Source organism: Acetobacter sp., assembly GCF_047723915.1.
In the GTDB taxonomy this organism is placed as follows: domain Bacteria; phylum Pseudomonadota; class Alphaproteobacteria; order Acetobacterales; family Acetobacteraceae; genus Acetobacter.
Map to the genome: position 1 here is coordinate 234,641 of NZ_JBDOBQ010000001.1, position 230,686 is coordinate 465,326.

Genomic DNA, 230,686 nt, shown 5'->3' on the forward strand with positions numbered 1-230,686 from the left:
GGTGGAGCCGGTATTGCGTAACCTGCCCCACGACCTGGAGGAAGCGGCTCTGCTGCTGGGTGCCAGACCCTGGCAGGTGGTGACACGGGTTATCGTCCCGCCCCTGCTGCCGGCCATGGTCACGGGGTTTGGTCTGGCGTTCGCGCGGGGGGTGGGGGAATACGGGTCGGTGATCTTTATTGCCGGGAACCAGCCTTTCCGCAGCGAAATTGCCCCTCTGCTGATTGTCGTACGCCTGCAGGAATTCGATTACGCGGGGGCGACTTCCGTAGCCCTGATCCTGCTGGTTATCTCCCTTCTGGTACTGCTTCTGGTCGGGAGCATGCGCAGGAAGCTCGCTTTGTGGAGCGAGCCGGCATGACCCGCTACGGATTATGGGTGGCAAGCTGGCTGTTTATTGCGGTCGTTCTCGTGACACCGCCGGTCATGGTGCTGAGCGAGGCCCTGCGCGACGGTATAGGTGCGTCGGTCGCCACACTGGCCGACCCGGATGCACAGGCCGCCATCTGGCTGACCCTGAAAGTCACGGTGATAACCGTCGCGGTCAACACCGTGTTCGGTATTCTTGCGGCCTGGCTTCTGGCGCGCTTTCGGTTTTTCGGCCGTCAGGCGCTGCTGGCTCTTCTTGAACTGCCGCTGAGCATGTCACCGGTGGTGTCCGGCCTGGTCTGGCTCCTGCTTTTTGGCGCGCAGGGGTGGTTTGGCCCGGCACTGGAGCGCATGAATATTCATATCGCCTTTGCGGTGCCGGGTATTGTCCTGGCCACCCTGTTCGTAACCCTGCCCTATGTGGTGCGTACGCTGCTGCCGGTCATGGAACTGCAGGGACGCGACGCGGAAGAAGCCGCTTTTCTGGCTGGAGCCAGCTTCCGGCAGGTGTTGTGGCATGTCTCGCTGCCGGGTGTGTGGGGGGCGCTGCTGTCGGGTGTGCTGCTGACAACGGCGCGTGCCCTGGGGGAATTCGGGGCGGTTTCCGTGGTGTCGGGGCATATCCCCGGCGAGACGGAGACCATGCCCCTGCATATCGAAAATCTGTATAACGGCTACCAGTCCGTGGCGGCGTTCACCATGGCGGCTCTTCTGGGCATTATGGCCCTTGGGGCGGTGGTGCTGCGTTCGGCCCCCGCATGGTTCGCGCGGCGGCGGGAGAAAACTTTATGAGTGTCGAGGTCAACGCCCTGCTCCGCACCGTTCCCGGCGCGGCGGCCCCCCTGCTCGATCATGTTTCGCTGAATGTGCCTGACGGTATGTTCGTGGCGCTGGTCGGACCTTCTGGCGCGGGCAAGACAACATTGCTGCGCGCCATAGCCGGGCTTGATCCCTACACTGCGGGAACGGTCAGTCTGGACGGGCATGTCATGACCGGCGTGCAGGCCCGGGCAGGCAGGATTGGCTTTGTATTCCAGAACTATGCGCTGTTTCCGCATATGACTGTCGCGCGTAACATTGCTTTCGGGCTCGATGTGTTGCCTGCCGCAACCCGGCCGCCGCGTGCCCAGGTTACGGCGCGGGTGACGGAACTGCTGGACCTGATGCAGATCCCCAGCCTGGGCAATGCCTATCCGTCCCGGCTTTCCGGCGGGCAGAGGCAGCGTGTGGCGCTGGCCCGCGCCTTGGCCACGGGGCCGGGTGTTCTGCTGCTTGACGAACCGTTTGGCGCGTTGGACCCCATTGTCAGGCGGTCTATCCGCACGTGGTTGCGCGACCTGCACGACAGGCTTGGGCTGACCACCATTCTGGTCACCCACGACCAGGAGGAAGCGCTGGACGTTGCGGACAGGATCGTGGTCATGCAGAGCGGGCGGATCGTCCAGGATGCCAGCCCCCAGGAACTGGATTGCAACCCCGCAACGGATTTCGTGATGGAATTTCTGGGGGAGGCCGTATCTTTTCCCGGTCATGTGCAGGGGGGCGTGATGGTGGCCGATGACAGGACCGTTCAGTCTTTTGCTGTGCCGACTCATGTGGCGGACGGTCCCGTCACAGCGATGATCCGCCCCTACGAAATCGCCTTGGTGCCCCAGGCGGTCCCGGGCAGCCCCGCTCCCATCCGGGCTGTGCCCCGTGGTGCGCGCGGGGGGTACCGGCATTATATTGTGCAGGCCGGCGCACGCAGCGTGCCATTTTTTGTGGCGCAGGGTCATGACACCTGTGCACTGGAAGGTGGTGCGCTGGATATCAGCCGGGCTCGGCTGTTCCGCCAGGGGCAGGCCTGTCTATGATACGTTCCTTATTCGTGGTATGTTGCTAAAATCGCGTATTTTTTGTATTTCCCCGGATGGGAAACGTGCCGGAAAGGTATGAGTGTGGATCGCAGGAACAATCGCCGGGATGCTGACGGGCTCAGTGTCGTGACCGCAAACCGCCTGCTCGACGGGCGGATTGTATGGCTTGAACCGAACGGGACCTGGGGCCTGACCATCAAACAGGCGCAGACCTTCTCCAATAACGATATGGTCGATGTGCTGGCGCGGCAGACTGCATGTGCCGCGCGTGACGCGGTGGTTGGCATTTACGGCGTGCAGGTCGAGCCCGGGTCGTCCGGTCCCGAGCCCGTGACAACCCGCGAGCAGATCCGTGCGTTCGGTCCCAGTGTACACTCCGAATTCACGCCCCTGTGGCAACCACCGACGCCGAACGCCGCTACCAGAACCGCAGACGCCTGAAACCGTCAGGCAGGACAGACAGAACAATGCCGCATTCCCCCCAGCCTGCTCTTTCGGTCGGGCGTTACACCTATGACAAGGTCGATCACACCTTCCTGAAGCAGCGGGTCGACCAGTTTCGTGACCAGGTGCGCCGCCGCCTGTCCGGCGAACTGAGCGAGGATGAATTCAAGCCGCTGCGGCTCATGAACGGGCTGTACCTGCAACTGCACGCCTATATGCTGCGTGTTGCCGTGCCTTATGGTGTCATCAGTGCCCCGCAAATGCGTACGCTGGCGCACATTGCGCGTACCTTTGACCGCGATTACGGGCACTTCACGACACGGCAGAACATTCAGTTCAACTGGATCAGGCTTGAAGATACGCCTGCCATTCTGGATATTCTGGCCGATGCGGAAATGCATGCCATCCAGACCAGCGGCAACTGCATTCGCAACGTGACATCGGACCAGTTTGCCGGTGCCGCGCGCGATGAGGTGCTCGACCCGCGTGTGCATGCCGAAATCCTGCGGCAGTGGTCGACCCTGCACCCCGAATTCACGTTCCTGCCGCGCAAGTTCAAGATCGCCATTTCCGGCAGCGAGCAGGACCGTGTGGCCGCGCGCTTCCACGATGTCGGGCTTCTGGCGCGCATGGGTGAGAACGGTCGGCCGGTGTTCGAGGTGTTTGTCGGCGGTGGGCTGGGGCGCACGCCGGTGATCGGCGTCAGCCTGCGTAACGACCTGCCCGAGGAAGACCTGATCGCCTATCTCGAAGCCATTCTGCGTGTTTATAACGAATACGGTCGGCGGGATAACATCTACAAGGCGCGCATCAAGATTCTGGTGCAGGCTCTTGGGCGGGATGCGTTCCTTGACAAGGTGAATGCGGAGTTCGCCGCCATGGACCGCAGCCGCTACCACCTGCCCGCGGAACTGGTCGAAGCCATACGGGCCCGTTTTGGGGCGCCGGCCTTCGAAGCCGTGTCCCCCGATGCGGCGGCAGACGTGGCCAGAGAACTTGCCGCCCATCAGAGGACGGACGCGGATTTCGCGGCCTGGCTTGCCTCGAACATACATCCGCACAAAGTGCCGGGCTACTGCAGTGTTACCGTGTCGTGCAAACCTTCGGGCGGCATTCCCGGTGATGTCACGTCCGCGCAGATGGACCTTCTGGCCGATCTGGCGGAACGCTACAGTTTTGGCGAACTGCGCGTGACCCATATCCAGAACGTCGTACTGGCCCATGTGCGCGAGGCCGACCTGTTCACCCTGTGGCAAGCCTTGTCCGATGCGGGGCTGGGCACGGCCAATGTTGGCATGGTGACGGATATCATCGCCTGCCCCGGGTTGGATTACTGCGCTCTGGCCAATGCCCGTTCCATTCCCATTGCCCAGAAGCTCAGCGCCCGGTTTGCCAGTATTTCCCTGCAGCGCGAAATCGGCTCCCTGCGGCTGAATATTTCAGGCTGCATCAATGCCTGCGGTCATCATCATGCCGGGCATATCGGTATTCTCGGCGTAGACAAGCGCGGGGAAGAAGCTTTCCAGATCACGCTGGGCGGCAATGCGGGGGAAGATGCCTCCATCGGGCAGATACTGGGTGCCGCCATGTCCGAGGATGAAACGGTCGATGCGATCGCGCGTATCATCGAGACCTATCTGGCCCGGCGCACGCCGGGGGAACGCTTTATAGAGACCTGCCGCCGTCTTGGTACGGCGCCATTTAAGGACGCCGCTTATGCCGCTGTTTGAGAACGGCCAGATTATCGAGGATACATGGCAGATCACGCAGGACGAACAGGTTCTGCCCACGGGCGATGTGCTGGTACCCCTGTCCCGGCTGGCGGAAGGGCTGGGCCGTAACGGTGGCGGGCGCCTTGGTGTTATCCTGTCCACAGCCGACAGGGTCGAGGACCTTGCCGCTGCCCTGCCCCGGCTTGATCTGGTCTGCCTGACCTTTCCCATCTTTCGTGACGGCAGGCCGTTCACGCAGGCGCGGGCGTTGCGTGAACACCTGCATTACAAGGGGATTGTGCGGGTCAGTGGGCATTTCCTGCCCGACCAGTATGAGTTCCTGCTGCGTTGCGGTGTCGATCAGGTTGTCATCCCCGAAGGGAGCGATGGCCAGGTCTGGCAGGACGCGCATACACGTTTTACCATCGCGTATCAGCCCTCGCTTCTGAACGAACGGGCGGAGGGGCTTGGGTTCAGGAGATGGCTGTCCGCCTGATGGGGGGGCATCGTGCGTGATGCGTCCGCTCCTGTCCGTTCGGGGCTGCGGTCCTGCGGGCTGGCGGTCCTGCGTGGCTACCTGAGCTTCGCACTCAGGACAACGCGCTGGACCTTCGTGATCGACCGCGAGGCCATGCCCTACCTGACGAGAGAGGACGGGCGCACCGCCATCATCGCATTATGGCACGAGGTGTTGCCCCTGACCTCGGTTTTGTGGTGGTGGGCGGAACCACAAAACCCGGCACTCAGGCTGCGGGTGCTGATAAGCCGGAACGCGGATGGGCGCATGATCGCCGATCTGATCGCACCATGGCGAATCTCGTCCATTGCCGGGTCTTCCGACACAAAGGGCAAGAACAAGGGTGGGGCCGCGGCTTTGCGCCAGATGCGTGCCAGCCTGCAACGGGGGGACCATATGGTCATTACCCCCGATGGTCCGCGTGGGCCCCGCCGCCGGGCGCAGCAGGGCGTGCTGGCGCTGGCGCGACTGTCGGACAAGCCTGTCATTCCCATCGGGGCGGCCTGTTTCAGCCTGCGTGTCCGGTCCTGGGACAGAATGGTGGTGCCACTTCCTTTCGGGCGTGGGGTGCTGGCATGTGGTGCTCCCCTCGTTTTCGGGCCTGCCGGGCAGGAGGGCCGTTCCACGGCCGGGCAGCTCCATGAGCTTGAAACCGCGCTTGAACGCGTCACAGCCCTGTGCTCGCGGCCCGACATGCCCCTCCTCCAGGGGTTCGAGCGGGAGACATGTTTTGTCAAACCCGCTCGCGTGGGTCCGTCGGGTCTATGGCATGGTGTAGCGACGTTGCTGACACCTGTTTTGCCTTTTTTTCTGCGCTGGCGGCAGACCCGCGGCAAGGAGCTGCCCCATCGGGTGCGTGAGAAAATGGGTTTCGCCTCCCGTTTGAGGCCGGGGGGGGATATTGCCTGGTTCCATGCCGCCAGCGTGGGGGAACTGGTGACCGTTCTGCCACTGGTTCAGGCCTGTCTGGATCGTTCTCCCGCACTGGGTGTTCTGGTCACGACCGGCACGGTCACCGCCGCCGCCATGCTGGAGCAGCGGATCAGCCACCCGCGTGTGATCCACCAGTTCATGCCGCTTGATGTGCCCCGTTGGGGACGGCGTTTTCTCGACCACTGGAAGCCCCAGGTGGCCGTGTTCGCGGAAAGTGAATTATGGCCCAACATGCTTGGGTTGTGTCATGCCCGCCTGCTTCCGGTCGTACTGGTCAATGGCCGCGTGTCTGACAGCACCTTCAGGCAGTGGCGACGTATGCCGCGCGTGGCCCGCAGAATGCTCGAACGCTTTGCCTGGGTCTGCGCCCGCTCCATGGAAGATGCCGAACGTCTGCGTGTGTTGGGGGCACGGACGCAACTGCCCAGCGGGGACCTGAAAGCCTGCGCACAGCCTTTGCCGGTGGATGAAGAGGAATTGCGGCAGGTGCGCGCCCGGATTGGTGCGCGGCCTGTTTTTCTGGCGGCCTCCACCCATGCGGGGGAAGAAGAGCAGATTATCCGCGCGGCCGAACTGGCCCGGCGCGACAGCCCCGATCTGCTGACGATTATCGTGCCACGCCATCCGGAACGGGGCCAGACGGTGTCTGCTATGGCGGCACACGCTCCGCGCAGGGCTCTGGGGCAAATGCCGGGAGATAAGGATGCTGTCTGGGTCTGCGATACGCTGGGTGAACTTGGACTGTTTTTCCGTCTGGCGTCGTGTGTTTTTATTGGCAACAGCCTGCCCGGTTGCAAAGGTGGCGGCCATAACCCGTATGAGCCTGCCCGCCTGCATTGCGCGCTTGCTACCGGCCCCCTGACCGGGAACTTCGATCAGGCCTTTGCACGGCTGGCTTCCTGCGTGACGGTGGTGGCCGACGCGCCAACCCTTGCGGACTGGTTGCGGAGCATGATGCAGCATCCCGGCGAGTGTGCACGTCAGGCCGATATGGCCTATGCCGTCGCAACGGCGGATCAGGCTTTGCCGGACCGTCTGGCCGCGCAGATTCTGGCGTTATGGTGACTGTCAGGCCACCTGCCTTCTGGGCCGATCCCCGCTCACGGCTATGGCCGTGGCTGCTGTCCCCGTTGGAAGCGGTGGTGGCGCAACTGGCCCAGCGGCGTCAGAAACGCTCAGGGTGGCGCGCACCTGTGCCTGTTCTGTGCTGCGGCAATATAACCACGGGTGGAACGGGGAAAACGACGGTGGTCATGGACCTTGCAAGCCGTCTGATCCGCGAGGGACGCCACCCCCATGTGCTGACCCGGGGGTACGGCGGCAGTACGGCGCAGGGCACGCGGGTCGATCTGGTGCAGCATACCGCCCGTGACGTGGGGGATGAGCCCCTTCTGCTGGCCCGTCTCTGCCCGGTGTGGGTCGGTGCCGATCGTGTGCGGACCGCACGTGCGGCCGTGGCCGCCGGCGCGGACTGCCTGCTGATGGATGACGGCTTCCAGAACCCTGGCTTGCACAAGACCCTGTCCCTGCTGGTGGTGGATGGATCGGCGGGGGTCGGGAACGGCCATGTCCTGCCTGCCGGCCCCTTGCGGGAACGCCCGGCACAGGCATTTGTGCGGGCCAGTGCGGTGCTGATGATTGGTCCGGATCGAACAGGTTTTCTCCCTGCGCTTGCGGAATACGATCTGCCGGTTTTCAGGGCCGGGCTTGCGCAGTCGGCCGAAGTCGTGGCTCTGGGGGCCAGAGCCTGTGTTGCATTCGCGGGGCTTGGCCGGCCGGAGAAATTTTTCGAAGGCCTGCGTGCCGCTGGTGTCAATCTTGTTCAGGCACTCGCATATCCCGATCATTATTTTTATAAGAGCCGGGATATGCGTCATCTGTCAGATATTGCACAGGCCGGGAATGCCTGCCTTCTTACAACCCCCAAGGATGCGGTGCGTCTGCCACCGGCTTTCAGGCGTGGGGTTACGGAAGTTGGCGTCGATCTGGTCTGGCGGGATCCGAGCGATCCGGAATGGATCATCACCACTCTGTTCGAACGTTTTGCCGCGGATGAGGCGCTGATCGGAGAGGGAAAGCCCCGATGAGCAACAGTTTGCGCCAGGTTGGGCAACGCATCGAGGCGGCGCTTGCCCGAACGCTGCTGTGGCTTCTGGGGTGCCTGCGCCCGGACCATGCGTCGTCGGTGGCGGGGGGGGTGTGCCGCGTCATTGGCCCGCTTCTGCCCGTATCGCGGGTTGCCATCAGCAACCTGAGCCAGGCCATGCCCGAACTGGATGCAGCCACACGCCAACGGATCATGCGCGGGGTATGGGAAAACCTTGGCCGTACGATAGGTGAACTGCCCCATATTGCCAGCCTGCGGGAAAATACGTCGACAGGTCCCGGGTTCGAGGTCGTGGGGGCGGAATATCTGCATGCCCAGGCCGAGCGTGGCGGCTCTGTTCTGTTCATGTCCGGTCATATCGGAAACTGGGAAATGCTGCCCCCTGCCGTTGCGCGACATGGCGTGCCTTTTGCATCCTTCTACCGGGCCGCGGCCAATCCGCTGATCGATACGATGATCCGTACCCTGCGTGACCGCGCGATGGGGGACAACCCCATGCCGCTGTTCGCCAAGGGGGCGCGTGGCGCGCGTGAAGCCCTTGCCTATGTCGCGCGGGGTGGGCGGCTGGGCATGCTGGTGGACCAGAAGATGAATGACGGGATCGAGGCGTCGTTCTTCGGCAGGCCCGCCATGACGGCCCCTGCCCTTGCCACCATGGCGCTGCGCTATCGCTGTCCTGTTATTCCCGGCTATGTGGTGCGGCTGGGGCCGGCCCGGCTGCGTGTTGTGGTGGAACCCCCTCTAGACCTGCCCGATACAGGCGACCGGCAGCACGATACGCAGGCCCTTGTACAGACGATCAACGACCGGCTGGAAAGCTGGATCAGGCAGTACCCGCAAAGCTGGTTATGGCTGCACCGGCGCTGGCCGAAAGAGTCCGGCCGCTAAGCGGATGTGCATCCAGCCTGTGACGGTCGGGGCTGTTCGTGACGGAATGGCGGAGCGGGCATCGCCTGAACGGGTGTTTTGCGTTTAAGATAGCCCAGCCCAGCCCAGCCCAGCCCAGAACCGGAGCCATGAACCCTATGCCTTATGCCAGCCCCGCCCTTGAATGTCGCCTGGAAGCGGCCAAAGCTGTCGTGCACGATGCCGCACGTCTGGCCATGTCCATGCGACCACCGCCGGGTGGACCGGAGGCGCAGCTGAAATCCGCCCAGGACTGGCTGACCGAAACGGATGGCGCGGTGGAAGCGTTCATTGCCAGACGAATGCAGGCCATGTTCCCCGATGACGGGTTTCAGGGCGAGGAAGGCGGTATGACACGCACAGGCAGCCTGCGCTGGGTGGTAGACCCGATTGACGGTACCTCCAATTATGCACGGGGGCGCAGCCGGTGGTGTGTCTCGCTTGGTCTGCTCGATGGTGACGACCCCGTGGCTGGCGTGATCGAAGCCCCGGCTTTGGGCGAGGTCTATACAGCCCAGCGCGGGGTTGGGGCGTTCCTGAACGGCAAGCCCATTCAGGCATCTCCGATCGCGGACCCTACCCGCGCCATGATCGAAATGGGATGGAGCGGGCGTGTTCCCAAACCCGTGTTCATGGAAAAAATGGATGCCATCATGGCGCTTGGCGCCATGCCGCGCTCGGGTGGTTGCGGGGCTCTGGCGCTGGCGGATGTCGCAAGCGGGCGGCTGGACGGGTATGTTGAAATCGTCATCAATCTGTGGGATGTCGCCGCCGCTCTTCCCCTACTGGCCGAAGCCGGGGCATGTGTGTCACCTTTCTTGCGTGACGGCGGGCTTACGGGCGGGGCAACCATTCTGGCCGCTAACCCGCATATTGCTTCCACCCTTTCGCACGCAGTGGGTATTGCCCTGACGTGACGGGCATGCCCCAATGGCCTTTGTGCCGCCATAAAACAGTGCTTTCCTGCCCAGGCTAAACAGTCCTGCCAGACTTACCGTGGAGAAAAACCGGTCATGTATTCCATCTTTCGTCTGTCTGCTGTTTCTGCCCTTGTGGTAACGGTTGCCTTGGGGACCGGCCCCGTTCGAGCCTATGCGGCAGAAAACGCACAGTCCATTGTCGACAAGGCAACGCTGAGTGTTCAGGATATTTTCAGCTCCAGCAGCCAGCAGACGACCCTGACAGGAAACCTGTCCAGCGCTCGCGCCGTGATGGTCTGCCCGTCGATGTTCCGGGTGTCGATCGGCTTTGGCGGCGCGCACGGAGACTGCGTGCTTCTTGCCCGTGACGCCAGGGGGTCCTGGTCAGATCCTGCTTTTTACAAGCTGAGTTCCGCGTCCATGGGCATACAGTTCGGTGTGCAGAGTTCGCAGATCATCTTTTTCGTCATGACGGATCGTGGGTTGCAGGCTCTGCTGGACAGTCAGTTCCAGTTCGATTCCAATGCCGGTGCATCTTTCGCCAATATGAGTTCGGCCACCGCCAGTGGTACGGCAGGTGCCCGGAATACGGATATTCTGATCGCCCAGAAATCCCAGGGGGTCTTTGCCGGTGTTTCACTGGGTGGAAGCAAGCTGACTGTCAACAGCGACGTCAACCGCGACTATTACAAGCAGTCTGTCGGCCCGGAAGATATTCTTGTGAGCATGCGCGTGAACAACCCTGATGCCGATCCGCTGCGCCGGGTGTTGATGCGTTATGCCCAAACGACCCCGGCTGCCGCGCAGAATACTTCGCGCTACACTCCTCAGGCTGCTCCCCGTACAACGTATTCGGGCGACGCGACAGGCGATAGTGTGGGGGCCAGCGCACCGAGTGGCGGCATCAGGCAGGAAAATCTCGGGCCTGTCAGCCGCTGACATTGCCCGCAGGGCAGGATGCCAACAAAATGGACGGCGGGCAGGATCAGCACTTTTGTGTTCGACTTGCCCCGGCGCCGCGCGCGGCCCTGCCCTCAAGCCCTCAAGCCCTCAAGCCCTCAAGCCCTCAGCGATCGGTCGGTCTTTGCTGCGGCTGTAATGTGCCTCATAGGGCAGCATGACCGGGTGGAGGCCCGGGCTACCGGCCTGACTGCTGCGCCCTGAACAGTGATACGTTCTTGTTGTGCTCGCTGAGTGTGGCCGCAAAATTATGCCCCCCGGTCCCGTTGGCGACAAAATACAGAGCATTGCTTTGTGCCGGGTGGGCCGCGGCTTCGAGCGCGGCCAGTCCGGGTGAGCAGATCGGACCGGGCGGCAGGCCAGTGTTCAGATAGGTATTATACGCGCTGGGGGTTTGCAGGTCCGTGTGTGTCAGGGCGCGGCCCAGCGGTGGTCTGCCCTGTGTCAGAGCATAAATGACCGTCGGGTCGGTCTGAAGTTTCATGCCTTTTTGCAGCCTGTTCACCAGAACGCGGGCCACCAGTGGGCGCTCGGCCGGAACGGCTGTTTCCTTTTCCACCAGAGACGCCAGAACAAGCAGATCCTGCGGACTTTGGAGGGGGAGACCGGGCTGACGGTCCTGCCAGATGCTGGCGAGTGTACTGGCCATTTTAGCCTGCATGCGTGCCAGTACATCAGCCCGTGGTTCGTCACGCAGGTAAGTGTATGTCTGCGGCAGCGCGCTTCCTTCTGCCGCGGGAGAGATATCGGCGGTCAGAAAAGGCGCATTTAGGAGAAGATTGGTAATATCGTAAGCTGTCAGTCCTTCCGGCACGGTCAACCGGTGCAGCACCGGCTTGCCATGACGCAGAATCCATAAGGTTTCGCTCATGGAGACCTGGGCAGGAAAATGCAGTTCCGCAGCATGGATCTGCCCGTCCTTCCTGGTCAGGGCAATGGAAAGCTGAAAAAGCCTGCCTGTCCATGATCCCGGACGTAGAACGCCCGTTTCCTGCAAGGTTGCAAGTGTTGCGCTATAGCCGCCCCTATGGATGACAATATCCTGGCCGGTAGCCAGCGGTCCGGGGCGGGTATAATCGTGCCAGGCTATTGCGCCGATGGCAGCAAAGCCAAGCAGGCATAGACCTGAAAAGGCCGCCAGCCACCGGAGAAGAAAAAATCTTCCCTTCCTGGCTGGCGGCAGTGGTGTCCGGCTTTTACGCTTAGACGCCACGCACGATCAGGCTGGCATTGGTGCCGCCAAAACCGAAGCTGTTGGACAACGCAACGTCAATCCGGCGCTGCTGGGCCGTATGCGCCACGCGGTCGATCACGCTTTCACGCGACGGATTGTCCAGGTTCAGTGTGGGCGGGGCCACATTGTCCCGAATGGCAAGAATGGAGAAAATAGCCTCCACAGCGCCTGCGGCACCAAGCAGATGCCCCGTGGCCGATTTTGTGGACGACATGGCCAGTTTACTGGCGTCATCGCCAAAAAGACGTTCCACGGCTTCAAGTTCGAGGTCATCGGCCATGGTGGACGTGCCATGGGCGTTGACGTAGTTGATATCCGCAGGAGTCAGGCCAGCGCTTTGCAGGGCTGCCCGCATGGCGCGATAAGCCCCGTAATGGCCTTCCGCCGGTGCGGTGATGTGGTAGGCATCGCCCGACATGCCGTAGCCGATGATTTCGCCATAGATCTTGGCGCCACGGGCCTTGGCGTGCTCGTATTCTTCCAGCACGACAATACCCGCACCTTCGCCCATGACAAAACCGTCGCGGTCCTTGTCCCACGGGCGGGACGCGGCCTGAGGCGTGTCATTGAAGCCGGTGGAAAGCGCTCTGGCGGAACAGAATCCGGCAATGCCCAGCGGGCATACGGTTGCTTCCGCGCCACCTGCCACCATCACGTCGGCATCGCCGAACATGATAAGGCGCGCGGCATCGCCAATGGCGTGTACGCCGGTAGCGCAGGCTGTCACCACAGAGTGGTTGGGACCCTGAAAGCCGTATTTGATGGAAACATGCCCCGAGACCAGATTGATCAGGGCAGAGGGAATGAAGAATGGCGAAAGCCGGCGCGCACGCCCTTCATGCACCGTGATCGACGCATCGTAGATGGTCTGCAGGCCGCCAATGCCAGACCCGATCATGACACCGGTGCGGCATTTTTCTTCCTCGGTCTGAGGTTTCCAGCCGGAATCCTCGACCGCCTCGGTCGCGGCGACCAACCCCATATGAATGAAGCGGTCCATCTTGCGCTGGTCTTTGACAGGCACCCACTCCGAAAGAGTCAGTTTCCCGTCAGCGGTGGGGCCTTCCGGCACTTCACCTGCTACCTGTGCGGGCAGGTCGCTTGGGTCGAACTGCGTGATTTTGCCAATCCCGCTTTCTCCCGCAATCAGACGTGACCACACGTTCTCAACACCGAGACCCAGAGGTCCTACGATGCCCATGCCGGTGACGACAACGCGTCTCCGTCCCGAATTCGCTCCGGCCGACAGTAACAAACCAGCCCGCTCCCTGTTCGACACGCCATTGGTCCCTCAGTCTTCCGAGGGACCTTCCATTACTATCCGCAGAAACCTGTGTTCAGGCGGCTTTCTGCTTTTCGATATAATCGATGGCGTCTTTCACCGTGGTGATTTTTTCCGCCGCGTCTTCAGGGATTTCGACATTGAAGGCTTCTTCAAACGCCATCACCAGCTCGACGGTGTCAAGGCTGTCAGCGCCCAGGTCGTCAATGAACGACGCTTCGGGTGTGACCTTGCTTTCCTCGACGCCGAGATGCTCGACCACGATCTTCTTAACCTTATCAGCGATTTCGCTCATCTGTCCTTGTATCCCATATGCCTGACCGCGCCGCGGCAGGGTGTTCAGGTGCTTGATCCGCTACAGTCCCGCATGATGCAGAAACAGGGAAACCCTGTTTCCCGTTTTCTGCAACGCAGCAGGAGTTGCGGGCGCTTAGCACGTTTTCCTTCGTTACGCCAAGGCAAACCCGACAGATATGTCCTTTGTCAGCCCGGCGTGATGGAGCTTGCGTTGTCTGTCTGCCACATCTCGAAATGTTTTGCACCTTCCCTTATGGCGGTGCAAGCCGCTTCTGATGTGGCAGGGGGTCAGATCATGGCCATCCCGCCATTGACGTGCAGTGTAGCGCCAGTCACCCAGGCTGCTTCGTCGGAGGCGAGGTAGAGCACGGCTGAGGCAACGTCCTCGGGCTTGCCAAGCCTGCCCAGAGGAATGCTGCCCAGCAGTTTTTCCTTCTGCGCGTCGGGGAGCACGTCGGTCATGGGCGTGACGATAAAGCCCGGAGCGACCACGTTGACCGTGACCCCGCGTGACCCCGCTTCCTGCGCCAGGGACTTGCTCATGCCGATCATACCGGCCTTGGCGGCGGCATAATTGGCCTGGCCCGCATTGCCGGTTGCCGCGATGATGGAGGCAATGTTGACAATACGGCCGGCACGGCGGCGCAGCATGCCCTTGAGCGCCGTCCGGCACAGGCGGAAAGGTGCTGCGAGGTCGACGTCCAGAACCTGGTTCCAGTCTTCGTCCTTCATGCGCAGGGCAAGCGTATCGCGCGTCAGTCCGGCATTGTTGACCAGGATGTCTACCGGACTGCCAGCCTGTTCCTCGGCTTTTGCCAGCAGGGACTCCGCGGCGGCAGGCTCGCTCAGGTTGGCTGTGGCGTAAAACGCCCTGCCCTGCCCCAGGTCCTGCGCCTGCTGGGCAATGACCGATTCCCGCGTGCCGGACAGGACAACTTTCGCCCCCTGCGCATGCAGCACCTGCGCGATAGCGCTGCCAATGCCGCCAGATGCCCCCGTGACCAGGGCGGTTTTACCTTCGATTCTGAACATGCTGTGATGAACCTGCTGTTTTTAAAGTGATTTCAAAAAAGTTTCGATGTCGGCCGGCGTGCCGATGGACAGAGCCGAAACCTCCGGGTCGATCCGCCGGACCAGTCCGGACAGAACCTTGCCCGCACCGATTTCCACAAAGGTATCGACCCCCATGCCCACCATGGCGCTGACACTTTCATGCCAGCGCACGCGGCCGGTCACCTGTTGCACAAGGTTGCGCCGAATCGTATCGGCATCGGTTTCGCGCTCTGCCGTGACGTTGGCGATAACCGGCACGATGGGAGCTGCGATGTCGGCCTGCGCCAGCGCTTCGGCCATGACATCTTCGGCCGGTTTCATCAGCGAGGAATGAAAGGGTGCGGAGACCGGCAGCTTGACCGCGCGCTTGATTTTCATCTCCTTGGCAAGGGCGATGGCCGCGTCGATTCCGGCCAGGGCCCCTGACAGCACGATCTGGCCACCACCGTTGTCATTGGCAATTTCCACAATGCCGGTCTTGCCTGCCTGCTGGCAGATCTCCTCCGCCTGGGCCAGGGTGACACCGATCAGGGCGGCCATGCCGCCTTCCCCCGCCGGGACTGCTTTCTGCATTGCCTGACCGCGCATGCGCAGCAGGCGGGCTGTCTGGGCGACACCCAGCGCGCGGCCTGCGGCAAGGGCCGTGTATTCCCCCAGGGAATGCCCCGCGAGCAGCGTGGCGGTGGCGGACAGATCCAGCCCGCCATCCTGCTCCAGCACCCGCATGACGGCCATGGACATGGCCATAAGAGCGGGCTGGGCGTTTTCCGTGCTGGTCAACGTATCCATGGGGCCTTCAAAAATGATTTTTGAAAGATGTTCCCCAAGGGCTTCGTCGACTTCTTCAAAGACGGCGCGCGCGGCGGGAAAAGCCAGGGCCAGGTCCTGTCCCATGCCTACGGACTGGCTGCCCTGTCCGGGGAAAACAAAAGCATAAACGGTCATAATATCTCACTATGTCCAATGTGACCCGCGCGACAGGGTTGGGCTGCATGTGGCCAAATGCACGGGGCTGAAAAGCGGGTCCCGTGGCCATATGCGGTTGACGGGACACTCAGCCAGAGGTGCCTGTGCGCGGGCTATAAAAGTGGTGCGGAGAATAAGGCGCGTCTCAGCGCCGCACAATACGCCATGCCAGGATAAGCAGTGCATCCCACGGTGTTGCGACCAGTTCATGCAGCAGGCGCCACAGGCGTTTTGCGGCGCTGGCGGAGCTTGAGCCGGAGGATAAAAAGGGCACGGCTTTTACCCGCCAGCCTGCAAGGCGCATCAGCAGCATGCAGCGCAGACGGTGGAACGGACTGGTTGCCACAAGCACAGACGCGTCCGGGGCAAGTGCGAGTGCCTCCAGCAGTGTGCTGCATGCCTTGACGGAGGCCAGCGTGTCGTCGGCTGTGGGTTCGGGCAGGATGGCGCTGCCAGGGACACCCGCATCGCGCAGCAGGTGCTCCATGACAGCGGCTTCGGTCACGCCGCCGCGTGGTACACCGCCGGTGGGCATGTATAGCGCATTGGCTATTTTCCGCCCTGTCGCCACGGCGCTGTCAACCCTGTTGCGCAGGGACTGTGTGGGCGTGCCATCAGGGCGGAGAGCCGCGCCAAAAATGATGATCGCCACCACCCCGCCCGGTGGGGCGCTGGTGCGGGTGGTGCCGCATGGTGGCTGGGGCTCTGTAACTGGCCCCGGTTCTGGCGTGGAGTCGGGGCCTCCCTTGGGTATCATGGCGGCGGGCGCAGCAGAACGCGGTTCAGGCGTTCGAGCATGTCAAAGCTTTCGCGCCAGACCTGGCGGAATTTGGTTTCCCCCACTCCGCGAGAGGCCAGAATTTCGGCCAGCTGGCCTACGTTACGTTCACCGTCGATCAGGGGCAGAATGCCGCGGGCCTGCGGTGGCAATGCAACGGGCACGACAAGGGTGCCGAAAGAAAAGGCAAGTGTGTTGTCCGGGCGCATCTGCCGTGCCAGTTCATCGCCCGGGATTTCGCGCATGATCGGGACAGTCGCGACATCCATCGGGTCTGGCCTTGTCGGTCTGCATCCCTTGCGGACGGCGTAGGCGACATGGGTGGCCATGTTGCCTGTCAGATCCTCGGCTATGGCTGCCTGTTCATGGGGGGGAAATTCCGCCACACGAGCGCGCAGGCGCGGGTCGGGCAGGAAAAGTGACGGGTCATACCGCGCGGGTTCCATAAGGCAGGTGGCTTCAAGGCCCGCCTTGTCCATCAGGTCCAGGAACGTCGTGACCGTATAACTGCGATCGCGCGGGTTGAGCAGAAGATCGTACAACCCCGCATCCCCGCCTGAGAGATGGTCCCCGAAATTACCGTTCTGTCTCAGCCATGCCGTGGCGGGCAGTGCGCGCATGACGCGTCTGGCAATATCCAGTCGCGCTTCGGGTGACTGCGCGATGGGCGCGAGCTTTGCCAGCGCGTCCTGCACCATATAGACGCCGGTGCGTCCGTAAGGAGCATAAACCATCAGCCCCATGCCCCCACCGGGTGCCAGAAGCTGGGTCAGGCCTGCCAGTACGGCCTCCGGCTCGGGCAGGTGGTGCAGCACGCCACAGCAGTCGATATAATCAAAAAGTCCTAGATCGAGCGTATCCAGCGCATTCAGCGACGCCTGGACAAAGCGGATGTTCGACAGTTGCCGGGCCTGTGCGCGAGCCTGAGCAATATCCAGTGCTGCTCTGGAGCGATCAAGGCAGATCACCTCACCCTGGCGCTGGGCACGGGCGAGGTGCGTTGCCAGCATGATGGCGCCGTCCCCCGTGCCACACCCTGCCACAAGCACGCGCAGTGGCAGGCTTGTTGGCCGTTGCGCGCCGAAAACCCAGTAATCGATTTCACGCAGGTGGCTGGGGCTGCCGATCAGCAGGCGTCGTAGCTCATCCTGCGGGTTGCGCTCGGGGTAAGGATAGGCCTCGTACTGGGCAGCAAGGCTTGTATCGCGGCGATCCGCGCGGTCGTGGTCTTCCATCAGCGGCTCCCCCCCCTTAGCGGGGAATAAGCCTGCCGCGCTGCCATGCCTCTGCGGCTTCATCCGCGGTCATGCCGTCGACTCTCATGGCGTAGTCCATGGCGCTGATGATCTTTACGCTCAGCATCAGTTCATCCAGTTCGTCGAGCAGGTCCTGCTCAAGCTCCGTGTCCAGTCCGGCGCGCAGCAGCATACGGGCATGCTGTTCGGGTCCGAACGCGCCTTGCGGGTCCGACAGGATCGTGAACCCGCCCTGGTGGAACAGGAAGCAAGGCTGCACCAGCGGCATCAGAACCAGATCCTTGCGCGTGAGGGCGGCGTTCAGTTCGGCCAGTGCTTCCTCATCAGGCAGGACCTTGAGCGTAAAGCCAGCCGCCGCAAGGCCATAGGTTTCAAGAACCTTCCGCATGGGCTGTTCGAGTGATTGCGGCGTGACGATACTGCGGGAGAGTTCCGGCCCGGCCCGGGCAATATCGGCCAGAGAAGTCATGGCCGTCTCTTCGGCGGAAATGCAGCAGCACGCACCGGGCTGGAACAGGTCCCCCAAGGGGGTAATGCCGGGGCCGATCAGTTCGGCTTCATCCTCGGGCAGCCATGCCGCCACATACAGGTCGATTTCGTTCTTGCGCAGCAGGGCGGCAAGAGCCTCCTTGGGGCCGGTGACAATTTCCGGCTCGACGTCATTGGCTTCCAGAACACGGATGATGGCCGCCGCTGTCGCCTCATGCACGGTGGAGGCTGGATATGCGAGGGTGAGGGTGTTCATCATGCGGTCCTTTGCGCTGGTCTGGTCAGGCGGAGAAGTGTGCCCTGTCCTTGCAGCAGGAGAAATGCCCTAGGCAATCCCTTAATTGAAGATACCGGCATCCTTTGCAGGTGTTGCAAGGCACGAAAAATAAAAAACCGCCTTCCCAGAAGCTGGTAAAGGCGGTTTGGAGAAAGAGAGAAACTGCAAGCCGAGGTAAATTCGGGGTTTTATGCCGCCACGATATTCTGTTCGCGGGGCAGAACGGGGCGGATCATGTTCAGGGCGTCGGCGAATGACGTGAAATTACCCAGTGCCGTGTCACGGATGGCATCCATGACCACCCAGCGATTGCCACGGGAATAGACTTTGTAGGCCGGGTCGGGGGTTTCGCGCACCCAGACCAGAACGTAGCCTGACGATATGCCAGCCTGTTTCTGTTCGGCGGGGAAAATATCCGCGTCGCTTACGCCCATGGGCATACCCGCCTCGACCCAGCGATTAAGGTAATCGCGATGGCGGGAGAGAATTTCCATCTGGAATGGAATGATGTTGCAGGCACGTGCTGTTTCAGAATCGTACAACATAAGTTCTGCGTTCCCCTCGAAACCACAATCGATCTCTCTGTTTCAAAGCTTAGAGGGGGGTATGAGGTTGCGCTACATCAAACAGGAGGCTTGCGCCTCAAAATAAAGCACCTCTTAAGGGTAGTGACGCAAAAACCACAAAACAGGGCGTAAATATGCTACTTTTTGCCCTATTTTTATTCTTTCGCCCACAATTTAGGCAATTTTGTCTCAGAATTTCGCTGAAACCGTCACCGAACCATAGTTGAACAGGCCGGATTTCGCGCCGTTGAACTGCTGTGTCTGCCAGACCTGGCTGTAGGACACCCGAAGACCGCAGAACATGAATGCAAGACCTGCATGAATTTCACCCACATCCCACTTCTTGATCACATGCAGGGAATTCGAGCGCATGGTGTTGCCCTGGAGCGAGGCATCGTAGGCGACAGCCTCTCCCTCGACGCCGCCGAATACATACCAGGCAAAGGGGCGCTGTGACTTGTAGGCGTCCGTGCCGTCCGTGCCGGCGGCCTGAATGGTGGGAATGCCGAAATCGGCATTGAGCCCCTGCCCTATGCGGATCATGTCACCGATTCGGCCATAAATCTGGTAATCGCCAATGGCGGCGGAGCCTGACGGCAGCGTGTCGAATTCGATCCCCGCCACTTGACCCAGCGGCATACGCCAGATTCGGCCGCCCTGAACCTGAAAAATGGGCTGGTTCTGCAACTGGTGCGCCCAGCCCTGGTTGGGGGTGTCCCCGATCAGGTTGTGAAAGCCGTTCTGCACTTTCTGGCCCAGCCCCGCCGGACCCATGACGCCGAATTCAATCCCGAACACGCTGCGCGTGGTGTCCGTGTCGGTAATCAGGTTGACCGAGCCAAGCAGCAGGCCCGCATAGGGCCGGTCACGCAGGCGGCTGGTCTGTTGCGGTCCCGGTCCCCAGGGGCTGGACACCTGCGTATCGCGCGGCGTGAAGATCAGTTGCTGCAGGCCGATGCTGATCCGCTGGACCCCCGCGCCCCAGATTGCCTTGCTGATGGCGGCAATCGGTGTGGGCAGCGTATTGGTGCCCGATGTCCAGTTGATACGCTCGCCACTGGTATAATACTGATCTGACGTGCCCTTGAGGGTGGACGCCGCGTCGTTTTCACCCTGAATGGTCCATGTGCCCTGGTTGTCCGCCGCCGGGGTGGCGCTGGCCTGTAGGGGTATGAACAGGGCCGTTCCACCCAGAATCAAAAGGGAAGCCAGGGTGGCGCGTCTGACGCAGGGCAATGGTTTGGTGTCGGCAGACACGGGCTTCTCCTATGGCCTTCAGGGCGGGCAGTTTCTCATGGCGCATGTTTAAAGGATTGCGGGGCTGCGCGGAACCCTGTTTCCCCGGATGGGACTGAATGGGTGCGATGTCACGCGGGATGGTATGCATGCCGCATCACAAAAATGTGAGAAATGGAAAAGATAGGTGAACCCGTGGGGGATTACGTGCTTTTCTGTAGCCGTCCGCTACGTGCTGTGCTACGGAAACAGCGGGTATATTGCAGAATTCTCAGGACCGGGGAACGGTGGGTTTTTGTTCAAACTAGGTGAACCTGTCAACCTGTTCCGGCGATCTGCCCATTTTTCAATATTCCGAGAAGCGTCTGCCTTCTCCGCACTCCAGGATCAAGACCGTTGAAAAGTAACAGGACCGACCGCAGCCCCAGATCACCTCGCCGCGGCGGATTTGATGACGATTACATGCCGATGCCTTCTTTTGGCGAACGTCCCTCCTTCGGGGATCGTGGGGGCTTTGCTCCGCGCCGGACGCCGGGCGGCGGTCCGCAGGTCGTGGCTTCCGGTCCGGAAGTTGGCGCGGCCGTCAAGTGGTTCAACGGTGAAAAAGGCTTCGGCTTCGTTGAGCTGGCTGATGGTTCGGGCGACGTCTTCCTGCACGCCAATGCACTGTCTCAGGCTGGTGTACAGGGCGTAAACCCTGGTGCTACCCTGGTTGTGCGTATCGGTCAGGGCCCCAAGGGGCGCCAGGTTGCCGAAGTCATCTCCGTCGATGAAAGCACCGCCCAGCCCGAACGCCCGCGTAGCGCGGCTCCTGGTGGTCGTCCCGGTTTTGGTGCGCGTCCCGCACGCCCTGCTCCTGATCTGAGCAGCGCTGAAGACACGCGTGGTACCGTCAAGTGGTACAATGCAGTCAAGGGCTTTGGCTTCATTACGCCTGAAGGTGGCGGCAAGGACATCTTCATTCACGCATCTGCTCTTGAGCGGTCCGGGCTGAGCAGCCTGAACGAAGGTCAGGGTGTGAATGTCAAGGTTGTGCAGGGCCAGAAAGGTCCGGAAGCGGCTGAAGTGACATCGGCCTGATCGGTCGGCCTGTCTAAAAAGGAAAAGCCCCGGATCTGGTCCGGGGCTTTTTTTTGTTCAGGTCGCGCCCTTAAAAGACAGAGTTTAAAGACTGCCTGAGTTTTAAAGAGTGTCTGACGTTTTTGCGACCTGTAACCGGGGTATGGCGAGCCTGACCGAGCTGTCACGCCTGGGGTCTGGGCGTGATTGTAAAAATCCAGCCAGCACCTCCGGTTGGTAATGCCGCGTTCCGAGCAAGTTTCCGGGTTGAGTTCTGTTGCCGATGAAAAAGGGACCTGTTCAGTAGTCCCCTTTGCCCTTGTTGCGGATCAGGCGTGCCTTGTCGCGTTGCCAGTCGCGGTCCGCGACGGTCTGCCGTTTGTCGACGCTTTTTTTGCCGACACCCAGCCCTAGTGTGACTTTGGCCAAACCACGATCATTGAAGTGGATGTCCAGCGGCACAAGGGTGGCGCCCTGCTTGGCAATGGCCCCCATATATTTGCTGACCTGCTTGCGGTGCATCAGCAGTTTGCGCGGCGCACGGGAGTCGAAGCGTGAAAGGACGCCGCCCTGGTATTCGGGTATGTAGCTGTTGAAAAGCCACAACTCGCCATCGCGTTCCCCAGCGAATGCTTCGCTGATCGTGGCACGTCCCAGCCGCAGGCTTTTGACCTCGGGCCCTTTGAGTACCAAGCCGGCCTCGATCGTTTCCTGAATGGCGTAGTTGAAGCGTGCCTTGCGGTTCTGCGCTACCATGCCGTGCGAAATCATCGGGCTTTTGCCGGATTTCCCTGGTTTTTGCGCCATAGTCAGTCAAGCAGCCCGACAGCGACCAGGGCCGCGCGTACTTTCTCGCGCGACGGTTCGCTTATGGGGGCCAGTGGCAGGCGGCATGTTTCACCGGCAAGACCCAGCAGGCTTGCTGCGTATTTGACCGGGCCGGGGCTGCTTTCGCAGAACAGTGCGTCATGCAGGGGCAAAAGCCGGTCCTGCAGGGCTATGGCATCCGCCACCCGGCCGTCTTGCCATGCCTTTTGCACGTTCGCGCACAATGCCGGGGCCACGTTGGAGGTCACGCTGATACAGCCATCTCCGCCTGAAGCCAGGAATGCGACGGCCGTACCGTCTTCCCCCGATAACTGGTTGAAAGGCTTTTCCACGGCCTGACGGACCTGCAGGGGGCGCAGCAGATTGGCCGTGGCATCCTTGACCCCGGTAATATTGCCGTGTCGCGCCAGACGGGCCATGGTTTCAACGCTGATATCCACCACCGAACGACCGGGTATGTTGTAAAGAATGACCGGGATGGAGACCGCATCCGCAACGGCCATGAAGTGCCGGTAAAGCCCTTCCTGGGTGGGTTTGTTGTAATAGGGAGCGACCACCAGCACGGCCGCTGCCCCGGCTTTTTGTGCATGCAGGGCAAGGTCGGTGGCTTCTGACGTGCTGTTGGAACCGGCCCCGGCAATGACCGGCACGCGCCCGCCCGCGACCTTGATCGTGCGTTCGACAACGGCATGGTGTTCGGCATGGCTTAGAGTCGGGCTTTCGCCCGTGGTGCCGACAGCGCACAGGGCGGACGTGCCCTCTGATATCTGCCAGTCGACGAATTTTTCGAATGCGGCGTAATCCAGGCTGCCATCGCGGTTCATGGGCGTGATGAGGGCGGTAATGGAACCGGAAAAAGAAGTGTCAGACATGGGCAGTGGCTTATCCTGATATTGCGTTCGCTGGCGTGGAACGCTGCGTGTCCTGCCCTTTGTGAGGCATGTGGTGGCGAAAGGGCGACTGTTTGTAGACACCCAGAATTTTGGCACTTTCGGCGAAAAATTCAAGCTCGGCCAGTGCCTTGCCAAGCTGCGGGTTGTCGGGGTGGCCTTCCACGTCCATCAGGAAGCGGGTGGCGGCAAAGGTCTCGCCCGACATATAGCTTTCAAGCCGCGTCATGTTCACGCCACTGGTGGCGAAGCCGCCCAGCACCTTGTAGAGCGAACCCGGAACATTGCCCACGCTGAAGATAAGCGTTGTCATGACATGGGGGCTTTCGGCCGGCGGGCGTTCTGCCGTGCGTGAGGCAATGTAAAAGCGCGTCGTGTTATGGCTTGCATCTTCGACATTGCGCTTGAGAATTTCCAGACCGTACAGTTCCGCCGCCAGGGCCGATGCCACTGCGGCTTCCTCGGGCCGGTTCCACAGGGCGACCAGTTCGGCAGCGCCTGCGGTGTCGAATTCCGTCACGGGGGTCAGGTGATACGTGGCGATAAGCTTGCGGATCTGGTCCATGGCCACGGGATGGGTATGCACGCGCCTGACCTGTTCCATACGGGTGCCCGGTACAACCAGCAGGCAGTGTTCGACGCGCTGGAAATGTTCGCCCACGATATGCAGCCCCGCCGCGGGCAGCAGGGTATGGATATCGGGCACGCGGCCGGCAAGGCTGTTCTCGCAGGCCAGCATGGCCAGATCGGCCTTGCCGTCATGCACAGCTTCGATCGCGTCGGCAAAGCTCCGGCATGGCAGGGTTTTCCACCCAGGTCGTGCGTTGCGGCAGGCCAGATCAGAATAGGCGCCCGGTGTGCCCTGAAAGGCTATAACCTGTTGTGTCATTTCTTCGCGGCTCCGAGTAGGCGGCGCGCCCGTTCCAGATCATCGGGCGTATCGACGCCGAACGGGGCCGCCTGTATGCGTGTGCATCCGATACGCATACCAGATTCCAGCGCCCTTAACTGTTCGAGGTTCTCTCGTTTTTCAAGTCCGGATGGCGGCAGGTCGACAAATTGCGCGAGGGCAGCCCTGCGCCACCCGTACACGCCGACATGGTGCCACAGGGGGCCAGCCCCCCATGGAATGCTCTGGCGTGAAAAATACAGGGCGGGTGCGTATGCCTGCCCGGACGAAAAATCGCACGCGACCTTGACCACGGACGCCGCGTCCCGCTCGGCTTCGGACGTGACGGGGGCGACCAGTGTGCCAATATCGAACCGTTCGTCACGCATGAGGTCGACAACGGCACGCAGATCCCCCGGCGGGAAGGTTGGCAGATCGCCCTGCAGATTGATGATGAGATCGTGCCTGCTGTCCGGATCGATCCGGCATGCGGCCTGCCAGGCGCGGTCAGACCCGGATGGCAGGTCGGGATCGGTCAGAACCGCCGTGCCGCCAGCCCGGGTTACGACATCGCATATCGCCTGATCGGCAGCGGCCACGATCACCGGCCCGACGGCCGCTGCCAGGGCTGCGTTGAGCACATGCACGATCATGGGCATGCCTGCGATATCGGCCAGAGGCTTGTCGGGCAGGCGTGTGGATGCAAGCCGGGCAGGTATGACAACGAGAGGCGACACCATCAACTTGCTCCGGGATACGGCGCGGCTTATAGCCGGTGAGGAAAAGTGCGCGGCAGTCTAGGAAAGCTGCCTTGCAAACGCAACGGGGCGAAAACGAGGTGCGCCGGATATGAATGGCACGGACCTGAACAGGCTGGGTATTGCGACGGTGCTCAGCATACTGGTTTTGGCTGGGTGCTACGGAGTTGCCTGGGCGTTGCTGCCCGACGCGGCCCCCCCTCGCCCGGTTTTTCCCGTATCGGGAGCGCGGGCCGTGCCAATGCCGCAGCTTATGGCCCAGGCCGATGCCAGCAGGGGCCGAAATGTGGTTGAGCAGGTCTGCGGCGGGTGTCACGCACTTCAGCCCGGCATGGGCGACAGCGTGGGGCCTGTTCTGTTCGGTGTTTTCGGTCGCGCCGTGGCGTCCGTGCCCGGATATGCGTATTCCCCCGCGCTGAAACGTCATGCCGGGCAGGTGTGGAACGCGCAGGCCCTGTCCGACTGGCTGAGCGGTCCCGATCGTTTTGCACCGGGCACGCGCATGTCTTTTCCCGGTATTGCGGACAGTGCGCAAAGAGCGGATATCATCGCTTTTCTGCAGACCCTGCGTGCGGCACCTTCTCCCTGATCCCGTCACGCAGCCCCTGCCCTGTTCCAGCCCCGCCCCTGTTCGTGGAAGCACCGTCGGATGACCCAGAGCGAATACGACCTTTTTGCAGAAATCGCCACCATGCTGGCCGATGCCGCGTCCTGCGTGGTGCGGCCGTGGTTTCGGCGTGCGGTGGCGGTAGAAAGTAAAAAGGATGCAAGTCCCGTCACGGTGGCGGATCGCAGCGCCGAACGGGTCATGCGGGCCATACTGGCCGAGCGCCTGCCCGATCATGGTATTTTCGGAGAGGAATTCGGGCAGGAAAACGCAGATGCACGTTATCAGTGGCTGCTGGACCCGATCGATGGCACCCGTGCGTTCGTGACCGGGCGCCCGCTGTTCGGTACGCTGATCGCCCTGCTCAGGGATGGCAAGCCGGTTCTGGGCCTGCTTGACCAGCCCGTACTAGGTGAGCGCTGGCTGGGGGTGGCAGGGCGGCCCACGCTGTTTTCCTCTCCTCTGGGTGGGGTGGCTGGGGCCAGGCAGTCTGTCGCTCTGGCCGATGCAGAATTGTCCTGCACGTCGCCCGAAATGCTGGAATGCGCCCCGCATGACGGCTGGAAGGCGCTCAAGACCGCCGCCCGGCGCATGACCTGGGGCGGAGACTGCTACGCCTATGGCCTGCTGGCCATAGGGCAGATCGACCTTGTGGCCGAATGTGACATGAACCCGTGGGACTGGGCTGCACTGGTTCCGATTATCGAGGGCGCTGGCGGGGTCATAACCGCATGGGATGGCGCATCCTTGAAAGTGGACGGGGACCGCACCGTTCTGGCCGCGGGCTCTCCCGCCCTGCACCGGGAGGCGGTCGCGATCCTGAACGCCCGTGCGCACTGAAAGTGGCGTGTTCTTGCGCGCAGGGCACGTGTGCTCTGTTCATTCGGGCTGTTTTGCGATAGGGCAGCACTTCGGCACAACAACGACGGTCATTCCATATGAGCATGAGCACGCACCTGTCTCTTTCCAAGGACAAGATCCGTATTCTTCTGCTGGAGGGCATTCACGACAGTGCTGTCGCTCTTTTGAAAGCCTGCGGATACGAAAATGTCGTGCGACAGAAAGGCGCACTGGAAGGGGCCGCCCTGCGCGAAGCCCTTGAAGGCGTGCATATTGTCGGCATTCGGTCCAGAACGCAGTTGACCAAGGAAGTGATCGACGCGGCGGATCGGCTGATGGCGATCGGCTGCTTCTGCATCGGCACCAACCAGGTCGATCTGGATACCGCCCGTATGGAAGGTATCCCGGTTTTCAATGCGCCTTACAGCAATACACGCTCTGTCGCCGAACTGGTGATGGGCGAGATTGTCATGCTCATGCGCCGGATTTTCCCCCGCTCGGTGGAGTGCAACCAGGGCACATGGAACAAGTCGGCTGCCAATAGCTGGGAAGTGCGTGGAAAAACGCTCGGGATCGTGGGGTATGGCTCCATCGGTTCGCAGCTTTCCGTGCTGGCGGAAGCCTTTGGCATGCGCGTGATCTACTACGATGTGGTGGATAAGCTCGGCCATGGCAATGCAGCACCGGTCGACACGCTGGAAGAACTGCTGGGCCAGAGCGATGTGGTCAGCCTGCATGTTCCGCAGTTGCCCACGACAGCCAACCTCATGGGTGCGGCCCAGATCAAGGCCATGAAGCAGGGCTCGTTCCTGATCAACAATGCCCGTGGCAATGTTGTCGATCTGGACGCACTGGCCGAAGCTGTCAAAAGCGGGCAGTTGCTGGGTGCGGCGATTGACGTGTTCCCCAAGGAACCCAAAGGCCCGGGTGACAAGCTTTCCACGCCCATCATGGGGCTGGAGAATGTCATCCTGACCCCGCATATCGGTGGTTCCACGGCAGAAGCGCAGGAACGGATCGGGGTTGAGGTCGCGCGCAAGCTGATCGAGTATTCCGATGTGGGCTCTACCCTGGGGGCGGTCAACTTCCCCGGTGTGCAGTTGCCGCAAAGCCCGCGTGGCACACGTTTCATGCATGTCCACCACAATGTGCCGGGCATGATGATGAAGCTGAACGAAGTGTTCCTGCGCGAGTCCTGCAACGTGACGGCGCAGTTTCTCCAGACCGATGGAGAAATCGGCTATGTGGTGATCGAAGCCGACACAGGTGGCGATACGGAACTGGATGACCGCCTCCTTCACGCCCTGCGTGAGCTTGACGGCACGGTGCGTGCGCGCCTGATCTACAAAGGCAAGTAAGCCATGAACGCGAACGCGGGGATGATGAATTTCCGCGTTCGCAGCTTTGCTTTTTCCGGTATCGAGGCGCGGCCCGTCTGGGTCGAGGTGCAGGTTGCCAGCGGTTTGCCTGCCTTTCTGGTTGTCGGCCTGCCCGACAAGGCGGTGGGTGAAGCGCGTGAGCGTGTGCGTGCGGCGCTGACCTCCATAGGGCTGGCGTTGCCCGTCCGCCGTATTCTGGTCAATCTCGTTCCGGCCGACCTGCCCAAGGAAGGTTCGCATTTCGACCTGCCCATCGCCCTTGCCCTGCTGGCGGCCATGGGGGTTATTCCCGGCGAGGAACTCAGCCGTTTTGCGGCGCTTGGCGAACTCTCGCTTGACGGGCGCATCAACTCGGTTTCCGGCGTGCTCTCGGCCGCGCTCGAAGCAGCGGCAATGGATCTGGGGCTGATCTGCCCCGCACCCCAGGGGGAGGAAGCGCTGTGCGGGGGCGATATTTCCATTCTCGCCGCCCCAAACCTTTTATCCCTCATCAATCATTTCAGTGGATTGCAGGTGCTGACCCCGCCGGTTTTTTCGGCGCGGCCTGCCTTGCCGGATCGGCCGGAACCGGACCTTGCAGATGTCAAAGGCATGGAAACCGGCCGTCGCGCGCTGGAAATCGCGGCGGCGGGTGGGCATTCCCTTCTGCTGTCCGGCCCGCCGGGGGCTGGCAAATCCATGCTGTCCGCCCGGCTTGTCGGCCTGTTACCGGACCTGAGCGCTCTGGAAAGCCTGGAAGTGTCGCGCATATACAGCGCTGCGGGCTTGCTCAAGGACGGTCGCCCTTTGCGGCGACCACCTTACCGTGATCCGCATCATTCTGCCAGCCTGCCGGCCCTTGTCGGTGGCGGAGCACGCGCCCGACCGGGGGAAATCAGCCTTGCGCATTGTGGCGTCCTGTTTCTGGACGAATTGCCAGAGTTTTCACGCGCGGCGCTGGAATCCCTGCGTCAACCGCTTGAGACCGGTCGCATCAGCATTGCCCGTGCAGCCGCCCATGTCGCCTACCCTGCCCGTTTCCAGTTTATTGCCGCCATGAATCCGTGCCGCTGTGGCTATCTGGGCGATGCCACGCGTGAGTGTCGCAAGGCTCCACGTTGCGGGGATGAGTATATGGCACGACTGTCGGGCCCACTGCTCGACCGGATCGACCTGCATGTCTCGATGCAGCCATACGAACCTCTGTCGTATATGGCGGCCCCTGCGGGAGAGAACACGGCAACCGTTGCTTCGCGCGTCAAAGCCGCGCGGGACGCGCAGTCCGGACGGCAGGGTGCGCACAGGAATGCCGAGGCCGTGCTGGATGTCCTGCGCCTGTCCGGCCCCGCGCAGGACATGGCACAGGCGGTTGCCACGCGATTTCGTTTTTCCGCCCGTGGTTATACCCGTCTGATACGGGTTGCACGCACCATTGCCGATCTGGCCGGGTGCGCTGAAATCCAGCCCGAGCATATCGCCGAAGCAACGACCTTTCGCGTACGCGCGCCCAGCCAGTAAAGACGCGCGGGGCGTTGCCTGAGGCCTACCCGGAAAGACCGGGAATGCATCAGGCAAGGTACACTGGACGTAGCGCCTATGGCCAGACGCTGCCCCTACCCATGCTGTCCGAACAAGGTGGGGCGTGGTCTTCCGGATGCTTCAAGCATGCCGGGATACCCGGTCGGTTCAGGCGTTCTGCGGTAGACCTGCAAGGGCTTGTTTCAGGTCACCTATCAGGTCATCCGCATTTTCCAGCCCGATCTGCAGGCGAAATCCCGGTCCCTGCCCTGCCGGTTCGGCAAAGCTGCGCGAGATCGAGCCAGTGCTTGGCAGGACAAGGCTTTCATACCCCCCCCATGATGCGCCAATGCCGAAATGATGCAGGCGTTCGACCAGCTTTTCCATTTCCTCCTGACTGTAGCAGGGGTTCAGGACCACGCCGAACAGGCAACCCGCACCGCTGAAGTCACGCTGCCATATGGCGTGGCCGGGGCAGTCCGGCAGAGCCGGGTGGAGCACATGCATGACCTCGGGCTGCTCTTTCAGCCATTGTGCGACATGCAGGGCCGAGCGGGCCTGCTGTGACAGCCGCACGCCCATGGTGCGCAGGCCGCGCAAGGTCAGCCAGCATTCGTCAGGACCGCAAAGCTGACCGGTCTGGATGGCGGCGTCGCGCAGCAGGCGCCAGCTTTGCGGGTCCGCGACCGTAATGGCCCCGGCAATGACGTCGGAATGGCCGGCGGGATATTTTGTCAGCGCCTGGATGGAAACATCTACCCCGTGGCTGAAGGGGGAGAAAATGCCAAATCCCCAGGTGTTGTCCAGGAACAGTCTCGCGCCGTGGTCATGGGCGACGGCGGCCAGCATCGGAACATCCTGCACCTCGAACGTGTGGCTGCCGGGGCTTTCCGCAAAAACAACCTTGGTGTTGGGGCGCATGAGTGCCGCCACGGCCGCGCTGTCGGCCATGGGGGGGAAGTAGGAAATCTCGACCCCGAAGCGCCTGAGCATGGTTTCGGCAAAGCGGCGGGTGGGGCCGTATATATTGTCCGAGAACAGGCAGTGATCTCCAGCGCCCAGAAACGCGAGCAGCGGCAGGGTGCAGGCGGCAAGCCCCGAGCCCACAAGCTGGCAGTCCGTCCCGCCTTCCACTGTGGCGATCACCTTTTCCAGTTCGTGCTGGATGGGAGAACCCATCGCCCCGTAACCGCTGGTGTGGTCGTATCGCTGGTGGCCCTTGCGGTTCATGGCGTCGAGCGAGGGAAACAGAACCGTCGAACCGCGTGTGACCGGCATGTTGACAAAAACACCGTCGTCCGAGGGTGTGGGGCGTGCGGCGCCGGACAGGACCGTGCCCAGACGCTGCCAGCCGCCCGTTACTTTGCAAGGGTCGGTCATGGCGCGCGCTCCGTAGTGACGGGAACCCCCGGCGTGCTGCCCCATTCGGCCCATGATCCGTCATAAAGCGCGCCTGCCCCCAGGCCCGCCGTGCACAGTGCGACAGTCAGGACGGATGCGGTCATACCCGAGCCACAGGTCGTGACCGCGCTGTCGGGTGTGGTCACTCCCAGGTCATTGAAAAGGGCTTTCAGTCTTTCGGCCGGCAGAAAAAGCCCATTGTCATCCAGAACGGTCTTGTAAGGCAGGTTGCGCGCGCCCGGCATATGGCCCGACACGACACCGGGACGGGGTTCTGGCACCTGACCGAAAAAACGCCCCTCTCCTCGCGCGTCCAGTATGGGGCGGCTGGCACTGGCGACAATGTCCTGCATGTCGCCCAGTCCCACGATACGGGCATAGGTCGTGTGCGAACGATAGGCAGCTGGTGGAAATGCCGGTGTCGTGGCATTTGTCACGGGCAGGTTGCGGCGGCGCCATTCGGGCAGGCCACCATGCAGGATATGGGCGTTGGCATGGCCGAACAGCGTTGCAAGCCACCACGCCCTGCACGCGGACGCCACATTGCCCTGATCGTAGAACACGATGCAGTCTTTGTCCGAAATGCCCATCTGGCCCATCAGGCTGGCAAAGCGCCCGGCCGAGGGTACCGTGTGGGGCAACTGGCTTTGCGGGTCCGAGAACAGCTCGATGTCGAAATACTGGCTGCCTATGATGTGGCCCTGGGCGAATATTTCGGCCGGGGTTGATGTCTCGCCGGGGAGCAGGGCGCTGGCATCAAGCAGGAACGGTTTTGAATGCCCGCAGAGCGCCAGAAAATCGTCTATCGAAATAAGGGGTGACATCGTTCAGCCTGGTTCGGGTTTTGCCTGTTTGTAAAAGCCATCATACCGTCCCGGCAATTATGTGAACACCATTTCCTGTCGCCAGACTGCCCTGCCGTGATCGCGGGTGGCGAATGCGCGCTTTCCCCGTATGGGCGGGGGCGCATTTAGGGAACAGACAAACATTGCGTTCCGTGGTTTACTGTCGCAATGGCGAATGATCAGACCGTGACAGCGGAACGGGCCCTGCGGTTGCTGCTCCTTGGTGGGGTAGCGTATGGCTGTGTTGTCGTTCTTGCCCCGTTTACCTCGGCTTTTTTGTGGGCTGGTGTTCTGGCTTACGCCACATGGCCGCTTTTCCTGCATTTGCGTCGCCGCATGGGGGCGAACGCTGCGAGCCTGACCATGACGACACTGTGCGCGGTGTGCGTGGTGCTGCCGCTTGCTTTTCTGGCGTCGGCCTGCCTGTCATCCGGGCCACGCTGGGCGGCACGGCTGATGACCCTGTTCGAACAGGTCGACCGGCTGCCACCTTTGCCGCAATGGCTGACCAGCCTTCCTGTCTTCGGGCCCAAAATCGACCACAGGTGGATGTTGTGGAGTCGGGATATCGGTTCGGCCGCGGCGGAGCTTGGGCCTTATGCGGGAAGTATCGTGCATTCCCTGCTTGGCGTGCTGATGCAGGTGGCCAATGGCGCGCTGCATCTTGTCATGGCGCTGTTCATAGCCTTCTTTTTCTGGATCAGTGGGCCAACCCTGTGGGATACGCTTCAGGCCGTTGTCTTGCGTATTGCCGGGCCGCAGGCCGGGCGGCATCTCTATATTATCGGCAGTACGGTGCGGGGTACGGTTTATGGTATTCTTGGCACTGCGATCATCCAGGGTATTCTGACCGGCGTGGGGCTGTGCCTGACCGGCGTGGGTGAACCGGTCATGCTGGGGGTGCTTGCCGCTTTTCTGGCGGTATTTCCGGTCGGTGCCCCTCTGGTCTGGGTTCCCGCCGCGATCTGGCTTTTTGTGGACCAGCATCCCGTAAAAGGCACGCTTCTGCTGCTTTACGGTCTGGTATTCGTGTCCGGGGCGGATCATCTCATTCGCCCGCTGTTTATCGTCCGGGGGTCAAAACTGCCTTATCTGCTGACGGTGCTGGGGGTTGTCGGCGGTCTGCTGGCATTTGGCGGGGTCGGAATTTTTCTGGGCCCTATCCTGCTGGCCGTCGGATTTTCGATGACCATGGAATTCGCCGCCCATCCTTCGGGCGGTGTTCTCTCTACCGATGAAAAAAGGAATATCACGCCATGAGGCGTCCGCTGGCTGGCCTTGTTCATTTTGCACGTCGCAGGCGGATACGCGAAGGCGCGCCAGCCGAATGTGCCGGGCTCAAGATCATCAGCTGGAACCTGCTGCGCAAGGTTGGTGCGACTGTGCAGGATGTCGCCGCACTGGTCGATACCGAACAGCCCGATATCCTGCTGATGCAGGAAGCTACGGCCGAAATCGACATGTTGCCGCACATGATCGGGGGGCACTATGCACGCTGCCCCCTGCCCGGCCGTATTCACGGTCTTGCCTGCTGGAGCACGCTGCCTTTTGCGCGCACGCCCCGGGCCTGCACCATTCCTTCGGGGGTGATCGTCAAGCGTCATGCACAGATCATCGATTACAATGAGTTTTCGCTAGCCAATGTGCATCTGTCGCACGGGCAGATGCTCAACCGGCGGCAACTCAGGCGGATTGCGGCATTGATGTCGTCCCCCTGCGCCATTCTGGGCGACTTCAACCTTGTCGGGCCAGCCATGGTGCCGGGGTTCAGGGATGTCGGGCCCCGTGCTCCCACGCACCGCATGGCCGATCTGGTGCCGATCAGGATCGATCGCTGCCTTGTCGAAGGCATGACCTGCCATGAAGCGCGGGTATTGCCCGTTTTTGCCTCGGACCATCAGCCCATAGCGGTAACCTTGGGCTCCATGGCAACATAAGCGTCGTGGTTACAGATAAGGCATGAAAAGACGGGCGAAGGAATCCCGTATCTGAACAAGTTTGGTGCGCTTATCCAGATCATAATGGGTCAGGCGATGGTTTTTATGGCTGGAGATGAAATCATCCAGACTTTGGGCGATCGCGGGGTCGTACGTTTCCATATTGATTTCGAAATTCAGGCGCAGGCTGCGGATGTCGAGATTGGAACTGCCGACAAAAGACCAGATCTTGTCCACGACCATCAGTTTCGAATGGTTGAAAGGCGGGTCAGCCAGCCAGACCCGTGTGCCTGCGTCCAGTAAAGGTGCTATGTTGGCGGAACATGCCCAGTCCAGTACGCGATGGTTGCTGCGCAGCGGAATGACAAGATCGACCTGCACGCCGCGTAATGCGGCCAGTCCCAGTTCGGTTAGAAAACGCGCACCGGGCAGAAAATAGGGGGTCATGACCCTGATGCTTCTGCGCGCCAGGGTAATGGCCTGAAGCGTGGTGTATTCGATTTTTTCCAGGTCCGTGTCGGGACCGGCGGTTACGATCCGGGCCAGAGAATCGCTTGTGCCTTTGTATTCATGGCAGAACAGATCATCACTCAGCGTTTCATGTGTGGTGAAGTGCCAGTCCCATGTCGCGGCTTCGGCCAGTTGCCGCACCACGGGGCCTTCCACCTTGAAATGAGTGTCCGAAACCGGATGCGGCGGGCGGCGCGACACCATGTTTTCGTCGCCGATGTTCAATCCGCCCAGAAAGCCCGTACGGCCGTCCACCACCAGAATTTTACGGTGGTTGCGCAGATTGATGAATGGCATGCGCCACGGCCACACCGAATGCATGAAGCGTCCGCAAGGCACACCTTCGCGCAGGAGCCTGCGATAGAGCGGTGACAGAAAATATCCGCTGCCAATACCGTCCACCAGAACACGAACGGCCACACCACGTTTATGGGCCTGGGCAAGTTTCTGGACAAAGACCTCCCCAATCGTGTCATTGCGGAAGATATAGGAGCAGAGCAGCACGCTTTTCTGGGCGTTTTCTATGGCTTCCAGCATATGTGGATATGCGCCGTCACCATCGTGCAGGATGGTAATGCTGTTGCCCGACACCAGGGGCCTGGCCGTCAGCCTGCCGACCATGCGGGCCAGAGGGGCGAACTGTCCGTCCAGATCGTGGTGCCACGAAGACAGTTTTGAAATTTCCTGACGGCCTGTCGCACGGGTGCTGACCAGCTTTTTCGCCAGCCGTGTCACACGATTGATTCCGAACATGAGGTAGAGAATGGTGCCCAGGATCGGCATCATCACGCAGATCCCCATCCACCCGATGGCCGAGGCAGTATTCCGTTTTGTCAGCAGAATGTGGAGAACAACACTTGAGACCAGAATAAAACGCAGTATCGTGAGGAACAGATCGGCGAGTGTCAGATGGAGGTCAGGCGGCATGGTGGATAAAAGACCCCCAAAAACTGGTGAAGCTGTAACACTAATGCACAATTCTGGCGCAGAACAGGTAAATGCATCATTGACGCGCCCGGCCGTGGCAACTGCACGCGGTCGTGACGCCTATCGTCAGGGTATCGCAGCAGAGGACAGCGCCTGCTCGCAACTGGTCAAGGCCGGCTGGACAATTCTGCTGCGCCGTGCGCGTACAAGGCGTGGGGAAATCGATATTGTGGCCCGCAGGGCCATGGTGATCTGTTTTGTCGAAGTCAAAAAACGACGCTCGCTGCGCGACGCGGCGTTCAGCCTTTCTGCCACACAATCGCGGCGGCTGTTTTTTGCGGCGGAGTGCATTTTACAGCAGAACCCGCACTGGCAGTATCAGGACTTACGCTTCGACCTGATGATGCAGGACGATGACGGGCATACAGAATGGCTGGAAGATATTATCAGGCAGTTTTAACGCATCAGGCAGCAGATATACGCTGGGTCAGGTGCGGTGATGGTGCTGCTTTTTAGCGTGGAGCGGGTGGCTCGCAGCATGGTAGCTGACAAAATGTACCATATTGGCCGAATGGGCATTATGTGCGCTGACCAGCACAATATGCTGTTTGCCACTGCGGCGGCTTGCCACAACATGATGCACGACCGGGCGTGGGCGTGGTGCCGCGGTCAGGGCGGCGAAGGTGAGTTTGGTGGCCTCAAGGTCGGAAATGACCCGTTCGGCATGAGCTTGAGGCTGCGATACGGCAAGACTTGCGCATAACGTGCCCAGTAGGAGAGCACCACGAACAAAAAAGACTTGCCGCATTACCTGTAACCCTGCCCTGATATGACTGCCTGTATCAAACTATACAGGCAGTCGGGGCGCTGACAACCCTAAAATCAGGCCGGAGCGTTACAGGCGATATCATTGTCCTGAAAAAGCTTCTGCAATTCACCGGTCTGGAACATTTCCATCACGATATCGCAGCCACCGACAAACTCGCCCTTCACGTAAAGCTGGGGAATGGTCGGCCAGTTGGAGAACTCCTTGATCCCCTGGCGCAGCGTGGGGTCGGCAAGGACGTTCTCGGTCCTGAAGGGTACACCCAAGTGCTGGAGAATCTGCACTACACGGGCGGAAAAGCCACATTGCGGGAAATCCGCGTCACCTTTCATGAACAGCATGACGGGGTTGGCGTCGATATCCTGCTGGATCTTCTGTTTGGCTGCGTCTGTCATCGGTTCCGGTCCTTGTTCGACAAAGGCTCTGTTGGGTAAAGGGGCCGCTATCAGGGCGAGGCAGTACGCAGGGCCAGCGCATGCAGCTTGCCGCCCATATGCCCCTGCAGGGCATCATAGACAAGCTGGTGCTGCCTGACCCGGGAAAGACCGCGAAAGGCCTCGCTGACAACCGAGCAGGAGTAATGGTCGCCATCTCCCGCCAGATCGTCGATCTTGACCTGCGCATCGGGAAACGCCTGCCGGATATAGGTTTCAAGTTCTGTGGCAGACATGGCCATGAATGCGGTCCCTTTTTTTCCGAGTTGCCTTTAAGCGTCCATCAATGCGGGGAAAAACGCGGCATGGGCTACGTTCATCCGTGCGGCAGATATGGTGACGCCGCTGGGTAGTATCAAATCATTTCCGCCTGAACGGGCAATTATTCGTGCGGGCACGCCCGCCTGGGCCGCGCGTTCGCACAGTGCCGCACCATCGTCCACGCAGGCGAGATAGCGCGCCTGATCTTCACCGAACCAGAAGGCTTCGGGGCGGATACCCGAGTCCGGGCTTTCCAGTTCGCAGCCTGTGCCGCTTGCCATCACCATTTCGGCGGCGGCGACCAGAATACCGCCATCGGCAATATCGTGGCATGCGGTGATCGTGCCGGCCAGAATTTCCGAGCGCACAAAATCGCCATTACGCTTTTCAGCCACGAGATCGACAGGCGGTGGTGCGCCTTCTTCACGGTCCAGGATTTCGCGCAGCCAGATGGACTGTCCAAGTTCACCCTTTGTGGCACCCAGCAGAACGACATCCTTGTCTGCCTGCATGCCAAGACCCACGGCTTTGGTCACATCCTCGAATACGCCCAGCCCCCCGATCGCGGGCGTGGGCAGAATGGCGCGCACTGTGCCATCGGGGCTGCGTGTTTCGTTGTAGAGCGAAACATTGCCGCTCACGACAGGGAAGTCGAGCCTGGTGCAGGCCTCCGCCATACCTTCGATCGCGCCGATGAACTGGCCCATGATTTCGGGTTTTTCGGGGTTGCCGAAGTTCAGGTTGTCCGTCACCGCAAGAGGGCGGGCACCAGTTGCGGTAATGTTGCGCCACGCTTCGGCCACAGCCTGCGCGCCCCCTGTTCTGGGGTCTGCCTGGCAATAGCGTGGCGTGCAGTCGGTGGTCAGCGCAAGCCCGAGTTCGCTGTCCTCGATCTTGACAATGGCGGCGTCGGCAGCACCGGGGCGGCGGACCGTCTGCCCGCCAACCGTGCTGTCGTACTGGTTCCAGACCCACGCGCGCGAACACAGATCGGGCGAGGCGATCAGCTTGAGCAGCATCGCGTCCAGCGAAAGCGGGGCGTGTACTGCGCCCAGTGGCGCCGGAGCCGGGGTTTTCTGTGCCGGGCGGTCATAAACGGGAGCCTGGTCAGCCAGCGGCTCAAGCGGGATATCGGCCTCGACTTGTCCCTTGTGGCGCACCACAATATGGCCTGTCTCGGTCAGATGCCCGATAATGGCGAAATCGAGTTCCCATTTTTCAAAAATCTTGCGTGCGAGATCCGTCCGGTCCGGACGCAGCACCATCAGCATGCGTTCCTGGCTTTCGGACAGCATCATCTCATACGCCGTCATGTTGGGTTCGCGCTGGGGCACCGCGTCCAGATCGAGGTCGATACCCACACCGCCCTTGCCCGCCATTTCGACGGAAGACGAGGTCAGTCCGGCTGCCCCCATGTCCTGAATGGCGACGATCGCGTCGGTCTCCATCAGTTCCAGGCACGCTTCGATCAGCAGTTTTTCAATGAACGGGTCACCGACCTGAACGGTCGGCCGCTTTGACAGCGCGTCCTCGTCGAATTCGGCGGAGGACATGGTGGCGCCGTGAATACCGTCGCGGCCGGTGCGTGAGCCCACATAAACCACCGGGTTGCCGACACCAGCCGCTGCTGACAGGAAAATGCGGTCCTTGCGGGCCAGCCCCACGGTCATGGCATTGACCAGCGGGTTGCCGTCATACGCCGGGTGGAAATTGATTTCCCCGCCCACGGTGGGCACGCCCACGCAGTTGCCATACCCACCGATACCGCGCACCACACCGTCGATAATACGGCGGGTATTGGGGTTTTCCGGGCTGCCGAAACGCAGCGCGTTCAGGTTGGCAATGGGCCGCGCACCCATGGTGAACACGTCACGCAGAATGCCGCCAACACCGGTGGCAGCACCCTGATAGGGTTCGATGAACGACGGATGGTTGTGGCTTTCCATCTTGAAGATGGCGGCATAGCCCTGGCCGATGTCGACAACACCCGCGTTTTCACCCGGACCATGAATGACCCAGGGGGCCGTGGTGGGCAGGCCGCGCAGCCATTTGCGTGAGGATTTGTAAGAACAGTGTTCCGACCACATGACGGAGAACACGCCCAGTTCCGTCAGGCTGGGCGTGCGGCCCATGATGGCTAGAACGCGGTCGTATTCTTCAGCCGTAAGGCCAAATTCCCGGGCGAGCGATAAATCGACGGTTACAGGCTTATTCACCGGACCAGAGCCTCCACCAGACCTTCAAACAGCGGCAGTCCGTCCACACCGCCCATCAGCGGATCGACCAGATCCTCGGGGTGGGGCATCATGCCACAAATACGGTTGTTCTCGCTGAGAATGCCAGCAATGCTGTTCACGCTGCCATTGGGGTTGCAGGCCGCGTCATCGGCCTGGACATGCCCTTTTGCATCGGCGTATCGGAACGCGACGCGGCCTTCGCCTTCCAGATAGGCGAGAGTGGCCGGGTCAGCCGTGTAATTGCCGTCTCCGTGTGCGAGGGGGGCGCGGAAAACATCGCCCTTCTTCCACTTGTGCGTGAACGGCGTTGCCTCTGCCTCGACCCGCAGATGGCAGTCCTGGGACAGAAACCGCAGGTTGCCGTTGCGCAGCAGCGCACCCGGCAGCAGCCCGGCTTCGGTCAGGATCTGGAAGCCATTGCAGACCCCCAGAATGTGCCCGCCTTTCTGGGCATGGTCGCGCACGGCCGGCATAATGGGGGAATGTGCCGCCATGGCGCCACAGCGCAGGTAGTCACCGTAGCTGAAACCACCAGGCAGCACGACCAGATCCACGCCGGTCAGATCTGTCTCATGGTGCCAGACCATGCGCGGCGCATGTCCGGTCACCCGCTTGAGGGCGATGGCCATGTCACGCTCCCGGTTGGTGCCGGGGAATACGACAATTGCTGCTTTCATTTTTTCGCGCCACACGGATAGGCGTCATGCAGGGCCTTGAACACGCCTTCTCCCACCGGTTTTGGCAGGGCGTCGGAATGCTGTTTCAGCCAGCTTACGACTTTCGCACGAATGGCGGGTGTCGTCTCCGAGGTCGGGACGCAGAACCCGGCGGGGGCGTCGGCATCGCCCTGGTTGGTGTCGTTGATCTTGGACAGCGTTCCCGCGTCGATCATGCCGCTCAGATACGCGTCGCACAGCCCGAGACTCTTTGAATGCGTGCAGATCTGGCCGAACGTGCCGGCTTTCATGGGGGAGACGCGCTGGGCGTGGGCCAGCGTGGGTGCGGCCAGCAGGCTGGCAAGCCCGAACAGGACAAACCGTTTCATGCGAGCACCTCAACCGAAAAGTCTTCGATAACCAGATTGGCCAGCAGGCTCTTCGCCATGGTTTCTGCCTTTTTATGGGCTTCTTCCGCGGAGACCCCGTGCAGGTCGAGTTCTATGACCTTGCCGACCCTTACGTCATGAACGCCTTCAAAACCCAGTGTCTGCAGCGCATGACCGATGGCCTTGCCCTGCGGGTCCAGAACGCCATCCTTCAGCATGACGGTTACACGTACCTTCATTCTCAAGCTCCCGTTGCCGCACGCGGCATTTACTGCACCGTTTCCGGGCCTTTCATGTCACCGCCAGCGCCGTTCTCGGGCAGAATACCCATGCGGCGCGCCACTTCCTGATACGCTTCCTTGACGTTGCCCAGGTCGCGGCGGAAGCGGTCCTTGTCCAGTTTCTCGTTGGTCTGGGTGTCCCACAGGCGGCAGTTGTCTGGCGAAATCTCGTCCGCCAGGACAATGCGCATTTCCTCTCCTTCCCAGCAGCGGCCGAATTCAAGCTTGAAATCCACAAGCTGAATGCCGATCCCGCTGAAAAGACCGCACAGGAAATCGTTCACGCGCATGGCAAGACCGGTAATGTCTTCCATATCGTGGGGGCATGCCCACCCGAAGGCGATGATATGGTCTTCCGATACCAGCGGGTCGCCCAGTTCGTCGTTCTTGTAATAGAACTCGACAATCGGGCGCGGCAGGCGCTGGCCTTCGGGAATGCCGAACCGCTTGGAAATGCTGCCTGCGGCGATATTGCGCACCACGACTTCAAGCGGAATGATTTCCACCTCTTTCACCAGTTGTTCGCGCATGTTGATGCGCCGGATGAAATGGGTGGGAATGCCGATTTCCTGCAGGCGGAGCATCAGGTGTTCGCTGATCCGGTTGTTCAGCACGCCCTTGCCCGTGATAATGCCGCTTTTGGCACCGTTGCCCGCTGTGGCGTCGTCCTTGAAGTATTGCACGAGCGTGCCGGGTTCGGGGCCTTCAAAGAGGATTTTTGCCTTACCTTCGTAAAGCTGGCGGCGACGGGCCATGATGATCCTTACCTGTCGAAATAGAATGAGCCAGTCTGGCTGGCCGGTCTGAAGAAAGGACCCGCCGCAACACCCCGGCGGGCCACGCTGTCTGTCACGTCATAGCAGGCTTCCGCCAGTGGCGATACAGCCCGCGACGAGAGCCCCGGCGTTTGGTCAGTCGCGCGGGCCGGCTTCGCCGAATATCTTTTCGTACTGGATATCAAGCGCCTTGAGGTGCTGGCGACTGTCCATGGCGGCATCCAGCACATCGGCCGGAACCCGGCCCGAAATTTCAGGGTCCGCTGCCAGGTTTTCGCGGAAAGTCCGGCAGTCGGGCGTGCCCAGCCTGGTCCAGGTGGCCATGGCGTTACGCTGGACGATACGGTACGCGTCCTCGCGGGAAAGACCCGCCTTGGCCAGAGCCAGCAGCACTTCGCCGGAATGGACGACACCGCCCAGGCTTTCGATATTGGCGGCCATACGGTCGGGGTAGACAACCAGCTTGGAGATCATGCCCGACAGGCGTGCAAGGGCGAAATCCAGCCCGACGGTGGCGTCGGGGCAGATATTGCGTTCGACCGAGGAATGGCTGATGTCGCGTTCATGCCACAGCGCCACGTTCTCGAGTGCCGGGATGACCGCGGCACGGATCAGACGGGCAAGGCCGGTCAGGTTCTCGGTCAGCACCGGGTTGCGCTTGTGGGGCATGGCGGAAGACCCCTTCTGCCCGGGGTGGAAAAATTCCTCCGCTTCGCGCACTTCCGAGCGCTGAAGGTGGCGAACTTCGGTCGCCAGACGTTCGATCCCGCTGGCTATTACGCCCAGCGCGCAGAAATACGCCGCGTGACGGTCGCGTGGGATAACCTGGGTCGAGACGGTCTCAGGCTTAAGTCCGAGGCGTTCGGCCACATAGGATTCAATACGCGGGTCCAGGTGGGCGTAGGTGCCAACCGCACCGGACATGGCGCAGGTGGCAATTTCCGCCCGGGCGGTTTCAAGCCGGGTCCGGTTGCGGGCGAATTCGGCATAATGTCCGGCAAGCTTGAGCCCGAAGGAGGTGGGTTCGGCATGAATGCCGTGGCTGCGCCCGATGGTGAGTGTATGCTTGTGCTCGAACGCACGCGCCTTGAGCGCTGCCAGCACCTCGTCCAGATCCCTCAGCAGCAGGTCCGTCGCCTGCACGAGCTGGACTGCAAGGCAGGTGTCCAGCACGTCCGACGAGGTCATGCCCAGATGCACGAAACGGCTGTCAGGGCCGACTTTTTCTGCCAGCCAGGTCAGGAAGGCAATAACGTCGTGGCGGGTTTCCGCCTCGATTTCGTCAATCCGGGCCACATCGGCATCCGAGAAGGCGGCCATGGCGGCATCGCCTTTTTCGCGCACGGTCCGGGCGGCTTCCTTGGGTACGGTGCCGTATTCCGCCATGGCTTCGCAGGCCAGCGCCTCGATTTCGAACCAGATGCGATACCGGTTTTCAGCAGACCAGATCGCAGCCATTACGGGGCGTGTATAGCGCGGCACCATGGAGTGAATTCCCTCGATCAAAACAGATGTTGGCCAGAATTTGGTGCCTCTCTAGCCGATTTCATACCGCTCGTCTGCCCGCAAAGCGGAAAACTTTCGACTTTTCCCACCCTCGGATCGCACATGTTCCATAGGGTGTATCGCGCATTGGCTTTGACCTGCCTGTGTCCTTGCGTCAATTAGGCGTGAGCCAGTCTGCATGCGAATCGGAGATACCCGTGTCCGGCCTTTTTGACACATTCACCCTGCCCGCCCTGCTTGCTTTCCTGCAGGTCGTGCTGATCGACGTGACGCTGGCGGGTGACAATGCCGTTGTTATTGGCATGGCGGTGCGCGGGCTTTCGGGGCAGGCGCGCAGGCAGGCTATCCTTGCCGGTGTCGGGGCGGCGGCTCTTATTCGTATCCTGCTCGCCCTTGTGGCATCGAGGCTGCTCGATATCGTAGGGCTGACACTTGCTGGCGGTTTTCTGCTGCTATGGGTCTGCTGGCGGATGTACCGCGAACTGCGCGAGGAACATGCCCCCTCCATGCAGGGTGACGCACCCAAGGCAGGGCTTGGCGCCGTCATTGTCCGCATTATCATTGCCGATCTTTCCATGAGTCTGGACAACGTGCTGGCGGTTGCAGGGGCCGCGCGTGAGCATCCCGTTATTTTGATAGCAGGGCTTGCGCTCTCGGTGCTGCTGATGGGAGCCGCAGCGTCGTTGATTGCACGCCTGCTTGAGCGGTATAAATGGATTTCGTGGCTTGGTCTGCTCATCGTTCTGGCCGTGGCTGTTGAACTGATTGCCAAGGGCGGTGGGGAAGTCGCCCGTGCCCTGACCCTCACGCCTCCCTGGTAGTCATGCGCCCGCGACGCTGGAAATATCTTGCCAAGCAGAGCCAAACAGGCTGAGCATTCTGGCATGTCTCTTCTTTCGTCATCCTGCGGGCGGCGGCTTGCCGTTGCCGCTTCAGCCGCTGCGCTGACACTGGGCGGGTGTTCTGCGCCGTCCGTCAGTCAGGACCTTGGGGCCGCCACGCCAGAGCCCGGTCCTGTCGCACCACAGTCTGCGACTGTTCTGCCGGGAACAGCCTCCTTACCGGCTGTTTCTACCCCTCCGGTGGCGGAGCGGCTGGCCCAGTGGCTCAGTCTGGTCAACGCGTCCAAAGCAGGCGCACAGGATTATGCGGATTTTCTGGCCCAGCGTCCCGCATGGCCAAGGCGGCAGCAGTTCACGACGCTGATGGAACAGGCCCTGGCGACAGAGACCGACCAGAGCATTCTTGCGCGTTTGTGTACGACGCAGCAACTGCGCACCGCAGCGGCGCTGGTGCAGTGTCAGACCCAACTGCCCGACCTGCCGGGATTGTCCGGTCGCCTCATGGCCCAGGCTGCACAGGCATGGACAAATGGCAATGATTCCGCGTCCGCCACGGCTTTGCTGGTCGGGCATTTTGCTTCCGTGCTGACACCGGGCAGGTCATGGACACGGTTCGACCGGCAGGAAAGCAACGGACTGGTGGAGGCCGCACGGCGCACCCTGCCCTATCTCGCGGCGGACAGGCAGGCTCTCGCACAGGCCAGGCTGGCGCTGCGCGCGGGTGATTCCAGCGCCGAAAGTCTGGTTACGGCTTTGCCCGGCCCGTCCCGCGCCGATCCGTTCCTGGTGCTCGATTACGTGCGCTGGCTCCGCAAGCAGCAACGATATGACGACGCGATTACCGCATGGAAGACCGAGGCGACGGTTGCGGAACGCAAGACCCGCTCCGCGGCATTCTGGCATGAACGCGATACATTGGCGCGTGAGCTTTTGCTGGCGTCCCGCCCGGCGGACGCTTTGATTATCGCCAATGACACGCAGGCCAGTAGCGCGAACCGGCTTGATGCGCAGTTTCTCAGCGGCTGGATCGCACTGCGCTACCTCCACGACGCCAGTGCGGCGGAGGAATTCTTTCGCCCTCTGGCCAGTTCCGCATCCCTGCTGACGCGCAGCCGGGGGTTCTACTGGCTGGGCCGGGCCAGGTTCCAGGCGGGGGATGAGACATCAGCAAGGGCTGATCTGCAGCAGGCGGCCCAGTTCCCCACGACTTTCTACGGTCAGTTGGCAGCCGCCGCGCTGGAGGGGCAGAGCAAGGCCCTGTTCGACCCCACTTACGTCGCCCGTGACACGGTGCGGCGACTGAAGGGCATAGAAAACACCGAACCTCGCGCATTGCAGGACGAACGTATCAGCGGAAGCGATCTGGCGCAGGCGGCTCAGGCGCTGGTGGCGTCAGGCGATCGCCGGCATGCGCGTGAGTTTTTGACCATGCTGGAACAGCAGACAGGCGATATGCCGGGGCGCCGGGCGCTGTCCGCATTGGCTGACAGGCTGGGGGTGCAGGATATCGCCGTTGCTGTCGCCCGGCATGCCGGGCGGGATGGTGAACTGCTGCTGCGCACAGGCTGGCCTCGCCCGTATGATCCACCGGGCAAGGGGTTGCCCGCAGGGTTTGTTCTGGGCCTTACACGGCAGGAAAGCAGTTTCGACCCCGATGCCGTAAGTCCGTCCAACGCGATCGGGCTCATGCAGCTCAAACCCTCCACCGCAGCGGATATGATCCGGCTGTCGGGCCTGCCCCCCACGGCCGCAACGGCGTCGGGACTGCATGACCCGACTTATAACATGCAACTGGGAACGGCGTACCTGCTGCATATGCAGGACAGGTTCGGGCCGGTTCTGCCGTATCTGGCCGCTGCCTATAACTGCGGCCCCACACGTCTTGGCAGGTGGATGGCCACTGCGGGAGATCCCGTGCGGGCCGATGGGGACGATACGCAGATGATCGACTGGATCGAGAGCATTCCCTTTGCTGAAACCCGCAATTATGTCCAGCGGGTCTGGGAGAACATGATCATATACGTAGCCTTGGGAGAGAAGGCATGACACCGGCGCGTCTGGTCGCAACATTTGGTGGATGCGGGCTGTCGCCTCGCGCGCCGGGAACTGTCGGATCATTTGCGGCGCTGTTACTGGGGCTGCCCATGCTCAGGCGGCCACGAATGCTGACATGCGCTGCCCTTGCGGCCTGCATCGTCGGATGGTGGGCCACAGAGCGGGCCGGTGATGGGGAAGACCATAGCTGGATCGTGATTGATGAGGTGGCGGGTATGTGGATCGCCCTGCTGGGCTGCCTGCCGCGCGACGAAACGGCGGGTGCGGCAAAGACATCCGCCGGTCTGCTGGCGCCGCTTCTGGCATTCGGGTTGTTCCGCCTGTTCGATATTACCAAGCCGGGTCTGGTGGGACGCCTTGACCGCCGCCACGATGCGCTGGGTGTGATGGGGGACGATATCGTGGCTGGCCTGTTTGCCGCGGCCTGCACGCGCGCTCTCAGGCTGTGCGGCAGCAGCAAGGGTACCGGCCGCGCGATATAACCCCCGTAAAAGGGAAAGGAGAAACTGCCATGTCCCTGACACTGACCTTTCTGCGCGAGGACATTCTGCATAAGGCAGAAGCCCTTTTCCTCCTGCTTCGCGCAAATGGCGGCCGTGTGGTGACGGCCGAAAGTTGCACCGGCGGGTTGGTAGCCAGTGCCCTTACCCATTTTGCGGGTTCGTCCGACGTGACGGAGGGTGGGCTGGTCACCTATTCCAATACCATGAAGCAGGCAGTGCTGGGCGTGAGCACTGATACGCTGGAGCGGCATGGCGCAGTGAGCGCTGAAACGGTCGTGGAAATGGCCGATGGGGCGTTAAAAGCCGCAACACGCGCGAATGTATCCGTCGCTGTTTCCGGCATTGCGGGTCCGGGTGGGGGCAGCCCGGACAAGCCTGTGGGGCTGGTCTGGTTTGCCACAGCACTACGGGAGGAACCAACCAGGGCGGAAAACAAGCTTTTTGACGGGACACGCGAACAGGTGCGCGATCAGGCTGTCATTCATGCCCTGGAACTGCTTGCACGACGTTTGAGCGATTGATGTGCGGTCTGGCCGCTGCGCCTTTTATTGATGATGACAGGGTAGAGTGCGCGCGGCAGATATTATCGCCCGGTTGAGGGCACTGTGGCGGCATCGGGCGCCAGAACCCCAGTTCCAGCCGCAATAGTCGGTTCATTGCTGTCGGGCTGCCTGACCGGTGGCGGAGCGGCTGCGTGTTGTCTTGCGTGGATAAGGCTCTCTGTATTCAGTTTTTCGGTCTCGGTGGGCCAAGGCCGCGCAGTATCTCTTGGGCAGGATTGAGCGCAGGAGCGTATCTGCTGCGCGGGTAAGCCGGGGTGCCCCGCGGCCAGGGCCGAGAATGGAAACACCCCGATGATGAGTGCCGCCAGCGCGCCAATACGGACTGTCATGTGCCGTCTCCCGTTTTTCTGCCTGTGTGCCGCCCTGCCCTTTGCCTGTATTGATGGGGGTGCAGGCATTGCCATTCTGGCAGCGAGTGCGGTCATGGCTGTATAAAAGAGGCCGAGCGGTCAGGTTGCAGTCTTGCGGTCCACAAGAGTGGAAGCGGAAGATGTCGGTTGCGTCGTCAGCGCCACGGGCGGGCCGTAAACCTCGCGCGCGCGTTTGAGGAACGCGGAGACCATAAGTCTTGTCGCCTCTGTAAAAACCACACCGATCGCAGCTTGCAGAATGCGTGAGTTGAACTCGAAGTCGACAAAGAATTCGACCTGGCAGCCACTCTCATGCGGAACGAATGTCCACAGATTACGCAGGTAACGAAACGGCCCGCGTTCATATCGTACGGTAATGGTAGATGGCCGGTCCAGAGTCACGCGGGACGTAAAACTCTCCCGGAATGGACCGAAGCCGATTGTCAGGTCCGCGACCAGTTCGGTCGTGGTGCGTGAGCGCACGCGCGCGGCCACACACCACGGCAGAAAAGCAGGATAATGGCCGACATCGGCCACAAGGTCGAAAATCTGGTCAGGCCGGTAAGGCAGAACACGCTTTTCTGCGTGTTTTGGCATCAGTTCATCTCCTTCAAGCGCGCGTTACGGGCCTGTCGGAGTTGAGCGAAGTCACTGTCGGCATGATAGGACGAACGCGTAAGCGGGCTGGAGCTGACCTGCAAAAAGCCCTTTACGCGTGCCATCGTGCCGTAATCCTCGAATTCGTCAGGGGTCACAAACCGCGCCACGGCTGCATGTTTGACCGTGGGCTGCAAATACTGCCCCATGGTTATAAAATCCACATCGGCTATGCGCAGATCATCCATGACCTGGGCGAGTTCCATTTTTTCTTCCCCCAGACCGAGCATCAGCCCTGACTTGGTAAAAATGGTCGGGTCAAGCTGCTTGACCCGGTCCAGCAGACGCAGCGACTGATAGTAGCGTGCGCCCGGCCTGATTGTCGGATAAAGGCGTGGAACGGTTTCCAGATTGTGGTTGAAAACATCTGGCCGCGCTTCAACAACGACTTCTAGAGCATTGTTTTTACGTAAAAAATCTGGCGTCAGGATTTCGATCGTGGTGTCGGGTGCGGCGGCGCGGATAGCACGGATAACATGCGCGAAGTGTAACGCGCCGCCATCGGCCAGGTCGTCGCGGTCGACCGATGTAATCACGACATGACGCAGGCCCAGCCTGGCCACGGCCTCGGCCACGCGGGCAGGTTCGTTCTCATCCAGCGCAAGAGGCAGCCCGGTGCTGACATTGCAGAACGCACAGGCACGGGTGCAGATTTCACCCATGATCATCATGGTCGCATGTCGTTGCGACCAGCATTCCCCGATATTCGGGCACGCAGCTTCCTCGCACACGGTCACGAGCTTGTTGCTGCGCATCAGGGCGCGGGTTTCATGGTAGACGGGGTGATTGGGCGCCTTGACGCGGATCCAGTCCGGCTTGCGGGCGATCGGGTTGTCGGGCCGGTGCGCTTTTTCAGGGTGGCGGGGTTTTTCTGCCCCTCCCTTACGATGATCGATCACGACACGAGTAGACATGACTTGGCCCGCTTTTATCAAAGACACACACACACAGAACTGGAGCGCTCCCGCCTTCGCGTCAAGGCGCGAAAGCCCGGTACGGGTGTGGGTATCATCACACAAGTGAGATGATACCCCGTTCCACCGGACTAGAAGTGTAACGCACCGCCATAGGCCGCCAGAACAGCCTCGTGCATGGATTCAGAAATAGTGGGATGGGGGAAAATGGTTTCGGCCAGTTCGGCCTCTGTCAGTTCCCCGGTACGGGCTATGACGTAACCCTGCACCATCTCCGTTACTTCCGCCCCGATCATGTGGGCTCCCAGCAATTCACCGGTCTTGGCGTCGAACACGGTCTTGATCAGCCCGACTGGTTCCCCCATGGCCAGAGCCTTACCGTTCGCCATGAGCGGGAACTTGCCCACCCTCACGGCATACCCTGATTCCCTGGCGCGTGCCTCCGTGTACCCGACGGACGCAATCTGCGGGCGACAATACGTGCAGCCGGGAATTTTTGTACTATCGATGGGATGCACGTCTTTGCCGGCAATGGCCTCAACACACATGACCGCTTCATGGCTGGCCTTGTGGGCGAGCCATGGCGCCCCCGCCAGATCGCCGATGGCATAAACACCGGGCTCTCCCGTGCGGCACAGCGCGTCGGTCACGACATGGGTGCGGTCGACCTTGATCTTTGTGCCTTCCAGCCCGATGTTTTCGACATTGCCCACGATCCCGACGGCGGAGATAACCTTGTCGACCGTGATGTCTTCGGTCTTGCCATTGATCTCGACCGGAACGGTAACTGTGTCGGAATTTTTGCGCAGGGCCCCGACCTTGGCGCCGGTTATGACCCTAATGCCCTGTTTTTCAAATTCTTTTTGGGCAATAGCGCTGATTTCCTCATCCTCTACGGGCAGGATGCGGGGGGCGACTTCCACCAGGGTCACGGCGGAGCCCATATTCCGATAGAAAGAGGCGAACTCCGTCCCGATAGCCCCGGAGCCAATCACCAGCAACCGTTTGGGCAGGTCGTCAGGCACCAGGGCTTCGCGGTAGGACCACACCAGTTTGCCGTCCGCTTCCAGCCCCGGCAGGGCGCGTGCCCGCGCCCCCGTGGCAAGAATGACATGTTTGGCGGTAAGGCCGATTGAGGCCGCACCTTCCTTACTGACAAGAACCTTGCGTCGCCCGGTCTTGTCTACCCCATCCAGTTTGCCAAACCCTTCAAAAACAGGGACTTTGGCTTTTTTAAGCAGATGGGACACGCCTGATGACAATTGCTTGGAAACTGCCCTCGACCGGGCAATTATTTTTTTAAAATCAAAGCTTACCTGCTCGGCTTTGAAGCCGTAGCTATCGAGATCGTGCAGCAGGTGGTTGATTTCGGAGGCGCGGAGCAGTGCCTTGGTGGGGATACATCCCCAGTTCAGGCAGATCCCCCCCAGATGTGTGGCTTCCACCACCGCAACGGACAGCTTGAGCTGTGCTGCGCGCAGGGCCGCAACATAGCCGCCGGGTCCCCCGCCGATGACAAGAATGTCAAAATCGGTTTGGCTCATGGTATCGGTTTCTCCACAGCAGGCCGTATCACAGCACAAGAGAGAGCGGTGACTGGACCGCTGCCTGAAATGCGGAAAGCCATTTGGCGGCCGTCGCGCCATCCACGGCCCGGTGGTCCACGGACAGGGTTACTGTCATGACGGTTGCGATCTTCAGTTCGTCATTCACCACCACAGCCTGCTTTTTCCCTGCCGCGATAGCAAGAATGGCCGCCTGGGGAGGATTGATGATGGCGTTGAAGTCCTTGACGTCATACATGCCCATATTGGACAGCGAGAACGTGCCGCCCTGAAATTCCTCGGGCTTGAGCTTGCCTGCCCGCGCGCGGGAGATCAGCCCTTTGGCTTCGAGGCTGATGTCTTTCAGGCTCTTGCGGTCAGCCTGACGGACGATGGGCGTAATCAGGCCATCGTCCAGGGACACGGCAATGGAGATGTCTGCATCTTCATGCAGGATCATCGCCTCATCCGTGTAGGTGGCGTTCACCTCGGGAACACGTTTGAGTGCGACCGCCGCAGCCTTGATCAGCATGTCATTGACCGACAGCTTGAAGGCATTCGGCCCCTCGGCGGGAGACAGGGCGTTCATCTGGCTTCTCAGCGCCAGAAGGGCATCCAGCTGCACATCCGCAGAGACGTAGAAATGCGGAACGGTCGCCTTGGATTCAGCCAGCCTGCGTGCAATCACCTTGCGCATGGTCGTGTGCGGTATGGTGCGGCTGCCCCCCGGTACGGGCGCCGGGCTTGCCTGACCTGCCTGGGCCGGTGCGGGCACTGCTGTTTCCACATCGTGTTTGACAATCCGGCCGTTTGGGCCGCTGCCTTTGATGGTGGACAGATCCAGGCCCTTCTGGCGGGCAATACGACGGGCGAGCGGCGAAACCGCAAGACGCTTGCCGCCTGTCGCCTCTGCTACGGCTTTTGGCTGTGCAGCGGCGGGCGTGGCTGTTGCGGCGGGTGTGGGGGCCGCAGGTGCCGGGGCAGAAACGCTTTCAGTCGACGATTGCGCTGCCTTGGGCGTGGAGGACGGCTTTTCGGGCACAGCCTCACCTTGCGCGACCAGAATGGCAATGGGGGCGTTTACGGCAACACCCTCGGCCCCTTCGGGCACCAGGATGCGGCCAAGAATACCTTCGTCCACGGCTTCGACTTCCATCGTCGCCTTGTCGGTCTCGATTTCGGCCACAACGTCACCGCTGGCGATGGCATCGCCTTCTTTTTTCAGCCAGCGCGCCAGCTTGCCCTCCGTCATGGTCGGAGAGAGAGCGGGCATCAGAATTTCAGTCGCCATTATTCAGCACCTCAGATCAGACCCTGCACGGCTTTGACGACGTGCTGGGCATGCGGCAGGGCCAGTTTTTCAAGATTGGCGGCGAATGGCATAGGCACATCCACACCAGCGACCCGGGCGGGAGGCGCGTCCAGCCAGTCAAAGGCGTGTTCGATGACCTGCATGGCGACTTCGGCCCCGATCCCCGCGAAGGGCCAGCCTTCTTCCACCGTGACGAGGCGGGATGTCTTTTTCACGCTTTCGACAATGGTGGCTGTATCCAGCGGGCGCAGGCTGCGCAGGTTGATGACCTCGGCCTCGATCCCCTGCTTTGCCAGTTCTTCCGCGGCTTCCAGTGCTGTGCCCACGGCAATGGAGAAGGCAACGATGGTTACGTCCTTGCCAGCGCGTTCGATCTTGGCCTTGCCGATTGGCAGGATAAAGTCTTCATCGACCGGGCACGGGAATTTGTGTCCGTACAGGATTTCGTTTTCAAGCACGATAACCGGGTTAGGATCACGGATAGCCGCGCGCAGCAGGCCCTTGGCATCGGCCGAGGACCAGGGGGCCACGACCTTCAGGCCGGGAACATGCGCATACCAGCTTGCGTAGCATTGCGAATGCTGCGCCCCCACGCGTGATGCCGGTCCGTTGGGGCCACGGAACACGATGGGGCAGCCCATCTGTCCACCGGACATGTACAATGTCTTGGCGGCGGAGTTGATGATATGGTCAATGGCCTGCATGGCGAAGTTCATGGTCATGAACTCGACAATGGGCTTCAGCCCCGTCAGGGCGGCGCCCACGGCCATGCCGGTAAAACCGTGTTCGGTAATGGGCATGTCGATCACGCGTTGCGCGCCGAATTCCTGCAACAACCCCTGGGAGACCTTGTAGGCGCCCTGGTACTGCGCGACTTCCTCGCCCAGCAGGAACACGTCCGCATCGTGGCGCAGTTCAGCCGCCATTGCATCACGCAGGGCCTCGCGCACGGTAATGTCCTGGGTCTCGCCCCAGTCTTTTTCGGGCTCGGCCGTCACGGATGCTGCGGGTGCTGCAGGAGCGCTGGCCGTAGCCGGAGCTGCAGCGGGCGTGGGGCTGGCTGCCGGTGTCGGCTGCGCGGGTGTGATGGTTTCGGGCACGCTTTCGCCTTCGGCCACAAGAACCGCGATCGGTGCATTGACGGCAACACCTTCGGTCCCTTCGGCGACCAGGATGCGGCCCAGAATGCCTTCGTCAACGGCTTCGACTTCCATCGTCGCCTTGTCGGTCTCGATTTCCGCCAGAACATCGCCGCCGGATATTGCGTCGCCCTCTTTTTTCAGCCAGCGCGCCAGCTTGCCCTCTGTCATGGTGGGAGAGAGGGCGGGCATCAGAATTTCAGTAGCCATGATCGGTCAAGCCTCCAGAACGACATCTGTATAAAGTTCAGAAGGATCCGGTTCGGGGCTTGTCTGGGCGAACTCCGCCGCGTCGTTGACGATTTCCTTTACCTTGACGTCCGTGGCCTTCAGGGTCTCTTCCTCCACGCCAGCGTCGAGCAGCACCTGTTTGACGTGCTCGATCGGGTCGTGATTTTTGCGCACTTCGTCGACTTCTTCACGGCTGCGGTATTTGGCGGGATCGGACATGGAATGGCCACGATACCGGTAGGTCATCATTTCCAGCAGGTAAGGTCCCTTCCCTGCCCGGCAATGAGCCACGGCTTCCGCGGCGGCTTCATGCACGGCCGCGACATCCATGCCGTCGATCCGGCGACCGGGAATGCCCCAGGGCTCGCCATTGCGGAACAGTTCGTGGGCGGCGGACGCGCGCTCGATGGACGTGCCCATGCCGTAGCGGTTGTTTTCGATCACGAAAATACAGGGCAGCTTGTGCAGGGCGGCCAGGTTGAAGCTTTCGTAGACCTGACCCTGGTTGGCCGCGCCGTCGCCAAAATACGCAACCGAGACTTCGTCCGTGCCGCGATATTTGTTGGCGAATGCCAAGCCGATACCCAGTGCCACCTGAGCGCCCACAATGCCATGACCGCCATAGAAATTCTTCTCGCGCGAAAACATGTGCATGGACCCGCCCTTGCCGCGGGAATAGCCGGTTGCACGGCCGGTCAGTTCGGCCATGACGCCACGCGGGGTCATGCCTGCCACCAGCATCTGCCCATGGTCGCGGTAGGAGGTGATCAGCTTGTCACCGTCACGCAGCGCCATCTGGATACCGACGACGACCGCTTCCTGCCCGATGTAAAGATGGCAGAAGCCGCCGATCAGGCTCATTCCGTAAAGCTGGCCCGCTTTTTCTTCAAAACGGCGGATCAGCAGCATATCGTAATAGGCGCTCAGAAACTGTTCACGGGTGAGGGAAGGCCCGTTACTGCCGGTTTTTTCAACCTGTTTAGCGGTTGTGTCCATGTATGGATCCCTTACTATACATAGTCATGTAATGTGACAGCTCACTTTGCAATGGACAAGGCAGGTTTTTCGTCCTGCTTTTATTGTGAAATGGAAGAAGTCGGTTCTTGGTGCCGCGCCTTTATCTGGCGTTATATTCTCCAGACTGTCCCCCGCTTTTGTGTAGCAGTCTGATGTTGTCAATGTGCATGCCGCGATCCACCGCCTTGCACATATCGTACAAGGTCAGCGCCGCGACAGACACGGCCGTCAACGCCTCCATTTCCACACCGGTTGCGCCAGTTGTTGTAACAATTGCCGTTATCGCGATTTTGTCATCCGCTGGCGCAAGGTCGATGCTGACGCTGCTCAGGCTGAGCGGATGGCACAGGGGAATAAGATCGGCGGTTTTCTTTGCCGCCATGATCCCCGCGATCCGTGCCGTGGCGATCACGTCCCCCTTGGGCAGGGTGCCCGACAGAATCAGCCCCAGTGTCTGGGGCGATAGTGTCACGTCACATGTTGCCACCGCTTTGCGGCGGGTGGCTGTCTTGGCGGAAATGTCGACCATCCGCGCGTGGCCTGCCGCGTCAATATGGCTCAGCCGGGAGCCTGACACGTCAGCCCTGCCCCAGAAGCTGCCGGGCGGCCTCACCCGGGTCGGGCTGGCGCAGCAGCGATTCCCCGACCAGAAATCCGGTCACGCCAATGGCGGAAAGCTGTTCGACCTGCGCGTGCGACTGGATACCGCTTTCGGAAATGATAATCCGGTCCGGCGGCACCAGCGGTGACAGACGGATCGTGGTCTCGATATCCGTCGTCAGGGTCTTGAGATTACGGTTGTTGATACCGATCAGCAATGTATCCAGCGCCAGGGCGCGGTTCAGTTCATCCTCGTCATGCACTTCCACCAGCACGTCCATGTCCAGTCCTTTGGCATGGTCGACCAGTTCAAGGGCCGTTTCGTCGGACAGGATGCTCATGATCAGCAGGATGCAGTCTGCCCCGATCATGCGGCTTTCGTACACCTGCCACGGATCGAGAATAAAATCCTTGCGCAGGACCGGCAGCGAACAGGCCGCCCGTGCCGTCACCAGATCGTCGTTTGAGCCATGGAAGCAGGAGCTTTCCGTCAGCACGGAAAGGCACGCGGCCCCGGCCTGTTCATAAGCATAGGCGATCTTGGCGGGGTCGTAATGTTCCTGCAGGATTCCAGCGGATGGAGACGCCTTCTTGATTTCGGCAATCAGGCCCACGGCCCGGTCGGCGGCTTTTTCCTTCAGCGCGCGTCCGAAGCCGCGCGGGGCTTCCTTATGCTCCTGCGCCTTGGCAATGATTTCCTTGAGCGGAAGCAATGTGGAGCGATGTTCGACTTCAAGCTTCGTGCGTGCGCAAATTCGCGAAAGAACATCTGGCAGTTCGTCAGCCTTGCCACCCGCTGTTGCGGCGCAGGACGCGACTGTAGAGGGTATGTCGTTCATGATGATCCTGTCATGTCTCAGGCGTGTGCGTCCGACACGGGCGAACGTAAACCGTTGAGCACCGCCAGGGCGGCACCATTGTCCAAGGAACGTGCGGCTTGGGCCACACAGTCTTTCAAAGCCGACGGATCAATACGCCCGTCATGCAAAATTGTGGCCCGTCCGGCAACGTGCAAGGCGCAGGCGGCGTTGAGCACAACCGTATCACGATAAGCGCCGGGGGCACCGCGCAGCAACGCTTCGAGCGCTTGCGCATTGTGCTGCGCATTGCCCCCTTGTATGTCACAGATCGGCGCGTATGCAAGACCCGCCATTTCCGGTTCGATACAAAAACGAACAAGGTCGCCTTTTTCAAGGGCCACGACATCTGTGGGGCCTGCCAGCGTGATCTCGTCGATGCCGCCGTACCCGTCTTTCGGCTGCCCGCACACGGCCCATACGCACTCCGAACCGAGCTGGCGCAGAACGTCGGCAATGGGGTAGAGCCACTGGGCTGAAAAAACCCCCAGAAGCTGACGCTTGACCCCGGCTGGATTGACCAGGGGCCCGACAAGGTTGAACAGCGTCGGCAGGCCGAGTGCCCTGCGTACGCCTGCCGCATGGCGCATTGCGGGATGGTGGTTGGGGGCCGCCAGGAAAATGGCATGGCACTCACGCATCTGCCGGGCCAGTTCCTCCGGCTTGTCAGAAAGGGGTACGCCCAGCGCCGTCAGCACGTCTGACGCGCCCGAGAGGGACGACACGGCACGGTTGCCATGTTTGGCCACCGGCACCCCCAGCGACGCCAGGACGAACGCCACAGCAGTGGACACGTTGAGCGTGCCGTAATTGTCGCCCCCCGTCCCGCAGATGTCGATCGCGTCCGCCGGCATGTCCGGCACGGCGTGCATCCGGTGGCGGAGGGCTGTCACGGCACCCAGAAGTTCGTCCTGAGTTTCGCCCTTGACGCGCAGGGCCATCAGGAACGCGGCAATACGTTCGGGTGCTATGGCGCCATCCATAATGACCCCGAAAGCGGTCTCGGCCTGGGTCGCACTCAGTGACTGACGTTGGGTCAACTGTTCAAGGATGGTGGAAAAAAATCCGTTCCCCGTGTCCTGGCCGTCAAGCTGTCCGGCAACTGGCATGGTGCTAGCCATGAGCCGGCGCGGCCTTGGCGGTTTGGGCGATGGTCAGGAAATTGCGCAGCAGATCGTGCCCGTATTCGGAGGCAATGCTTTCCGGGTGGAACTGCACGCCCGAAATGGGGTGGTGGCGATGGCGCACCCCCATGACAACCCCGTCCTGTGTCCAGGCTGTTACTTCAAGCTCGGGCGGGATGCTGGCCGGCTCCAGCGTCAGGCTATGATAGCGCGTGGCCTTGAAAGGGCTTGGAAGGCCGGCAAACACATCCGTCCCGTCGTGGTAGACAGGGCTGGTCTTGCCGTGGGTAGGCACAGGTGCGCGTACGACATGTGTGCCGAAAACCTGCCCGATGGCCTGGTGGCCAAGGCATACGCCCAGCAGGGGGACTTTTCCCGCCGCGGCAGTAATCAGGTCGCAGCAGATCCCGGCTTCGTTGGGTGAACATGGGCCGGGAGACAGCACAATGGCGTCGGGCGCAAGGGCAAGAGCCTCATCCACGCTGAGCGCATCGTTCCGCACGACATGGCATTGTGCCCCCAGTTCACCCAGGTAGTGAACGAGGTTGAAGGTAAAGCTGTCGTAGTTGTCTATCAGGAGGATCATAGCAAAAGAATGGTCCCATACAGCGCGCTGGTCAAATAACGTGGAAAAAGCGGACCGTGCTAGCCCCGGCCGGCCGCCGCCTGTTGCAGCGCCGCCTCCGCCGCCCGGAAAACCGCGCGCGCCTTGTGCTGCGTTTCTTCATATTCCTTCAGCGGCACGCTGTCGGCAACCACGCCGCAACCGGCCTGCACATGCATTGTGCCGTCTTTGACAACGGCCATGCGCAGGCCGATGCAGGTATCCATGTTGCCGTCCGCACCGAAATAACCGATGCACCCGGCGTAAGTTGCCCGTCGGGTCCGTTCGACCTCGTCAATGATTTCCATGGCGCGGATTTTCGGCGCTCCGGTCAGGGTCCCGGCGGGAAAAGCGGCGATAAGGGCATCAAGCGCTTCCAGTCCCGGGCGGAGTGTTCCCTCCACGTTCGAGGAAATATGCATGACGTGGCTGAACCGTTCGATAACGAATTTTTCCGTTACCTTGACCGATCCGGGTATGCTGACCCGGCCTACGTCGTTCCGGCCAAGGTCGATAAGCATCAGATGCTCGGCAATTTCCTTGTCATCGGCCAGCAGGTCGCGCTCAAGCTGCCTGTCTTCTTCGGGGGTCTTGCCTCTTGGGCGAGTGCCAGCCAGCGGGCGCACGGTCATCTTGCCATCGCGCAGCCGCACCAGGATTTCGGGAGATGAGCCGACAAGGGAAAAATCGCCAAAATCCAGGTGGAACAGGAACGGTGCCGGGTTGATCCGGCGCAGAGACCGGTAAAGCGCCATGGACGACAGGGGGAATGGTGTCGAAAAACGCTGGCTCGGCACAACCTGAAACGCATCGCCGGCGGCGATGTAGTCCTGTATCCGTTCGACAACCGCGCAGAATTCAGACTGGCTGAATGTGGAAGTCGGTACGACGGGGCCGACGGTGTCAGGCACTGGCTGTTCGCATACCGGCAGGGCACCGGCAAGGCATGTGCGTGCATGCGCCAGAAGAGCGTTGGCTCGTTCCCACGCATGGTCTGCGGACTCATGCGCGGACGGACGGATGGGGGCTGCCAGTATCAGGTCGTCCGTCACGCTGTCGAAAATCGCGAACAGGCTAGGCCGTATCAGCACGGCTTCGGGCAGGTTCAGGTCATCGGGCGGGGCATCGGGCAGGTGCTCCATCTGTCGCACCATGTCATAGCCCAGATAGCCGAACAGGCCCCCGATCATGGAGGGCAGGCCGTCAGGCAGATCGATCCGGGTGTCGCGCACGAGCTGGCGCAGGTGTTCCAGCGGGCTGCCTTGGGGGGCGGGCACAGGGACGGCTTTGCCATCCGGCCCGGTCTGGAGGGTGAGTTGCCCGTTATGGCATGTCCAAATCAGGTCTGGCTTGAGCGCGATAACGGAGTAGCGCCCGCGTGAAATGCCGCCTTCCACGCTCTCGAGCAGAAGCGTATGTCGGCCAGAATCCCCGTTGTGATGCGCGAGCCTGAGATAGGCCGAAACAGGTGTCAGCAGATCGGCTGCCTCGACGGAAAATATCACGCTGGCGCGCCCGTCCTGCCAGGCCCGCTCACATTCCTCACGCGTGGGGGATGCAAAAGCCTGGGCTGCCAGGGTACGGTTCATGGCGTGGTTTCTCCGAAACCGGCTGCTGAAAGGGCTGCCGAAAGCCCTGCTTCATTGACGTGAGGGGGAACGCGGGTGCTAAGCGCCTGCAGATAGCTTGCAACGATATCTTCACTATCAGCCTGCGCAAGATCCTGCCGCAGTTTTTGCATGACCTGAGGCGGCGCCGGCGGGTCAGGCGTGAAAACGCGCGTGACCACAGCAACAAGAAAGCCCGTGTCATCTTCCGCCATGACCGCCTGCCCCGCTTTCATGCGCGGCAGGAAGGCCATGAGTTCCGCGGGAATGCCTTTGTTGGGCACGGCGAGCGAAAAGGTCGCGTCGTGCGTGACCTGTGCTTCGGGTAACGCCGTGGCGTTCAGGCTGCCGCCTGCCTTGGTCGTGACGTACAGGCCGGTCGCGCGCTGGTTTGCAACGCGGCGACGGTTTTCAGCCTGCCATGCGGCCAGAACGCTGGCCCGCGCCTGCTCGAAGGCGATCGGCCGGGACGGTGTGATGCTGTCTACATCGACCGCGAACCAGCCATTGTCAGGCCCCTCGATCAGGGTCGGGTTCGCGCCCTGCTTTTGCGCAAAAATCTGCTTGATCACGGCGTCGCGAAGCGGCCCCGCGGCAGGCAGCGGAGCAGCCTCGCCCGTGGCGGTCATGCCGTGGGCATCGAGCGTGCCGGCGGCTGCGACAGCCCCCAGCGTGTCGGGAATGGCGTTCAGCCCCTTGGCGGCAATGGCGTCCTGCAACGGCCGCTGCCGTTCAGTCACGACGGACGGTGCCACCGCCTTGCGGTATTCCTCCAGAATGTCCTTGCGTGCATCCGAGAACGGGGTGACGCGCGCGGGAGTAACCTTGGTGACCCTGAACACGGCCCAGCCAGCCTCGGTTTTGAGCGGGGCACTGACCTGATCGGTCGGGGCCTGGAAAACGGCTGTGCGCAGCGCGTCGGACGGAATGGTGGACGGGCGCGTTCCCGGCATGTCGACTGCTGCCGCCCCTTTGGCTGCGGCCTGCGCCGCCTGCCAGTTTCCGTCATGCTGCCAGGATGCACTGACAGTCTGGGCCTGTGCCTGGTCAGGGAACGTGATCAACTGGATATCGCGCGTTTCCGGCACGTTGTAGCGTGCGTTCTGTTCGTCATACACACGTTTGAGACGCTGATCGTCCAGTGTGATCGTATCCGCGACGGTTGTGGGGGACAGCACGACAATGCGCGCATGCCGTAGTTCGGGCGAACGGAACAGCCACGGATGGTTGGCATAATAGCGGCGCAGCACCGCGTCGTCCGGGGCGTCGGGCGTGGGTTGGGCTGCAAAGGGTATGCGCACGAAATCAATGGCATGGGTGCGCGCACCGTAGGCCACCAGACGCTGGAGCATGGTGCTGGACATGCTGCCCGACAGGGCCAGTGGCTGAAGCAGGGCACGGCTTGTCAGGTCATCGCGCACGATCTGGATCACGCGCTGTTCCGTAAGCCCCTGCTCGCGCAGCCGTTGGTTGAAAAGGGCGCGGTCGAACTGCCCGTTCGCGCCCTTGAAGTAAGGCAGGGTGAAAATTTCGTTCCGCACGGCGTCATCGGGTACCATCACGTTCATGGCGTGCGCGGCTTCGAGCAGTTCGCTCTGCCCGGTCAGGCGGTGGAGAATTTGCAGCGCCACCTGCCTGCGCATGATGGGGGAAAGCTGCGACGGATCGGCAACACCCATCTGCTTGACAATGCCGGGCATTTCCGCCCGCAGGGCCGAGGCCAGTTCGCCCGATGCAATCCGGTGCTGGCCTACGCGGGCTACGGTATCCGTTTCATCGCTCATGTAGCCGATGACGTCACCGACACCCCACCCCACGAAGGCCACGAAAACGACAATGGCGGTTACGCGGCCCAGCCACGATTCAACAAAAACTCGACGCAGGTAGGAAATCATCGATCCAGGGATCCGCAGCTTGTCAGAAACTATGCGATTATCATAATCAGGTGGCGCACCATAAGCGCAGGCGTGGGACTTGACCAGCCATAACAGTGCCGGACAGTCCAGCCCCCGCGGGCACTGCTTTTGTATGGGTTCGTGCGTTTATGGTTGGGACCGAATAGAACCGTCGGCCGATGCACGCCCCTGCTGGCGCGTGCTCCAGGCCCCGCGTCAAGGTGAGGATATGGGTATGAGCAGGCAGATGATTGTCGGCAACTGGAAAATGAACGGCCTGCGCGAATCCTCGCGCGAGCTGGTGACGGCGCTGGTGGCCGGCGTAACCGGGACCGGCCCCGATGTCGTGATCTGCCCGCCTTTCACGCAGTTGGCGTTGCTGGCTGACGGCCTGGCCAACACGCCCGTTGGCCTGGGGGCGCAGGATTGCCACCAGGCCGCTTCAGGCGCGCATACGGGCGATATTTCAGCTCCCATGCTGACGGAACTGGGCGTGACCCATGTCATTCTGGGTCATTCCGAACGCCGGCAGGGCCATGGCGAACTGGATGAAACCGTGCGTGAAAAGGCCGTTGCCGCGGCAAAAGCCGGGCTGACGCCCATTGTCTGCGTGGGTGAGACCCATGACCAGCGCGAAAATGGTGACTATGCCGATACGCTGGGCTGGCAGATCAAAGGCTCTCTTCCCGACGGGTTCTGCGGAATCGTCGCCTATGAGCCCATATGGGCGATCGGCACCGGACTTGCCGCGACCGAGGCCCAGATCGCTGAAACCATGACATTCCTGCGCCAGGAACTCGTGCGCCAGTTCGGAGAGGCTGGAAAAGCTATCAAAATCCTGTATGGAGGGTCCGTGAACGCCGATAACGCGGTTGCCATTCTTTCCATTCCCGAGGTGGCTGGGGCTCTGGTCGGTGGCGCCAGCCTGAAGGCGGATGCGTTTCTTTCCATAGTCGGCGCGGCTTCGGCTGGCTGATCTGCTGTACTGATCTGGAACCTGACATGACCACAGCCCTGCTGATCCTGCATTTTTGCGTCACCATTGCCCTGATCGGCGTCGTGCTGATCCAGCGGAGCGAAGGTGGCGGCCTGGGTATCGGCAGCAGCCAGGGGATGGGGGCGTTCATGTCAGGGCGGGGGACTGCCAACCTGCTGACCCGCACGACCGCGGTGCTGGCAGGGCTGTTCATGTTCCTCTCCCTTACTCTTGCCGTGCTGTACAAGGGGGCGGTCACGGGGGCCGGTCATGATATTCTGGCTGCACCGCCGCAGCAGGCTTCTGCGCCGCCTGTGGCACCCGCGCCTGTTCCCGCTCAGCAGCCTGCGTCACCCGCCGGTCAGGGCATTGCGGCCCCTGCCCCGTCTGCCGCACCGGCCCAGGCGCCTTCCAAGCCCTGATATGCCGATGCGCCACTCTTCCCGTCATGCGGTGCGAAGAGTGGCTTTCCTCCCGTCAACCTCCGCATGCCGAACCGCATGCGGAGGTTTTCGTTTGTTCGTCTTTACCCGCCCGGCCCTGTCCGTGTAGGAAGTGTGTTCATGACCCGATTTGTTTTTATCACCGGTGGTGTGGTGTCCTCTCTGGGAAAGGGCATCGCCTCTGCCGCTCTGGCCGCCTTGCTCCAGGCACGTGGCTACAAGGTTCGCCTGCGTAAGCTCGACCCTTATCTGAATGTCGACCCCGGAACCATGAGCCCATACCAGCATGGTGAGGTGTTCGTGACCGATGACGGCGCGGAAACCGATCTGGACCTTGGGCATTATGAGCGCTTCACGGGGGTGAATGCCTCGAGGGAAGACAACACCACCACCGGCAAGATCTATTCCGACGTTATCGTGCGTGAACGCCGGGGCGATTATCTGGGGGCGACTGTTCAGGTCATTCCCCACATTACCGACGCCATCAAGGATATTGTCGTCGCCAATACCGACGACCTGGATTTTGTGCTGGTGGAAATTGGCGGCACTGTCGGCGATATCGAGAGCCTGCCGTTTCTCGAAGCCATTCGCCAGTTGCGCAACGACCTGGGTGCGGACCAGACCATGGTGGTGCATCTGACGCTGCTGCCATGGATTGCCTCGGCTGGGGAACTGAAAACCAAGCCCACGCAGCATTCCGTCAAGGAATTGCAGAATGTAGGCATTCAGCCGCAGATTCTGCTGTGCCGTTGCGACAGGCCCATTCCCCCGACCGAACGGCGCAAGATCGCCAATTTCTGCAACGTCCGCCCCGAAGCGGTCATTGCCGCGCGCGACGTGGACACCATTTACGCCTGCCCCCTCTCCTACCATGCCGAAGGAATGGATACCGAGGTCCTGCGGTATTTCGGCCTGCCCCACACGGATGAGCCGGATCTGGCGAACTGGCAGAAAGTTGTGAACGCCATACGTCACCCCGATGGCGAGGTGCGCATTGCTGTCGTGGGCAAATATACCGCCCTGCTCGACAGCTATAAGTCGCTCAACGAAGCGTTGCTGCATGGGGGTATTGCCCACCGCGTCAAGGTCACGCTGGACTGGATCGATTCCGAGGGATTTGAGAAAAATCCCGCCAGCCTGGAAGGCAAGCTCGCCAGTGCCCATGGCATTCTGGTGCCGGGCGGTTTTGGCGAACGTGGTTCCCAGGGCAAGATCGAGGCCATTCGTTTTGCGCGTGAAAAGGGCATTCCGTTCCTTGGTATCTGCTTTGGCATGCAGATGGCCGTTATCGAATGCGCGCGCAATCTGGCTGGCCTGCCGGACGCGTCGTCAACCGAATTCGGCCGGACGGATGAACCTCTCGTAGGGCTTATGACCGAATGGGCCCGTGGCAACGAACGCCTGCGCCGGAGCGAAGGTGGCGAACTGGGCGGGACCATGCGGCTTGGCGCCTATCCTGCCAGTCTTGTGCCTGAGTCCCGTGTGGCTGAAACCTATGGCGCCACGTCCATCCGCGAACGTCATCGCCATCGGTACGAAGTCAACATTCATTACCGCGAGCAGCTTGAAAAGGCAGGGCTCAAATTCTCCGGCCTCTCGCCTGACGGAATTCTGCCCGAGGTTGTGGAATATCCCGACCATCCCTGGTTCATTGCCGTGCAGTATCATCCGGAACTGAAATCCCGCCCGTTTGCGCCGCATCCCCTGTTCGCCGGTTTTGTGGGAGCAGCGCTGGACAAGGCCCGGCTGGTATGAACCACGTCGTGGGCGCGTCTTTCGATATTGGCGGGCTGTCCGTTGGCAATGACAGGCCCTTTGTTCTGATTGCTGGCCCCTGCCAGATTGAATCCGCAGCCCATGCCATGGAAACAGCCGTGGCGTTGAAAGAGCTGTGCGCAGCCGCAGGCGTGGGGCTGATTTATAAAAGCTCTTTCGACAAGGCCAATCGTACCAGCCTGTCGAGTGCAAGGGGTGTAGGCATGCATGACGGGCTGGATATTCTGGCCCGTGTGCGTGAAAGTCTGGCCATACCGGTGCTGACGGACGTGCATGCACCAGAACAATGTGCTGTGGTCGCGCAGGCTGTCGATGTGCTGCAGATACCGGCTTTCCTGTGTCGCCAGACTGATCTTCTGCTGGCTGCGGGCAAGACCGGGGCTGCTGTCAATGTCAAGAAAGGCCAGTTTCTGGCCCCGTGGGACATGCAGCACGTCGCCGCCAAAATTGCCTCGACCGGTAATGCAAAAATCATGCTGTGCGAACGTGGAACCAGCTTCGGTTACAATACGCTGGTCAATGACATGCGTGGCCTGCCGATCATGGCGCAGACCGGCTGCCCGGTCGTGTTCGACGCAACGCATTCGGTCCAGCAGCCCGGTGGCCAGGGTGGCACGTCAGGTGGGCAGCGTGAATTTGCACCTGTGCTGGCGCGGGCCGCCCTTGCTGTAGGGGTTGCGGCCCTGTTTATCGAAACGCATCAGGACCCGGATTCAGCCCCTAGCGACGGGCCGAACATGTTGCCGATCAGCAGTCTGCCAGCCCTGCTGCGGCAGTTCCGTCAGATCGATCATCTGATCAAGGCAGGCGATTGAGGCGTATGGACTGATACAGATCGGGGCCGGATTTTGAACGGCTGCCGTATAGCCTGAAAGGCCGCCGGTTTTGCCGGCGGCCTTTTTTCGTGACCGGACGTTTTAAACGTCCAGGTTCGCGACTTTCAGGGCATTGCCGACAATAAAGTCGCGGCGCGGTTCAACCACATCACCCATCAGGGTTGTAAAAACGTCCCCTGCTTCTTCAAGGTCGCCCACGCGCACCTGCAGCAGCGTTCGCATGGCAGGGTCGAGTGTCGTTTCCCACAACTGGGCGTCATTCATTTCGCCCAGTCCTTTAAAGCGGTTGATCGCCAGACCGCGGCGGCCCTGTGCCAGCAGGCGGGTGAACAGATCCGCAGGGCCGCTCAGCCTGTGTTCTGTCGTGTCGGTCTTGAGCGCTACGCCCTGCCCGAAATCGGCCAGCAGGCGGGCATTCTGTGAACTGAGCCACCGGGCATCCGCGCCGGCCAGAACGCTGGGTTCAAACCGGTAGACTTCACCCACGCCGCGCACATTGCGGGCCACTTCCACCCCGTCGGCGCTGGCAACTGCTTTCCAGCCCCGTTCCGCCGGGGCGGAGGCGGCATCCAGGCGCTGCTGCAGTTCGGGCATGCGAAGCTGAAGGGCTTCAAGCTCGGAACCCAGCGCGCCGGCAAGAGCCGCCTGCTCCACCACCCAGGCGGGTACGCGTCCGGCAAGGCGGCCGATAACCTGGGCCGACTGCTGGATAAACGGCATGTCCTGCTCGAGCGTGTCGCCCTTTACGGTGCGGCCGTCGGAATACACGAAGCTCGCATTGGCGAGTGCCTTGTCCAGCAGGTAACGCTCCAGAGCAGCGTCGTCCTTGAGGTAGGTTTCCTCGTTGCCGCGCTTGGCGCGGTATAGCGGGGGCTGGGCAATGTACAGATAGCCGCGTTCGATCAGTTCGGGCATCTGGCGGAAGAAGAAAGTCAACAGCAGCGTGCGGATATGGGACCCGTCCACGTCGGCGTCCGTCATGATGACGATGCGATGGTAGCGCAGCTTGTCGATGGAAAAACCACCCTGCTCGGGCTCGCCCCGGCCGATTCCCGTACCCAGGGCCGTAATCAGCGTGCCGATTTCGGCCGAGCCCAGCATGCGGTCGAACCGGGCACGTTCAACGTTCAGGATTTTGCCCTTGAGTGGCAGAATGGCCTGAAAGCGCCTGTCACGTCCCTGTTTGGCGGTGCCACCTGCCGAATCACCCTCGACTATGAACAGTTCGGCCTGTGCCGGGTCGCGGGCCTGGCAGTCCGCCAGTTTGCCCGGCAGGGACGAGACGTCCAGAACACCCTTGCGGCGGGTCAGTTCACGCGCCTTGCGGGCGGCCTCCCGTGCGGAAGCCGCGTCAAGCACCTTGGCAATAACGGTCTTGGCTTCCTTGGGGTGGGTTTCGAACCAGTGGCCGATCATGTCGGCGGCAGCGGCATGAACCACGGGCTGCACTTCGGAGGAAACCAGCTTGTCCTTGGTCTGGGAAGAAAATTTGGGGTCCGGAACCTTGACGGACAGGACAGCCGTCAGCCCTTCGCGCATGTCCTCTCCCTGCAGGGACAGGGCGTCCTTTTTATTGGAAAGGCTTTCGGCGTATTTGCCGACGATCCGGGTCAGCGCCTGCCGGAAACCGGCCAGATGCGAGCCACCGTCACGCTGGGGAATGTTGTTGGTGAAGCACAGCATGGTTTCATGGAAACTGTCGTTCCAGCTCAGGGCAAATTCCACCCTGATCCCGTTATCGGTATTTTCCATGGAGCCGGTGATCGGGGGGGTAATCAGCGATGTGCGGGAGCGGTCGAGCCAGTTTACGAACGCTTCCAGCCCGCCTTCGTAAAAAAAGACTTCTTCACGGACGGGCTGCGTCCGGGCATCGCGCAGGATGATTTCAAGCCCCGAGTTCAGGAACGCGAGTTCGCGCAGGCGCCGCTCCAGAATCGTGAAATCGAATTCGGTCTTGGGGAACGTAGCCCCGCTTGGCTTGAAGGACACCTCCGTGCCGCTTTCCTGGTCCGAAGGGCCGACAACCTCAAGCGGTGCGACCCGGTCACCATGGGTGAAGCGGATAAAGTGCTCCTGGCCGTTACGCCAGATCCGTACATCCATCCATTCCGACAGCGCGTTCACCACGGCTGCACCCACGCCGTGCAGGCCGCCGGAGACCTTGTAGGAATTCTGGTTGAACTTGCCACCGGCATGCAGGCGCGTGAGCACCACTTCCGCGGCGCTGACGCCTTCTTCGGCGTGCATGTCGGTGGGAATGCCACGCCCGTTGTCACGCACGGTCACACTGCCATCGGCGTTCAGGGTCAGGATACAGCGGGAGGCAAAGCCTGCCTGTGCCTCATCGACCGCGTTGTCGATGATTTCGAAAGCCATGTGGTGCAGGCCGGACCCGTCATCCGTATCGCCGATATACATTCCGGGCCGTTTACGGACAGCGTCTAGTCCCTTCAGCACAGAGATCGAGGCGGCATCGTAATCGTCGGGGGCCGCCGATGGTAAGGGCTGAGAGACGTCTGTCATAAGAATGGTGTACTCCGCAAAAGGAAGAGCAAAAACCCTGCCCGTTCTTATACTCCGCCCTGCCCGGACCTGCCAGCACGCAACCCGCTTTTTAGCCGGGTTTTATGCCTGCTCGGGTAAAAACGCCCCGTGACCGAGCGTACGGAAGAGCGCTTTGTGGCGTAATGGCGCAAAAGGGGCTGTGTCGGTTCCGGTCAGGATGACGGTTGTGGCAAACCCCTGAAGCATTTCCAGCAGGGAGGTCCGGCGGGCCGCGTCGAGATGCACCAGCGGTTCATCCAGCAGCATCAGGGGCGGTGCCCCCCTGTGGTCCTCCACAAGACGGGCATGGGCAAGGATTGTGCCCATCAGGAGCGATTTCTGCTGTCCTGTGCTGGCCATCTCGGCGGATTGGCCCGAGCGCGGGTCGGTCAGTGTCATGTCGCTGCGATGGCTGCCAAGGCTTGCCCGCCCTTTTTCGCGGTCGGCAAACCGGCGCTGCTGGAACTGTTCGCGCAGCCAGTCCTCGGTCGCCAGCGCCGGGGCGCGAGCCAGATGCTCCGCTATCGCACAGTGCAGTTCAAGCCGCACGGCGGGAAAAGCCCCGAGCCCGTGCTGGGCGTAATGGTTGAGCTGGCGTACCGTATCGTGGCGGGCCGCGGTAACTGCTACGGCGTGGCGGGCCATGGATGCCTCCAGCCCGCCCAGCCATACATGTTCCGACGCGCGGGTTTGCAAAAGCCGGTTGCGCTGTGTCATGGCGCGGTCATAGGCCGCGAGTTCACGCGCATGCTGTGGCGTGACCGCCATGACCAGCCTGTCAAGAAAACGCCGCCGCCCCGATGCGCTCTCGCTGAACAGGCGGTCCATCTGCGGTGTGATCCAGACCGCGCTGATCGTCTCTTCTCCGCTGCCGGAGCCGCGACTGATCTTGCCATTGATCAGGAAAACCCGACGCGGGCCATTTGGCGCGGACTGCATGCCGGTGCCGATTTCAAGCCGGTCGTAACCGGTGTCTTGCCCGGTGCCGCGCCCTGTCTGGACATGGGCTGAAATGCCCCAGTCCTGGCTGCCATTCTGGCCCATTTGCGCCAGCGGCGCGGAACGCAGCCCACGCCCCGGCGCAAGGAGCGAAAGCGCTTCGAGCAGATTGGTCTTGCCGCTGCCGTTTTCGCCGGTCAGGACGAGCAGGGAGGATTCAGGCTGCCACGTCAGGCGCCCGTAATTGCGGAAATGCGAAAGTGTAAGTTTGAGCAGGCGTGGCATGGTCAGTCCAGACCGCCCCTTGCACCGGACATGGCAGGCCGGTGCAAGGGGGTGCTGGTGGCAGGCTCAGTCCCGTTCACACGCGCATGGGCATGAGGACATACAGCGCCGAAGGACTGTCCACATCCCGTACGATGGTGGGGGATGCGCTGTCCGCGAAGCAGAATTCCACTTCTTTTTCCACCTGGTCGGTAATGTCGTTCAGGTAGCGGGCCTGGAAGCCGATTTCCAGCGCTTCGGCATCGTAGGATACGCGGTTGTCGTCCAGTTCTTCCTTGGCAACACCCTGTTCGGGGCTGCTGGCTGAAAGCGTGAGCAGGCCGGGCTCAAGCGCGATCTTGACCGGGCGGGAACGTTCCTGGCTGATCGCTGCCACACGGGCTACGGCGTCGGAAAAGTCTTTCTTGCCTACCCGCAGAATGCGCGTGTTGCCGCGTGGAATGACCCGCTCATATTCGGGGAACGTACCGTCGATCAGCTTGGATGTCAGGACAACGGGCCCGGCCGTGAACTGGATACGGGTTTCGGACAGGGCAATGGCAACCTCCTCAGGCGCCTCGTCTATCAGCTTGCGCAGTTCGTTGATGGTCTTGCGCGGGATAATGACGCCCGGTATGCCGGAGGCCCCGGCCGGGAGAGCCGTTTCCATACGGGCAAGGCGGTGGCCGTCCGTCGCGACGGCGCGCAGGCGGGCCTCGCCATCCACATCGGCGGCGTGCAGGTAAATGCCGTTCAGGTAATAGCGGGTTTCTTCGGTCGAGATCGCAAAGCGGGTTTTATCGATCAGGGAGCGCAGGATACCCGATCCGAGCGTGAAACTATGGGGAAAGTCCCCTGCCCCCATAGACGGAAAATCATCCACGTTCAGCACGTTCAGGCGGGTGGCGTAACGCCCGGCGCGCAGGTGCAGGGGGCCGTCGCTGGACTGGTCCAGTTCGACGCTGACACCGTCTGGCAGCTTGCGTACGATTTCATACAGGACTGATGCGGGTGCGGTGGTGGCACCTTCCTGGATGACGGTCGCGGGAACATGTTCCACGACCTCGATTTCCATGTCCGTGGCTTTCAGGCTGAGCTGCCCGTCCGCTGCCTGGATAAGCACGTTGGCAAGGATGGGGATGGTGTTGCGTTTTTCCGCGACACTCTGGATATGGGCCAACGCCTTGAGCAGCGTCGCGCGCTCCGCCGAAAATTTCATGTAGTCCTCGTTCCCTGCACGGTCTGGCCGCTTTTTTCAGGCGGCCAGACCCGTATCATTTCCCTGAAAAGTAACAGGCGCCAATGATCAGTCAATCCTTTTGGAGAGACAGGTTTTCTCAGCTTTCCAGCATGCGGCGCAGCAGTTCGACATCTTCCGCGAAAGCGGCGTCGCGTTCCATCAGTTCTGTCACGCGATTGACCGCGTGCATGACCGTCGTATGGTCACGATTACCGAATTTGCGCCCGATTTCGGGGAGAGAGCGGCTGGTCAACTGCTTGGCCAGGTACATGGCCACCTGGCGCGGCCGCGCCACGTTACGCGCCCGGCGGGCGGATGACATGTCGGTCAGCCGGATATTCCAGTGTTCGGCCACTTTTTTCTGGATTTCCTCGATCGTCACACGCCGGTCATGCGCCTTGAGGATGTCGTGCAGAACCTCCTGCGTGGCTTCCAGCGTGACGGGGCGGCCGAACAGGTTGGCATGGGCGATCAGCCGGTTGAGCGCGCCTTCAAGCTCACGCACATTGGTTGTGATCTTGTGGGCGAGAAATTCCAGAACCTTGGTCGGAACCAGAACGCCGGACGCTGCGGCCTTGGATTCAAGAATGGAAATACGCAACTCGAAGGTCGTGGCGTGAATATCCGCCACCATGCCGCAGCCAAGCCGGGTGCGCAGCCGATCTTCCAGCCCAGACAGGTCCGAGGGGGATTTGTCGGCTGACACCACGATCTGCCGCCCGGCATCCACCAGCGCGTTGAATGTATGGAAAAATTCTTCCTGCGTGTTGTCCTTGCCGATCAGGAACTGCAGGTCGTCGATCATCAGCACGTCAACGGAACGGAGCTGTTCCTTGAACTCGATGGTGGACTGGGAGCGGATCGCGGCGATGAAGCGGTACATGAACTTCTCGGCCGACATATAGGCCACGGATACACGACCGGTCTTGAGCAGTTCTGCCCCGATGGCATGCATGAGATGGGTTTTGCCCAGACCCACCCCACCATACAGGAACAGGGGGTTGAACCCGGCGCTGGAGGGCTTTTCAGCCACGCGGCGGGCGCAGGCATATGCGAATTCGTTGGGCTTGCCGACCACGAAAGTATCGAACGTAAAGCGGCTGTCCAGCGCGGTTACAAGATCGTTCCGTGCGTCGGGTGCCTGGGCGCGTGGGCTCGGGGGGGCATCTTCAGTGGTGCTCGCGGACTGGACGGCCTGTTCCAGCGGGATGGGAGCCGGATCGCCCGGGCGGGAGACCTGAAGTTCCACACGGCGCAGGGTGGGAATTTCATGGTGCCACAGGTCGCTCAGCCGGTCGCCGTACTGGCTGCGCACCCAGTCGCGCAGAAAGCGGGTGGGCAGCAGCAGAGTGATTTCATCACCGTCGATCGGTCCCAGGGCGATCTTGGTCAGCCAGGTGCGGTATTCGACCTCACCCACCTCATCCTTCAGGCGCGCGCAGATCCGCAGCCACGATTCCTCAAGCCCCTTATCGTTTTCCAGCCTGGAAACGGCGCTTTCGTCATCGTCCACTCCGATTGTCATTTTCGCTCCCGAGCGGTCAAACTGCGTAATGGCCTACGCAAAATTCATGAGTGCAGCACACCAGTCGCGGCGCGGCTGTCTGGCAGCAACCGTGAATGTCGTTCACTGCAAAACATGCAAAGACGCCAGCCGGCCTGACACGGGTGTGCGCAAGGTCATCCGGCCAGAGTAATGCAGCGCCCAAGTCGGGAGCAACGAAAAACTCGGCCGGTACAAGCTGCTTTCATTCACCCCTGTGGAAAGCTGCCCTGCAAAAAACAAAGCCGAATCATCGTTCAGATGATTCGGCTTTGTTCGTAATCTGGTCACCAAACCTGCTGTAATGGCAGGAAAAAGGTGTCCTCAGGCGGTCGCCAGCGCCTTGACGCGGGCGGACAGGCGGGAAATCTTGCGGGCCACGGTGTTGTGATGCACAACGCCCTTGGTGGCAGCGCGCTGAATTTCCGGCTGGGCGACGCGCAGTGCTTCGCGGGCGGCTTCCTGGTCGCCAGCGGCGATAGCCGTCTCGACCTTCTTGATGAAGGTACGCATGCGGGATTTGCGAGCCGTGTTACGGGCAGTCCGCTTCGCGGTCTGCCGGATGCGCTTACGCGCCGAAGCGATGTTCGCCATGGGTTTCTATTCTGTCCAGCACTTAAAGAAAAAAGGGGCCGATTGGTCGGCCACAAAGAGTAAGCGGTCGTGTAATGCAGGCGGGTGCACCCCGTCAAGCGTGTTCGACGCCCAGGAGCCAGTTTTCACCGGTTTTTCTGCTGCCGCGGGCAGAAAAAGCTTGAACGGCCCGCCTGCGTGATCTGCTCCACGCCGTGGCATTGCGGCGGTCCGGGGCATTGTGGGCAGGGCTGGCCCTTTCTGTTGTAAACCTGCCAGGCATGCTGAAAATAGCCGAGTTCGCCGCCCGGTCGCACGTAGTCTTTCAAGCTCGATCCACCAGCCGCGATGGCGTCCTCCAGCACGGCGCGAATGGCATTTGCAAGCAGGCGTGCCTTTGGCGGTGTCAGTTGGGCGGCGTGCATCTGCGGATGCACGCGTGCGCGGTACAGCGCTTCGGAGACATAGATGTTTCCCAGCCCGGCCACCACTTTCTGGTCCAGCAACGCGGTCTTGATGGGGGAACGCCTGTCCTTGAAGGCATTCAGCAGGGTCTGGGGCGTGAAGTCGGTACCCAGCGGTTCCGGGCCCATGCCCGCCAGAAGTGCGAAGCGGTCTTCCTCCTCCGTGGGAATGACCGTGAGCATGCCAAAACGGCGCGGGTCGATATAGGCGCAGCGGCTGCCGTCATCCATGGTCAGGACCACATGTTCGTGTGGTGGGGTGATATGCGGAGAATCGAGCGCGATCCGTCCCGACATGCCCAGATGCAGGATAATGGTGCGCTGCCCGGACAGGCGGACAAGAATATATTTGCCCCGCCTGCGAAAGCTTTCGATACGCCGCCCTGTCACCTGCTGCGAAAAATCGGCGGGAATCCGCCACCGCAGGTCGTGACGGCGGACGAGGGCTTCACGAATGGTGCGATTTTGCAGGGCAGCGAGCATGCCGCGCATAACCGTTTCGACTTCGGGGAGTTCCGGCATGGCTGCAAAGCAGGGTATAGAGGAAACCCATGACCGACAACAGCTTTGCGCCCTCCCCCGTTTCTTCCGACGTGACTGCGGATCAGACGGATTTCGGCTTCCGTTCCGTCAGGAAGGAAGAGAAGAAAAACCTCGTCCGGGCTGTCTTCGACAGCGTGGCCGGCAAGTACGACGTGATGAACGATATCATGTCGCTTGGCGTGCATCGGGTCTGGAAACGCATATTCGTGACCGAACTCGGGCCGCAGCCGGGCCTGTCCCTGCTCGACCTGGCCGGCGGCACGGGCGATATCACCTTCGGCTGGCTCAAGGCTGGCGGCGGTCCTGCCATCATGACCGATATCAACGCCAGCATGCTTTCCGTCGGGCGGGACCGCGCCATCAACCAGGGGCTTGTCTCTGACCTGTCCTTCTGCGTCGTGGACGCCGAGACCATTCCCGTGCGTGACATGTCCATGGACCGGGTTTCCATTGCATTCGGGCTGCGTAACTGCACCGACAAGCTGGCCGTCATCCGGGAGGCGCGGCGTGTGCTCAAGCCGGGTGGCCGTTTTCTGTGCCTTGAATTCTCGCGCGTTCAGGTGGCCGCACTCGCCCCCATCTACGATGCGTGGTCGTTCAAGGTGCTGCCGGCCATGGGGGGGCTCGTAGCCAAGGACAAGGAAAGCTATCAGTATCTGGCGGAAAGCATTCGCATGTTCCCCGATCAGGAAACCCTGGCCGACATGTTCCGCGAGGCCGGTCTGTCCCATGTGCGTTATCAGTCCCTTTCTGGCGGGATAGCGGCCATCCATTCCGGCTGGCGTCTCTGAGCGGGCATGTCGCGGACCGGTTCTGCCCGTTCGGTTCTCCTGGTCGTAAGCGGGAGCATTGCCGCTTATAAGGCCCCTGAACTGATCCGCCTGCTGCTTGCCCGGGATATGCGCGTTCGCTGTGTGCTGACCCGTGGCGGCAGCCAGTTCGTAACGCCGCTGACCTTGCAGGCCCTGACCGGGGCGCCCGTGGCCACAGACCTTTTTTCCCTGACGGAAGAGCAGGAGATGGGCCATATCGCGCTCTCACGCTGGGCGGATCTGGTGCTGGTATGTCCTGCTTCGGCCAATCTGCTGGCCCGCATGGCGGCAGGCCTGGCCGATGACCTGGCCAGCACGCTGCTTCTGGCGACCGATGCACCCGTCATGGCCGTACCTGCCATGAACGTCAGAATGTGGGAGCATGCCGCGACACGGCAGAATGTGGCGACGCTGCGCGCCCGTGGTGTGGAGGTGCTTCCCCCTGTCACGGGTGACATGGCATGCGGGGAATACGGACCCGGCCGCCTGCCCGAGCCAGCCGACATCGCGGATGCCGTGCAGGCGTTTTTTCAGCGCGCCCGGCAGGTAGACGGACCTCTGGCCGGGGTCAGGGTGCTGGTGACCGCAGGCCCGACGCACGAGCCAATAGACCCTGTGCGTTATCTGGCCAACCGGTCGTCGGGCAAGCAGGGCTATGCGATTGCTGAAGCCTGCGCCGAACTCGGGGCACAGGTCACGCTCGTCAGCGGGCCTGTGGACCTGCGTCCGCCTGCGGGGGTGAACGTTATCGGCTGCGAGACGGCCCATGACATGCGCGCTTCAGCCATGGCCGCGCTGCCGGTGGATGTGGCGATCTGTGCCGCAGCGGTAGCGGATTGGCGGCCCGAACATATTGCCGGGCAGAAGATCAAGAAAAAAGACAGGACATCCCTGCCGCCCCCGCTCGCGCTGGTGCCCAACCCGGATATTCTGGCCGAACTTTCCGAACCGTCGCCCCTGCGGCCACGTCTGGTTATCGGGTTTGCTGCCGAGACACAGGATGTGCGGGAGCACGCACAGGCCAAATGGCGGCGCAAGGGATGTGACTGGATGATCGCCAACGATGTCAGCCCAGGCACTGGGCATATGGGTGGGGACACCAACCAGGTGCTGCTGATAACGCAGGATGGTGTCGAGACCTGGCCCGAAATGAACAAGACCGCCCTGGCCGCAGAACTGGCCCGGCGTGTCGCGGCCCTGCTGGCACAGGGGGCGGGCACAGATGATGCGGGAAAACCTGTCCCGTCGAATGGAGGAACGCATGACTGAACACACCCTGCCCGCGACTGCGCTGGTGCTGAAAGTCCAGCGCCTGCCCCATGCGCTGGACCTGCCGTTGCCCTCCTATGCGACGCAGGGTGCGGCCGGAATGGACCTGCTGGCGGCCATAGACGCGCCTCTGGTGCTTGAACCCGGCGCGCGGGCGCTGGTTCCTACCGGGTTACGAATCGCCCTGCCCGCAGGCTACGAACTACAGGTCAGGCCACGCTCGGGGCTGGCTCTCAAGCACGGGATCGTGCTGCCTAACGCGCCCGGCACGATCGATGAGGATTACCGGGGGGAACTCGGTATTATCATCATGAACGCAGGAGCCGAACCGTTCGTGATCGAACGGGGCATGCGGGTCGCTCAGGGCGTTCTGGCGCCCGTGTTTCGCGCCACGTGGGAGGAATGCGACACGCTGGACGACACCGCCCGGGGTGCCGGCGGGTTCGGCAGCACGGGAACCCGCGTGTCATGACCTATCGGCAGCTAGGTTTTTCATCACAGCCGAACCTGCTTTCATCCGCCACCCAGCGCTATCTCAACCGGGTGGATGGTCTTCTTCTTGTCTGTCTGGCCGCCCTGGCCATAGGTGTGGGTACTGCTGTGCGGCATATGCTGGGGCCACTGGTCCCGGTTGCGGCAACCCCCGTGCATCTTCAGTTTCGCTATCTGCCGGGATATGCGTTACGTACGACCCTGCGCATGTTCGCAGCCCTTGCCCTGTCGCTTGTTTTTACCTTTTGCTATGCGACGCTTGCCGCACGCAGCCGCCGGGCCAGACAACTGCTGTTGCCGCTGCTCGATGTCCTGCAATCTGTTCCCATACTGGGGTTCCTGACTTTTACAGTCACGTTTTTCCTGGGTTTGTTCCCCGGCCGGGCGCTTGGGGGCGAACTGGCTGCCATTTTCACCATTTTTACCAGCCAGGCCTGGAACATGACGCTGGGCATGTACCAGAGCCTGCGCTCTGTCCCTGCTGATCTCGAGGAAACGGCTCGGTGCTTCGGGCTGACATCGTGGCAGAAATTCTGGCGTCTGGACGTGCCATGTGCCGTTCCATCGCTGGTGTGGAATGCCATGATCTCAATGGCCGGCGGGTGGTTCATGGTTGTCTATTCCGAGAGTATTACGGTGGGGAACACCGATGTGGTGCTGCCCGGTGTAGGCTCCTATGTCGGGGTGGCGATCGAGCAGAAGAACATAGCGGCTGTGGCAGCGGCAATTGTCGCCATGATGGCGGTTATCCTCATCTATGATCAGGTCCTGTTCCGCCCCCTTGCTGCCTGGGCCGCGCGCTTTCGGCTCGGTACGGGTGCAGGGGGTGTGCAGGTTGCCGAGCCCTGGTTCCTGCGACTGCTGCGCCGCACCCGTCTGCTCAGTGCCCTTGGCGGTATACTGCTGCTTGGTTTGCGTAAAATAAGCTATCTGCCTCTGGGCTCAAGGAACGGGTCGGTAGCAAGGCAGGCTGCATCGCAAGGTGGGCGGGGTGAATGGATATGGCGGGTTACGATGGGCGCGGTCTTTCTGCTCGCCCTTTATCAGGTCTGGGTTTACGGGCGTGAAACATATACGCTGGAGCAGATAGGGCATGTGTTTACGCTCGGCGGTTTTACCCTGCTGCGGGTTATCAGCATGCTGGTGCTGGCGTCGCTGATCTGGGTGCCGCTGGGTGTTTGGTTCGGGTTGAATCCGGCCCGTGCGCGGGCGGCCCAACTGGCAGCGCAGTATTGCGCGGCTTTTCCCGCCAACCTGTTTTTTCCGGTATTTGTGGTGGGCATTGTCCACTTCCATCTCGCGCCAGATATCTGGCTGACCCCGCTGATGATCCTTGGCGCGCAGTGGTATATTCTGTTCAACGTCATTGCCGGAACCTCGTCTTTTCCTGTCGAACTGCTTGAGGTCTGCCGGGATCTCAATGTCACGGGGTGGTTCTGGTGGCGTCGTGTACTGCTGCCGGGGATCATGCCGTATTATCTGGTGGGGGCCATTGCGGCCAGCGGTGGCGCCTGGAACGCAGCAATTGCCTCGGAAATGGCGGAATGGGGCAGCACGACCCTGACGGCCCACGGCCTTGGAGCTTATATTGCCCAGGCCACGCAAAAAGGCGATATGAGCGAGGTTGGCCTGGGAACAGCGACCATGTGCGTGTTTGTCATGCTCCTGAACATGCTGTTCTGGCGACCTTTTTCTGACTACGCGGCTCGCCGCCTCAAACTGAGCTGACCTGTCATGGCGCTTTCATCCTATTCCGGTTCCATCCTGCCACAAGGCACCGTGCTGGCGGAAGCACGGCATATCCGGCAGTTTTACCATAAGGACAGTGCGGCCGACGTGCAGGTGCTCGATGATGTCAATCTTTCGCTTCATGCGGGGGAAATTGTCGGGCTTCTGGGGCGGTCGGGGTCGGGCAAGTCCACCTTGCTGCGGATCATGGCGGGGCTGCTACCGCCGACCTCGGGCGATGTCCTGTGGAAAGGCCAGCCTTTGCACGGCCCCGCGCAGGATATTGCCGTTGTGTTCCAGTCCTTCGCACTTTTCCCGTGGATGACGGTTGAAGAAAACGTGGCACTGGGACTGGACGCGCGGGGCGTTCCCGCAGCCGAACGTGATGTGCTGGTGGAAGACGCCATCGATCTGATCGGGCTTGGCGGGTATGAGAACGCCTGGCCCAAGGAGCTTTCCGGCGGCATGCAGCAGCGTGTGGGGCTGGCGCGGGCTCTTGTGGTCAAACCTGCGCTGCTGCTGATGGATGAGCCGTTTTCCGCACTGGATGTCCTGACGGCGGAAAACCTGCGCACAGACCTGATCGAGCTATGGTCCGAGAAAAAACTGCCGGTCCAGAGCATGCTGATCGTGACCCACAATATCGAGGAAGCGGTGCTGATGTGCGACCGCATCGTCATTGCCTCTTCCAACCCGGGGCGGATCGCGCATGTGCTGTCGGTGCCATTCCCCCACCCCCGCAATCGGGAGGATCAGGCGTTCCGCCAACTGGTGGACCACATCTATGCGCTTATGACACAGCGCGCGCCCATCGTGTCTGAGGCGACTTTGGTTAACAATGTCCTGAACGGTGCAGCCGTAGCGCCTGCTTTTCGGGCGCTTGTTCCGGTTTCCATCACCATGCTGATTGGCATGATGGAATCCCTGGCCGCGCCCCCGCTGAACGGGCGGGCCGATCTGCCTGTACTGGCGGAAAAATTGCAGCTTGCGCTGGACGATTTATTTCCGCTTGGGGAATCGCTCGAACTGCTGGGCCTGGCCGAACTCGAGGATGGTGACATCCTTCTGACGGATGACGGGGTTCATTTCGTTCTCAGCGATCTGGACGAACGCAAGGCCATGATGCGGCATGCGCTGCTCCATCATGTCTCGCTGGTGAAAATGATCTGTGCGGCGCTGGATGAACGTGCGAACCGCAATGTGCGCGCCGAGCGCTTTCGCGAAGAACTTGAAGCTTCCATGTCGCCCGATTATGCGCAGCAGACCTTGCAGACCATTATTGGCTGGGCGCGTTTTGCCGAACTGTTCGATTATGATGAAGATGGCGACCGTTTCTTTCTGGAAGACGCCACCCCCGAGTAAAGCCGTGGTTCCAGCGCCTTGACCCATTTTTCAAAGATGCCTCCCTGAAACTACACCGAAATTTTTGCTCTTTCGGGGTACGTGGGGCCGTCTGCACACCCGCGCCGGGGGCACGTTTATTGCAATATCCTGACTATTCGGCTGAACTTGTGTTCAGTCGAAATACCGGGAGAATTCGGCGCGAACTTTTGCAACCTTGGGGCTGATGACAACCTGACAGTAGCCTGCACCGGGATGGCGGGCGTAATAATCATGGTGGGATTCGTCAGCAGGCCAGAATACCGGCAGGGCCGTTATTTCGGTTACGGGGGGACGTGGCCACAGTTTTGCATGCGTGATGTCGGCTTTTACCGCTAGCGCAGTCTGGTGTTGCTGCTCTGTCGTGTAAAAAATGACCGAACGGTATTGCGTGCCGATATCGGCCCCCTGCCGGTTGAGCGTTGTGGGATCGTGCATCACGAAAAAGACACGCAGAATATCCTCGTAGCTGAGAACGGCCGGGTCCCATGTCAGGGCGATGACTTCCGCATGGCCGGTCTCGCCCGTGCAGACCTGCTTGTAGCTCGGGTGGTCGACATGCCCGCCCGCGTAACCGGGCATGATGGTGTGAATACCGCGCATGCCCCGATATACAGCCTCAAGGCACCAGAAGCATCCACCGCCAATAACGGCCGTTTCCATACTATCCTCCCCTGCCCTTTTTGCAGTTGTGGCTGGTTCCCGCCAGGTGGCGGTACCCGTCCCCTAGCGTGGGAGAGTACCTTAGCATGTCAGCCAATCCGCGCGAGGGCTGCTTTAAGTCGCAGGCATTCCCCGCTCTGGCTTTCCAGCCGGTCGCGCATTTCCTGAACCACTTCCGGTTTGGCGCGGCTGACGAAGTTCTCGTTCCCAAGTTTTTTTTCGGTTTTGGAAACTTCGTCCTGTGCCTTGGCCAGTTCCTTTTCCAGACGCTCACGCTCGGCTTTCAGGTCGATCAGCCCCGCCAGAGGCAGAATGGCGGTTGTTTCATCCACCACGGCCTGCGCTGCACCTTGTGGCACGTCCCCTGTCAGCGGGCCGATTGTCTCGATACGGGCCATGCGGCAAAGCGAATCCTGCCAGCGCTGTACACGTTCGAGCGTCTGGCTGCTGGAGTCCTTGAGCAGGACCGGCACCAGTCGTGACGGTGGGATGTTCATTTCCGAACGGACCGTGCGGATTTCGCTGATAAGGCGGATCATCTGGTCGCATTCGGCACTGGCTTCAGCCGCGTCGGTTACGGTGACCGGCTGTGGCCAGGGCGCGTCGATCAGGCTGCCTTCCGCCCCGAAGTCGAAGGCATGCCACAGCGTGTCGGTGACGAAGGGCACGACCGGTTGCAGCAGTTTCAGGATGATGCCCAGTACATGGGCCGCCACGGCGCGGATTTCGGCTGCGTCGGCCGCATTGTCCGAGGTAAAGACAGGCTTTGCGAATTCAAGGAACCAGTCACAGAACCGGTTCCAGACAAAGCGGTAACAGCTTTGCGCGTATTCGTCGAAACGGTATGTTTCCAGCGCTTTTGTCGCATCCGTAATGGCGGTGTTGGCTTCGGCCAGGATCCAGCGGCCCAGGGCCGAGCGCACGGTCTGCGGGTCAAAATCGGGTTGCGGCTTTACGCCGTTCATTTCGCAGAAACGCGCGGCGTTCCACAACTTGGTCATGAACCCGCGATAGTCTTCGACCCGCTTGCGACCCAGTTTGACGTCACGGCCGATGCCTGTCAGCGCACAGATCGTAAAGCGCATGGCGTCCGCCCCGTATTCCTCGATCAGTTCGAGGGGGTCGATGCCATTGCCCTTGCTCTTGGACATTTTCTGCCCGTGCTCGTCACGCACCAGGCCGTGGATGAAGATGTGGCGGAAAGGCACATCCCCCATGAAATGCTGGCCCATCATCATCATCCGGGCGACCCAGAAGAAGATGATGTCAAAACCCGTTACCAGCACGTCGGTCGGGTAATAGCGCTCCAGCTCGGGTGTCCTGTCCGGCCAGCCCAGGGTTGAAAAGGGCCACAGACCGGACGAGAACCATGTGTCCAGCACGTCCTCATCCCGGCGGAGGGGTTCTGTGGTACCGTAATGGGCTGCCGCCTGAGCCTGTGCGTCGGCTTCGTCATGGGCGACGAAGACATGATCGTCCGGCCCGTACCAAGCGGGAATGCGGTGCCCCCACCAGAGCTGGCGGGAAATACACCAGGGCTGGATGTCGCGCATCCAGGCGAAAAACGTATTTTCCCACTGTTTGGGCACAAAGCTCGTGCGGCCGGACGTCACCGCCTCCATTGCCGGGCCGGCAAGCTTGCCGGCGTCGCAATACCACTGCGTGGTCAGGCGCGGTTCGATAACCGCCCCGCCCCGCTCGGCATGGGGAACCTGGTGGCGATGCGGCTCGATTTTTTCCAGCCAGCCTGTCTCTTCCAACTGGCTGACAATGGCCTTGCGGGCGTCTTCGCGGGAAAGACCTGCCAGCGTGCGCACGAATGCCGGGTCGGCCAGGCCGTCCACGGCGGTCAGGTCGCCCTCGATGTCTTCCAGGGTGATCCGGGCATTTTCGTCCAGTACACCAAGCATGGGCAGGTTATGGCGGCGGCCGACTTCAAAGTCGTTGAAGTCGTGCGCTGGCGTGATCTTGACCGCGCCGGTGCCTTTTTCGGGGTCGGAATAGGTATCGGCCACGATGGGGATCAATCGGCCGGTCAGCGGCAGGCGTACGGACTGGCCGATCAGTGCTGTGTAGCGTTCGTCCTCGGGGTGAACGGCAACCGCCGTGTCGCCCAGCATGGTTTCAGGCCGGGTGGTGGCAACGGTCAGGGTGGTGCCGGGCTGGCCTTCGACCGGGTAGCGGATATACCAAAGCGACCCCGCGACGTCCTTGCTTTCCACCTCCAGGTCGGAAATGGCGGAACGGAAGACGGGGTCCCAGTTCACAAGGCGGCGGTCGCGATAGATCAACCCCTCGCGGAACAGGCTGACAAAAACCTCCCGCACGGCGCGGGACAGGCCTTCATCCATGGTAAAGCGTTCGCGCGGCCAGTCGAGCGAGGCGCCAAGCCTGCGTAGCTGCCGCGTAATGCCACCGCCCGATTCTTCTTTCCACTGCCAGACCCGTTCCACAAAGGCGTCACGTCCCATGGCCTGACGGCTCTTGCTGCCTTCGGGCAATGTGCGTTCCACCACCATCTGGGTGGCGATCCCGGCATGGTCGGTTCCCGGCTGCCACAGGGTGTCGTACCCCTGCATGCGTTTCCAGCGGATCAGCGTATCCTGCAGGGTCATGGTCAGAGCATGGCCCATATGGAGCGTGCCGGTGACATTGGGGGGCGGGATCATGATGGTGAACGGCTTTTTGCCGCTTTGCGGATTGGCGGAAAACGCCTTGCGGCTTTCCCACAGTTCGTACAGCCGCTGTTCTGTCTGTGCGGGGTCAAAAGTCTTGTTCAGCATCTCGATCCAACCATACCACGTCAAAAAAGGCGGCAGGCATAGACTGCCTCCGCCTTGCAGAGCTTTCACCGCAGAACGGGCGCGTCAGCCTGCCCTGTCAGGAAAATGACAGGCTGATGTCCCGTGGTGCTTACATACTGCGCTGTGTCAGACGCTCGACTTCCTTGCGGACAGCGGCCTGCACAATACCGGCAAGATGCGCGTCGAGCCATTTCTTGAGAAAAACGCGCACTTCCTGGCGCACGATGTCTTCGACAGTCAGAGACCCTTCATGCGTGATAGCCACTTTTCTCTCCTCATGTTCTCTGAGATATTTGTCCTGCAATGTTTTCTGAAGGACTACAAATGAATTCGCGGTATCGGATACCGTTTCGTCATTCAGCGGAATGGGCAGCGGACCAGACATCGTTTTTTCAGCTTTCTTGCTAAGTTCGATCTGCCTCAGATCGCTCACGGACAATACTGCGTCATCATGAGCTACTGAGGCGGGCTGCACAAGAGAGGACTGAGCGCTATCCGTGCCTTCGTGCTCCATCATGGATGGAGACAAAAGCAGAATGTCGTCGTCATCCTCATCGTTGTCTGGCACCAGTTCGGTGTTGCCCTGCTGGTCGGGCACTGCCGAATGGGCGGGCGGGGTCACGCCGCCTGTTGTCTTGTCAGCCTCTTCCGACGGGTCCTGAGACGACGCCATAAAAACATCCCTGCCAGTTCTGGTTGATCGCTACCGACCAGGCTGGTTGAGCGCTTGGTCGCTCAACCCCCACAAGCGATCCTTTACCGCATTATAGTACGCCTTGTCATCATAAAGGGGTACATTCAGCTTGAGGTCGGCTGCTGTCAGCCGCCCGATGGCAGCCGCCACGCTATATGACGACAGAACCATGTTGCTCAGATTCTGCACCAGCGCGACCTGGGCCATCAGCAGCGTTGCCTGCTGCTGCAGCACTTCCAGTGTCGTGCTTGTGCCGACAATGGCCTGTCTTTCAACCCCGTCCAGTGCGACGACGCCAGCTTTGATGGCAACACGGTTGCTGTCGATGGCGGCTTGGTATGACCGCAGTTTCTGCCAGTTCGACACCGCCCCTTGCGCCGCGGTCCGGCGCTGGACGTCAACGTCCCTGTGGGATGCTTCCATCTGCTGCTTGGCCTGGCGGACGGCCGCGTATTCCGACCCGCCCTGATAGAGCGGGATATTGAAATTGATGGTCGCGTATTTGTTTTCGTCGACCTGGTGGCCCAAGCTCTGGTTGACCATGTGCTGATAGCCCAGTGACGCATTGACCTTGGGCATGATCGCGGCCATCGCGACGCCTACCGCATCTTTTTGCGACGCCTCGGTAAACAGCGCGTTGATCACGTCGGGATTGTTCCGGACCGCCATGGCCGCGGCCGATTGCGGGTCCCTGACCGGCAGCACGAGCGGTTGCGGTGGCACCAGGTTTGGGGGGGGCGCCATGCCGACAGTCTGCATGTAGGTGGCCTGTGCCGTCTGCAGCGTGCCTTCCTGCTCCTGGCGGGTGGCCGTGGCCGTGGCATAGGCCGATTCAGCCTGGGCTACGTCGGTGCGGGTAATTTCCCCCACATGGAAGCGCTCGTTCGTGGCGCGGAGCTGCTGTTCGAGCACGCGCTCGTTGTTGATGTCGAGTTGCAGGAGCTGCTCGTTCTCGATCACGCCCACATAGGCGTTGACCACCTGCATGAATATCTGCTGCTCCACCGAGATCAGGTGCGCCCGCGCCGCCATGACACGGTTGACAGCCTGATGTGTGCTCGCGGTGGTTTTACCGCCGGTATAAAGCGGTTCGGTGATCGTGACACCCGCGTTGTAGCCCGTGGTGTCGTAGCGCCGCATATAGGCCGAAGCGGGGTTGTCGGGTGTGCCCTCGTAGTTGTTGAAGCCCTTGTAATAGGTAAGGCCGACGTTGCTGGTCAGGGTGGGCCGCCAGCCCGCGAGGGCGGTCGGAACCTGTTCGTCCGTCGCGCGCAGGGTTGCGCGGGCTTCCTGCAGGGTGGGGTTGGTCAGATACGCCGCAGCCAGGGCCTGCTGCAGCGTATGGGGAATGAACGAGGGCGAGCCGCTGCCATCGTATTTCTGCGGCCATGCCGCAGTGCCGTACAGGAGCATTGCAAGACCTGCTCCCGTTCCGCAAATACGCCGCATCTCGCTCTCCCGCTTCCGTGACCGTAATGCTGCCCTGGCAACGCTCATGCCATTAAAACATGGCAATGACTACCAATTAGTAACCCGCAGGCAAAGATGCCCCCAGGTCATGGCAGGCAACGCGGCACGGCAACAGGCCCCCTGGCCTTAAAGCGAAAACTGCCGATGTGGGGAAAGACCGGGCAGAAGCGGGCTATGCGCTTTGGACAGGTAGGTAAAGGCGAATTGCGGGTGCTGCCCGCCAGCCAGTGTCGCGCGGAAAATCTCGGGAATATCGGCATTGTTCTGGATAAGGCCAGCCAGACGGCCATCGGGCTTGAGCTGTTTCATGCAAAAATCCGGAACGGCGCTGACACATCCGTCAAAATAGATCAGGTCGTAGGGGCCGTTCGCGGGTACGCCAGCACCCAGCGGACCCACGACCCACTGCACCGGCAGAGCATTGGCCTTGCAGAAGGCCTGCCCCTGGGCGGCGAGCTTTTCGTCGGATTCCAGCGCCGAAACAACAAGCCCCAACTGTGCGAGCAGGCCGGCGGCGTACCCGGTCGAGGCGCCCACCACCAGCGCGTGTTCGCCAGGCTGGGGGTCGGCTGCCTGTATGACGCGGGCCGTCAGGAGCGGTTGCGCCAGAACGCGGCCGGGGGCCAGCGGCAGGCTGAGGTCGGCATAGGCTGCGGCGCGCTGGGCTGGCTGCACGCAGTCTTCACGGGGGAGAGCCCGCATGGCCTTGAGCAGCCCCGGATTGCTGATTTCTGATGGGCGGAGCTGGTCGTCCACCATCAGGTTACGGGCTTCTGCCCATATATCCTGCCCGGTTTGGGACATGTCTGTCGGTACCTCGGCTGCTGCATGGACTGTCACGTAGCGTCACCCTCTCCTGGCTTCTGGGCTCGGCATGCCATGTGGGCATGCTATCCGTTCGGGCGCGCCTCTTCCTGCCGGAGATACGGGCCGCACCACTTATGTGTGACATATTGATTTGAGAATCGCACGACACAACGTCTTGACCAAAGGCATGGAACGGGAGATAAGGCACCCAACTGCACCACGGTCCGGTGGCAGAATGGTGATGTAGCGGACTGCAAATCCGCGTATGTGGGTTCGATTCCCGCCCGGACCTCCATTTTCTCCTGGAAAATGGACAGGCAGTTTCCCCCTTCCCGACTAATCCCCGGTAGCCCACGCCACGCATCCAGCGTGTATTTGGCCCTCAAGCTGTCTGTGCCGCCCGTTTCGGGCCGCTATTCTGCGGCTGCGTTTTTACACTGCCTGCTGGCTGTCTCTTTCCTCCTGGTCCTGGCTTGCGCGTCTCGAATGTGTGTCCTGTGCTGGAGGGCGGCCGAACATGCGCCGGTATTCGCGGCTGAACTGGGATGGACTTTCGTACCCTACGGCAAAGCCCGCTTCGGCGGCGTCTATCTTTTCGCTGACCATACGGCGGCGCGCTTCCTGCAGGCGTAACTGCGTGCGATATTGCAGCGGGCTCATGTTGGTGGCCGAGCGGAAATGCCGGTGGAATGTCGACAGGCTCATACCTGCGATTCCCGCTACCGTGGCAATGTCGAATGGTTCCGCAAAATGCAGAGTGATCCAGTGAATGGCCCGGTTGATCTGCGACAGGGCGCTGCCCGCCGTGGCAATCTGGCGCAATGCGCAGCCCTGATCGCCCTGGAGCAGTCTGTAAAGCAGTTCGCGCATGATCATGGGTTTGAGGATGGGAATATCATCCGGCGTGTCCAGAAGCCGCATCAGCCGTAGCAGCGGGTCGGTGATATTGGCGTTCAGCGGGCTCAGCCCCATGCCCATGATACAGGCCTGATTGGGGTCGACCTGCCGGTCGTTGACCACCAGAAGCAGTTCGGCAATCTGTGCCGGGTCCACGCTCAGGCACAAGGCCAGATAGGGCTTTTCGGTTGTGGCCTGTGTAATGCAGCCTGCAACCGGCAGGTCGACCGCCGTGACCAGGTAATGGCTGGCGTCGTAATCGAATACCTTGTCGCGCAGCATGACCTGTTGGCGACCCTGGACGATAACGTAAATCCTGGGTTCGAAAACGAAAACGAGCGGTTCACTGACAGCATCGGCCCGGTAAAGTGTCAGCTCGTCAATGGCGGTGGCCTGCGCGGGTGCCGTGCAGTGCCGTGACACCAGGGTCTGCAGTTCGGTCAGGTGGTCTGTCATGTCTTTCCTGAACGGGCGGTTTGTGGCCCCTGTGCTGGTAAAGCATTGCATGAACTGGCATGGGGCTTTTGGGGCAGCCTTTCAGAAAAGGCAGGATAAGGCAAGGCGGTGCGCCCCTGCTTGCTGATATGCCCGCGTGCTCTTGTGCTCCGTGCGAGAGGATCAGGCAAGAACTGGGCAGAATTGCTCTATCGGCTTTTTGCTGGCTGCCGCATTGTAAGGAGGATATTGAAGAGGGAGTTCTACTTTTATGGCTTACGCCACAACCAATCCATATACCGGCGAAACACTGAAGGTTTTTGAAAACGCGACCGATCAGGAGGTGCAGGCGGCGCTCGACGGCGCTTACACCGCGTTTCTGGACTGGCGGGAAACCCCGTTCGCGGAACGTGCAAAGGTCATGACTGCTGCAGCGACCATCCTGCGCGACAATCTTGACCAGTACGCGGCTATTCTGACGCTGGAAATGGGCAAGCTTCTTTCGGAAGCGAAAGCCGAAGTCATTCTTTCTGCCGAAATTTTCGAATATTACGCCGAACACGCTGAACGCCTGCTGGCCCCCGAGGCGCTGCCGGTCAAAAACCAGGCCGAGGGCGACGCCATGCTTGTGCATGAGCCGCAGGGCATTGTGCTCGCGATCGAGCCGTGGAATTTCCCGTATTACCAGATTGCACGTATCATTGCGCCGCAGCTTTCCGCCGGGAACACCGTGCTGCTCAAGCATGCCTCGAATGTTCCGCAGAGCGCTGCCGCCTTTGATGACCTGATGCAGAAAGCAGGCCTGCCCGCAGGTGTGTTCCGCAACCTCTATCTGGCACGTCACCATACCGAAACCGTGCTGAACGACCCCCGCGTGTGCGGCGTGGCCCTGACCGGCTCCGAAGGGGCTGGTGCGATTGTTGCGTCCGTCGCAGGCAAGGCGCTGAAGAAGGCGACAATGGAGCTGGGTGGTTCGGACGCGTTTATCGTTCTGGACGATGCCGATCTGGAAAAAGCCGTGAAATGGGCCGTGTTCGGCCGTCACTGGAACTCCGGCCAGGTCTGCGTGTCGGCCAAGCGCCTGATTGTGGCCGATGCGATCTACGATCAGTTCGTGGAACTGTACAAAAAAGGCGTTGCGGAACTGCGCGCGGGTGACCCGATGGCGCCCGAGACCACGCTGGCACCGCTTTCTTCGCAGAAGGCGGCTGACGACCTGCTGGCGCAGGTGGAACAGGCCCGCGAACTCGGCGCGGTGGTCGAGGTGATCGGGGCTCCCGTTCCCGAGAAAGGCGCGTTTTTCCGCCCGCTGCTGATGACCAATCTGGAGAAAAACCCGGCCCGCCATTGGGAATTCTTCGGCCCGGTGACACAGCTTTACCGCGCCAGCGACGAAAACGACGCGGTGCGGATCGCCAACGATTCACCCTACGGTCTGGGTGGTTCCGTCTTTACGCGCAATACTGAACGCGGTGTGGCCGTGGCGCGGCGGATCTATACGGGCATGGTGTTCGTCAACCACCCGACCATGGTCAAGGCGGATCTGCCCTTCGGTGGCGTGGCGCGTTCGGGCTACGGTCGTGAACTGATCGGTCTGGGGATCAAGGAATTCGTGAACCACAAACTGATCGACGTTGTGGATATCGACGCACCGTTCTGAACAGCCGGCTCTCGAACCGTTCAGCTATGGGTGGCCCGCCCCGCGCGGTGGGCCATACGCCATGCAGGAAAAAGCCCGGTGCTTTGCAGCGCCGGGCTTTTTTTTGGTCTTGCGGAATGGCGTATGCCCAGTCGGCTATTGCTGCGCGGAGCCTGCCGCCAGCGCTACGGCAATGCGTTGCGCCCCTGCTTTGAGCACCTGTTCGTATCCTGCACGCTTTTCACCCAGCAAAGACGCGACACCACCCGTAAGGGCCAGGCTGAAAATAACCCCGACCTCCGGCAGGTGGACCGGATAGGCCAGCCCCCCGAAACCCTGATAATCCTCTCCGTCGCATATGGCTGCGGCTCCCTCCCTGATGGCGGTGAATTCCGCGAACAGGTCTTCAACATCCGTTATGGTTTTGTCAGTCAGGCGTGGCAGGGGGTAAGGCAGAATACGGCGTACAAGGGCCGGGTCCTGAAAGGCCAGGATTGCCTTGGCGGAAGATGCACAATGGATTGTAAGGTGCCGACCGGGCACGACATATCCGCTTGATGGATTGTCTGGCGTGACCATGGCGACAGAGCGGATTTTGAGATCCTCGAATTTGGCGATGTAGCAGGTCTGGCCTGTTTGCCCGGCAATGTCGCCCAGCACGCTGCGTGTGACGGTCTCAATCCAGTCCGCTCCGGCGCTGGTATAGAGCAGGCGCAGTATTCTTGCCCCTGTTACGTAAAGCTGCGGGGCTGTGGGGTGGCTGGCAAGCAGACGGCTTTCACCAAGTCCTTTGAGCAGGCGGTGAACCGTGGGTTTGGGCAGGTCCACAATGTCGGCAATCTGCCCAAGCCCGATCCCCGACGGGAACGCCGACACCACCTCAAGGATGCGGAAATAGCGCTCAAGCGGCTTTTCATCGGCCTTGGCGGGCTGGATCGAGGGCTCTGGCATTGTCTTTCTGGTGTCGTTCCTGAACGTTTGGGGCCACATATCTGGATAAACGCCACGGCCCGGCATGAACAGGCCACCATAGGTGTATTATGCCGATATACCCGGGTGTGTCGTCAGTCTTCCATGACCGTGCGTGACTGTTCACGCATGAACTGCGGCAGGTAGTGCGGGCCAAGACCGCCTTTAAGGGTAACGCCCGACCCTTTCCAGCCGCAGAAGCTCTGGACCCCCGGCCATGCGCCCGTTGTTGCCCCGCTGGCGCGGTTGGCATAGAGCGCGCCAGCTTCGGTCCTGTTCAGAAAACACTCAAGTTCGGTCGCATCTTCGGTATAAATGCCGGCGGCAAGTCCGTACAGCACGTCGTTCCCTTCAGCGATGGCGCTTTCAAGGCGGGTGAATGTGCGCAGGGCCAGCAATGGCAGGAACTGTTCGTCCCGCGTCAGGGCGTGACCTTTCTCGACCGCAACCAGTGTCGGCTCGAAATAGTGGCCTCCTTGCAGGTCGGCAGGCACATCGGCTCGCTTGCCGCCAAACAGAATGCTCCCCTGCCCGCGAGCCGCGTCCAGCGCCTGCGTCATGCGGTGCGCGGCTGCCCCATTGTAGACCGGGCCCAGAAATGTCTCACGCCGTTCAGGATTGCCTATGACGAGTGTGGCGGTATAGGCGCGCAGGTGCTCGGTAAACGCGTCCCTGACCGTTTCGTCCACGTATACGACGGAACAGGCGCTGCATTTCTGCCCCTGTAGACCGAACGCCGAACGCGCGACACCTTGCGCGGCTTTGGCCAGATCCGCGTTTGCGGTTACGTAGGCGGGGTTTTTCCCGCCCATTTCGGCAATGACCGGGCGTGCATAAGGTCCGGCGTTGACCAGCCGCAAAATATGCATGCCCGTACGATACGACCCCGTGAACGCTACCCCCGCAATGCCGGGATGTTCGACTAAAGCAGCTCCTGTCCGGGCTCCTCCTGCTACCAGGTTGACGACCCCCGCTGGTATGCCGGCTGCGGTCAGGGTGTCCATGACAATCCGTGCGCTCAGCGTGCAGCCTTCCGAGGGTTTCATGACGACGGTATTGCCTGTCACCAGAGCGCCCGCGCTCATGCCGATCAGCAGGGCGGCGGGATAATTGAAGGGCGAAATCACGCCGAACACACCGAGCGGGCGAAGGATGCTGAGCGTGCTCTCGTGCGGAAATACGCGGTTCAGCGGGGTTACGTAGCCTTTGTGCCGTTCCATTTCGTCGCAGTAATAGCTCACCATGTCGAAGACTTCATCGGCTTCGCCCAATGCTTCGACGCGGGATTTGCCGACTTCGAACAGGGCTGCCAAAGCGAGGTCGTATTTCCGGGCATACAGGATTTTTGCCCAGGCACGCAGGAGCGCCACGCGGGCTTCCCACCCCATGGCGTTCCATGCGAGGAACGCGTCCTGTGCCGCCCCGACCGCCCTGCCCACGGCCTGTTCGGACGCGGCGATAAAAGAGCCCAGTTCGGTCACGCCGTCGATCGGGCTATGGACCGTAAACGATGTGCCGTCCGTATCGCTCTGGCCGTTGATGCAGTTGGTATACGTGCCGCCCAGTATCCGGGCTTTGAACTCGGGCAGCCTTGTGTCCAGAAAGTCATGTAACGGGGTCAGGTCCACCCCGGTATTGGCATATGTGACGCGGGGCAGGTCGGCGGCGGGTACGGTTGTTCCAGTCATGGGGCATCTCCTGGTGTGGTTTCAGGCCGCAATCGCGCCCGAGGGTGTGCGGGCGTCCTGGCGTTGCCAGTAGCGTGTGAGCAGGGGCACAAACCATGGCCGCCCGTTGTAGAATGGCAATGTGCGAAAAGCCTTGTCCGCGAACACGCTTGCGGCGTCCTTATGGCCAAGTACGGCCCGCCCCAGTTTGGTGCCCAGATACGTTCCCATGGGCACACCCACAAAGCAGTACCCTGCCGCAAACCAGAGTCCGTCCCGGCAGCCCATATGCGGGAACAGGTCGAATGTCGCGGCACATTGCCCGGTCCAGACCGTATCGAGCCCGGTCTCGGCCAGGGATGGAATAAGAGTGCCGAGCATGGTTTGCAGGTGGCGTCCCCTGTCCATGAGGTTTGCAGGGGGCGAGCCTGTCAAACCCCCGAACAGGACGCGCGAGCCGTCGGGGGATGGGCGGACAAACAGCGCGTTGTGGTTGGAATCGATCGCAACCTTGCCACCGGGTATGGCGCGGGCCATGACTTCGGGCGCAACGGGTTCGGTGGCGATCATGAACGCATCGAACGGGATCAGTCGCCTGTCCAGCCAGGGCAGGAGCCCACGCGTATAGCCATTCGTGCCAATGACAATATCGCGGCAGGCAATCTCACCCCTCTGGGTTCGCACGCAAAAGGCGTTGCGTTGCCCGCTTAGGGACAGCACGGGTGTGTTATCCACCAGTGTCACGCCAGCGCGCCGGGCGGCGTCGAGCAGTCCTGCATGATAAAGCCCCGGGTGCAGCCCGCCCAGCCCATGAACAATGGCCCCGCCAACGTATTTTTCCGTTCCGAGTTCGGTTGCGACCTCGGCGCGCGATACGGGTGTGTAGGCAAACCCCAGATATGTACGTTGCATTTCAAGATCGCGGAGCAAAGCCTCCAGATGCGCGGTGGAGGCGCATGGCATGAAGCGACCGTTGGCGTTCATCAGGCAGGCAATATTTTCCTCTGCGATCCGGCGTTCGACAGCCCGCACGGAAGCGTCGAGTTCGCCGAACAGTTGCAGGGCATAAGGTAGGCCGTATGTCTCTTTTACTGTCCCGAAACTGTGTTTGAACGCCCGGCTGACAAAGCCGGCGTTGCGCGTGCTGGCGCCATAACCCAGTGAGCGGGCTTCCATCACCACGACCGACCGGCCGCCGCGCGCGATTTCAATGGCGGCGTTCAGTCCCGTTATGCCCGAACCGATCACCACGACATCCACCTTGGTGGGGGGCGTGCCTTGGGTGGGTGCGGGACGTGGCGCGGCCTGCCACCAGTAAGGCGCATCGGGGTGTGGGCACGGGGCTGGTTGGGGTGTCATGATGTCTTTTTATTTCGAAAACCGGAACTTTATTCTATTTTCTATGTGGTCAGGCTAATTCCATAAAAACAGTCATGTCAAAGAAAATCTGTTTCGTTATCGTTAGAAAATCTGGATAATGGATTTGAGAAATTTTTATAATATTTCGATAATCGGAACGAGAGCATGCGCTATCCTTCAGCCAGTTCGGCATCGCGGGCGTTGTATGAACGGGCCACGCATTTCCTGCCCGGTGGGAACACCCGTACTACCGTCTACATGAAGCCCTACCCGCTCTACGTCGCGCGCGGGGCGGGTAGTCGCATATGGGACGTGGATGGCGATGAACGCATAGACTGCATCAACAATTTTACCGCCCAGATTCACGGCCACGCCCACCCTGCCATCAACGAGGCGGTGCGCAGGCAACTGGAACTGGGAACCTGCTTCGGCCTGCCGACCGAGTCAGAAATCGACCTGGCGGAACTGCTTTGCACGCGCGTGCGCTCCGTGCAGGCCGTGCGTTTTACCAATTCAGGGACGGAGGCCGTCATGATGGCCATAAAGGCGGCCCGCGCCTTTACGGGTCGCCCGGCGGTCGCGAAGGTGGAAGGTGCGTATCACGGATCGTACGATTATGCCGAAGTCAGCCTGGACCCAGGCCCCGCGCAGTGGGGTACGGTGGACCCGGCTTCCATCCCGTATGCGCAAGGCACGCCCGAGGCTGTCCTGCATGATGTGCTGGTGTTGCCCTTCAACAACCCCGAGGCCGCGCGCCGCCTGATTCTTGCCCAGGGAGACAGGCTTGCGGCCATTCTGGTCGACCCGATGCCCAATCGTGCGGGGCTGGTGCCGGCCACAGCCGAGTATATTCAGGCCCTGCGCCTGGCGGCGGACGAGATCGGTGCGGTGCTGGTTTTTGATGAGGTCATAACATTCCGCCTGGGCTATGGCGGCGCTCAGTCTTTGTGGGGCGTGAATGCGGACCTGACGACCTTTGGCAAGATTATCGGTGGGGGTTTTCCTGTCGGGGCTGTGGGTGGGCGGGCCGATATCATGGCGGTGTTCGACCCGTCAGGCGGCAAGCCGGTGCTGCCCCACGGGGGCACGTTCTCGGCCAATCCTGTTTCCATGCGGGCGGGTCTTGCCGCGCTTCAGCTTCTCGATCACGCGGCTTTTTCGCGTCTTGCCGCCATGGGGGACCGGCTGCGGGCGGGCATTAACGCGGCGTTTGCACAGCATGGTGTTGCGGGGCAGGCCGTGGGGGCCGGTTCGTTGCTGAAAGTCCATTTTACCGCCCGTGCGGTCGTGGACTATCGCAGCGCCCTGCCCGCCCCGGCCGAGGCCCGCGCGCTGGCCACCTTCATGCTCGGGCTGCTCAACCGGGGCGTGTTTGCTGCCAGCTACGGCCTTATGGCGCTGTCCACCCCCATGAGCGACGTGGATATCGACCATGTTATCGGCGCAGCCAGTGACGCCATTGGCGATGTGGCCCGATCGTGCTGAGCCGGGATTGCATAAGGCTGTGTCACGCCTGCGCGGCCGTCAGGCTTTGTCTTTCTGGTCTACGGCCAGCCCGAGCAGAATGCGTTCGCGCAGCTTGCCGGGCACCAGACGGACCACGACCTCCAGCACCCTGAAAGGCCACGGAAAGACATAATTGCGCTGCTTTCTGGCAATGGCCCGGGCAATGCGGCGGGCTGCGGACCGGGCCGAAACAAGGAAAGGTCTCGGGCCTTCCAGTCGCTGGCTCATGGGCGTGTCGACAAAGCCGGGGGCGATCAGTGTCACGAACACGCCGTGTTGCCGCCAGGCCAGCCCCGCCGCCTTGGCAAAAAAAGCCAGGCCGGACTTCGAACTGCTGTAGGCTGCGGCAAAAGGCAGTTCGTAGGACCCGGCTACCGAACCGATCAGGGCAATCTGCCCCCCGTTCCGCCCGATCATACCCCGGGCGGCCGCAGTGGCCAGCGCCACGGGGGTGGCATAGTTGACCTGGGCGAGTACAAGCACCTTGCCCGGGTCCTCGGTCAGATCATCGGGGGTTTGAATATCGGACAGGCCGGCACCCAGAATCACGAGGTCAGGGGCGTAGGTGGCGTCGTCCTTATCGAACGCGGCCAGCGCTGCATCCCCGTCCTTGAGGTCGATCTGCCGTGTAAAAACCCTTGCGCCACGGGTGGTGCAGCGTGCGGCGATATCGGCCAGACGCTGGTGGTTCCGGCCCCACAGGACCAGTGTTCTGCCGGGCGCTGCGTAATGATAGGCCAGTTCCGCGCCAATGCCACCTGTAGCGCCTGTCAACAGGATGGTACGTGCGGTCCCGGGTGTGCCCGCTGGGGTAGCTGCGTCAGACGTCACAATTTTTCCCTTTCCCAATTTGGCGGAATAAGGCATCACCCCTGAAGTTTCGCAGGTTCCAGATCATGGAGTGGCAATGGCTTCCCCGACCCAGATTACCGTGGCTCCTGTTTCGGGTTTCCGCCAGCTTTCGCTCTTTATAAAGCTTCCGCGCATTCTTTACGATGACCTGCCCGGCTATGTGCCACCTTTGGACATGGAAGAGCGAGACCTGCTGTCCCCCAAACGGGCACATTTTTTCGATCATGGTTTTGCCTGCTATTTTCTGGCATGGCGCAATGGTGTGCCCATCGGCCGGATATCGGCCCAGATCGATGCGCTAGTTCTCAAGCAGGACGGCCCGCGCACCGGCTTTTTTGGCGCGCTGGATACGGCGGAGCCCGCCTGTGTCCGCCCGTTGATGGATGCGGCCGAGGCATGGCTGAAAGCACGCCAGGTCGAACGTATCCGTGGTCCGTGGACATTGAACAGCAATGGCCAGTCCGGGCTCATGGTCGAAGGGCAGCATGAGATGCCCATGATCGGAACCTCCTGGCACCCGTCCACTCTGGGGCCCGCGGTCGAGGCCGCGGGGTATGGCCGGGCTGTCGATTTGCTGTCTTACAGCATGGAGGTCGGGCCTGCGGCCGAGCAGGCCAACCAGTTGCCAGGCAACCTGCGTGAGCGGCTGGGCAATATTACCATGCGCGGCCTGCGCATGGACCATATCGCGGAGGATGCGGAAATCCTGCGTGATATCTATAATGATGCTTGGTCCGACACCTGGGGCAATGTGCCCTTGACCCGGCGAGATGTCGAAGGGCTGCTCAAGGCGCTCAGGCCTATTCTGCGGTCGGAGCAGTACGTGCTGGCCGAAGTCAATGGTGAACCCGCTGCCATCGCCCTTGTTGTTCCCAACATGTTTGACGTAGGTGGCGATCTGGGCGGAGCCCCCTCGCCCCTTGGCTGGCTGAAGCTGGGCAAGCGTATTCTCCAGCATGACTTCCGGTCCGCGCGGGTTGTCCTGCTTGGCGTGAGAAAAAAATATCTCGGCACGGCTTTGCGCGCCATGCTGCCTGTACTGATTATCGACGAACTGATGCGCCGTGGCCATGTTCTGCCCTACAGGACGATAGAACTGGGCTGGGTGCTGGAAACGCATGAAGGGCTGCGCAAGCTGATCGAGCGTATCGCGCCCACGCCATATAAGCGTCACCGCATGTACGAGAAAGCTGTTTCCCCGGTTTAGTAAGGTCTTCAGGGCCTGTGCGGCCTGTTCTGCCAGTCCTTGCGGCAGCAATCACCCCTTAAAGATGGCTCCACCCGCCTGTTTCGACAGGCAGGGGGTGACCATTGTCGCCCAGCACCTGCACACTAGGCGCGCCGTCCTGAAAATAGCCGATGCGCGTGACGGGGACATGGCCGTAGGGACTTTGCAGGTAGCCCTGGCGGGCAAGGCGTTCTTCCTGCGCGGGGGGGATGGCCATCAGCAGTTCGTAGTCGTCGCCCCCTGTCAGGCAGGTTTGCAGCCAGTCGGGGCCCGCGTGCCTTGCGGCGGGGGAAAGTGGGAGCTGTGTTGCGTCGATCACGGCGGCAAGGCCGTTTTCGCGGGCAAGGTGCCCCGTATCCTGCACCAGCCCGTCGGATATATCCATGGCGCAGCGTGCCACATCGTGCAGGGGCAGGCCCAGCCGGGGTTCGGGCAGGCGGTAACGCTGGGCGAGATGGCCTGAAGGGTCTTCAATCTTGCCTTGCAGAACGCGCAGGCCCAGCGCGCCGTCGCCTATCGTGCCTGTTACCCACAGGCCGTCTCCCGCCTGTGCCCCACGGCGTTGCACCGCCTGGCCCGGTGTAACGGAGCCCAGAATGGTCAGCGACAGGACAAGAGGCCCGGAGGTCGAGGTGGTGTCCCCTCCCATGAGGCTGAGCCCGAACAGGTTCTGGTCGGCCTTGAGCCCTGTGCAGAACTGGGCCACCCAGTCTTCGGTAATGTGGGGTGGGCGTGCGAATGTCAGAAGCCAGCCCTCGGGCCTGGCACCCATGGCAGCCAGGTCTGACAGGTTGCAGCGCAGCAGTTTGCGACCGACTGTGAGGGGCGGATCATCAGGCAGAAAATGAACATTTTCTACCATGGCATCTGTCGCGATTACGAGTTGCAGCCCCGGCGGTGGGGTAAAAACGGCAGCATCATCCCGCAGTTCAAGGGCGGCGGGGCCAGCAAGGGCTGCAAAATGCCGCCGGATGAAAGCGAATTCCTGCGGCAGGTCAGTCTGGTTGGCCGGCCGGGGAACCGTCATGATCCTGTGCTGCCTTCATCTGCTTGAAAACCGTATCCAGCACGCCGTTGACCAGACGCGGTTCGTCGCCCGAGAAAAACCCGTGTGCGACGTCCATGTATTCGTTGATCAGCACGGCTGCCGGTGTATCCCCCGATTGCGCTTCCGCAATGGCGGCCAGGAAAAGCGCGCGCAGCACGGGGTCCAGCCGTTCGATCGGCCAGGTTGCGGGTAGTGTATCGCTGATCGTCTGCATGATGGCGGTGTGGCTGGCGGCACTGTCGCGAACGATCGCGGAAAACAGTTGGGTGTCGGCCTCGGGAATACGGCCGTCGTCGTAGGTTTGGCCGTCCAGCGTGGTCCCGAAGCGGTGAACAAGAAACTGCTCGATGACGGAGTCTGGACGATCACCATTCTGGTCGATCTGAAACAGCGCCTGCACGGCAGCCACACGGGCGGCGGTACGCGGCCTTTGCGCCGATTTCAGCTTGGGTTGGTCCTGTGTTCCTGACATCCGTCCTCTCCTGCCCGCTTTGTACGGAGTGGCGTTTCATGGCGGTTTTAAGCCGCAAGGTCTAGTCTTTTTCTGGGGTGCGAATGCCACTTGTTTCCATGAGCGTCAGAATTTCGGAAAAATCCCGTGCTTCGCGAAAATCCCTGTAAACGCTGGCGAAGCGCACATAGCCTACGCTGTCCACTTCCTTGAGCGCGTCCATGGCCAGTTCGCCAATCCGTGTCGTGGCTGCCTCCGCCTCGCCCGATGCTTCGAGGTGGCGGACAATACCGGTCACGATCTGTTCGATCTGCTCTTCCGATACGGGGCGCTTGCGCAATGCGATACGGATCGAGCGGGTCAGCTTTTCACGCTCGAACGGTGCGCGTCGCCCATCCTGCTTGACCACGACCAGTTCGCGCAGTTGCACCCGCTCCACGGTGCTGAAGCGTTGCCCGCATGACAGGCAGGCGCGCCGCCTGCGAGTGGCCGAGCCCTCCTCGTTCGGGCGGCTGTCCTTGACCTGGCTGTCCGGGTTCCCGCAAAAAGGGCAACGCATGCTGCTGCTAACCTTCTTCTCAAAGCAGTTCGATAATACCTGCTTCATTTTAAAAGAGCACTATGCCTACGACCAGATATGTCTTTCGCGCCAGCGCGTCCATACCTGTCGTGGGTCTGTAGACAATAAGGAGAACGCATGAAACGTATCGCGGTGGCGGTTCGGTCCATGGCCATGCTGTGCGGCACGCTGGGCGTGTTTACGACAGCGCTGGCTCAGGTTTCCGAACAGCCGGCAGGTCTCACTGTGCCCGGCCAGGAGAACGCCCAGAAAGATATCGTGATCTCCCGCACAGGCGTGGCGCTGGGCGGCAGCCATGGCGTGCCCGAGCTTTATTTTACGATAAGGAACACGGGGGCCGCAGCACACCTGCTCTCGGGCGTTGCCTCACCGGCGTGCCGGCGTCTGGTTGGCCACCATGCCGATCAGGAAGGAACGGAGGCCACGCGTGACCTTTTTACCCATCTGGCCCTGCCGGCGGGCATGACGCTTGCTTTCTCGGCCGGCGGGTACAACCTGCTGTGTTTCGGCGCGGCACCCGACCTCAAGGTGGGGCAGAGTGTTTCGGTCGTGTTCACTTTCCTGGGTGGTTCGTCCCAGACCGTGCAGGTTCCTGTTGTGGCTCCACCCCACGGAGACTGAGACAGCGGGCTTTCTGCGCCTGCGGTTTCCCGGCAGCCCGGTTTACGGGCTGCCGGTGGGGTGAACTGCCGGGTATGCCGGCCCAGTTAGCCCGCAGGATAGGTGCTGAGCGTGCGTTTGACCGCTTCGTGCCATCCGGATATCATTGTGCGGCGCTGCGCCTGCTCCATTTTGGGTTCGAACAGTGACCCTCTGGCCCATTCCGTGGCAACGGTGCTTTCGCTGTCCCATATGCCGGTCGCCATGCCAGCAAGGAACCCCGCCCCCATGGCCGTGGTTTCCACATTGCGCGGGCGTTCGACCTTGGCCTGGAGCATGTCGGCAAGGAACTGGCAGTACCAGTCATTGGCGGACATGCCCCCGTCCACGCGAATGCTCTCGGTCGCGCCCCCGCCGTCCTGCTGCATGGCGGTAACCAGGTCCAGGGTCTGAAACGCGACGGATTCCAGCGCCGCGCGGGCAATATGGGCCGCTGTGGCGTCCAGCGTCAGACCGCAGATCAGGCCGCGCGCGTCGGGGTCCCAGTGCGGGGCACCCAGCCCCACAAAGCCCGGCACCATGTAAACACCATGGCTGTGGGGCACACGTGTGGCCATGTCATCGGTCTGGGACGCATGGGTAATAAGGTGCAGGCCGTCGCGCAGCCATTTGATTGCGGCCCCGGCCACAAAAATAGAGCCTTCCAGCGCGTAGGTCGGCTTGCCGTTCAGGCGGTACGCAATGGTGGTCAGCATCCGGTTGCGTGAGACAACCGGCTTGTCCCCGGTATTGAGCAGCACAAAACAGCCGGTGCCGTAGGTTGCCTTGGCCATGCCGGGGGTAAAGCATGCCTGCCCCACCACGGCGGCCTGCTGGTCCCCCGCGATCCCGGCAATGGGGATTGCCCGGCCGAACAGAGCGGGATCTGTTTCGCCATACAGGGTGCTGCTGTCCTTGACTTCGGGCAGGAGAGCGGCGGGAACATGGAACAGGGCCAGAAGATCTTCGTCCCAGATCTGGCGGTGGATATCGAACAGCGACGTGCGCGAGGCATTGGTCGCGTCCGTTGCATGCACCTTCCCGCCTGTCAGGCGCCAGAGAATAAAGGAGTCGATGGTGCCGAACGCCAGCTCGCCTTTTTCAGCCCGTGTCCGGGCCTCCGGCACGTTGTCGAGAATCCATGCCAGCTTCGTGGCCGAAAAATACGGGTCCAGCAGCAGGCCGGTGCGTTCGCGCACCAGATCTTCGGCGCCTTCCTCACGCAGCTTCTGGCAGATAGCCGCCGTGCGGCGGTCCTGCCAGACGATGGCGCGGTGAATGGGTTTGCCCGTGGCGCGTTCCCATACCACAATGGTTTCGCGCTGGTTGGTAATGCCGATACCGGCCACCCGGTCGGCGGCTCCACTTTTTTCCAGAGCCGCGCGCGCCGTGTTCAGCACATCGCGCCAGATGTCTTCGGGGCAGTGTTCCACCCACCCGGCATTCGGGTAATGCTGGGGAAATTCCTGCCGTGCCGCCGCCAGTTCCTGAGCGTGCCGGTCGAAGACGATACTGCGGGTTGATGTCGTTCCCTGATCGATCGCCAGGACACAGTCTTGCTTGCTCATGTGGAATAATCCTTCTGCATGGAACGCTCAGTCAGCCTGGGGCGTGGATTTGGCCAATCTGGCGGGCATGAACGGGCGGACCAGAACCTGATACAGCGTGGCCCCGACAAGTCCACCCAGCAACGGGCCTGCAATCGGCACCCACCAGTAGTTCTGGGGGGCTGGCAGCGCGGAAGGCCCCCACCCCGCGACAAAACAGAACAGGCGTGGCCCGAAGTCACGGGCCGGATTCAGCGCCCATCCTTCCAGATTGCCGGACGATGCACCGATAATCGCCACCAGCAGGCCGATTATCAGCGCGCCGGAATTGGCCTGCGGGGCCACGGTATTGTATTCGCAAGTTATGGCGAAAATGCCGAGTACGAGAAATGCGGTCAGGATAATCTCGTCAGTCAGGGCATGCAGGGGGGTAATGGCCGCTCCCGGCATGGTGAAAAACACGCCACCAGCCGCGCCGTCATGAACGAAATCGAGGTGGTGAGCCTGCGCGAAACTGGCAATGACCGGGCTGTAGAGCGCGTAGACCAATGCGGCCCCAAGAAAGCCCCCCGTAATCTGGGCAGCCCAGTAGGGCACGACTTTTTTCCATGAAAAACCACGGTAACAGGCCAGGGCGAGTGTGACGGCGGGGTTTGCGTGCGTGCCCGATACGGCACCGGTCACATAGATCGCGATCGTGACACCCAACCCCCACGTAATGGCCAGCCCCCAGTAGGACAACTGGTAGGGGCTGGGGTCATAGAGCGCATACATGGCCACGACCGAATCCCCGATCATGACAATGATAAGCGTTGCCAGGCATTCCGATATCAGTTCGCCCAGCAGGGCAAAGGTCGCTTTGTTCATATCTTTCCTCGTCTTTTGTTTTTGTTTTTCAGGAAAGGACTACGGGAGGAGCGTGTGATCTTACCCCAGTTTCTGGCGCATATAAGTCTCTACCCCGGCTTTGGCCGTGTCATCCATATGCAGGCCCAGCTTGCTGCGCCGCCACAGGATATCCTCCGCCGTGCGGGCCCATTCATGCGTGATCAGATAATCGATCTCACGCGTGCCCAGGTCGCAGCCTGGCAGAAGTCCCAGTTCGGCCAGCGACGTGGCGTCCCCGATGATTTCGTAGGCACGGCTGCCGTAATTGCGCATGAGGCGCCAGGCCAGGGCTTCGGGCAGCCAGGAGGCCGCGCGGCGCAGCCTGTCCAGGGCGGCGGTAAACCCGCCTTCCCCTATATCGCCACCGGGCAGTACTTCATTGGCGGTCCAGCTTTGGCCGGCTACGGCGGGCAGGACGGGGGCGAGTTTTTCAATCGCGTGTTCGGCCAGCTTGCGGTAGGTCGTGATCTTGCCACCAAAAATGGACAGCAGCGGCGCGCCGTCCTGCGTGTCCAGGTCAAGCACGTAATCGCGCGTGACGGCGGAAGCATTGGCGGAGGCGTCGTCATAAAGCGGGCGCAGGCCCGCGTAGCTCCACACGACATCGGTTTCGCGCACAGTGCTGCGGAAGTAACGGTTCACGCTTTCGCACAGATAGCTGATTTCATCCGGGGCAATGGCGACCTTGCCGGGTTCCTGCTCCCACGGGATGTCGGTGGTGCCGATCAGCGTGAAATCCTGCTCGTAGGGGATGGCGAAAACAATACGCTTGTCGGGGTTCTGGAAAATATAGGCCTGCGGCCCCTCGAACACGCGGGGGACGATAATATGGCTGCCCTTGACCAGACGCACCGACTTGGAATTTGGCACTTTGAGCGTATCGGCCAGAAGACGCGCGACCCAGGGGCCCGCCGCGTTAACCAGCGCGCGGGCCTGCACGGTGGTGGTTGCGCCGGTGGTACGGTCTTCCAGCGTGGCTTCCCACAGACCGTTCACGCGGCGTGCCGCGACCAGCCGTGTGCGGGTGCGGATGTCCGCGCCACGCTGCGCCGCGTCAATGGCGTTGAGCACAACAAGGCGGCTGTCCTGTACCCAGCCATCGGAATAGACGAAACCTTTGGTGTATTCGGACTTGAGCGCCTGGCCGGATGAATGGGTGCGGAAGTCGATGCCGCGTGACTTGGGCAGCGTCATGTTGGAGGCCAGATGGTCATACAGGAACAGACCTGCCCGCAGCATCCAGGCAGGCCGGACCAGTTTGGAATGCGGCAGCACGAATCGCATTGGCCAGATGATGTGCGGCGCCATTTTAAGCAGCCGTTCGCGCTCCATCAGGGCTTCGCGCACCAGCCGGAATTCGTAATATTCCAGGTATCGCAAACCGCCATGGATAAGCTTGGTGCTGGCGGAAGACGTGTAGCTGGCCAGGTCGTCCTGTTCCACCAGCAATACGGACGCGCCACGCCCTGTGGCGTCGCGCGCGATACCCGCGCCGTTTACGCCACCGCCGACGATAAGCAGGTCATAGGGTACGTTGGGCGATGCAGTCTGTGACATGATCTGGGCCGGTTCCATCAAAACGAAATTCGGTGCAGTTTATTCGAAATCGAAAATGAAAGGCAAGGAAATTGGCCGTGACTGCGTGGGACACGGCGCGCATATGTTCGTTTACGAAAATGCGCACCGCGTAGATTTGCGCTACGCTCTATGTGGGCACGACATGCAGATGCACACCGCTATCGCGCAGGATGGCGCGAATACCGGCGGGGGGCTGCTGATCGGTGTAAAATGCGCTGATCTGCGAAATGTGGCCGACCCGGGCCATGGGCCGGCGGCGGAATTTGGTGTGGTCGGCCAATAAAAAGACCACCCGGGCATTGCGCAGGATGGCCTGCGCCGCGCTGATCTCATCGGCGTCGAAATCGAGCAGCGTGCCGTCCTCATCAATACCGCTGATGCCGATCACACCGAAATCGGCCCGGTACTGTTCGATCATGGCGGCGGCGGCGGGGCCAACTATGCCCCCGTCGCGCAGGCGCACGCTGCCCCCGGTAATGATCAGGCTGCAATCGGGGGCGGGAGCCAGCAGGCTTGCGACGTGGATATTGTTGGTAATGACCCGCAATGCCTTGTGGGACCGCAGGCAACGGGCAAATTCCTCGGTCGTGGTGCCGATATTGATGAACAGGGACGCGCCATCCGGTATGGCGCGGGCTGCTTCCCGGCCAATGGCTTCCTTTTCTCGCAGATGCAGAATCTGCCGATCGGAATAGGCAATGTTTTCCGCCTGTGACAGGGAGCTTGCGCCCCCGTGATGTCGGGCAAGGAGTCCCTGCGCATCCATGCAGTTCACGTCGCGCCGCACGGTCTGCACGGTCACGTCAAGCGTGCGGGCCAGTTCCTCGCTGCTCAGATAACCGCGCTGGTTGACCAGTTCAAGAATACGCCCACGGCGTATATCGACAGCATTTGTCATGCATCTTTTGCCTCAATCACGGCCAGGACCGCCTCGCCATATCGTTCCAGCTTGGAACGTCCCACCCCTTTTATGTCGCCAAGTGACTCCAGATCGTCGGGCTTTTCCTGCGCGATATCCCTTAAAACCGAGTCATGGAAAATAACGTAAGGCGGGATTTCCTGTTCCTGCGCTTCCTCACGTCGCCATTTGCGCAGGGCATTGAACAGGGCACGGCTGTCTTCGGACAGATCAGGCTCGGTGTCGTCCCCACGGCGGGCTGAACCACGGGCCGCATGTACAACCGGATCGGCCCGCAGGTGAACCTCCTCCGTGCCACGCAGGATGGGGCGGGCCACGGCCTGGTTCAGCACAAGGCCGCCATACTGGGCCTGGGTCCGCAGCGCCCCGCGCGCAATGAGCTGGCGGCTTACGCTGCGCCAGAATGATTCGCTCTGGTCCTTGCCTATACCCCAGACCGAAAGCTTGTCATGTCCGTTACGGCCTATGGCTTCGGTCATCTTGCCGCGCAGTACCGATATGACATGCACGGCGCCAAAGCTTTCGCCCGTGCGGTAAACGGCGGAAAGCAGCTTGCGTGCCGCCTCCGTGCCGTCGAACGTCAGGGCCGGGTGCAGGCAGTTGTCGCAATGGCCGCAGGGCTGGGGCAGATCTTCGCCAAAGCAGTGCAGCAGGGCGCGCGTGCGGCAGCTTGTGGTTTCGGTCAGCGCGATCATGGCTTCCAGCCGGCTGCTCATGACACGTTTTTCATGGTCGGGGGCGGCTGACTGGTCCAGCCAGTAGCGTGCCCGGGCCATGTCCTCGCCGCCGTACAGCAATACGGTGTCGGACGGCAGGCCATCGCGCCCGGCCCGACCGATCTGCTGGTAGTAGGCCTCGGGCGAGGCTGGCATGTCCAGATGTACCACGGCCCGTACGTCAGGCCGGTCGATTCCCATGCCGAAGGCGATGGTCGCGACAATGACCAGCGGCTCCCCTGACCGGAACCGCAGCAGGGCGGCTCTTTTCTCCAGCGGTGAAAGCCCGGCGTGATAGGCCAGTGCGGCCCAGCCCTTTTCGCGCAGGGACGCAGCAATCCGTTCCGTTCGCGCGCGGCTGCCGCAATAGACGATACTGGCGGCAGCCTTGTGCCGTGCCAGCGCGTCCTGCAACTGCTTGAGTTCGGAGCCCTTGGGCTGGACGGCGATATTCAGGTTGGGCCGATGGAAGCTGGAAACCAGAACATCCGCATGCGGCATGTCGAGTGCGGCGAGAATATCTTCGCGCGTGCGTTCATCGGCCGTGGCGGTCAGGGCAATGCGGGGTACATTGGGGAAATGCCGGGGCAGCGCTGTCAGGGCGCGGTATTCCGGCCGGAATTCATGCCCCCAGGCCGAGATGCAATGCGCTTCGTCAATGGCGATGACCGAAAGCGGAATTGTCGAAAGCCGGTCCAGCGTGCCCGATGACAGCAGCCGTTCGGGCGAAATATACAGCAGATCGACCCGCCCCTGTGCCAGATCGGCCCTGACCTGTGCAGACTCGCTGGCTTCCAGTTCAGAATGCATGGCGGCGGCGTTAATGCCGACCTGACGGAGTGCCGCAACCTGGTCGTCCATCAGCGCGATCAGGGGCGAAATAACCAGCCCCATGCCCGGACGGCAGAGGGCGGGCACCTGATAGCAGATGCTTTTGCCGCCACCTGTAGGCATCAGCACCAGCGTATCGCGCCCGTGCATGACGTTTTCGACCGCTCTGGATTGCAGGCTGCGAAATCCATGAAAGCCGAAAACCGCCTGAAGAACCTCTTGGGGCGTTTTATCGACAAAGCGGTCACGCGGGGGGCCATGACGAGCACCCCCCGTGGGCAGGGCTACAGAACCCTGGTCCATTTCATGCATGGCGGATGGTGCAGGCGTCGTGTTCAGGGGCTGGTAATCTCGATTTCCACACGCCGGGCGCCGACTTCCATGCCTTCCGCGTTGCTGGGCGCGCGAGGGGTCTGGAGAATACGATCACCCGCAACCCCGTCCTCGAACAGTTTGGCAGTGACCGCTTTGGCGCGATCGATTGCCAGCAGCGCATCGGCCGAGAGGTTGCTGCCGGCAGCGGCATAGCCTTCAACCTTCACGATCCGTGAGGGATGGGCACGGGCCTTGTCCGCGACCTGTGCGATAACAGCATTGGCCGCGTCGTCCAGCGTCGCGGACTGGTTGGCGAAAAAAACCACGTATTTACGCGGTGCCTGCGTAGCGCACGCGCTAAGGAGGCAGAGCCCTGCAACGGGGATAAGACGACGTATCATGATAATTCCCGGCTGAAATATTGAAACCTCTCTTCCTTGGTGCCTCACGAGGGTCTAATCCGTCAACTACGGGTTGTGCTGTCAGGCATTTGCCATCATCGCCTGCCCGCCGGCAAGCCACCAGACATGGTCCAGTTTTTCCACCCCGGTCAGCCTGTGGGTGATCAGAATAACCGTTCGGCCTGTCGTGACGGTATTAAGGGTTTCAAGGAATTCCTGCTCTGTCTGTGCATCCAGCCCGGTCGCGGGTTCGTCCAGAATAAGGATGGGGGCCTGGGTCAGCAGCGTGCGGGCCAGTGCAATACGCCTGCCCTGTCCGCCGGACAGCCGCAGTCCGCCCTCACCCAGCCATGTGTCCAGCCCTTCGGGCAGGTCGCGCACGACATCGCCAATGGCGGCGTCGTCCAGGGCCTGCCACAGATCGGCTTCCGCCGCGTCGGGGCGACCGAGCAGCAGATTGGCCCGTATGGTATCGTCAAACAGGTGGGTTGCCTGCGACAGCCACGCCATGCGCGCACGCAGGCTGTCGGGGCGGATGTGGGCTATGTTTTCGCCACCCAGGGTGATCGTGCCAGCCTGCGGGTCTGCCGCACGCAGCAGCATGGCTGCCAGGCTGGATTTGCCAATGCCCGACGGGCCCAGAATGGCCACGCGAGCACCCGGGGGAATATCGAGGTTCAGGTCCTGGAACACCCATGCGCGGTCATCCGACCAGCGGAAGGCCACGTTGCTGAAGCGGATCTCGGTTCCTGCGGGGGCTGCTTGCAATGTGTTGTCGGCATGGCCGCGGCGATCATCTCCGGCGATATCGACCACCCTGACCGCCGCCGCTGCCATGGTACCCGCCTGCAGCCCAGCCCTTGTCAACGTGCTGACACTTTCGAAGGCGGCAACGCTCAGGAACAGCAGTCCGATACCTTTCAGGACCGGAATGGCGGGAAAGATAATACCTGCAATGGCCAGCAGGACGACAAAAATAGCGGCCTGTCCGCACAGAAATGCTCCCGCCCCGGCAAAGGCCGACCGTCGGGCAAGTGTCATCTGGCTTTGCAGGAGGGCCGCGTCACTTGCGCGGACACTGGCCAGCATGCGTTTTTCCGCACCAAATGCCCGGATTTCACGCAGCCCGCCGATCAGATCGAGAACGCTGACCCGCAGATGGGCAAGCTGGGTGGCCATCTGTCCGGCTGCCGAGCGCCCGGACCGTGCGATCCGCCAGGGGATAACGAAGGCCCCGCATGCGAACAGCACGCCGATCACCACGGCAAGACCTGTATCGAGTTGCAGCGCGAACGCAAGCAGGACCGGAAACGTTACGCAGGCGCAGGCCAGCGGCACGACAAGGCGCAGGTAAAGCCCGTCCAGCGCGCCGATATCCGATACCAGGCGGGACAGCATGTCGCCCGACCGGCGAAAGCCCAGCCCGGCTGCGGCCCCGTTGGCGAGCGAGCGGAAAAACCAGACGCGCAGGTCAGACAAGGCGCGGAACATTGCGTCATGCGTGCCCAGTCGTTCGGCATAGCGCAGCGCAACCCGCCCTGCCCCCACCCATTGCAGGAACGCGGTGGTAACGATGATTTCACCCGTGATACATCCGGCCAGTCTCAGGCCCGATGAACGCACGAGGGCCAGCCCGCAGGCCAGCGCCAGCAGGGCAAGAACGCCCCCGACAGCCAGCCGCGCAGCCTGTGCGCGCCATAATCCGACAAGGGTAAGAATGGCCTGACGATCTGTCGCATGGGGAGAGGATGTGGGCAAAACCGCAGCGGGGGCAGTGCCATGGTCTGGCATGGGAGTGTTCATGCTCAGGCGGCTCCCTGCTGAAAAACGACGTGACCGTTCTGCAGGTCTATACGCTGGCCCGCAAACATGCTGATGGCGGTGGAGTGCGTAGCGAGAATGACCGTGCGGCCGGAGGCCAGGCGTTGCAGGCTTTCAAACACGGTTTTTTCCGTCTCCGGGTCCAGGTGGGCGGTGGGTTCGTCCAGCAACAGGACGGGGGCGTTTTTGAGATAGGCCCGGGCAATGGCGACACGTTGTGCCTGTCCACCAGAGAGCCCGAACCCGCCCTCACCCACCTGTGTTTCCAGCCCGTCGGGCAGGCCGGGCAGAAATTCGTCCAGAGATGCGGCCCTGATGGCTGTGGCAAGGGCGGCGTCGCTGGCGTCGGGTTTGGCGAACAGAATATTCTCGCGCAGGGAGCCCGCAAACAGCACGGGTTTCTGCCCGATCCACGAAATCATGCCTGACAGGATTTCAGGTGCGAGGGTTTCGGTCGGGGTGTTGTTGAACAGAACCTGCCCGCTATCGGGCCGGATAAAGCCCAGCAGCACTTCCATGATCGTGGATTTTCCGGAACCCGATGGCCCGGCCAGCACCAATGTTTCACCCGCAGGCACGCTGAAACTGACATGCTCAAGGGCGGTGCCGCGGGCGGCATCCCATGTGAAGCTGACATCCTCCATCGCAATGCTTACGCTTGACGGCAGAACCACAGGGCCCGGGGCGGATGCAGGGCGCGTCTTCGCTACCGGCAGGTCCAGTATGGCCGTCGCCGCACCCTGGGCATGGGCCCGGTCCTGATAGGCAAGGGCAAGGGCGCGGAGCGGGGCGAAAAACTCCGGTACGGCCAGCAGGGCGAACAGGCCGGCCGTCATGCTGTGTTCCAGTCCCGGTGCGGGCTGCCCCTCTGCCCCGGCCACCATGCTCAGGGCCTGGTGGCCGTTCATGACAGCAAGCAGAATGAAGGCAACGGCCATGGCGCAGTCGATGGAGGCGGAGGACAGGAATGCCACCCGCAGGATTTTCATGGTGCGTACACGCAGCTCGTCAGCCGCAGTTGCCAGTTTAAGGGCTTCGTCATCCGCCCGGCCAGCAAGGACGATTGTGGCAATGCCTTTCACCCGGTCGAGAAAACGGGCCTGCAGGCGTGTCATGGCAAGGAACTGATTGCGTGACGCGACTGCCGCACCAATGCCGAACGCGGCCTGGCAGAATGGTACGGACAGGCCACACAGACCCAGAACAAGGGCCGCGCGCGGCTGCACCAGACCGACCGGCACCAGAATGGCAAGGGGTGTTGCGATCCAGAGAACGGAGGCAGGCAGCCAGTGGCCGAAAAACCCGTCCAGCGCTTCGATCCGGTCGATGACGGTCGCGGCCAGTGCTCCGCTATGGGTGCGCCTGAGCAGGCTGGGGCCACCGGCCAGGATGGAGGACAGGACCTCTGCGCGCAATCTCTGCCGTGCGGCAATGCCGGCACGGGCCGCTCCCATGTCGCCCCCGATCATGGCCAGTGCGCGCAGCACGGCAAGGCAGGGAAAAAGCAGAACCGGCCACAGCGGGAAAGGCTGGCCGTCGCCCGCTCCTTTCCAGACCACAAGGGCGTGCCCGAGAATGACCGCTACACACCAGGCCTGGCCGATGCCGACAAGACCCGCGAGCAGCCCCGACCCCACGACAGACCGCACTGCCTTGCGTCCCAGACGGGATTGCGTGCGGGTCCACTCGCGTATTGCTGCTTTTTCGTTGCTCATAGGATAAGGCGTTTATACCGCTTGGCGCACGACGCAAACACTTTAGAGCGCCATGCGCCGCTGCATTTGCGTCATAACTTTTATTCGGAAAGAGTGTGGCTGTCGGGCAGCCGTTCATCCAGATGCATGATGAGTGTGAACCGCACCCCTCCTTCGCCGGTATAGGTCAGGGTTGCTTTCAACTGTCTGGCGAAGCCGTGAATGAGTTTGAGGCCGATGCCCTGGGGGGCGGTCTTCTGGAAATCACAGCCTATACCATCATCGCCGATCTGGAGTGTCACCAGATTGCCGTCACGACGCAGGCACATGTGGATTGTCCCTGCCCGCCCGTCGGGGAAAGCATATTTGATGGAGTTGGTCACGACCTCGGTGACAATAAGTGCAAGCGGGACAGCCTGATCCGGGTCCATCCAGAAATTGTCTGAGCGGATATCAAGCGTGATGCGCCCTGCCTTGGCCTCGCCCGCAATGTCCAGTGTCTGTTCGCACAGGTCTTTCAGGAAAACCGCCATGTTCAGGCTGGTCAGCGCATCTTCGGCGTACAGGGTGCGATGCAGGGTGGACAGTGCGCGGATTCTGTCACGGGCCAGTGCGAATTCTGCCCGCACTTCAGGGTGGGATATCTGGTTGGCCTGCAGGTTGAGCAGGGAGGCCACGATCTGGAGATTGTTCTTAACGCGGTGATGAATTTCCTTCATCAGCAGTTGCTGGTGTGCGACGGCTTTTTTCAGTCGCGCTTCGTGCCGGGACAGGCGGCGTGTCGCACGGGTGAACGCCTGGCCCAGTCGCTGGAGTTCAAGCGGCATGGAGCGTGTAATATGGGTGTCGAACACCCCTTCCATCTGCCATTTCTGAACGGAATAGGTCAGTCTGCGCAGCGGCCAGACCAGAACGATATTGGCGGCCAGGGTCACACCGATCAGCCCTGCGGCCAGAAACACCAGCAGCGCGGTGATCTGGAACAGCATGTTGCGCAGGGCCGCGGCCTCGAGCGGGGTTCTTTGGGTGGACACCAGAATATCGGCCCCACCTGCAATCGCGCCGAGTGCGTACCCGCCTTCGGCTGAAGGGAGGGAGACAATGGATCGCCCCGTATCCGTCAGGCGGTTTTTCAGGACATCGACAAGGGCTGGCGGTGGCGCGCTCCAGCCGCAATCCGTGCAGACGGGAAAGATTTCGCCGTTATGCATGATCAGCCACGCCTTGACCGGGCTGCTGTCATCGGAAAAAACTTCCCACCCTGACGTTCCGGCAAGATAGGCGCTGGTGCGCGAAATCTGGATGATGCCCATCAGGTAGCCATGGGTTTCGGGTAGCGCGAGAAAGACCGCAGGCACCGTAATGCGCAGGAACGCGCCGTTATCCTCCGTCCCGCCGCTTTTCTGGACGGCTTCGATCAGGGTTTCCTTGACGGGGCCGGGTGGGGCCAGACTTCCGACCCGCGCACATGAACGCCCCGGGGGCGAGACCGAAGCCATCATGCGCCGGTCGCCATCCAGTACGCTCAGCAGACAGTAACGCTGCCCGCTTATGGTTTCGGCCAGTCTTAGCGAATGAACGATCTGATCGGGCGTCAGGTCCATGTTGCCGATGGTTTCCAACGCGCTGCGCAGGCGGTCGGTATCGTGGCGGAACTGGAGATCTAGCCGCATGATGGCGGATGCCGCCCGTTGCGCGCTGCCAATCGTGCTTTCCTGGTAGCTGCGTAAGGCCAGTGACGTGCCGATTACCATGACGGGAATAGCGGAAAGGCAGATCAGAACCCGCATGCGTGCGCTGGTGGTGCTGAAAACGCGCCCCAACCCCGACAGGAAGCTGATAGCAACCCGCCGGGTAACGAAAAACCACCACAAAAAGGCTTTCAAGAAGGTTCAGTCCTGTTTTTCGCGGTCTTCCTGAATAAGTTTAAGCAGTTCCTCGGGCACAGGTTCATTGACAACATCGTCGAACAACTGATGCAGACCTCGTCGAAGCCAGATATTGAACGCCTCGTCCCGGGCTTTCTTTGGCTTTCGGGAGGGAGTGTCTTCCATACTCTTACCCAATCTGAACTCCAGCGTGCAGTGTCCCTTGCGGGGTAATTGTACCCGCCTTGCGGTCTGCTGAGTGACCGTGCAGTTCTGCTGCGTGTCGAGCCCAGGCTGCGCCATGACAATCAAACCTCTGCAGCGCTTGCGTAAGATACGACGTCCCTGGCGTTTCTTCCGGCCGGCCTGGGCCGTGCTGCTGCCTTGTGATCTTTCCTGTCCGCGGTTTTTCGATCTGCCGCTGCCTCATCCCCCATCAGCCAGATTTCCAGTTGCCTTCTGGCCCTGAACACCCGACTCTTGGCGGTACCGACCGCGCACCCTGAAACCTCAGCAAGTTCCTGATAGCTGATCCCTTCCAGAACCCCTAGCACCAAAGCTTCCCGCTGGTCGTCTGGCAGCCGTGCAAGCGCTGCATCCAGTTCGTGCAGGGCCAGCCTGTCTTCATGCGTGGGGCCGACCGCCAGAAAGGACTGGGGGGCGTCGTCCAGGTCTGATGTCTCACGTTTTTTGCGCAGGTCGGAAATAAAGCGGTTACGCATGATACGGTGCATCCACGCCCCGAAATTCGTGCCAGGCATGAAGCTGGCCTTGGCCGACAGCGCGTTGCAGACTGCATCCTGCACCAGGTCTTCCGCAACTGTCCGGTTACGGGTCAGCGCCAGGGCTTGAATGCGCAGCTTGGGCAGAATGGCTATGATCTGGTCATGGAACGTGTCTGACATTGTTTTTCCCCCGGTTTGTTTTCTTCTTATGTGTTCAATGTCTCGGGGGGCTGAAAGGTTACATGCGGATCGCGCATTGAGATCACGAAAAAGAGAGCGTGGTTTTCTGGGCAGCAGCCCAGGGGCCGTCCGGCTGTCCCGGTCAGGTCTACGGCGCGATTGCAGGCGTGCCTGTTATCCGGCAGCGTTGGCCTCGGGCCGTGGGGCAAACAGCAGGGAGTAGCGGTGGCCGCGGGTCCGTGGTCTCAGCTATGCTGGTCCATAATGGTGCGCAGCATGGCCCGCGCACGGGATACGCGGGCTTTCATGGTGCCGACTTCTACCCCGCACACCTGCGCTGCTTCCATATAGGTCATTTCCTGTGCGCCGATCAGGACCAGGGCTTCGCGCAGGACGGGGGAGAGTTGCCAGAGCAAATGCTCCAGTTCGTGCAGGTCTTCGCCTTTCCATGTCGAAGTGCTGGATGGAGAGGGTTCGGTATCCTTGCCGTATTGGGCCAGCAATTCGCGTTCCTTGCGGCCTCTGCGCATCTGCTCGAGGAAAAAATTACGCAGGATCGTAAAGCACCATGCCCGCATGTTGCTGCCGGGTACAAACGTGTCGGCCCCGGCAAGGGCGCGCAGAACCGTTTCCTGCACCAGGTCGTCGGCCTGTGCGGGGTCGCGTGTGTAAAAGCGTGCGCCACCGCGCAGCGCCGGTACCAGTGCCAGCAGTTCCGTGCGAAAAATGTCGCGCGTGGCATGGGCGGAAGGTTGTCCATCGTTTGCCAGAGTGGATACCCCTTTCGGCGGATGGCTTGGCGTGCCATCATTGCGCCATCGGTTGTTTTTGTCATGATCCAGTCATGAAGGAAGTTTGCCATGGCAGAGTCGCTGCGTGACGGTCTGATACGGGCCCTCCCCTATGGCCGACGTTACGCGCGGGCGCTTACGGGCAGCCAGCCCGCGGGCGATCTCCTGGTGGCGGAAAGTCTGCGCGGGCTTTCCACCCAACGGCCCACCGAGGGCCTTACCCCCTTGCAGCAGCTCTATCAGGCTATTTCGAGGCAATATGTGCCGCGTCATCCCGGGCAGGCATCCTATCCCAACGGCATATCCCTGCGCCAGCGCCAGCTTCTGCTGCTGACGACGCTGGAGGAAATCAATGTGGAGGTTGCGTCCAAAATCCTCGGCGTGCCCGCGGACCAGGCGCAGGACGAACTGGAGCAGGCGCAGGCCATGCTGCACGAAGGGGTGCAGACATCGGTGCTGATCATTGAGGATGAGCCCATTATCGCCATGGATATCGAGCAGCTTGTCCTGCAATGTGGGCATAAGGTGGCCGGTGTCGCCCACACCCAGGACGATGCTGTGGAACTGGCGCGTGAGACCCGGCCCGGTCTGGTACTGGCCGATATCAATCTGGGTACAGGGGGAGATGGCATGGCGGCGGTCGCGTCCATTACGGCCCTGTTCGAGGTGCCCGTCATTTACGTCACCGCCTATCCCGAACGCTTGCTGACCGGGGAGACCCTGGAGCCCTGTTTTGTTATAACAAAACCGTTCGACCCGATGACCCTTGCCGTGGCCACCTATCAGGCCGTAAGCAGCGCGGGACTGGCCAGAGCCTGAACCCCATGGGGGACGTGGTACGGCCGGTCTGTATTCGATAACCAGACATGTGGCGATAAGCCTCCGGCGAGCAGTAACCTATGGCGTCTCCCCCTCTTTTGAACCTGCAGGATATTACACTCACGCTGGGTGGAAGGCCGCTGCTTGAAGGTGCTGGCTTTGCCGTCGGTCGGGGGGAAAGGCTGTGTCTTGTCGGCCGTAACGGGTCGGGCAAGTCGACCCTGCTGAAAATTGCGGCCGGTGTTATCCAGCCCGATTCCGGAACGGTGTTCGTGCAGCCCGGTGCATCCCTGCGCTACCTGCCCCAGGAGCCAGATCTGAGCGCGTATGCGACTACGGGCGATTACGTGGCCGCGCAGATCACCGATCCGGCCAAGGCCTGGCGGGCAGCCCCCATGCTGGACGCTCTGGGCCTGACCGGCAGCGAAGGCACACAGCACCTGTCAGGGGGGGAGGCCCGGCGCTGCGCCATTGCCGGTGTTCTGGCCGCCGCCCCTGATGTGCTGCTGCTGGACGAGCCGACCAACCACCTGGACATGCCCACCATCGAATGGCTGGAGCGTGAACTGCTGGGGCTTGGCACGGCACTGGTCATTATCAGTCATGACAGGCGTCTGCTGGCCACGCTGTCGCGCTCGGTCGTCTGGCTGGATCGGGGTGTTACCCGCCGACTGGACGAAGGTTTCGATCGTTTCGAGGCCTGGCGTGAGGAACTTCTGGAACAGGAAGAACGCGACGCACATAAACTCGACCGCCAGATCGCGCGGGAGGAAGACTGGATGCGCTATGGCGTGACAGCCCGGCGCAAGCGCAATGTCCGCCGGGTGCGAGAACTGGCGGCCCTGCGTGCCACAAAGCGCGATGCCGTGCGGGCGGTGGGTACGGTCACGCTGGCAACACAGGCGGCCCCTACATCCAGCCGGCTGGTGGCCGTGGCGGAGCATGTCAGTAAATCCTGGGGCGAAAAGCGGGTTATCGATAACCTCGACCTTCGGGTATTGCGGGGTGACCGGCTTGGCATTGTGGGCGCGAACGGGGCGGGCAAGACAACATTGCTGCGGCTCCTGACCGGGCAGGACACACCCGATGAAGGCAGCATAAGCCTGGGGCCGTCCCTCAGCATGGTCACGCTCGACCAGCAGCGTCGCATGCTGGACCCCGAACGGACCCTGGCCGATACCCTGACCGAGGGCGGGGGAGATATGGTGCAGGTCGGCGCCGAAAAGCGCCATGTGATCGGGTATATGAAAGAATTTCTCTTTCGTCCCGAACAGGCCCGCACACCTGTCAGCGCTCTGTCAGGGGGGGAGCGTGGCCGTCTGATGCTCGCCTGTGCCCTGGCAAGGGCGTCGAACCTGCTGGTGCTTGACGAACCCACCAACGATCTCGACCTTGAAACGCTGGATATTCTTGAAGATATGCTCTGCGCCTATGAAGGTACGGTGCTGCTTGTCAGCCATGACCGTGACTTCCTGGACAGGGTTGCCACCTCGCTGCTGGCAACGCAGGGGGATGGTCGCTGGATCGAATATGCAGGCGGCTATACCGACATGCTGGCCCAACGCAACCAGCAGCCGCTTACAATAACTGCACCCGTACTGGAGGCAGCAGCCAAACCACGGGCCACGACGGCCAAGGTGGCGACAAAAAAGTTGAGCTACAAGGACCAGTACGCGCTGGATAACCTGCCGCGTGAAATGGAGAAACTGGAATCCCACGCGCAGGGACTAAGGGAAAAACTGCTCGATCCCAATCTGTATACCCGCGATCAGGCGGCATTCGAGCGCTATACAGACGAACTGCAGAAAACGGAAACGAAGCTGGCGGAATGCGAGGAGCGCTGGCTCGAACTTGAACTCAAGCGCGAAGCCCTGCAGGCTGAAAGCTGACCCATCCTCACAATAGAGTGAGAGCCCTGACCTGTCCCCAGCATCTCGCAGAGTTTTTGGGGGCGTTTGCACGGCAGATACCCCGGCGGGGGTGTGCGGGGATGGTATTGGAATATTCGGAGTGCTGTAATTTTCATGCAATAAAATATTGATTGGTAGGCATGAGAATATAAAAGACAATTTATTTTTTATACTTTTGTTGTGATTGGTATAGATTTTCTGGCGATGGCAGAAAATGCGGGAATTCCGATGCAATGGATTGATATTTGCAAATTTATGATTTTTATGCATAATAGTTCATCGGTATGAAAAAAAACGGATAAGGCGATGGCAAATATGTTTGGTATTATATCTGATATATTTGTATTTGTTCTTCTTCCGTGGCTTATATGGCGCGGTCTTGGACGACAGATACCTATTGCTGTAATCCCGATCTTGATCGGTATACTTCTGGCCGCGTTCCATGTTCCGGTCTCGCAGATTGGTATTCCCTCCGCCCTGGGTGAGGAAATCGGCTGGATCGCGGTACTGGTCATGGCGTTTACCGCCGGACTGGAAATGTGGCAGCACCCGGGGCAGGATACGTCGTCCGACGCTTTTGCCTCTCCGTCCATCGGGCGGCTTCTGGGCGGGGCTGTCGTTGCTTTGGGTGGTCCTTTTATTGTCGGCTCGGCCCTTGTCTACTGGTTTTTCCTGCCCCTGCCCGGCTGGCATGCGCCACGGGTAAGCCCGGGAATTGCCGCAGCGTCCATCGGTCTGTGTATTGCCGTCAGCGCCCTGCCCGTTCTGATTGGCGTGGTCCGTGAACTGGACCCGGTCCACAGTCGTGTCGGGCAACTGGCGCTGAAACTTGCCGTCATCGACGATGCCGCCTTGTGGATCGGGCTTGCCGTACTCCAGTTCATTGCCAAAGGCCCATCGGCCCTGCATGGCTGGACACATCTACAGTTTGTGGCGATCCTGCTGCTTATCGCGCTGACTTATGCGGGGTTGTGGGCGGCACGTCATTTCCGCCATCCCCCCCAATGGGTCATATGGGCAACGGTACCGGTGTATCTGGCGGCCGGGTCATGGGCGAGCCATCAACTGGGGCTGCACGAGCTGATCGGGGCCTATTTCGCGGGCGCCATCATGCCGCCAAGCTGGGTCAGGCGTTTGCCAGTTGAGCAGGTCGGGGTTTTCTCTCTGATGTGGCTGGCCCCCATGTTCTTCGGTCATAGCGGGTTGCGGATCGATGGCGATGCGCTGACCTGGCCGTCCATCCAGGGGTCGCTTATCCTCGTCGTCATTTCCATTGTCACCAAAATGGGGGCTGTGTGGCTTTTCCCGCCTGTGGGGGGGCTGAACACGCGCCAGGCCATGAGTATTGGTGCGTTGTTGCAGTGCAAAGGGCTGATGGAAATTGTCGCGGCGACCATCCTGCATGAACAGGGCATGCTGTCGGAATTCGCGTTCGCTGCCCTGATGGTGCTGGCAATTATTTCGACAACCCTGACCGGGCCGCTTTTCCGCTTTTTTGCAAAGGAAAAATCCTGACCTCTGCGGCCACCTCACGCACAGGACTGGTTGGACTGGCGATGTGGCGCAGTTTGTGAACCTGATATTGCGCACCTGACGGCATTGGGGGCGTTTTGCGCAGGTGGGAGCGATGTTCGCCTGTCAGGATCGTTCATGTGCAGGTTGTCTGGGGAAGAAAAATCATGAAGAGCAGGTCAGCCAAAAAAATCAGGGTCGCTCTGTTATGCGCAGGTCTCTGGGCATTGCCGCTGTCTGTCCGCCCCGGTGCCGCAGCCGACGTTTATGGTCCCAATCTGGAAGGATTTGCCTATCCGTGGCCTGTGGCGACATTCGATGTCATGTCCCAGCGACAGAAGTTGCACATGGCATATATGGACATTCGGTCTAAAACACCCAACGGTCGCACCGTTGTGCTGTTACATGGCAAGAATTTCTGTGCCGCGACCTGGGTCAACACTGTCAACGTGCTGGTTGCGCAGAATTTTCGGGTGGTCGTGCCGGACCAGATCGGTTTTTGCAAGTCGGACAAGCCGGATAACTACCAGTTCAGTTTTCAGGAGCTTGCGCGCAATACTCATGACCTGCTGGCCCATCTGGGCATAGACCGTGCGGTGCTGGTCGGGCATTCCACCGGGGGTATGCTGGCCATTCGCTATGGGCTGATGTACCCTGCATCGGTTGAGCAACTCGTGCTGGTCGATCCGATCGGTCTGGAAGACTGGAAAGCGCTGGGGGTTCCGTCCCTGAGCGTGAATGACTGGTACGCACGGGAGCAAAAGACGACGGACGCGAGCATACGCGCATATGAAACACAGGTGTATTATGCGGGCGTCTGGCAACCCGCCTACGAACAATGGGTGCAGATGCTCGCGGGCATGTATCGCGGTCCGGGTCGGGACATAGTGGCATGGAGTTCGGCCCGGCTCTACGACATGATTTATACCCAGCCCGTTGTTTACGAACTTGGACATTTGCGTGTGCCTACGGTTCTGATGGTGGGTGACAAGGATACCACCGCCATCGGGCGCGATGCTGCTCCGCCGCAGGTGCGGGCCACGCTGGGACATTATCCCGTGCTGGCAAAAAACGCCGTCGCCGCCATTCCGGATTCAAAGCTGGTGGAGTTTCCGGATCTGGGACATTCGCCGCAATTACAGGACCCCAAGCGCTTTCATGCCGCGCTGTTGAATGCGCTTGCTCACTAAGGTCCCCGGCCGCGTGGTATCAGGAGGGCTGACATAAAAAACGCCCGGTCTTGTGACCGGGCGTTTTTGTACCTGCTCATGCCAGCCGGGCACAGGGTGCCGCTGGCCATCATGCTTACTGCTTGCGGGTGACAGCCCAGCCGGTTTCGCGCAGGGCGAACGACAGGCCAATGGCAATGACAATACCGATAATCAGCGGCATGAACGCTTCGTGGTAGTCGGCCATGGTCATGGTCTGAGTTGACCCCATGAGGGCTGACACCAGCGGGGAAACCACACCGGTCGTGCCGAAAACAAGGAAGTTCATAACCCCGGCGGCCGTACCTTTGACCTGTGGCGGATTGGCTTCCTTCATGCTGGAGAACGGGATCATGGCAGCTCCAGAGGCAATACCCATGACAAGTGCTGTCATGTAGCGGGGCATGACGCCAACGGGCACATATAGCGCGCAAAGGCTTGCAGCCAGCAGAACCAGCGCACCGCCGATCAGGACCGGCTTGCGTCGCCCGATCTTGTCGGAAATCCAGCCCAGAAGCGGGCAGCCGATAACCCAGCCGATCGGCACCATGGACACGTCGGATGCGGCAAACGCCATGGTGGTGTGTTCGCCGTTGCTCAGCATGGATGCTCCCCAACCCAGAGCGCCGATTGTGGTTGGCACGAACAGGAGGCCGCCGATCAGCCCGGCGTACCAGCTTTGCGGGTTGGAAAAAATGATCTTGAAGGGTTGCAGCAGGTTGGCGGGGGTCAGCGCGCCATGGTGCTGTGTGCTGTCGCCCGAATCATGCGGCATGATGAACCAGACCGCAGCGGCAAGGGCCAGTCCCAGCACGCCAAAGCCCAGCCAGATATGGGGCCAGGATACATGGAACGCCCCGGCGGGGTCGATCAGCATACGCGTGGGTTTGGAGCCGAAAGCAGCCCCGGCCATGCCCAGGCATTGCGTCAGGCCGACAAACAGCGCGAGTGTTCGTGCTGGCAGGTAGCGTGCCGCAACGTAGGATGAGCCCACAAAGGCACAGATCGCGCCAATGGCCTGAATGATATAGCCGCCCACACCGGCGGCGGCACTGCCCTGTGCAAAAATCAGGCAGCCAACCCCGGTTATGGCAATAAAACCGGGCAGTACCGAATGCGCGCCATAGCGGTCCAGTAGCACGCCAACGACCAGCGCCATCAGCGCATAGACAATATAATATGAGGCAATCATCAGCCCCAGATGGCTGTTGCCCCACGCTTGCGTGAGCTCGTTCTGCATAATGCCGGGAGCAGAGCGAATGGCGTATTGATAGAAATAGAACAGCGCACACAAAAACCAGGCCAGAACGTAAAGCGGCTGGAGCTTCTGGGGCTGTTCAGTGGCAGCCGGTGCGGCTGTTGCCCCGGTGGGCGAAGATGTGGGCGGCATGTATGCTCCCGAGACGCAGGATATCTGAAAAGGGCCGGACATGGCAGGCGACCGTCAGGCCGCCTGCCATACTGAGCAGTCGCTTGCCGAGCAGTTGCTTACTGGGCAGTCCTTACTGGGCCGGCGGGCGGGCGTTGGCGGTCGCCACATGCCGCCCCCAGGAGATCAGCTCGCTCGTGCAGTCATCCCGCGGGATGACGCATTCGATCAGCACAGGCCCGTCCTTGTGGGCGAGCGCTGTCTTGACGGCCTCGTCCAGTTCGCCTGCGGTTGTGGCGCGCAGGCCCTTGCCTTTGCCGTCCTGGGCATTGAACGATTCGACAACCGCCGCATAGTCCCAGTTCTTGATGTTGTTATACGGACCGTCGTGAATCTCCACTTCGATCGTGTAACCAGCGTTGTTGATCAGGAAGATAATGACCGGCAGCTTGCGGCGGGTCATCTGTGCGACTTCCTGCGCCGTGAGCTGGAAGGAGCCGTCACCTACCATGAGGATGTTGCGACGTGTCGGCGCACCGACGGCATAGCCGAACATGGCCGGCACGGACCAGCCGATATGCCCCCACTGCATTTCGTATTCGACGCGTGCGCCACGCGGCAGTTTGGTGCGGCTGACATTGAACCATGAATCGCCCGTTTCACCAAAGATGGTCGTGTCGGGGGTTACAATGGACTGCAACGTACGCTGGATATGCTCACGCGTCAGCTTTGCCTCTTTCGCGGGGGCTTCGGGGGCGGGCACCGCAACGCCACCACCGATCTGCTTGTACTGCAGCATGGTTGCGTCTTTTTTGGCCTTGCCGGCAAAATGCTTGGCAACACCGTCCAGCAGGTCACGCAGGTGGATGGCGTTGAAGCTGAGATCGCCCAGCTTGGTCACGTCCTTGTCCGCGTTCACGACATTCGCGCCCTTGGGCCAGGCGGTCCAGCCTTCGGTCGAATAGTCGTTGAAAATACAGCCCAGCGCCAGAATGCCGTCAGCCCAGTTGAAGATGTCGTTCACCTTGGGCGAGCTTGCGCTGCCCCAGAACGCACCAATGTAGCCGGGGTGATCTTCGGGGAAGAAGCTTTTGGCGGCACCCATGGTGGCAACGCTGCACCCAAGGGCATCGGCCAGGCGAACGGCTGCGGCTTCGGCCCCGGCGGCACGCAGTTTGCTGCCGATCAGGATCACGGGCTTGTCCTTGCCTTCAATGAAGGCGGACACGGCGGCAACAGCGGCCTTGAGGGTCGCGGCGTCAGAGGCAGGCTCGGTCACGACGGCGCTGATCGGGCCAGGGGCGCGGCAGGGCTGGCCGGAGACGTTGCAGGCGATTTCGATATAGGCGGGTTTCTTTTCACGCAGGGCGGTGCGGATCACGTGATCGATTTTTTCGGGTGCATCTTCAGCCGAGGTGATCGAAACGGCGGCACAGGTCAGTTCCTTGGCGATACGGAGCTGATAGCCGTAATCGGGCGTGCCGATCGTATGGTGCAGGATATGGCCGCTGCCATGATCGTTGGAGTTCGGAGCGCCTGAAACCAGGATGACCGGCAGGTTTTCAGCATAGGCCCCGCCAATGGCGTTCAGTGCGGACAGGGCCCCGACGCTGAAGGTCACGATGGCGGCGGCGGCACCGTTTGCACGGGCATACCCTTCAGCCGAAAAACCGCAGTTCAGTTCGTTGCAGCAGTAAACCTGTTCACAATCCTTGTTCTTGAGCAGTTGATCGAGAAGAACGAGGTTGTAATCGCCGGCCACGGCGAAATGATGCTTCAGGCCGATCTGGGCGAAACGTTCAGCAAGATAGGTACCAACTGTGTATGACATATCGTTTTTCTCCTGAGTGAATATGATTTTTGTTTTTATTCTTGTCCGAAGGAAAAATTCCCGCCTGCGGAAACTGCGGCCATCCGCCTTCTTGGGGCGGCACCCGGGGGCTGTGGCTTGCGGGCGGCAGGACCCTGCTGGTCCAGCCGGCCACAGCCAGCAGCAGCGGGAATGAACCCGCTCCGGGTGGAGTCCGCATGAACCATGGTACGGATTGCAGCATCCCCCTGAGGGATGTGCTGGCACCAAAGAGGACGGAGCGGGTTCTTCATCGCAGGCACTCTACACGTCACGGGCCATGATGGAATTGACCGATATCAATTATGCCGAACATGACAAGTAATTAATAATAACATGACTGGCGGGGATGTGCCGGCATGCGTGGTGTAGGCGACTGATTCCGGTTTTGGAGCGATACAGCCCGGAAAACTGCGGATCAGTGGAAGCTGCGCTGGCAATGGATTTCGGATTTGAGGCCCATAGTAGGAAATAAAGTTTCGTTTTAAGAAATTTTTGTTGCTTTCAACGGATAACGACCCGATACTTCCCGCACCACTTCAACCCGCCACTCTCTTTGATTGGAAGGCCTCGCCCATGACACTGTCTCTGAGAAAAGTCGTTTGCTATCAGGAAGACGTCCTGATCGAAGGGGGAAAGGTCGCCCCTGTTCCGCTCCAGCTTTTTGCTGTTGCCGCCGTGATCAGGAACCCATGGGCCGGCCGTGGCTTTGTCGAGGACCTCAAGCCCGAAATTCATGCTGTCGCACCCGTTCTGGGCGAATTGCTGACATCGCGCATCATTACCATGACAGGTGGCGGCGACAGGATCGAAGGGTATGGCAAGGCGGCTGTGGTCGGGACGGAAGGCGAAATCGAGCATGCTTCGGGCCTGATCCACACCCTGCGCTTCGGCAACCATTTCCGCCGTGCGGTGGGGGCAAAGTCGTATCTGGCTTTCACCAACACCCGCAGCGGGCCCAATGCCCCGATCATGATCCCGCTGATGGACAAGAACGACGAAGGCCGCCGTTCGCATTACCTGACCATCCAGTTCAGCATCAGTGACGCTCCGGCTCCGGATGAGGTGGTGGTCGCACTCGGTGCGTCCATCGGCGGTCGCCCGCATCACCGTATCGGTGATCGTTATCAGGACCTCGCCGAGCTTGGCAGCACTCATGGCTGAGACCCCGCCTGTGCAGGATGGCCATGTCGGAAAGACCCGGTTCAGGGTTATGCAGCCTGCGCACGCAGGGGCGGATACCCTGGTCTTCCTGCACGGCGTGGGTATGCAACTGGAGTTCTGGCAGCCCCAGTTGGCATATTTTTCGCAGAACTGTCGCTGTGTCGCCTATGACATGCTGGGCCATGGCGACAGTCCGCTCCCGCCTGCCGCACCCACACTTGCCGATTACAGTGCCCAGTTTCTGGACGTGGTTGAGCATCTGGGCCTGGGACGGGTCACGTTCATCGGTCATTCCATGGGGGCGCTGATCGCGATCGACGCTGCAATCCGCTACCCTGACCGTGTCGAACGGCTGGTAGCCATGAACGGGGTGTACGATCGTACACCGGCGCAGAAGGCGGCCATCGCAGCCCGTGTCGACCAGCTTGACGGCACTGTACCGGACTGGTCGGCAACGCTGGACCGCTGGTTCGGGGGCGAGCCTGCGGCTGACGCGCTTGCCCGGCGGGCCAGCCTGCATGACCTGCTCATGCGTATCCAGCCGGAAGGGTATGCCCGGACCTATCGCCTGTTTTCGGTTTCGGATCAGGTGCATGTTGACACGCTGCCGACACTGCAGGCCCCTGCCCTGTTCCTGACCGGCGAACTCGACCCGAATTCGACGCCTGCCATGTCCGAGGCCATGGCCCTTGCCTGCCCGAACGGACGGGCCAGCATCCTGCCCGGTGAGCGCCATATGATGAGCTATGTTCATCCTGCGTCCACCGATCGCGCAATTACAGAATTTCTGCATGAAACGGGGACTGAAAATCTCCCTGTTTTCAGGAGTCCCACACCATGAAGTTCTCGCTTTTTGTTCATATGGAACGGTACCGGGCTGACCAGACCCATGCGGAGCTGTTCGACGAACTGGAACAGCTTGTGCAGATTGCTGAAGCCGGTGGCATGGAAACCGCCTGGATTGGCGAACACCATGGTATGGAATTTACCATCGCCCCCAATCCATTCATTAATATTGCTTATCTGGCGAGCAAGACATCGCGTATTCGTCTGGGCACGGGCACGGTTATCGCGCCTTTCTGGCACCCGCTAAGGCTGGCGGGGGAAGCCGCCCTGACCGATCTTGCCACCAAAGGCCGGCTTGACCTGGGTATTGCCCGTGGCGCGTATGCTTTTGAATATGAGCGCATGCTGCCCGGGCTGGATGCCTGGACCGCAGGCCAGCGCATGCGTGAACTGGTACCGGTTCTGCGCAAGCTGTGGGCAGGCGATTACGCCCATGACGGCGAATTCTGGAAATTCCCCAAATCGACTTCGGTGCCGAAGCCAACGGGCGGCGACATGCCGCTGTGGCTGGCCGCACGTGACCCGAACTCGCATGCATTCGCAGTGGAAAATGGCTGCAATGTGCAGGTGACGCCACTGGCTTCGGGCGATGATGAGGTGCAGAGCCTCATGGACCGTTTCAACGCGGCCTGCGCCCTGCATCCTGATATTCCGCGCCCGGATGTGATGTTGCTTTTGCACACATACGTCGCGTCCAGTGATACGGATATCGAGCAGGCTGTCCAGGAATTGAGCCGTTTTTACTGTTATTTCGGCGCATGGTTCAAGAACCAGCGCACCATAGAAAACGGGTTCATCGAGCAGTTGAGCGACGCGGATATGGCGGAAATGACCATGTTCAGCCCGGACGTGATTCGCAAGAACCTGGTTATCGGCACAGCGGGCTCGGTCATTGACCGGCTGAAAAGCTATGAAGCCATGGGTTATGACCAGTACAGTTTCTGGATCGACAGCCTGATGCCGTTCGAACGCAAGAAGGCGTCGCTTGAGCGGTTCATCAACGAAGTTATGCCTGCTTTCGCCTGATTTCCGACACGCCCAAGGATACAAGCCCCATGCGGGAATTCGAGCATTACATAGACGGTCGTTTTGAAAAAGGTCAGACGAACTTTGAAAGTATCGATCCCGCAACACAGAAGCCCTGGGCGCTTATGCCATGTGCCAGCGCGAACGATGTCGATCGCGCGGTGCGTGCCGCCCATCGGGCTTTTTCCGAGCCCCAATGGGCGGGGCTGACGGCAACGCAGCGTGGCAAACTGCTTTTCCGGCTGGCGGACCTGCTGGAACAGGCCGTGCCCGAACTGGCGGAGCTTGAAACACGCGATACGGGAAAGATCATTCGCGAAACGCGTGCCCAGATCGCTTATATTGCGGAATATTATCGCTATTATGGCGGTCTGGCCGACAAGATGGACGGCCGTTATGTCGCCATCGACAAGACTGATACTGAGGCCTACCAGCAGCGTGAGGCCATAGGGGTTGTGGCGGCTATTGTGCCGTGGAATTCGCAGCTTTTCCTGTCTGCCGTCAAGCTCGCGCCAGCATTGGCCGCAGGCTGCACCGTGGTGCTCAAGGCATCCGAGGATGGTCCGGCCCCACTGCTCGCCTTTGCACGTGTAATTCATGAGGCGGGCTTTCCACCGGGTGTGGTCTCGATCCTGACAGGTTTTGGGGATGAGTGCGGCAAGGTGCTGACCAGCCATCCCCTTGTTGCACGTATTGCCTTTACGGGTGGGCCGGAAACAGCACGGCATATTGTTCGTAACAGTGCTGAAAACCTCGCGTATCTGACGCTTGAGCTGGGTGGAAAATCACCAGTCGTGGTGTTCCCCGACGCGGATCTGGACAGTACGGTCAATGCTGTCATTTCGGGTATTTTTGCGGCAACCGGCCAGAGTTGTGTTGCGGGGTCGCGTCTGCTGGCCCACCGCGACATTCTGCCGGCCTTGCTGGAACGGCTGAGTGCGCGGGCCATGACAATTCGTATTGGCGCGCCCGATGACATGCAGACCGAATTCGGCCCTTTGGCAACAGACCGCCAGCGTCGCCATATCGAAGATCTTATCGCCCGCAGCCTTGCTGCCGGTGTGACGCTGGTCACGGGTGGGCGGGTACCGCAGGGTTTTCAGACCGGGTTTTATTTCGAACCGACAATCCTGCTGTGCGACAATGCTGACGCCCCCTGCCTGCGGGAGGAGTTTTTTGGACCAGTGCTGAGCGTTCTGCCTTTCGATGATGAGGCAGATGCCATAGCCAAGGCGAACGATACGCCCTTTGGCCTTGCCGCGGGCCTGTTTACACGCGATCTGGCGCGTGCCAAGCGTGTGACGGCCCGGCTTAGGGCGGGTATTGTCTGGGTCAACACCTATCGCATGATCTCTCCTCTCATGCCGTTTGGCGGATTTGGGCTGAGCGGGCTGGGGCGTGAAGGCGGAAGTGAGGCCATTCTCGATTACATGCGCACCAAGTCGGTCTGGATCCGCACGTCGGACGAGCCGATCGCTGATCCGTTTGTAATGCGGTAAAGAGGTTTTCATGATTTACGAAATTCGCACCTATCAGCTCAAGACGGGCACAGTACCCGCGTATGTCAAGGCCGTGTCCGAAGAAGGGATTGCGATACAGAAAGACTATCTCGGCACACTGGTCGGATATTTTTTCTCGGAAATCGGCCCTCTCAACCAGATCGTGCATATCTGGGCGTATAAAGACCTGGCCGATCGGGACGCGCGACGTGCGGCCCTGGGTGATGATCCCCGCTGGGTGGCGTTTTTGCCCAAAATCCAGTGTCTGATCGAGACAATGGAAAACAAGATCATGAAGCCCCTGCCCTTTTTCGAGACCACACCTGTATGACCCGGGGTGCTGTCTCCGAGGATAGTCCGTATGAGATTGTCGAACAGAACAGCGCCTCCTTTGTCCCGCTTTCCGCGCGACATGGACAGGTCAGGGACCTGTTCACTCTGTGGTTCACCACCAGTATTGCCCCTTTTCCCATTGTAACGGGGGCAAGCATCGGCTTGCAGTCGCATCTGTCCCTGTTCTGGGCGATCAGCGCCATTTTATGTGGTCATCTGCTGGGTAGCCTGGTGCTGGCTGCGTGCTCGGCCCAGGGGCCGCAGATGGGGCTGGCGCAGATGGTGCAGGCACGCGGTCAGTTCGGCCGTTACGGTGCGCTGCTGATCGTTTCCATCTCGGCTCTTTTGTATCTGGGTTTTTTTACTTCCAATACGGTGCTGGCCGGTCAGGCGCTGCATGGGCTGGTGCCGGTCGTAGGCATTGGCACCGGGGGGCTGCTGGCGGCGTTCTGCGCCGTTACGATCGGCATTCTGGGTTACCGAACCATCCATCTGCTCAACCGGGTCGGGATGTGGTTCATGGCCACGGCCCTGCTTGCGGCCTTTGCCTGCGTGCTGGCGCGTACCCCGGCTTCGGCCTGGTCCCTCCAGGGCTTCAACACTCTGGGCTGGCTTCTGTGTTTTTCGACATCGCTGGTCTGGAATACGTCTTACGCGTGTTACACGTCCGACTATTCGCGTTACTTGCCGCCATCGGTGGGACTGCGGCGGCCTTTTCTGGCCAGTCTGGCAGGCTCGGCGTCGGGTGCGGCGCTCAGTTTCATTTTTGGTGCGGTCGTCGCGGCCAGCATGCCCCAGTTGCATGATCCGATGCAGGCAGTGTCGTCCGCCACGGGGTGGCTTGGGCCGGTTCTGCTGTTCCTGTTCCTGCTCAATATCATCAGCCATAACGCGTTGAATGTTTACGGCGCGGTTCTGGCGCTGATAACCATGCTCCAGACCTTCATTGCGTCGTGGGAGCCCGGTCGGGGTGCCAGGATCGGTATTGCCGGTGTGGTTCTGGCTGGCTGTCTTGGGGTGGCTGGTGCATTCGCGGACAGTGCTGTTCCGGTTTTTATCAATATTGTCGTGGCACTTCTTATTGTTCTGGTACCGTGGGTGACGATCAACATCTGTGATTTCTACATCTTGCGGAAAGGACAATACGATATAGCGTCGTTCTTCCGGGCCGATGGCGGGCGCTACGGGTTGTTCGACTGGCCGGCCTGTGCCGCATTCCTGATCGGTGTTGCTGTCCAGCTTCCTATTACCGCAAACGCTTTTTTTACCGGCCCGGCTGTACACCTTCTGCACGGGATCAATATTGGCTGGCTGATTTCTCCCCCTGTGACACTTTTTGCCTTTCTGGCCCTGCGCAGGGCACGCGATGGAAAGCGACCGCAATAGCCCTCTGGCGTTTAATCTGACCTGCATATTGCGCGGCATGCGGGGCTTGCCGCGACGTGCTTCGATGCCCCTGGGTCTGACACTGCCATATGACGATCATGCAAGGGTCGTGATCTTCTGGTAGCGAAGAAATGCGCTTACTGCGCTGTGTTTGGCATACCGGTGCAGGCGGACAGTACTTCACGGATCAGGATTTTCTGTGCTGCCGATTGCCGGTCGGATCTGCGAACGGCAATGCCGAAACGTGAAATCTGGCGCCATCTGTTGTGCCCGAGACAGCGCATGTCATCACGCTGTATCCAGATCTGTGCATAATGTTCAGGAAGAAAGCCGATGTAACGGCCTGAGAGAACAAGAATGGCCTGCGCTTCCATATTCGATGCGGCGGCCGTTCCCCTGGCGTTGGGAAATTCGCTCAGGTCCTGGCTGGAGGCATAGCGCCGTACCACGAACGGATGTGCCGCAACATCGTCACGGGTCAGCCCGGTATCCGCCGCGCGATGATAGAGCGGGTGGTTCTTGCCGCAGAACAGCGCGTGGTATTCCAGAATCATGGGAATGAACACGATGCTGTCGTTGTTCATGAAACCGGGCATGATTGCGATGTCGAGAGTGCCGTTGGAAAGTTCTGTTATCAGATCTTCCGGCGAGGCAACCCGGACGTTCAGCGAGACATCGGGGGCGATCAGTCCAAAACGGTGCAGAGCGACGGAAACCGGCAGGTCGGGATTGCTGATGGTATTGTCAACCACGCCCAGCCTGACCATGCCCCGAATATCATGTCCAAGATGTTGCACGGCGCTGTTGAACGCGCCCAGGGCCGAAAAAAGGGGTCGGCTTTCTTCATAAACCAGCCGCCCCTGTTCGGTCAGGGCAAAGCCCTGTCGACCACGGTGGCAAAGCACCGCGCCAAGCCGTTCTTCCAGGGATTTGAGATGCTGGCTGATGGCGGGCTGGCTCAGGCCCAAGGCGACCTGCGCGCCCAGAAAACCCTGATGTTCCACCACGGCACGAAAGACCTGAAGGGCGCGGATATCCGCCGGGGCAAGCTGCATGGACTAATCGACCCCTTTGCATAAGTAGAGCCAATATAAAGATCAAAACTTTCATATGTGCAAGGCATGCCCGCTTATCGTATCGACAGTGAAACGGGCTGCGTCGTGATGCCGACTGCCCGGTCCCTTATCGCGACAGGAAAATTTGTCTTGGCCAAGAACAGTTATGAATCCGGGCGGCTTGACCTGCCATTTGTCGGAATTTCAACATTCGGAAAATTTCCTCTGGCGTTGGACTGGGACAATATTCAGGCCGATGTCGCGATCCTTGGCGCCCCGTTCGATATGGGAACCCAGTTTCGTTCAGGCACCCGGTTCGGACCGCGCGGCGTGCGTGCGGCCTCGACCCTGTTTTCTTTCGGTCACGCAGGCGCTTATGACCATGAAGACGACGTAACCTATCTGGAGCAGGCCCGCATAGTCGATATTGGCGATGCCGACATGGTTCATACGGATACCCCGACCAGTCACGCCAATATTGAAAAAGGGGTGCGCGCGATCCTGAAGGCTGGAGCCATTCCAGTCGTGATCGGTGGGGATCATTCGATCAACATTCCCTGTATCAACGCATTTTCCGATTTTGGGCCGATTTACATCATCCAGATCGACGCACATCTCGATTTTGTGGATGAACGGCATGGTGTACGCAATGGTCATGGCAACCCGATGTGCCGCGCATCGGAGCACGCGCATGTCAAAGGAATTTCCCAGTTCGGTATTCGCAATGTGTCGTCCACCGCGCGCGAAGGCTACGTGGCGGCGCGTGCGGCGGGGTGCGATATTCTTTCCGTGCGTGATGTCCGGCGTCTGGGGCTTGAGGCCGTTCTCGCGCGGATACCCGAAGGGGTGCCCTATTACCTCACGATCGATATCGATGGTTTCGATCCGTCCATTGCGCCGGGAACGGGCACGCCCAGTCATGGGGGATTCCTGTACTACGAAGTGCTGGAACTGTTGGCTGGCGTTGCCGCAAAAGGCCCGATTGTGGGGATCGATCTTGTCGAGGTCGCCCCCCCCTACGACCCGACGGAAATCACCTCTATCCTCGCGGCGCAGCTTCTGCTGAACTTGATCGGTCGTATCCTGCATTATCGCACGTGCGCGGCGTAACGTTCGCCCGAACATGTTTGTGCGGTACCCATCAGGCCTTTTATGTCATGCGCGATGGAACACGGTGAGATTGCGGGGGCGCTTGTGCCCTGCGTGCCGTTTCCTGCCGCAGTTGTGCGGTCATGAGCGCTGAAAGTCGGTAACGAACCATGGATCGCCGTTTGATACCGCTTGTGCTTGGGTGCTTTTTAGGCACGTTTCTGGAATGGTACGACTACGCGCTATACAGTTACCTGGCGACATCCATTTCGGTAGCGTTTTTCCCCACGGGTGACGCCTCCGTTGCGCTGATGGAGACTTTTGCGGTTTTTGCGCTTTCCTTTCTGGTTCGGCCATTGGGGGGCATGTTCTGGGGCTATATCGGCGACCGTTTCGGACGTAAGCTGTCGCTTTCGGCCTCTATTCTGCTGATTTCATGCAGCACCGCCTGTATCGGGCTTATTCCCGGCTATCGCACAATCGGGGTTTACGCGCCCGCGCTGCTTCTGTTCTTCAGGCTGTTGCAGGGACTGTCTGCCGCCGGGGAATACGCCGGGGCCGCCATTATTCTGGCCGAAACAGTGCCTGCCAGACTGCGTGGCGTGCTGACCGCTGTTGTTCCTGCGGGGGAAGCCATGGGGCTGCTGGCCGGCGCCTGCCTGATTTTTGGTGTCTCCGCACTGTCCGGCACCGGCCCTCTGCAGGACTGGATGTGGCGCGCGCCCTTTCTGGTGTCGGTGCCACTTGGCCTTCTTGCATTTTTCCTTCGTCGCAATGTGTTTGAGACAGCCCCCGCACCGGCCCTGCCCCACGACCTTGCCCCCTTGCGGCATCTTGTCAGCCAACATAGCCGTATTCTGCTGATCGGGATGATGGCTGCGGTGCTGGACGCGGTGGGTTTTTATTTTGTACTGACTTTCCTGCCAACTTTTCTTGCCTCGGCGGGGCTCATTGCAGCCCATAGCCCGGTGAAATGGGAAATCCTGCCGCTGCTAATTTTTGTTCCCGCCGTTATGGGTGCGGGCTTTCTGGCGGGACGGTGGGGGGCGGGGAAAGTTCTGGCCCTGTCGGCACTGTGTTTTATTCTGTTTTACCTGCCGCTGTTATGGGTCATGCCCTATCTGCCATCGGGCGGTATTCTTGCCTGCGAACTGCTGCTTGCGGCGTTCCTGGCTCTCGCGGATGGTGCCTTGCCGTTCTTTCTGGCCGGGCTGTTCCCGGCTGAGGTGCGCTATTCCGGTTTTGCTGTATCTTTTAACCTGTCAAATACCATTTTCGGTGGTACGACACCGCTTGTCATGACTCTGTTCGGTCATCTGAAGCACGCATATGTCCTGTCTGCCGGCTGGATTATAGGTGCTGCCTGCCTGACATTGCTGGCCGTTTACATGGCCTCGAACAGAGTTAACGCCACCCCATGACACCGGATGGGCCAATGTATCGGGTGCATGGGCCATGCCCTGGGTGGCGATATGGGCCGTAAGTCGGGACGGCGGCCGAATTATGCGTCCAGCAGGCAATGCCACTCGATCCGTTGGATAGATTTAAAAATTTCATTTCAGCGTATCATGTTTTTATCTTGGGTTTGTTTTCCGCACGGGTTTGCCGCGTGTGCTCCATCTGTTCGTTCTGGTTCTGATGCGGCGTAAAAGCATATGTGCTGGGCGCAAGCATACCGCCGACAAAATAACTGGCGAGCCGGTCTATTGTTTCGTCTATGTCATCGCCCCGGTAACGTTGGGTCGAGACTTCATCCAGTCGGGCGACATCGGCCAGAACGTAAAGATACGCCCCGATCATGAATGTCATGCGCCAGTGGATATCCGCAGGGTCTATATGGGGTAATGCGTTTTCAAGAGCGGCGATATAACGCTGCGTGACTATATCATAGACGTCCTTACGGATCTGGAAGGCATTGTATTCTGGCTCGGTATGAATGCGGGCCTGTAGCCTGCTCCAGGCGGTATACTGACGTTTGATGTCAAACTGCGGTCGTAAATAGGCAAGAATGATATTCCGTGCGTCCGGGGGTGTGCCGTTGGCTGCGGCCTCGACGGCATCCAGGGCCCGCATGCGCAATGTGCTGACCTCGCTCCCGCGCCGCTTGTATACCGCCTCGAACAATGCCTGTTTGGAACCGAAATAATAGCCGATCAGGGCCTGGTTGACCTCAGCGTGCCGTGCGATGTCGCGCAGGGTCGTGCCCGCGAAGCCCAGAGCTGCGAACTGCTGCTCAGCAACATCGAGAATGGTATCGCGGGTGGCGAGAGATTCCGCCGGGCGTCCTGGCTTGCGTGGTGTTTTGGCTGTCTTGCTCATGATTCTGTCTCTTTTCCCCTCATGAGGTTTAGCCTCTTGAAACGAGGTGGAAAAGTACAATCCAGAACGCCCGGAAATGTTTCGTTCATATCCCCCAAAAGCCGGTAAAAAATTCGCGGGGCAACGCGGAAGGAAACATTCGGGGCAGAGCGGGCGGACGTTACGGGAGCGATTGTAAGGTGGAATGTGCCACAGGGCTCATGCTGCGGTCTTTACGCGGTCAGGGTCGAAATCGGTTGCGTTATAGGCGTAGACCCAACTGGCCTGAATGCCCGAAGCATGGGGATTGAACAGGCCCTTGATCTTGTAGCTCAGATCGCGTTTGAACTGCGCAAGGCGGCTGCGTTTATGATAAGTCTTTCCACGTTCACGTGATTCAAGCTGCACTCGACTGGTGCGTGGCAGGCGTTCGCCCTCATAGGCCTTGAGCGCTGCGGGAATGTCATGGCCTTTGGCGGCAAGGGCCCTGCCCAGAACGAAGGCGTCTTCAATGGCCATGGCGGCACCCTGTGACAGGAACGGAAGCATGGGATGTGCTGCATCGCCCAGCAATGTGACATGACCTTTGGACCAGCCTGTCATGGGGTCGCGGTCGAACAGCCCCCATTTGAAAACCGAATCCGTGCGTTCGAACAGTTTGACAAGATTGGAGTGCCACCCTGAAAAAACCCCCAGCAGTTCTTCGCGCGAACTGGGTACGCTCCACGATTCCTCAACCCAGTTGCTGGATTCCGTTACGGCCACGATATTGACGGCCGCACCGCACCGTACGTAATACGTTACGACATGCGCGCGCGGTCCCATCCAGAAAGATGAATCGGGGCTGACAAAATCGGGCATCTGATCGAAAGGCACCACGGCGCGGTAGCACATCTTGCCCGTGAAATTTGGTGCCTCAGCGCCAAAAAGCGCGCCGCGTACCGTGGAGCGCACGCCATCGGCCCCTACGATCAGGTCGGCTTCGTATTCGGTGCCGTCATCGAAAATTGCAGCGGCTTTGTTGCCGCGCTGTTCCACACCCACGCACCCGGTATTGAACTGTGTGATATCCGCAGGCAGGTCGGATGCCAGCAGGGCATGCAGATCGGCACGATGGACGTGGTAGAACGGGGCGCCATACAGGCGCGGGCATTCGCCAGCCAGCGGCGTGCGAAAGTTTTCCTGTGCGGTTTTCCAGTTCCGGCCAACCAGCGCCTGCGGCAGAAAAGCGATTTTCTCCAACCCGTCTTTCAGTCCGAGTGCCAGCAGGACTTTGACAGCGTTGGGAGTCATCTGAATACCGGCCCCGACTTCGCCGAAGGCGGCGGCCTTTTCAAACAGACGGACTTCGATCCCCGCCCGCAAAAGGGCGCGGGCCAGTGCAACGCCGCCAATGCCGCCGCCGATAATACCTACCCTTGTTGTGTTGCTCATGGTGTTATCCAGTTCAATGCGTCCCCGGCGGCCCGAAGCAATATTTTTGGCTTCAATGGCGCGGAGTGGTGTCGTTAAAAAACACTGTTTGTCTCGTCAGATATCCAGAACAAGGCTGTCATCCGCTGCGCGGGAGCAGCAGATGATCATCGTGCCTTCCCGCTCATGCGTGGCGGCGGGCCACACCGTGTCACGGTGGTCCACCCGGCCTGCAAGCACACGGACCTGGCATGCGCCGCAAACACCTTCTTCGCAGGAATAGGGAACGTCTATTCCTGCGGCGAGACAAGCATCCAGAATGGTTTCCGTCGCCCCGATCTCCAGCGTGCGGTTCTGTCGCGCCAGCGTGACGCTGAACGGGGCTGACGGGGTGCCGGCGGGTGTTGCCGGGGCTTCGAAATACTCTGTATGCAGGCGTTCGGCTGGTCTGTCCGCAGTCGCGAGGTCGAAGGCCTCCAGCATGCGCAGCGGGCCGCAGCAGTAAAGCTCTGTGGTGGGGGCAATGCCCGGTAAAAGATCCTCAAGCCTGGGGGCTGCTTTTTCGCCGGTTGCGTAAAGTGTGACATTCGGGTCCGCAGCCAGGGTGTCGGTATATAAAAACGCGTCGGATGTTCTGGCCCAGTAGACCAGGCGGACGGGTTCAGCGCGGGCGCGCAATGCGTGATAATGGGTCAGAAGCGGCGTAACACCTATGCCGCCGGCAAACAGAACGCTTTCTGCCTTTGTTGTACTGACAGGAAACGTATTGCGCGTTGCCCTTGCGGAATATTCGGCGCCGATCGCTGCCTGCGCATGCAGGGTCCGGGAACCGCCGCGCCCGTCCGGCAGGCATTGCACCGCTATGCTGTAGCTGCGTCCCGTAGGGTCCAGTTCGACCAGGCTGTATTGTCGTGTAAGGCCGGGCGCAATGTCCAGGTCGATATGCGCGCCGGGGCTTGCCGGGGGCAGGATTGCCCCATTTGCGGCAGTGAAGCGGAAAATCCTGGTATCGCGGGCCGCCTGCTCTATGCCGTCAAGCCGTAATACGACGTTCGTGGGTTCAGTAGACACCGTAGGTTACTCCCAGGTCGCGCAGCCAAGACCGGTAGCGCTGGCCCATAAGGTCGGTCCGGTGGTGCAGTTCGTAGCGTAGTTCGACGGGAATGCGCTCGGGTCTCTGGGTTTCAACGATTTCGCGGTCCTGGTTGAACACAACATCGGCGCGTTTGCGGGTCTGTTCCGGGTCCGGAGCCGGTTTGATGTTCAGGGCGGCACAGATGCGTACAACGGACTGTTTTTCGTTAATGGCCTGCACGGTAAAGAATGTCGTGAACGTGTGGCTTACATCCGTGACCGGATTGCCCTGCTTGTCCGCGTCCTGTGTGCGCTTGGAGAAATAGGCCACAAGAGGGCGAAAGGCATGGTACGTATAAAACGCAACGACCGGCACCCCTCGAAAATCGCCCTGAGGCTGAAACACCCTGACTTCTGAGGATTTCAGGCCGGTCGGTGTCAGTTCGACACTATAGGGCAGAAGCCGGTCCGGGTTTTCCGTAACGCCGTTCAGCCCGGCATGAACGAACGGGAAATGGGTTGCGTCGATAAAATTCTCGACCGAACGGTAGCCATTGGCTTCATAAATATAGGGGCCGGAATGCACCTTGATGAAGTCCGCATCGTCCCATTCGGGAAAAACAGGAATATCATGCGTGGGTTCGCCCAGGCTCATCCACACAAAGCCATAGCGCTCCACGACCTTGTAGGTGAAGGCGGTGGCTTTTTTCATGGGCGTTTCGTCAGGTGCCGCGGGCATGAGCGTGCAGCGCCCCTGCGTGTTGTAGCGCCAGCCATGGTAGGGGCAAACGACCTGATCGTTCTGTATCCACCCCTTGGAGAGCCGTGCGCCGCGGTGAATGCACAGGTCTTCCCACACATGCACAACGCCATGGCTGTCGCGCCAGAGAATGAGATCGCGTTCAAGAAGCGTGAACGGGTAAATCTTGTCAGCTTCGAAATCGGTTGAAAATCCGACAACATGCCAGTCGTTGAGCAGAACGGGGTCCTGGCAGCCGTCACGCTCGGTGATGGGAAGGGCTCTGGTGTTCATGATCTTGGTCTCCAAGGCGGATTCGCCAGGGCCTGGCGCTGATATTAGTCATACGTTTAATATGAAAATGCGGTACCGGCAATTAAAATGTTACGATCGGTTATCAGACATCCATTGCGGTTGTTGCCCGTGGGTATAATGCTCTGCTTGCTCCCACTGCTTAGAGGCTGTTTCAAAAGTTAGTCGGGTCGGTCTGAGCGGGTCTTTTCCGGCCTGAATACGTTGGATTCTTGCCCCGATGCCCCGCATCGTGGCTTCAAATCCGCCTTTTCAGGCCAAAAAATCCCTCGCCAGCCCTCTGCCGCCGACTTTCGAAACAGCCTCTTAATAAAAACCTCCCTTAAGGATGGGGTCTGAAAATTCGCCCTCCCCTCTCTGTGCCTCATCGGGTTGGGGTGTGCGTGAGGCCGAGCATTATGAGGGGCTCGGTATAATTCATTAATTGATGAATAAAGCGTTGTCGATTGGCGGGCGGCCTTTTTCAGTGATCAACGAAAGAAACATTTGTATTTTATTTTCTAATTGCGATACATATGTTTCATTCCTTTCAGCATATGATCCGCAAGGTAAATCGTGGACAAAGGCCCCCTGAACGACGCGCTTGTCGCGGGTTTTGAATCGCTTTCTCCGCAGTTGCAGGCTGCGGCGCGGTATGTTGTCGACAACCCGCGCGACGTCGCCTTGCTGTCCATGCGCGAACAGGCACGGCGGGCGGAGTTGCAGCCGGCAACCATGACCCGCCTTGCCAAGCATCTCGGGTATGACGGTTACGACGCCATACGCACGCTGTACAAAGATGCCATGCGCGACAGGCTGGCCGGTTTTGCGGACAAGGCCGGGGCTCAGGCACAGCACCAGAAACTGTTGGGCGATGGCGCTCTGGCGGCGGCAATCCTTTCCGCCATGCGCGAGCAGGTCGGCCAGCTTGCGACCCCCCACGCCCTGCCCCGTATCGCGCAGGCAGCCGCCTGCCTGAGCCGTGCCCGCATGGTATATTGTCTGGGCCTGCGCGCCAGTCATCCCGTTGTGTGGCACCTGCATTATATTCTGTCGCTCAGCGGCGGAAAGTCCGTGTTGCTCGACGGTATCGCAGGGACCGGGATCGACCCGATCGCCCGGGCGGACCGGCAGGACGCGCTGCTGGTTGTGAGCATCATGCCTTATACCCGTGCAAGCATAGAGGTGGCCGAATATGCAAAACACCTGGGTGTGCCCATTATTGCCTTGACCGACAGTGAGGTATCGCCCCTCGCCCGTCTGGCGGATGCCTCCATCCTGGTGCAGACCGAAAGCCCGTCGTTTTTTCACAGCCTGGTGCCGGCCTTTGCCGTGGCCGAGGTGTTAGGCGCCCTGATAGCCGGCCATGGCGGTGAGCGTACGCTGGCCGCCCTCCAACGTTCCGATGCGTGGCTTGAGGCCATTCAGGCGCATCTTCCCACCCCTTCTGTCAGGACAGGTTCATGACGCATCTGCTGCATCGTTCCATTCATGGACATTTGCCTGTCGCCGTGGGGGGCAAGGGTATTCATCTGTACGATGCAGACGGAAAATCCTATATCGATGCCTCCGGCGGCGCGGCGGTGTCCTGTCTGGGACATAACCATGCGGAGGTTCAGGCTGCGCTGCATGCCCAGCTTGACCGGCTGGCCTATGCCCATACCAGCTTTTTTACGACCCGGGTGGCGGAGGAGCTGGCGGATATGCTTATAGCTGACGCACCGGCAGGGCTTGAGCACGTCTACCTTGTCAGCGGTGGGTCCGAAGCGGTCGAGGCCGCACTGAAGATGGCGCGGCAGTATTATGTCGAAAAGGGAGAGGCCGGGCGGCGGCATATCATTGCACGCAGGCAAAGCTACCATGGCAATACGCTGGGGGCGCTTGCGACGGGTGGTAATGAATGGCGCCGCGCCAGATTTCGTCCCCTCTTGATCGAAACCCACCATATAGCCCCCTGCTTTGCCTATCGCGGCAGGCATGAAGGTGAAAGCGATGCTGCCTATGCCGAACGCACGGCGAACGAGCTTGAGGCAAAAATTCTCGAACTCGGTGCCGATGAGGTCATGGCGTTCGTGGCGGAAACCGTCGTGGGGGCAACTGCCGGGGCCGTGCCTCCGGTTGCGGACTATTTCAGACATATTCGCAGAATATGCGACAAATACGGCGTTTTGCTGATACTGGATGAGGTGATGTGCGGCATGGGCCGCACCGGCACGCTGCATGCCTGCGAACAGGACGGCATATCGCCCGATATCATGACGATCGCCAAAGGCTTGGGCGGTGGCTATCAGCCGGTGGGCGCGGTGCTGCTGTCGGGGCGTATTTTCGATACATTTGCCAACGGGTCGGGGTTTTTCCAGCACGGACATACCTATGCCGGACACCCGATGGCCGCTGCCGCAGGCCTTGCTGTGCAGACCGTGGTCAAGCGTGATGGTCTGCTGGGTAACGTGCGGATTATGGGGGATTTCCTGCAGGCGGGACTGGAGGCCCGTTTTGGGGAACATCCTCATATCGGGGATATGCGTGGCCGTGGCCTGTTTCGTGCGGTGGAACTGGTGCGCGACCGTGCCAGCAAGACCCCTTTCGATGCCGGGCTGAAACTGCATGCCCGTATCAAGCAGGAGGCTCTGGCGCGTGGCCTGATGGTTTACCCCATGGGGGGCACCGTAGACGGCCAGAGTGGCGATCATGTGCTGATAGCGCCGCCCTTCATTGTCGGGCAGGCCGATATAGGGGCGATTGTCGAACGGCTGGGCGATGCGGTCGATGCCGCTCTCGTTGCGATATGACGTTAGGAAAAGCGGTGTCGGGGCGGGTGATGCGTGTTTTCGGATGGAGAGGACGTTTTTTATGACAATGCGTATCACCCCCTGGTTGCTGGGGCTTTTCGCGCTGGTTCTGTCGGTGGTTCCCGCTTGCGCGGCCGATCTTGTCGTGGCGACCGATACGGCCTTCATGCCGTTCGAATTCAAGCAGGGTGGCAGGTATGTCGGCTTCGATATCGATCTGTGGGACGCCATCGCCAAGGATATCGGCGTGACATACACCCTTCAACCCATGGATTTCAGCGGTATTGTGCCCGCCTTGCAGACCGCGCAGGTGGATGTCGCGGTATCTGGCATGACCATCAAGGAAATACGGCGCAGGGTTATCGATTTTTCCGACAGCTATTACGATAGCGGCGTCATGCTGATGGTGCCCGTGGACAGCCCCATAACCGGGGTTGAGGATCTGAAGGGCCGAAGCCTGGCGCTCAAGACCGGTACGGCTTCGGCCGATTATGCCAAGGACCACTTCAAGGATACCGAGTTCCGTCTGTTTCCGAATTTCGACAACGCCTATCTGGAACTCATGACCGGGCGGGTCGATGCGGCCATGCACGACACACCCAACGTGCTGTACTACATCAACACAATCGGACGCGGGAAAGTCAAAACCGTAGGCGCGCAGATGATGGCGCAGCAATATGGTTTCGGTTTTCCCAAAGGCAGCCCGCTTGTAGCCAGGGTCAATGCGTCGCTCGCCCGGCTCCGCAAGGACGGGACATATGACGCCATCTATAAAAAATGGTTCGGCGTAGCCCCCAAACTCTGAACCGTTTCAACCTTGCCCAGAGACCAAGGGGAGTAAGCCAATGGATTTCGACTGGTCGGTGGTTGTCGAAGCTTTGCCAGCACTTCTGGGTGGGGCGAAGCTGACCGTTCTTATCTCGGCCGCGGGGCTTGTGGGCGGCACAGTGATAGGCGTTCTTGCCGGTTTTGCGCGCGCATTCGGCAACAGGCCGCTAAATGCCATTGCCCTGATTTATGTCGAACTCATACGCGGCACACCCATTGTGGTGCAGGTCATGTTCATTTATTTCGCCCTGCCCATGCTGGCGCATATCCGGATCACGCCGCTGAGTGCCGCTATTGCCACCATTGTCATCAACGCCGGGGCCTATATTGCCGAAATTGTGCGCGGTGCTCTTCTGTCCGTCAACAGGGGCTTGAAGGAGGCAGGCTTGGCGTTGGGCCTGCCAGGCTGGAAAGTGCTGGTTTTCGTCATCGGCCCCATTGCCCTGCGCAGGGTCATACCGCCTTTGGGCAACCAGTTTATCATCAGTCTCAAGGATACGTCGCTGTTTATCGCCATTGGTGTGGGTGAACTCACGCGTGAGGGGCAGGAAATCATGGCCTCGAACTTTCGCGCGGTAGAAATCTGGACGGCCGTTGCCATCCTGTACCTGATCATGACCAGCATCCTGACCCTTGCCCTGCGCCTGACTGAAAAAAGGATGCGCATTCTATGAGTATCGTCGAATTCCGGAATGTGACCAAAACCTTCGGCAAGGTGACGGTCCTGCGTGACGTGGACCTGCGCATAGACCCTGCTGAGGTTGTGGTGCTGATTGGCCCGTCGGGCTCGGGCAAATCCACCCTGCTGCGGTGCATCAACGCGCTGGAAACCATAGACGGTGGCGATCTGGTTGTGGACGGGATCAGTGTGCATGAAAAACCGGCCCGTATCCGTGCGCTGCGCCAGGAAGCGGGGATGGTCTTCCAGCAGTTCAACCTTTTCCCGCAACTGACCGCGCTTGAAAACGTGGCCTTTGGGCCCCGGCATGTGCGGGGTGCCGGACGGGCCGCGGCCCTGGAACAGGCAGGAATGCTGCTGGCAAGGGTGGGGCTTGCCGAGCGTGGCCACCATTATCCGTCCGAACTGTCGGGGGGGCAGCAGCAGCGCGTCGCCATTGCGCGGGCCCTGGCTGTCAAACCCAAGCTCATGCTGTTCGATGAGCCCACATCGGCGCTGGACCCCGAACTGCGGCAGGAAGTGTTGCAGGTCATGCAATCTCTCGCGCAGGAGGGCATGACCATGATCGTCGTGACCCATGAAATAGGTTTTGCCAGACAGGTCGGCACACGGCTTATTTTTATGGAAGGCGGCAGGATTACCGTTGATGGTGATCCGGCTACGCTGCTCGACAACCCCGAAAACCCCCGCCTGCGTGAGTTTCTGCACCATGTTCACTGAACAGCCACACCGCCTTGCCGGACTGGATATAAGTGGCACCCCATATGAAATCGGGCATGCCCTGGGGCGGCATGGTGCGGCTGTTGCGCATGGATACCTTGTGCGCACCCATGGCTGGGCGGCCGTGACCGGCTTTTGTGACCAGCCTTTCATGCACAGGGCCCATATATTAACACAGACCCGTTTTCCGCAGTTTTACGAAGAACTGCGCGGACTGGCGGACGGGCTGGAGCTTCCGTTCGATGCTGTATTCGCCTGGAACTGCCGGGGCGATATCCGGGCCATGAACCCCGATGGCTGCACGACCGTGCAGTTGCCAGGCCCTTCCCGGGTGGTCGCGCATAATGAGGATGGCGATCCGGGCCTGCGGGCTGGCTGTGCGCTGGCGACCGTCAGACCCCGGCAGGGGCGGAGGTTCACGGCCTTTGTCTATCCTGCCTCCATTCCCGGCCATACATTTTCGCTCAATGATGCGGGGGTGGTGATGACGGTCAACAACATCCGCTCGCTGGCAGGAGGAGACGGCCTGCCCCGCATGGTGCTGACCCGCGCGCTGCTGGATTGCGGTTCAACCGCCCAGTGTGTTGAAATGCTTGAGACCCTGCCCCGTTCCGGTGGCTTTCACCTCACGCTGGCCCGCCCGGTAGAGGCTGACAGCCTCAGTGTCGAATTTACACATGGCGGATTATCCGTCACGCCGATCGTGGCGCCTGGTGCTCATGCAAACCATCTGGTGCATGATGCCATGCGGAGTGCCCCGCAGACCGTCACTCAATCATCACGGGCTCGGCAGGTGCGCGCGGACTCACTCATCGCGCGGGCTGAGCGCCATGATGCGGGTCTTGCGCTGGAGATCCTGCGCGATACACAGAATAAGGCTCTGCCGATTTTCAGAACCCAGCCGGATGACCCGGATCATGAAAACACCCTGGCGAGTGCTGTTTTTACGCTGGGGCAGGATCGGGTGGACTGCGCGGTTTACGACAACACCAGCAGCACCCCATGTTTCCGCTTTATCTGCCGGACGGAGGACGATTTTGTTGCCCCGATCCCATGTCATGCCTGACGGAGCTCGTCAGGGCAGGGTTGCGGTTCTGTCGCAGTATTGCTGGGTAGCCTGCCCCAGTGCCTGGGCTGCCGCCGTCAGGTCTGGCAGATCATGCCCGCTGAATCCGAGTATGAAGCCGTGGCGCGGCGGGTGCTCGGCGTAGGTTTCGGCCAGTAGCCGGGCCTCTACCCCGGCATGATCGCGAATGAGGGCAGCGGCACTGGCCGGCAGGTCGGCTGGCAGGTGGGCCAGCAGGTGCAGACCCTGTTCCGGCGTGATGATGTCGAGCGTTCCGGCAGAGGCGGCGCGAAGTGTGGCAATGACCGTATCCCGCGCGGTACGGTAACGGCGGCGCATACGGCGGATATGTTCAGCCACAAAGCCGCTGTCCATCAGGTCTGCTACGGCCCCTGCCATATGCCCGGCGGGAAAGCGGTCATGCCCTGCCCGTGCCGCCACAATGGCCGCCAGTGCGTCGGGCGGGACCACCATATAGGCCAGCCGCAGACCAGGGGCCAGGATTTTGGAAAACGTGCCCAGATAAATAACCCGGTCGCCCCCACCTATGCCCGCAAGGGCTGTCAGGGGCGGCCCGGCATAGCGGAACTCGCTGTCGTAGTCGTCTTCCACGATCCAGGCGTTGGCGGCACGGGCCCAGGCGACCAGAGCGGTACGGCGCGCCATGGTCATGGTAACGCCGGTCGGGAACTGGTGCGACGGCGTGACATAGACCGCTCGTGCGGCGGGGGCTGCGGCTGCACCCCGCGTGACATCCAGCCCCTCCATATCAACCGGCACGGAACATATCCTGAGTCCGGCGGCATGCAGGGTCGTGCGTGCGGCGGGGTAGCCGGGGTCTTCCATCCATACCGTATCGCCGGGGTGAAGCAGTGCTTCCGCACAGAGCCGCAGACCCTGCTGGGTACCGTTGATGATGACGACGCAATCCGGGTCGCACATAATTCCCCGATTGGCAGCAAGGTAGCGCGCCACCTGTTCGCGCAGCATCCTGTGGCCGCGTGGGTCGCCAAACCCGAATTCGAGATCGTCGCCCTTCATGATCCGGCGGCGCATGGCCGCGGCCAGCCGGGCCAGAAGCCGGGGGTCGGCATAGGTTTTGCCAAGAGCCAAAGCCTTGCCTGGCAGAGGCTTTATGGCGCCGTAAGGTAGTCTGCGTGGTGGGTCGGCGGGCCGCATGGTGGCTGGAAGGGTCGCCACGAATGTGCCTGAGCCCGTGCGTGCTTCTGCCAGACCATCGCTTTGCAGATGCTCATACGCGATGACCACGGCGTTACGCTTGACATGCAGTTGCTGGGCCAGCGCACGGCTGGATGGCAGACGCAGCCCCGCAGCCAGCCGCCCGTCAAGAATGGCGGCCCGCAATCCGGCATGAACCTGCAGCGCCTGGTTTCCCACCCTGTGGTCAAGCCGCAGGGGGATGTCGAGCACGGCTCCGGGGCGATTGAAAGTGGTTGGCATTATTTGCCTGTAATTGGCACTGGTTCCAACCACTTTATCCATGCTCGTATTGTCGCACAATGCGGGAGGATGAGATGACAGGCGACAATATCACGACGTACCCGGTGGATACGGTTAATCGGGTCAAGCGGTTGCATGATCGTGGGGCTTACGACCATGCGACGATCCATGCGTTGCTGGATGCCGCGATGCTCTGCCACGTCTCATACGTGATCGATGGGCAACCCTATTGCACGCCTACCCTTTACTGGCGTGAGGGGTCGCGGCTGTACTGGCACGGCAGCAGTGCAAGCCGCATGCTGCGCAATCTGTCCGGCGGGGAGCCCGCCTGCCTGACCGTCACGCAGATAGACAGTCTTGTTCTGGCCCGTTGCGGATTCAACCACTCCGTCGATTATCGTTCCGTCATGGCTTTCGGACAGGCGAGACTTGTAAGCGATCAGGCCGAAAAGGAACGGGCGCTTGTCATGATGGTGGACCGCCTGTTTCCGGAACGCACGGCCCTGCTGCGGCAGAGTTCCCACCAGGAGATCAAGGCTACGGCGGTGATCTTCATGGACATCGAACGCGCATCGGCCAAGATCCGCACAAAAGGCATTGGCGATAATGAGGAGGACTACAGGCTGCCGATTTATGCGGAACGTATTCCCGTAAACACGGTTCTGGGCAAGCCAGAGCCCTGCCCGCGCCTGCTGCCTGCCGTCAAGCGCCCACCCACGCTCGACGGGTATCGGGAAGGTCGCCCGCTTGAGGACTCGCTGGCCGAGGCCTACAGGGCCAGTTACCCCGATTGATGCAGGAATACGGAGCGCAGGACAGACGGCCTGCGCTCCCGCGACTTCAATCAGGATCGTAAGGTCAAGTCAGCAATGGGCAGCCTGCCCGCGTGCCTGTTAGTTTGGCAAAGGTTTTGTTACGCCCATGCGCTTTCGGTTTTAGGGCAGCCCTGTCGCAATGCCTGTTATAAAGCTGCTTTACAGGGCGAGTTTTTTGCGCGTTGTCGGGTCGGCCTTGTCGGGCGTCAGGAACAGAGGGGTCGGATTGGGGCGGGCGCGGAAATTGAAAAGACCGTTCAGCGGGGTCGATGTCTCATCGAAAGAGCCCTTGCCCAGCCGCTGGCCGTTCAGCCAGTTGTCTTCGATAAAGCGTGTGATCGAACTCTGCGTGATCAGCGTATGGCCGATATGGTTGCGCCGCGCCCAGGGCGAGATCACGAGGAATGGGACGCGGGTGCCGGGGCCGCAGCGGCCATTGACGGGCTTGCCCCCCACGCCAGGGGGGGCTGGGGCGGTGCCGCAACGGCCCGGTCCGTCCAACTGGTCGGCCTCGGGGTCGAAAGAACCATGGGAGGGAGCCACGAATGCATGGTCGTACCAGCCATCGGAATCGTCGTAAGCGATGAGAATGGCGGTGTCTTTCCACTCGGGCCTGCTTTGAATGAAATTGACCATGCCAACCACGCCAGACTGTTCGTCCAGCGGGTTCGAGTAGCCAGCGTGCCCGTCCTGAAAAGCCGGCAGTTTCAGGAACGATACCGCGGGCATGTTCCCTGCCTTAACGGCGGTTATAAAATCTTTCAGGTCATATTCATGGTTTGCCGGGTCGCGGGACTTGCCATCACTTTGCAATGTGCGCCCGATTGCCGCCGTTGAAGACGGGCGCGCATGACCGGGGTTGGCAGTACTTGGAAAATACTGAAACCAGTTATGGTGGGGAATGTAGTCGACCACGCTTTGCGCAACGACGGGCGAATAGGTGCTTCTGGCACAGCCTGTCGTGGCGTTGGCATTACGGGCCGAAAGGTCGAACCCCCCCATGAACCCCCCCCAGGTAATAGCGGCGGCGTTCAGCAGGTCGCCGATATTCTGCCCTGCCATCCATACCTGATTGGACGGTGTGGAGCAGACATCTCCCGCGGGGTCGATATCGTTGATCATGGTAAAGCCACCCTGCCCGTCGCTGATGAACGGAGATGTCACCTCCCTTGTGGCAAGGTGCTGGGTGGTTTTCCTGATCATCATCCCGTTTGTCTGACCGGATACGACTTCCAGTGCGCCGGGGGTGGAGGGACCATAGGTGTCGGTATAAAAGGCGTCGCTCATGGCGTAACGCTGTGCATAACGCCAGAATGCCGTTACCGTATTGCCGTCGAAATACCCCATGACCTGCCCGCGCGTATGAAAAGCCCCCACACCGCCGGGCGACGCCGTGCCGGTATAGCGGGGGAACAGATCGGCGCGTCCGTGATTATAGGCCAGTTGCTCGGCGGTATAGTCGTGATTCTGGTCCGACGTCGCGGCCTGGCTGCGGTCCAGCCGGAACGGAGCTGCGGCGTCCACTCCGTTGGCCGGACCGCTATTGGCGTTGTTTTCAAGCAGGCCGGCAGCCATGAGCGTGTCAGCGCCGGGTGTGCCACGTTGGGCAACAAAGCCGGGTTCGCCCGCTGGATTGGCCGCGCGGGGATACGTCGCGAAATAATGATCGAAAGAGACGTTTTCCTGGTAAATGACAACAAGATGTTTGATGGGGGTGGCCGTTGCCGCTCTGGTATGCGGCGCAGGTGTGGCCAGCGCGGTCGAGCACAGGGAGAGCGCGCATGCCATCGCAGCAAGGCTTGTAACAGGTTTTGGCATACTCGGCAGCTTTCCCATGTGGATTGGTTTATGCTTTAAAAACAGAATATTACGGCGTGGTTTCTGCCTTACTACAGGGCAACGCCCTATTGCACCGCATCTTCAAGATATGCGGTGCCTTCCCCGATCTGTCTAGTCCTGGCGCCTGTCAGCAAGTGTTTTTAAAAAAGCTATAATATCATCGCGTTCCTGCTCGCTGAATGCCGGCGGCGCACCCACGGCCTGCCCGAATGGTTTGTCCTGCACGTCGATATTGGACCCGAAGCGTGCTGGCAGGTCATTATATTTCATGACGCGGCCTGTGGCGTCCTGCGGATAAAAGGCGTGCGGTTCGGGGTCTCGCAGCCTGTAGAAGTCAATGGCCTGCGTCAGGCTGGTCAGCACCCCATTGTGGAAGAAAACCCGCCGACGCGAAACGTTGCGCAGGCTCGGGGTACGGAACATGCCACAATAGGCGTCCTTTCTGGCAATCATGCGCCCGCTGTCGCACAGTCCAAGGTCAGGCGTGAGGCGGGGTGTATGGGCATTGGCCGGCACGCCAAGGGCTTCGAACTGGTAATCTGTCAGGAGCGGGGGCAGTCGGTCAGGCCCCACCTGGTCTATATGGCATGCGGCACAATTTGCCCCGTCCGGGTTGTTGAAAGCCAGATAACCACGGCGTTCCGCGGGGGTGAAGGCGGCCTTGCCTTCAAGCCAGAGATCGAATTTGCTGGAATAAGGGTGGAAGCGCGGCTCCTCGATCTGGTAGCGCGCCAGGGCAAACAGGGCTTCTGACAGCAAAAGGCCGGGGTTGGTGGTGGCTTTTGTGCCGCTCAGCGCCAGAAGGGCATGAGTATAGGGTGCGTTCTGCAAATGATGGATGACGGCGGCTTTGTCAGCCGCCATTTCATCGGGGTTGAACAGCGGGCCGTTGGCCTGTTCCTCCAGCGTATCGGCCCGCCCGTCCCAGAACAGTCCGCCCTGCGGGACGAGATTCGTGGCTGAACTCTGGGTATTCCGCGCGGTCTTTGTCTGCGGCGCAATGGTTTGCCCTGTCAGGGAGGGAGGGGGCGTCGTTACGGGGGGCGGCCCCTCGCTCTCGGCATTATCCGGCCCGATGCTGAAAGGTGGCTGACGTTCGAGATACTTCAGGGACGGCACGTTTCTGCTGCCCTGTCTGTCCAGCATGCGCCCGCCCGCCATGAAAGCGGTACTGCCTGCGGGCGCGTAGTCATGGTGTGGCACATGGCACGATGCACAGGACAGGCGCCCGCTACCTGAAAGGGCACGATCAAAAAAAATGTCCCGCCCGACCAGAGCCATGGCCGACAGCGGGGGCGATGCCGGGCGAACAAGAGCAACCGGGCATGGATTACGCCCGTCATCCGCAGGCAGGCACCCCTGCGCGTGGGCCGGGCCTGCCGCCACTATGCTGGTTAAGCCTGCAACCATGCCCAGAGCGATTAGCACTCCCTGTCTTGGAAAGAGGGTGCGAAGGGAAAAGTGCTTTTCTGTTCCGTGTTGCGCCAACGAAAAAGGTCTGTCAGACCCGGCAGGCGTTGCGAGGGAACAGTGACACGGGGGGAAGCATCCGGTCGGGTGGCGGCACTTCAGGCTCATAGCTGTTTTTTATGCGGTGCTGCCGCCCATGTCATCCATAATTCGCCGATATGTGTGGCACGGCGCCGCAAGGCTAAAAGCCGCCGGGCAGGATATCTGTAAGGGCTTCGGCCTGCCAGACGCTGAAAGTCGTCAGGCATACGAACGTGCCGACAGGCGTTACAGCCATAACAGACGGCTTAGGCATCCATGTTGCGATAATGTGTGAATTGCGGCAGCCTGTTTGCCGGATGTTATAACCCCTTTTGAATAAAGGAGAGAGCATATGTTTGCACGACGTTATGGCTCAGTTGCCATCCTGGCCTGCGGGTTGGCCCTGCTGCCTGGTCTGGGGCATGCGGCCGATACCGCTACGGCCAACCTGACAGGAACCGATGGCAAGGAGATCGGCACGGTTCATGTTACGGACGCGCCAAAAGGGGTTTTGCTGCGTGTTGAGGTCAAAGGTCTGGCCCCGGGCTGGCATGGCATGCATTTTCACGAAAAAGGCGTGTGTGAGGCTCCCAAATTCACCAGTGCGGGTGCTCATGTTCATACGACAAAGCCAGTCGTTCATGGCCTGCTGAACGCGAATGCGAATGACGCAGGCGATCTGCCGAACCTTTTTGTGGCATCGGACGGAACCGCTACGGTTGATCTTTATACAACGCTTGTGTCCCTCAAGGGGGAAGGCAATCGCCCTGCCCTGCTCGATGCCGATGGCGCGGCGTTGGTCATTCATGCCAAACCCGACGACTACCAGACCCAGCCGATTGGCGGTTCGGGAGATCGCGTGGCCTGCGGCGTGATCCATTAATCCGTGATCTGCGCTCTCTCCGGTTCGTGGTTCCGGCACACATAGATACTGTGCGTTCCACAGCCCGGAGAGGGCCATTGGCACATCACGCCTCGGTGTGTCCTGTCCCCCTGTCGGGTGGATGTTTATTTCTGCTGGCATGGTCCCTTCCCTGACATAATGCCCGGTTTCGGCGGATCGGGGCGTGTGAAGCCGCTGGTCTGCGGCGGTGGTCGCCTGCAAAAACTCGCAGGGTCTGTACAATGTCTGTGATAAAAAAGACACATTCATGGAAGCCATGATCTGCGCGCATGGGCGATGAGTTGCAAGCAATTCGCATATGCAGTTATTTGCAATTGCGAATCAGAGGCGTTATTCAGAAGGCACCCAGCACTCATGGCAACATCCCCTATCCGGCGGTATATCAGTTCCGCTCCACTGGCTTTTGGCCTGGCAGTTGGGTACGGCACCCTTCCCCTCACTACTGACGGGGCAATGGCCGCGGACACAGCCACGGATACCACGCCCGCATCGGCCACGGCGCAGGACGTGCAGGCAACCCAGCGTACTGCCAAGCTTGCAAACAGCGGTGGCAAGGGTCCGACCACCCACAAGCAGGATGACGGCACGGAATCAGAGGAATGGCTGGTTACCGCCTCTCCCATGAACACGCTGCATACGCCCCTGGGTATCAGCCGTCTGCCGCAGGATGTCCTGCATACACCGCAGACCATCGATATTGTGCCGCAGATGCTGATGCAGCAGCAGAACGTGAAGTCGCTTGACGAGGCACTGAAAAACGTGCCGGGCATTACCGCCTCCGTGGGCGAGGGTGAAGGTGGCATGGCTGGGGACCAGTTCCTGATCCGTGGTTTCCAGGCCCAGAATGACATTTACGAAAACGGTCTGCGCGATTTCGGGGTCTATACCCGTGACAGTTTCAATTATGAAAATGTGGCGGTTATCAAGGGCCCCAGTTCACAACTGTTCGGTAACGGCACGACAGGTGGGGCCATTAACATCACCACCAAGACGGCCACGACCAAAAACCATGTCAACGCCACGTTCTCGGGCGGGAGCGGTGCGTATTATCGCGGCACGCTCGACGTCAACCATATGATTACCGACAGCATTGGCGTACGTTTTTCCGCCATGGGTAATGAAAACAATACAGTAGGACGGGATTATCTTTATTCCCACCGCTGGGGCATTGCACCGTCCATCACGTTCGGGGTGGGTAAAAGAGTGTCCTACACCATCGATTATTTCCATCAGTCCGATAATCGTATGCCCGATTACGGTGTGCCTACGACATCCTTTACGAACCGTCTGAACAAGCCCGTGACCGAATACGGGGTGTCGCGTACCAACTGGTATGGCACCACGTATGACCAGGACAACAGCAGCACCGATATGCTGACCGGCCGTCTCAAATGGGACGTCAACCAGTATGTCTCGGTCTATAACGATACGCGTTTCGGCATTTACCACCGGTATTTCTCGGCATCGCAGGAAGCGTGTAACCTGCAGTGCTCCAACTACCTGTTCTCCAGCACGCCGCAGCTTGCCACCATCAGCCGTAATGGCGGTCTTGGCGGACCCAACCCCTATCGCCAGAACGACTGGTCGGCGCAGAACGTGGCGTCCGCCGTCGCCAACTTCTTTACGGGCAGCATCAAGCACCAGATCGTGGCAGGCGTGGATGTCGAACACGTTTATGACCGTCGCCAGAACTATGCCTATGCCACCACGCGGCCGGGAACCAGCCTGCTCAATCCGTCCCGGGACGTGCCCGGGCTTGTGCTGGGTGGATCGGGGCAATACCCGCAGAACCTGACCAACATGCCAGGTGGCGTGGGCCGCAAGCAGTGGAAAACCGGCGATGCGACGGATGTTGGCGCGTTCCTGTCCGAACAGGCGTGGCTTGTGCCATGGTTTTCCGTGCGGGCCGGTTTCCGCTGGGATCACTGGAACAGCCATTACAGCGCGACCGGCGGGTCAACGGCTACAGCCGATACCTATCTGGGCCAGAAGCAGGATACGTTCAACCCGAACGTAAGCCTCATGTATACGCCCAACAGCCATTCCATGATCTATTTCAATTGGGCGCAGTCAACCACCCCGCTCGGCCTGTATGTGACCAACAGTTCCGAACCGCTCAAGTCCAGCACGGAAGGGTTCAAGCCCGAACGGAGCAACCTGTACGAAATCGGTGCGAAATATTCCGCGTTCCATGACCGCATGGGCTTTACGGCGTCTGTCTTCCGTCTGGAAAAAGGCAACTCCATCCAGACCGACAGCAACGGCGATATCTCTGCCTCCAGCGACACCCAGCGCAACCAGGGTGTGGAACTGAGCGCCTCCGGGCGGATCATGAAGAACTGGAACATCATTGCCACTTATGCCCGTTACGACAGCAAGACCACATCTTCCGCAACGGCGGCCAACCGTGGCAAGCAGGTGCAGTTTGTGCCGCGTAACCAGGCAACTGTGTGGAGCACGTATGAAATCGCGCCCCAGACACCCTATAATGTCATGTTCGGTGGTGGTCTGACCTGGCGTGAGGCCGTTTACCTCGACCCTGCCAACACGGCGCGTGTGCCTGCCAATGTCGAGTTCGATGCCGTGGTGTCGCATCACTTCGACAACCACTGGAAGGTCACGATGAACGGTTACAATCTGGACAACCGCCTCAACTACGGCAGCCTGTTCTCCAACCGCGTTACGCCGTCCATTGGCCGGGCTTTCCTGTTCAACGTCGCGGCCGATTACTGATCAGCACCATGCCACGCACGCTGTTTGGCAAAATCCTGCGCCGGGGTGGAAAAGCCCGCCCCCGCGCGGAACAGCCTGCCCTGCCGGATGATATCGAAACCATCCGGCAGCGTGCGTTGCTGGGGCACCATCTCGATCAGGTGCTGTGGGGCAAGATCCTGCTCAACAGCGCGTTCACGCCGCCGGACCCGAAGGCGGCCCTGGTCTGGTTCCGCATGGCGGCCAATGCCGGTTTTGGTCCGGCCCATAACATGCTTGGCCGGTGCAGCCATTTTGGCTGGGGCTGCCCCCGCAGTCTTGATGATGCCGGGCAACATTACGCAAAGGCGGCTCAGCTTGGTGACAACTGGGGTCGCTATAATCTGGCTATTCTGACCATGCGCGGTCTGGGCCGCGCGCAGGACCTGCCTGCTGCGTTTGCGCTTTTTCGCACCGGCGCAGAAGCGGGTCATGCAAAATCCATGAATATCATGGCGCGCTTTTACGAAGAAGGCTGGGTGGTGACGCAGGACCGCGCGATGGCGCGCGACTGGTATCGCCGTTCCGCCGAAGAGGGCGATTACAGGGGCCGACATAATTATGCGACCCTGTTGGCCGAGGCCGGAGACGTGCAGCAGGCCTTGCAGTGGTGGGAACTGGCCCTGCCCGACGCAACGCCGGATGTCGTGCTGGCGCTTCAGCGCATTCTGCCCGAACTGGGCGGTGCGGTTCCCACAGGATTTGCAGAAAAAGTCGCTGCGCGTCTTGAACGGGCGTTACTGGAACGCAGTACAGCGCATAAAAACGATTCAGACACTATATGACCCCGCTACACGTTGCGCATGATTGGGTAGAGATGGGGGAGGTCACGCGGTTTGCAGGCAATTTCCAGTCCAGCGGTGTGTCGCCCCGTGGCATTGTGTTGCCGCACGGCTGATCGTAATCCGGACCTGACGAGATCGCCCGAGGCCGTTGGCTGAAAGATGCTGGCCGGTATGGGGTGCTACACGCCATTTTTGGCACCTTGCCTCATTCAGTGAAGGTGCCGCTGCACTTTGCACAGGTCAGGCGTAAAGCAGACCGTTTTGGCGGGGCGCTGACCAGCATGGTCTCATTGCCCGCCCGTAATCCTCTACCACGTTCCCGTGCTGGACAGGGGGCGATGTCATGCCCGTGCGGCTGATCGAACGGGCAGATATCCTGCGGGAGGTTATGGTCTTGCAACGGGGCCGCAACCAATACCCTGTGTCGCGCGTATTAAGGGCGTTACGCCTTGAGTGGCGCAGGTTCATGCCAGATCATGCATGGCGATACCCCCGATCGATCAAAACAACAGCCGCGCTGTTAACAGTAGGACTACGTACATGGGAATGATATTACTTATCGTTATCCTGATCGTGCTCTTTGGCGGTACAGGTGGATATTACGGATATAATCGGTATGGTGCGCAGGGGCTCGGGGGTGTGCTGGGACTGATCCTTATTATCCTGCTTATTCTGTGGTTTCTGGGCGATATTGGCGGACCGTATTTTATCCGTCCGTAAATGCCGGTCACATGCCTGTTCCGGTGGTCATGGCATAGTGGGCTGCGAGGCCATTGCGCGGAAAGGAATTATGGCGCGCCGTTTGAACTGCGCGCTATACCCTGTAGCGCCGTGATGACATCCCGGTTGGTCTGCCCATGACGTTCAAGGTTACGCAGAACGATACACGCGGTTCCGATCGCGGTGGGCGTATTCCGCGTCCATGCACGCAGGAAGACGTTCAGCCGCCTGCGGGTGGCCGCAGGTGTATGGGGTGCGTTCGCTATATCGCGTAGCTCGATCACCCACATGCCAAGTACCATGGCCTGAAGCTGTGCCGCCATGGCATGGCGCATGGTCTCCTGCGGTACACGCAGGCACATACGTGCGGCCCTGACCATGCTGTCCGCATTTTCCGACAGCCATCGATGCACGGACATGCCCCGGTCCCGGGGAAGGATTTCCAGCCGCCTGCCGACCCAGCGTGCCGTGCGCCGGAGGTGATCGTCCGCCTTGAACGGTAATACAACCCCGAATGTCAGGCGCGCGAACAGGACTGCTCCCAGAAAGGCTGCCGTTGTGTTCAGGAAGGAAATTTCATCGGCCCGCATGAGATTGGACGGGCCGATCAGGACGGGCAGGAACATATTGAACGAAAAGGCGTGGTTGACCAGTGCAGGATTACGGGCAGCAAGCCCCCCTGCAATGCCGGGGATAAAGAGCAGGCAGGCCAGACATTCCGGGCTGGTTACAGCCGGGACAAGCATGAAAACAAACACGGCCGCAACGCCCGCACACCACAAGGCCCCCCGAAAAAAGCCCGATGACGCCAGCGCGGGAATTTCACGCGTGTCCAGCAGGCCATAGACCAGCGCCACATATGCAACGAACGCAGTGCCCGCGGACCAGGCCGTTATTTCCCATAGCAGCCACGCCCCGATAATACCCGTAAACGCCCGCAGCGCATTGCGGAAAGCCTCTGCCTTGTCGCGGGGGGATCGGGTGCGGAAAGTAAAACGGTCCCCACGCTTCGGGTAGACAATGGCCTGCATGTGGGCCTGCGCTTCTGCCAGCCCTTTGCTGATATCCTCATCCGGGGCGCCGCCTCGTGCCCGTGCCAGAACACCCAGCAGGCAGGCCAATGCCCCACGGGCATGGTCGCCCATCCGGCGTGCGCCCGGTCCTATTTCCAGCACGTCGTATTCGATACGGGTATTGGTTGCGATGACCGCCGCCAGCACCTGCTGTTCTGTCGCTATGGTCCAGACCTTGCCGGGCGTGTCTGCCACGTGGCGCGACACCTGCTCGATCATCTGTTCCAGGCGGGACAGCAACCGCTTCCGGGCCTGGTTTCTGACCGCGGGCAGAAAGAGTGCCGCCAGCGCGGCTTCGCAGACAATACCGAGAACGATGTAGGTGCCACGGGCAATGGCCACGTTAAACACGTCGTCCGGCTGGTGAATGGCCCCGGTTGAAACAATGACCGAGGTAAAGCTCGCGACCAGAAACCCGTATCGACGGTACCCGCCAAAAAAGGTCGCAAAACCGCAGCACAGGCTGATCCACAGCGCCAGGCAGATAAAGAACAGGCCGGATTGCTGCGGAAAGGCCGCGATCAGTCCAGTGCCCACACAGCACCCGACCATGGTGCCGACCAGACGCCAGCGTGCCTTGGACAGGGTTTCCCCCCGGGACGCAGTGGCTACGACCCATACGGTCAATGGCGCCCAGGCCGGGCTGTCCAGTTCCATCCACATGGCAATGAGCAGAGACAGGATGGCAGCGGCGGACGTGCGGACGGCAAACCCGAGATCGGCGTGGGTGGGAGCCAGAAGCCAGCGCCACTTTTGCGCGATATCTGCTGGCCATATGCTGGCGATCTGCCCGTTCAAAGCCGCTTTCCCCTCCTGCTGGGCAGGTAGAGTGGAAGGTCAGGTGGGCGGCGTCCAAGACATTCTCATGATCTCATCATAAATACGGCTTATAATGTGTGTCTTAAAGGTGCAGCACGTCACTGAGTACCAGGTGGCTGGCAATATCCCACGCTTTTGCCATTAAGGCCGTTGTTACGGTCTGGTGCAGCCTGACCAGACCGACGGCAGGACTTGGACACGGCGCAATGCGCCGGATCTGGAGGTTTGCGGCGTGCTCTCCCTGCGATGGCAGGGCTGTAACGGGTAGAACCGTCGCCAGACGACCGGAAAGAAGCTCTCCGTATAACAGTTCGAGCGAGTTCGTTTCGAACAGGACATTCGGGCTTATTCCTGCTTTTTTGAAGCATCCGTCGACAATCTGGCGGGTGCGCATGGACGGCGTAAGCAGGCACAGAGGCAGGCGGGCCACGTCGTCCCAGCCGCATGTCCTGCGGTTGCCCGCGATCATGCCTGGGGCTGCCGCCAGCACATGTTGCTCAGTATAGAGTTCGTGGATGATGAACGCATCGCCCGGCGGCACCTGATCGAGATACATCAGCCCCATCTGGATGCGGTGCTCCATCAGATCCTGAAGAATATCGGCACTGGCGGACAGGGTGAGCTTGACATGCAGCGCAGGAATGGCGGCCCGCAGGCTTTCCATCAGATGCGGGATAACCTGCACCGCAGGGGGCATGGCGCCGATGGCAAGCGTGCCCCCCGCGACATCGTGGGCGAAATGGGCCTCCTGCCGAAGTCCGTCGAGTGCGGCAACGGTTTGCCGCGCCCAGGCCAGAACACGCTCCCCCTCCTGCGTGAAGCCGAAAACGCGCCGGTTGCGCTGCACGATCGGCACGCCCAGCTCGTGTTCAAGCTGGCGGATGGCCATGGACAGGGCTGGCTGCGATACGCCGCAGTGTTCTGCCGCGCGCGAGAAATGGCGGAACTGCTCAAGTGCGATAAGATAGCTGAGTTGGCGAAGAAACACGTGGTGGACCCATGGATACGAAACCCCACCATTGTGTCGCGCCATGCCTGTTCTGGCAATTCATCCCGGTCATGTGACGCAACCCGCAAATACGCGCTGGTTCGTTGCACCGCAGGCTCAGCCACCACCGTTCAGGTGCTGTCAAGAAAGCCTGCGGTGCGGATATACGGCCTGAGATCGTTCAGGAATGCCCTGATACTTGCCCGTGTATGCTGGCGACTGGGCAGGACCGCGTAGAGATCGATCTTTTCCCCCTGCAGATCGGGGAAAATGCGCACGAGCTTGCCTTCCTCCAGGTCCTGATACACGTCGCAGAGCAGCTTGTAGGCGATCCCCTGCCCCGACAGCGCCCAGTCGTGAATGATTTCCGCATTTGTGGTCGAGAGACGGGGTTCGACTGTGACGACATCGGTTTCCGTTTCGTTCCCGATCACCCATTTGTTGAGCAGGGCCATGGTCTTGTTCCGCCGCAGGCAGAGACAGTCGTGCTTTGTCAGGTCGCGCGGGCTTGCAGGCAGGGAACGGCGCGCAATGTAGTCCGGCGATGCACACAGAACCCGGATGGTGGAGGCAAGCCGCGTGACGACCGCCCCCGGCGTATCGGGCAACCCCAGCCTGAGCACCACGTCAAGAGAGTCGCTGAAATCGTAAATCCCTTCGGATGCGAGGGCGAGATTGATTGCAAGCTTGGGGTGCCGGGCGCTGAAAGTTTCTATGAACGGTGCGATCTGCCTGCGGCCCAGTTCCACAGGGGCTCCTATGCTCAACGTTCCGCGCGGCGCGCTGGTGGTGAAGGAAATCTCCTCCTCCAGTTGGTCGATATCGGCAACAATGCGCAGGGCGCGCTCGTAATAGAGCCGCCCGGTCTCGCTCAGCCCGAAATGTCGGGTGTTGCGTATGACAAGGGTGCTGCCCAGCCGGGTCTCGAGACGGGCCAGCCGCCGGGACACCGCAGCGGGGGACGTTCCCAGGCTGCGCGCGCCAGCACTCAGGCTGCCTGCATCAACCAGACCGATGAAAAAACGCAGGTCTCCGATTTCGTCATAGGACAAGTTCTGTTTCTCCCCTGCCTGACAGAGTGCTCCATTTTTGCGTTCAACGTAATATTATTTTTCCTCAAATGTTACTACCGATCAAATTGAAGAGAGGGCATGTTGATCCCAACAAAGACCGAAGACGCTAAGCCGGCGAAATTCAGCGCTAGCAGGCAAGCGATTTGTGCCAGCAATGGAATGGAAAAATGGCAATTCAGGATGTCGTTCAGCATAGCCATGCTGAAGTCGAAAACGAGGAACTGAAACAGCAGCTCATCGGAACATGGGAACTCGTGTCCTATCGGGTGGAGGAAAAGGAAAGCGGTGCTTTCATCAACGCCATGGGGCCAGCACCCAGAGGGCGCGTGATCTTTACCCCCGATGGCTGGGTTGCCTTCAACCTTGAGGGCAGCCACCGCCATCCCGCCACAAATGACGAAGATCGCGCCCATCTCATGAAAACCCTGGTTGCCTATATCGGCCGCTACCGTGTCGAGGGTAACCAGTGGATTACCAGTGTGCAGACCGCCTGGGCACCGGAATGGGTTGGAACGGAGCAGCGCCGCACGGTTACAGTGACCGGCGAATACGCCGATGTTCTGACGCCATGGCGGAAAATGCCCAACTGGGCGGCGGGTCGCCTGTCCCGCAGCATCATCCGTTTCCGCCGTGCGACTGTCGCACCGTAAGGGGCGGTATTGCTCTTTGTGCTGGAGTGCGAACCCGGCGTCGCAGGTTCACCCTAACGTGCCGGCGTCGCTGCCAGCACACCGGCTTTCGGGCTCCTGCCCTTGAGGCTGCGGCCTATGGCATTGTTGCCAGGCCGCGCCATTTTACTGAATAATATTGGCCAGATGCCTCCACGGCGCTGCAGTGATCGGTAAGCACTCCCCCGTTTCTCCGATGACACGACGGAACCGACACCACGATCTGTGGCCCGCAATGGGCCGGAAAGCCTGGTCTTTCATTTATAATCAAAGACTTGACTCATGGCTTTCGCTCCGAATGGTTCTTGTTGCCCGCGTTCTTATGCCTTTGCTGGCTGACGTTGCATGCAGCCAAACACCTTTCAATTGCGTTGGGCTGTCGGTAGCGCCAATGGCGATATGGCCGGGCGGTGATGTTTTACCCGTCATGATTCCCCTATGCCCGTTGTTTACAGAGTGTTGACGCATATCAACGAAAATGGACGGCGGAAATCATACCATAGCCAAACTCATGTCTTCCCGATCCAAGCGGCCCATAAGGGTTCTGAAAGCAGCGACGCGCGATGAGATACGCCCACAGCAATTTCGAAGCTTTTGTACGCCCGGCAAAGCCCGCCGGTATTGAAAACCGCTCGGTCTGGATTGTCGGTGGTGGTCTGGGCGGTATGGCGGTTGCGGCTTTCCTGATCCGTGACGCGCAGATGGCTGCGGAAAAAATCACCATTCTCGAAAGCTCTGACGCCGACGGTGGCGCGCTGGACGGTGCCGGCAGTGCCGAAACCGGCTGGCTGATCCGGGGTGGGCGTGAAATGGAGGAGCAGTTTCAATGCCTGTGGGACCTGTACCGTTCCATTCCGTCGCTGGAAGTGCCGGATGCCTCGGTGCTGGATGAATTCTACCGTCTCAACCGGGTCGATCCCAGTAGCAGCCCGGTGCGCGCCATGTGCGGGCGCGGCAAGGCGTTGCCTGATCGTGACAGCCTGACCCTGATCGGCAAAGCCCGGCGGGAGATCATTTCCCTCATTCTTGCGGACGAGGCCACGCTCGATGGCAAAACTATCAGCGATGTTCTTTCCGACGATTTCATGAAATCGAATTTCTGGCTGTTCTGGCGTTCGATGTTCGCGTTCGAGACATGGCATAGTGCGATTGAAATGAAGCGCTACCTTGCCCGGTTCGTACACCAGATTCTGGGATTGAAGGATCTGCACACTCTCAAATTCACAAAATTCAACCAGCAGGAATCCCTGAGCAAGCCGTTGGCGACCTGGCTGTCTGAGCGGGGGGTGGTTTTTCGCCATGGCGTACAGGTTACCAATGTACGGGTTGACGTGTCGGCGGCAAAAAAAGCGGCGACCCGTATTGACTGGCTGGAGCACGGGCAGCCAGGTGGTGTTGATGTGAGTGAGACCGATCTGGTTTTCGTCACCAATGGGTCCATGGTGGAAAACTCTCGTTGGGGAGATCACCACACTCCTGCCATGGTGGATACGACCATTGCGGAAGGAAATATCTGGCAGTTATGGCGCAATATTGCCGCCCAGGACCCCGCGTTCGGGCGGCCGGATGTATTTTGCGGCGATACCGTGAAATCGCGATGGGAGTCGGCGACTGTCACCACGCTTGATGCGCGTATTCCCGAACTTGTCCATAAAGTCACGGGGCGGGACCCGTTTTCCGGCCGTACTGTGACGGGCGGACCTATTACAGTACAGGATTCCGCATGGTTGATGAGTTGGGTTGTCAGTCGTCAGCCGCATTTCAAAGGACAGCCGAAAGGGCAGATGGTGGTCTGGCTTTACGGGCTGTTCAGCGATGTGCCAGGGGATTACGTGAAAAAGCCCATGCAGGATTGCACGGGAGAGGAGATTACCCGTGAGTGGTTATACCACATGGGTGTGCCTGATGCGTTGATTGACGATATGGCAGCCACAGGGGCTGTGACCCATCCCTGTATGATGCCATTTATTACAGCCCAGTTCATGCCGCGTTCAGCCGGGGACCGACCGAATGTGGTGCCGGATGGTAGCGTGAATCTCGCCTTTATCGGCCAGTTTGCCGAAACACCGCGCGATACGGTGTTCACCACAGAATATTCCGTGCGTACGGCGATGGAGGCAGTCTACACGTTGCTGGATATCGATCGCGCGGTTCCCGAAGTTTTTGGCAGTATCTATGATGTCCGCATGCTGCTGCAAGCCGCTGCGGAGCTGCGTGACGGAAAGAAGGTGCCCGGTTCGGGGTTGATCCACCGCCTGACGGACGGCACGGAAATCGACAATTTACTCGAACGCTACGGGTTGATCTGACGGCCCGCATCAAACTGCGAGGTGCGTCGTCAATTCCGGCTATGGCCATGTAATTCTGAAAGGTCACCGTAGCCCAGCCCGGAGGGCGTGTACTTTTCGGGTGGGTTCATCAGGGGGCGTCAGCCAGGCCGGTTTTTCGATAAATAACGCTCAAAGGCGTTTCATGGCTGAAATCGACATTCCCGGCGAAAGCGTTGTAACGGCTCCGTCGGGCTGCTGGATAGGCATCCACAACGTAAAGCGGGTACCCTTGGCGAGAGCGGACCAATGTGCGCGGCTGTTTATGGCCTGCGCCCGCCAGCGGATATTATGCAGGCCACGCCCTCCCGCTGTCTGTTTGTTTGCCACAAATCCCTTGCCATTATCTTCGACGAAAATAACAACCGCCTGTCCATCCACAGTAGTGGCGACGCGGATCCGATCTGCCCCCGCGTGCTTGATGATATTGGCAATAACTTCCTGGAGAATGCGCAGAATATGCAGCGCAGCGGATGGCGTCAGCCACACCAGTGGTGGTACCGTCTTTACGGACCATTCCAGTGTCATGCCATGCGCCTGAAACCGCGGGGCAAGCCGGTAGCGCAGGTTGGCCAGCAGTACCAGAAGATCCGCATCGACCGATTCCAGGGAATCCACTGTAATTTTCAGGTCATACAGGCAGTCTTGCAATGTCTGACGCAGTACCGCGTGGGGCGTGTCTCCGTTTGTCATATGGATCGCGCCAGTCAGGGTCGACCCCAGGCCGTCATGCATATCGCGCATCAGGCGCTGGCGTTCGGCGCTTAAAAGGTCGCGTTGCTCGACCTGTCTGAGGCGTTCATAACTGTCGCGCAATGCGTTTTCCTGCGACTCAAAGCGCGACTGAAGCTGCCTGGCGGCCTGTTCGGCCGTCCGCATGCTATCTGCAAAGCGTTTGTAAAGCAGGTATAAACCGCTGAACAGGATCAGCGGTGCCAGATAGGGCACCACATCGACATGATCAATGCCGATACGATCATACGATAACGCGACATCGTGTATCAGCGCTGGCACCAGCATCAGATTAAAGATAATTGGTGCGAGACCTGCCAGCGCTCCACGATGCCACAGTCGAGCGGCCAACGATGGCAGCATGGAAAATGGAACGATACAGCAATAGATATAGAAACCGATCGAAAATATGGGTAGCCAGGCCTGCGGGCAGAGCACGGGTAATGTCATGACAGAACCTGCCGCGACACCGCCCAGCCATAGGCGTTTCAGCCAGAGCGACTTTACTTCCGCGATGGCGCTGCAGAATAGCCATGCCGTTGTTATCAGCCAGCATAAGGCGTTGACGCCCCCCCACGTGACCCACGGTTGGGGCATATACGTAAAACGCCCTCCCCCCAGAAAAAAGAGGGCATATATCGTATAAAAAATGCTCGCCGCACTCAGATACTGACAAGGGTGAGTAAGGTCGCGACCGCAGACAACAGACAGCACGATGCTGGCTGCAAGCAGGATTATGGCAGCCGCTCCGGGCAGAGCGTAAAGCAAGGCCCAGCGCATACGATAGCGCCACCGGAGTTCGTCGTAGGAACCGATCTGAGCCGGGGCAAGGGCCCCCTGCCCCCCGTCAGCCATATCCATGCGCAGTGTGACTACGGATGGACCGGAAAAAGGCAACTGTACCAGAAGCGGATACCCGGCCGCCTGTATAGCCCCCTGACTGGCATCATTCTTTTGCCCATACCAGACAAGCACGCCATTCTGGTACAGGCTCAGGCGGCCCTGCGCTTTCCAGGCAGGCAGATAGAACCCGGTTCGCGCAGGATCTTGGGCGTCCTGCACCTGTGGTGTGATCATGAAACGGTACCAGGTGGTTGTCCTTGACCTGGAAGCGTCCGAACCGGGAAAAGCCGGGGGAGAGAACCTGTCGGTATAGGGCAGCGCTATGGCTTCCCACGGGCCTGCAGGTCCTTCTGGTGCAATGTGCTCGGGCAGTGCTGTGTCGGACGTGTCCGAGATTACCTGCTTCAGAAAATCCGCCCGATAAAGCGCTTGATGCCATCCCATAAGGCCGGGCTGGGTAGGGGGTGGGTAGAGTAGCCAGGCCAGCAATACCATACCGCACAGGCAAAGCATGCCGACAATACGGAGCAGGAACACCTGCCGGGAACGTACCGCTGCTTGCATGACCTCACTTACTCGAAGATACGACAGTCAAGAATCCAGCCAGCCCTGACGGCGCGCCAGGGTTACGGCCTCCATCCTCGAACCAACTGAAAGTTTTTGATAAATGCGTCGGACATACGTGTGAACGGTATGTGTTGACACCCCAATTCGGCCTGCAATTTCTGCCTCTGTAAAGCCTTGGGACACATAGCGCAACACTTCAAGCTCACGCTCGGACAGGGAAGGCGCGATCCGTGCTGCGGGTACGGGCAGATGGTGGCGGAAACGGGAGAGCACCTGCCGGGCGATCATCGGGCTGATCGGGCTTCCCCCCCCATGGGATGTGCGAATGGCTTCCACCCTTTGCATCTGGTTGGCATCCTTCAGCAGATAACCCGCAGCCCCCAGCGCAATCGCGTCCATGACGTAGCTTTCGTCGCCAAATGTCGTGCTGATCAACACGGCGCAGGACGGCCATAACTCCACCGCCGCCTTAAGCACGTCAAGTCCCGAACCATCGGGCAGGCCGATATCAGCCAACAATACGTCTGCTGCCGCCCCCCGCAGCATGGTCAGTCCTTCAGCACGGCTGGTCGCAACCGAGTGCAGGATCATGTCTGGCTGTTCGTCGAGAGTTTTGCAGACGGCATCACGAAAAAGAGGGTCATCCTCTACAATCGCGACACGGATACAGTCAGAGTGTTCCATGGCCGTCCATTTTTTGTCTGGAATGTTGTGAACGTACATTCCGGGGTTTTCTTGAGCGAAACCGTACCGATATCCGATAATTCCCGCTTCCTGCGTGGCCGTGCGGGTGTAATCTTGCTGCCGTTGCCAGACGCAGGACAGGTCCCTGCCCTGTTGTCCGGACAAGACACAGACCCGGACAAAGCGGCGCCGCATCCCGGTAGCATGTTACCAGGATGCGGCAGTCAGCCTTCAGCTCAGCTTCTGCTGGCCCAGATCGTATGTGACGGGGAAAGGCGAGCCCTTGCTGCCATCGTCCTTGATCGGGGTGAACTTGGTTTCGATCTTGGTGAAGTTGAAGGAAATGCTCTCGCTGGGACGGTCACCGCCGCTGGAGAGGCTGTAGCCGCTGATCATGGTGTCGGTCAGCGTCACTTCCAGGTAGGAATCTGCACCTCCTTGATCGGTGCGCACGAAGGAAATGACAAGATTCGCCTTGCCGCCGCTGCTCAGTGCTTCCTTCAGCAGGCCGCCACTGGCATTGTCCTGGTTCTTCGTGACCGTAATTTCCGACACGCTGGGCGTGCTGGCTTCACGGTTGCCAGAGGCACCCGTAGGCGAGCCAATGCCGCGGCCCACACCCCACTGAAAGCTGTGGACCTCGATCTGGTCCTTGAAGCCGGCCGTGGTCACGTCACCCTTTACATCCGGGCTGCTGTATTTGATATAAATAGCCATCACTATTCTTCCTTATATAGAAAACAAAAACGATATCGATGCGATATCGGGAACCGTTAACAACATCCGGGATAGTCCCGTCCGAGGTGCCGACATCCGCAGGACTAAAACCGCCGCACGATTGCTGCGCAGCGCAGGGTATCGACCTGTTTTTTTCCCGCATCGGACATGACGGCAGAGAACCTCTATTCAGGTGGCAATACAGACGCTCATACGGAGCGAACCGCTTCCGGTGAAGCAGGACGGATCATGGCAGCTTCACTCCGGGCTGTATGTCCCCCAACCAAGGGACATCGGCCATTTTTTTATAAAAACATGATTATTTTTATATTGAGATATAAAAACCATAGAAAAAACAATTGGTTTTCTTATTTATAAACATGTCCTGGCAAGGCTGGCAGCCTTCGTGCGCGGAATGCATGAGGCTGATCGTACGATAAAAAGGCTCTTTGTCCCATGGTTGGGGGACATACAGCCTGCGCTTAAGATGTCATGGTCCGTGACATGCTATGGCGTCGGCGCATGTTAGGCGACGATCTTCGTGCTGCCGTTGCCTCTGTCTGACCTGGGCGACTTCGATGAAAGGATCACGCCTTGATCGCAATAGATTTGAAATCACTTGTCGCCCGACTGAATGATTCGTGCCGGAAAAACCTTGAAGCGGCTGCGGGCCTGACGCTGGCGCGTACGCATTACAATGTTGAGCTTGAACACTGGCTGCAAAAACTCTCCGACGCCACGGATACCGATATTTCATTCATTTTCCGCCACTACACTATCGATATGGGCCGTTTTCAGGCTGATCTGGGGCGTGCCTTCGACCAGATGCGCACGGGCAATTCCCGCGCACCGGGTCTGGCTCCGGATATTGTCGAAGCCATGAAACAGGCGTGGCTCATTGCCTCGATCGAGGACGCCGCGTCGCGTATCCGGTCCGGTCATTTGCTGCTGGCATTGCTGGCGGATGAAGCGCTTGGCCGCAGGATGCGTGATATTTCCCCGCAACTGCGCAACATCCCGGTCGATAACCTGCGACGTGATCTGGACGCTATTATAGCGACGAGCGTGGAAAGCGCTGGTGATGCCACTGGGGTGCAGGCGGAAGCCGGTGGCGCCCAGCCGCAGCTGCGCGGCGACGGCGCGCTGGAGCAGTTTACGCAGGATCTGACGGAACTGGCGCGCGCCGGGCGTATAGACCCCATTCTCGGCCGTGATGTCGAAATTCGTCAGGCAATCGATATTCTGGGGCGGCGGCGGCAGAACAACCCGATTTTGACGGGTGAACCGGGTGTGGGCAAAACCGCTGTGGTTGAGGGGCTGGCCCTGAAAATTGCCGTGGGCGATGTGCCGGAGTCCATGAAGGATGTCACGCTGCGCACGCTCGATCTGGCGCTTTTGCAGGCGGGCGCCGGGATGAAAGGCGAATTTGAGCAGAGGCTGAAATCGGTTATCGATGCTGTCAAATCCAGCCCGAAACCCATTATTCTGTTTATTGACGAGGCGCATACCCTTATTGGCGCTGGTGGGCAGGCCGGGCAGAATGACGCCGCCAACCTGCTGAAGCCAGCCCTCGCCCGTGGCGAACTGCGCACGATTGCGGCCACCACATGGGCCGAATACAAGAAGTATTTCGAGAAAGATGCTGCCCTGACCAGGCGTTTCCAGGTGGTCAAGGTGGAGGAACCGTCCGAGCCCATGGCCGTCGCCATGATACGGGGCCTGACTGGTACGCTGGAAAAGCACCATGGTGTGCGTATTCTGGATGAAGCCATTGTTGAGGCCGTGCGGCTATCCGCCCGGTTCATTCCCAGCCGCCAGTTGCCGGACAAGGCGATCAGTCTGATCGATACCGCCTGCGCACGTGTGGCCATGAGTCAGGCCACGACCCCGGCCGAAATCGAGGACAGGGAACGCCGTCTGGACCTGATCCAGACCGAGACGCACATCCTGACACGGGAAATGGCGGCAGGCGGCGCGCATGAAGCCCGGTTGCAGGAACTGGCGCATGATGCGGCAACGCTGAACCATGAACTGACATCCCTTTCCGCGCGTTTTGAACAGGAAAAAGAGCTGGCTACCCGTATTGCGCAGACACGGGCTGACATTGAAAATGCTCCGTTTGAAACAGATACCACGGCCCAGCGCGCGACGCTGGACGCCCTGCAGAATGAACTTTACGGTTTGCAGGGCGAAACACCGCTGATTTTCCCGGTTGTGGACGGTCAGGCTGTTGCCGCGATTATCGAAAACTGGACCGGTATTCCTGCGGGGCGTGTGCGTTCGAACGAAATTCGCACCGTTCTGAACCTTGAAGCAACAATGGCCGAACGCATCATCGGCCAGCCCCATGCGCTGGAGGCTGTGGCCCAGGCCATACGCACCAGCCGCGCGGGCCTTACCGATCCGCGCAAGCCGATTGGTGTGTTCATGATGGTGGGCACGTCGGGCACCGGCAAGACCGAAACCGCCCTGACACTGGCAAACCTGCTTTACGGAGGCGAGCAGAACCTTACCGTCATCAACATGACCGAGTTCAAGGAAGAACATAAGGTCTCGCTGCTGATGGGGAGCCCCCCTGGTTATGTCGGCTATGGCGAAGGTGGTATCCTGACCGAAGCGGTGCGTCGCAAACCGTATTCCGTCATTTTGCTGGACGAAATGGAAAAAGCCCATCCCGGCGTGCAGGACGTGTTTTTCCAGGTTTTCGACAAAGGCCACATGAAAGACGGCGAAGGCCGGGATATCGACTTCAAGAACACCGTGATTATCATGACTTCGAATGCAGGCACGGACCTGATCGAAAAACTGTTCGCAGACCCTGATACGGCACCGGATTCAATCCAGCTTGCCGAAGCCCTGCGACCGGAACTGATGAAATATTTTAAACCTGCCTTTCTGGGGCGCACGACGATTGTGCCGTATTTCCCGCTTTCGGACGCGGTCATTCGCGATATCGTAAAGTTACAATTCAAGAAAATAGGCGATCGTGTAAGAAATAATTATAAAGTAGACTTCCATTACGCGCCTGAACTGGTTGATGTCATCGCCGCCCGTTGCAAGGAATCGTCTTCCGGCGCACGCAATATCGAAAATATCCTCTCCCGTACTCTCCTGCCTGAACTGTCGGCAGAAATTCTGTCCTGTCTGGCTACGGGCACGGATATAACGACTGTGGCGGTTGATGTTGGGGAAGACGGTCATTTTTCCTATAAGCTGAACTGAAATATTTCCTTGCATAAGGTAATTGGAGCGTAATTCCACAAGAGCGTCACGGCCAAAGATATATTCTTTAACGCCGTGACTGCTCGTTTTTGGAAATCAGGCAATGCAACCCCCGACAAAAGTTAAATTGCCTGATAGTATAGACAGGCAGACAGCAGGGACATCCGGTTGTTTTTGCAATGGGCTGCTACAGCCAAATTGATCGTTACAAGGCCGGTCAGCAGGACAGCGTTTTCCGTCTGTTCTGTTAAAATGCTTCCGTTATTATAAAATAATGTGATCTGGTACATTATTTCAAACACATGGTTTGGCATGTGATGGATTTGTGCAGTCAACGTTCATGATATTCCATGGGTGATAAGACGCCGTTGGTGTAGTCAACCAGCTAAAGTCACGGTTAGAAAAAGCTTGGCTTATCGTGGAATATCTCCATCAGGATGACGAGAATACCCTTCCGTTCTGTCAAAGGAGTCTTTCAAAATGTCTACCCGGAGATTTCTCTCACTCTTCCTTCCTTCCAAGCCGAAAGTCATCAGCAGCCCGCCATCCGACATGACGCGCCGTGTGAAAAAGGCAAGGAACGAAACGGAAGATATTGGGGTAGTCAATTCAGTGCTGACCGATCCATTGATAAGAAATGCTTTTTTGAAATCGTCTATCAATCGTGGCGATCAAAAAACAGCTATATTTATTTTAATGATGCAGCAGTTCAAACAATTATATGACGGGCTCAGTCAGGTCAAAGCCTATTCTATTTACGATATATCGATCAGAATAAAAGAGAGTGATGTGTCAAAAACAAGCGCACACGCCTCGGCATCCCACGCCCAGTGGGGTAATAAAGGTACAAGCTATACTCCAACACCAAGTTATTTGCAGATCCAGTCGGAAGAAGGTCCATCTTATGATAGCTTTCTTTCCAATATCGCTATTTCAAAAGAGCAGAGCGTACAAATTGCACAATATTTACAGGACGGACGCATAAAAAATGCATTTGATGACGCGTATGCCACCCTGTGTACACAGTTGCTGCATAAGAAGACTGTCAAGGACTTTATAAACCAGATCGTAAGTGACAGTCGAAGCTTTACACCTCAAGGTAAGAGTGAAAGTTATATCACTCGGCTTGCGTCCGATCTAGAATCGGTGGGATTCAATACTAGGATAATGGGCCTATACTTTTAGTTATAAGCTGGTATTGAAAAAAAAAGATTAGAGCTGCCTTCAAATGTTATATTCCCTTGCAGATCGCCTACCGTCGAAATTGTTTCTTGAAACCGAAACAGTCGAGACGGGCCATTGCTTATGCCTTGCCGTCACCATTGTCCGGTCCATACAGTAAATAAATATGCGCCATGTCCCCCCTCTGGGGGACATACAGGCCCTTCCAAAACTGTCATGCTCTTCCTCAGACAGCACTGTGTTGCAGAAACCGCGAGGGGAAATGCATATGGCTATTTATATCAAATACAGCAGCCCGGATGTAAAGGGTGACGTGACCACGGCCGGCTTCAAGGACCAGATCGAGGTCCACAGCTTTCAGTGGGGTGTGGGCCGCGGCATTGGCTCGCCTACGGGTGCCTCTGGCAACCGTGAAGCCAGCACGCCCAGCGTGTCGGAAATTACGGTCACGAAGAACCAGGACAATGCCAGTGGCGGCCTGCTGAAGGAAGCACTGAGCAGCGGCGGCAAGGCGAATCTTGTCATTTCCTTCGTGCGCACCGATCAAGGAGGTGCAGATTCCTACCTGGAAGTGACGCTGACCGACACCATGATCAGCGGCTACAGCCTCTCCAGCGGCGGTGACCGTCCCAGCGAGAGCATTTCCTTCAACTTCACCAAGATCGAAACCAAGTTCACCCCGATCAAGGACGATGGCAGCAAGGGCTCGCCTTTCCCCGTCACATACGATCTGGGCCAGCAGAAACTGTCTTAAAACACATTATCTTTGTTCAAATCACGCAACATAGAGGAGGAAAATATGGCTGGAACCAATCCATTTGGAAAAGATTGGGCTGAAGGGGTGGGGCAAAAAGTTCATAGAGATAAGCGCGTCGAAAGCGACGCAGAAAAAGTGATCGGGGGTTATATAGGCAATCGGGATGCGAGGCATAAATTTATTATATATTGCACAAAACATAACTGTTTTGGAGATGGTCTTTTTGTACTCATGGTGCAGCAGTATAGAACCTCGTTTCCAAGCGTACGTCTTCGGCAAGCTCAGCTTATAACCACATGGTGTATCGAGCCTGCAATTGATGCACTCGCCTATTCGATTCCTGCCGATAATGCGACACCTGGGAGTTGGGAGGCTTATGCAACGGGGGCATCTGGCACGCAGTCGCAACTCGACTTAATCTCAAATGCAGTCAGAAATCATGGCGGTAGGCAGTTATCAGTTGAGTTGTTTGATTCCGTTCATCGTGCCGCATGTGAAGTTATATTCAAAGATCAGAATAGGGAAATGCAAGCCGAGAACATAGGTAAGAAAAAATGGCGTCCCGATATTCTAGGCAATATTCGGGGTTCTATCCGCTCGGTTATCACTCTTGGTGACCAAATGCCGTCAGCCATGAGCAGACTGATAAAGGAGAAAAAAAGGGATCTATCTGCCGCGGGATTTGCTCCGGAATCGATGGGTTTTTACTGAATAAATCATGACACGCGAAGCACAGGTGATCTCGGAATATGGATTTTAACGCCCTACTGTTGCCCATAAACGAACATTCTCCTGCAGGGGACGATGTCCGTTCTGATTACTCTCCGGCATCGCTGTACTACAAATTAAGAGATGCTAGGGCGGATGCGCGGGCAGCGGAACGAGCGGGGGACGCAAGCCCGGGTGATGCCATAGCACCGCCTGAATGGCGGGATGTTCAGAAAATTTCTTCGCAAATCCTTCTGGAAAAAGCCAAGGATCTCGAAGCGGCGGCATGGTTGGCCGAAAGCCTTGTGCGCAGCGACGGTCTGGCCGGGCTAACATTTGGCGCAAGCGTAATCCAAGGGCTAGTGGAGCGGTATTGGGACCACCTCTACCCCATGCCGGATGAAGACGGCATGGAAACCCGCGTGGCTCCCGTGACCGGGCTGAACGGTGAAGGGGGTGACGGCACATTGATTCAGCCCCTGCGTAAACTGGAACTGTTTAAAGACCGTAATGGCGAGCCGGTCATGCTGTTCCAGTACGAACAGTCCGCCGAACTGCAAACCATTGCGGACCCCAAGCGGCTTGAAGCACGTATAGAAGCCGGTGTAGTGCCGTACGAGACCATGACTGCGTCCGCCCGTGCCGCCCCGGCTGCGCATTATACCGCCATGATGACGGATTTGCAGGCAGCCAAGGCGGCGTGGCGTGGCATGGGGGATGCGCTGGAACGTGCTGCGGGGCCGGATGCTCCACCAACCAGCCGGGTGGCGGGTGTTCTCGATCAGATCGAGGATTTTCTGAACCGTTATGCTCCCGCTCCTTCCGGTGCGGAAGCGGGCGTGGACGTAGTGGCGGACGAAACAGTGGCGCAGACTTCGGCTGGGCAGGCAGCGCCTGTAGGCATTGCCGCCCCGCGCCCCCTTGTCACCCGCGAGGATGCGCTGTCGCGCCTTGCGGAAGTTGCCGAATTTTTCCGGCGGGCGGAGCCGCAGTCGCCTCTGGCTTACACGCTGGAAGAAGCTATCCGGCGTGGGCGGATGACGTGGCCCGAGCTTGTTGCCGAACTGGTCGAGGATGAACAGGCACGCAACAACCTGCTCATGCGTCTGGGACTGCCTGCCGCCTCGTGATTTGGGCGGCGGACATGCGGGGGCTTGCCCGTCAGGGCGTTGCTAACCGTTTTTCAAGATTCAAACGTTTTTGGGGAATGTAAAATATGAATAGTAGTGTTCACGGCAAGCTGAACCGGGTACGCAAGCCCCGGGTTCACATTTCCTACGATGTTGAGACGGCAGGTGCGGAAGTCGCCCGGGAATTGCCGTTTGTTGTCGGTGTCATGGGTGATTTTTCGGGCGATCCGGTGCAGCCGCTGCGTCCGATGGCTGAACGCAAGTTTGTCCAGATCGACCGCGACAATTTTGATGACATCATGGCGCGTATGGCCCCGGGTCTGAAGCTGAAGGTGGATAACACGCTGGCCAATGACGGTACATCCATGGCGGTGGACCTTGTGTTCCGGTCCATGGACGACTTTACCCCGTCGCGGATTGTCAACCAGGTGCCCGCGCTGAAAAACCTGCTGGAAACCCGCAACAAGCTGCGCGACCTGCTGAGCAAGGCCGACAGGTCTGAGGAACTGGAAAATCTTCTGGAACAGGTCCTGCAGAGCGAGAGTGAAATAAAGGCGCTCTCCGAACAGCTTGGCATGGACAAGAAGGAAGCCTGATCGATGTCAGAAACACAGAACCAGCCCCAGGCTGCCGCCACGACTGAAACAGCAACCGGCCTCAGCTTTCTGGACCAGGTGGTGTCGGCCACCAAGCAGACCGAACCCGATCATGCGCAGGACCTGGTACGTAACCTTGTCGAGCAGGCGCTGACCGGCACTGTAACGTTCGACAAGAACCTGACCCGGACGATTGAAAGCGCGATTGCCGCACTGGACAAGAAAATGTCCACGCAGCTTAACGCGATCATGCATGATCCGAAGTTTTCCAAGCTGGAAGGAAGCTGGCGTGGTCTGAACTATATGGTCATGAACACGGAAACCAGTCAGAACCTGAAAATCCGTGTTATCAACGCCACCAAGCGCGATCTGAACCGGGATCTGACCAAGGCTGTTGAGTTCGACCAGAGCCAGATTTTCAAGAAAATCTACGAAAACGAGTTCGGTACGCCAGGTGGTGAACCCTACGGCGCGCTGATCGGTGACTACGAATGGGTCAATCACCCCGATGATATCGAGACCTTGCGCCTGATGTCCAATGTGGCGGCGGCGTCGTTCGCACCGTTCATTTCCGCGGCCGGTGCGGGTATGTTCGGGTTCGACAGCTGGACGGAACTGACAAAGCCCCGTGATCTGTCAAAGATTTTCGAATCTGCTGAATATGCCAAGTGGCGGGGATTCCGCGAGACGGAGGATGCCCGTTTCGTATCGCTGGTCATGCCCCGTGTTCTGGCCCGCGTGCCTTATGGTGCCGCGACAAAACCGGTTGAAGACTTCGATTACGAGGAAGCACCTGTTTCAACCTCCGGTGCGTCCGAAGCGCTGAACCATGACAGTTACTGCTGGATGAATGCGGCTTACGCCATGGGCGTGCGCATGACGACTGCGTTTGCTGAATCCAATTTCTGCGTAACCATTCGTGGGGCAGAAGGCGGTGGCAAGGTCGATAACCTGCCTACGCATTTGTTCCAGTCCGATGATGGCGATATGGACGGCAAATGCCCGACCGAAGTCGGCATTACCGACCGGCGCGAATTCGAGCTGTCCAGCCAGGGCTTTCTGCCGCTCTGCCACTACAAGAATACGGATTATGCGGTCTTCTTCGGTGCGCAGACGGTGCAGAAACCCAAAAAATACGACCGAGCGGACGCTACGGCCAATGCTGCCATTTCTGCCCGTCTGCCGTATATCATGGCATCCAGCCGTTTCGCCCATTACCTGAAGGTGATGGCGCGCGACAAGATCGGCAGCTTCATGGAAGTCAATGAGTGCGAACGCTGGCTGAACCGCTGGATCACGAATTATGTCTCTGACAACCCTGATGCGGGGGCCGAAACCAAGGCCAAATACCCGCTGCGCGAAGCCCGGGTGGAGGTAAAGGAAATTCCGGGCAAGCCGGGCTCCTACAACGCTGTCGCTCATCTGCGCCCGTGGTTGCAGATGGAGGAACTGACCACCAGCATGCGCATGGTGGCCCGTGTTCCCAAGCAGGGCTGAACACTACCCTGCCGGATGCCACCCTTTTTAGGGTGGCATCCCACGCGAAAAGAAGGATGACATGAGCAGCCACGACGACGATCCCGATGCAACCGTTATCAGACGCCCGGCCGCTCCTGCTGCCGTGGATGACGATGCCCGTCAGGATAACCCCAGCCAGCCCCCCTTGCGTGATGCCGTCCTGTCCGGCGCCTTTTTCGGCGCCGGACAGGAGGACAACGCGCGGCGTATGGCCGTCATGCTGACCAGAGCGGAATGCATTCTCGAACCATGGTTCGGGCCACAGGCCGCGGACCTGCCGGCCGATAGCAGCCTGCTGGCTGCCCGCATAGAACGTGATATCGTAACGCTCGACCGCATGATTGCGCGCCAGTTGGACGCGATCATGCACCACCCGCGCCTGCGCCGGCTGGAAGGATCGTGGCGGGCGCTGGACTGGCTGGCGGTTTCCCTCCCTTTGAGCGGACGCGTCAAGCTGCGGGTTCTCGATCTGACCTGGCATGAGGTCTGCCGCGATCTGGAGCGTGCGGCGGCTTTCGACCAGAGCCATCTTTTTCGCCAAATCTACGAGCAGGAATTTGGCATTGCCGGTGGCGAGCCATTCGGTCTGCTGGTAGCCGATTACGAAATCCGGCATAGGCCGGGGCCCGGCGCACCAACAGACGATATTTCGGCCCTGATGGCATTATCGGAAGTGGCCGCGGCAGCCTTTGCCCCTCTTGCGATCGGCGCGTCCCCTGCCCTGTTCGGGGTCGATGAGTTCGATGCGCTCAGCGGTGTGCCTGATCCGGCTGCGGTCATGGCGGCGGCGGATTACCAGCGGTGGAAGAAACTGCGTACCCAGGCTGACACCCGTTTTCTGGCCGTGACGTTGCCGCGCGTGACCATGCGCCGTCCCTGGACCGAAACGCTGCATCATGCGCGGGGTTTTCGCTACCGGGAGGCGCGCGGCACGGCGGATAGCCGGGTGTGGAGTACCGCTGGCTACCTGGTGGCGGCCTGCGTTATCCGTGCGTTCGAGACATATTCCTGGCCGGCGGACATGCGCGGTTACGACATGGACCGCGAAGGCGGTGGCGTGATCGATACGCTGGCCCAGCCATTGGCTTCGGTCGACCCACCCGAAGGTGCGGGGCGTCCGGCACTGGACCTGATCCTGACGGACCGCCAGGAACGCGCGCTGGTTGCGGCAGGTTTTATGCCGGTTTCGGCCCTTCCCTTCGGGGGGGAGTTGCTGATCAGCACGGCGCGCAGCCTGCAACTGCCGGATATGGGTTATGCCGGTCCCGACAGGACGGATGCTGTGGCCAACAGCCGGCTTTCAGCCCAGTTCAACTCCATTCTCTGCGTGTCGCGTTTTTCGCATTACCTCAAGGTCATGGGGCGCGACATGACCGGCGCGTTCATGACCGCGAACGAAATCCAGGATCGCCTGCGCCGCTGGCTTGCGCGCTACACGACAGCAAACCCCGGCAGCATGGAAACACTGGCGCAGTATCCGCTGCGGCAGGCCGAGGTCTCGGTGTCCGACGATCTGGCCAGACCGGGTGTTTTTTCCTGCGTCATTCACCTCGAGCCGCATTTTCAGCTTGACGATGTGGCCGTCACGTTCCGGCTGATGACCGAACTGTCCGCCCCGGGGCGGGGCTGATCCCCTCACCACGTTTGATAAGGACCCTTCACCCATGTCGGATACAGCATCTTCCACTGCGCCACTGTCCGCTGCTGCCCTTCTCCGGGCCGGGCGGCTCGATGACGCGATTGCAGCGGCCACAGCGGCCGTGCGCGCTGCCCCGACCGATATCGGCCAGCGTGTGCTGCTGGCCGAACTGCTGCTGTTCAGCGGCAATCTGGAGCGCGCGGATGTCATTCTGGATGCGGCGGGCCAGATCGACCCTTCGGTTGCTGTCGTTATTTCCGAATTCCGGCAGCTTCTGCGCGCGGAAACGGCCCGCAAGCAGGTGCTGACCGAAGGCCGCGTGCCCGATATTCTCGAAACGCTCGCAGCCGACGGACAGGCATCCCTTGCCGGACTGACGGCCCTGCGCGGCAACGACCCGACTGAAGCCGCCGTGCAGTTATCCAGGGCGGAAGCCCTGCGTCCCCGCGTGGGCGGAGAGGCCGATGGCCGCATTTTCGACGATTTCCGCGATGTGGACGACCTGCTGCCCGGTTATGTCGAAACCCTGACCGTGACCGGAAAATATTTCTGGATTCCGGTGTCGCGCATAGAAAGCATGATTTTTCATCCACCCAGGCGCCAGCGCGATCTGTTCTGGCGGCGGTGTTCCATGAGCGTGCATGCTGGCCCCGATGGTGATGTCTATGTGCCAGCCCTTTACCACACGACCGGTGAAAGCGATGACGCGCACCGTCTGGGCCGCGCCACGTCCTGGCAGGAGGAAGACGGAATTGTCCGTGGTGTCGGGCAACGTCTGTTCCTGATCGGTGAGGAGGACTGCCCGATCATGGACCTGCAGACCGTAACCTTCGATACGCCCGCATGAACGACGCAACGATCAACCAGCCAGCCAATGCCAATATTTTCCTTGAGCGCATGCGTGACGCCGGGGCAAGGGTCAAGCTGTCGGTGCTGGACCGGTTGATCGACACGGCCCCGGATAGCGACCGAGACCGCCCTATGTCCGCGACCGAGGCATTGTCGGTGCTGCGTGTGGCTGTCCGGCGCGATCTGGAGGCCCTGCTGAACGGCCACCGTCGGTTTCGCGCCATTCCTGAGCGGTATGCAGCGCTGCGCGCGTCGAACCTTGGTTTCGGTCTGCCCGACTTCGCGGCCAGTGCCCGCAACGCGCAGGACGCGCGTGAGGAACTGCGCAGGGAAATGGAAAGCACGATCCGTACCTTCGAACCCCGGCTCATGCAGGTATCGGTTCTGGTTCAACCGTCGGATGAACAGGGCGCGCTGGCCACGCTGCGTTTTCGCATCGAGGCCCTGCTGCATGCCGACCCGGCCCCTGAACCGATTTCATTCGACACGACGGTTGATGCGGCGACAGCCAATATCATGATTTCGGGAGGTCAGGTTGGCTGACACGTTGCTGCCCTATTTCAACCGGGAACTGACCGCCGTTCGCCAACTGGCGGCCGAGTTCGCCCGTACTCATCCTAAAATTGCCGGTCGGCTGCGGCTTAGCCCCGATACGGTGGATGACCCGCATGTCGCACGCCTGCTTGACGGGGTCGCGTTCCTGTCGGCCCGGGTTCATGCCCGGCTTGATGACGAATTTCCCGAACTGACCGACACGCTGCTGGATATTCTCTACCCCCATTATCTTGCTCCGTTTCCGTCATGCGCCATTGCGCAGTTCGCTCCCCGACCGGAAACGACAACCCCGATCGAGATCGCACCCGGTTTCGAACTGGAAACGGAAGCCGTGCGTGGACAGGCCTGCCGTTATCGTACCGCTGCCCCCATGACCTTATGGCCCGTAAAAATTGAATCCGCCCGTCTTTCCGGTCAGCCATTTACGGCCCCCCTTAACCCTCGTGCTGTCGGGGCGGTGGCGGTGCTGCGCCTTGTTGTTACGACACTGAATGCGGATATGCCGTTCAGCACGCTGGGCATGGATCGTCTGCGTCTGTTCTTCCGTGGTGAGGGAGCCTCGGCGCTGTCGCTGTACGAACTGCTGGCCGGGCATACGCTGGGTGTGGCGCTGGCGACATCGCCGCAGGATGGCGCACCGGTATGCCTGGGACCAGACGCGATACAACAGGTTGGCTATGCCCCGGACGAAGCACTTGTACCGTGGTCCGGCCGTGGTTTTGCCGGGTTCAGGCTATTGAGCGAATATTTCGCGTTTCCGCAGAAATTCATGTTTCTGGATCTTTGTGGACTTGGCGCGCGGACAATGGTGCTCGATGACGGACGTCTGGAAATTTTCCTGTACCTCAACCAGTCGTCGCCAGAGCTGGAGCGCACAGTTGACGCTGACATGATCGCACTGGGCTGCGCGCCCGTCGTCAACCTGTTTCATCAGCGTTGCGAACCCATGGCGCTGGATCATACCGCCACAGAGTATCGTATTCTGCCCGACGCCAGACGGGCAAAAGTGACCGAGGTGTGGGAGGTCTCGGCTGTGACCGAACTGCGCCAGGATGGCACGTCCAGACCTTTCCAGCCTTTTTACAGAATGGCCGAGCCTCACGCCCCCCGCGCGGAGGATACCCCATCCTACCGGATTACCCGGCGTGAAGCCGGTGAGGGGCTGGGCGGGACGGACAGTTTTGTCACAATCTTCGACCCGGCCTTTGACCCCTTGCGCCCGTCCGACAGTGTTTTGTCGATCCAGGCTTTGTGTTTCAACCGCGATCTGCCGACAGAACTGCCCTTTGGCGGCGGGCATCCGCATTTTCGGCAATTGCAGCCCCATGGCAGCGTGCAGGACGTGCAATGCATTGTTCCCCCCACACCGACCCTGCGCCCCGAACGCCGGGCGCGTGGTGCGTGGCGGCTTATTTCCCACCTCTCACTCGGTCATTTTTCCATTACCGGACAAGGTGAAGGGGCTGCGTCGCTACGCGAGGTGCTGCACTTGTACGACCTGCTCGATACCGCCGAAACGCGTGCCTCGATCGAGGCGATTGTCGGCGTTCATGCAACACCCGGTGTCGCGCGCGTGCAGGGTGCGCGTCTTGGGGCGTTCTGTCGCGGGCTGGATGTGGAACTGGAACTGGATGGCCGGGCTTTTCATAGTGGCAGGCTTTATCTGCTGACTGCCGTTCTGGCCCGGTTCATGGCCCTGCATGCAAACATCAACTCCTTTGTCAGAACCACGCTCCGCCTGCGCGGAAAAAGCGAGCCTGAAGCCCGCTTTCCGCCAATGGCTGGCGCAAGGGCGCTGTTGTAGGCCCCGTGATGGTACAGACCGATACCCCGGCAGGCACCCTGTGCGCGCAGCCCCACCAGTTCACGTTCGATGCGGCCGTACGCCTGATGCGCGCCGTGGCGGCCAGAACCGGTGCACGCCCGCTCAGGTTCGATACGCCGTCCAGCCTTGCAGCGCCGACGCAGGAGGTTGTGTCCGTCACCTTGCCCGGTGACGGCAAACCTGCGCGGCTTACCACATCAGTTCTGGGCCTGACCGGTCCTTCGGGCGAGATGCCGCGCTGGTATACGGAACTGCTTAATCAGGTTGAACGGCAGAAGTCCCATGCGCTGGCGGATTTCGTGGGCATGCTCGCCCAGCCTGCCCTGTCTGCCTTTGCCGATGCGGCAACAAAGTACCGCCTGCACGCTTCGTCGGAACGGGCGCAGTGGTCCAACAGTGCCGAACCCGTGGGTACCGCCGTTCTTGCACTTGCGGGTTTTGATACGGCAGCAGGCGAGAGATTACCGTTTTCCACCGATCTGTTGCGCCATTATGCGGGTTTTTTCTCGTCCTATCCGCGTTCGGCCAGCCGGTTGGGGGCCATGCTGTCGGATTTTCTGCGCCGCCCCGTTGCCGTTGACGAGTTTGTCGGTGGCTGGCTGGCAATTCCGTCGGACCAGCGTACGCGCCTGCCTTTGGGGCGACAGGCAGGCGCGTTCTGCGCGCTGGGGGTCGACGCGGTTATCGGGTTGCGTACCTGGGACCAGCAGGGACGCTTTGTTCTGCGGGTGGGGCCACTCTCTCGCAGGGACTTCGAGGCCATGTTGCCCGACCGTCCGGGCCTGATCGCCCTGATTCACCTGACCAGGGCCTATGTCGGCCCGGATGTGGATTTTGCGGTCAATCCCGAACTGGATGCAAATGACATCCCCCCTTTCCGCCTGGCGGGCGGGGCGGAACAGGACACGCCGCCCCGTCTGGGCTGGACAACCTGGCTGCCATCGGCGACCGATGCCCTGCGGGGCCGTAAAAGCGTTGGAGACGCCCTGTTCGGGGCCTGGCTCGTCGCCGCCCATGACCCGACTGTCGACGCCACACCGCCCATTTTACACTCTTATCATCAAGGATAGACCGATCATGCGCTTTTCAACATCCCCTCTGGCGGCCCTCGCCCTTATCGCCTTTGCGTCCGGTACGCCGCAGGCTGCCCTGGCTCAGGCCAACCCGTCGGCCCAGCAGTTGATCAACCAGTTACGCCCCGGCGCACATATGGATGGCACAACCCGCGGTATCCGTATGCTGCCGGGTGGTACGGCCAGCAGCGCGCATCCGACATCCGCCGGAGGGCATTCCCATGCGGATACGCACGAGGCCGAACGCCCATCCGCCAGTCTGGTTGTCGATTTTCTTAATGGATCGGCGGAGCTGACACCACAGGCCACGGCCGCACTCGACCAGCTTGGCGCGGCGCTGACCAGTGCGCAGCTTGGCTCCTATCGCTTCAAAATTGTCGGCCATACCGATACCACGGGCAGTGCGAGCCTGAATCAGGCGCTTTCGACGCAGCGGGCCGATGCGGTAAAGGATTATCTGAAAACCAGATTCCAGATTGCCGATGACCGGCTTCAGGCGATTGGCGTGGGGCAGAATGGTCTGGCTGTGCCCACCCCGCCCAATACGTCGGAACGGCGTAACCGGCGTGTAGAAATTATCAATCTCAGCGCCTGACATTCTGACATGAGGCATTCTTCGCGCAACAACGACGATACGGTCATTTTACGTGCCCCCGCGCAGGGAATGCCCAGGTCTGTTTTTTTTGCCTGCGTTCGGCCCCGCGCGGTCCTGGCGGGCGTGGCGATCGTCATGGGGCTTGCCGGCGGGGGCACGGTCCTGTGGCGGAGCATGAAAGTTCCGCATGACCTGCCTTCCCCCCAGACAGAAGCCGGTATCGATATCGGGGCGAGCTGCGTTACGCACGCATTTGTCCTGGCGCAGGATCATGACATTCTTGTGCTCGATTTCTCATCGCTGCTCGCGCAGGGGCAGACCCTGAACAGAGTTGCCGCTTTTGTGGAAAAGGCGGGTCTTCCGCGTGACCGGGTGCTGGACGGCAGCGCCCTGCAAAGCGCCATTCATGAAAGTGGCGCGACCGAGCAGACCTACTATTATGGGCATGACTATCAGGCCGGGGATCTGCGCCGTTTTTTTGCCCAGGCGGTGCGTCAGTCAATAGCCCTGACACCGCAGGAACTCTGGTTGCATGCTGTGCTGGCACGCATGGGATGGTTGCAGTCCGACGCCAATGGCGCGTTGATTACGATCAGCGCATCGGGCGACGGGCTGGATGCCTCCATGCGCGCCATAACCCTGCGACATGAAATCGCTCATGGCGCGTTCTATACGGTTCCGGCTTACCGCGCCTATACCCGGCGTTTCTGGCAGGCGCTTGCCCCGTCGGAGCGGGCGGGTTTTATCACCTTTCTGGGGCAGCAGGGTTACGACACCACGTCCGAAGCTCTGATGTATAACGAAATGCAGGCCTATCTGGCCTTTACCGCCGATACCCGCTTTTTCAACGCGCAGGCCGTCAATCTGTCCGACGAACGGCTGGAAGCAATGAGAGTGTCGTTTCTCGACGGCATGCCGGATTTCTGGCTGCGGGAGCTTGCGACACATCCCGTGCCCCCGGCCTCGGTTTCGATCTGCCCGGAATCCCAGCCCGCCAATCCGACCTGAACAACGGAGCATGACCGCCATGGTCGCAAAACCTGCCGCCCGTATTACCGATATTCACACCTGCCCCGCCGTCAGCGGGCTGGTGCCCCATGTGGGCGGGCCGATCCTGACGGGCTCGCCCACTGTGCTGATCGGGGGCATGCCAGCAGCACGTGTGTCCGACACTGCGATATGCGTCGGACCGCCTGCAACGGTCATTACCGGGTCGGCAACCGTTTTTATAAACGGACTGCCAGCCGCGCGTCTGGGAGATCAGACATCGCATGGTGGAGCGATCATGCTTGGCTGCCCGACCGTATTGATCGGCTGACCGACGCGACAGGCATGCTTGTCTCCGCCGTGTCCGACTGTGTGTCATGAATTTGCGAACGGGGCTGGAGGTGAGGATGATGGATGGCAGGGCTTGAGGCCCTGCCCCGTCATGACCCTTTGGGGCGGGTTACGATGGGGTGTAGTGTTATCGCAACCTGCTGACCTGCACTGGCGGCTTTTGAGAGAAGCTCGGTCATGGCCGCCGTCATGGACGTGACATTGCCATCTGTCGGGATCTGGGCGCTCGGTAGCGGGCCGGACAAGGCCAGGCTGATCGCGAGATCCGTGCCGAATGGCGCGCCAACCTGCATGCGTGCGCCACCATGGGAACCATCGCCCAGCGTTTTGGTGGTGTTGGCGGCAAAAGCCTGCGAGGCATCGGGCGATGTCGGGTATATCCGCACGGCCGATCCGTCGTTGGAGAAATAGACCGTCCACAGATGCGCGGAAAAGGATGGCAGCGTGACGGCAATGGCAATCGGATCTCCGTCATGCAGCGGCTGGTCGTTGCCCGGCAGGGACATTGCCAGGCCGCTACTGCCCGAGGTTACGCCGTGATAGGTGCGCAGGGCATCGAAAATCGGACAATAGGGACCGTCGACCGGGTGCACTGTATTGCGGATCTGGCTTGATCCGGGCAGTTGCGCCAATGCGGCGTCCAGAGCGGCCTTGGGGCTTCCTGCGCCGACATACCCTGATAATGTCACCTGTCCGCCATCCCGGGCGGCCGTCAGAAAACTGCATGGCAGAGTACCTACCGTAGCGGCAATCCGTGCCGGGTCCGGCGCCACGGACGGCACCGGCGGGGTTGGCCCCTGCGCCGATGCGCCCGGCAAGGGGGGTACGGTTTCTCCCGCCTGCGTGGCGGCGGCTGCGACAGGCGGGTCTTCACTGCCGGGGCTGAAAAGGAAATACCCTCCCCCGCCCAGGACCGCGACTGTAACCAGGCCGCCTGCTGCAAGTGCTGCCAGGGGTAGGCCCTTGCGCGCTGCACCGGCTTGCGGCGGTAGGCTGGCGGGTGCCGTAGCACGGGGCGAAGGGGCTGGCGTGTGCCGCGACGGTGCAATGAATGTGCCATCGTCGTCCGTTGTCGTATTCTGGCCTGCGTCTGGTGTGTCCTGATCGTTGGCGCGGAGAGGCTCCGCAAGCAGGGCATTGCGCAATGCCGCGGCAAACGCGGAGGCGGAGGCATAGCGCCGGTCTGGCTGTTTTGCCATGGCGGTCAGCACGACATGATCGAGTGCTGGCGTGACCGCGACGGACAGCGCTGATGGTGGCAGGGGCTCGGTGTTCAGGACCTTGTGCATGATGGCGGTCAGCCCGCCGTCGAACGGCTTGTCGCCTGTCAGGATCTGGTAGAGCATTACCCCGGTGGAATAAATATCCGTCCGGGCGTCGACGCGCTGGCCCATGAACTGTTCTGGCGACATATAGGCTGGCGTGCCGAGAATTGTTCCGGCCTGGGTAAACGAACTGCTTTCGATGCGTGCAATGCCGAAATCCGCGATCTTGATTTCACCGCCGGAGGTCAGCATGACATTGGCGGGTTTGATATCGCGGTGCACCACGCCCCTGTCGTGGCTGAACTGCAAACCCGCCAGCAATGCGTCCATCAGGCGCACCACGTCCTCGACCCCGTAGCGTTCGCCGTTGTCGAGCACCTGCTTCAGTGTGGTGCCGTCCACATATTCCATGACGATATAAGCAAGGTCGTCAGTTTCCCCATAATCGAAAACACCGACGATATTGGGGTGCTGCAAACGCCCGGCAGCCTTTGCCTCGCGCCGGAAACGCTCCAGTTCCTCTATGGCCTGTGCATCTTCGCTGTCGGCATCGACCAGGCGGACCGTCTTGATGGCGACGGTTCTGTCGATGACAGGGTCGTACCCTTCGTAGACGGTGCCCATGGCCCCTTTGCCAAGGATACGACGCAGTTCATATTTGCCCAGTCTATCGCTCATGGGAATCCTATAAAGACATGGGCGGAATATCGGAAGGGGCTGGCTTTCCCCCATCGCCGATTACGACAAAGGCAGCCCAGAAAAACGGATTGCCCAATGATGATGACGGACTTGCCGCCGCATCCTGCAGCATCGCCAGTTGCGCCGCGCGCAGACTGGCGGCCACCCCGCCCGAGCGATCGTCATGGATATGCGACAGCGATGACGCCACCAGATAGGCGGAGGCCTGATCGTTGACCGACCATTGCGTGACCATGACGGCGCGCGCGCCTGCGTAAAAGAAACTGCGGGCCAGGGCCGAAAGTGCCTCCCCCCCCTGTGCTCCGCCCTGCGTATTGCACGCTGACAGCAGGGCAAGGTCCGCATCCAGGTGGAGTGCTCCTATGATATCGGCATCCAGAAGCGCGTCTTTCAGGTCTGGTGCCGTAGGCGGAGTGGAGGCCACAATGACCGGTTCCGCCAGGCAGGGCAGGTCTGTGGGCAACAGGGCATGCGTTGCAAAATGCACGATCCGGTAATTGCCCAGAGAGGCCTGGCGCACGTTCGGCGCGGTATACTGTGTTCCCAGAAGCTGGTCCTGCGCGCCTGCGCCGAAAATGGCTGACGCGGCCTGAAGTTCAAGTCGCGCATAAGGCAGGGCTGGCAGCCCGGCAAAGGCTTCGGCACTGGCGTGGCAGCCTGCACCGGTCAATGTTGCGCTGGACTGCGACAGGCTGGCGGGCCGGAAATCTCCAAGTCCGAACCATGGACGATGCGCCATGGATGTACCCTCGGCCTTGCGCAGCCCCACGAAATTCCCCGCTGTGGGGACATAGGCCAGACTGACCTTGCGGATGAGCCATGGCGCATGCGCTAGATCGTCGGCTTTTGCGGGCCCGGTCGGCAGAAGGGCGAATGGGAGCGCCAGCAATGCGCCCGATGGAGCAATGACAAGTTCATGGACCCCGTCCATGCTGCTTGCCACAGGACCCAGTGTGGCATTGTAGATTGCTGCCGCCTGTTCCATGGCGAATGACGGCAGCCCATCCTGCCCTGGCGTTATGGAGGCCCGGACCTTGCCAACCAGTGCCGCCATGTCGTTGTCGCTCAGGCCATTCTGTGCGACGACCACGTGCCCGGCATGCAGCAGGAACAGCCAGGTGTGGCTGGGCGTGCTTGTCACGCCAAAAAAGGCCTCGTCCGGTCGCAGGCGTTCGAGCACATTTCTGGCGGGAACTGCCTGTTGCACAAGCTGGCCGTAATTGGGCACAAGCGCCTGTTCGGCCATGGCGGCCTGCTGCAAGGCCGCATGTGTTGCGGCGATCTCCCTGTCTATCCCGGCCAGATCGGCATGGTGATCGCCTTCATGGGGCAGTTCGGCAAGCTGGTCGCGTTTTTGGTAAAGGGTTTCGAGCTTCTGCTGTGCGTCCTGCTGGGCCCGTATTGCCGCAACCAGTTTCGGGTCGCCCGATGACGATGACAGGCGGGCCGCGGCCAACGAGATCTGACGGGCGGTCACGCTGCCCTGTATCCATTCTGCCGCCTCGAACATTTCAGCATGAAGAGCATCGGCCTGTGTGGGGGTGCTGTCGGCCGTGGCGGCATAAATATCCAGGCACGGGCCGATAAGACGGGCCGATGCGCCCCGGCGCAGGGCGTGCAGCAGCGTCATGCCCCGGCGGCAGTTATCGAGTGCGGCTGGCCGGTCTCCGTTCGCAGAAAGAGCGGCGGCGCGCAGCAGGATGGTTTCCGCCATGGGCCGTGACTCCGGCATGCCGGTATCGAAGTTGTGCAACGCCTTGTCGAGTTCACGCGCCGCAAGGGTGTGATGATGACGCGCAATGGCAAGGGCTGCCACGGTAAGGTGCAACCGCCCGGCCATGGCTGAGGATGTTGCATCGGAGCGTTCGGCTATCAGGTCTGCTCGCGCGATCGCCGCGTCGCTGCCCTGTACATCGCCCGTCTGGTACAGGGCGAGTGCCAGATGACGCCAGACCTCTATGGCGCCCAGGGTGGCGGTCTGGGTCAGCGGGTCGCTCAGGCTGAGCTGGGCCCCCAGCAGCGCCGCGCCCTCGGTCTGTGCAAAAGGCGAAAGGGGGGACGCTGCTGTATCCAGCAGGCCGGGTGGCAGCAGGCTCTCGTAACGCGACAGGGCGTCGCGCAGCAGGGGAATGGCCGCGAGCGGCATGGCCTGATTGAGTTTATCCAATGCCTGATCGTAAAGTGCCGCCGCAGGCGCCGTCGGGTCGTCGCTCCGGGGCAGGAGCCGGTCTGCCGCGGCAAACTGTGCCTGTGCCTCGGCATAACGTCCTTCATTGGAGAGATTGAGCGCCAGTGCCAGAATGGCGCCTATGGTGCCGGGAGCATCCACGCCAAGCTGTTTCTGCTGCAGAGCCAGTGCCGCCCGGTAAGCCAGCACGGCGGACGGGAAATCTTCCGCCTGGTTGGCCCGTGCGCCCAGGGCCATCAGGCGCGTATATTCACGAATATCGCCTGTGCTGAACGCATGCGCGGCCAGCCGCCCCACCAGACGGCTGTTGACGGCGCTGTCTGGTGTGGCTGTGGTCTTTTCCGGTGTAGATCTGCCATTCACGATATCGACCGCCCTGAGCAGCGCTGGCAGGGCTGATTGCACACCTTGGGCATAATAGGCCCGTCCGGCCCGCACCTGCACAATGCCCACATAGGGCCAGCCTGCCTGGCGCTGGCGGCAGGTTATCAGCCGTCCGGCCTGATCGTCGTGGATGCGTAAGGCTTTGGGGGCGTCGCAGGCGTAGCCCGCGTCCAGCCCGGCCCGCCAGCGGCTGGATGCAGCCAGTCGGGCCAGTAACGCGTCTTCGCTGGCTGTGGTCTCGTCCCGGTGCAGGGGCTCGATCTGGACATGTCCGCTGGGTTGGTCCCAGTCGCCGCAATACAGGTCCCGCATGCTGCCCTGCGTCTGTATTGTACAGGACGCTCCCGAACTGTCCTGCCCGGCAGGTAGCGTGTTGGCCGCAGTGTCGTCAGTGCTGCCAGTGTCATAGGCCGATGCGGGAGGGTGCGTGCATCCCGAGCAGACGAGCGCCAGAAACACACAGAATATGAGCTGGCAGACCCCAGGTCCGATTGCTAAGCCGTAGCGCGCTCCACGCTGCCTGGCGGTGTGAGATGACGGGTGCTGCACGCTCAATAATCCTGCCCGGCAACGCCCGGCAGATAAATGCTGCTGTCGGTCCTGTGTTTTGGCCCCGTCCGGGGGCTGTAACTGAACAGCGGATTGCTGCCCAGGGCGTCTTTCGGCTCGCTTCCCTTCACACCGAGCAGGCTGGTGCCAGCGCTGTTGCCGCTTCCGCTGTTCTGGGAACCGTAACTGGATAGCGGATTGGCAATGACGGGCACAAACGCGCTGGTCTGCGGCGACGGTCTGTTTTGCGTTGGTGCGGTGGTGTCGGGGTTCGTCGGCGCGGGAGTGTTGTTACCTGTCCCCGGATCTGTATCGGGTGTCGTGCATGTGGTGGCGCCGAATACGCAGCCATTGAAACGGTCGCGCGTCGTGTCGGCGGAGTAGGCAAGCGCCTTGCCGGCCGCCTGTGTGCCTGTTACCCCGCCCAGCGTTCCGTCCATATCGGCCGCTGCGCCACCGTACAGGGTCAGCGACAGCAGATCGACATTGCCCGTTACCGTGGCCTGATCCCCCAGGCGCAGGACAAGGTTCGTGCTCGGCGCAAGAAGTTGCCCGCCCGCCCCGCCCAGGGTCATGCTGCCCGTTCCGGGTAGGGCAAGTGTTACCGTGGCGGGCGTGCTGGCATAGGCGGATTGCAAAGGACCGTCATTGATATAGAAAGTCCCCGCCTGTTGGAGCGTTGCTCCGGTGCCGGTAACGCTTAGCGTGCTGAGATCGGTTGCGGAACGGGGGGAAAGGAACAGGCTGCCGCCCGCGCCCAGGGTCAGGTTCCCTGCTGCTGTCACGTCGACCGCATGAGCGACCAGCGGGCCATCCAGTGCGAGAGGCGATGTAGTGTTCAGCGCGAATGTGCCGTTCTGGACGACAAAACGTCCCAGTGTGCCAATGGTATTTGCGCCGGACAGAACCGTATCCCCCGTCACGGCACCTGCACCCGTCGTCAGGACACCGGCGCTGATAGCGCCGTCTGCGCTCTCGCGTAACGTGCCGGCGTTCTGGACTGTCAGGGTGCCCGGAGTGCTGATCAACCCGGTAAGGTCGAGTGCGCTGTTGGTGCGTATGCTGATGTCGCCTGTTGCCGCCATGTGGCCCAGTGCCGGAACGGTATTGTCCCCATTGAGCAGGATACTGCCATTAAAGATGCTATCGCCCGTTGAAATCAGGGATTGCGAAATATCTGTGCCCGTAGCCTGCGTTAGTGTGCCGCCACCCTCGATCTGCATCTGTCCCGTGCCGGTAATGGCGCTACTCAATACGGTGTCCGCGTCGCGATCGATAATCAGGGTGCCGTTATTGACGATATCGGTGGCGACGCTCCCACCCTGCCCCCCGTTTCCGAGCTGAAGGGTGCCCCCGGCCTCTACCGTTGTCGTGCCGGTATAGGTGTTCTGGCCCGACAGAATCTGGGTGCCCCCGGTCACGCTCAGGCCGTTGCCGACGCTTTCCTGATCGGGCCCGTTGGCGATGACCCCGCCGAATGAACCCGCGGCATTGGTAAGGGTCAGTCCCTGCTCACCCAGGAGTACCGACCCATTCCCCGCCAGTGACGTGATCTGTGGCGCCCATGACGATGAGACATCGAACGTGCCGTTAGCGATCACGGAGCGGGAACTGGCAATGCTGCCATCCACAAGCCGCACCGTTGCACCGGTGTCGATAAGGGTTGGGCCGGTATAGGTGTTGTCGCCAAACAGCATCAGGGTGCCGCTGTTGACGGTCAGGCTGCCGCCGACACCGCCTGCAAGCCCGCCATCCGTGATGCTGCCAGAAAATGCACTTCCGTCCGAGACGTCATTTGCACCGCCGCTCGCGGCTGTCAGGGTCAGGTTGTTGCCCCCCAGCGCAATGGTGCCGTCACCATTGAGCGAACCAACCGATACGCTATGAGACGCACCGGAAATATCGAACGTGCCGTTATCCTGAAGTGCCGATGCTGTGCTGAGCTGTCCGTTGCCCGCGAGGGACAGCGTTGCGTCGGAAGACACATAGATGAACGCGGCATTGACTGACCCCAGCACCTCGGCCGACATGTCAAAGTCAACCGACTGCGCATTGACGCTGCCGGTGGAACTGACCTGCACAGGGCCTGCAAAGTTGACCGTGGCGGCATTGATCGTTCCGGTGTGGGTGACCTTTGCCTGCGACGGAGTGGTTACGGTGACATTGCCGGGCGTTGTGATGGTACCTGCCAACTGGCTTGACTGCTCGGCCTGAATGGAGACATCTCCGCTGGCCGTGCCACCGCTCGTATCGATCCTGCTGGCCGCCGTTGTCACGACAGCACCACCCGTTGCGTTGACGCTGACAGTGCCGCCTGAAGCGCTGTCGGACCCCTGGGCCAGAAGATCCCCGGCAATGGTGATATTGCCGCCAATACCCTGGATTGAAATACTTCCCTTCTCACCCGCGTCGATGTGGCCACCGGCATTGACCAGTGTGCTGACCACCCCGTCAGCGGCCTGCGCCGTCAGTTGCACCCTGCCCCCGGGGGCGGACAGTTTGCCGGTGCTGCTATTGGTGACAAGAACGGTGTTTTTGGCCACAGCACCTGCGCCAATCTTGTCCGTGACATCGAAATTGACCAGCCCGTCGCCATACAGGTCGAGCGTGAACGCCGTAACGCCCCCAGCCAGCAGGATTGTTCCAAGGTTCGCGGTAATGGTGCCGGAGTTCGAGACCTGCGGTGCGACCAGCCCGACAAGCCCTGCCTGTCCCGCGCTGATCGTAGCCCCCTGGTTGACCGTGATCGCCGGAGACGTGACCGACGAGCCGGTTGGCGCGCTGAATGACAGAACCCCGTTTTCGAAACTGCTGTCGTTGAGGTGAGAGGGTGTTACGATGACGCTTTGGGCGCTGACATTCGCACCGTTGTAAAAAATGGCCCCGGACGGGTTTTCGAGTATGAAGACGCCGTTGGCGGTAATGGATCCCGCGATATTGGATGTTTTGTCGCCCGTGACACGGTTGAGTATCATTGCGGTCTTACTGGGCTGCACGAAGTTTACACTTGCCTTGGCTCCGACATCGAAGCTGGACCATGTGACGATCGCGTTGGGGGATGTCTGGTTCACGGTCAGTGTGGTGGTCGAACCTGTGGTCACCGGTGTGCCGATCGTGGCCGTTCCGCCTGTATTGACCCCGCCCTGCGGCACCGTGTTCGCGGCAGGTGCGGTCTGGCCATAGACGGTTACTGCCCAGGTCAGACCAATCCATACGCCAAAACAGCTACGGTAAGGTGCCGCACGCCGGGCGGCACGGTGGCCGCTCGGGGTGGCGTGGCGTTCTGTCGGTGGGGAAAACGCGGTCAATAGAGTACTGTCGCCCCCCAATAGAACATCGTCCGCCCCAGTGTTTCCGCACCCAGGCCCTCGTACTCCACCTCTGTCGCCAGACGATGGACGAACTCTCCCTGCATCTGGAAATTATGCCCGAAGCCGACCTTGACCCCCACCCCAGCGGACGCCAGACGGGGATTGCTGCCGCCTGGCTGGTTCGACCAGGCCTGCCCCCAGTCGTAGAAACCATATAGCTGCGAGTTGATGTCGATATTTCTTTGAAAAACACCTATTTGCGTAGCTGCGTTCAACTGAAGTTCAGCCGTGGCGTAGGCCGTTTTGTCGCCCGCGACCTGACCCGAATAATACCCACGGGTGAAGGATTGGCCGCCCAGATAAAACTCTTCCGCCGTTGGCAGAATGGACGGGGTATATTGCCCGCCCGCCGCCCCCCGCAATGCGACCAGAGCACCCTGCCATGGCGTGAAAAGCGCCTGTGTACGGGAAATGGCGAGTGAAATTTTTCTGAAGTCAAAGCGCGCATTATTGCGCCCGCCGGGTGGAGCGCTGCGCCCGTTCGCTGAACTTCCCATGAAAGGAAGACCCTGGGAGCCGGTCAGATCAACCGTGCTCGTGCCTGCAAGGGCATTGCCAAACCACAGGTCCTGCCATGCATAACTGACATTTGCCCGCGCCACGCGCATGCTGTCCTGGCTGAGACCGGCCCGCCCGATGGAAATCGCCACGTCGCGTCCGTCAAGACTGAGGCGCGTTGTCAGGGCCTGCCTGCGGCCCAGCAGGACAGGATAATCCAGCGACCCGCCAAAACTTACAACCTGGCTGTGGTAGTCGATTTCGCGCAACACACCCGAGGGTGCTGCCCGCCCCATGCCGCCATAGGCATGGAGCTGAAGACCGCTTGAGCCGATAAAAACGTTTTCTGACAGTTGTCCGAAATTATCTGTGTTGCCATCCGTGTGGTAATAGACAAGATCGGTACGGTCCCCCAGCGAGGTAAAGCTGTTGAGGTGGACCACCACCAGCCCTTCTGTCGGTCCGGTGTTTTCATACCCGCGATTATCGGCCGATATCATGGCCGATACGGCTTGGCGGCTGACATCGGCAATCAGGGTCAGCGCCCCGGGTTCACGGTTCGCGTTCTGCAGGACTGCGCGCAGCTTTATGCCGGCAACCTGCTGGGCAAGAAGCAGCCAGCGCTCCATCTCGGCATTGGCAAGCGGGCGGCGGTCGACAAGATGTTCCAGCAACGCCAGCACCTTTGCGCCAGCGGGCCCGATGTCATGGCCCAGTTTGACCGCCGCAATATAGCCTTCCGTAACCACGAAATGGACATTGGCATTTCGGTCGATATTCATCGAGACGGTCGAGAGCAGAAAACCATGCTCCCGATAAAGCCTGACGACCGCAAGGCGTGTCTGTTCAAGAACGGCCAGTGTGACACGGCGATGCGCGACAGGCTGCGCAATCCCGTTCAGCACCGACAGGGGAAACGCATCCGCTCCCGCAAAGGAGACCGACTTGATGGAAAGCGAAAGAGACGGCAGCTTGCCCTCGCGTTCCCTTTCCCGGACAACGGGCAGCGAACGCCCCAGAACAGGTGTTGCCTGGGGAAGCTCTCTTGGAATGGGCGAGGTTTCAAGCACGGGCAGCGAAGGCTGCGCCCAGGCGGACGACACGGGGAGCAGGACGGCGGACCCAGCCCCCAGCCATGTTCGCCATACTGTGCAATCACCCTTCGACACCACACCACCTGCCCGCGCAAAAAGAAATACTCAGTCCAGAACGAGAAAAAACAAATAATAACGCGCCGGTACAAAAGATTTATACATGCGACAGACACGGCAGGCCGTCTCTCGCATGGTCAGGCGCGCCTTGACTGTCGCACCCCGCGAATGCGCGCGCAAGTCCCCAGAACAGGGGACAGAGCAATCGGCTGGGTGCGCGCGTCCACCCACCGGCAAATTCCAGATGGTTTATAAAGTCCTTTGTATTTTCTCTTGTTTTTTTAATTTCTTTTATTTTTCCTCTTTCCCGTCCCGCTGTTGATCTCTATACTCATGAATACTCGTGGTGCAAGTCCCCTGAACAGGGGACACGGCGCACGCTTCTCACTCTGGACGGACACCCTGCCGATGGATCTCGAGCTTCTCTCCATTGTTACGCCTTTGCGTGATGCGCCTTTTGGCGTCGCGCATGTGCAGGGCAATGAGGAGCTGAGCCGCCCTTTCATGTATCGGGTCGATCTTCATTCAGGCGCGGAGCAGCTCGACGCGGACCAGCTTCTGGACCAGGCGGTCAGCATTCAGGTGGCTCGCCCCCGGGGGGGCGGCATGCCCGCGCGCTATATTAACGGAATTGTCTCGGCGGTGGTGCAGAACCCCATGCAGGGCGACAATCTCTGGTCCTACAGCCTGACAGTCGTGCCGCGCCTGTGGTTTCTGGGCCAGACAAGCGACTGCCGTTTTTACCAGCAGATGTCTGTGCCGGAAATTGCTCTTAAAATCCTGTCATATTTTGGAATTACCTGCGACAACAGGCTTGCTCTCGACTACGCGCCACGCGACTATGTCGTGCAGTTCAATGAATCCTATCTGGATTTTCTTCAGAGAATTCTTGATGACTGCGGGATTTTTTATTTCTTTGTGCATGACGATCATAGCCATCGCATGATTCTGGCCGATGCCAATACCGCTTTTCCGGTCATGACCCCGCATGCCCTACCGCTCGATCAGGTGACTCCGGGTCTGGGTGTGATGCAGGACTGGGACCGGGCCGACGTCACGGTAACCGGCCGGATCGGTGCGGCAGATTACGACCCTGCAACCGACACGGCTTCTGTCGGGACATTGCATGCGGATGAATCCACGCTGCTGAAAGCCTCCGGTGCTGAAAGCCGCGTTCATTATGTGTGGCCTGCAACGCGCGATACGCGGGGTGGCGTGGCCGATGCGGTCAAGACACGGATGCAGGCGGCCGAAGCCACGGCCGAATTGTATGAGGGCAGCGGCCAGGTTCCGGCTTTTTTTGCCGGTGGCCGGCTTACGCTCCAGCGTGACCCGTTTGCGGGCGGTGGCAGTACGGACTACGTTGTGCGTTCGCTTGTATACGATGTTTCCAACGGGCAGCAGGGGGGATCGGTCGGTATTCGGCTTACCGCATTCCGGGCCGCGGTGGCCTATCGTCCCCGGCACGGAGTTGCAGCGCCGGTCATGGCCGGTCTTTACAGTGCGCTGGTTATTGGCCCACAGGGCGAGGACGTACACACCGACGATCTGGGGCGGATCAAGGTGCAGTTCCCCTTCGATCATATGCACGATATTTCAGCCGACAAGACTCTATGGGTCCGTGTCATGCACCCCTGGGCGGGCAATGGTTGGGGCATGCAGCATATCCCGCGTGTGGGAACGGAAGTCGCAATCGCGTTTTTAGAGGGGGACGTGAACCGGCCTGTCGCTGTGGGAGGGCTCTACAATGCCCGCAATGCGCCGATTTTTCCCGCCGCGGAAAAGACCCGAAGTGGCTGGCGCTCCCGGTCGATGGACGGTGGCAGAGCAAATTTCAGCGAGTTTTCGATCGATGATGCCAAGGGGCGGGAAGAAGTCCTGCTGCATGCAGAGCGTGATCTTGTGGTCGAGGTCGAGCACGACCGTTCTGTGTCTGTCACGCATGATGAAACCGTGCGGATCGACGGAAACAAGACGGATACGGTGCGGGGCGATCACGCCACGACTGTTTCAGAGGGCAACCTGTCGGTCGATGTCAGCGCCGGGGCCATGCACTGCAAGGCTGCGCAATCCATTACCCTGCAGGTGGGCGGCAGCACGATCGTTATCGATCCATCGGGTATCAGCCTGAGTATCGGCGAGAGCAGAATGCAACTGACGGCCGCCAGCGTGACGGTCGAATCCCCTCAGGTCACGGTGTCCGGGCAGGCGCTTCTGCAACTGTCGGGCGGCATTACCATGATCAATTCATGATGTCGGGAAAAGGCGAAATGCAAAGGTCCGCGCACAGCAAGCTGGCAGGGACTGATCTTGCGGATATACTGGCACTGAGCGGCATGACGGACGATATCGCAGCCAGCGCCATCCGTGCCGATACGGTCGAGCAGGCGTTATCGGCACTCGTGGCATCCGGCAGGGCGGCGGAAGCCGCGAGGCTGCTCGCCTATGCCCTGCCCCGGCGTGAAGCCGTGTGGTGGGCGTGCATGTGTGCCCGGCATACTGCCCCCGCAACATTGCCCGAGCCTGCGCGGAATGCCCTGGAGCTGGCTGAAAACTGGGTGCGCCAGCCCGATGAAGCCACGGGCCGCCAGGCCATGGAAACGGCCCGTCGGGCCGGGATGCAAAGCCCGGAATCCTGGGCGGCTGTCGCAGCGTTCTGGAGTGGTGCCTCCATGACTGCGGCGGGTGTGCCCCCCGTGCCCCCTGCCCCGCATCTTGCGGGAACGGCCGTGGCAAGTGCCGTCGCGCTTGCCGCCATCCGGGGGGATGCTTCCCGCCGCGATGCGCGGCTGGGGGTTTTCCTGCGTTCCGGGCAGGATATTGCAACAGGTGGCGCAGGGCGTCTGCCGCAGGAGCCCGCATGACCCTGACACTGACCGTACTGCGCTGCCCCGATGCGGTGTACCCGGAAACACGCCACGTTACCGGTGGGGAACTGCGCATCGGGCGTGGTCCCGACAATGACTGGGTGCTGGCGGACCCCGAACGGCACCTGTCCAAACGCCATTGCATTGTGGCGTTTCATCAAGGTGGCTGGGCGGTGGCCGATATCAGCACCAATGGCACGTTCGTCAATGACGATACTGCCCCGCTCGGCCATGGCACGATCCGCGAATTGCGCAGCGGCGACCGTATCCGTGTCGGCACATATGAAATAGAGGCCCAGATCGCCCCTGCCGGCTATGCGTCCATGTCGTCGGAAAACCATGCCGCCCCCCTTCCCGGGCTGGGGGCTGGAGGCAGAAGCACGCCTGCGCTGGATGACCCGTTTACCGATGCGCTGTTTGGCAGCCCGTCCACCACGGGGGAGCCGTCGCAGGACAGCGCTTTCCTGCATCAGGCGTTTGGAAGCGCCGACCCCCTGTTCGGAGCCCCGCTCCAGCCAGGTCCGGTTATCCTGCCGGATGATTTCAGCGCGCCGACAGCATCGCAGCCGGACTTTGGCGAACGACCGGCTATTGCGGACCATGTGCCTTCCTTCGGCGATGCGTTCTCTCCACCGGCGTCCCGTGCCCTCTTGCCCGATGACGATGACTGGGATCTGTCGCCCTTGGTTCCACCCGAGCCCCCCCTGCCCGAACCGGTGCCGGATACGGCTCTGACTGGCCTGAACACCGCGCCAGTGCCGGAACACCCGGAGCATGACGCATTTTTTGCTCATGATCCGGCGGATGCAGCACCTGCTCAGGCCCAGGGCAACCCCTTTGTCGAACCGGCAGATCTGGCCCGTACACCTGCCCCACCCGTAGCATCCGCACCCGCTGTACCCATCCCCGCTGCTGGCGGCAGCGACTTGATGAATGCTTTTCTGTCGGGTGCTGGGCTTGCCGACATGCCAGCCCCGGCAGACCAGCAGGCCCTGATGAACGCGGTGGGGGCCACGTTTCGGGCCATGGTGGCGGGGTTGCGGCAGGCCCTGATCGCGCGGGCGACCATCAAGGGTGAATTCCGGATCGAGCAGACGATGATCCGGGCGCGTGGGAACAATCCGCTGAAGTTTTCGGCCCATGATGACGATGCCCTTTGCGCGTTGCTGGGTCTGGGTCGGCGGGTGGATATGCGCCCCGATACCGCCGTAAGCGAGACGCTGCGTGACATGCGACTGCACGAACTGGCGACCATGGCCGCAATGCAGGATGCCGTTCGCGCCTTGATGACAAGCCTGGACCCCGCGCGCCTGCGCGCCAATGCGGATGAGGCCGGAGGCATGGCCCTGCTGCCAGCCCAGAAAAAGGCACGTGCCTTCGATATTTTCGAGAAAGAATACAAAACGGTCACAAACGGCCTGGCCGACAATTTTGACGCGGTCTTCGGGCAGGCATTCGCCCGTGCCTACGAAACAGCGTTGCACGACATCCAGGAACGGGGAACGTCATGAAAGACCAGGACCGGACGGAGCACACATACTCATGAGTTGGACCAATCGTGTGATCTGGCAGGAGGGCATGTTCATCCGCTCTCAGCACTTCCAGCAGCAGGACCGCTGGCTGGAGGCCGGGCTGCGGGCCAGGCTTGCGGGGTTGCAGCCCCATGGCTGGGGTCTGACACAGATGACAACGGACCAGGATCTTCTGGGCACAGGGCGGTTCGCGCTGTCGGCGGCGGCCGGTGTGTTCGAGGACGGAACACCGTTCTCCCTGCCCGGAGAGGCCGATCACCCTCCGCCGCTGGATGTACCCGACACCGCGCGTGGCGTGCTTGTGCATCTGGCGCTGCCGGTGCGGCAGCCCGGCGCGGTAGAAATTTCCGCATCGGCCGACCCCGGGGCGGAAGGACGCTACAGCCCCGCCGTGTTCGAAGCCTATGATACGCATTCGGCTTCGCCCCAGCCAGCCGATATTCTGGTAGGCCGCCTCAAGCTGCGCTACCTGCTCGATACCGACGACCGCTCCGGTTATCTGTGCATTCCGCTTGCCCGGATCATTGAAGTCTCCGCCGACCGGCGCGTTACCCTTGACGAGCGCTGGATACCGCCCGCCTTGCTGTGCCACGTGTCGCGGTCCCTGTCGGGGCTTGTCGTGGAACTGGCAGGCATGATCAACCAGCGTGGTGAGGCCCTGGCCACACGTCTGGCGGCACCCAATACGCGCGGCGTGGCTGAAGTGGCGGATTTCATGTTGCTTCAGGCGCTCAACCGCTGGCAGGGGCTGTTGCAGCACTGGTCCGACGCCTTCGCCATTCACCCCGAAACACTGTACAGCGCCTGTGTGCAGATGGCGGGCGAGCTTGCCACCTTTACCGATACAAAACGGAGGCCGGGCACTTATCCGGGGTATCGGCACGAAGATTTGCAGCGTGCGTTCGGTCCGGTCATTGCCGATCTGCGCCGTGCCCTGTCTTCGGTCATGGAAACGAATGCTGTGGCCATTCCCCTGCAGGAGCGTCGGCATGGGGTGCATGTGGGGCCGATTACCGACCGTACCGTGCTCCAGAACGCCAATTTCGTGTTGAGCGTGCAGGCCGATGTCCCGACCGAGACGCTGCGTCGACTGTTTCCCGCGCAGGTCAAGATCGGCGCTGTCGAACAGATCCGTGAACTGGTGAATGTCGCCCTGCCCGGCATTGCCATCCGGCCGTTGCCCGTAGCCCCCCGCCAGATCCCGTTCCACGCGGGGGCAACCTATTTCGAACTCGATCGCAACAGTCCGCACTGGCAGCAGATGCGCAACTCGGGTGGTTTCGCGATTCATGTATCGGGCGATTTTCCCGGTCTGCGCATGGATCTGTGGGCGATCCGTGGATGACGCGGCACGGCCATAGGGCGGGAGAGCCATAATGAACAGCGATAACCCATTTGCAGAACCCGATGATTCGGACCGGACTGTCATCCGCCCCATGCCGGGTGGGCGCAAGCCGGGTGCAGCCCAGTCGTCCCCGGCTTTTGGCGGGGGCGCATCCTTCCCCCCCGAATCAGAGGCCACGGCCTTCATGGCCGCCCCGACGCAAACGCCTGTGCCCCGTGCGCCGGAAGCCGCGCAGACAATTGAAATGGGTGGCGGTCCCCTGCTCGGCGCCGCCGGACCACTTTTGCAGCTTCTGGGGCGTCTGCGGCAGTTGCGCACTCCGCCCAACCAGACTGAACTGCGTCAACGCGCGGTGCGTGCACTGCGCACTTTCGAGGACAAGGCCCGTGCAGCCGACATCCCGCTCGAGCAGCTCCGTCCCGCGCATTACGCCCTATGCGCCAGTCTGGATGACGTCATACTCGCCACCCCATGGGGCAGTCAGGGCATATGGGCCCAGCATTCGCTTGTTTCGACCTTTCATCAGGAAGTGCGTTCGGGCGAGCGGTTTTTTGATGTGCTGCAACAGATCAGGCAGAATCCCGGTCGGTTCCTGCCCGTGCTGGAGCTGATGTATTTCTGCCTGTCCCTTGGATATATGGGGCGCTACCGCCTGACCCCGCGCGGTGTGTCGGAAATCGACAGGCTGCGTGAAGAGACATATGAAATTATCCGTCGTCAGAAGCCACGGGGCGATGCCGCATTGTCTCCGCACTGGCAGGGCGTGAATGCCCCGTTTCGCAGCGGTCGTGGGGGTGTGCCTGTCTGGACGGCGGGCGTGCTGGCCGTGGGGGTTCTCGGGCTGGTTTTTGCCCAGTCGCTTTTTTCCCTCAGTCACCGTTCGGACGCCGCTTTCTCCACCGCATTGGCGGCTCCGCCTGCGAGCATGCCGCACATTCTGCGGGACCAGCCGGCAACGCCGCCCGCACAGGCGCCATCCAGTGGGCCTACCGTCCTGCAACGCCTTTCCACATTCCTGCAGCCCGAAATTGCAGCGGGACAGGTCAGTGTTCTGGGCACGCCACGCCAGCCCATGGTGCGGATCAACAACCAGGGTCTGTTTGCGTCGGGCTCGGCGTCGGTCGAGCCCGGTGCGCTGCCGCTGCTGCACAAGATCGGTACCGCCCTCGCGGCAGAAACAGGACAGGTCAGCGTGACCGGCTATACCGATAACCAGCCGATCCATACCCTGCGCTTTCCCTCCAATTTCGAATTGTCACGCGCCCGCGCGCAGGCCGCGGGGGCAGTGCTGAACGAGACAATCGGCAACGCCGCCCGTGTCATGACCAATGGCATGGGGGCCGCCGACCCGGTTGCCGATAATGGCACTCCCGCCGGGCGGGCGCAGAACCGGCGTATCGAAATCGTCCTAGACCATCTTTCTGGAAACTGAGCGAGACATGAGCAAGATTGTCGCCATCCTGACTGCGCGCTGGTTTCTCAGTGGCGTCGCGACCGCCGTGCTGGGCACCCTGCTCTGGTTCTTCGGGCCGTTCCTGTCCATGCTGGCGCCCTTATGGCCCCGTGTTGCGGGTGTGCTGCTGCTGGCCGCACTCTGGGTCGGTCTTAACCTTGCTATCGACTGGCAACGGCGCAGGCGCGATGCCGCTCTGGCCCAGGGGGTTGCGGGCAGCCATGCGGCTGGCACTGTCATGGATCAGGCCGCCGCCGCCGAGGTCGCGGCCCTGGCCGACAGGCTGAAAGAGGCGCTGACCGTTCTGCGCAGGGCGCGCGGTCGGGGCGCCTACCTGTACGAACAGCCGTGGTATGTCATCATCGGGCCGCCGGGTTCGGGTAAAACCACGGCGCTGCTCAATGCGGGGCTGACATTCCCGCTGAACGACACCGCTATAGCGGGTGTGGGTGGCACGCGCCTGTGCGACTGGTGGCTGAGCGATCAGGCCGTGCTGATCGATACTGCCGGGCGTTACACAACCCAGGATTCAGCGAACGGCACCGACACCGCCGGATGGGACGCGTTTCTGGACCTGTTGCGCCGCACCCGTAAACGTCAGGCGCTCAACGGTGTGATGGTCGCATTCTCGCTGGCCGATCTGGCTGGCATGACGGCCTCGGAACGTACGGCCCATGCCCAGGCAATACGCCGCCGTATCCGTGACATGACAGAACGGCTGGGCCTGCGGCTGCCGGTCTATATGCTGCTGACAAAAGCGGACCTGCTGGCGGGTTTCAGCGAATTCTACGATGATCTGGATGAGGAACGCCGGGCCCAAGTCTGGGGCATGACCTTCGACCCCGCGGCTGCCAACCCCATTGGCGCGCTGGACACGGAATTCGCTCTGCTGTGCCAGCGGCTGGACGACCGGTTGATCGACCTGCTGCAACGCGAACGCAGTCCCGAAAAACGCGTGCAGATCGCGGCTTTTCCGTCGCAGTTCGCAAGCATGCAAGCACCATTGTCCAGTTTCCTGACAGAAGCGTTTGGCGCGTCGCTGCTCGACCCCGCACCTTTTCTGCGTGGGGTCTATTTCACATCCGGAACGCAGGAAGGCACACCGTTCGACCGGCTGACCGGGGCACTGGCACGGTCCTATGGCATAGACCAGGCGCGTGCCCCTGCCCTGCGTCCCGTCAAGGGGCGCAGCTATTTTCTGCGGCATCTGTTGGGTAGCGTCATGTTCGGCGAAGCCATGCTGGCCAGCATGGCCCCGGCCCGCAGGCGTCGGCTTATGGCTTTGCGGGCTGGCGGATACGGTGCCGTGACCGTGGCGTTTGTCCTGATACTTGCCGGTTTAATGGCAAGCCGGGCCCGCAATGCGGATGCGATCGAACGCAGCAATGCCGCCCTGCGCGCTTATGAACATATTGCCCGCGGGCTGCCCCTGGACCCGGTGCGCGACAGCGATGTCATGAGCATCCTGCCGCTGCTCGACGCCGCACGCGCGCTCCCCTTCGGTACGGACGACCGGACTGGCGGAGATGACGGCCTGAGCATGGGGCTGAGCCAGACCGGCAAGCTGGCCGCGGCGGCACAGGCGACGTATCGGCACGCGCTCGATTACGCCTTGCTGCCACGCATGATCCTACAACTGGAAGCGGAAATGCGTGGTGGCTTCGACAGGCCGGAATTCCTTTATCAGGTCACACGCGTCTATCTGATGCTTGGCGGGCAAGGCCCGATCGACCCCGCGCTGGTCAGGGCATGGATGAAACTGGACTGGGAACGGCTTTACCCCGGGCCCGCCCGGGCACAGCAGCGTGCGGAGCTGCAACAGCATCTGGATGCGCTGCTGAACGCTCCCCTGCCCCAGGTCGCACTGGATGGCACGCTGGTCGATGCCGCCAGAACGACCTTTGCCCATGTCTCCCCGGCTGAGCGGATCTACTCGCGTATTCGCGATTCTGCGCCGGCAACCCTGGCCCCGTGGGTTCCCGCACAGGAAATGGGTGCTGCGGGGGTGCCGCTGTTCAGCCGGGCTTCGGGCAAGGCGCTGAATGAAGGTATTCCGGGGTTCTATACCCTCAAGGGCTTCCGCACTGTCATGCTGCCAGCGCTGGCGCATGTCACGCATGACGTCACCGACGAAAGCTGGGTGCTGGGACCGCAGATGGCTGTCGACCCCGCAAGTCCGGAAATTGCGGGGCTGGAAGGTGCCGTGCTTGCACTTTATTCCAAGGACTACGAAGCTCATTGGGATGCCATGCTGGCTGACCTGAACCTGAAGCCGGCCACAAACGCCGCTCAGGCCGCGCAGAACCTGTATGTCCTGTCGTCGCCCCAGTCTCCCATGCTCAGGCTGCTGAACAGTGCCGTGACACAGATGCAGCTTTCAGCCCCGCCCGCCCCTACTGCCGGGCCCGCCCAGGCGGCCCTGCAGGCGGGCGCTGCTGCTGTGAATGCAAACGCGGCGGAGGCCAGTCTGAAAGGGCTTATAGCCCAGACCGGTGCGGGTGCGGATAATCAGGCGGCAGTACCCGGCAGTGAGGTTGGCGCCTATTATGCCCCGCTGATTACCTATGTCGGTGCGGGTAGCGGGTCTCCTCTGTCCATGACCCTGAACCTTATAACCAATCTGCATCAGCAGATGGCGGCCCTGATGGCGCCGACAGGGGGGGCTGGCATGTCCCTGCAGGGCGGGGATGCAGCGTCTCTTCTGGCGGGTGAGGCTTCGACCGCTCCGCTACCGGTCAGCCGGTGGCTGGGCAGCCTGACCCGCAACGTCAACGATCTGCGTGGGGGGAGTGCTGCCAAGGCGGCGGGGAGCGCTTTCAACGGCGCGGGGGGGCCTGCGCAACTGTGCCAGCAGGCAGTTGCCGGACGTTACCCGTTTATTGCCTCGTCGAATACCGATATTCCTATGGGTGATTTTGCCCGTCTGTTCGCGCCCAACGGTCTGCTGGACAGTTTTTTCAGCCAGCAGGTTCAGCCTTTTGTCGACATGTCGCAGCCTGTCTGGCGGGTTCAGGCCGTCAACGGTGTGGCGCCGCCGATCGGTCAGGGGGCGTTGGTCGCCTTTCAGCGTGCGCAGACCATCAAGCAGGCATTTTTTGCATCCGGCCTGCAACCTGCGGTCCAGTTTACGCTAACCCCTCTTTCCCTGGGGGCTGACGCAACGCAGGCGGTGCTGCAACTCGGCGGGGTGAATGTGACCTACGCCCAGGGCCCGCAGGTGGCGACAACCGTGTCATGGCCGGGGAATGACGGCATGCAGACGGCACGCCTGACAATAACACTGGCCGCAGGTGGTCCGCCCCTGCAACTGAGCGCATCGGGACCGTGGGCAATGTTTCATCTGTTCAGCCAGGGGCGGATTGCCCAAGCAGGTGGGGCGGACCGCTATACCCTGACGTTCGATATCGGAGGGCATACCGTCAGCTATACGCTTGGCGCGACATCGGTGCTCAATCCTTTTGTGCCGGGGTTGATGTCATCTTTCCGCTGTCCCACGTTATGACGACTGATACCGCCTTACCCTTTTGCCCTGCCGGGACGGGTTTTTTCGGCAAGCTGCCATCACAGGGCGATTTTGTGCGGCATGGTCTTTGCGAAGCTACGGTTGCCGCTCTGGATCTGTGGTGCCGTGAATGCCTGCTGAGCATCATGCAATCCATTGGCCCGGACTGGCGCAACGCCTGGATGGTCGCCCCTGTCTGGCATTTTGCGCTGCCTGCTGGCGCGTGCGGTCCGCAGGCGCTGCTGGGGGTATGGATGCCCAGCATGGACCGGGTTGGGCGATGTTACCCGTTTATGGTCTGTGCACAGGCCCCGGATCTCGCCCCCCTGCTTGACGGAGCCGCGTGGCTTGACCAGGCAGCGGAGGCAGCCATCTGCTCCGTGGTAGATGATACGGCTGTAACGGCACTGCGGCACAGGCTGGATGAGCCTGCCATATCCCGACGTCTGCCGGCCGTGCCTGGCTGGTGGACACAGGGAGGGCCGTCGCGCGGTCCTGCCCGGTTCGAACTGGCATGTCTTCCGCCTGCCACAATGGCGGCGGAACTGGTGTGCGATAATACTTTTTCCCATGTTCCTTCCCATGTTCCGACAGAGGTCAGATGATACGTTCCTGGGCAAAGACGGATGCCGGTCCCAAACGCCGGCATAATGAAGACCGTCTTCTCAACCGCCCCGATATTGGCCTTTGGGCCGTGGCGGATGGTGCGGGTGGCCACCAGGCGGGTGATGTCGCCGCAACCACTGTGATCGACGCGCTGGACGCCCTTCCCGGCCTGTCCTCGGCCCCGGAAATGCTGGGCGCGATCCGTCATGCCGTGACCGTAGCGGATACGTCCTTGCGGCAGGAGGCCGCACGCAGGGGGAGCGATGTGGTAATTGCCACCACTCTGGTCTGCCTTGTCATCCGTAACGGGCATTTCGCATGCCTCTGGGCCGGAGATTCACGCGCCTATCTCTATCGTGGGGGATCGCTGAGCCAGATTACGCAGGACCACAGTCTGGTGCAGGAACTGGTCGATGCAGGGCAGATCAGCCCCGAAAACGCGGAATCCCATCCCCATGCGAACATTATTACGCGAGCAATCGGCGCGGGTGAGGATGAACTGGTGCTGGACAAGGTGATCGGGAAACTGCACCCCGGTGATGGCTTCCTTCTCTGTAGTGACGGCATCACCAAAACACTGAATGCAGCCGAAATCGGCGCTGCATTATCCGTCATGCCGGACCTCGACCCCACAGCCATGCTGATCGGTGCGGCACTTGCCCAAAAGGCGACGGATAATGTGACCGCAGTGGTGATTGCATGCGATCAGGCAGGTAATTCACTGTGATTGAAAGAAAATATTTTCCGGCAGGTCACTGTCAGGCAGAAACTGCGGGATGCTCGATCGGCAGCCAGAGCATGAAATGCGTGCCCGGGCTACCCAGGTGCCAGTCGACACGCCCAGCCAAAGCATTGGCGCGCCAGTGAATGTTGTGGAGCCCACGGCCCTGGCTGGTGCGTGTATCGGGGCGGAATCCCGAGCCGTTGTCTTCGATCCTGACAAGAATGCCTGGGTGCTCTGTTGTGGTTGACAGCCGAATATGGCTGGCCTGCGCATGTTTGAGAATATTTGTGATGACTTCCTGCAGAATACGCAGGACATGCAGGGCGGAGGATGGGGTCAGCCATTCGAGTGGCGGCAACGGGGTGACGGCCCATTCCAGCATGACGCCCTGCGCATGTAGTCTGGGCGCAAGGCGGAAGCGCAGGTTGGCAAGCAGCATGAGCAGGTCGGCGTCAACAGGTTCCAGTGAATCGACGGTCAGTTTCAGGTCGAACAGGCAGTCTTTCAGTGTTTCTGCCAGCACCGCATGGGATGCCGCATGGTCTGCAAGGTGTATTGCCCCTGTCAGGGTCGAACCCAGGCCATCGTGCATGTCGCGCATCAGGCGCTGGCGTTCAGCCACCAGCAGTTCGCGCTGTTCGATCTGGTGCAGCCGCTCGTAAGTATCACGCAGCGTCATTTCCTGTGCACGCAGGCGCGTCTCCAGCAGCTGGTTACTGCGTTCGGCCTGACCCAGTGCGTTGATATAGCGCCGGCACAGAATATACAGGCAGCTCAGGAACAGATCCGGCGTGATATAGGGCAGCAGGTAGATATGCCCGATGCTGACATAATAATTGGCCATCAGCATATCGTGCACCGCAATGGGGAACATGAGCATGTTCCAGAACAGCAGCAACATGCCCGAGCCCGACCGCCGTCGCCACATGGCCGCCATCAGCAGCGGCATGGTCGGGGTGGAAAGCATAAAGCAGAAAATATAGGCACACAGTGCCAGCGCCGAAATGGTGGCCGATGAATGAAACAGCGGCGATGTCGCCACGCTGCATACGATCATGCCCCAGACCAGCAGGCGTTTCAGCCATGGAAATTCCACCTCGGCCAGGCCGCAGCAGAACAGCCAGCCTACGACAATGAGCCAGCACATGGAATTGACCGTGGCCCAGCCGAACCACACGGGAGAGAGAACGGTCGGGTCGAGAGGGCCCAGAAAATGCAGAATGCGTGTCGTATAGAGAATGGCGGCGAAAACAAAGAGAAGATACAGATCGCTGTCCGGCCGGGCCACGGCCACGAAGAACAGAACGACAGCCATGGAGAGCAGTACCACAGCAAATATGCCGGGTACAATGCATTGCAGGGCCAGCCGAATGCGATAGCGCCAGAACAGCGCATTATGCTGACCGGCCCAGGCGGGGGTGATCGCCCCGCCCAGCCCCGGCAGGGTGTCCATGCGCAGCAGGATGACGGAAGCTCCCGGGTCTGGCAGGTCGATCAGCACCGGGCGGTTGAAGCTGTTCCAGATGATGTCACCATGTGACCGCCAGACCAGATGGCCGTTCTGGTATATGGCAAGGCGCCCTTCGGTTTTCCAGCGCGGCAGATAGAAGCTGATATCGTTGCTCATTGTCCCCAGCCCGGTTGGCGGGGTTACCTTGAAACGGTACCAGCTTGTCATTGCATGGCCCTGGCTTGCGGCAGGAATGACCTTGGTCCGGGGTATGCCGGTATAGGGAAGTGTAACCTCTTTCCAGTCACCTTCAGGGCCGTGGGGTATAATCTCATCAGCCTGCGGGGCGTTCAGATCGGTCAGGGTCTCCTGTTTCAGGAATTCCGCCGTCGGGAAATACTGCGTCCATAACGGGCGGGAGCGACTAAAAGCCGGATCGTACAGCATGCGAACCAGCAGCAGCAGGACAAAGCCCACAACGATTGCGCCGCAGCCAAGCAGAAGTGCGCGTCGCCAGTACCGGACGCTGGGGCTGGCTCCGTTATATCCGGCGTAGTCGTTATTCGGTCCGTCGTCGCTCTTTGGTTCAGTCATCGAGCCACCCTTGGCGGCGGCCGAGGGTGACGGCTTCCATCCGCGATGTGACAGCAAGCTTGCGATAGATACGCCTGATATGGGTTTGTACCGTGTGGGCCGAGATCTGTAGCTCGACAGCAATTTCCGCAGAGGTGAAACCCTGCGAGATTTTTTGCAGGACCTCGCTTTCGCGTTCGGACAGAGGGGAACGGTCGCGCCCGGTCGACTGGGGCAGATGAACGCGAAAGCGGGACAGGATCTGCCTCGCGATCATGGGGCTGATCGGGCTGCCGCCCTGATGGACGCTGCGGATGTCGGCCATGCGCTGGCTGTCATCACTGTCCTTGAGCAGGTATCCCGCCGCCCCCGACGCAATGGCGGCCATTACATCGGCCTCATCCCCGAAACTCGTATTGACCAGGACCGCACAGTGCGGCCAGCGTTCGACGGCGGAACGTATCACATCCAGCCCCGAACCGTCAGGCAGGCCGATATCGGCCAGCAGGACATCCGCCGCAGGCCCGTCCAGCATGGCCAGACCGGCAGCCCTGGTCGATGCCGTGGCATGGAGCGTCATGTCCGGCTGGGCATTAATGGCATTGGCCATGGCGGTGTGGAAAGCCGCATCGTCCTCGAGTATGGCGATGCGTAGGGAATCGGTTTTTTCCATCCTGGCATCATGGCCATAAATTCGGCAGTGAATGAAAGTCGTAGATATCGATTTTCTTTAAATATCACGATTTTGCGACGGCGTGCTGAGTCTCCCTTCTACGTTTCGGGTTCGCTATATATCGCGATATCAGGAGAGAAAATACCCGTTTCGGCTTGCGCTGGACCTGACAGTTCGGGTTATCGATTGTGTGAAACACCATGCCGACCTTGCCATCCGCACCGGCCCCACGCGAGAGTTCGGACTATTGCAACGCAGGCTGCCGGAAACACATATGCTGACCGTTGCTGCTCCAGCTTATCTTGAACGGCACGGCATGCCCTAGGCCGTGGAGGATCTGACACACTATAACTGCCTGACATTGACCTTCCCGCGTCATACGCTGGAATGGCATTTCAGAAACCTGAATGGTGAGGTGCTGACGAGCGATACGTGAACGCCAATGCTGTTCGCGCACTGAAATCTTAGCAGAAAGAGCTTGCTGGGCAGAACCGGCTTAAGTCGTCAGTCTGGTTCTTTGCGCGTAGTGCTCCGGGCGTGCTCGTCTGGCATATGCTTGCCCCCTGCCCCTATTCTCTGTCGCCGCCGTTTCTGGCCGCTGCCATGAAGTCCGCCAGGCCGGCATTCATGGCGGTCTGGAACGCGTCTAGCGTTTCAGCGCCGACATAATGCTCCAGCCCTTCCGCATCGATCCGGGCACTCTCGGTGCTGATGCCCAGAGCGAGCAGGAATGCCTCGACAATGCGGTGTCGGGAGCGGACTTTTTCCGCCATGACCCGTCCCGCATGAGAGAGAAAGACGCCGCGATAGGGCTTGCGGGCCACAAGTCCTTCATCTGCAAGGCGTGTCAGCATTTTTGCGACGGTTGGCTGCGATACACCCAGACGTTCCGCCAGATCGACCTGTCGGGCTTCCTGCCCTTCATCCAGAAGATCGGCGATCAACTCCACATAATCCTCGGCCAGGGCGTTCTGGCGTGCGGCGCGATTGGCGCGGAACCCCTCGGAATGGGTTTCAACGTCAGGGAGTGTGTCAGGTAGAGTCATGGATTGGTATGTCTTGTTCCGTTTAATCACGATGTCCGGCAGCCCCGGAACGGACCCGGCAAACATTATTCCTTTTTACATACATTATCAAACACCGAATATTATAGTGCTGGCTAACCAATATCCGCCACTCATCATAAATTTCCATAAGCTTGTTAATATAGCATATTGCATATCGTGGGATCATGCTGTTTAGTGCGACATCATGCCAGACGATCCTCGTGTCCATAACAGCCTGCCCGTATCCGAAAAGGCAGTCTGGCGGTTCGCCAGCCAGACCGAAGCCGACAGCAACACCCTGTCCGAGGTGTTTGCCAGCGTACGCGTGCCCGCAGCCGATGCGTCCTGGTGCCGCCGTTTCCTGGCATTTGTAGGGCCGGGCTATATGGTGTCCGTCGGCTATATGGACCCCGGCAACTGGGCTACGGATCTCCAGGGGGGCGCGCAGTTCGGCTATACCCTGCTGGCTGTCATCATGTTGTCGAACCTGATGGCGATCCTGTTACAGGCCCTGTCAGCGCGGCTTGGTATTGCCACCGGGCGCGATCTGGCCCAGGCCTGTCGCGATCACTTTCCTCCCGGCCTGAATATCGTGTTATGGCTGGCCTGCGAAATGGCGATCATCGCCTGTGATCTGGCTGAGGTTATTGGAACAGCGGTAGCCCTGCAACTGCTCTTTGGCATTCCCCTGCTCGCAGGGGCCATGATCTCGGTGCTCGATGCATTCATTGTCCTGTTTCTGATGAACCGGGGCTTCCGTTATCTTGAGGCATTCATCATCGGGCTTTTAAGCATTATTGCTTTGTGTTTTGCAGTGCAGGTCGTGGCAGCAGCACCGCCATTGGCAGGGATACTGCACGGCTTTCTGCCCTCGCCCGAGATCGTGACCAACAGTAAAATGCTCTATATCGCCATCGGGATCATCGGGGCGACTGTCATGCCCCATAACCTGTACCTTCATTCCTCCATCGTGCAGACCCGCGCTTTCGAGCGCACATCGACGGGGCGGCGCGAGGCCATTCGCTGGGCGACATGGGACAGCACCATAGCCCTGATGCTGGCGCTTTTCATCAATGCTGCCATTCTGATTGTTGCGGCTGCCGCCTTTCATACGACGGGGCACCAGGACGTGGCGGAAATAGAGGATGCTTACCGCCTTCTTTCACCTATTCTGGGGCTGGGTATCGCCTCTACCCTGTTTGCGGTGGCGTTACTTGCTGCGGGCACCAATTCGACCATTACAGGCACGCTCGCCGGGCAGATCATCATGGAAGGGTTCCTGCGGCTGCGTATTCCGCATTGGGCTCGTCGTCTGCTGACCCGTGGTCTGGCCATTATTCCGGTTATTGCGGTGACAGCCATTTACGGCAGCAAAGGTGTGGGAGAACTGCTGTTGCTGAGCCAGGTCATCCTGTCGATGCAACTGCCTTTTGCCGTTGTTCCACTGGTTCTGTTTGTGTCGGACCGGCGGAAAATGGGGGAGTTCGTGATATCCCGCAAACTTGCCGCGCTCTCCTGGGTGGTGGCTGCCGTTATTCTGATTCTCAATTTCAAGCTGCTTTTCGACACGGTTTTCTAGGTTCAACGGCCTTCAGGCGCCATCTTGCGGAAGAAGCATATCGTGTACGCCTTACAATATAGCAAATGCTATTCTTATAAGCTCATGCGTTTTAAGCCTGTCAGTGGCGACACTTCCGGTCGTGCATATACGTGTGCACGCATAATACTGTGTTCATGTATGGCCATTGGCCTCGAGTGTTTTGCTTCCAATGCTGCCCATGCGACAGCTACCGAACAACATGGAGGTGCCGGCAGACCGGTAATACAATCGCCCGCCGCGCAAAAGACGCATGACCCACACGACAGGAGAAGGAAACCCCAAGCTCGGGCCGAAGTTGCCCCAAAGTCTGCAAAACCGGTTGGGCGTTCGGCCAGTCCGGAACATATCAATGTCATCGGCCATCTCAATCGGGAGCGGGCGCGTATTTTCCCTGGCCTTGGGGCTGTCGACTACCATATCGATCAGCATCAGATCGGTGTTACTCCCGGTGGACAGAACGCGGCATTCAGCCAGATTTTATTACGTGTCCCCGGTGTCGTGCTGGATAGCTACGGCGAGGTCCATGTCCGTGGCGAGCATGGCGGCCTGACCTATCGCGTCAACGGCGTGTTGTTACCCGAAGGGCTGAATGGCTTCGGGCAGGAGTTGGATACACGTATCATTCAGTCGGTGGATATGCTGACGGGTACGCTCCCCGCGCAGTTTGGCTTCCGCACGGCAGGCGTCGTGGACGTGACCACAAAGACTGGAGACAGCCTGAAGCATAATCAGGTCTCGCTCTATGGTGGAAGCTACAATACCTTTGTGCCGTCTGTGCAGCTTGGCGGCCAGCATGGCAAGCTGGACTATTTTACCACCCTGTCCTTCACCCGCAACGCAATCGGTATCGAAAATCCAAGCGATACTTTCCGGGCCGTTCACGATGTGACCGAGCAGGAAAAAGCGTTTTCCTATCTGTCCTACCATATCGACGATATCAGCAGGGTTACGCTGCTGACCAGCGCCTCTTACGCGGATTTTGAAATTCCCAATTCCTTCAAGACGTTTGATGTAAACAGTCCCGATTATACGACCATTTATGATGTCGCGGGGGTGAACCCCCATGATCCGGCCATGAACTGGTCGAAGCTGAACGACAGCCAGACGGAGCAGAATTACTATGCCGTCCTGTCCTACCAACGCACGACAGACCGGCTGAATTTTCAGGTATCGCCCTATTTCCGTTATGGTCGTATCGATTACACGCCAGATCGAGATCGTGACCTGATGTACCAGGGTGTGTCCGAACATGAAGTGAACGACTTTACCACGGGCGGGGCACAGTTCGACCTGTCCTATGAGATTGCACCCCGGCATACAGTGCGCGCGGGTCTTCTGGGGCAATATACGTCCGAGCGACTTGATACCAGTACACTTGCCTTTCCGGTCGATGGAGAAGGCAGGCAGAGTGCTGATACGCCCGTTCGCCTGATTGACAACACAGGCAACTGGTCGGTCGAGGCCGGGGCTTATATTCAGGATGAATACAAGGTCACGCGGAACCTCACGTTCAATTACGGCCTTCGATACGACCGTTTTGCGTCATCTTTCGATAATGAGGGGCAAGTGAGTCCGCGCGCGAATATGGTCTGGAAACCGTCTGGCACCACCACTTTGCATATCGGTTATTCGCGCTATTTCGCACCGCCTTCCCCCCAGTATGTCTATCCTTCCACGTTGGCCAAATTCGAGGGTACGACCAATGCCGCCGCCAACATGATCGATGATGCGACAAAAGTCGAAAAATCGAACTATGTGGACGGCGGTATTCTCCAGCGCATTACGCCGGAGTTCCAGATTACCGTGGATGCCTACGCCAAGTGGGCTCATGACCTGACCGATCTCGGCCAGTTTGGCCGTGCTGTCATTCTTGCTCCGTTCAGTTACAGGCGGGGGCGTGTCTATGGCGCGGAATTCGGGAGTTCGTGGCGGCATGGACCATGGTCGCTATTCGGAAATTTTTCCTACGTGAAAACATCAGCCCGTGACATCAATTCCGCGCAATACCAGTTCGATACTGCTGAACTGGCCTATATCCGGGCTCATGCGATCCAGCTTGACCATCAGGGAGAATACACAGCCACAGCCGGTGCATCATGGACGACAAAACATGAGATGGCTTATGTCGATTTCGTTTATGGTTACGGGCTGCGCAGCGGCTTTGCCAATCTTGAGAAAGAGCCGCAATATGACGTGTTCAATATTGGCTACCAGCACAGTTTTACAAAAGTACCTTTCGGGCACGATATCAAAATCCGTGCGGATGTCGTCAATCTTTTTGACAAACGGTACCAGCTCAGAAACGGCAGCGGTGTCGGCATTTATCAGGCGCAGTATGGCCAGCGACGCGGAACGTTTTTTTCTGTCGTATCGGAGTTCTGACAGGATTTTTCTGCACGCTGCATTGTGCGCAGCGTGCAGATGTAAAAAGCCACATTACAAACAACGCGCCATTGTTTTCTCAAGAGAATGAAAAACTCTATTATCCACACAATGTGTCACGTTAAAGCGCATGAATGATGCGGCAGACTGACTGATGCTGAAAATATTGCCTGGAGCATGAATGATCCTGTCTGCCATGCTTTGTAATGCAATCTCTGTTGAATCCTGTCCATCAGGTAGTCTGCACCAGAGATAAAATCCGCCCCTTGGCACGGTCCAGGGAACTATACCCAGGAGTTCCAGCCTGCTTATGACTGTCTTCCTGGATTTTTCAAGCCGAGTGCGGATATCGAGCATATGCTTACGGTAACCGCCTGTTTCCAGAATATCGGCAATGATCTCGGTTGTTACAGAGCTGGGGCCACCAAAACTGGTTGCGACCTGCAGGTCCAGGAGACCTTCAATCAGATCCTTCCGGGCGGTAATGTAGCCACACCTTATGGACGCGGACAGTGTCTTTGAAAAACTGCCAATTCGGATAACGTGTTCCAGCCCGTCCATGACGGCAAGACCAGGCGACGGCGTTGCAAGAAAATCCGTAAAAATCTCATCTTCCACGATCAGGCAGCCTGATGCGACAGCAATACCTAAAAGACGGAAGGCAGTTTGGGGAGAGACCGTCGCTCCCGTCGGGTTGTGAAGGGCCGAGTTGGTAATGTAGAGGCGTGGCTTTTCCTGTTGCATAACCCGTTCGAATGCATCGAGGTCCGGTCCACTTACAGTGTAGGGTACTCCCACAACCCGGACTTCATGCGCGCGCAGCAGGGCCTGAAAATTGAAATAGCACGGGTCGTCCACCACAACTGTATCGCCACGGCGTAGCAGCAGGCGGCAGATCAGGTCGAGCGCCTGCGTGCCGGACCCTGTCAGCACAACCTGATCGGGATTGATACCAAGTCCTTCTTCAGCAAAGCGGGATGTCAGCAGGCGGCGTAGCCGCAATGCGCCTCGGGCGCTTGCATAATCAGCCAGAATACTGCTTTCCGCGCGGGCGACGGCGCGAAACCCCTTGCGCAGGGCGTCGTTCGGCATCCAGTCTGCTGGCAGCCAGCCACAACCCGGTTTTAGAACGTCAGGGCCTGAATCCAGCGCCTGGCGCGACACCCAGAATGGGTCGACCGCACGCGCTGCCGGCGTCGTGGCCTCCATCAGTGATAGTGGGGGAATTGCGCGCCCGGTTACATAAAACCCGGCCCCACGTCGCGGGGCGATAACCCCTTGGGCAGCCAGCCTGTCATATGCCTGTACTATTGTAGAAGGCGAGACCTGCATAGTGCGGGCAGACTGTCGGATTGACGGCAGGCGGTCGCCCGGCACCAGAGCACGCGCAGCAATGCGTTGGCGGATTGCATCCATAATGATGGATGTGCGTGTGGAGGCCTGTTCCAATACGTTCCTCGAAAAATTGTACTGGTATTTTTACTAGTACAGTTTGTCATAATTGTATCAGATTGTAGCTGGGACAGATAACGCAGCGCCATTAAATTCCTCGGGTCATTACAATTGGTTCAATATCACGACATTCGGGGATGGCTGTTTATGAAACACACGACAGAGGGATGGGGTAGCGGTTTGCTGGGTGTTATTATTTTCAGTGGTTCCCTGCCCGCCACGCGTATTGCCGTCGCTGATTTTTCGCCGATATTCCTGACCTGTGCACGTGCTGTCATTGCGGCTGTCCTGGGTGGCACGTTCCTGTTTGCGCTCAGGCAACCAAGACCTGCACGGCGCGATGTTCTTCCGCTTGTGCTTGTTGCTGTCGGCTGCGTGGTGGGCTTTCCCCTGCTGACAGCGTTAGCTCTTCAGCAGATCACGGCAGCCTATTCCATCGTATTTGTCGGCCTGCTACCGTTGGCAACAGCGATATTTGGCGTGTTACGTGGCGGTGAGCAGCCCAGACCCTGTTTCTGGCTATTTTCCAGCATCGGTGCCGCGGCCGTTACCGGCTTCGCTCTTTATGGAAGCAAGGCAGGTAATGTCAGCGGTGACCTGCTGATGGTGGCGGCCATTCTTGTCTGTGGTCTGGGTTATGCGGAAGGAGCAACCCTATCCGGCCGGCTCGGCGGCTGGCAGGTTATTTCATGGTCCCTGCTGCTCTCCCTGCCCCTTATGGCCCTTATTGCCATGGCTTGCCTGCCGGCCAATTTGGGCGCTGTCCGCACCTCATCCTGGATCGGCCTCGCTTATGTCTCCGTATTCAGTATGCTGATCGGCTTCATATTCTGGTATCGGGGTCTGGCGCTGGGTGGTATTGCCGGTGTGGGGCAGCTTCAATTGTTGCAGCCTTTCTTTGGCCTGCTGCTGGCTGCACTGTTCCTGAACGAACCAATTACCTGGAGCATGGTCATTTCGACCTGTATTGTCATTGCATGTGTGGCTGGTGCCAAACGCTTTTCCTGACAGCAAACTGTTTTTAACAGCCTTCACCGGGCAAAACAGGCTCATGGACTGGGGCTGGATACAGAGTGCAGATTCCAGTCGCATTCCAAAACGTTTAGTCGTTTTTTCGTGCGAATACCAAAATTCGTTTGGTTGTCGGGATAAGACCACATAACGGCACATGCACAGCACTTGTTACCCACCGGTCACGGCCGGGATGACAAGTTCAATACGGTTACTGTGTGGATTTTTAACAGACAACTTTTTGTTGCTGCGAGCCTATATGGCCCTTGTGACCGAAGAGAGACTATATCCCCCTTCCCCGGTCACTCTTGAAACCAAATGCCAACAATTATTTTTCTTTCTTAAAAAGAAAGAAAATATCGCTGATTTGGCCGGTTGACCTTACAGGGTAACCGGCCAAACACGATTTTAGTAATGAACCGACAGGGAGTCGATCGGTGTTACTTTGGGGGGAGCAAACTTGGTAAGATCCACCCCTTCAACTGCGGCTTTATATTCCTCGTTGTTCGGCATCCGGCCAAGGATGGCGGAGAGCACCACAACCGGGGTCGAGGCCAGCAGGGATTCCCCTTTCTTCTCACTGGAATCTTCAACCACACGTCCCTGGAACAGGCGTGTCGAAGTTGCCAGAACGGTATCGCCCTTTTCGGCTTTTTCCTGATTGCCCATGCACAGGTTGCAGCCAGGGCGTTCCAGGTAGAGAATATTTTCGTATTCAGTCCGTGCCGTGGCTTTCGGGAGCAGATCGTTAAATTCAAAGCCCGAATAACGCTCCAGGATTTCCCAATCGCCCTCGGCTTTGAGTTCATCGATGATATTGTAGGTCGGTGCGGCTACAACCAGCGGTGCCTTGAACTCTACCTTGCCCTGCGCCTTTTCAAGATTCTTGAGCATCTGGGCCACGATTTTCATATCGCCCTTATGCACCATGCATGACCCCACAAAGCCAAGATCCACCTTTTTGGTGCCGCCATAGTACGAAACAGGGCGGATCGTGTCATGGGTATAGCGCTTGGACACATCGGCGTTGTTCACGTCGGGGTCGGCGATCATGGGCTCGTTGATCTGGTCCAGATCAACCACCACTTCGGCAAAGTATTTTGCGTTGGCGTCAGGGGCAAGCGCAGGTTTTTCGCCCGAACGTATTTCGGCAATACGTTTATCGGCCTTGGCAATAAGGCCTTTGAGCGTGCCAGCGGCATTTTCCATGCCCTTGTCGATCATGATCTGGATACGCGACTTGGCGATTTCCAGCGATTCTATCAGTGTCTCGTCCTGCGAGATACAGATGGAGGCTTTCGCCTTCATTTCCGCTGTCCAGTCGGTAAAGGTAAAGGCCTGATCGGCAAGCAGTGTGCCGATATGTACCTCGATAATCCGACCCTGAAAAACGTTATCGCCGCATTGCTTGAGCATCTGCGCCTGGGTTGCATGCACGACGTCGCGGAAGTCCATATGCGGCTGCATCGTGCCTTTGAACGTAACCTTGACCGATTGCGGGATCGGCATGGTTGCTTCACCCGTTGCCAGGGCCAGCGCAACGGTGCCGGAATCCGCGCCGAATGCAACACCCTTGGACATGCGGGTATGACTGTCACCACCGATAATGATCGCCCAGTCATCGACCGTGATGTCGTTGAGCACCTTGTGAATGACGTCTGTCATGGCGTGGTAGACCCCTTTGGGGTCGCGCGCGGTGATCAGGCCGAAGTTGTTCATGAACTTCATGAGCTTCGGAATATTCGCCTGCGCCTTCTTGTCCCAGACGGATGCCGTATGGCAGCCCGACTGGTATGCGCCATCCACAAGCGGAGAGATGACGGTGGCAGCCATCGCCTCAAGCTCCTGCGCGGTCATCAGGCCGGTGGTGTCCTGGGAGCCGACGATATTCACCTTCACGCGAACATCCGACCCGGCATGCAGAACCTTGCCCGGCGTCACACCGACGGCATTGCGGTTGAAGATTTTCTCGACCGCCGTCAAACCTTGATCTTCGACCGAAATTTCCTTGTTTGGTGCGAACACCGGGGTTGGCTCGATCCCCAGCGTCTCGGCCGCAAATGTCTGGAGCTTCTTGCCAAAAACAATCGCGTAGGAACTGCCGGCTTTCATGAACTCCATTTTCTGGGGTGTGAAGGCCGCGGCGACATCCACCAGTTCCTTGCCGTTTTCATCGCGCAGCAGCTTGTTCTTGACGTCAATCGTCAGAACGGTGCCGGTCGCAACCGAGTATTTTTCTTCAAGGACAGGATTGCCATCGCCATTCAGGACCGGCTTGCCATCTTCCCCGGTTTTCTTGACCCAGTTCTTCAGGTTCAGGCCAATCCCGCCGGTCACGTCAACTGTCGTCGCAAAAATGGGCGAAATACCGTTGGTGCCAGCAACGATAGGCGCGAAATTCACAAACGGAACGTAAGGGCTGGCCTGTTTGCCAGTCCAAAGCGCAACGTTGTTCACGCCAGACATACGCGAGGAGCCGACGCCCATCGTGCCTTTTTCGGCAATCATCATCACCCGCTTGCCGGGGTGCTGTTTCTGGAGTGCGACGATTTCCTTCTGCGCTTCCGGCGAAATCATGCATTGGCCATGCAGTTCCCGGTCGGAGCGCGAATGCGCCTGATTGCCCGGTGACAGAAGGTCGGTCGAGATATCGCCTTCAGCCGCGATGAAGGTCACGACCTCGATTTCGTCCTCGATATCCGGGAGCTTGGTGAAGAATTCGGCCTTGGCATAGCTTTTCAGCACGTCTGCCGCGATGGGATTGCCTGCCTTGAAGGCATCGCGCAGGCGGAACATGTCAGCGTCGTACAGAAATACCTGGGTCTTGAGCACCTCGCCCGCCTGCACGGCAACGGGCCCGTTATCGCCCAGCGCGATGTCAAGCAGCACCTTGACCGAAGGGCCACCCTTCATATGCGAAAGCAGTTCAAGAGCGAAGTCGGGGGTGATTTCGGGCACCACTGTTTCGCCCAGAACGATCTTCTTCAGGAAGGCCGCCTTGACATCAGCCGCGCTGGTGGTGCCGGGCAGCGTATTGTAGATGAAAAATTTCAGAGCATCGGCACGCTGCTCGTTACCGGTGTCCTCAATCAACGTGATGATGTCACGGACGAGGCCGCCGTCATCAATTGGCTTGGGAGCAAGCCCCTGATTTGCTCTGTCCTTGATTTCGGTCAGGTAATCTGAATAGGCGTTCATTGCAATCCCAACGTGATTGAGGTGCATGGACCTGGAACCAGGCCCAGCAAACCGGAGGTGGTTAAGTCGGTTCAGGGTTCTGATCTGTCCCAGTTACGCCACCCCTTACCGACTGACAAGGCGCGGTGTCCTGGCAAAACAGTCCCTTCGGTTCGGTCGTGGCCGCCTGAAAACAACGGTCCACAGGTCTGTTGAATAAGCGATGCAGGGCAGCAGTTTCACCCTGCCTGACTTGTTCGATCTGACCGATGCCGCAGCATTTGTCATGTCAATTTTCCGGCACTGAACTGGCCCGCTTTATCGCAGGGCAGTCATGTCAGGAACGTCAGGTTTAACGCTCCCGGACAGTCGGTGCCCTATGGAAGTCAAAGAGAAGCAAGCCTGTTATTGCCACTCCTAAAACTGCGGCGGATCCTGTGAAAGGCCGCTACGAACAACATGGTAATCCGGGTGGGGTTGTGCAAGCAGTCCATTCCATGCGCGTTCAATACTGTTTGAAACCTAACGGCTGCTTTGCCGGGTATCACAGATGGGCCTTGATGGTAGTATTCAGCCTCGGAAATATGTGTGGTATTTCAGGCCTGCCTGTTTGTATATGTGGCTCTGTTTGTTATTTTTGAAATTGATCGGCTGTCAATCCGCCGGACAGGTAGAGATACATACCACCAAAGTCGCCAATACCTGTCTCGATACAGTCCGCTGATGACACGGTGGAAACACACATCAAGGCTTTTTCGCCCATAGCGGCCGGGTCGAAAAAGCAGTGACACTTTGGCATGTGCCGCTGACGTTGCCTCTCCCACACGTCACACCGCTACCTGCCACGGCGGTCGTAAACTCAGAAAAACTGCCGCGCCAGGAGCGATCTCAAATGAACACTGTCTTGAACGCGGGCAGTTCTTGCGGATAGCTATAAAGCCGTCCTGTCCAATAATTCACGTGCGGCGCGGCTGTAGGTGATGGGGCCTATGTGGCGTAGCTGGCTCCGGAGCGACGGTTTACCTACGGCGCGATGCCGGGATTGCGGGGGAGGCGAGTCAGGCAGAGGGGCCAACACCAGAGCCGAGGTATCGTGTTGCAACATTTCCACCCGTTCATGAAACACGCGGCTGGGTTCTGTCGCATCGATCAGTTCGGTGAGCGCGTGTTCATGCCCGATCACGACATGAATATCGACCTGGGCCTCGTGTCCGAACATGTCATGGCCCACGACCTTGAGGTCCAACGTACCAAATGAATTTTCTGGCGGTGTGCCGGAGAATACGCGGCTGATGGAATTAAAGGACAGCCAGTTTGGCAGAGGGCTGCCATCGGCCTGGGACGCTACCAGTTCCAGATGGCTTTCCGTGCCGTTCGGGGTCACGAAAGCTCCCCGGGGCACATCGATATCCGATGCTGCATTGACTGTGACAAAGCGAAAAACGGACGATCCCCGCACCCATGTCTGATGGGCCGCGGCAATACCGCGCTCGAAGGGTGAAACCGACATGGTATCAACGGAACTCGGGTTCATGGCCATGGCGCTGGCACCGCCACTTTGCACCGCTCCGGAAAGTATTGGCAGACCTTTCGGGCGGGTGCTGATGATGGTCGTATCCAGCGTAATGGTATTCTGCAATGACAATGCCCGCAAGCGTATTGGCGTTCGACCCTGTGGGGTTTGTTGCTGAATACTGCTGATCCGCAGCGTCCGAGAATATCAGCATACAAAGCCGGCCGTTATCGATAGCATTACGGGTTTACCGCAAAACGGTTGCTCTTTTCATGGGAGAGGCCGGTTTTTAATCTGCCTCTGCCAGGTTGGTGGTTACTACCGCATCGTTCAAACGAAAGGTTTTTTCGCCTCGTTTCATTCATAGGCCGCGCTGGCCGCATCCACGCCAGCCCCACGTTGCAGGTTATAGCCTTCGGCCGCCAGCACGGTATCGAGCGCACTCAGCGTTATCAGCACCTTATGTTTCATGGCATTGTAGCCCATGGCGCCAATACGCCAGATCTTGCCAGCCAGCGGGCCGAATGCAGTGCCGATCTCGATTTCGAATTCGTCACGCATGCGTATTCTGACCCGCTCGCCGTCCACTCCGTCGGGAATAAATACGCCAGTCACGTTGGGCATGCGATGGGCGTCCTGACCATACAACGTCAGACCCATCGCCCTTAAACCAGCCGTCATGGCTGCACTGGCGACGCGGTGCCGGGCAAAACGTGCCTCCAGCCCCTCCTCCACCATAATGCGGGCTGCCTCCCGTGCACCGTAGAGCATTGTCGTGGCTTCCGTATGATGGTTCAGGCGTTTTTCCGACCAGTATTCCATGATCATGGCAAGGTCGAAATAATTAGATCCAATCCGGGATCTGCTGCCGTCTTCAGTCTGCGCGGCCCTGATTCCCGCCTCGACATGCCGGCGGGCCATGATATGCGCCGCTGCCCGGTCGGAAATGGTGATCGGCGCGGAACCCGGCGGCCCGCCCATGCATTTCTGCAATCCAGCGGTTACGACATCCACCCCCCATGCGTCCGTCGCCACGGCCATGCCGCCAAGCGTTGCTGTGGCGTCGACATAGGATATGACATTATGCCCCTGACAGACAGCCCCCACGCCATCCAGCGGCTGGGCCATAGTGGTCGAGGTATCGCCATGAATGGTGGCGAAAACCTGTGGCTGATGTTCGATAATGGCGGCCTCGATTTGCTCAAGGGTCGCGACCTCGCCCCAAGGTATGTCAATGGTCCGGATATCGGCCCCAATGCGTTGGGCGATTTCGGACAGCAGCAACCCGAACCGGCCTGCCCTCAGGATCAGAAGCCGGGCTCCGGGCTCGACCAGCGACACAAGGGCAGCCTCGATCCCGGCTCGGGCCGTGCCATCGATCAGGAAGGTCCAGCGGTTTTCTGTCATGAACACACGGCGGTACAGTGCCATCGTCTGGTTCATGTAACCTGTCATTTCCGGGTCGAACTGGCCCAGCATGTCTGCTGTCATGGCGCGCAGCACCCGCGGGTGCACGTTTACCGGCCCCGGCCCCATCAGCAGCCTTGACGGCGGGTCGATCTGTCCAAACATTGCGCCTGCTTCCTCTCGTTCCATCACACATGCCCCGTCAGGTCGGGCTTTTGTTCTGTCAATTGTCCATCGGCTTTACCGACGGCCCCTGCTCCGTCCACAGTTGAGGTGGCGAAGCGTTCGATAAAATCCGTCATGGCCCGCAAGCCTGCCTCAACATCGTCTTTCATGACTGCCTCGTCCGGATGATGGCTGATGCCAGCCCGGCAGCGCAGGAACAGCATGGAAACCGGCACCAGTCCGGCCATGACCATCGCATCATGCCCGGCCCCACTGACCAGAGTGCGCGGGACGGTGCCGGTTGCTGTTTGTACCGCCTGCTCCATAAGACGGGTCAGGCCGGGATCGCATGGCGTCGCCTTCAGGTCCTGCTGTAATTCCACACTCAGTGTCACCTGTCGGCGGTGCGCGATATCGGTCAGCGCCGCACGCACCGTATCCGCGGCTTGGTCGCGTACCGTGTTCGTCCCGGCGCGGATATCGATGCTGAAAATCACGTCGCCGGGCACAACATTAGGCACGCCGGGGCGAACAGTCATGTGACCGACCGTTGCCACCAGATCTTCCGTCCCGGCATTGCCAATCCGTTCAATGGCCAGCACCATCTCGGCGGCGGCAGCCAGCGCGTCGTGCCGCAGGTGCATGGCCATCGTGCCCGCATGACCGGCAACCCCCTTCACCGCTGCACGAAAGCGGAGTTGCGCGGCAATGGCGCTGACGACTCCCAACGCGCGGTCCTCGGCTTCAAGCACAGGGCCCTGCTCGATATGGGATTCGACATATGCCAGCACATCCTCACGCGGGCGTGCAGCCTTGCGCAGGTGCTCCAGATCAAGGCCGAAATCATGCAAGGCGGTATCCAGGCCGATGCCATCCCTGTCCGTCAGGTCCAGAGGCTGTTCTGCCAGACTGCCTGCAACAGCGCGGGTCGCAAGCATGGAAACAGGAAAGCGCGAGCCTTCCTCATCCCCAAAGCCGATGACCTCGATTGCAAAGGGAAAACGGCGACCGCGTTCTGCAAACCAGGCAACGGCCTCGATCCCCAGCATGACGCCCAGCATGCCATCGTAGCGCCCGGCATCGCGCACGCTATCGACATGTGAGCCAATCATGAGCGCGGACGCGTCTGGCACGAGAGCCTCATACCGGCCTATGATATTACCAGCAGCGTCGATCCGGGCTGTCATACCCGCAGCAACCATCCAGGCAGAGATCCGCTCCAGCGTGGCTTTGTGTCCCGGTCCCAGATAGGGGCGGAAAAGCCCGGCCGGATCGTCCGAATAAGGAGCCGAACCCAGTTCGTCGCATCGTGCGACCGCGCGAGCCCCCGCACCCATCGTATAGTCTGGATAACCCCCGGAACGTTTCACAACCCCATCGACTCCTCAAACTGGACAGCAAAGCATCTCTCTCATGTGAAAACTTGTATACAAGGAATGACGGAATGCAACCCCGCTTACCCCTGCAGGCCAGATGTCAGTCGGGCGTTCCCTGCAGGGCTGCTTTCAGGTGATCCAGGCGGTTGGACACGTGACGATAGTTCAGGGCCTTTTCAACATGCCTGAGATGCACATCCATCAGACGAGCGGCCTCGGTCGTGTTGCCCTGTTCCAATGCATCAATGATCTCGACATGTTCGGCGCAGGATTCATGTGCGTCATGGGATGACTGATACAACGCGGCAATCAGCACCGTACGTGTCGTCAGGTCCTGCAATAGCGATGCAAGGACAGGATTCCCCAGTGTTTCGGCCAGACAGACATGGAAATGCCCGAGCAGATAGCTCCGTTCCGCACGGTCACCACTGGCAATGGCCTTCTGTTCGGCCCGCACATGGGCGCGCAGGGCACGGATCATGGCCGGGCTGGTCCGGTCGATTGTGACCAGCATACCGACCTCCAGCGCTCGACGGGCATCGATCGTATGCCGCGCCTCATCCACGGTTGGTTCGATGACGAACCAGCCCCGGCGGGCGGAAACCTCTACAATGCCCCGGGCTTGCAGGCGCATCATCGCTTCGCGGACCAAGGTGCGGGACACGCCGAAAATTTCGGACAATTCCTTTTCGCCCAGGCGTTCACCCGGTGCGATCCGCCCGGAAAGAGCCGCGTGGACAATGCGGTCTTCAATCAGGTGCGGGTTTTTGTTTTCATCTTTTTCGGCGTTTTCTCGCATACAAGAACTATAGGCAGGCCAATCCGGTTCTGCAATCCGCATCAGAGCCTGCGTCAGCGAATCGCACGCACCATTTTTAACAGCTCGCGGCGGTTGGTTCTGTCCGTCGGGCGCTGTCTGCCCTATGGCAACAGCCCGTGAATATCCATCGTCGGTGGATTTTTTTTCGATGAAAAACAAAGATTTAAATTTGCGTGATCAATCGGGAGCGATTTTCGTGCTCCAGGACTCTTCTCTCGAAATCGTTTCGTTTCGATTTGCGGCGTATCTTGTATGCAACATATTCCATCACATTTCATATTTCTGGTAGACAAACAAAAGTTATCATTCCACATTCGAGATAATGAAAGTCACCGCCGTCAGGACGCGGCACCAGTGCTGCCCGCCTGCCATTGCATCAGACCAAGGACGACCCCATGCTTTTCCCGCGTTGCGCCAAGCTTTCTTTCAGAAGGCAGGCTATCATGACGAGCTTTCTGGCCGGCGTTATCCTGCCCCTGCCAGCACTGGCCGCGACTACGACCACGACGCAGGCCCCCACCGGCAGGTCGACACACCAGCACACCCCGCTACAGGCGCGAAGTGAACAGGTCACGGTTTCCAGCCGTCGGGGGGCGTCCGGCGCCGGTCAGCATGATGCCCATTCTGAAACGCTGATTTCCCGCCAGGAACTCGTCAATCGCAACATCCGGGTCATGACCGATATTCAGCGTGTTGCACCTAATCTGACCATTCAGCCCTCGTTCGGCTCCGGCGCGCTGAATTTCACACTACGCGGTGTGGGGTTGATGGACTTCACCCAGAACAACACCCCGTCCACCATGCCTTATATGGACGGCGTAGCATTGCCGGTTTCGATCATGACTACGGGCATGATGTTCGATCTCGACGACATCTCCATCGCAGCCGGTCCTTCCGGCTATACGCATGGACAGGCCACGACGGGGGGTGAAATCGACTTTCATAGCGCTGATCCTACGCGTCAGTTCCACGCCGGCCTGACCGAAGATATTGCCAGTTACGGGCGCAACCGGGTGGAAGGCTATGTCTCCGGCCCCATTTCACAGTCGGTGTCATTCCGCATTGCCGGACAGTCCATGACTGGTGGGGGTTACCAGCATAATGCCGCGGGCCAGGGTTTCGGCAATGCCAATCTTGGGGCGCTGCGCGCCAAGCTGAAATGGGATATAGACGAGACATCGAACCTGATCATTGGCGGGCATTGGACCACCGACCAGTCGGAATATGCATCGGGTCATAACCTGTACAATTCCTACCATGTTCCGGTTACACAGGACATTTACCAGACCGAGTGGGGCCTTGACCCTCGTTTTGCCAAAATAATCGGGATTGATGGCAGGAATACCAAGCCCCGTGAAGACAACATCTTCTGGGGTGCCAATGTGCGCTACACGAAAAATTTCTCATGGGGGAAGCTGTCAACCATCAGCGCCTATGAAATGGTCGACGAGCATGAACTGACAAACCAGACAGATTCAGTTCTGTCTTACGGCAATATGTTCCGCAACAATCAGACGAACGTGTTCTCGCAGGAAGTAAAACTGGAATCGATCGATCCCAGCGCACGCTTTCATTGGGAAACCGGCATGTATTACAGCCGGTCGCGTATGGCGCAAAATTTCTGGTACGATTCATCCGACAGGCCCGGCACCACACCGCTGAATGAGACGAGATACCGGCAGAATCAGCAGAATTTCAATCAGTATGTGCAGCTTTCCTACCGTATCCTGCCCAAGCTGCGCCTGATTGGCGCGATCCTGCATGAGTCCGATGACCGACAGATGCTGAACGTCACCAGCACGAACTACAATCTCGACACGGGTGGCGTTGTCGGCACACCTACCAATTTTGGTAATAGCGGCGCGTTGAGCAATGAGTTCGGTGGCCGTGTGGGTGCGCAATATCAGTTCACGCACAACGTCATGGGCTATGTCATGTTCAGCCGTGGCTTCAAGCCCGGTGGCTTTTCGGCCAATATCACGCAGCAGGCCGCACAGTTGCGCCCCTTCAAGCCCGAGCAGATCCTGACCTACGAGGGCGGTTTCAAAACCATGCTGTTCGACCGCCGCCTGCGGCTGAATGCCGCCGGATTTTACTATGATTACCGTGACCAGCAGCTTCTGGGCACGGTGCTGGTGCCACCCTACGGCGTGCTGGGCGGCTACGTGAACGCACCGCGTTCCTACATTTACGGCGCTGAATTTGACGCGGAGGCCCGTCCGTTCCGTGGCATGGTTCTGACGCAGAATTTTGGCTACCAGAACGGTGTCTATACGCAGTTCCAGAGCCTTAACCGTTCTGCAACCACAGCGCATTTTGCCGCAACAGGTGTCTGGCAGGCCATCAATACGAATTATGACAACGTGAATATGGGGCTGGCCAATCTGAGCCTGTCAGGTGCCGCGAATTATACGTGGAATGTTCTGCGTGACTATCGCATGACATTCGACGTCGACTACTCATATCGTGGTCGCCAGACGCAGCCGCAATATATCGGTCAGAGTGGCATCTACCGTTCGCCGGCTTATTTTCTGGTCAATTCCTTCCTGACCTTTGCCGCCCCGAAACAGCATTGGTCAGTCACTGTTTACGGCCAGAACCTGGCCGACCGCCGCTATTGGCTATCTTCCGGCACGCAGGCTACGTTCTATGGCGTGATCCCCGGCATGCCACGTTTCGTCGGTGCGCGGATCAACGTGACCTACTGAACCAGGCCCGCGCAACGAACCAACCTGCCAAGGACCCATCGGATGAGCGAGACGACCATACCTGCCACACATGCCAGACGGACGGCGCGGCCCGGCATGTTTCTTCAGGTCGTGGTCGCGACACTGCTTGGCCTGCTGCTGGGCCTGCTGGCTCCGGGCCTTGCGGTGCAGGTGCGCTGGACGACCGACCTGTTCCTTCATCTGATTGTAATGGCGGTCGGTCCCCTGCTGTTCTGCATTGTCGTCACGGGCATTGTCGGCGCAGGATCGCTGCGCACCGTAGGGCGACTGGGTGCCAAGGCACTTCTTTATTTCGAAGCAATGACCACGCTGGTGCTGCTTGTTGCTGTCGGTGTGGCTCTGATCCTCAAGCCCGGCCGGGGCATTGTGTTCGTGCCTGCTGCTGACGATGCCCGTATTATCGCATCCTACGCCCGTAATGCACATGTCATGCACGAAGGTGGCATTACGGAATTTGTGCTTGGGCTGATCCCCCACACCCCAGCAGATGCCTTCGCCCAGGGTAATGTGCTGCAAATTCTGTTTTTCGCAATCCTGTTCGGGTGCTGCCTCAGCCAGATCGGTGAAGCCGGTGCGCCCATCGTCCGTCTGGTCGACGCGCTGTCCAGCCTGTTTTCGCGCATGATGCGGTTTATCATCGCGTTGGCGCCGCTGGGTGTTTTCGGTGCCATGGCGACAACCACCGCACGCTACGGACTGAACGGAATTGGCCATCTTGCAGCTTTTGTGGCCCTTTATTTTGCAGTCATAGCGGTGTTTATCATCGGGGGGCTGGGGGTGTGCCTGCGTCTGTCCGGTGTCAGCCCGATCGGTTTTTTCCGTTATTTCCGGACAGAGTTCGCGATCACGTTTGCCACTACCGCCTCGGATGCGGTGCTACCCAGCATCATGGCCAAGCTGGAGCAGATGGGGGTAGATCGGCAGGTCGTGGGCTTGGTGGTGCCTGCGGGCTATTCCTTCAATCTTGACGCGCTGTCGATCTATCTCGGTCTTGCGGTCATTTTCCTCGCGCAGGCGACGGGTACGGTTCTCGGCGTCTGGCAGGTTCTGATTATGCTGGCAACAGCGCTGATCACCTCCAAAGGAGCCCATGGTGTGCCGGGCATTGCCATAGTGGTGCTGGCCGCCACCCTGTCCGCTATTCCGTCGATCCCCGTGGCCAGTCTGGTTATGCTGCTGGCTGTAGACTGGTTCATCGGTATTGCGCGGGCAGTGGGCAACCTGGCCGGCAACTGTGTAGCACCAGTGGTGATCGGCGCCTGGGAGGGCAAGCTGGACCGCAAACGCGCGGCAGAGGTTCTGGGGCAGGCATGAACGACACGATCCTTGTCAATGTTCAAACGCTGGCGTCCCGCGTGACAGCCGTATTGCTCGATGCTGGCGCATCGCCCGATTCAACCGCTGCCACGACCGACGCGCTGATGCACGCGTCACAAACTGGCATCGACAGCCACGGCGCCCGCCTGGCTGCGCATTATGCCGCCATGCTGCGCGAAGGACGTCTTAATCCGGCCCCCCACCTGACAGTCCGGCGCACGGCACCAGCCACCGCCATGCTGGATGCGGATGACGGCCTGGGCCATTACGCGTGTTACCGGGCAATGGACACGGCAATCGAGATCGCGGCGGAAACAGGACTGGGCGCGGTTGGCATCGTTCGGTCGTCGCATTGCGGTGCGGCGGGCGCTTACGCCCTGAAGGCCGCTCAAGCCGGTATGATCGGCATCGTAACCAGTAATTCAGACGCGAATGTCACGCTGTTCGGCGGCACACTGCCCTTCCATGGTACCAACCCGATTGCCGTGGCGGCCCCCGTTTCCGGGCAGGCCCCGTGGTTACTCGATATTGCAACGTCATCCATCCCGTTCAATCGTGTCAGACTCTATCGCTCCCTGAATCATGCGTTACCTGCCGGGGTGGCAGCGGACATGGACGGACATGAGACAACCAACCCGCATGAGGCACAGATGCTGATGCCCCTTGGCGGGCCTGAATATGGGTTCAAAGGTGCAGCATTGGCAGGACTGGTGACAATCCTGTCAGCCGTTCTGACCGGAGCAACCACTGACCCGAACATGATCCCGATGACGGAAACACATGATTGCGGGACAGCACGCAATGTCGGGCAGTTCTGTCTGGCGCTGGACCCGGCGCGTTTTATAGGACGTGCTGCCTTTGAGCGGGCAATGGCCGATTATCTGTGGCAGCTTAGGGCCGTCCCACCCACGCAGGCGGACAGCCCTGTCATGGCACCGGGCGATCGGGAGTGGAAAACCGCTGAACGTCGCGCCATAGAGGGCATTCCCATCGATCCTGACACCTACCGTTTTCTTTTTGGGTAAATTCTTTGTCCTTGCTTAGGCACAATAGCAAACTAGCCGGTACTGACAGCAGGGTGGCGAAACTGCCTCGTTCATGAGCCTGCATGACATGTCATGCTCATGGCGCATTCCGGGACGTAGCTGTTTACAGTCGTCAGGTCAGAGGTTTTTTTCCGATAGCTCTGAAAGCCCTGACAGCGATGCTGAGTGTCTGGGGCCGATCGAACAGGTTTTAGAAATTTCGTTCGACCGCATTGCCCTTTTGGCCGATATTGGAGAGCAACTATGACAATGGGCGGTTTTGGCGGCTTATTTCTTCCAGTTCGACGCTTGCAGTAGAAGGCAAAATGGATATGACCGCGCAGGACATCATTAACCAGCTCGCACTGACTCCCCACCCGGAGGGCGGTTGGTATCGCGAAACATGGCGTGGCCGGCATGATGGCGGTGATGAGCGAGGGCATGCATCGTTAATCTATTACCTGCTTGAGCGAGGCCAACGCTCGCACTGGCATAAAATAGACGCGACCGAGATCTGGCTGCATCAGGCTGGCGGCGCGCTGCGCCTGCATACATGGTCTGGCGGCAATGTGACCACGCGCCGTCTTGGAACCGATATTACTGAAGGTGACGTGCTTCAGGCCTGTGTCGAACCGGGTGAGTGGCAGGCAGCGGACACTGACGCAGCATGGGTGCTGGTGAGTTGCATGGTCGCGCCGGGCTTTACGTTTTCGGGTTTCGAAATGGCTCCCCCAGGATGGGAACCCGGTCACCCGGCCCGACGATAAAAATAGCCTATACGCGCGTGCGTATGCCGGTCATCGAAACCGTAGCCCGCATTCTTGTCAGCGGCCAGACAGAAAATAACCTCCCACCCGTTATAGCTGAACTGGTCTGCGCGCTTGTCAATCAGGATCCAAGTGTCTCATATCCATACATCAGGATTGATAGTGGGGAAATCCGCCGGAATATCGGGCATGATCAACTGCGCGGGCAGAGAATTGCCCCCCACCGCGACAGCGGTGCTGGAATGCGCTTTGATCTGCAACGCATCCGCCTGGGTCCAACGCGCGGTAAACGTTCCATCCGGGGCGTAAGAGCGCTGTGTATGGATGGTGGGCAGGGCGAAGCCCGGCACCCCGGCCAGGGATCGTCCGGGGAACATCCGTCCGCCCCGTGGCATCATACCCGGACGGGGAGACACGCGCGTAGCCTCCCGCCGGGCATCCTGGGTTTGCTGCGCAAAAGCGGGGGCCGCGACGGAGGCAAGTAATGTGCCTGCTAAGGCGGCAACAAGTATTGACGTTTTCTGGTGTGTTTTCAGCATGTCAACCTCCTGACATATAACAGGTTTCCAGCAGGACAGCACAGTGGATCAGCCCCGTTACAACACCTGCTTTCGTGCTGGAATGCCGACCGTCGTGCTTGTGGTGACCTTACGAAATCACACGTTATTCAAATATGTCAAATTCAATTTAATAATTAATTAACTGCAATATATGAACTTTATTGGTAATTTATACTGTTTGAATTTCAATTTACAATAAATGTAAAAATTTATACTTAAATAAAAATGCTGCTACAAACCCCATATAACCTTCGTGTCTCTTGGTATTGTCTGGTATAATATTTTATAAATTTCAGTATAAACCGAGAAAATACATCACTGTAACCGTATTGACTCCCATAACTTTGCTACAAAATTCTGCTTTATGTCTTGTATTTCACCTTCAAGCCCGACGGTTGGCAACGCGCTACGCACCCACTTTATTCAGTTACACAAAATTCGGCATTGTGTCGTGCACGCAGGACTCTATCAGGCTCTGACGCATTGATGGTCTGGCATAGACAATATGTGCCATCGCCCGTGACAGGATATCAGATAAACGATTTGTAGGACTGGATGGCCGAATTGTATAGGCCGTTTATTGCCTGTGTCTCCTGAATAGTCTTCTGTCTAATTCATATAAATGCCGCTTTCAGATGGAGAATGGGCAATACAATACTGTCAAATAGCCACCTCCCGGCATGGTAAACGCAGCAGGCTGGCAGACGGCCCGGTAGTTATCCGGAACCGGGATATGGCCCAACATACTCTCGCTTCGGTCTTATAAAAACGACGCTCTATTTTTCTGAAACCTCATGGTCGTTCAAGGTGCTTTACGGGAAGTGCTGTTGTATATTTGACCTGATCCAGCGCAAAACTGGAGCGTATGCTGGACACACCAGGAATTTGCGTCAGAACCTCCAGCATGAATTCCTGGTAGCGGACCAGATTTTCAATCACGACCCGGAGCAAAAAATCCGCCTCCCCTGTCATGAGATAACATTCCATGACTTCCGGCCTAGCCTGAACCGCTTGCGTAAACACTTCCAGCGACTGTTTATCCTGCTGACGGAGCGACACATGCACAAAGACGTTGACGGCTAAGCCGACCTTGAGCGGATCAACCAGCAACACAGTGCCCTTGAACACGCCCTGTGCTTTCATATCCGCGACCCTGCGCCAGCATGGTGACGGTGACAGGCCGACACGTTCAGCCAGTTCAGCATTGCTGACTTCGGCGTTTTCCTGAAGAATCTCAAGTATCTTCAGGCTTGCGGTATCAAAGCGTATTGGCTGCATGGAATAAATTATCCTAAATTTTCACATATTTCAGAATAATTTGCCTTATTCTGGAGCATTCTCAATATATTGGAAATTATTTTTCTCTGGAAATCAATAGAATATGCCTTCTTGCCTCGCCACGAGATCGCACAATGTTGTCAAATCCTCATCAGCCGACACGCGTCACTCCACCAGCCACCACCTGTGCTGCCACATTCGTCTGGTTGGGCGTTATGGTCCTGCTTTGGGGCGTGAGCTGGCCGGTGACAAAGCTTGCTCTCGCGTCGATATCTCCCTTATGGCTTGCGTCAATTCGCTTTGGGAGCGCAGGGCTCTGCCTGTTTGGATTCGTGTGGTGGCGGGGGCAGCTTGGCCGCCCACCATTGGCCGACTGGCCGATAGTCGCAACCATGGGATTCCTCCAGATGATGACGTTTACGGGGCTTGGTATGATCGCCATGACGCGTACCGATACCAGTCACGCAGTACTGTTGGCCTATACAACCCCGCTATGGGGCGTCCTGGTATCCTGGCTGGCGTTGCGACAGACACCGACACGCATGCAGATTCTAGCATTGGTGGTAGGGCTGTCGGGCACAATGCTGATCTGTTCCCCGCTGGAAATGGACTGGAACACTCCGGGCACCATCATGGGAAGTGCCTTCCTGCTGATCGGGGCGGTTGCCTGGGCCGTAACGATCTTCCATATCCGTCACCACCAATGGCACACATCTCCCCTGGCTCTCGCACCATGGCAGATGATGCTGGCGGCCATTCCACTGGCTGTATTCGCCTGGATGACCGAAGGTGCTCCGGTTTTGACGATATTGGACTGGCATATTTGCGCGATGTTGCTCTTCATCGGGCCGGTGGCAACGTCCGTATGCTTTGTCATCTCCGCCGAACAGGGGCGCAGACTATCCGTTTTCGCCATGTCCAATTTTACGTTAGGCGTACCATTGGTGGGAGTAGCATCGTCCTGGTTTTTTCTGGGAAACCACCTGACCGGGCTGTTTGCAATCGGTCTGGCACTTGTTCTTCTGGGCGCCATCCTCGCCGCAGCGAGCGGAAGGTCACACCCCACACCTTCGATTGCCCGCGCAAAGCAATGCAGGCAGGAAAAGATATCTTCGGCTTCCGTCTAAGCAGCCTGAGGGGTTTATTGCGCGCCCATTAGGCGGAAAAATGGGCTCAGTCATTCTCTATGCATTTGCCTTTAATCTGTCTGTAAAAAACCACCGTGTGCCTCCAGCCCGATATACCTGGAGCATACCGAAACTACTTACGTCGACGTCCTTGATACTTGATAGAGAATTTTCACGGGCAAGGCGCAGTGATTATACATTGTGGTCAACAGCGATCGCTATCGTGCCTGCAAATACTCAAGGTATTAAAAGTCTTACTCAATTAACATATATAAAAATTCTGAGATGAAAAACGGTCGTCTGATCAAAAATCAAACGACCGTCACCGACGTATAAAAAGCAAATACAGCTATGTAGAGCACTGGTCTCGAATATTCTTTCTAATAGATCAAAAATCGACAGAGACGGTTCCAAAAAACTGCCGTGGCGCACCCGGCATGATTGTCTGGTAATCCCCTTGGGACGGATTTCCTTCCTCCCCCATTGTTGCAACATATTGGATATTTGTCAGATTGTAGACATTGAACTGGAATGAAAGATTATTGGCAAAGCCGATGCGCCCTAAATCATAACGGGCACCAAGCGACGTAAGCCAATACCCATGTACTTTGGCTGTGTTCATGTAGTCTATATAGCGGTGTCCGAGATAATTGACATCCAGATGAGTGCTGAATTTTTTCCATGACCAGGACAGAGTGCTCTTATACATCAACTGCGGCATGTTCGGGATGGCCTTGCCCCGGACATGATATGTCACGCCTTGAACGCTGTAGTTATTTTCCAGAACCGATCTGTTATAACTGAGACTGTTATAAACAGATAATGTCTTGATCCAGTCAACGGAGGATTTTCTGAAGGGTGTGAGAGTGCCGCTTACTTCAACACCATTGGTCTGCACGCTGCCCACATTCTGCAAACGTGAAAACGTATTTGCGATGGAGCCGTAAGATAGAGCCTGCTGCCGATTGGAAAAATCAACCCGATAGACTGTTAGAAGCCCGACAAAGTAAGGGGATGTATAGCGGTAGCCCCCTTCATAGACCCAGTCGGTTTCAGGGTGCAGTGCACTCTTCGTCTCGTTGAAATCAGCCTGTGTGGGGACAGACCAGGGCGACCCAAGCTGATACCCGGCGGGAACATAGGTGCGCATGTTTTTTGAAATATCAAAAAACAGTTCATGCTGCGGCAGAAAGCGCCAGCGCCCGCTGAACTGTGGCAAAAATGCCTTAGCTGCGGTCATGGACCCCGACGGCAACGTGCTTTCGCTACTATAGAGAGCGTTATTGGCCGTAATCCGATCATACGTATTGGAATAAAGGGACCGGAAACCAGCCTGAAGGGTAATATTGGGCGTAACCTTGAATGTATCCTGCAAATGAAACTGGAATGTATTGGTATGAAACTGATAGCCCCATGGCTCGGCAAAGGCATTTTGCGGCGCAGCCGATGGCTCAGGGGTCACACCTTCGCTTAACAGTGGAGCGTTAAAATAATATCGGTTCTGGCTGAAAGCATTGTTCTCGTACCACACGCCCCCGTCGATTGTATGACGACCGAGTATGTAGGAAAGTGACGACAGAAATCCGTAACGCTGGTTTTGCGGCGTTGTCGTTCTTATTACCAGAGGAGCCCCGTTTGGCGAGGCAACATAGGGATTCCACCATGTGCTCAACCCGCTTTCACCCGAGCCATAAACAACGGTTTTGGACCGCAGATGATCGGTCAACGCCATATTGAACGTGATACCGGAAAGGAAATTCCTGCGGATGGCGTTGCCTGCGTAATAGGACACATCCATCGGGTCGTTGGTCCGGTTTTCTCCATGCGTAAACTGCCCAAGAGCCGCATTATACGCGGCTGCGTAATCGGGGGCATAATTATCGACCCGTTGCCCAAGTGTATTGAGAATATTCAGGGATAGATCCTGATAATCCACCTGCCTGGTCTGGCTCCAGTCGAAGTACGTCGAAATTGAACTCCGTTCTCCTATGGGCTGCACGAGTTTAAAATTAACCTGATCGCCATCATTTCCGCCATAACCTTTCCATTTTTCGAGTGTCGTATGGGTGTAGGCGATCAGAAACTTTGTACCACTCTCGTTAAGCTTGCCGCTATTGAAACGCGCAAAGGTGCGGAACGTATCGTTGCTGCCGAATGTTTGCTGGATCGTGCCGCCCATTTTATCGCTCGGGTCAGCAGTATACATCTGAATTGCGCCACCAAGGGCGCTGGTGGCGGCGACATTCAGTGCGCCCGCACCCTGGGAGACACTGGCCGAGCCCACGTTTTCGCTGATAACCGCTGCGGTCTGGGGTAAGCCGTTCCATGCACCAAACGATTGATCCCCAAGGGGGATGTCGTCCAGCGTGAACCCGATCTGGGACTG

191 protein-coding genes, 1 tRNA gene and 3 pseudogenes (2 of these 195 cut by a window edge) are annotated in these 230,686 nt (G+C 59.9%); 94 read left to right on the forward strand and 101 right to left on the reverse strand.

What is annotated here, in order from left to right; genetic code table 11:
• From cysT to ABF990_RS01100, 11 genes are all read left to right on the forward strand, one after another.
• Nucleotides 1-361, forward strand: the 3' portion of a protein-coding gene (gene cysT / locus ABF990_RS01050; RefSeq protein WP_415490554.1) for a sulfate ABC transporter permease subunit CysT. 491 nt of this gene lie to the left of the window's left edge; 361 of the gene's 852 nt are visible here — the last part of the coding sequence; the start codon falls outside the window, past its left edge; it ends in the stop codon at nt 359-361.
• Nucleotides 358-1,161, forward strand: coding sequence for a sulfate ABC transporter permease (locus ABF990_RS01055; RefSeq protein WP_415499590.1), 804 nt, complete (start codon nt 358-360; stop codon nt 1,159-1,161). Before cysT ends, ABF990_RS01055 begins: the two co-directional genes overlap by 4 nt.
• A complete protein-coding gene (locus ABF990_RS01060; protein ID WP_415499589.1) occupies nt 1,158-2,222 on the forward strand; it encodes a sulfate/molybdate ABC transporter ATP-binding protein in 1,065 nt (354 codons plus the stop codon). Before ABF990_RS01055 ends, ABF990_RS01060 begins: the two co-directional genes overlap by 4 nt.
• A gap of 84 nt (nt 2,223-2,306) precedes the next feature.
• Entirely contained in the window at nt 2,307-2,666 is a 360-nt protein-coding gene (locus ABF990_RS01065) for a DUF2849 domain-containing protein (protein WP_415490640.1), read from the forward strand.
• A gap of 26 nt (nt 2,667-2,692) precedes the next feature.
• A complete protein-coding gene (locus ABF990_RS01070) occupies nt 2,693-4,399 on the forward strand; it encodes a nitrite/sulfite reductase (RefSeq protein WP_415499588.1) in 1,707 nt (568 codons plus the stop codon).
• Nucleotides 4,386-4,877 (forward strand): DUF934 domain-containing protein, encoded by a 492-nt coding sequence (locus ABF990_RS01075; RefSeq protein WP_415499587.1) that lies wholly within the window; start codon nt 4,386-4,388, stop codon nt 4,875-4,877. Before ABF990_RS01070 ends, ABF990_RS01075 begins: the two co-directional genes overlap by 14 nt.
• A gap of 12 nt (nt 4,878-4,889) precedes the next feature.
• Entirely contained in the window at nt 4,890-6,896 is a 2,007-nt protein-coding gene (locus tag ABF990_RS01080; protein WP_415499586.1) for a glycosyltransferase N-terminal domain-containing protein, read from the forward strand.
• Entirely contained in the window at nt 6,890-7,918 is a 1,029-nt protein-coding gene (gene lpxK / locus ABF990_RS01085; protein WP_415499585.1) for a tetraacyldisaccharide 4'-kinase, read from the forward strand. The genes ABF990_RS01080 and lpxK overlap by 7 nt, the downstream gene beginning before the upstream one ends.
• Nucleotides 7,915-8,826, forward strand: coding sequence for a lauroyl acyltransferase (locus tag ABF990_RS01090; protein WP_415499584.1), 912 nt, complete (start codon nt 7,915-7,917; stop codon nt 8,824-8,826). The genes lpxK and ABF990_RS01090 overlap by 4 nt, the downstream gene beginning before the upstream one ends.
• 137 nt (nt 8,827-8,963) lie before the next feature.
• Nucleotides 8,964-9,761 carry an inositol monophosphatase family protein gene (locus tag ABF990_RS01095; RefSeq protein ID WP_415499646.1) on the forward strand — a complete coding sequence of 266 codons (798 nt, stop codon included), beginning with the start codon at nt 8,964-8,966 and terminating at the stop codon, nt 9,759-9,761.
• Nucleotides 9,762-9,857: 96 nt separating this feature from the next.
• Nucleotides 9,858-10,703, forward strand: a complete 846-nt coding sequence (locus tag ABF990_RS01100; protein ID WP_415490018.1) for a lipid-binding SYLF domain-containing protein — start codon at nt 9,858-9,860, stop codon at nt 10,701-10,703.
• A 199-nt stretch (nt 10,704-10,902) separates the two neighbouring features.
• Here the strand turns inward: ABF990_RS01100 and mltG are convergent, their stop codons facing one another.
• The 10 genes from mltG to ABF990_RS01150 all read right to left on the reverse strand — a co-directional run bounded on the left by mltG (nt 10,903) and on the right by ABF990_RS01150 (nt 20,179).
• Nucleotides 10,903-11,937 carry an endolytic transglycosylase MltG gene (gene mltG / locus ABF990_RS01105; RefSeq protein WP_415499583.1) on the reverse strand — a complete coding sequence of 345 codons (1,035 nt, stop codon included), beginning with the start codon at nt 11,935-11,937 and terminating at the stop codon, nt 10,903-10,905.
• Nucleotides 11,927-13,237 (reverse strand): beta-ketoacyl-ACP synthase II, encoded by a 1,311-nt coding sequence (gene fabF / locus ABF990_RS01110; protein WP_415490020.1) that lies wholly within the window; start codon nt 13,235-13,237, stop codon nt 11,927-11,929. The genes mltG and fabF overlap by 11 nt, the downstream gene beginning before the upstream one ends.
• A 58-nt stretch (nt 13,238-13,295) precedes the next feature.
• Entirely contained in the window at nt 13,296-13,535 is a 240-nt protein-coding gene (locus tag ABF990_RS01115) for an acyl carrier protein (protein ID WP_025825175.1), read from the reverse strand.
• A gap of 290 nt (nt 13,536-13,825) precedes the next feature.
• On the reverse strand, nt 13,826-14,569 hold the full coding sequence (fabG, locus tag ABF990_RS01120) for a 3-oxoacyl-[acyl-carrier-protein] reductase (RefSeq protein WP_415499582.1): 744 nt from the start codon (nt 14,567-14,569) through the stop codon (nt 13,826-13,828).
• A gap of 21 nt (nt 14,570-14,590) precedes the next feature.
• Complete coding sequence (fabD, locus tag ABF990_RS01125) at nt 14,591-15,535, reverse strand: ACP S-malonyltransferase (RefSeq protein WP_415499581.1); 945 nt, start codon at nt 15,533-15,535, stop codon at nt 14,591-14,593.
• A 166-nt stretch (nt 15,536-15,701) separates the two neighbouring features.
• Nucleotides 15,702-16,313: a YdcF family protein gene (locus ABF990_RS01130; RefSeq protein ID WP_415490023.1), complete on the reverse strand. Its 612-nt coding sequence runs from the start codon at nt 16,311-16,313 to the stop codon at nt 15,702-15,704.
• A complete protein-coding gene (locus tag ABF990_RS01135) occupies nt 16,310-17,569 on the reverse strand; it encodes a class I SAM-dependent methyltransferase (protein WP_415490024.1) in 1,260 nt (419 codons plus the stop codon). Before ABF990_RS01135 ends, ABF990_RS01130 begins: the two co-directional genes overlap by 4 nt.
• Before the next feature lie 16 nt (nt 17,570-17,585).
• Nucleotides 17,586-18,338: a glycine betaine ABC transporter substrate-binding protein gene (locus ABF990_RS01140; protein ID WP_415490025.1), complete on the reverse strand. Its 753-nt coding sequence runs from the start codon at nt 18,336-18,338 to the stop codon at nt 17,586-17,588.
• A gap of 206 nt (nt 18,339-18,544) precedes the next feature.
• Complete coding sequence (locus ABF990_RS01145; protein ID WP_415490026.1) at nt 18,545-18,901, reverse strand: hypothetical protein; 357 nt, start codon at nt 18,899-18,901, stop codon at nt 18,545-18,547.
• Between the two features lie 210 nt (nt 18,902-19,111).
• Nucleotides 19,112-20,179 carry a lipid A deacylase LpxR family protein gene (locus tag ABF990_RS01150; RefSeq protein WP_415490027.1) on the reverse strand — a complete coding sequence of 356 codons (1,068 nt, stop codon included), beginning with the start codon at nt 20,177-20,179 and terminating at the stop codon, nt 19,112-19,114.
• Nucleotides 20,180-20,554: 375 nt separating this feature from the next.
• Here ABF990_RS01150 and ABF990_RS01155 point away from each other — a divergent pair, with 375 nt between their 5' ends.
• Nucleotides 20,555-21,238 carry a cold-shock protein gene (locus ABF990_RS01155; RefSeq protein ID WP_415490028.1) on the forward strand — a complete coding sequence of 228 codons (684 nt, stop codon included), beginning with the start codon at nt 20,555-20,557 and terminating at the stop codon, nt 21,236-21,238.
• A 279-nt stretch (nt 21,239-21,517) separates the two neighbouring features.
• Here ABF990_RS01155 and smpB read toward each other — a convergent pair whose 3' ends face one another.
• From smpB to ABF990_RS01175, 4 genes are read right to left on the reverse strand one after another with little or no spacing between them, the layout of a single operon-like run.
• Complete coding sequence (gene smpB, locus ABF990_RS01160; RefSeq protein WP_415490029.1) at nt 21,518-22,024, reverse strand: SsrA-binding protein SmpB; 507 nt, start codon at nt 22,022-22,024, stop codon at nt 21,518-21,520.
• A gap of 2 nt (nt 22,025-22,026) precedes the next feature.
• Nucleotides 22,027-22,917: a 4-hydroxy-tetrahydrodipicolinate synthase gene (gene dapA / locus ABF990_RS01165; RefSeq protein ID WP_415490030.1), complete on the reverse strand. Its 891-nt coding sequence runs from the start codon at nt 22,915-22,917 to the stop codon at nt 22,027-22,029.
• A gap of 10 nt (nt 22,918-22,927) precedes the next feature.
• A complete protein-coding gene (locus ABF990_RS01170; RefSeq protein WP_415490031.1) occupies nt 22,928-23,824 on the reverse strand; it encodes a prephenate dehydratase in 897 nt (298 codons plus the stop codon).
• Complete coding sequence (locus ABF990_RS01175; RefSeq protein WP_415499580.1) at nt 23,821-24,564, reverse strand: 3-deoxy-manno-octulosonate cytidylyltransferase; 744 nt, start codon at nt 24,562-24,564, stop codon at nt 23,821-23,823. The genes ABF990_RS01170 and ABF990_RS01175 overlap by 4 nt, the downstream gene beginning before the upstream one ends.
• A 109-nt stretch (nt 24,565-24,673) precedes the next feature.
• Between ABF990_RS01175 and ABF990_RS01180 the strand changes: the two genes are divergently transcribed.
• The 4 genes from ABF990_RS01180 (at nt 24,674) to ABF990_RS01195 (ending at nt 28,905) form a co-directional block, all read left to right on the forward strand.
• The gene (locus ABF990_RS01180; RefSeq protein WP_415490033.1) at nt 24,674-25,171 is read left to right on the forward strand and encodes a c-type cytochrome; all 498 of its coding nucleotides are present in this window, start codon (nt 24,674-24,676) and stop codon (nt 25,169-25,171) included.
• Between the two features lie 60 nt (nt 25,172-25,231).
• On the forward strand, nt 25,232-26,029 hold the full coding sequence (gene hisN, locus ABF990_RS01185; RefSeq protein ID WP_415499579.1) for a histidinol-phosphatase: 798 nt from the start codon (nt 25,232-25,234) through the stop codon (nt 26,027-26,029).
• A gap of 98 nt (nt 26,030-26,127) precedes the next feature.
• A complete protein-coding gene (gene serA, locus ABF990_RS01190) occupies nt 26,128-27,387 on the forward strand; it encodes a phosphoglycerate dehydrogenase (protein WP_415490035.1) in 1,260 nt (419 codons plus the stop codon).
• 3 nt (nt 27,388-27,390) lie between these two features.
• Nucleotides 27,391-28,905 (forward strand): YifB family Mg chelatase-like AAA ATPase, encoded by a 1,515-nt coding sequence (locus tag ABF990_RS01195; protein ID WP_415490036.1) that lies wholly within the window; start codon nt 27,391-27,393, stop codon nt 28,903-28,905.
• Between the two features lie 168 nt (nt 28,906-29,073).
• Here ABF990_RS01195 and metC read toward each other — a convergent pair whose 3' ends face one another.
• Together metC and ABF990_RS01205 are read right to left on the reverse strand one after the other, a co-directional pair.
• On the reverse strand, nt 29,074-30,285 hold the full coding sequence (gene metC, locus ABF990_RS01200; RefSeq protein ID WP_415490037.1) for a cystathionine beta-lyase: 1,212 nt from the start codon (nt 30,283-30,285) through the stop codon (nt 29,074-29,076).
• Nucleotides 30,282-31,130, reverse strand: a complete 849-nt coding sequence (locus tag ABF990_RS01205; RefSeq protein WP_415490038.1) for a sulfurtransferase — start codon at nt 31,128-31,130, stop codon at nt 30,282-30,284. The genes metC and ABF990_RS01205 overlap by 4 nt, the downstream gene beginning before the upstream one ends.
• Nucleotides 31,131-31,319: 189 nt before the next feature.
• Here ABF990_RS01205 and ABF990_RS01210 point away from each other — a divergent pair, with 189 nt between their 5' ends.
• Nucleotides 31,320-32,411, forward strand: a complete 1,092-nt coding sequence (locus tag ABF990_RS01210; RefSeq protein WP_415490039.1) for an AI-2E family transporter — start codon at nt 31,320-31,322, stop codon at nt 32,409-32,411.
• Complete coding sequence (locus ABF990_RS01215; protein WP_415490040.1) at nt 32,408-33,088, forward strand: endonuclease/exonuclease/phosphatase family protein; 681 nt, start codon at nt 32,408-32,410, stop codon at nt 33,086-33,088. Before ABF990_RS01210 ends, ABF990_RS01215 begins: the two co-directional genes overlap by 4 nt.
• Before the next feature lie 9 nt (nt 33,089-33,097).
• Here the strand turns inward: ABF990_RS01215 and cls are convergent, their stop codons facing one another.
• Complete coding sequence (cls, locus tag ABF990_RS01220; protein ID WP_415490041.1) at nt 33,098-34,525, reverse strand: cardiolipin synthase; 1,428 nt, start codon at nt 34,523-34,525, stop codon at nt 33,098-33,100.
• Nucleotides 34,526-34,619: 94 nt separating this feature from the next.
• On the opposite strand from cls, the gene ABF990_RS01225 reads away from it, so the two are divergent.
• Nucleotides 34,620-34,985 carry a YraN family protein gene (locus tag ABF990_RS01225; RefSeq protein ID WP_415506450.1) on the forward strand — a complete coding sequence of 122 codons (366 nt, stop codon included), beginning with the start codon at nt 34,620-34,622 and terminating at the stop codon, nt 34,983-34,985.
• Nucleotides 34,986-35,012: 27 nt separating this feature from the next.
• Here ABF990_RS01225 and ABF990_RS01230 read toward each other — a convergent pair whose 3' ends face one another.
• From ABF990_RS01230 to purB, 9 genes are all read right to left on the reverse strand, one after another.
• Nucleotides 35,013-35,333 carry a hypothetical protein gene (locus ABF990_RS01230; RefSeq protein WP_415499578.1) on the reverse strand — a complete coding sequence of 107 codons (321 nt, stop codon included), beginning with the start codon at nt 35,331-35,333 and terminating at the stop codon, nt 35,013-35,015.
• 74 nt (nt 35,334-35,407) lie between these two features.
• Nucleotides 35,408-35,746 carry a Grx4 family monothiol glutaredoxin gene (gene grxD / locus ABF990_RS01235; protein ID WP_415499577.1) on the reverse strand — a complete coding sequence of 113 codons (339 nt, stop codon included), beginning with the start codon at nt 35,744-35,746 and terminating at the stop codon, nt 35,408-35,410.
• Between the two features lie 50 nt (nt 35,747-35,796).
• Nucleotides 35,797-36,027, reverse strand: a complete 231-nt coding sequence (locus ABF990_RS01240) for a BolA family protein (protein WP_415490045.1) — start codon at nt 36,025-36,027, stop codon at nt 35,797-35,799.
• A gap of 30 nt (nt 36,028-36,057) precedes the next feature.
• Nucleotides 36,058-38,262 (reverse strand): phosphoribosylformylglycinamidine synthase subunit PurL, encoded by a 2,205-nt coding sequence (gene purL, locus ABF990_RS01245; RefSeq protein ID WP_415490046.1) that lies wholly within the window; start codon nt 38,260-38,262, stop codon nt 36,058-36,060.
• Complete coding sequence (gene purQ / locus ABF990_RS01250; RefSeq protein WP_415490047.1) at nt 38,259-38,960, reverse strand: phosphoribosylformylglycinamidine synthase subunit PurQ; 702 nt, start codon at nt 38,958-38,960, stop codon at nt 38,259-38,261. Before purQ ends, purL begins: the two co-directional genes overlap by 4 nt.
• Nucleotides 38,957-39,328 carry a Rap1a/Tai family immunity protein gene (locus ABF990_RS01255; RefSeq protein ID WP_415490048.1) on the reverse strand — a complete coding sequence of 124 codons (372 nt, stop codon included), beginning with the start codon at nt 39,326-39,328 and terminating at the stop codon, nt 38,957-38,959. Before ABF990_RS01255 ends, purQ begins: the two co-directional genes overlap by 4 nt.
• Nucleotides 39,325-39,567, reverse strand: coding sequence for a phosphoribosylformylglycinamidine synthase subunit PurS (gene purS, locus ABF990_RS01260; RefSeq protein WP_415490049.1), 243 nt, complete (start codon nt 39,565-39,567; stop codon nt 39,325-39,327). The genes ABF990_RS01255 and purS overlap by 4 nt, the downstream gene beginning before the upstream one ends.
• A 29-nt stretch (nt 39,568-39,596) precedes the next feature.
• Nucleotides 39,597-40,364, reverse strand: a complete 768-nt coding sequence (purC, locus tag ABF990_RS01265; protein ID WP_207844837.1) for a phosphoribosylaminoimidazolesuccinocarboxamide synthase — start codon at nt 40,362-40,364, stop codon at nt 39,597-39,599.
• A gap of 156 nt (nt 40,365-40,520) precedes the next feature.
• Entirely contained in the window at nt 40,521-41,870 is a 1,350-nt protein-coding gene (gene purB, locus ABF990_RS01270) for an adenylosuccinate lyase (protein WP_415490050.1), read from the reverse strand.
• A gap of 218 nt (nt 41,871-42,088) precedes the next feature.
• On the opposite strand from purB, the gene ABF990_RS01275 reads away from it, so the two are divergent.
• The 4 genes from ABF990_RS01275 (at nt 42,089) to ABF990_RS01290 (ending at nt 45,812) form a co-directional block, all read left to right on the forward strand.
• Nucleotides 42,089-42,712 (forward strand): TerC family protein, encoded by a 624-nt coding sequence (locus tag ABF990_RS01275; RefSeq protein ID WP_415490051.1) that lies wholly within the window; start codon nt 42,089-42,091, stop codon nt 42,710-42,712.
• Between the two features lie 63 nt (nt 42,713-42,775).
• Nucleotides 42,776-44,779 carry a transglycosylase SLT domain-containing protein gene (locus ABF990_RS01280; RefSeq protein ID WP_415499866.1) on the forward strand — a complete coding sequence of 668 codons (2,004 nt, stop codon included), beginning with the start codon at nt 42,776-42,778 and terminating at the stop codon, nt 44,777-44,779.
• A complete protein-coding gene (locus tag ABF990_RS01285) occupies nt 44,776-45,270 on the forward strand; it encodes a phosphatidylglycerophosphatase A (protein WP_415499865.1) in 495 nt (164 codons plus the stop codon). The genes ABF990_RS01280 and ABF990_RS01285 overlap by 4 nt, the downstream gene beginning before the upstream one ends.
• Before the next feature lie 29 nt (nt 45,271-45,299).
• A complete protein-coding gene (locus ABF990_RS01290) occupies nt 45,300-45,812 on the forward strand; it encodes a CinA family protein (protein ID WP_415499864.1) in 513 nt (170 codons plus the stop codon).
• 491 nt (nt 45,813-46,303) lie between these two features.
• Here the strand turns inward: ABF990_RS01290 and ABF990_RS01295 are convergent, their stop codons facing one another.
• From ABF990_RS01295 to ABF990_RS01350, 12 genes are all read right to left on the reverse strand, one after another.
• Entirely contained in the window at nt 46,304-46,801 is a 498-nt protein-coding gene (locus ABF990_RS01295) for a type II toxin-antitoxin system RatA family toxin (RefSeq protein ID WP_415499863.1), read from the reverse strand.
• The gene (gene lipA, locus ABF990_RS01300) at nt 46,801-47,775 is read right to left on the reverse strand and encodes a lipoyl synthase (RefSeq protein ID WP_415490056.1); all 975 of its coding nucleotides are present in this window, start codon (nt 47,773-47,775) and stop codon (nt 46,801-46,803) included. The genes ABF990_RS01295 and lipA overlap by 1 nt, the downstream gene beginning before the upstream one ends.
• 131 nt (nt 47,776-47,906) lie before the next feature.
• On the reverse strand, nt 47,907-49,319 hold the full coding sequence (gene lpdA, locus ABF990_RS01305; RefSeq protein ID WP_415499862.1) for a dihydrolipoyl dehydrogenase: 1,413 nt from the start codon (nt 49,317-49,319) through the stop codon (nt 47,907-47,909).
• Between the two features lie 28 nt (nt 49,320-49,347).
• A complete protein-coding gene (locus tag ABF990_RS01310) occupies nt 49,348-50,610 on the reverse strand; it encodes a pyruvate dehydrogenase complex dihydrolipoamide acetyltransferase (RefSeq protein WP_415490059.1) in 1,263 nt (420 codons plus the stop codon).
• An 11-nt stretch (nt 50,611-50,621) separates the two neighbouring features.
• On the reverse strand, nt 50,622-51,980 hold the full coding sequence (locus ABF990_RS01315) for a pyruvate dehydrogenase complex E1 component subunit beta (RefSeq protein ID WP_415490060.1): 1,359 nt from the start codon (nt 51,978-51,980) through the stop codon (nt 50,622-50,624).
• Between the two features lie 6 nt (nt 51,981-51,986).
• Nucleotides 51,987-52,997: a pyruvate dehydrogenase (acetyl-transferring) E1 component subunit alpha gene (gene pdhA / locus ABF990_RS01320; protein WP_415490061.1), complete on the reverse strand. Its 1,011-nt coding sequence runs from the start codon at nt 52,995-52,997 to the stop codon at nt 51,987-51,989.
• 121 nt (nt 52,998-53,118) lie between these two features.
• A complete protein-coding gene (moaC, locus tag ABF990_RS01325) occupies nt 53,119-53,547 on the reverse strand; it encodes a cyclic pyranopterin monophosphate synthase MoaC (protein WP_415490218.1) in 429 nt (142 codons plus the stop codon).
• Nucleotides 53,548-53,596: 49 nt separating this feature from the next.
• A complete protein-coding gene (trpC, locus tag ABF990_RS01330) occupies nt 53,597-54,457 on the reverse strand; it encodes an indole-3-glycerol phosphate synthase TrpC (RefSeq protein ID WP_415490062.1) in 861 nt (286 codons plus the stop codon).
• Between the two features lie 17 nt (nt 54,458-54,474).
• Nucleotides 54,475-55,584 (reverse strand): anthranilate phosphoribosyltransferase, encoded by a 1,110-nt coding sequence (gene trpD, locus ABF990_RS01335; RefSeq protein WP_415506451.1) that lies wholly within the window; start codon nt 55,582-55,584, stop codon nt 54,475-54,477.
• Nucleotides 55,585-55,588: 4 nt separating this feature from the next.
• Nucleotides 55,589-56,185, reverse strand: a complete 597-nt coding sequence (locus ABF990_RS01340; RefSeq protein WP_415490064.1) for an anthranilate synthase component II — start codon at nt 56,183-56,185, stop codon at nt 55,589-55,591.
• 59 nt (nt 56,186-56,244) lie between these two features.
• A complete protein-coding gene (gene trpE, locus ABF990_RS01345) occupies nt 56,245-57,792 on the reverse strand; it encodes an anthranilate synthase component I (protein WP_415490065.1) in 1,548 nt (515 codons plus the stop codon).
• Nucleotides 57,789-59,705, reverse strand: coding sequence for a peptidyl-prolyl cis-trans isomerase (locus ABF990_RS01350; RefSeq protein ID WP_415490066.1), 1,917 nt, complete (start codon nt 59,703-59,705; stop codon nt 57,789-57,791). The genes trpE and ABF990_RS01350 overlap by 4 nt, the downstream gene beginning before the upstream one ends.
• Before the next feature lie 235 nt (nt 59,706-59,940).
• Here ABF990_RS01350 and tpiA point away from each other — a divergent pair, with 235 nt between their 5' ends.
• The 4 genes from tpiA (at nt 59,941) to kdsA (ending at nt 63,715) form a co-directional block, all read left to right on the forward strand.
• Entirely contained in the window at nt 59,941-60,681 is a 741-nt protein-coding gene (gene tpiA, locus ABF990_RS01355) for a triose-phosphate isomerase (RefSeq protein ID WP_415490067.1), read from the forward strand.
• Between the two features lie 26 nt (nt 60,682-60,707).
• A complete protein-coding gene (gene secG, locus ABF990_RS01360; RefSeq protein WP_415490068.1) occupies nt 60,708-61,103 on the forward strand; it encodes a preprotein translocase subunit SecG in 396 nt (131 codons plus the stop codon).
• Nucleotides 61,104-61,244: 141 nt separating this feature from the next.
• On the forward strand, nt 61,245-62,879 hold the full coding sequence (locus ABF990_RS01365; RefSeq protein ID WP_415490069.1) for a CTP synthase: 1,635 nt from the start codon (nt 61,245-61,247) through the stop codon (nt 62,877-62,879).
• Nucleotides 62,876-63,715: a 3-deoxy-8-phosphooctulonate synthase gene (kdsA, locus tag ABF990_RS01370; protein ID WP_415490070.1), complete on the forward strand. Its 840-nt coding sequence runs from the start codon at nt 62,876-62,878 to the stop codon at nt 63,713-63,715. The genes ABF990_RS01365 and kdsA overlap by 4 nt, the downstream gene beginning before the upstream one ends.
• 102 nt (nt 63,716-63,817) lie before the next feature.
• On the opposite strand, the gene gyrB is transcribed toward kdsA, so the two are convergent.
• The 6 genes from gyrB to mutM all read right to left on the reverse strand — a co-directional run bounded on the left by gyrB (nt 63,818) and on the right by mutM (nt 71,825).
• Nucleotides 63,818-66,259 (reverse strand): DNA topoisomerase (ATP-hydrolyzing) subunit B, encoded by a 2,442-nt coding sequence (gene gyrB, locus ABF990_RS01375; RefSeq protein WP_415499861.1) that lies wholly within the window; start codon nt 66,257-66,259, stop codon nt 63,818-63,820.
• 102 nt (nt 66,260-66,361) lie between these two features.
• Complete coding sequence (recF, locus tag ABF990_RS01380; protein WP_415490072.1) at nt 66,362-67,504, reverse strand: DNA replication/repair protein RecF; 1,143 nt, start codon at nt 67,502-67,504, stop codon at nt 66,362-66,364.
• A gap of 76 nt (nt 67,505-67,580) precedes the next feature.
• Complete coding sequence (dnaN, locus tag ABF990_RS01385) at nt 67,581-68,702, reverse strand: DNA polymerase III subunit beta (RefSeq protein WP_415499860.1); 1,122 nt, start codon at nt 68,700-68,702, stop codon at nt 67,581-67,583.
• A 118-nt stretch (nt 68,703-68,820) separates the two neighbouring features.
• Entirely contained in the window at nt 68,821-70,248 is a 1,428-nt protein-coding gene (gene dnaA / locus ABF990_RS01390; protein WP_415490074.1) for a chromosomal replication initiator protein DnaA, read from the reverse strand.
• 342 nt (nt 70,249-70,590) lie between these two features.
• Nucleotides 70,591-70,860 (reverse strand): 30S ribosomal protein S20, encoded by a 270-nt coding sequence (rpsT, locus tag ABF990_RS01395; protein WP_415490075.1) that lies wholly within the window; start codon nt 70,858-70,860, stop codon nt 70,591-70,593.
• Nucleotides 70,861-70,985: 125 nt separating this feature from the next.
• Nucleotides 70,986-71,825, reverse strand: a complete 840-nt coding sequence (gene mutM / locus ABF990_RS01400) for a bifunctional DNA-formamidopyrimidine glycosylase/DNA-(apurinic or apyrimidinic site) lyase (protein WP_415490076.1) — start codon at nt 71,823-71,825, stop codon at nt 70,986-70,988.
• Between the two features lie 29 nt (nt 71,826-71,854).
• Here mutM and ABF990_RS01405 point away from each other — a divergent pair, with 29 nt between their 5' ends.
• Genes ABF990_RS01405 through ABF990_RS01425 form a run of 5 tightly spaced genes read left to right on the forward strand, consistent with a single transcriptional unit; the run spans nt 71,855 to nt 77,509 of the window.
• Entirely contained in the window at nt 71,855-72,637 is a 783-nt protein-coding gene (locus ABF990_RS01405; protein WP_415490077.1) for a class I SAM-dependent methyltransferase, read from the forward strand.
• 6 nt (nt 72,638-72,643) lie between these two features.
• Complete coding sequence (gene coaBC, locus ABF990_RS01410; RefSeq protein ID WP_415490078.1) at nt 72,644-73,927, forward strand: bifunctional phosphopantothenoylcysteine decarboxylase/phosphopantothenate--cysteine ligase CoaBC; 1,284 nt, start codon at nt 72,644-72,646, stop codon at nt 73,925-73,927.
• Nucleotides 73,920-74,399 carry a dUTP diphosphatase gene (gene dut, locus ABF990_RS01415; protein ID WP_415490079.1) on the forward strand — a complete coding sequence of 160 codons (480 nt, stop codon included), beginning with the start codon at nt 73,920-73,922 and terminating at the stop codon, nt 74,397-74,399. Before coaBC ends, dut begins: the two co-directional genes overlap by 8 nt.
• Complete coding sequence (locus ABF990_RS01420) at nt 74,396-76,147, forward strand: ABC transporter permease (RefSeq protein WP_415490080.1); 1,752 nt, start codon at nt 74,396-74,398, stop codon at nt 76,145-76,147. Before dut ends, ABF990_RS01420 begins: the two co-directional genes overlap by 4 nt.
• Before the next feature lie 6 nt (nt 76,148-76,153).
• Nucleotides 76,154-77,509: a nitrate/sulfonate/bicarbonate ABC transporter ATP-binding protein gene (locus ABF990_RS01425; protein WP_415490081.1), complete on the forward strand. Its 1,356-nt coding sequence runs from the start codon at nt 76,154-76,156 to the stop codon at nt 77,507-77,509.
• Nucleotides 77,510-77,662: 153 nt separating this feature from the next.
• On the opposite strand, the gene msrA is transcribed toward ABF990_RS01425, so the two are convergent.
• The 5 genes from msrA to ABF990_RS01450 all read right to left on the reverse strand — a co-directional run bounded on the left by msrA (nt 77,663) and on the right by ABF990_RS01450 (nt 83,962).
• Nucleotides 77,663-78,190, reverse strand: a complete 528-nt coding sequence (gene msrA / locus ABF990_RS01430; RefSeq protein ID WP_415490082.1) for a peptide-methionine (S)-S-oxide reductase MsrA — start codon at nt 78,188-78,190, stop codon at nt 77,663-77,665.
• Nucleotides 78,191-78,279: 89 nt separating this feature from the next.
• Nucleotides 78,280-80,973, reverse strand: coding sequence for a valine--tRNA ligase (locus ABF990_RS01435; RefSeq protein ID WP_415490083.1), 2,694 nt, complete (start codon nt 80,971-80,973; stop codon nt 78,280-78,282).
• A 130-nt stretch (nt 80,974-81,103) separates the two neighbouring features.
• Nucleotides 81,104-81,667 carry a DUF2497 domain-containing protein gene (locus ABF990_RS01440; RefSeq protein ID WP_415499859.1) on the reverse strand — a complete coding sequence of 188 codons (564 nt, stop codon included), beginning with the start codon at nt 81,665-81,667 and terminating at the stop codon, nt 81,104-81,106.
• 30 nt (nt 81,668-81,697) lie between these two features.
• Nucleotides 81,698-83,137 (reverse strand): TolC family outer membrane protein, encoded by a 1,440-nt coding sequence (locus ABF990_RS01445; RefSeq protein ID WP_415490086.1) that lies wholly within the window; start codon nt 83,135-83,137, stop codon nt 81,698-81,700.
• Between the two features lie 147 nt (nt 83,138-83,284).
• Complete coding sequence (locus ABF990_RS01450; RefSeq protein ID WP_415499858.1) at nt 83,285-83,962, reverse strand: protein-L-isoaspartate O-methyltransferase family protein; 678 nt, start codon at nt 83,960-83,962, stop codon at nt 83,285-83,287.
• A 224-nt stretch (nt 83,963-84,186) separates the two neighbouring features.
• Here ABF990_RS01450 and ABF990_RS01455 point away from each other — a divergent pair.
• Nucleotides 84,187-84,260 (forward strand) — tRNA-Cys (locus ABF990_RS01455).
• A 137-nt stretch (nt 84,261-84,397) separates the two neighbouring features.
• On the opposite strand, the gene ABF990_RS01460 is transcribed toward ABF990_RS01455, so the two are convergent.
• Nucleotides 84,398-85,318: an AraC family transcriptional regulator N-terminal domain-containing protein gene (locus ABF990_RS01460; protein WP_415490088.1), complete on the reverse strand. Its 921-nt coding sequence runs from the start codon at nt 85,316-85,318 to the stop codon at nt 84,398-84,400.
• A gap of 250 nt (nt 85,319-85,568) precedes the next feature.
• Here ABF990_RS01460 and ABF990_RS01465 point away from each other — a divergent pair, with 250 nt between their 5' ends.
• Nucleotides 85,569-86,957 carry an NAD-dependent succinate-semialdehyde dehydrogenase gene (locus tag ABF990_RS01465; RefSeq protein WP_415499857.1) on the forward strand — a complete coding sequence of 463 codons (1,389 nt, stop codon included), beginning with the start codon at nt 85,569-85,571 and terminating at the stop codon, nt 86,955-86,957.
• Between the two features lie 135 nt (nt 86,958-87,092).
• Here ABF990_RS01465 and ABF990_RS01470 read toward each other — a convergent pair whose 3' ends face one another.
• The 3 genes from ABF990_RS01470 to ABF990_RS01480 form a co-directional block, all read right to left on the reverse strand.
• Nucleotides 87,093-87,887 carry an IclR family transcriptional regulator gene (locus tag ABF990_RS01470; RefSeq protein ID WP_415499856.1) on the reverse strand — a complete coding sequence of 265 codons (795 nt, stop codon included), beginning with the start codon at nt 87,885-87,887 and terminating at the stop codon, nt 87,093-87,095.
• 113 nt (nt 87,888-88,000) lie between these two features.
• On the reverse strand, nt 88,001-89,593 hold the full coding sequence (locus ABF990_RS01475; protein WP_415499855.1) for an aldehyde dehydrogenase family protein: 1,593 nt from the start codon (nt 89,591-89,593) through the stop codon (nt 88,001-88,003).
• Between the two features lie 21 nt (nt 89,594-89,614).
• Complete coding sequence (locus ABF990_RS01480) at nt 89,615-90,931, reverse strand: NAD(P)/FAD-dependent oxidoreductase (RefSeq protein WP_415499854.1); 1,317 nt, start codon at nt 90,929-90,931, stop codon at nt 89,615-89,617.
• A 165-nt stretch (nt 90,932-91,096) separates the two neighbouring features.
• Between ABF990_RS01480 and ABF990_RS01485 the strand changes: the two genes are divergently transcribed.
• The gene (locus tag ABF990_RS01485) at nt 91,097-92,416 is read left to right on the forward strand and encodes an aspartate aminotransferase family protein (RefSeq protein ID WP_415499853.1); all 1,320 of its coding nucleotides are present in this window, start codon (nt 91,097-91,099) and stop codon (nt 92,414-92,416) included.
• Nucleotides 92,417-92,470: 54 nt separating this feature from the next.
• Nucleotides 92,471-92,608: pseudogene (locus tag ABF990_RS01490) on the forward strand (hypothetical protein); the annotation flags it as partial.
• A 66-nt stretch (nt 92,609-92,674) separates the two neighbouring features.
• On the opposite strand, the pseudogene ABF990_RS01495 reads toward ABF990_RS01490, so the two are convergent.
• Nucleotides 92,675-93,304: pseudogene (locus tag ABF990_RS01495) on the reverse strand (SDR family NAD(P)-dependent oxidoreductase); the annotation flags it as partial.
• 40 nt (nt 93,305-93,344) lie between these two features.
• Between ABF990_RS01495 and ABF990_RS01500 the strand changes: the two are divergent.
• Entirely contained in the window at nt 93,345-94,496 is a 1,152-nt protein-coding gene (locus ABF990_RS01500) for a hypothetical protein (RefSeq protein ID WP_415499852.1), read from the forward strand.
• Between the two features lie 58 nt (nt 94,497-94,554).
• Here the strand turns inward: ABF990_RS01500 and thiL are convergent, their stop codons facing one another.
• The 3 genes from thiL to nrdR all read right to left on the reverse strand — a co-directional run bounded on the left by thiL (nt 94,555) and on the right by nrdR (nt 96,575).
• Nucleotides 94,555-95,544: a thiamine-phosphate kinase gene (thiL, locus tag ABF990_RS01505; RefSeq protein ID WP_415499850.1), complete on the reverse strand. Its 990-nt coding sequence runs from the start codon at nt 95,542-95,544 to the stop codon at nt 94,555-94,557.
• Entirely contained in the window at nt 95,513-96,037 is a 525-nt protein-coding gene (gene nusB / locus ABF990_RS01510) for a transcription antitermination factor NusB (RefSeq protein WP_415499849.1), read from the reverse strand. The genes thiL and nusB overlap by 32 nt, the downstream gene beginning before the upstream one ends.
• A 61-nt stretch (nt 96,038-96,098) precedes the next feature.
• Entirely contained in the window at nt 96,099-96,575 is a 477-nt protein-coding gene (gene nrdR / locus ABF990_RS01515; protein WP_415499848.1) for a transcriptional regulator NrdR, read from the reverse strand.
• Nucleotides 96,576-96,713: 138 nt separating this feature from the next.
• Between nrdR and ABF990_RS01520 the strand changes: the two genes are divergently transcribed.
• On the forward strand, nt 96,714-97,217 hold the full coding sequence (locus ABF990_RS01520; protein WP_415490098.1) for a copper chaperone PCu(A)C: 504 nt from the start codon (nt 96,714-96,716) through the stop codon (nt 97,215-97,217).
• A gap of 86 nt (nt 97,218-97,303) precedes the next feature.
• On the opposite strand, the gene glpK is transcribed toward ABF990_RS01520, so the two are convergent.
• The 12 genes from glpK to ABF990_RS01580 form a co-directional block, all read right to left on the reverse strand.
• Nucleotides 97,304-98,803: a glycerol kinase GlpK gene (gene glpK / locus ABF990_RS01525; RefSeq protein ID WP_415490099.1), complete on the reverse strand. Its 1,500-nt coding sequence runs from the start codon at nt 98,801-98,803 to the stop codon at nt 97,304-97,306.
• 27 nt (nt 98,804-98,830) lie between these two features.
• The gene (locus ABF990_RS01530) at nt 98,831-99,649 is read right to left on the reverse strand and encodes an MIP/aquaporin family protein (protein ID WP_415490100.1); all 819 of its coding nucleotides are present in this window, start codon (nt 99,647-99,649) and stop codon (nt 98,831-98,833) included.
• 60 nt (nt 99,650-99,709) lie between these two features.
• Complete coding sequence (gene glpD / locus ABF990_RS01535; RefSeq protein WP_415490101.1) at nt 99,710-101,227, reverse strand: glycerol-3-phosphate dehydrogenase; 1,518 nt, start codon at nt 101,225-101,227, stop codon at nt 99,710-99,712.
• 148 nt (nt 101,228-101,375) lie between these two features.
• On the reverse strand, nt 101,376-102,146 hold the full coding sequence (locus tag ABF990_RS01540; protein ID WP_415490102.1) for a DeoR/GlpR family DNA-binding transcription regulator: 771 nt from the start codon (nt 102,144-102,146) through the stop codon (nt 101,376-101,378).
• Nucleotides 102,143-104,017, reverse strand: a complete 1,875-nt coding sequence (gene recQ / locus ABF990_RS01545) for a DNA helicase RecQ (RefSeq protein ID WP_415490103.1) — start codon at nt 104,015-104,017, stop codon at nt 102,143-102,145. Before recQ ends, ABF990_RS01540 begins: the two co-directional genes overlap by 4 nt.
• A gap of 32 nt (nt 104,018-104,049) precedes the next feature.
• Complete coding sequence (locus tag ABF990_RS01550; RefSeq protein WP_415490219.1) at nt 104,050-104,427, reverse strand: OmpA family protein; 378 nt, start codon at nt 104,425-104,427, stop codon at nt 104,050-104,052.
• Between the two features lie 84 nt (nt 104,428-104,511).
• Nucleotides 104,512-106,233, reverse strand: coding sequence for a thiol reductant ABC exporter subunit CydC (gene cydC / locus ABF990_RS01555; protein ID WP_415490104.1), 1,722 nt, complete (start codon nt 106,231-106,233; stop codon nt 104,512-104,514).
• Nucleotides 106,234-106,235: 2 nt separating this feature from the next.
• Nucleotides 106,236-107,966 carry a thiol reductant ABC exporter subunit CydD gene (gene cydD, locus ABF990_RS01560; protein ID WP_415499847.1) on the reverse strand — a complete coding sequence of 577 codons (1,731 nt, stop codon included), beginning with the start codon at nt 107,964-107,966 and terminating at the stop codon, nt 106,236-106,238.
• Between the two features lie 80 nt (nt 107,967-108,046).
• Complete coding sequence (locus tag ABF990_RS01565; protein WP_415490220.1) at nt 108,047-109,735, reverse strand: sensor histidine kinase; 1,689 nt, start codon at nt 109,733-109,735, stop codon at nt 108,047-108,049.
• 102 nt (nt 109,736-109,837) lie between these two features.
• Entirely contained in the window at nt 109,838-110,116 is a 279-nt protein-coding gene (locus ABF990_RS01570) for a NepR family anti-sigma factor (RefSeq protein ID WP_415490107.1), read from the reverse strand.
• Between the two features lie 5 nt (nt 110,117-110,121).
• Entirely contained in the window at nt 110,122-110,718 is a 597-nt protein-coding gene (locus ABF990_RS01575; protein ID WP_415490108.1) for a sigma-70 family RNA polymerase sigma factor, read from the reverse strand.
• Between the two features lie 245 nt (nt 110,719-110,963).
• The gene (locus ABF990_RS01580; RefSeq protein ID WP_415490221.1) at nt 110,964-111,410 is read right to left on the reverse strand and encodes a sigma-70 family RNA polymerase sigma factor; all 447 of its coding nucleotides are present in this window, start codon (nt 111,408-111,410) and stop codon (nt 110,964-110,966) included.
• Between the two features lie 168 nt (nt 111,411-111,578).
• On the opposite strand from ABF990_RS01580, the gene ABF990_RS01585 reads away from it, so the two are divergent.
• From ABF990_RS01585 to ABF990_RS01600, 4 genes are all read left to right on the forward strand, one after another.
• Nucleotides 111,579-112,328, forward strand: coding sequence for a PhyR family response regulator anti-anti-sigma factor (locus tag ABF990_RS01585; protein ID WP_415490109.1), 750 nt, complete (start codon nt 111,579-111,581; stop codon nt 112,326-112,328).
• Between the two features lie 80 nt (nt 112,329-112,408).
• Nucleotides 112,409-114,217 (forward strand): ABC-F family ATP-binding cassette domain-containing protein, encoded by a 1,809-nt coding sequence (locus ABF990_RS01590; protein WP_415490110.1) that lies wholly within the window; start codon nt 112,409-112,411, stop codon nt 114,215-114,217.
• Nucleotides 114,218-114,544: 327 nt separating this feature from the next.
• Nucleotides 114,545-115,753, forward strand: a complete 1,209-nt coding sequence (locus tag ABF990_RS01595) for a cation:proton antiporter (protein WP_415490111.1) — start codon at nt 114,545-114,547, stop codon at nt 115,751-115,753.
• Nucleotides 115,754-116,106: 353 nt separating this feature from the next.
• Nucleotides 116,107-116,940 carry an alpha/beta fold hydrolase gene (locus ABF990_RS01600; RefSeq protein WP_415490112.1) on the forward strand — a complete coding sequence of 278 codons (834 nt, stop codon included), beginning with the start codon at nt 116,107-116,109 and terminating at the stop codon, nt 116,938-116,940.
• Between the two features lie 115 nt (nt 116,941-117,055).
• Here ABF990_RS01600 and ABF990_RS01605 read toward each other — a convergent pair whose 3' ends face one another.
• Together ABF990_RS01605 and ABF990_RS01610 are read right to left on the reverse strand one after the other, a co-directional pair.
• Nucleotides 117,056-118,348: an MFS transporter gene (locus ABF990_RS01605; protein ID WP_415499845.1), complete on the reverse strand. Its 1,293-nt coding sequence runs from the start codon at nt 118,346-118,348 to the stop codon at nt 117,056-117,058.
• Between the two features lie 112 nt (nt 118,349-118,460).
• Complete coding sequence (locus tag ABF990_RS01610) at nt 118,461-120,158, reverse strand: alpha-keto acid decarboxylase family protein (protein ID WP_415499844.1); 1,698 nt, start codon at nt 120,156-120,158, stop codon at nt 118,461-118,463.
• Between the two features lie 594 nt (nt 120,159-120,752).
• Here ABF990_RS01610 and ABF990_RS01615 point away from each other — a divergent pair.
• The 6 genes from ABF990_RS01615 to ABF990_RS01640 are packed head-to-tail and all read left to right on the forward strand — an operon-like array spanning nt 120,753 to nt 126,430.
• Nucleotides 120,753-121,340: an amino acid synthesis family protein gene (locus ABF990_RS01615; RefSeq protein WP_415499842.1), complete on the forward strand. Its 588-nt coding sequence runs from the start codon at nt 120,753-120,755 to the stop codon at nt 121,338-121,340.
• Complete coding sequence (locus ABF990_RS01620) at nt 121,333-122,181, forward strand: alpha/beta fold hydrolase (RefSeq protein WP_415499841.1); 849 nt, start codon at nt 121,333-121,335, stop codon at nt 122,179-122,181. The genes ABF990_RS01615 and ABF990_RS01620 overlap by 8 nt, the downstream gene beginning before the upstream one ends.
• Entirely contained in the window at nt 122,178-123,212 is a 1,035-nt protein-coding gene (locus ABF990_RS01625; RefSeq protein WP_415490118.1) for an LLM class flavin-dependent oxidoreductase, read from the forward strand. Before ABF990_RS01620 ends, ABF990_RS01625 begins: the two co-directional genes overlap by 4 nt.
• Nucleotides 123,213-123,241: 29 nt before the next feature.
• Nucleotides 123,242-124,711, forward strand: a complete 1,470-nt coding sequence (locus ABF990_RS01630) for an aldehyde dehydrogenase (RefSeq protein ID WP_415499840.1) — start codon at nt 123,242-123,244, stop codon at nt 124,709-124,711.
• Nucleotides 124,712-124,721: 10 nt separating this feature from the next.
• Complete coding sequence (locus ABF990_RS01635) at nt 124,722-125,042, forward strand: NIPSNAP family protein (protein WP_415499839.1); 321 nt, start codon at nt 124,722-124,724, stop codon at nt 125,040-125,042.
• Nucleotides 125,039-126,430: a purine-cytosine permease family protein gene (locus ABF990_RS01640; RefSeq protein WP_415499838.1), complete on the forward strand. Its 1,392-nt coding sequence runs from the start codon at nt 125,039-125,041 to the stop codon at nt 126,428-126,430. Before ABF990_RS01635 ends, ABF990_RS01640 begins: the two co-directional genes overlap by 4 nt.
• 137 nt (nt 126,431-126,567) lie before the next feature.
• On the opposite strand, the gene ABF990_RS01645 is transcribed toward ABF990_RS01640, so the two are convergent.
• The gene (locus ABF990_RS01645; RefSeq protein WP_415499837.1) at nt 126,568-127,485 is read right to left on the reverse strand and encodes a LysR family transcriptional regulator; all 918 of its coding nucleotides are present in this window, start codon (nt 127,483-127,485) and stop codon (nt 126,568-126,570) included.
• 150 nt (nt 127,486-127,635) lie between these two features.
• Between ABF990_RS01645 and speB the strand changes: the two genes are divergently transcribed.
• On the forward strand, nt 127,636-128,595 hold the full coding sequence (gene speB, locus ABF990_RS01650; RefSeq protein WP_415490123.1) for an agmatinase: 960 nt from the start codon (nt 127,636-127,638) through the stop codon (nt 128,593-128,595).
• A gap of 149 nt (nt 128,596-128,744) precedes the next feature.
• The gene (locus tag ABF990_RS01655) at nt 128,745-129,995 is read left to right on the forward strand and encodes an MFS transporter (protein ID WP_415506452.1); all 1,251 of its coding nucleotides are present in this window, start codon (nt 128,745-128,747) and stop codon (nt 129,993-129,995) included.
• Nucleotides 129,996-130,140: 145 nt separating this feature from the next.
• On the opposite strand, the gene ABF990_RS01660 is transcribed toward ABF990_RS01655, so the two are convergent.
• The 4 genes from ABF990_RS01660 to ABF990_RS01675 form a co-directional block, all read right to left on the reverse strand.
• Nucleotides 130,141-130,893 carry a TetR/AcrR family transcriptional regulator gene (locus tag ABF990_RS01660; protein WP_415499835.1) on the reverse strand — a complete coding sequence of 251 codons (753 nt, stop codon included), beginning with the start codon at nt 130,891-130,893 and terminating at the stop codon, nt 130,141-130,143.
• Between the two features lie 198 nt (nt 130,894-131,091).
• The gene (locus tag ABF990_RS01665) at nt 131,092-132,306 is read right to left on the reverse strand and encodes an FAD-dependent monooxygenase (RefSeq protein ID WP_415499834.1); all 1,215 of its coding nucleotides are present in this window, start codon (nt 132,304-132,306) and stop codon (nt 131,092-131,094) included.
• A 96-nt stretch (nt 132,307-132,402) separates the two neighbouring features.
• Entirely contained in the window at nt 132,403-133,356 is a 954-nt protein-coding gene (locus ABF990_RS01670) for a PDR/VanB family oxidoreductase (RefSeq protein ID WP_415499833.1), read from the reverse strand.
• Complete coding sequence (locus ABF990_RS01675) at nt 133,346-134,392, reverse strand: Rieske 2Fe-2S domain-containing protein (RefSeq protein ID WP_415490128.1); 1,047 nt, start codon at nt 134,390-134,392, stop codon at nt 133,346-133,348. The genes ABF990_RS01670 and ABF990_RS01675 overlap by 11 nt, the downstream gene beginning before the upstream one ends.
• A 573-nt stretch (nt 134,393-134,965) precedes the next feature.
• Here ABF990_RS01675 and ABF990_RS01680 point away from each other — a divergent pair.
• From ABF990_RS01680 to ABF990_RS01705, 6 genes are all read left to right on the forward strand, one after another.
• Complete coding sequence (locus ABF990_RS01680) at nt 134,966-135,856, forward strand: MurR/RpiR family transcriptional regulator (RefSeq protein ID WP_415490129.1); 891 nt, start codon at nt 134,966-134,968, stop codon at nt 135,854-135,856.
• Complete coding sequence (locus ABF990_RS01685) at nt 135,853-137,181, forward strand: aspartate aminotransferase family protein (protein ID WP_415490130.1); 1,329 nt, start codon at nt 135,853-135,855, stop codon at nt 137,179-137,181. Before ABF990_RS01680 ends, ABF990_RS01685 begins: the two co-directional genes overlap by 4 nt.
• Nucleotides 137,182-137,242: 61 nt before the next feature.
• Complete coding sequence (gene glnH, locus ABF990_RS01690; protein WP_415490131.1) at nt 137,243-137,986, forward strand: glutamine ABC transporter substrate-binding protein GlnH; 744 nt, start codon at nt 137,243-137,245, stop codon at nt 137,984-137,986.
• A gap of 40 nt (nt 137,987-138,026) precedes the next feature.
• Complete coding sequence (glnP, locus tag ABF990_RS01695) at nt 138,027-138,683, forward strand: glutamine ABC transporter permease GlnP (protein ID WP_415490132.1); 657 nt, start codon at nt 138,027-138,029, stop codon at nt 138,681-138,683.
• A gap of 2 nt (nt 138,684-138,685) precedes the next feature.
• A complete protein-coding gene (glnQ, locus tag ABF990_RS01700) occupies nt 138,686-139,408 on the forward strand; it encodes a glutamine ABC transporter ATP-binding protein GlnQ (protein WP_415490222.1) in 723 nt (240 codons plus the stop codon).
• Nucleotides 139,398-140,474, forward strand: a complete 1,077-nt coding sequence (locus ABF990_RS01705; protein WP_415490133.1) for a C45 family autoproteolytic acyltransferase/hydolase — start codon at nt 139,398-139,400, stop codon at nt 140,472-140,474. The genes glnQ and ABF990_RS01705 overlap by 11 nt, the downstream gene beginning before the upstream one ends.
• A gap of 9 nt (nt 140,475-140,483) precedes the next feature.
• On the opposite strand, the gene ABF990_RS01710 is transcribed toward ABF990_RS01705, so the two are convergent.
• Nucleotides 140,484-141,905 carry a PLP-dependent aminotransferase family protein gene (locus ABF990_RS01710; protein WP_415490134.1) on the reverse strand — a complete coding sequence of 474 codons (1,422 nt, stop codon included), beginning with the start codon at nt 141,903-141,905 and terminating at the stop codon, nt 140,484-140,486.
• Nucleotides 141,906-142,009: 104 nt separating this feature from the next.
• Between ABF990_RS01710 and ABF990_RS01715 the strand changes: the two genes are divergently transcribed.
• Nucleotides 142,010-142,729: a pyridoxamine 5'-phosphate oxidase family protein gene (locus ABF990_RS01715; RefSeq protein WP_415490135.1), complete on the forward strand. Its 720-nt coding sequence runs from the start codon at nt 142,010-142,012 to the stop codon at nt 142,727-142,729.
• A 180-nt stretch (nt 142,730-142,909) separates the two neighbouring features.
• Here the strand turns inward: ABF990_RS01715 and ABF990_RS01720 are convergent, their stop codons facing one another.
• Nucleotides 142,910-144,568, reverse strand: coding sequence for a phospholipase C (locus ABF990_RS01720; protein WP_415490136.1), 1,659 nt, complete (start codon nt 144,566-144,568; stop codon nt 142,910-142,912).
• Between the two features lie 132 nt (nt 144,569-144,700).
• The gene (locus ABF990_RS01725) at nt 144,701-145,999 is read right to left on the reverse strand and encodes a cytochrome-c peroxidase (RefSeq protein ID WP_415490137.1); all 1,299 of its coding nucleotides are present in this window, start codon (nt 145,997-145,999) and stop codon (nt 144,701-144,703) included.
• Between the two features lie 433 nt (nt 146,000-146,432).
• Here ABF990_RS01725 and sodC point away from each other — a divergent pair, with 433 nt between their 5' ends.
• From sodC to ABF990_RS01745, 4 genes are all read left to right on the forward strand, one after another.
• Complete coding sequence (gene sodC / locus ABF990_RS01730) at nt 146,433-146,963, forward strand: superoxide dismutase[Cu-Zn] (RefSeq protein ID WP_415490138.1); 531 nt, start codon at nt 146,433-146,435, stop codon at nt 146,961-146,963.
• Between the two features lie 375 nt (nt 146,964-147,338).
• On the forward strand, nt 147,339-149,717 hold the full coding sequence (locus tag ABF990_RS01735; RefSeq protein ID WP_415490139.1) for a TonB-dependent receptor: 2,379 nt from the start codon (nt 147,339-147,341) through the stop codon (nt 149,715-149,717).
• Between the two features lie 8 nt (nt 149,718-149,725).
• On the forward strand, nt 149,726-150,520 hold the full coding sequence (locus tag ABF990_RS01740) for a tetratricopeptide repeat protein (RefSeq protein WP_415499830.1): 795 nt from the start codon (nt 149,726-149,728) through the stop codon (nt 150,518-150,520).
• 546 nt (nt 150,521-151,066) lie between these two features.
• Nucleotides 151,067-151,240 (forward strand): DUF3309 family protein, encoded by a 174-nt coding sequence (locus ABF990_RS01745; RefSeq protein ID WP_415490141.1) that lies wholly within the window; start codon nt 151,067-151,069, stop codon nt 151,238-151,240.
• Nucleotides 151,241-151,308: 68 nt separating this feature from the next.
• Here ABF990_RS01745 and ABF990_RS01750 read toward each other — a convergent pair whose 3' ends face one another.
• The 3 genes from ABF990_RS01750 to ABF990_RS01760 form a co-directional block, all read right to left on the reverse strand.
• Complete coding sequence (locus tag ABF990_RS01750; protein WP_415490142.1) at nt 151,309-153,111, reverse strand: FUSC family protein; 1,803 nt, start codon at nt 153,109-153,111, stop codon at nt 151,309-151,311.
• A 103-nt stretch (nt 153,112-153,214) separates the two neighbouring features.
• Complete coding sequence (locus ABF990_RS01755; protein ID WP_415490143.1) at nt 153,215-154,120, reverse strand: LysR substrate-binding domain-containing protein; 906 nt, start codon at nt 154,118-154,120, stop codon at nt 153,215-153,217.
• Between the two features lie 131 nt (nt 154,121-154,251).
• Nucleotides 154,252-155,172 carry a LysR family transcriptional regulator gene (locus tag ABF990_RS01760; protein ID WP_415490144.1) on the reverse strand — a complete coding sequence of 307 codons (921 nt, stop codon included), beginning with the start codon at nt 155,170-155,172 and terminating at the stop codon, nt 154,252-154,254.
• Nucleotides 155,173-155,360: 188 nt separating this feature from the next.
• Between ABF990_RS01760 and ABF990_RS01765 the strand changes: the two genes are divergently transcribed.
• Together ABF990_RS01765 and ABF990_RS01770 are read left to right on the forward strand one after the other, a co-directional pair.
• The gene (locus ABF990_RS01765) at nt 155,361-155,843 is read left to right on the forward strand and encodes a lipocalin-like domain-containing protein (RefSeq protein WP_415490145.1); all 483 of its coding nucleotides are present in this window, start codon (nt 155,361-155,363) and stop codon (nt 155,841-155,843) included.
• 581 nt (nt 155,844-156,424) lie between these two features.
• Nucleotides 156,425-158,170, forward strand: coding sequence for an oleate hydratase (locus ABF990_RS01770; protein ID WP_415499829.1), 1,746 nt, complete (start codon nt 156,425-156,427; stop codon nt 158,168-158,170).
• A 150-nt stretch (nt 158,171-158,320) separates the two neighbouring features.
• On the opposite strand, the gene ABF990_RS01775 is transcribed toward ABF990_RS01770, so the two are convergent.
• The 3 genes from ABF990_RS01775 to ABF990_RS01785 all read right to left on the reverse strand — a co-directional run bounded on the left by ABF990_RS01775 (nt 158,321) and on the right by ABF990_RS01785 (nt 161,731).
• A complete protein-coding gene (locus ABF990_RS01775) occupies nt 158,321-160,327 on the reverse strand; it encodes a sensor histidine kinase (protein WP_415499827.1) in 2,007 nt (668 codons plus the stop codon).
• 27 nt (nt 160,328-160,354) lie between these two features.
• Entirely contained in the window at nt 160,355-161,014 is a 660-nt protein-coding gene (locus ABF990_RS01780; protein WP_415499826.1) for a response regulator, read from the reverse strand.
• A 231-nt stretch (nt 161,015-161,245) separates the two neighbouring features.
• Nucleotides 161,246-161,731 carry an Hcp family type VI secretion system effector gene (locus ABF990_RS01785; RefSeq protein ID WP_415499825.1) on the reverse strand — a complete coding sequence of 162 codons (486 nt, stop codon included), beginning with the start codon at nt 161,729-161,731 and terminating at the stop codon, nt 161,246-161,248.
• Between the two features lie 594 nt (nt 161,732-162,325).
• Between ABF990_RS01785 and tssH the strand changes: the two genes are divergently transcribed.
• The 15 genes from tssH (at nt 162,326) to ABF990_RS01860 (ending at nt 178,698) form a co-directional block, all read left to right on the forward strand.
• On the forward strand, nt 162,326-164,953 hold the full coding sequence (gene tssH, locus ABF990_RS01790) for a type VI secretion system ATPase TssH (protein WP_415500441.1): 2,628 nt from the start codon (nt 162,326-162,328) through the stop codon (nt 164,951-164,953).
• 480 nt (nt 164,954-165,433) lie between these two features.
• Complete coding sequence (locus ABF990_RS01795) at nt 165,434-166,138, forward strand: hypothetical protein (protein ID WP_415490152.1); 705 nt, start codon at nt 165,434-165,436, stop codon at nt 166,136-166,138.
• 265 nt (nt 166,139-166,403) lie between these two features.
• Nucleotides 166,404-166,889 (forward strand): Hcp family type VI secretion system effector, encoded by a 486-nt coding sequence (locus ABF990_RS01800; protein WP_415499825.1) that lies wholly within the window; start codon nt 166,404-166,406, stop codon nt 166,887-166,889.
• A 45-nt stretch (nt 166,890-166,934) separates the two neighbouring features.
• On the forward strand, nt 166,935-167,603 hold the full coding sequence (locus tag ABF990_RS01805; RefSeq protein WP_415490153.1) for a hypothetical protein: 669 nt from the start codon (nt 166,935-166,937) through the stop codon (nt 167,601-167,603).
• Nucleotides 167,604-167,641: 38 nt separating this feature from the next.
• Nucleotides 167,642-168,730 carry a type VI secretion system protein TssA gene (tssA, locus tag ABF990_RS01810; protein WP_415490154.1) on the forward strand — a complete coding sequence of 363 codons (1,089 nt, stop codon included), beginning with the start codon at nt 167,642-167,644 and terminating at the stop codon, nt 168,728-168,730.
• An 86-nt stretch (nt 168,731-168,816) separates the two neighbouring features.
• Entirely contained in the window at nt 168,817-169,326 is a 510-nt protein-coding gene (gene tssB, locus ABF990_RS01815) for a type VI secretion system contractile sheath small subunit (RefSeq protein WP_415490155.1), read from the forward strand.
• A gap of 3 nt (nt 169,327-169,329) precedes the next feature.
• Entirely contained in the window at nt 169,330-170,823 is a 1,494-nt protein-coding gene (gene tssC / locus ABF990_RS01820) for a type VI secretion system contractile sheath large subunit (protein WP_415490156.1), read from the forward strand.
• A gap of 61 nt (nt 170,824-170,884) precedes the next feature.
• Nucleotides 170,885-172,474 carry a type VI secretion system contractile sheath large subunit gene (tssC, locus tag ABF990_RS01825; protein ID WP_415490157.1) on the forward strand — a complete coding sequence of 530 codons (1,590 nt, stop codon included), beginning with the start codon at nt 170,885-170,887 and terminating at the stop codon, nt 172,472-172,474.
• A 34-nt stretch (nt 172,475-172,508) separates the two neighbouring features.
• Nucleotides 172,509-173,330, forward strand: coding sequence for a type VI secretion system accessory protein TagJ (locus ABF990_RS01830; protein WP_415490158.1), 822 nt, complete (start codon nt 172,509-172,511; stop codon nt 173,328-173,330).
• Complete coding sequence (tssE, locus tag ABF990_RS01835; RefSeq protein WP_415490159.1) at nt 173,327-173,875, forward strand: type VI secretion system baseplate subunit TssE; 549 nt, start codon at nt 173,327-173,329, stop codon at nt 173,873-173,875. The genes ABF990_RS01830 and tssE overlap by 4 nt, the downstream gene beginning before the upstream one ends.
• Entirely contained in the window at nt 173,868-175,691 is a 1,824-nt protein-coding gene (tssF, locus tag ABF990_RS01840; RefSeq protein WP_415490160.1) for a type VI secretion system baseplate subunit TssF, read from the forward strand. The genes tssE and tssF overlap by 8 nt, the downstream gene beginning before the upstream one ends.
• An 8-nt stretch (nt 175,692-175,699) precedes the next feature.
• Complete coding sequence (tssG, locus tag ABF990_RS01845) at nt 175,700-176,782, forward strand: type VI secretion system baseplate subunit TssG (protein WP_415500442.1); 1,083 nt, start codon at nt 175,700-175,702, stop codon at nt 176,780-176,782.
• 7 nt (nt 176,783-176,789) lie between these two features.
• Nucleotides 176,790-177,380, forward strand: a complete 591-nt coding sequence (locus ABF990_RS01850) for an OmpA family protein (RefSeq protein WP_415500443.1) — start codon at nt 176,790-176,792, stop codon at nt 177,378-177,380.
• Nucleotides 177,381-177,389: 9 nt separating this feature from the next.
• Nucleotides 177,390-178,388 (forward strand): hypothetical protein, encoded by a 999-nt coding sequence (locus ABF990_RS01855; RefSeq protein ID WP_415500444.1) that lies wholly within the window; start codon nt 177,390-177,392, stop codon nt 178,386-178,388.
• A 19-nt stretch (nt 178,389-178,407) separates the two neighbouring features.
• On the forward strand, nt 178,408-178,698 hold the full coding sequence (locus tag ABF990_RS01860; protein WP_415500445.1) for a PAAR domain-containing protein: 291 nt from the start codon (nt 178,408-178,410) through the stop codon (nt 178,696-178,698).
• 109 nt (nt 178,699-178,807) lie between these two features.
• Here the strand turns inward: ABF990_RS01860 and ABF990_RS01865 are convergent, their stop codons facing one another.
• The 4 genes from ABF990_RS01865 to ABF990_RS01880 all read right to left on the reverse strand — a co-directional run bounded on the left by ABF990_RS01865 (nt 178,808) and on the right by ABF990_RS01880 (nt 188,841).
• A complete protein-coding gene (locus ABF990_RS01865; protein WP_415500446.1) occupies nt 178,808-180,661 on the reverse strand; it encodes a protein kinase domain-containing protein in 1,854 nt (617 codons plus the stop codon).
• A 7-nt stretch (nt 180,662-180,668) separates the two neighbouring features.
• Nucleotides 180,669-183,566, reverse strand: coding sequence for a CHAT domain-containing protein (locus ABF990_RS01870; protein WP_415500447.1), 2,898 nt, complete (start codon nt 183,564-183,566; stop codon nt 180,669-180,671).
• Between the two features lie 239 nt (nt 183,567-183,805).
• On the reverse strand, nt 183,806-187,111 hold the full coding sequence (locus ABF990_RS01875; RefSeq protein ID WP_415500448.1) for a beta strand repeat-containing protein: 3,306 nt from the start codon (nt 187,109-187,111) through the stop codon (nt 183,806-183,808).
• A complete protein-coding gene (locus tag ABF990_RS01880; RefSeq protein WP_415500449.1) occupies nt 187,108-188,841 on the reverse strand; it encodes a ShlB/FhaC/HecB family hemolysin secretion/activation protein in 1,734 nt (577 codons plus the stop codon). The genes ABF990_RS01875 and ABF990_RS01880 overlap by 4 nt, the downstream gene beginning before the upstream one ends.
• Before the next feature lie 390 nt (nt 188,842-189,231).
• On the opposite strand from ABF990_RS01880, the gene ABF990_RS01885 reads away from it, so the two are divergent.
• From ABF990_RS01885 to ABF990_RS01920, 8 genes are read left to right on the forward strand one after another with little or no spacing between them, the layout of a single operon-like run.
• Entirely contained in the window at nt 189,232-191,076 is a 1,845-nt protein-coding gene (locus ABF990_RS01885; RefSeq protein WP_415500450.1) for a type VI secretion system Vgr family protein, read from the forward strand.
• Between the two features lie 17 nt (nt 191,077-191,093).
• Entirely contained in the window at nt 191,094-191,687 is a 594-nt protein-coding gene (locus ABF990_RS01890; protein WP_415500451.1) for a DUF6931 family protein, read from the forward strand.
• Nucleotides 191,684-193,201, forward strand: coding sequence for a type VI secretion system-associated FHA domain protein TagH (tagH, locus tag ABF990_RS01895; RefSeq protein WP_415500452.1), 1,518 nt, complete (start codon nt 191,684-191,686; stop codon nt 193,199-193,201). The genes ABF990_RS01890 and tagH overlap by 4 nt, the downstream gene beginning before the upstream one ends.
• A 31-nt stretch (nt 193,202-193,232) precedes the next feature.
• The gene (gene tssK, locus ABF990_RS01900; protein ID WP_415500453.1) at nt 193,233-194,567 is read left to right on the forward strand and encodes a type VI secretion system baseplate subunit TssK; all 1,335 of its coding nucleotides are present in this window, start codon (nt 193,233-193,235) and stop codon (nt 194,565-194,567) included.
• 31 nt (nt 194,568-194,598) lie between these two features.
• Nucleotides 194,599-195,999 carry a type IVB secretion system protein IcmH/DotU gene (gene icmH / locus ABF990_RS01905; RefSeq protein WP_415500454.1) on the forward strand — a complete coding sequence of 467 codons (1,401 nt, stop codon included), beginning with the start codon at nt 194,599-194,601 and terminating at the stop codon, nt 195,997-195,999.
• A gap of 7 nt (nt 196,000-196,006) precedes the next feature.
• Entirely contained in the window at nt 196,007-199,522 is a 3,516-nt protein-coding gene (gene tssM / locus ABF990_RS01910; protein WP_415506453.1) for a type VI secretion system membrane subunit TssM, read from the forward strand.
• A complete protein-coding gene (gene tagF / locus ABF990_RS01915) occupies nt 199,519-200,127 on the forward strand; it encodes a type VI secretion system-associated protein TagF (RefSeq protein ID WP_415490175.1) in 609 nt (202 codons plus the stop codon). Before tssM ends, tagF begins: the two co-directional genes overlap by 4 nt.
• Nucleotides 200,124-200,855: a PP2C family protein-serine/threonine phosphatase gene (locus ABF990_RS01920; protein ID WP_415490176.1), complete on the forward strand. Its 732-nt coding sequence runs from the start codon at nt 200,124-200,126 to the stop codon at nt 200,853-200,855. Before tagF ends, ABF990_RS01920 begins: the two co-directional genes overlap by 4 nt.
• 31 nt (nt 200,856-200,886) lie before the next feature.
• On the opposite strand, the gene ABF990_RS01925 is transcribed toward ABF990_RS01920, so the two are convergent.
• The 3 genes from ABF990_RS01925 to mntR all read right to left on the reverse strand — a co-directional run bounded on the left by ABF990_RS01925 (nt 200,887) and on the right by mntR (nt 204,660).
• Nucleotides 200,887-202,896 (reverse strand): ATP-binding protein, encoded by a 2,010-nt coding sequence (locus ABF990_RS01925; protein ID WP_415490177.1) that lies wholly within the window; start codon nt 202,894-202,896, stop codon nt 200,887-200,889.
• Nucleotides 202,889-203,548, reverse strand: coding sequence for a LuxR C-terminal-related transcriptional regulator (locus ABF990_RS01930; RefSeq protein WP_415490178.1), 660 nt, complete (start codon nt 203,546-203,548; stop codon nt 202,889-202,891). The genes ABF990_RS01925 and ABF990_RS01930 overlap by 8 nt, the downstream gene beginning before the upstream one ends.
• Before the next feature lie 569 nt (nt 203,549-204,117).
• Nucleotides 204,118-204,660 carry a manganese-binding transcriptional regulator MntR gene (gene mntR, locus ABF990_RS01935; protein ID WP_415490179.1) on the reverse strand — a complete coding sequence of 181 codons (543 nt, stop codon included), beginning with the start codon at nt 204,658-204,660 and terminating at the stop codon, nt 204,118-204,120.
• Between the two features lie 139 nt (nt 204,661-204,799).
• Here mntR and ABF990_RS01940 point away from each other — a divergent pair, with 139 nt between their 5' ends.
• Both ABF990_RS01940 and ABF990_RS01945 read left to right on the forward strand, forming a co-directional pair.
• Nucleotides 204,800-206,173, forward strand: coding sequence for an Nramp family divalent metal transporter (locus ABF990_RS01940; RefSeq protein WP_415490180.1), 1,374 nt, complete (start codon nt 204,800-204,802; stop codon nt 206,171-206,173).
• 366 nt (nt 206,174-206,539) lie between these two features.
• The gene (locus ABF990_RS01945) at nt 206,540-208,576 is read left to right on the forward strand and encodes a TonB-dependent receptor (protein WP_415490223.1); all 2,037 of its coding nucleotides are present in this window, start codon (nt 206,540-206,542) and stop codon (nt 208,574-208,576) included.
• Nucleotides 208,577-208,630: 54 nt separating this feature from the next.
• On the opposite strand, the gene ABF990_RS01950 is transcribed toward ABF990_RS01945, so the two are convergent.
• Nucleotides 208,631-209,992, reverse strand: coding sequence for a PLP-dependent aminotransferase family protein (locus tag ABF990_RS01950; protein WP_415500232.1), 1,362 nt, complete (start codon nt 209,990-209,992; stop codon nt 208,631-208,633).
• 183 nt (nt 209,993-210,175) lie between these two features.
• Here ABF990_RS01950 and ABF990_RS01955 point away from each other — a divergent pair, with 183 nt between their 5' ends.
• Nucleotides 210,176-211,036 (forward strand): DMT family transporter, encoded by an 861-nt coding sequence (locus ABF990_RS01955; RefSeq protein WP_415490181.1) that lies wholly within the window; start codon nt 210,176-210,178, stop codon nt 211,034-211,036.
• A 411-nt stretch (nt 211,037-211,447) separates the two neighbouring features.
• On the opposite strand, the gene ABF990_RS01960 is transcribed toward ABF990_RS01955, so the two are convergent.
• From ABF990_RS01960 to ABF990_RS01980, 5 genes are all read right to left on the reverse strand, one after another.
• Nucleotides 211,448-214,237: a bifunctional aconitate hydratase 2/2-methylisocitrate dehydratase gene (locus tag ABF990_RS01960; RefSeq protein ID WP_415490182.1), complete on the reverse strand. Its 2,790-nt coding sequence runs from the start codon at nt 214,235-214,237 to the stop codon at nt 211,448-211,450.
• A 910-nt stretch (nt 214,238-215,147) separates the two neighbouring features.
• The gene (locus ABF990_RS01965) at nt 215,148-215,855 is read right to left on the reverse strand and encodes a putative Ig domain-containing protein (RefSeq protein WP_415500219.1); all 708 of its coding nucleotides are present in this window, start codon (nt 215,853-215,855) and stop codon (nt 215,148-215,150) included.
• Between the two features lie 231 nt (nt 215,856-216,086).
• Nucleotides 216,087-217,301 (reverse strand): pyridoxal-phosphate-dependent aminotransferase family protein, encoded by a 1,215-nt coding sequence (locus tag ABF990_RS01970; protein ID WP_415490184.1) that lies wholly within the window; start codon nt 217,299-217,301, stop codon nt 216,087-216,089.
• Nucleotides 217,302-217,324: 23 nt separating this feature from the next.
• Nucleotides 217,325-218,638, reverse strand: coding sequence for an allantoate amidohydrolase (locus tag ABF990_RS01975; protein ID WP_415500233.1), 1,314 nt, complete (start codon nt 218,636-218,638; stop codon nt 217,325-217,327).
• A 139-nt stretch (nt 218,639-218,777) separates the two neighbouring features.
• Nucleotides 218,778-219,476, reverse strand: a complete 699-nt coding sequence (locus tag ABF990_RS01980) for a GntR family transcriptional regulator (protein ID WP_415490185.1) — start codon at nt 219,474-219,476, stop codon at nt 218,778-218,780.
• A 416-nt stretch (nt 219,477-219,892) separates the two neighbouring features.
• Here ABF990_RS01980 and ABF990_RS01985 point away from each other — a divergent pair, with 416 nt between their 5' ends.
• The 4 genes from ABF990_RS01985 to ABF990_RS02000 all read left to right on the forward strand — a co-directional run bounded on the left by ABF990_RS01985 (nt 219,893) and on the right by ABF990_RS02000 (nt 225,335).
• Entirely contained in the window at nt 219,893-222,205 is a 2,313-nt protein-coding gene (locus tag ABF990_RS01985; RefSeq protein WP_415506454.1) for a TonB-dependent receptor, read from the forward strand.
• A gap of 42 nt (nt 222,206-222,247) precedes the next feature.
• Nucleotides 222,248-223,540 carry a cation:dicarboxylate symporter family transporter gene (locus ABF990_RS01990; protein WP_415500221.1) on the forward strand — a complete coding sequence of 431 codons (1,293 nt, stop codon included), beginning with the start codon at nt 222,248-222,250 and terminating at the stop codon, nt 223,538-223,540.
• Nucleotides 223,537-224,568: an Ldh family oxidoreductase gene (locus tag ABF990_RS01995; protein ID WP_415500222.1), complete on the forward strand. Its 1,032-nt coding sequence runs from the start codon at nt 223,537-223,539 to the stop codon at nt 224,566-224,568. The genes ABF990_RS01990 and ABF990_RS01995 overlap by 4 nt, the downstream gene beginning before the upstream one ends.
• A 332-nt stretch (nt 224,569-224,900) precedes the next feature.
• Entirely contained in the window at nt 224,901-225,335 is a 435-nt protein-coding gene (locus ABF990_RS02000) for a cupin domain-containing protein (protein WP_415500223.1), read from the forward strand.
• Here ABF990_RS02000 and ABF990_RS02005 read toward each other — a convergent pair.
• Nucleotides 225,320-225,874 (reverse strand): annotated as a pseudogene (locus ABF990_RS02005) (glycoside hydrolase family 68 protein); the annotation flags it as partial. The gene ABF990_RS02000 and the pseudogene ABF990_RS02005 sit on opposite strands and share 16 nt — an antisense overlap.
• Before the next feature lie 813 nt (nt 225,875-226,687).
• Nucleotides 226,688-227,173 (reverse strand): Lrp/AsnC family transcriptional regulator, encoded by a 486-nt coding sequence (locus ABF990_RS02010; RefSeq protein WP_415490191.1) that lies wholly within the window; start codon nt 227,171-227,173, stop codon nt 226,688-226,690.
• Nucleotides 227,174-227,388: 215 nt separating this feature from the next.
• On the opposite strand from ABF990_RS02010, the gene ABF990_RS02015 reads away from it, so the two are divergent.
• The gene (locus tag ABF990_RS02015) at nt 227,389-228,300 is read left to right on the forward strand and encodes a DMT family transporter (RefSeq protein ID WP_415490192.1); all 912 of its coding nucleotides are present in this window, start codon (nt 227,389-227,391) and stop codon (nt 228,298-228,300) included.
• 388 nt (nt 228,301-228,688) lie between these two features.
• Here ABF990_RS02015 and ABF990_RS02020 read toward each other — a convergent pair whose 3' ends face one another.
• On the reverse strand, nt 228,689-230,686 hold the 3' portion of the coding sequence (locus tag ABF990_RS02020; protein ID WP_415490193.1) for a TonB-dependent receptor domain-containing protein. The gene runs 285 nt beyond the window's last position; the window shows 1,998 of its 2,283 coding nt (coding positions 286-2,283); its start codon lies off the right edge, out of view; the stop codon is at nt 228,689-228,691.

Excerpts from the sequence above, each read along its gene's own strand:
- ABF990_RS01055 (WP_415499590.1), top strand. The coding sequence starts at position 358 with ATGACCCGCTACGGATTATGGGTGGCAAGCTGGCTGTTTATTGCGGTC.
- ABF990_RS01060 (WP_415499589.1), top strand. The coding sequence starts at position 1,158 with ATGAGTGTCGAGGTCAACGCCCTGCTCCGCACCGTTCCCGGCGCGGCG.
- ABF990_RS01070 (WP_415499588.1), top strand. The coding sequence starts at position 2,693 with ATGCCGCATTCCCCCCAGCCTGCTCTTTCGGTCGGGCGTTACACCTAT.
- ABF990_RS01075 (WP_415499587.1), top strand. The coding sequence starts at position 4,386 with ATGCCGCTGTTTGAGAACGGCCAGATTATCGAGGATACATGGCAGATC.
- lpxK (WP_415499585.1), top strand. The coding sequence starts at position 6,890 with ATGGTGACTGTCAGGCCACCTGCCTTCTGGGCCGATCCCCGCTCACGG.
- ABF990_RS01090 (WP_415499584.1), top strand. The coding sequence starts at position 7,915 with ATGAGCAACAGTTTGCGCCAGGTTGGGCAACGCATCGAGGCGGCGCTT.
- ABF990_RS01095 (WP_415499646.1), top strand. The coding sequence starts at position 8,964 with ATGCCTTATGCCAGCCCCGCCCTTGAATGTCGCCTGGAAGCGGCCAAA.
- ABF990_RS01100 (WP_415490018.1), top strand. The coding sequence starts at position 9,858 with ATGTATTCCATCTTTCGTCTGTCTGCTGTTTCTGCCCTTGTGGTAACG.
- ABF990_RS01115 (WP_025825175.1), bottom strand. The coding sequence starts at position 13,535 with ATGAGCGAAATCGCTGATAAGGTTAAGAAGATCGTGGTCGAGCATCTC.
- fabG (WP_415499582.1), bottom strand. The coding sequence starts at position 14,569 with ATGTTCAGAATCGAAGGTAAAACCGCCCTGGTCACGGGGGCATCTGGC.
- fabD (WP_415499581.1), bottom strand. The coding sequence starts at position 15,535 with ATGACCGTTTATGCTTTTGTTTTCCCCGGACAGGGCAGCCAGTCCGTA.
- ABF990_RS01130 (WP_415490023.1), bottom strand. The coding sequence starts at position 16,313 with ATGATACCCAAGGGAGGCCCCGACTCCACGCCAGAACCGGGGCCAGTT.
- ABF990_RS01135 (WP_415490024.1), bottom strand. The coding sequence starts at position 17,569 with ATGGAAGACCACGACCGCGCGGATCGCCGCGATACAAGCCTTGCTGCC.
- ABF990_RS01140 (WP_415490025.1), bottom strand. The coding sequence starts at position 18,338 with ATGATGAACACCCTCACCCTCGCATATCCAGCCTCCACCGTGCATGAG.
- ABF990_RS01145 (WP_415490026.1), bottom strand. The coding sequence starts at position 18,901 with ATGTTGTACGATTCTGAAACAGCACGTGCCTGCAACATCATTCCATTC.
- smpB (WP_415490029.1), bottom strand. The coding sequence starts at position 22,024 with ATGGCGCAAAAACCAGGGAAATCCGGCAAAAGCCCGATGATTTCGCAC.
- dapA (WP_415490030.1), bottom strand. The coding sequence starts at position 22,917 with ATGTCTGACACTTCTTTTTCCGGTTCCATTACCGCCCTCATCACGCCC.
- ABF990_RS01170 (WP_415490031.1), bottom strand. The coding sequence starts at position 23,824 with ATGACACAACAGGTTATAGCCTTTCAGGGCACACCGGGCGCCTATTCT.
- ABF990_RS01175 (WP_415499580.1), bottom strand. The coding sequence starts at position 24,564 with ATGGTGTCGCCTCTCGTTGTCATACCTGCCCGGCTTGCATCCACACGC.
- ABF990_RS01180 (WP_415490033.1), top strand. The coding sequence starts at position 24,674 with ATGAATGGCACGGACCTGAACAGGCTGGGTATTGCGACGGTGCTCAGC.
- hisN (WP_415499579.1), top strand. The coding sequence starts at position 25,232 with ATGACCCAGAGCGAATACGACCTTTTTGCAGAAATCGCCACCATGCTG.
- serA (WP_415490035.1), top strand. The coding sequence starts at position 26,128 with ATGAGCATGAGCACGCACCTGTCTCTTTCCAAGGACAAGATCCGTATT.
- ABF990_RS01195 (WP_415490036.1), top strand. The coding sequence starts at position 27,391 with ATGAACGCGAACGCGGGGATGATGAATTTCCGCGTTCGCAGCTTTGCT.
- metC (WP_415490037.1), bottom strand. The coding sequence starts at position 30,285 with ATGACCGACCCTTGCAAAGTAACGGGCGGCTGGCAGCGTCTGGGCACG.
- ABF990_RS01205 (WP_415490038.1), bottom strand. The coding sequence starts at position 31,130 with ATGTCACCCCTTATTTCGATAGACGATTTTCTGGCGCTCTGCGGGCAT.
- ABF990_RS01210 (WP_415490039.1), top strand. The coding sequence starts at position 31,320 with ATGGCGAATGATCAGACCGTGACAGCGGAACGGGCCCTGCGGTTGCTG.
- ABF990_RS01215 (WP_415490040.1), top strand. The coding sequence starts at position 32,408 with ATGAGGCGTCCGCTGGCTGGCCTTGTTCATTTTGCACGTCGCAGGCGG.
- cls (WP_415490041.1), bottom strand. The coding sequence starts at position 34,525 with ATGCCGCCTGACCTCCATCTGACACTCGCCGATCTGTTCCTCACGATA.
- ABF990_RS01230 (WP_415499578.1), bottom strand. The coding sequence starts at position 35,333 with ATGCGGCAAGTCTTTTTTGTTCGTGGTGCTCTCCTACTGGGCACGTTA.
- grxD (WP_415499577.1), bottom strand. The coding sequence starts at position 35,746 with ATGACAGACGCAGCCAAACAGAAGATCCAGCAGGATATCGACGCCAAC.
- ABF990_RS01240 (WP_415490045.1), bottom strand. The coding sequence starts at position 36,027 with ATGGCCATGTCTGCCACAGAACTTGAAACCTATATCCGGCAGGCGTTT.
- purQ (WP_415490047.1), bottom strand. The coding sequence starts at position 38,960 with ATGAAAGCAGCAATTGTCGTATTCCCCGGCACCAACCGGGAGCGTGAC.
- ABF990_RS01255 (WP_415490048.1), bottom strand. The coding sequence starts at position 39,328 with ATGAAACGGTTTGTCCTGTTCGGGCTTGCCAGCCTGCTGGCCGCACCC.
- purS (WP_415490049.1), bottom strand. The coding sequence starts at position 39,567 with ATGAAGGTACGTGTAACCGTCATGCTGAAGGATGGCGTTCTGGACCCG.
- purC (WP_207844837.1), bottom strand. The coding sequence starts at position 40,364 with ATGGCCCGTCGCCGCCAGCTTTACGAAGGTAAGGCAAAAATCCTCTTT.
- purB (WP_415490050.1), bottom strand. The coding sequence starts at position 41,870 with ATGGTGCCGCGCTATACACGCCCCGTAATGGCTGCGATCTGGTCTGCT.
- ABF990_RS01280 (WP_415499866.1), top strand. The coding sequence starts at position 42,776 with ATGTCTCTTCTTTCGTCATCCTGCGGGCGGCGGCTTGCCGTTGCCGCT.
- ABF990_RS01285 (WP_415499865.1), top strand. The coding sequence starts at position 44,776 with ATGACACCGGCGCGTCTGGTCGCAACATTTGGTGGATGCGGGCTGTCG.
- ABF990_RS01290 (WP_415499864.1), top strand. The coding sequence starts at position 45,300 with ATGTCCCTGACACTGACCTTTCTGCGCGAGGACATTCTGCATAAGGCA.
- ABF990_RS01295 (WP_415499863.1), bottom strand. The coding sequence starts at position 46,801 with ATGCCAAAACACGCAGAAAAGCGTGTTCTGCCTTACCGGCCTGACCAG.
- lipA (WP_415490056.1), bottom strand. The coding sequence starts at position 47,775 with ATGTCTACTCGTGTCGTGATCGATCATCGTAAGGGAGGGGCAGAAAAA.
- lpdA (WP_415499862.1), bottom strand. The coding sequence starts at position 49,319 with ATGAGCCAAACCGATTTTGACATTCTTGTCATCGGCGGGGGACCCGGC.
- ABF990_RS01310 (WP_415490059.1), bottom strand. The coding sequence starts at position 50,610 with ATGGCGACTGAAATTCTGATGCCCGCTCTCTCTCCGACCATGACGGAG.
- ABF990_RS01315 (WP_415490060.1), bottom strand. The coding sequence starts at position 51,980 with ATGGCTACTGAAATTCTGATGCCCGCCCTCTCTCCCACCATGACAGAG.
- pdhA (WP_415490061.1), bottom strand. The coding sequence starts at position 52,997 with ATGGACACAACCGCTAAACAGGTTGAAAAAACCGGCAGTAACGGGCCT.
- moaC (WP_415490218.1), bottom strand. The coding sequence starts at position 53,547 with ATGGTCGACATTTCCGCCAAGACAGCCACCCGCCGCAAAGCGGTGGCA.
- trpC (WP_415490062.1), bottom strand. The coding sequence starts at position 54,457 with ATGAACGACATACCCTCTACAGTCGCGTCCTGCGCCGCAACAGCGGGT.
- trpD (WP_415506451.1), bottom strand. The coding sequence starts at position 55,584 with ATGCCAGTTGCCGGACAGCTTGACGGCCAGGACACGGGGAACGGATTT.
- ABF990_RS01340 (WP_415490064.1), bottom strand. The coding sequence starts at position 56,185 with ATGATCCTCCTGATAGACAACTACGACAGCTTTACCTTCAACCTCGTT.
- trpE (WP_415490065.1), bottom strand. The coding sequence starts at position 57,792 with ATGAACCGTACCCTGGCAGCCCAGGCTTTTGCATCCCCCACGCGTGAG.
- ABF990_RS01350 (WP_415490066.1), bottom strand. The coding sequence starts at position 59,705 with ATGATTTCCTACCTGCGTCGAGTTTTTGTTGAATCGTGGCTGGGCCGC.
- tpiA (WP_415490067.1), top strand. The coding sequence starts at position 59,941 with ATGAGCAGGCAGATGATTGTCGGCAACTGGAAAATGAACGGCCTGCGC.
- secG (WP_415490068.1), top strand. The coding sequence starts at position 60,708 with ATGACCACAGCCCTGCTGATCCTGCATTTTTGCGTCACCATTGCCCTG.
- ABF990_RS01365 (WP_415490069.1), top strand. The coding sequence starts at position 61,245 with ATGACCCGATTTGTTTTTATCACCGGTGGTGTGGTGTCCTCTCTGGGA.
- kdsA (WP_415490070.1), top strand. The coding sequence starts at position 62,876 with ATGAACCACGTCGTGGGCGCGTCTTTCGATATTGGCGGGCTGTCCGTT.
- gyrB (WP_415499861.1), bottom strand. The coding sequence starts at position 66,259 with ATGACAGACGTCTCTCAGCCCTTACCATCGGCGGCCCCCGACGATTAC.
- recF (WP_415490072.1), bottom strand. The coding sequence starts at position 67,504 with ATGCCACGCCTGCTCAAACTTACACTTTCGCATTTCCGCAATTACGGG.
- dnaN (WP_415499860.1), bottom strand. The coding sequence starts at position 68,702 with ATGAAATTTTCGGCGGAGCGCGCGACGCTGCTCAAGGCGTTGGCCCAT.
- dnaA (WP_415490074.1), bottom strand. The coding sequence starts at position 70,248 with ATGACAATCGGAGTGGACGATGACGAAAGCGCCGTTTCCAGGCTGGAA.
- rpsT (WP_415490075.1), bottom strand. The coding sequence starts at position 70,860 with ATGGCGAACATCGCTTCGGCGCGTAAGCGCATCCGGCAGACCGCGAAG.
- mutM (WP_415490076.1), bottom strand. The coding sequence starts at position 71,825 with ATGCCGGAACTCCCCGAAGTCGAAACGGTTATGCGCGGCATGCTCGCT.
- ABF990_RS01405 (WP_415490077.1), top strand. The coding sequence starts at position 71,855 with ATGACCGACAACAGCTTTGCGCCCTCCCCCGTTTCTTCCGACGTGACT.
- coaBC (WP_415490078.1), top strand. The coding sequence starts at position 72,644 with ATGTCGCGGACCGGTTCTGCCCGTTCGGTTCTCCTGGTCGTAAGCGGG.
- dut (WP_415490079.1), top strand. The coding sequence starts at position 73,920 with ATGACTGAACACACCCTGCCCGCGACTGCGCTGGTGCTGAAAGTCCAG.
- ABF990_RS01420 (WP_415490080.1), top strand. The coding sequence starts at position 74,396 with ATGACCTATCGGCAGCTAGGTTTTTCATCACAGCCGAACCTGCTTTCA.
- ABF990_RS01425 (WP_415490081.1), top strand. The coding sequence starts at position 76,154 with ATGGCGCTTTCATCCTATTCCGGTTCCATCCTGCCACAAGGCACCGTG.
- msrA (WP_415490082.1), bottom strand. The coding sequence starts at position 78,190 with ATGGAAACGGCCGTTATTGGCGGTGGATGCTTCTGGTGCCTTGAGGCT.
- ABF990_RS01435 (WP_415490083.1), bottom strand. The coding sequence starts at position 80,973 with ATGCTGAACAAGACTTTTGACCCCGCACAGACAGAACAGCGGCTGTAC.
- ABF990_RS01440 (WP_415499859.1), bottom strand. The coding sequence starts at position 81,667 with ATGGCGTCGTCTCAGGACCCGTCGGAAGAGGCTGACAAGACAACAGGC.
- ABF990_RS01445 (WP_415490086.1), bottom strand. The coding sequence starts at position 83,137 with ATGCGGCGTATTTGCGGAACGGGAGCAGGTCTTGCAATGCTCCTGTAC.
- ABF990_RS01450 (WP_415499858.1), bottom strand. The coding sequence starts at position 83,962 with ATGTCCCAAACCGGGCAGGATATATGGGCAGAAGCCCGTAACCTGATG.
- ABF990_RS01460 (WP_415490088.1), bottom strand. The coding sequence starts at position 85,318 with ATGACAGACCACCTGACCGAACTGCAGACCCTGGTGTCACGGCACTGC.
- ABF990_RS01465 (WP_415499857.1), top strand. The coding sequence starts at position 85,569 with ATGGCTTACGCCACAACCAATCCATATACCGGCGAAACACTGAAGGTT.
- ABF990_RS01470 (WP_415499856.1), bottom strand. The coding sequence starts at position 87,887 with ATGCCAGAGCCCTCGATCCAGCCCGCCAAGGCCGATGAAAAGCCGCTT.
- ABF990_RS01475 (WP_415499855.1), bottom strand. The coding sequence starts at position 89,593 with ATGACTGGAACAACCGTACCCGCCGCCGACCTGCCCCGCGTCACATAT.
- ABF990_RS01480 (WP_415499854.1), bottom strand. The coding sequence starts at position 90,931 with ATGACACCCCAACCAGCCCCGTGCCCACACCCCGATGCGCCTTACTGG.
- ABF990_RS01485 (WP_415499853.1), top strand. The coding sequence starts at position 91,097 with ATGCGCTATCCTTCAGCCAGTTCGGCATCGCGGGCGTTGTATGAACGG.
- ABF990_RS01500 (WP_415499852.1), top strand. The coding sequence starts at position 93,345 with ATGGCTTCCCCGACCCAGATTACCGTGGCTCCTGTTTCGGGTTTCCGC.
- thiL (WP_415499850.1), bottom strand. The coding sequence starts at position 95,544 with ATGACGGTTCCCCGGCCGGCCAACCAGACTGACCTGCCGCAGGAATTC.
- nusB (WP_415499849.1), bottom strand. The coding sequence starts at position 96,037 with ATGTCAGGAACACAGGACCAACCCAAGCTGAAATCGGCGCAAAGGCCG.
- nrdR (WP_415499848.1), bottom strand. The coding sequence starts at position 96,575 with ATGCGTTGCCCTTTTTGCGGGAACCCGGACAGCCAGGTCAAGGACAGC.
- ABF990_RS01520 (WP_415490098.1), top strand. The coding sequence starts at position 96,714 with ATGAAACGTATCGCGGTGGCGGTTCGGTCCATGGCCATGCTGTGCGGC.
- glpK (WP_415490099.1), bottom strand. The coding sequence starts at position 98,803 with ATGAGCAAGCAAGACTGTGTCCTGGCGATCGATCAGGGAACGACATCA.
- ABF990_RS01530 (WP_415490100.1), bottom strand. The coding sequence starts at position 99,649 with ATGAACAAAGCGACCTTTGCCCTGCTGGGCGAACTGATATCGGAATGC.
- glpD (WP_415490101.1), bottom strand. The coding sequence starts at position 101,227 with ATGTCACAGACTGCATCGCCCAACGTACCCTATGACCTGCTTATCGTC.
- ABF990_RS01540 (WP_415490102.1), bottom strand. The coding sequence starts at position 102,146 with ATGACAAATGCTGTCGATATACGCCGTGGGCGTATTCTTGAACTGGTC.
- recQ (WP_415490103.1), bottom strand. The coding sequence starts at position 104,017 with ATGGACCAGGGTTCTGTAGCCCTGCCCACGGGGGGTGCTCGTCATGGC.
- cydC (WP_415490104.1), bottom strand. The coding sequence starts at position 106,233 with ATGAACACTCCCATGCCAGACCATGGCACTGCCCCCGCTGCGGTTTTG.
- cydD (WP_415499847.1), bottom strand. The coding sequence starts at position 107,966 with ATGAGCAACGAAAAAGCAGCAATACGCGAGTGGACCCGCACGCAATCC.
- ABF990_RS01565 (WP_415490220.1), bottom strand. The coding sequence starts at position 109,735 with ATGCGGGTTCTGATCTGCCTTTCCGCTATTCCCGTCATGGTAATCGGC.
- ABF990_RS01570 (WP_415490107.1), bottom strand. The coding sequence starts at position 110,116 with ATGGCGCAGCCTGGGCTCGACACGCAGCAGAACTGCACGGTCACTCAG.
- ABF990_RS01575 (WP_415490108.1), bottom strand. The coding sequence starts at position 110,718 with ATGTCAGACACGTTCCATGACCAGATCATAGCCATTCTGCCCAAGCTG.
- ABF990_RS01585 (WP_415490109.1), top strand. The coding sequence starts at position 111,579 with ATGGCAGAGTCGCTGCGTGACGGTCTGATACGGGCCCTCCCCTATGGC.
- ABF990_RS01590 (WP_415490110.1), top strand. The coding sequence starts at position 112,409 with ATGGCGTCTCCCCCTCTTTTGAACCTGCAGGATATTACACTCACGCTG.
- ABF990_RS01595 (WP_415490111.1), top strand. The coding sequence starts at position 114,545 with ATGGCAAATATGTTTGGTATTATATCTGATATATTTGTATTTGTTCTT.
- ABF990_RS01600 (WP_415490112.1), top strand. The coding sequence starts at position 116,107 with ATGGACATTCGGTCTAAAACACCCAACGGTCGCACCGTTGTGCTGTTA.
- ABF990_RS01605 (WP_415499845.1), bottom strand. The coding sequence starts at position 118,348 with ATGCCGCCCACATCTTCGCCCACCGGGGCAACAGCCGCACCGGCTGCC.
- ABF990_RS01610 (WP_415499844.1), bottom strand. The coding sequence starts at position 120,158 with ATGTCATACACAGTTGGTACCTATCTTGCTGAACGTTTCGCCCAGATC.
- ABF990_RS01615 (WP_415499842.1), top strand. The coding sequence starts at position 120,753 with ATGACACTGTCTCTGAGAAAAGTCGTTTGCTATCAGGAAGACGTCCTG.
- ABF990_RS01620 (WP_415499841.1), top strand. The coding sequence starts at position 121,333 with ATGGCTGAGACCCCGCCTGTGCAGGATGGCCATGTCGGAAAGACCCGG.
- ABF990_RS01625 (WP_415490118.1), top strand. The coding sequence starts at position 122,178 with ATGAAGTTCTCGCTTTTTGTTCATATGGAACGGTACCGGGCTGACCAG.
- ABF990_RS01630 (WP_415499840.1), top strand. The coding sequence starts at position 123,242 with ATGCGGGAATTCGAGCATTACATAGACGGTCGTTTTGAAAAAGGTCAG.
- ABF990_RS01635 (WP_415499839.1), top strand. The coding sequence starts at position 124,722 with ATGATTTACGAAATTCGCACCTATCAGCTCAAGACGGGCACAGTACCC.
- ABF990_RS01640 (WP_415499838.1), top strand. The coding sequence starts at position 125,039 with ATGACCCGGGGTGCTGTCTCCGAGGATAGTCCGTATGAGATTGTCGAA.
- ABF990_RS01645 (WP_415499837.1), bottom strand. The coding sequence starts at position 127,485 with ATGCAGCTTGCCCCGGCGGATATCCGCGCCCTTCAGGTCTTTCGTGCC.
- ABF990_RS01655 (WP_415506452.1), top strand. The coding sequence starts at position 128,745 with ATGGATCGCCGTTTGATACCGCTTGTGCTTGGGTGCTTTTTAGGCACG.
- ABF990_RS01660 (WP_415499835.1), bottom strand. The coding sequence starts at position 130,893 with ATGAGCAAGACAGCCAAAACACCACGCAAGCCAGGACGCCCGGCGGAA.
- ABF990_RS01665 (WP_415499834.1), bottom strand. The coding sequence starts at position 132,306 with ATGAGCAACACAACAAGGGTAGGTATTATCGGCGGCGGCATTGGCGGC.
- ABF990_RS01675 (WP_415490128.1), bottom strand. The coding sequence starts at position 134,392 with ATGAACACCAGAGCCCTTCCCATCACCGAGCGTGACGGCTGCCAGGAC.
- ABF990_RS01685 (WP_415490130.1), top strand. The coding sequence starts at position 135,853 with ATGACGCATCTGCTGCATCGTTCCATTCATGGACATTTGCCTGTCGCC.
- glnH (WP_415490131.1), top strand. The coding sequence starts at position 137,243 with ATGACAATGCGTATCACCCCCTGGTTGCTGGGGCTTTTCGCGCTGGTT.
- glnP (WP_415490132.1), top strand. The coding sequence starts at position 138,027 with ATGGATTTCGACTGGTCGGTGGTTGTCGAAGCTTTGCCAGCACTTCTG.
- ABF990_RS01705 (WP_415490133.1), top strand. The coding sequence starts at position 139,398 with ATGTTCACTGAACAGCCACACCGCCTTGCCGGACTGGATATAAGTGGC.
- ABF990_RS01715 (WP_415490135.1), top strand. The coding sequence starts at position 142,010 with ATGACAGGCGACAATATCACGACGTACCCGGTGGATACGGTTAATCGG.
- ABF990_RS01720 (WP_415490136.1), bottom strand. The coding sequence starts at position 144,568 with ATGCCAAAACCTGTTACAAGCCTTGCTGCGATGGCATGCGCGCTCTCC.
- ABF990_RS01725 (WP_415490137.1), bottom strand. The coding sequence starts at position 145,999 with ATGGTTGCAGGCTTAACCAGCATAGTGGCGGCAGGCCCGGCCCACGCG.
- sodC (WP_415490138.1), top strand. The coding sequence starts at position 146,433 with ATGTTTGCACGACGTTATGGCTCAGTTGCCATCCTGGCCTGCGGGTTG.
- ABF990_RS01735 (WP_415490139.1), top strand. The coding sequence starts at position 147,339 with ATGGCAACATCCCCTATCCGGCGGTATATCAGTTCCGCTCCACTGGCT.
- ABF990_RS01740 (WP_415499830.1), top strand. The coding sequence starts at position 149,726 with ATGCCACGCACGCTGTTTGGCAAAATCCTGCGCCGGGGTGGAAAAGCC.
- ABF990_RS01745 (WP_415490141.1), top strand. The coding sequence starts at position 151,067 with ATGATATTACTTATCGTTATCCTGATCGTGCTCTTTGGCGGTACAGGT.
- ABF990_RS01765 (WP_415490145.1), top strand. The coding sequence starts at position 155,361 with ATGGCAATTCAGGATGTCGTTCAGCATAGCCATGCTGAAGTCGAAAAC.
- ABF990_RS01770 (WP_415499829.1), top strand. The coding sequence starts at position 156,425 with ATGAGATACGCCCACAGCAATTTCGAAGCTTTTGTACGCCCGGCAAAG.
- ABF990_RS01775 (WP_415499827.1), bottom strand. The coding sequence starts at position 160,327 with ATGCAAGCAGCGGTACGTTCCCGGCAGGTGTTCCTGCTCCGTATTGTC.
- ABF990_RS01780 (WP_415499826.1), bottom strand. The coding sequence starts at position 161,014 with ATGGAACACTCTGACTGTATCCGTGTCGCGATTGTAGAGGATGACCCT.
- ABF990_RS01785 (WP_415499825.1), bottom strand. The coding sequence starts at position 161,731 with ATGGCTATTTATATCAAATACAGCAGCCCGGATGTAAAGGGTGACGTG.
- ABF990_RS01795 (WP_415490152.1), top strand. The coding sequence starts at position 165,434 with ATGTCTACCCGGAGATTTCTCTCACTCTTCCTTCCTTCCAAGCCGAAA.
- ABF990_RS01800 (WP_415499825.1), top strand. The coding sequence starts at position 166,404 with ATGGCTATTTATATCAAATACAGCAGCCCGGATGTAAAGGGTGACGTG.
- ABF990_RS01805 (WP_415490153.1), top strand. The coding sequence starts at position 166,935 with ATGGCTGGAACCAATCCATTTGGAAAAGATTGGGCTGAAGGGGTGGGG.
- tssA (WP_415490154.1), top strand. The coding sequence starts at position 167,642 with ATGGATTTTAACGCCCTACTGTTGCCCATAAACGAACATTCTCCTGCA.
- tssB (WP_415490155.1), top strand. The coding sequence starts at position 168,817 with ATGAATAGTAGTGTTCACGGCAAGCTGAACCGGGTACGCAAGCCCCGG.
- tssC (WP_415490156.1), top strand. The coding sequence starts at position 169,330 with ATGTCAGAAACACAGAACCAGCCCCAGGCTGCCGCCACGACTGAAACA.
- tssC (WP_415490157.1), top strand. The coding sequence starts at position 170,885 with ATGAGCAGCCACGACGACGATCCCGATGCAACCGTTATCAGACGCCCG.
- ABF990_RS01830 (WP_415490158.1), top strand. The coding sequence starts at position 172,509 with ATGTCGGATACAGCATCTTCCACTGCGCCACTGTCCGCTGCTGCCCTT.
- tssE (WP_415490159.1), top strand. The coding sequence starts at position 173,327 with ATGAACGACGCAACGATCAACCAGCCAGCCAATGCCAATATTTTCCTT.
- tssG (WP_415500442.1), top strand. The coding sequence starts at position 175,700 with ATGGTACAGACCGATACCCCGGCAGGCACCCTGTGCGCGCAGCCCCAC.
- ABF990_RS01850 (WP_415500443.1), top strand. The coding sequence starts at position 176,790 with ATGCGCTTTTCAACATCCCCTCTGGCGGCCCTCGCCCTTATCGCCTTT.
- ABF990_RS01855 (WP_415500444.1), top strand. The coding sequence starts at position 177,390 with ATGAGGCATTCTTCGCGCAACAACGACGATACGGTCATTTTACGTGCC.
- ABF990_RS01860 (WP_415500445.1), top strand. The coding sequence starts at position 178,408 with ATGGTCGCAAAACCTGCCGCCCGTATTACCGATATTCACACCTGCCCC.
- ABF990_RS01865 (WP_415500446.1), bottom strand. The coding sequence starts at position 180,661 with ATGAGCGATAGACTGGGCAAATATGAACTGCGTCGTATCCTTGGCAAA.
- ABF990_RS01870 (WP_415500447.1), bottom strand. The coding sequence starts at position 183,566 with ATGCGGGACCTGTATTGCGGCGACTGGGACCAACCCAGCGGACATGTC.
- ABF990_RS01885 (WP_415500450.1), top strand. The coding sequence starts at position 189,232 with ATGGATCTCGAGCTTCTCTCCATTGTTACGCCTTTGCGTGATGCGCCT.
- ABF990_RS01890 (WP_415500451.1), top strand. The coding sequence starts at position 191,094 with ATGCAAAGGTCCGCGCACAGCAAGCTGGCAGGGACTGATCTTGCGGAT.
- tagH (WP_415500452.1), top strand. The coding sequence starts at position 191,684 with ATGACCCTGACACTGACCGTACTGCGCTGCCCCGATGCGGTGTACCCG.
- tssK (WP_415500453.1), top strand. The coding sequence starts at position 193,233 with ATGAGTTGGACCAATCGTGTGATCTGGCAGGAGGGCATGTTCATCCGC.
- icmH (WP_415500454.1), top strand. The coding sequence starts at position 194,599 with ATGAACAGCGATAACCCATTTGCAGAACCCGATGATTCGGACCGGACT.
- tssM (WP_415506453.1), top strand. The coding sequence starts at position 196,007 with ATGAGCAAGATTGTCGCCATCCTGACTGCGCGCTGGTTTCTCAGTGGC.
- tagF (WP_415490175.1), top strand. The coding sequence starts at position 199,519 with ATGACGACTGATACCGCCTTACCCTTTTGCCCTGCCGGGACGGGTTTT.
- ABF990_RS01920 (WP_415490176.1), top strand. The coding sequence starts at position 200,124 with ATGATACGTTCCTGGGCAAAGACGGATGCCGGTCCCAAACGCCGGCAT.
- ABF990_RS01925 (WP_415490177.1), bottom strand. The coding sequence starts at position 202,896 with ATGACTGAACCAAAGAGCGACGACGGACCGAATAACGACTACGCCGGA.
- ABF990_RS01930 (WP_415490178.1), bottom strand. The coding sequence starts at position 203,548 with ATGGAAAAAACCGATTCCCTACGCATCGCCATACTCGAGGACGATGCG.
- mntR (WP_415490179.1), bottom strand. The coding sequence starts at position 204,660 with ATGTTTGCCGGGTCCGTTCCGGGGCTGCCGGACATCGTGATTAAACGG.
- ABF990_RS01940 (WP_415490180.1), top strand. The coding sequence starts at position 204,800 with ATGCCAGACGATCCTCGTGTCCATAACAGCCTGCCCGTATCCGAAAAG.
- ABF990_RS01950 (WP_415500232.1), bottom strand. The coding sequence starts at position 209,992 with ATGGATGCAATCCGCCAACGCATTGCTGCGCGTGCTCTGGTGCCGGGC.
- ABF990_RS01955 (WP_415490181.1), top strand. The coding sequence starts at position 210,176 with ATGAAACACACGACAGAGGGATGGGGTAGCGGTTTGCTGGGTGTTATT.
- ABF990_RS01960 (WP_415490182.1), bottom strand. The coding sequence starts at position 214,237 with ATGAACGCCTATTCAGATTACCTGACCGAAATCAAGGACAGAGCAAAT.
- ABF990_RS01970 (WP_415490184.1), bottom strand. The coding sequence starts at position 217,301 with ATGTTTGGACAGATCGACCCGCCGTCAAGGCTGCTGATGGGGCCGGGG.
- ABF990_RS01975 (WP_415500233.1), bottom strand. The coding sequence starts at position 218,638 with ATGGGTGCGGGGGCTCGCGCGGTCGCACGATGCGACGAACTGGGTTCG.
- ABF990_RS01980 (WP_415490185.1), bottom strand. The coding sequence starts at position 219,476 with ATGCGAGAAAACGCCGAAAAAGATGAAAACAAAAACCCGCACCTGATT.
- ABF990_RS01985 (WP_415506454.1), top strand. The coding sequence starts at position 219,893 with ATGCTTTTCCCGCGTTGCGCCAAGCTTTCTTTCAGAAGGCAGGCTATC.
- ABF990_RS01990 (WP_415500221.1), top strand. The coding sequence starts at position 222,248 with ATGAGCGAGACGACCATACCTGCCACACATGCCAGACGGACGGCGCGG.
- ABF990_RS01995 (WP_415500222.1), top strand. The coding sequence starts at position 223,537 with ATGAACGACACGATCCTTGTCAATGTTCAAACGCTGGCGTCCCGCGTG.
- ABF990_RS02000 (WP_415500223.1), top strand. The coding sequence starts at position 224,901 with ATGACCGCGCAGGACATCATTAACCAGCTCGCACTGACTCCCCACCCG.
- ABF990_RS02010 (WP_415490191.1), bottom strand. The coding sequence starts at position 227,173 with ATGCAGCCAATACGCTTTGATACCGCAAGCCTGAAGATACTTGAGATT.
- ABF990_RS02015 (WP_415490192.1), top strand. The coding sequence starts at position 227,389 with ATGGTCCTGCTTTGGGGCGTGAGCTGGCCGGTGACAAAGCTTGCTCTC.